Source organism: Lactobacillus sp. M0393 (assembly GCF_016102025.1).
Lineage (GTDB): Bacteria > Bacillota > Bacilli > Lactobacillales > Lactobacillaceae > Lactobacillus > Lactobacillus melliventris.
The window spans coordinates 115,343-277,172 of record NZ_JACFPK010000001.1; the positions used below are offsets into that span (position 1 = coordinate 115,343).

A 161,830-nucleotide genomic window follows, 5' to 3' on the forward strand; every position below is an offset into this window, starting at 1 on the left:
GCTATTTTATTTATTATTCCAGCAGCGTTAGTGACCATAGTTGCCGGTTCATACTTCACATTTAATGCTTTTTTCAGTGCCTTAATTGGGTTCTTGCTTAACCGCAGAAGCTATTCTTATCATGGCATTCGGGTATTTACTTTAGGCCAGTTGAAGTTTCGGCTGCATGATTATACGCGAATTTTGACAGTAGTTTCACTGCTTTTTGCCTTGGCACTTGGTGCTATTACTGTAGGACTTAATTTTGGCACGCTCAGTGAGCAGCTTAAAGGCAATTTCTACTATGACACCACTATTATCAGTGATTCCCCAAAGGTAGCGCAGGCTAAAAGCAAACTGACGATTACTCGTCAACAAACTTATCATTATAAGGAACAGGGCAAGTATTTATACTTTAACCGCAGTGAATTTAATAATAATCCGGTTAAAAACGTCAAGTTTTACATGAAAAATGGTCAGCCTGCCTACAAGACGATCAACTTGCCTACTAAAAAATTAGATGTGCCAGCAACGTATGCTAACAATGCTTTTGGCGCTATGGTTCCTGATGGTATTGCTAAAATCATTCGCTTGGTTTCACCTGAAAAGTGGGCCGAGAAAAAAGGGCAGAATAAATTTGTCAGTTTCGTAAATGTGAAAAATTTCGATCAAGATTACCCCACCATCTTAAAATTACAAAAACAGCAGTTAAAAGAAAATTCTGCTTATGAGTATATATATACTTCGAGCAAGGCTGGCAGTTACCAGTTAATTAAGAATTTCAGCAGCGGGTTTGAATTTATGGGTTTCTTTTTAGGTATCGCCTTTCTAACCATGCTGGCTTCGACCTTAATGTTTAAGGTGTTAAGTGGTGCTGCCAGTGACAAGGTGCGCTACCAAATGTTATTTGAAATTGGCACAAGGGTAAAGATATTGCGTCAATCTATCAGAAATGAGATTGGAGTTCTGTTTCTTCTGCCCGGTGTATTGGGCGTAATCGACGTTCTTTTCGGGTTGAGACTGTTTAAATTGCTTTTACCGCACCCCTACCAGAACTTGTGGATTCCCTTTACGATTTTTATTGTGCTTTATCTGATTTATTACTTATTAACGGTGAAATTATATGAAAAAATCGTGCTTGCACATGAATAAATTTGGGGCGGTAATTAATACAAGTTTGTTTTTAGTAAAAGAAAAGGAGCAGTAATGATTTGGAAACTGTCCGTGACGGGTATTAAGAATAGGCTGAAAGACTATCTGGTGTTGTTTTCAGGCTTGATTGTTGCCAGCATGATTTTCTATATGTTTTTGTCAATTGCTACTAACCCTGTATTTATTAGTAAAGATGTTTATGGTAGAGAAGCATACCTGAATTATATTTTTACCTTTGGTATTATTCTGTTAGTGATCATTACCTCGGTTTATCTTGTTTATGCCAATTCATTTTTGCTGAGCATGCGTAAACATGATTATGGTATGTATATGATGCTCGGGGCCAAAAGCACGCGGATTGGCTTACTGATTTTTTCTGAAACTCTGTTAACTGGTTTCTTGGCTGTTTTGCTTGGAATAACACTGGGTCTAGGATTGACCACAATAGTTACCAAGGTGCTGGTAGGTAAACTAGGGCTGGAAATTACTCACTATAAGGCAATATTGCCGAGTGCGATAATAGGAACATTGCTTTTCTTTGTTATTATCTTTCTCTTAGGTGCACTGGGCAATATGCGCAAGCTTACTCGTACCCCAATAATCGACCTGTTACATGAGGATCAAACTCCCATTAATCTTAATCATCATCCAGTTTTGCGGGGAATTGAAGCAATTTGCGGTGTACTTTTGCTAGCGGTCGGTTACTATGTAATGACTTTACCTGCTAACTATATTTATCTTCTTATTCCCACCGCGTTAGTAACAATTATTGTCGGTTCTTTCTTTGTCTTTAATGGCGTCTTCACGGCTATTATTAATTATTTACTTAATAAAAAATCTTTTTCATATCGTGGCATTAATGAATTTACTCTGGGCCAATTAAAATTTCGCTTGCAAAGTTACACCAAGGTATTAACTATGATTTCAATTCTGTTTGCCTTAGCTTTAGGTGCAATTACCGTGGGACTTAATTTTGGCTCCATGAAGGATGAAGCGCAAAAAGGGATTTATTATGATGCTACAATTGTTAGTCAGACGCCAGCAGTTAAAAAAGCAGAAGCCAAGTTAACTATTACTAATAAGCAAACATATCATTATAAAGAAAAGGGGATGCACCTCTACTTTAACCGCGCGGAATTTGAAAAACAGCCGTTGAAAGAAATGGCAGTTTATTTTCATGACAATCAAGACAATTCCCCCACTTATAAAGTAAAAACGCTGGCTACTGCTAAACTGGATAAACCGCAAACAACGGAAAACAGTATTTTTAGCCAAATGGTGCCAAATGGTCTTCCTAAGAAGATACATCTAGTTTCACCAAAAAGGTGGCTGAGTATTGATGGTCAGGAAAAATTTGTCAGTTATATTAATGTGAAAGACTTTGTCCACGATTTTCCGGTGATCAATCAAATTCAAAAGCAACAATTGAGGGAAAATCGTGACTACAAAGATACTTACCTTAATTCAAAGCCATACTATTATAGTAATGTGCTCGGCTTTACCAGTGCGTTTGAATTTATGGGCTTTTTCTTAGGAATAGCATTTCTGACCATGCTGGCTTCGACGTTAATGTTTAAAGTCTTAAGTGGTGCTGCCAGTGACAAGGTGCGCTACCAGATGCTACATGAAATTGGTGCTAGACCACGATTATTGCGCAGTTCAATCAGAAAAGAAATTGGTACTTTGTTCACCATGCCTGGAATTTTAGGCATAATAGATGTCCTTTGTGGCTTACAACTGTTTAAAACATTGCTGAAGGCACCTTACCATAATATTTGGATTCCATTCACAATCTTTATTGTTCTCTATTTAGGCTATTATTTGTTAACAGTTACTCTATATGAAAAAATTGTGCTGAAAACTGAATAATTTTAAAGTGAGGTATCAAAGCTAGACTAATATATTTTAATAATTATTTTGTTAAGGCTTGACGCCATTTAATCGGCGCCAAGCCTTTTAGTCTGCTCTTGATTCTTTTATTGATGTAATACCTAATGCAATCAAGCGAACGGTTGCTATCGCTTTAGAAAAAAAGATTTTTGCAGAGTGATATCCGCTATGATTATACAACTACATCAAAAACACCCAGAGAACTGCTTTACGATGAGTAAACCAACTGAAAAATATTTTTTCTTTGCGGAGTTGCGGCCCAAGCTTTCTTTTAAAAAACAAAAAAAGCTAACCAGTTGGACGGAATTGACACTAACAAAAACCCATTATTCAAAAAATAATGTTTTAAAAATTAATTATTAAAATATGTTCAAGAAAACAGTTAACTCATTTAAAACATGGTAGCGCTAACTATAATTAAGTCAAAAGGTGGTCTACTTGAAGGAGCTAACCAGAAAGTTTGGTGATCTTGATGCAAAAATTAAAAAATATGCGCGTTGGACTGATAGAACTTTGTGCGACACTTATTATTGGCGGTTTGATGATAATCGCCGGCATTATTTTAGGCTTGGATTTAGCTTCCTTAATTATTAAGTTATTTAACGGTTTAATAAAACCAAATGTGCCGAATTTTAACGTCATTATTAGTTTTCTGAGGATAAATTCGGGCATGCAAGTCGTTATGTTACTGGCAGCCTTAATAATGTTGGGCGGTATTGTAATAACTTTGAGGTTAACCAGATCCACTTTAAGTAATCTAGCTGAAAAAGAAGATGCACCTGCAATTTTTCAAAAACATTCAGGGCTAAAAATAATTGAAGTAGTTTTAGGGTTGACGGCAGTAGTTGCAGGCTACTTTATGTTAAATCTACCTAGTCAAAGCCTGTTTGACACTGTATTGCCGGCATTTATCACAATTGTGTCAGGTACTTATTTGCTTTGTCACTCGTTATTAAGCTTGGTGCCAGCAAATTGGTTTGCCAAAATTAATTTAACTAAAGGAAAAACGCAGCAGGGACTTTACCATTATGCCAGCGTTTTTACTATCATTTCACTACTCTTCGCTTTGACTATGGGCGCTCTGGCTTTAAGTCATGACTTTAATGCTTTTCCTCAAGTTATTAAAAGGGGCACATATTATGATGGGGTAATTGTTAGCAACACCGCTAATATTAAAAACGATGTGGCGCAACTAAAAATTAAAAAGCAACAAACTTATCATTATAAAGAAACAAAAGGGCACTTTTATTTTGTTCGTAATGAGCTGGCAGATAATCCAATTAAGTATGTCAAAAATACCGGCAGAAGCAATTTTCAAGTCAAATCTATCAAGTTAGACCAATTGAATAAAAATTCTCTAGCAGGTAACAGTTTCCGCGAACTCGTTCCTAATAGCAGTCAAAAAGAGAAAATAATTGCACTTTGTTCAACTGCAGAATTAAATAAGGTTAAGGGTAAAACTAAATATCTGACTTTGGTGCAGCTAAACAGTTTTGATAGAGATTGGCCATTTTTACTAAAAATTGAACATAAGCAGGCTCAAAGTAATCTTGCCTATAGTCACCTCTATAGCAACTCTAAGGCGGCTACTTATCAGCTGATTTTGGGGATGAGTAAAGAAATGAAGATCTTGGGCTATTCAGTGGCATTTGTGTTTGGCGTAAGTCTGATTACTGTTTTAATGATAGTAGTAAAAGCTGCTAAAAGAGAACAGAAGTTAGCGAATGAGAGGCTGGCTCAAAGAGCATGGCAGAGCAAAACAGGACTTTTGTTCTTTGTTCCTGCAACATTTGGTGTCTTTGATGTTTTGTTTGGCTTAAAATTTTTTGATCAGGTTTTGCCAACAGCATATTATAAAGTTTGGCTACCAATAGTATTGATGTTACTAGTTTATTTTGTTATTTATCTGATAACAGTTCGGCGACATCACAATGCTGAATTTTAAAAAATTTAGACAATAAAAAAGCGCGCTCCTGATGTGAACCCCAAAATTAGGACACTTTATATTAGCTGCTAACTGAGGACTAACTGCCGATATTCAAGCGGAGTTAGTCCTTTTAGTTTGATTTTGATTCTTTTCTGATTGTAATATTCAATGTAGTCTCTAATCGCATCTTCCAGTTCAGTGAGATTTTTAAACTGCTTTTCAAAGCCATAAAACATTTCTCGTTTGAGTATGCCGAAGAAGCCTTCCATTAATCCATCATCAAGGGAATTGCCCTTGCGTGACATTGACTGGCTAATGCCATGGTTTTTGAGCCAAGCTTGAAACTGATAATTTTGATATTGCCAGCCTTGATCGGTATGGAAGATCAAACCATTTAGTGCCGGATGTTTGTCCCAGGCCTTTTTTAACATATCCATGGTCTGCTTAAGATTAGGGCTGCGGGAAATAGTATAGGAAACAATCTCTTGGGTGCAGCCATCAATGATCGGTGATAAGTAGGTTTTTTGCCCCTTGAGCTTAAACTCCGTCACATCTGAATACCATTTGTGATTGGGATAAACAGCACTGAAGCTGCGTTTAATCAGGTCAGGCTTAATCGGACCCTGAGTGCCGCGATAGCTGCTGTATTTGTGCCAGCGTTTACTGACTATGCCAAACAGTTTCAGCTTGTTCATTAAGCGCTGCACCTTTTTATGGTTGATTAATAAACCGCGACGCCTAAGCTCTGCAGTAATGCGGCGATAGCCATAGCGGTGCTTGTGTTCTTCATAGATAGCTTTAATTTCAGCCATTATTTCTCGATTATTCCGCTCTTTATCCTTCTTCTTTAAAGTGTAGTAATAATTACTGCGGGATAGATGGGGCAGATTCGGATTGGCATTAATGGTATCAAGAATAAAAGTTACGCTGACTTTAAGCTCGCGCCTTAGTTGGGTAACTGCCTGAGCTATTTCCGCGGCTTGCGGTTCTTGGTCCGCTGGTCGACTAAGACGCTCAATTTTTTTACGAATCGTTCTCGATTTTCAGCTTCAAGTTCTGCTGGCGTAAGCGTTCGTTCTCTTGCTTGAGCCGATGATTTTCCTGTTTGATCAGCTGTTCTCTTTTGGTCATGGGGCGGTCGTCCTTTCTGCTTGTTAACGATATTATACCCATTTTTACGATATTCGCGCAGCCAATTAGACAACATGCCACGACTTTTTAAACCTAAATCTAGTGCTACGTGATAAAGGGGTTCATGGTCAATTATGATTCGCTTGAGAGCTTGCTCCTTAAAATTACTTGTATAAGCAGTGTAAGGCTGATCTAAAATGGCTAGACCATGACGGTCAATTAAAGCTAACAAGTAACTAATATTAGTCCTGCCAACCCGATAACGCTGACTTAACTCAGCAGGGCCGATTTGATAATCATGCCAAAGATGATAGATTTCAATTTTATCTTGTTTAGATAATTTAGACATAAAGATGACCCCCAAATTTGTCCTAAATTTGGGGGTCATATCATCCTGAGCGTGCTTTTTATTGTGTTTATTTAATGAAAGATAATGCCCAAAATCAGCCCAAAGACTTGCATTAACTGAAACCAAAACAAATTTTGCGGAGCCAAGTCAAAAGTTGTGGGTACTCTGTGCTTGATATTATCTTCGTCAACCCAAAAAGCCATATCCTTGGTCTGCTTCTGTCTGAATGCCTGCACGTTTTTGTATAACTTAGGTAAAGTTACAAAAATTAATAGTTGCCAAATGGGTAAAAGGCGAAATATGACACTGATAGCGACTATTGCAAATGGAGCCAGGGTTAAAAAACTAAATAAGTTTAAGGAATTTTTTACGCCAATATATGAGGGCAGGGTGTGACGGCCATTAGCCAAGTCTTGCTTTAAGTCGCAGGTATTATCCGCCAGCATTGTCGCCGCGTTAAAGAATGCTTGCGGTAAAGCTACCCAAAAAATTAATAATAGATTGGCTAAGTTGCCTCCGACACTAAATTGCGGCCAATCAAAATTCAAATAGGCTAATTGGGTTACGGGAGAATTGATGTAAACCGCTAAGAACATAATTCCCAGCCCTTCGAATAAGCCGGCAAGAATTTCGCCTAGCGGTACTCTGGAAAAGGGAACGGGCCCGTAGGTGTAAAATACAGCGACAAAAAGTCCGGGAGCGCCGATCAGTAAAATAAAAAGATTGGTTCGCACAGTTAGCCAAATTCCCAAGACTGCTGCAATTAAAAGTAGGCTAAGCATAACCGCCATTGCGGTTGCTGGTGATAAATTACGTTTGCCAATTAAATTATGTTCTTTTTGATAATCCTTGCTTTTAGCCAGACGATAATCTTGCACATTATTAAAACCAGTTACAAATAAGGCAATCGCGCCTTGAGCAACTAGGTATATTAAAGAATTCTGCCAACTAAAAGTATGAAAATAAAAATAAGCAAACAGTATCCCTAATAAATAGGGCATTAAGCTGTTTAACTTGGTATTAAGCCGTACCAGTTCAAAAAAATCAGTTATTGTGAAATGACTGTACTTCGTTTTAGCTTCCATTGAATTTTCCTTTCAGAACATCATTTAACAGAGAAAAATTAATTACTAGTTTTTAAGTTTTGCAAGTCTATAGCCATTACCTGAAAACAATTTGAATTTATTTTTCAAGCCGGAAGTAATATATACTTTTTTCTTTTTGGTGATAAATATTGCTTCTACACCAGGTTTATGTTCCACATAATCATAGCCTTTTTTCAAACCGCGATTAAATACAGCAGTTGAAAGGCCATCGCCAGTGGTTGAACGCTTGGCAATAATTGTGACACTTAACAAGTTGTTTTGACAAGGGTAACCTGTTTGAGGATTCATTAAGTGGCTATAAACTTTATTACCGACTTTGAGGTATCGTTCATAAATACCTGATGTTACTGCAGTTGCATTCTTTTGCGGTAAAGAGCCGATGGCATCACCACGCGCAGCGCTGGGATCCTGAATACCTACCGTCCAGTTACTGTTATTCGTAGGAGAATTGCCCATAACATAAACGTTTCCGCCTAAATCAATAATCGCGCTGGTCACACCATTTTTTTGCAAAACTTTCATGACTTCATCAGAAATAAATCCTTTGGCCATGCCACCTAAATCGAGCATCATTTTCTTTTTCTTAAGAAAAACAGTTTGTTTCTGATCATTAAAAACCACATTATGATAATTAATTAATGGCAGCCGTTTTTTGATGGTGCTTGGCTTAGGTTTATGTGCGTCAGGAAAGCCAATCCGCCATAAACTGGTAATTGGTCCGATTGTTAAGTCGAATGTACCAGCGGAAATTTTACTATAATAATAAGCATCTTTGCACATACGGTAAATAGTGGGAGTAACTTTTACCGGTTTAATTCCGGCATATTTGTTAATTTTGTCTATTTCACTGCCTTTTTGATTAACGGTAGTTTCAGTGGCTAACTGTTTAATGCGCTTAAAACCCGCTTTTAAGGCTTTTTGCTGGTGTTGATTGTAAATTTTAATGGTGCAAACTGTTCCCATTAGAAATTGAGTATCTGAAGTAGGGGTAGTGGTAACAGCGGTTTTGGCCGGTGCTGTGTCTTTACTCTGAGTTGAGCAAGCTGTCAGGTTGAAGCTTGCTAATAGTGATACGAGTAGCAGCAAAAACTTGTTTGTTCGCTTCGTCATATAATTTATTTCTCCTAATAAAAAAGAGCGGCTAAATGTCACTCTTTTTGTGATTAACTAATTATCTTTTTATTCCTGGTAAACGATATTGTCAACCTTGATAGTTCCGCTTTTACCTTTTTGAGCGGCATTAATTAGTTGTTCAGCGTAAGCAATAAATGAATGAGAAGATTCTGTTGCTCCTGAAACAGCTTGTACTTTTTCAGTATTTCCTTTAGCTTTGATGAATTCCTTTTGTAATTTTGGAATGTATTCTTTAGGACCAACTTTGTTAACCTTCTTCATTTGCTTTTCATAAGCAGCATTCTTGGTCTTAGAAACGCCCTTTTTGTTAACTTGGTCGTAAGTAAAGTCACTGATTTTACCTTTTTTAATTACCATAGTTAAAACTTGACGATAGCCGTGACTATAATTCTTTTCAGCTAATTTATATGTACCATCTTTCATCTTCTTATTATTATTGATGTGAATGGTGGCTGTATCACCTTTTTGAGCGGCTTGAGTTAGCTGGTTAACATAGTTCTTTAAAGTATTACTGGAACTAGTGGCTCCAGTAACAACTTGAATAGCGCTCGAATTAGCACCATTTGCCGCGAATGATTTTTGTAGTTGCGGGATGTATTCCTTAGGGCCAATCTTTGCTTGAGAATACTTCTTCATTTGTGCTTCATATTTAGTATCCTTTGACTTTGACTTGCCGTTCTTGTCTACATTGTCATAGCTAGTGTCTGTAACCTTGCCACCTTTAACAGTCATAGAAACCTTTACTTTGTAGCCATTGAAATAGTTGTCTTCTACTAATTTGTAAACACCGTCTTGCAGTTTACCACCGGCAATTTGCTTAGGAGCTTTCTTTTTCTCAACTTTGCTTACCTTTGGCTTAGAATCGCTTGAAGAACTTTTCTTAGCTGTTGTTGAACAAGCACTTAATAAAAGTGTAGAGAGTGCCAGAATGGCAGTACTATATATTAAATTATTCTTTTTCATAATATCTCCCTCAGTAATAATAAAAGATTATAACATTGTGTACGTGTTCACTTACTATAATTATAAGATAGAGCTCTACTTTGTGCAACTACAAAATATGAAAGCGAAAACTTATAATGATAGCAATTAAATCGTATAAGTAAAATATTACGAACATAGTTTGTGAAAGTGACCACTTTACCATAGTCCAAAACACTAGTATAATATAATATAACTAGTATATTCGCATTAAGGAGTGTTAAAAGTGGCTGAAACAAATATTGTAGTTATTGGCGGCGGCTATGGTGGTCTGTATACGACTAAGCACCTTGCCAAGAAATTAAAAAAGCGGCATGATATCAAAATCACGCTGATTGATAAAAATCCTTATATGACTATGATGACTTCACTTCATGAAGTTGCGGCTAACAGGGTAGAAGCCAAAAGTTTGAAATATGATCTGCAACGTTTATTTTCGCGGAGAAAAAATGTTGATGTTGTAACTGACAATGTTACCAAAATTGATCAATCTGCCAAAAAAGTTATTGGCGATAACGGCAGTTATCCCTACGATTATGTCATATTAGCTATTGGTTCGCAGCCTAATGACTTTAATACTCCTGGTGTTAAAGAAAACGGCTTTGTTTTAGGCAATCTGGACGATGCAGAGCAATTACGTGACCACATTGATATGATGGTTCATTTAGGTTCTAAAGAACGCGATCCCGAAAAGCGGGCACAGTATCTTAACTTTGTCGTTGTTGGTACCGGGTTTACTGGCACTGAAATGGCAGGAGAATTAAATTCTTGGCGTGGTGATTTAGCTAAAAAATATAATCTGCAAAAAGATGACATCAAGATAACAATGATGGAAATGGCACCAACGGTTATGAATATGCTTGATCGCTCTGATGCTGATAAGGCAGAAAAATATCTCTTAAAACAAGGTGTAGAAATTAAAGTCAATACCGGTGTTGTTGGTGTTCATGAAAATTATATTGATCTTAAAGATGGTTCAACATATCCGACCAGAACTTTAATTTGGACTGCTGGTGTTAAAGCTGTTGATACTGCTAAAAACTTTGGTTTTGAGACTGGCAGAGCTGGCAGAATTATAGTTAATGAATATTCCCAAATTCCAACTGATCCACATGTTTACGTCATAGGAGACGTTGCTCTTTATGATGCTAACGGCAGCGGCCGCGGTGAACCACAAGTGGTTCAGGGAGCTGAATCTGCTGGTAAGTGTGCTTTAAGAAATATTTTGAGCCAGATTAACGGCGGTGAACCAGTCAAATTTAAAGGGACTTATTCAGGATTTATGGTTTCTTTAGGGCCTGCCTGGGGTGTGGCCTCTCTTGTTAATACTTTTCATCTGAGCGGCTTTTTCGCCATCTTAATGAAAGACATAGTGGATATGATTTACTTTATGGAAATCTATTCTGGTCACTATCTCTTCCATTATATTATGGATGAATGGTTCAGAATTAAGCGCCCAACTTTATGGCGCGGTAATCTTAACCGGTATGGCAATGTCTTATGGACTGTACCTTTGAGAATTTACTTAGGCTTAATGTGGTTAGTAGACTGCTGGTATAAAGTTCAAGGCAGTGGTTCTTGGTTTACCAACAAATTGCAACTGCATTTTCCATGGCTTGTGCAAGCTGCAACCAGTGGCGCTTCACAAAAAGCTGCCGCTACTACAGCAGCAAGTGGCAAGGCAGCGACTTCTGCTGCTCCTGCACTATTTTCCCTAAACTATGATTATGGTCACTCACCAATGGCTGTTTTTGATAAAATGCCAAACTGGGTACAATCAATGACTAAAGTCATGATTCCTAACAAGGATGCGGCATTAGTTGCTCAAAAGACAATGACGTGTTTGGAAATTGCATTAGGAATTATGCTGGTTTTAGGATTATGCACGTGGTTTGCCGGTGGCATGAGTGCAATTTTTGTAGCTATTTTCTGTCTATCAGGAATGAACTATTGGGTAAATGTTTGGATGATATTTGCGGCAATAGCAGTTATGAACGGTTCTGGTAGAGCATTTGGTCTGGACATGTGGTTTGTTCCATGGCTGGAAAAGAAGCTTACTAAGCTGAGATATGGTATCTTGAAACCAATTTATCATGTCGATAAAAACGGGGTAAAGAACTAACAATGCTAACTCTAAAAAGTCCTATGGTTTTATCTGTAAGACTTTTTTAGTTTTATTGTTAGTGAGGTAATACATGAAAATTTTAAAGAAGCTTAAACTTGGTGATTTTTTAATAATAGTAGTTTTATTAATCATTAGTTTTACTCCTTTTTATATGTTGCACAATCAGGAAAAAGCTGACGATCAAATTATAGGAATCGTCAAAATTAATAATCGTGAAGTGAAAAGACTTTCTTTGGCTAAAGATCAGAAATGGCGTTATCAAAAAAATGGTAAAATTAATATTGTACAAATAAAAAAGCACAAGATTCGGGTAATTGATGCCAATTGTAAGGATCAAGTATGTGTTAAAGAAGGCTGGAAAAGCGAAAGCGGGGATACAATAGTCTGTCTGCCACATAAATTTTTAATTGAGCTAAAAAATAAAAATCAAATTGACGATAATAAATAGATTTAAATATTATGACTGAAACAAATAATTATTTACGCACATATGTGTTTACAGGAATTCTATGCTCACAAGGAATTATTCTTAGTGTTGTTGAGCAAATGTTTCCTTCGCCCTTTTTCTTTGCACCTGGTGCCAGGCTTGGTTTAACTAATATTATAACGATGATCGCATTAATGATTTTACCTTTTAATAATTGTATTTTACTGACATTTTTGCGCCTGGTGCTAACTGCTCTGATGACAGGAGGTACTGGTACCTTTTTATTTGCTGCAGCAGGGTCATTTTTAAGTCTGTTTTTAATGAAATTATTTTTACCGCTGGTTCCCAGATTTTTCAGCATAATGGGGGTATCAATTCTTGGTGGCGTATGTCATAATTTTGGTCAATTATTAATTGCAGCGCTGCTAGCACATAGTAAATATGTTTTATTGTATCTGCCTTTATTGACAGTATTCGGAATTCTTTCTGGAACAATAGTTGGTCTTGTCAGCAGCTACTTATTGCATTATGTTGATGCATTAAGTTTTATCAAAGGAATAATTAGTAAAGGTAATTAACATGTCAAGGCTAGAAAAAGAGTTACAGCAAGTCCAAAATACAATTCAAAAAAATATCCGGACGCCAAAAGGTAAACTGGGAGAAGCAGTCAGATATGCGTTTTCTAAGCCTGGCAAGCAATTACGTCCTAGTTTCGTTCTATTATTTGGAGAAATGGGTGAAAGCAACAGGGAACAGAAATTAATTAATATTGCCGGTTCGATTGAAATACTGCACAATGCCACTCTGATTCATGACGATATCATTGATAATTCAAATGTTAGAAGAGGCAGGGCATCGGTCCAGGCTAAATATGGTAAAACTATAGCATTATATGCCGGAGACTTCTTATTTGCTTTGTCATTACAACTGCTAAGTGAAAACACTTCAAAGATAACGAACTTGCGTGCAAACGGCAGCACTATGCAAAAAATACTTGCAGGTGAAACCACTCAGTTTGGTAATGAATATGATATTACAATTACGGAAGAAGAATATCTTGAACAGATTCGGGGCAAAACGGCTAGTTTATTTGGTTATGCCTGCTATATTGGTGCTCTTGAAGGTGGGCTTAGTAAAAGACTGGCCAGAAGTGCTCAGCAAGTAGGTCTGCTATTTGGTCAAGCATTTCAATTGCGAGATGATATATTAGATTACACCGCTTCTACTGCTGAATTAAAAAAGCCGGTATTATCAGATGTAGTTAACGGTGTTTATACTGGGCCGCTAATTTTTGCACTGAAAAAAGATTCTTCTGGTAAATTGAAAGATTTAGTGAAGAAGGGTAAGAAACTCAATTCTGCTCAGCTAGAGCAAATTGACCTTCTGGTGAGTGAATTAGGTGGAATTAGGCATGCACAAAATTTAGCAAATGACTTTACAAATAGCGCATTGGCGCTACTTGAGAAAAATTTTGCTAAATATCCGGGATATGAAAAGGTCGCTGATATTGTCCGTAAAATGCTTACCAGAAATTGTTAATTATAAAAAAAGAGGTTGACTTAATGTTTGCTATGACCTCCAAATTAGGAGTCAAAACAGTTCAACCTCTTTTATTTTGATGAAAATATTTAAAAGTTAGCTAAATTAATTGTTAATTTTAGATCTATGCCTTTTTGGGTTTACGAGTGAAACCAAATATGACTTGTAGAATCACCAGAACGCAGTAAGCCAGCAGCATGTAAACCAAAAGACTAATGTCTGCTCTAGTGGAAGCAAACCAGTACCACTGATTCCCTTCAGTACTATAGATTAAATCAGCCAGACCTATTAAAGCTAAAATCAAAACATTAATAATTGCAAAAATCCATAAGTTGCCATTTTCATGTTTAGCAACATATATAATCGACCAGGCTGCTGACCATATTCCCCAAAGACCGGTAGCAGCAATTATAATCCAGTAAAAAACCGTAGCAAACATATTTATGCCTCCTCAATAATTCTATTTTACCATAAAGCTCACAAAATCACATGTTTATTTGTCACTATTTATGATGGTGATTAATCAACAATTTTTTCTAAGAATAAATTTAATAGAAAAGTCTTAAAGCTTTGCTAAAAATAATTGTAAATTTATCTTGACATGCTAATGTTCTTTTTTTATAATTCTAAGTATTAAATTAAATTTTGGGAGGTGATTTTAATGAAAGCTAAATATTTAAATATGCGAAGTAATGCTGAAAATATTATTGCCCAAAATTTAATTGCCTTGTTGTTGTCGCGTAGGACTTAGCTTGAATAGATTACTTCTAGTAATTTTACATGTTGAGCCCTTGTTTGCGTCTAATGAATGGGGCTTGACTAATAACTAATTTAAGCCTCATTCATTAAGTGAATGAGGTTTTTGGTTACCAAGCTATTTATAAGGAGAAAATGATGAATAAATTTTCAAAGAGAATGTTGCGTGTCCTGACGTTGGGAATGGCTGGCTTAGCGTTAGCAGGCTGTTCAGTAGCAAAAAGCGGGGGAGGCAAGGGTACACACCAAGATAAAGATACAGTCAAGGTCGGGATTAATATTGAGTTGTCTGGTACTGCTGCCGGCTACGGCAGTGCTGAAAAACAAGGTATAGTTCTAGCCGCTTCTGAAATTAATAAGGCTGGTGGAATTAACGTCAATGGGCATAAGAAGAAGCTTAAGTTGCTTATCCGTGATAACAAGTCCTCAATTGCTACTTCGGCTTCAGTCGCTGCACAATTGGTAACCAAGGATAAAGTGGCTGCAGTTGTAGGGCCAGCTACTACTAACTGCGGCACAGCAGAAATTCCTAATGTTACCAAGGCTTCTGTTCCCTGCGTTAGTCCATCCGCAACTGATCCAAATTACACCAGACAGAAGAACGGCAAAGTGCAGCCTTATGCCTTCAGAGCCTGCTTCCAAGATACATTCCAGGGAAAGAGTGCAGCTAAGTTCGTCGACAATAAGCTGAAAGCCAAACGGGTAGCTGTCTATGCTGATAACTCCAGTGATTATGGTACAGGTTTAGCTAAAGCCTTCAAGGAAACTTATAAAGGCAAGATTGTAGACAGTCAAACATATTCTGCCGGTGATAAAGACTTCAACGCTGTTTTAACTTCATTTAAATCTAAGAAGATCGATGCTATTTATGTACCCGGCTATTACACAGAGCTTGGTTTGATCATAAAGCAAGCACGTCAGATGGGTCTAAAAGCTCCAATCGTTGGTGGTGACGGCATGTGTGATCCTAAATTAGTTCAAATAGCAGGTGCTAAAAATGCAACTAATATTTATTACACTACACCATTTTCAACCAATGTAGCTGCTAAAAACCCAGATTCAAAAGCTGCTAAGTTTATCAAAGCATACAGAGCTCGTTACCATTCAGAAGCGCCAACGTTTTCAGCTTTAGCTTATGATGCAGTTTATTTAGTAAAAGCGGCGATTGAGCAACAAAAATCCGATGATTCCGTTAAAGTTGCTGCAGGTCTGGCTAAGATAAAAGACTTTGATGGTGTTACTGGTAGGATTACTATGGATAAGTTCCATAATCCTGAAATGCCGATCGCTATTGAAAAATTGACTAATGGTAAAGTAAGCGACTCATTTCGTGTTGAGTAAATAAAAATAAAAGGAGTGCTTAAATTTGCAAACAGTTTTACAGCAAATCATTAATGCTTTGTCACTGGGATCAATTTATGCCTTACTGGCATTAGGCTACAGCATGGTTTATGGCATTATTAACTTAATTAACTTTGCTCATGGCGATATTTATATGTTAGGTGCATTCTTTGCCTACTATGTGATTAATGCTTGGCATTTTAACTTTATTACAGCACTGCTTTCTGCAATGATTATTGGTGCAGTTTCCGGTGTAGTGATTGAATATTTTGCTTATCGACCACTACGTAAATCACCTCGAATAGCAGTATTGATTACGGCTATTGGCGTTTCGTTCTTACTGGAAAATGGTATGTCATATTTTGTAGGTTCAAATGCTCGCAGTTTTCCGCAAGTAATTGAACAGGTTAATTACAATATTGGTGGGGTACAGATTTCAAACGTTCAAATTTTGATTTTGGCTACTGCCTTGATTTTAATGGTTTCATTACAATTGATTATTCAAAAAACTAAGATGGGGCGGGCGATGCGTGCAGTTTCTGTCGATCCTGCTGCAGCTGAATTAGTTGGTGTTAATGTTAATCATACAATATCATTTACCTTCGCTTTAGGTTCTGCCTTAGCTGGGGCTGCAGGTATTTTAATTGGAATGTATTATAACCAAATTGATCCTTTAATGGGAATGACACCTGGTATTAAGGCGTTTGTGGCTGCCGTTTTAGGTGGAATTGGTTCAGTACCTGGAGCTTCTCTTGGTGGCTTCTTAATCGGAATTTTAGAGACATTTTTCCAGTCAATTGGCTTGTCGGCATATAAAGATGCAGTCGTTTATCTGGTATTAATAGTTATTTTGCTTTTCTTACCTGCTGGCATTTTTGGCAAAAATACTAAAGAGAAGGTGTAGGTGGCAAAATGAAATCGAATTGGAAATACATTTTGTCGTGGCTGTTATTAATGGTAGGCGGATTTTACCTAATCAATGCTTTGATAATGGTTGGCGTCATAGATGATTTTATTGAAAACATGCTGGTCACGATTGGAATAAATATTATCTTAGCAACTGGCTTGAACCTGATTATCGGCTTCAGTGGTCAATTTTCTCTTGGTCATGCAGGTTTTATGGCAATAGGAGCATACGCTACTGCAATTATTACTCAACGTATGAGTAGTGAAGCTGGCTTTTTAATCTCAATGCTCGTAGGCGTACTTGTGGCTATTGTGATTGCAGCAATTATTGGGACGGCTACCTTCATTCGCTTAAAGGGTGATTATTTAGCAATTGCTACTTTAGGAGCAGCTGAAATTATTCGGAATGTCATTAATAATTTGAAAATTACTGGTGGAGCAGCCGGATTGTACAATATTCCGCAATTATGTTCATGGCCTACTGTTTATATTTTAGTTTGTGTAACTACAATTATCTTGACGAATTTTATTCGTTCGAAAAATGGTCGAGCAATTAAGGCTGTGCGGGAAGATGAAATAGCTGCTGAAGCAATGGGTATTAATACTACCAAATGGAAATTAGCTGCTTTTGTCTTAGGAGGCGCGACAGCTGCAATTGCCGGCAGTCTCCATGCTTCATTCTTACAAACAATCTCACCTTCAAACTTTGGCATTATGGAATCAATCTCTATCTTAGTTATTGTTGTTTTGGGTGGTGTTGGCAGTATGACTGGCACATTTGTAGCAGCAATCGTTTTAGGAGTTTTAGACACCGTTTTACAAAGCTTTGGTGCATTAAGAATGGTGATCTATGCTATAGTTTTAATATTAATCATGATTTTCAAGCCATCGGGACTTTTAGGTAACTGGGAATTCTCCCTTAAAAATTTAACCCGCCATTTCGGTAAAAAGGAAAGGAGCTAGATATGCCACACTTATTAGATGTTGACCACGTAGTGCGAAAATTTGGTGGGTTGACTGCCGTTAATGATGTTTCACTCCATCTGGACAAGCACGAACTAGTTGCCTTGATTGGACCTAATGGTGCCGGTAAAACCACTTTGTTCAACTTGCTAACTGGAATGGTGCAAGTCACTAGTGGAAAGATTAATTTACAAGTTGATGATAAAAATTATGATTTAACCCATAAAAGCGCAGTTCAAATTGCAGATTTAGGCTTGTCCCGTACATTTCAAAATATTCGCTTATTTAAAGACTTAACAGTAATGGATAATGTTTTAACTGCAATGACAAATGAATATAAGGAAAACTTTTTAACAACAGTTTTTCGCTTACCGAATTTCTATAAAACCGAAAAGGAAATGAGAGCAGCCGCCCAAAAATTACTGGCAATTTTTGATTTGACAGAAAATGAGCAAACTCTAGCTAAGAACCTGCCCTATGGAACGCAAAGACGTCTAGAGATAGTTCGAGCATTAGCAACACATCCGCAGATTCTTTTCTTGGATGAACCAGCGGCGGGGATGAACCCTGAGGAAACGGCAGATTTGACTAACCTTATTAAGTATATTCAAAAAGAATTCCAAATCACGGTTTTGCTGATTGAACACGATATGTCTTTGGTCATGAACTTGGCGGAAAGGATCTACGTACTTGATCAAGGTGAAATACTGGCTACCGGATCACCTGAAGAAATCAAAGCAAATCCTAAAGTTATAGAAGCATATCTAGGAGAGGGTGATGACTAGATGGCAATGTTAGAAGTTCGTGACCTGTCTGTAAATTATGGTGTTATTCAGGCTGTCAAGAATGTCAGCTTTGAAATTAACCAGGGTGAAATTGTAACCCTGATTGGTGCAAATGGTGCCGGCAAATCAACTATTGTTAAAACCATTTCTGGTTTACTTAAACCTAAAAGCGGTCAAATTTTTTACCTTGGAAAAGAAATAGATCATAAAAGTGCACCACAAATTGTGAGTGCAGGCATTTCACAAGTAGCTGAGGGTCGTCATATCTTTGCTGGCATGACTGTAATGGAAAACCTGCAAATGGGTGCATTCTTACAAAAAAATCATGACGAAGTTTCTAAAACGTATAAAGAGATTTTTGAGCGTTTCCCAATTTTGCAAAAAAGACGAAGTCAGGATGCTGCCACTTTATCTGGTGGTGAACAGCAAATGTTGGCAATGGGGCGTGCCTTAATGGCTAAGCCTAAATTATTACTACTTGATGAGCCTTCAATGGGTTTATCACCCTTATATATTCAAGAAATTTTTAAAATTATTAAAGAACTAAACGAAAAAGGTACGACTATTTTGTTAATTGAACAAAATGCTAAACAAGCATTGTCAATTGCAGATCGGGGCTATGTGTTGGCTACCGGTGTAGTGCAATTAAGTGGTACCGGTCAAGAACTATTAGCTAACCCAGAGGTGCAGAAAGTATACTTTGGCGGTTAGTACATAATAAAACTGTTGTAATGACAATGATGTTAATTCATTGTTAAGTCAGATAGTGAAAACTATAGAGTTTACTTAAAATTCTGAGGAGGTAATTTTGATGACAACGAAATATTTAAACAAACAAAACAATATTAATATCTTTCAAATTCAGAATTTAGTTGCCTTGTTGTTGGAACGCAGGACTTAACATGCATGAATTACATTATGTAATTTAAAAGCAGTTAAGCCCTAGTTTGCGTGTCAATGATTGGGGTTTAACTAATTAATAATTTGAGCCTCATTCATTGAATTGAATGAGGCTTTTTTGTTGGCATTTTAATTAATTTTAGAGAGTAAAGGAACTTAAAGATGGATAATATTAGTGGTATTAAAAAAGTAATGAGTGTTGTTGTTACTGGTGTGGCGGCTTTCATGCTGGCAGGCTGTACTGTAGCAAAAAGTAGTGGTAATACTGGTACTAAACAAGATAATAAAACTGTCAAGATTGGCGTTAACATGGAATTGTCTGGAGCTGCTGCTGGTTATGGCAATGCTCAAAAGCAGGGAATTGAACTAGCCGTTAGTGAAATTAATAAAAAGGGCGGCATTGACGTTAACGGTCAAAAGAAGAAAATTAAGCTCATTGTGCGTGATAATAAAACAGCTATTGCCACGTCTGCTTCTGTTGCAGCCCAATTAACTAATAAAGATAAAGTTGCGGCAATCGTGGGACCGGCCACTACTAATGCGGGTACAGCCGAAATACCTAATATTACTAAAGCAAAAGTGCCAAGTGTCAGTCCTTCAGCGACGGATCCGAATTACACTTTACAAAAGAATGGCAAAGTACAGCCATTTGTTTTTAGAGCATGCTACCAAAATAACTTTCAAGGTAGCAGTGCTGCCAAGTTTGTAATGAATAACGTTAAAGCAAAAAGAGTAGCCGTTTACAGTGATAACTCAAGTGATTACGGCAATGGTCTGGCTAAAGCATTTAAGAAAGCATATAAAGGTAAAATTGTTGATAGTCAAACTTTTTCAGAAGGTGACAAGGACTTTAACGCTGTTTTAACTTCGTTTAAAGCAAAGAAGGTTGATGCTATTTACGTTCCTGGTTATTACACTGAAGTGGGTTTAATCATTAAACAAGCACGTCAAATCGGAATTAAAGTGCCAATTATTGGCAGCGATGGCATGGCTGATCCGAAACTGGCTCAGATAGCTGGAGCTAAAAACGCAAGCGGAATCTACTACACAACACCATTTTCAACTCAAGTAGCTGCTAAAGATCCGACAGCTTCTAAATTTATGCAGAATTTTAAGAAGCGTTACCATGAAGAAGCACCAACTTTTTCAGCTTTAGCTTATGATGCTGTATATATGATCAAGGAAGCAATCGAAAATGAAAAATCTGATGATTCAGCCAAAATTGCTAAAGGGTTAAGCAATATTCAAAACTTCATTGGCGTAACTGGCAAAATTAATGTTGATAAAAACCATAATCCTGAAAAGCCACTAGCAGTAGAGGAATTAATCAATGGTAAAGTAGGGAAAACTTTTAAAACTGAATAATTTTGTTAAAAAAATAATAAAAGGCTCACATTTTGATGTGAGCCTTTTTGTTTTCAAAATATTAGCCTCATGAATTTGAGTACTTCATTCTTAAAACCTGGTATTTTCAATAATCGTATAATCTCGTTGATCGTATCGGTTGCGACTAATCGAATATTCAATGGGTTTGCCATTAGTTAACCAGACTATTTGTTCCAGTTCAAGCATAGGGTCATCTTTCTTAGCTGCCAGATATTTCTGATCATATTCATCAGACTTAGTAGCTTTGATTTTGCGATACGCATGACCAAATTTTAGCTTTAATTTTTGGTGGATGTAGTTATATATGGATGAATGCAAAATATCAGTATTTAAGTTGGGAACTAAATTGACTGGCATATAAGTATGCTCAATGACAAGAGGATTATCATCTACAAGTCTTAGTCGAATGATATTATAAACCGGGTCAGAGCTAGTTAAATTAAGGTTTTTTTGAATTTGTTTATTAGGGAAACCAACAGAGAACTTAATAATTTTACTTTTAATATTATCTGCTTTCATCAATTCCATTAAGCCGGTAAACACATTGGCCGGAGAATCAATTTTACTGCGAATAGGGATATCACTCGATACAAAAGTGCCTAAACCAGACTGCTTATAAATTATCCCTTTTCTCTCCAAGCCGTCTAAAGCTTTTTTGACGGTTAATCGACTAACTCCTAGTTCATTAGCTAATGTTTGTTGATTAGGTAACAAATCCCCAGGCTGATAGGTGCCAGCTTTAATTCTACTAACAATAGTTTGAACAACAGCTAAATATTTTGCCTTTGCCATTTTTTAGTCACCACTATTCTGCTAAATTTTTTGATTTTTATTATAAAAAAGATGTCACATATAAGTTTAGCATTATTTGTGACATCTTTTTACTTATTTATTTGATACTTGTTCTTGTTCTTGCATTAATAACATTTTATCGTACTTCTTTGCAAAAGGCCAATAGACGGCTGTCGAAATTAGTAATGTGCAGGCCTGCCAAATAGCCATTTTCCACCCGCCTATTAAGAATCCGGAAATAACTGCCGGTGTTGTCCACGGTGCCGCTACTCCATTAAGAGGTGGTACAATTCCCAGTTTGATTACGAAATATGTTGAAGCTGCCACTATTACTGGCGTTAAGAAAAATGGCACAGCCAGCATAGGATTCATCACGATAGGTATACCAAACAAAAATGGTTCATTAATATTAAAAATACCAGGAACTAGTTCCAGTTTACCAATTGATTTTAGTTGTTCAGATCTTGCTGCTACTAAACAAAATACGATCAAGCCAATTGTTATTCCCGAACCGGTCAGGTTAATGAAGTTGTTATAAAACTCATTAGTAACAATGTGGGCACCATTGGCAAATGTCAATTTTCCTGCCGCAAATAGTCGAGCATTGTCAGCAGTATTGGCTTGTAGCATTGGTGCAACTAAAGAACCCATGATTAAGCCACCATGAACTCCAAAGAACCAGAAGAACGGAACTAAAAATCCGATTGCCAGCGCTCCACCAAATGAGTCTGATATTCCTTGCAGTGGGATTTGTAATGTGTTGTAAATCCAGTTCAAAAAGTCGGTGTGTGCAAATGAACTAAAGCCAGCAAAAATTAACATTGCTCCAATGAGAATAATCCCAGCTGGAATCATTGCAGTAAACTGATTGGATACTGCGGGTGGGACAGATTCGGGCATCTTGATAGTCCAGCCGGCTTTCATAATTTTGCTGTAAATCCAGCCAACAAGTAATCCGATAATGATAGCGGCAATCATCCCGTCGCCACCGAGCCATTTGGTATTAATAACGCCAGTAACCGGTGACTGCAAAAATGCTTGTAAAGCATGTGGTAATTTGTCAATGTTTTCAGTAACGGCCTTACCAGTCATGATTGTAGCATTACCATTAGTAATTCCGCCAGCCAAAGCAGCTTTGAGGGGATTATCTATACTTAAATTCTGTAACATGATAAATACAGCTGCAGAAGTTAAGGCCGGTGCTAAAGGTTCAAACTTTTCGTTTTTAACATAGACATAAGCTATACCAATAGCTGCCCATAAACCCATCAACTGGAAAGTAGTGTTATTTGCCTGGGCAAAGAAAGCACCCCAGCCTGACGCATTAATTGCATTAGCAACTGCAGGAATTGGAATATTGCCGAGAATTAAAAATATCGACCCAATAATGATAAACGGTAGTGAATAGACCATACCATTTTGTAAGGCAACAATTGCTTTAGTGTTAACGAATTTCATTATTGGAGGCAATATCTTTTTGTTAATAAAGGCACTGAAACCTGATTTTTCTTGATTAGCCATTATAATTCATCTCCATTATTTTTAAATGTTTTTTGAAACCAATAAAATGATTTTTTGGGTACTCTTTTTAAATCTTTTAAATCATGATTTGATCTATTGACGTAAACCGCCCCGTAGCGCTTTTCCATATCGCCCTGAGAGCTGGGAATATCTATTAACCCCCAGCCTAAATACCCTAAAACTTGAGCACCATCTAAAAAAATTGCATCTTTCATAGCCTTGATGTGCTCTTGGTGATAGTTGATACGTTGATCATCCTGAATCATGTGTTGCCCGTCCCACTTTTCTCTGAGGCCAATGCCATTTTCAATAGGAAAAATCGGGATATGGTAGTGATTGTACATAGTAGTGATCGCATTTCTAAAACCAAGGGGGTCAATTGTCCAGCCCCATTCATTCGTCTTAACGTATTTTGCCGGTACACCACCTTGTAATAAGTAGCGGTTAGGTGCTTCGCCTTTTGGAAGATGATCACTTGACAACACCCATGAAGAATAATAAGAAAAAGCGAGGAAATCAGCTTGTGCCTTTTTCATATCAGCTATGTCTTCTTCAGTTATGTCCATATTAATGTCATTATTTTTAGCATATTGTAGGACTTCTGGGGAGTACCCCCGACCCGTATCAGCATCATAAATATTAAAATTTAAAAATTCTTGCACTTGTTTAGCTGCCCAAACATCTTCGGGCTTGCTGGTCTGCGGGTAAATTTGTTGGTAGGCTAACATACCGCCAATCTTGACATCAGTAAAGTTTTCATGAATGTAGTTGGCTAACTTTATATGACACATCATTGTGTGGTGAAAAATGGTATACATGTCAGATAAGCTTTTATCGCCATTTTGGTATCCAGAAATATTGAAGGCTTGGTCTTGGAAATATAAGTTATGTTCATTGAATACAATCCAGTATTTAACGCGATCAGAGAAATGATCAATCATTTTTTTGCCAAATCTGATAAAAGCATTAACAACATGTTTTGAAATAAAACCATTGTATGCTTGAGCTAATTTAAGCGGCATATCAAAATGATAGAGACAAACCATTGGCTCGATTCCTCGCTCCAGCATAGCGTCAATTAAATGATCATAAAATTCGATTCCCTTCTCATTAAATGCACCATCTCCGTTTGGACAAACTCGTGACCATGAAATTTGAATACGATACATATTCATATTCATTTCTTTCATAATATCGAGGTCTTCTTTATATCTATGATATTCATCGATTGCTACATGCCAGTCTGACGTGTTGGCAGAAGGCTGGCGAATATCATAGACTGATAAACCTTTTCCATCTTCGTTCCAAGCACCTTCAGTTTGCATACTTGAAACAGAATTTCCCCAAAAAAAGCTTTTTGGCAACTTTCTTTGTTCTTTCATTCAGTCGCACTCCTTTTATGCAAGTGTTTACAAATTACACATAAAGTATATATTTTTAAAACAATAAAATCAATATTTTATTTATAAAAATATATACTTAAAAGTAAAATAAAAAATACTTCGAAAAAATTTCGAAGTATTAAATAGAAGTTATTAAAGCTTTTGTGCTACTACTGAAAAGGTTAATGGCACTTGCGGTAAATTTGTTGGTTGTATCCAGCCTTCTTGGTCTTTATCATAGATTAATGAAGGTAAAGACTGCCAATCACTAACCTGGTATTCTCCGACATTTTTAATAGTCAAACCGGCATTAATTAATGTATTAATAATTTCTGCAAAATCATGCGCCCAATTATGATTAGTTTGATGTTTAATTTTTCCAGTAGAATTTGGGGTATATGAAGCATCTGATTCATAGGTATTTTCAGTGCCACTAAAGTAATTAAACTTAATTTCCAGTCCAGCATTATCCAGTGCAAACAGTAGTGGATGATTATCGCGAATCATAAAAATACCACCGGGCGCTAATAATTGCGCAATTGATTGTGCCCAAGACTTTAGTTCAGGTAGCCAGGTAATCGTACCGGCACTGGTTACGATTATATCAAATTTACCTGTTTTTTCTGGTAAAGCTTTGGCGGCATAACGGGCGTCACCTTCTACATAGGTGATTGGAGTATTAGCCTCATTAGCTAGCTTGCGAGCATATTTTAAAGCTACAGGTGAAAAGTCAAGGCCATATACATCTTTAGCACCTAGGCGTGCCCAGCTAAGAGTATCATCACCAATGTGGCATTGCAGATGAAGTAGTCGTTTGTTTTTAACCGTATTATGAGATAAGTATGGCTTGAGTACGGCGAAGTCACGCTTAACAGTTGTAGTAACAGCACCTTTATCTTTAACAAACTGAGTGAGATCGCCATAGCCACCATTTGCATGTACAACAGCACGGTCATTCCAGTTGTTTAAATTGTCAGTGATTTCCGAGTGCTCATTTTCTAATTGCATAAATTTTCTCCTATAATTAAAGAAAATACTACAGTTTCAGTTTGTCATATGAAACAATTTTCATTTCTTTATCCGTCATATTCATTATGGTAATTGAAGCGTTACGAGGCCGCTTTTTAATTTCAAAATCGCCGTAGCGATCAGCAATGCTGTGGATGGTAAAGCCATGAGTAACAAGTAAGATATTTTCTGCGCCATCTAACTGGCTGATTAATTTAAAACCTTTATCTAGTCTTTGCCAATACTCATGGGCATTCTCAGCGTCATGAAACGGGTCAGCTTCTTTAATCCAATCTTTAACAGTGTCTAGTGATTCGTTTTTAAGCATTTCTGCGTGGCTGGTGTAACCATGTGGGCCGCTAATCATTTGCCAAGCAGCATCCGAATCCATACCTTCAAAATAGCCGTAAAAATGTTCACGGAAAAATGGGGTGGCAATGTGCTGAATTTCATCATGATTAATGTTGTGCTTAATAATAATATCGCAAGTATCACTTGCTCTCTTAAGATCACTTGACAAGGCGATATCAAAAGGAATGTCTTTCAAAACTTTTCCCACTTGTTCTGCGCCTGCTATTCCTTTTTCTGTTAGTGGTGTGTCACACCAGCCCTGCATTTTGTTATAGCGATTAATATAGGTTTCACCGTGACGCACAATATATATTCTTTTCATTTTACTCCTCGCAAATTTTTAACTTATTTCCCGTATAATTTTTCAACCTTGGCAACATCAACGGGTTCAATTGAGTAGAGCGAACCAGTTGGATACATTACCGAAACGCCATTATTATGTTTAAGACCTATTGCATGTCCCAATTCATGTTCAACAGTATTAAGAATGCGTTGATACGTATAATTATATGGTGAGAAATTCTGTAAATAATAAATGTTCAGCCTGGTTAAAGCAGAGTACATAATCCCGGTTTTAACGTAATAATGAAAGGTAGTATAACCGGCATAGTTCGTGTTGGGACTGTAAATCTGCTCTATCACAATCTTAGCATTTTTCTTGCTTTTAGCTTGGGTAAAAGTAAAGGCTTTAGTATCATTCCATGCTTTAATCGCGTCATTAGTAGCGGAAATCAGTTCTTGATTATCATTAAGATCAATGTAGACCGAAGCTGTAGGCTTTTTCCAGCGCCAAGAAGTTGCAACAGCGACATGCTTCTTTTTAGCTTTTTTGTGTTTTTTAGTTTTCTTTTTAGCCTTTTTAGCATAAACAGTCTGCGAAGGCCAGTTAGTTAAAGGGTTATCAGCAACGGGAGTTATTGCACTTCCAATTGTCAGAATTGCAACTAGTGCACACGCTAATTTAGAGAAAAAATGACGAAAATTTTTCATACTTTAATCACTCCATTATCTTACATTATATAAGAAAAATGGTGAAAGTATCATATTTTACTAACTTTAGCATATTAAATTATAGTCATAAACTGCCTAAATTATCTTAATTGCCCCTATTTTACTGGTTGAAAAAATAAGTGCAGGATTTTAATATAAACCGATTTCATGGTAAAATAGAATGCAAGTTTTGAAAAAATAGGTGAGTTTATGACAAAAGCGATGGATGATAAAGAATTTGAGCAAAAACATCTCGACCGGATTTTGAAAATGATTAGAGCTAAAAAGTCCGAGTTGTCTTCGTCAATTAAGTCCGCTGAAGGTGAGGCCCAAGATCTTAATTCACACTTTTTTGATGATGTAAAACTAGATTATGACGGTTATTCAACGTCAATGGAAACTGCATTGTCTATTCACCAACAGCAGCAACTGCTTGATGAACGTCAAAATGCCTGGCAGCATGCCGCAAAGCAACTGAGTACAGTGCAAAAGTTAGAACAAAGGCCATATTTTGCCAGAGTAGATTTTAAAGAGAACGGGGAGAAGCCAGAGACTATTTATATTGGTTTGGGCTCCTTTGCTGATAAAAATAACCATTTTCTGATTTATGATTGGCGGGCACCAATTTCTTCAATTTATTATGATGGGAAAATTGGGAAAGTTTCTTATATGTCACCTGAAGGTGAAATTACCGTTGATATGACTAAAAAGCGGCAGTTCATGATTAAGGATGGCAAGATCGTTAATATGTTTGATACCAATGAATCCATTGGCGATCAAATGTTGCTGGAAGTTTTGGGTGAAAAATCCGGCACCCAGATGAAATCAATTGTCACGACTATTCAGCGTGAGCAGAATAAGATCATTAGAAATACCAGTGCCGACTTGCTTTTTGTTCAAGGTGCAGCTGGTTCTGGTAAAACTTCTGCCATCTTGCAAAGAATAGCTTACCTGCTTTATCGCTATCGGGGCAACCTCACTAGTAGTGATGTCATTATGTTCAGTCCAAACCAATTGTTTAACGATTACATCAAGAATGTTTTACCTGAAATGGGTGAACAAAACATGGTGCAAATGACCTATTGGCAGTTTGTGGCGAGGAGACTGCCGGGAATGACAGTCGAAAACTTGTTTGACCAATTTGAAGATAGCGCAGCTGATTCTGCTATCAGCCAGTTTAAGGACTCTACCAACTTCTTTAATTTATTACATCATTATGCTAAGCACCTTAATAATCGGGGGGTAATTTTTAAAAATATTTACTTCCGCAATAAAAAGAAACCATTTTTTACGAAAGAAAAAATCAGTGAACTCTACTATTCATTTAATTCCAACTATAATTTAAGCAACAGAATTGACGCTACACGTGAGGAATTAATTAAGTCACTTAATCGTAAAATTAATGGTGAAACTAAAAAGGCGTGGGTAGCGGATGCAATTCAAAACCTCAGCCAGGAACAATTGAATGCTTTGTATGATCGACCGGACCAGGAATTCGAATCTGAGGAAAAAGAAGAAAAATTCCTTAGCCGTAAAATCGTGGTCAAAGCACTGGAAAAAGTTTTCCAGCAAATAAGACGCAATAATTTTATTAACATGCGTGCCCAATATCTGAGCTTTTTACGTGCAGTTCCTAAAATGACTGATTTAGCTAAATGGCAAATTAGCGAAAAAGACTGGGAAAAACATGTTGAAGATGTTAAGCAAAGCTTTATGAAACATTATATTCATATGAATGATGTTTCAGCGTATTTGTATCTTTATGATCTAATTACGGGTCGTCACGTGGATTATGAAATGCGCTATGCTTTTATTGATGAAATTCAAGATTATACCCCGTTTCAACTTTGTTATCTCAAGTATAATTTTCCCCGCGCCAAATTTACGATGCTGGGTGACTTAAATCAGGCTATTTTTACCAAAGACGAAAGCAGGAGCCTGCTTAAGCAGATTAGTGGTCTATTTGATCCTGAAAAAACTGATGTGGTGCAATTAACCAAATCATATCGCTCAACCAAGCAACTGACAGAATTTACCAAGCAAATTCTGCGGCAAGGCGAAAAAATTGAATCATTTAACCGTCAAGGGCCTAAACCAGTTCTGTGGGGGCGGTCCAATAATACTGCTGCTATGCAGGTACTAGAACAAATTTTAAGTGAAAATGATCAAACCAAATTGACAACGGCGATCATCACCAAAGATTTAGTCAGCGCGAAAATTGTAGCGCAGCAACTAAAAGAGGATAGGGTGAAGGCGACGCTAATTGCTACTGCCAATCAACGTTTGGTAGATGGTACTCTTGTCATCCCGTCATATTTAGCTAAGGGTCTGGAATTTGACGCAGTCATTATGTGGGCTGCTTCAAAAGAAAATTATCATCGCATTGATGAAACACAACTTGTCTACACAATTACTTCTCGTGCAATGTACAAGCTTGATATTATTTATGCAAATGAAAAGAGCCCACTTCTTGAAGTAGACCCAGAAACATATATAGAAAAATAGGTGATTCTATGACTGAAAGTGAAAAATTTACGTTTAAGACAGTTGCGCAAATGACTGGGCGGGAAATGTTTTGCGTTGCTCGTTTGCGGATAGATACATTTGTAACGGAACAGGAAATTACGGTACCCGAGCTGGATGACGAAGATTTGGCTGCCATTCAAGTCTATTTACTGAATGATCAAAAAACTAACGCTCTGGCTGTTTGCCGCATTTTTCAAGAAAAAGGCAAGTGGTTGTTAGGCAGAGTAGCAGTTGCTAAAACGGCCCGCGGGCAAAAACTGGGTACCAAAATGATGACTCAGGTTCATGAATACTTGCGTAATCAGGGAGTTGACCGCCTTTATTGTCATGCACAATGGCAGGCTAAACCCTTCTACGACTTTTTAGGCTACCATACTAAAGGTGAGCCTTTTACAGAAGCTGACATTAAGCATGTAATGATGTATAAGGATTTATAAGATGAAAACTTGCACTATAATTGTGCAAGTTTTTGTTTAATTGCCGCTACTACCAGGTTAATTAAGATTTGATTTCCTGCAGCTGTAAGATGCTGTCCATCTTCTTGGTAATATGAAGATAAATTTTTTAACTGACAAAAATTAGCGATCAAGTTAATGAAAGGAATGTTATATTTGCGGGCACAATCTATAGCGATTTGATTATAAATTGTCATATTTTGGTGATTGTAGTATTGCATAATATACTTATTATTAGGATCCTCATAAGCAGGACCTACAATAATCATTTTCGAAGCACCAATACTTTTAACCATGTCGTTAAGATTGGCGGCATACTCAGCACTACTGATTCCCCAACCAGTAGACATGTCGTTTGTACCATATTCAAGGACCACTATGTCAGAATCTGTTGGAATTAAGTTTAAACGCTGCTTGCCTTGAGCTGTTGTGGCACCACTTAAAGATAAATTGCTAATTAGAGCTTGACCAGCAAATTCTTTTTGCACTCCAGTAGTTACTATTTTAGTATCATGACCAGCACGGTAACCATTAAACAGGGAGTCACCAAATAAGATTATTTTTTTCATAGTTTTGCCTTTCTGTATGATTAAGGAAATTAATTAAAGAACTTTATGTTTTTATTTTACTATATTATAAGAATTAAAATTCAAGGATATCTAGGATGAAAAATTATTTACAGTTTAATAGAGAAGAATGGCAGTCACTGTCTGCCACTGAACCGGTTAAAATAACTCAAGATGAATTGGCTAAGATTAAATCTTTAGGAGATATTATCAATTTAACTGATGTGCAAGAGGTATACGACAGTTTAATCAAATATCTTTATTTAGTCTATCAAGAAAAGCGGACTTTGCAGCAAAAGCAAGGGCGTTTTTTACACCAAAAAGTTGCAAGCGCCCCCTTTATTATTGGCATTTCAGGTTCCGTAGCAGTGGGGAAGTCAACTACTGCACGGCTTTTGCAAATATTACTTAGTCGTTCATATCCAGGTTTAAAAGTGCACTTAATGACTACAGATGGTTTTATTTATTCCAATCAAGAATTAACCAGGCGCAATTTAACCGACCGCAAAGGTTTTCCCGAAAGTTATAATATGAACTTGCTTATTAATTTTTTACAAGATGTCTTAAGTGGCAAGAAAGACATTGTTTACCCCCTATATTCTCAGGAGTTAAGTGATATTGTTCCCGGAAAATATGGTCACGTATGTGAGCCTGATATTTTAATTATTGAGGGAATTAACACGTTGCAACTACCTACCAATGGTCAAATTGTAACCAGCGATTTTTTCGATTTTTCGATTTATATTGACGCACCAGAAGACCTGATTGAAAAATGGTTTATGCAGCGTTTTGTCAGATTGCTGGAGCTCAATAAAAATAATCCACATAACTTTTATTATGAAATGGCTAATGGGCCACGGGATGAAGCTCTCACATTTGCACAAGAAACTTGGCAAATGGTAAATTTGGTTAATTTGCGGGAATATATTGCCCCTACCAAACAGCGTGCCAGTTTGATTTTGCATAAAACTGCTGGCCATGTTATTGACAAAATTTATCTCAAACAAATCTAGCGTGTAGCGGGGATAACTTTAATTTATAAGAGGCTTTAAAATAATGATATTGGGAGATAGCAGGAGAAACAAATGTTACTGTTAAACAGAAGTGATATTGAAAAATGTTATTCACTAAAAGATTGTATTGCTGCGGTCAGTGACGCTTTTCGTTACTTTTCTGCCAGCAAAGTAGATGTACCATTAAGAACTCAAATTCTTAAGCAAAATGGTAAGGATACTTTCTTATGTATGCCCGCTTTTTGTGAAGATTACGAAGCTGCATGCGTGAAAGTATTGAATATGTTTCCTGAAAATATTAGTCAGGGAGTACCTTCTATTAATGCCCAAGTTCTAAATATTGATGCCCAAACCGGTATAGTTAATGCTATATTGGACGGTAATTATGTGACCCAATTACGCACCGGCTCTGCTGCAGGAGTTGCACTCAAGTACTTGGCAAAAAAGAATTGTAAAAAGGGTGCCTTAATTGGCACTGGCGGACAGGCTGCAACTCAGCTTGAAGCCATGTTGATTGTGCGAGACCTGGATGAGGTGGCCGTAAGTGACCTTGATTTTGAACGTGCTCAAAAGTTTGCTGTGAAAATGCAAAAGGACTTGGCCCAATACCACACCAAAATCACGGCGGTTGAGACTGGTAATGAAGCGGTACAGGATGCAGATGTGGTCATATCTGTCACGCCGTCAACTAAACCAGTTTATGATGCTCACTTTATTAAGCAAGGTGCTACTATTTGCGGTGTAGGTGCCTATCAACCACAGATGGAAGAAACACCAGCAGAACTAGTTGCTAAAGCAGATAAAATTTACTTTGATTCTAAAGACGCTGTTTTGGCTGAATCGGGTGACATAATTATTCCGTTAAATAAAGGCTTGATTTCTAATGCCGACTTTACTGGTGAAATTGGTCAAGTCGTGAGCGGCGAATTAACAGGACGCGAAAATGATAACGAAGTAATTTTCTTTGAAACGGTTGGTATCGCGGCTCAAGATCTAATGGCCGCAAAGTCTATTTATAATAACGCTGTAAAGCATAACGTTGGAACTCAAGTTAACATGTAAGTCTCAACTTTTTAGTTTATTTAAAATGATTGATTTTATGGTGTTGATAAAGTCCAAATTTTGCTATACTAATCATTATGAATGAGATTTATTTATTATTGATAAAAAAGTTTGCTTTACCTCCGGCGTGGTTTCCTGAAGTCAATAATTAATTTAATAAATGGATTTAAAGGAGTAAAAAATGGTACAAGCAATAAACTTAAAAAAAGGTATGGTTTTTAGTCAAGACGGCAAATTAATTCGGGTTTTGAAAGCTAACCACCATAAGCCGGGAAAGGGCAACACCGTTATGCAAATGGATTTGCGCAACGTTGAAAGTGGTGCTGTGGTTCATAAGACTATGCGTCCAACTGAGAAAGTAGATTTAGTTGATATCACTAAGAAAAACGCACAATATCTTTATAATGAGGGTGATATTTATACTTTCATGGATACTGAAACTTACGAACAATATGAAGTTTCAAGTGAACAATTAGGTGATGACAAACTTTATCTGATGCCTAATATTGAAGTTCAGTTGGAATTTGCTAATGACAGTAAATTGCTGGGTGTGGAATTACCGTCAACTGTAACGATGAAAGTAACTCATACTGAACCAGGCATTAAAGGTGCTACTGTTACCGGTTCTGGTAAACCAGCCACAATGGAAACCGGATTAGTAGTTCAAGTTCCCGACTTTATTAAAGAAGGGGAGGAGCTGGTTATCAATACAGCTGAAGGTTCCTATAAGTCGAGAGCTGAAGGAAGTAAATAATTATAGTAAAGGGTGCAGCCGCAATGACTGCATTTTATTTTTCTTGTTTAACGGTTGCAATTCTGCATACTCTCAAGTATATTCCAAACATAAAAAGCGCTTGCAGAAAAATATCTAATTGTGTATAATATTTTACATAAATAAAAATGGATTGTTACTCTTTGAGGCATTACCATTAGTCGAAGTATTTTTGAATACTTACTAATTGTTGTGCTTCAAAGAGTTTTTTTGTTAAGGGGGAAATTGTGTTTAATTTTTTCAAGAAGAAAACTACCAAATTTACTGTTACTGCACCTATTCCAGGAATATTGAAAAATTTAAGCGAAGTAAAAGATCCAGTCTTTTCACAGAAAATGATGGGAGATGGCTTTGCAATAAGCTTATCTTCCACAGCGACCAGTGTTTTTGCACCAGTAGCCGGAAAAATTGTTTCATTACCTGAAAGTCACCATGCAGTTGGGATAGTTACACAGGATGGGGATGAGGTACTTGTTCATATTGGTATAGACACAGTTAATTTAAATGGACAAGGCTTTTCAGCCGTAGTTGAGCAGAATGAAGAAATAACGCAAGGTCAAGAATTAGTTAGACTGAGTCGTGAGTTCCTTGAGAGCAAAGAAGTTGATCTGACTACTATGATCATCTTTACCAAATTAATTCCAGAGCATCAAGGCTGGAAAATGACTAAAAATTATGGCGATAATGTAACTAATCTGGATATAATAGTCGAAAAATAAGTTTAATGGGAGTATCTAAATGCAGGTTGTTAAACGGATAAATAATAACGTAGCAGTTTGTTTAGATCAAAATCACGACGAATTAGTAGCGTTTGGTAAAGGCATTGGCTATCCAAAAACTCCGTATGAACTAACTGATTTAAGTAAAATCAAAATGACTTTTTACCGAATTGATAGTCGTAATTTCAAACTGATTCAAGAAATTCCGGAAAGCGTTTTAGAGGTTAGTGCCGATATTGTTCAGCAAGCGCAAACTATTTTAAACCAAGACTTAAATCAAAATATTCTTTTTAGCCTGGCAGACCATATTAACTTTGCAATTGAACGCTCAAGAAAAGGGGTACGAATTGACTATCCATTTTCATATGATATTCAGTCCTTTTACCCGCAAGAATGCCAAGTTGGTGAGATTGCCTTAAAAATGATTGAACAAAAGCTAAACATAAAATTACCCTCAGAAGAAATAATTGCGATAGCAATGCATTTTATTAATTCTCAAGTAGTTACAAAATTGCAAATAAGTAAAGAGAGTTTTGACTCAATTGCCGACTTAATCGTAAAAGAGATTGAAAAGCAATTTAAGCTAAAAGTTAATCGTAAATCTTTTATCTACAACAGATTTATTACGCATTTAAGATACTACTTGAAGCGGTTAGAAAATGACGAACAAATTAATGATGGTTCCAGTAAATTACTCAGGAAAAGTTTTAAAGAGAACTATTCAAAAGTGTATCGATGTACAGTCGATATCATTAATCAGATTGATGAAAAACTAAGAACAAATACTACTGATGATGAAGAATTTTACTTAATGATTTATGTTCAAAGAATGATCGCACAATTAAATGATAAGGAAAGCAATGATGAATAAAAAATATCAGGAAATGGCTCGGCAAATTGTTACTGCAGTTGGTGGCAATGAAAATGTTGTTAGTGTAACCCATTGTATGACAAGGTTAAGATTTAATCTTAAGGATATGAGCATACCAAAAGATGATGAGATAAAAAATATTACGGGCGTACTTGGAACTGCAAGATCTGGGGGACAATATCAAATTATTATCGGCCAAACGGTTAATGAAGTTTATGATGCGGTTACTGCCGTGGGTAATTTAACTGAAGCTGCACCAGTGACTGAAAAAAAAGATAACGTAAAAAGTGAATCTGAAAAATTAACGTGGAAATCTGTTGGAAATACAATTTTAAATAAAATTGCTGGCAGTCTAACGCCACTTATTCCCATGTTGATTGCAGCATCAATGTTTAAAATGTTGGTGGCAGTACTTGGTCCAACTATGCTAAATGTTATTTCTGTACATAGTGACTTGTATCAATTATTTAGTTTTGTTGGTGACGCTGGCTTTTACTTCTTCCCCATTGCGATTGGTTATACTGCAGCTAAACAATTTAATACTTCTCCAATTTTAGGGATTTTTCTAGGAGCAATTATGCTTGATCCAGGATTGGTAAAAATTGTTGCAGCGGGAAAGCCGTTTACCGTATATGGTATTCCTATGCATTTGACTAATTATGCCAGTTCGGTTTTGCCAATCTTACTGTCAGTTTGGATAATGTCATATATCGAGCGCTTCTTTAATAAGCATATTACTGCATCATTGCGGACTATACTTGCACCTACATTAACAATTGCTATTATGCTGCCACTTGCTCTTTGCGTACTTGGACCACTTGGAGGATTTGTAGGTGAATATGTTTCTAAGGGAATTATTTCCTTTGGTCAACTGGGTGGTATTGCCGCTATTATTGGCGTAGGATTAATAGGCGCTTTGTGGGAGCTTTTAGTGATCACAGGGATGCATTTAGTGATGATCAGTGCAATGATTACAATTGTAGCACAGACAGGTCATGACAACTTCATTATTCTCGGTTCTCTAGCTGCCAGTTTTGCGGTAGCTGGTATGAGTTTAGGTGCAGCACTACGTTTAAAAGACAAAAAAGAAAAATCACTTGCATTTAGTTACTTTATTGCCAATTTTATTGGTGGTGTTACAGAGCCAGGCTTATACGGATTAGCAATTAAATATCGTAGACCATTCGTTGGTATGATGATAGGTGGATTTGCTGGTGGTATATACGCTGCCATAATGCATGTCTCTGGCTATGTAATTGTGCCGGTAGCTAATTTCATGTCATTAACTGCTTATGTAGGCGGATCTACTGCAAACTTAATCAATGGTATTGTAAGTGCAGCAATTGCCTTAATAGTAGCAGCTATTGCTACCTATGTTATTGGCGTTGAACCCAAAAATAAATAGGAGGAAAATATGAAAAATATAATTATTCGCGCAGATGATCTTGGTTATTCCAAAGGAGTTAATTACGGAATTTATGAAAGTGTCAAACATGGTCTGATCAATAATGTTGGTGTAATGGTCAATATGAAAGATACACTTCATGGGTTGGACCTATTGAAAGGATTTGATCTTGATATTGGGATGCATACAGTGATTTGTGCAGGTAAGCCATTGACTGATCCAGAAAAAATACCAAGTTTAGTAACATCTGATGGCTCATTTAAGCCATCTAAGGTCTATCGAACTACAGACCACGATGTGGTTAATCTGGATGAAGTGATCGTTGAAATTGAAGCACAATACCAATATTTTTTAAAAATTGTTGGCAAAAAGCCTGATTATTTCGAAGCGCACGCTGTATACAGTGCAAACTTGTTAAAGGGTCTTGAAGTAGTTGCTGAAAGACATAATTTACCATTGTTACCATTCGATTTAGACTTAAATCCTGTTAAGTTTAAAAAGAATACGACAATTACAACTTTTATGGACAGTATGAAACCAAATTATGATCCCTATCGTACTTTCGCTCATACTATTGAATTTGCTTTAGCTAATTCGTCTGATAATGTACCAATGATGGTTTGTCATCCAGGATATTTAGACCAGAGTATCATTCAGCAATCCAGTCTAACTATTCCGCGTACTCAAGAAGTGGACTTTTTATGTGATCCGAAGGTAGCACAGGAAATTGCAGACAAGGGATTGCATTTAGCCAGATATACAGAGTTAAGCTGAAATAATAGTGAGTCTTAAGGAATAGAAAATAAAAAGTCTTGGTGGTTAAATTTTTTCTGACCAACAAAAAGGCATTGAGTGTTGTTGCTCAATGCTTTTTTCATACAGCTTTTTTCGTGATCCTGATACTATTTATCAGTTTAAATAGTTCAGAAACCCTAACATCATGAATCAAAATTGGCTATTGCCTGTTTTTTAATATGACTAATAGCCAACTTTTATTACTAAATATCACCTACAGCTTTTCTGGTAGTAAGCATTGACTTTTGTAAATCAGCTTCTTCTTGCAAGCATGAAGTCAAAATATCAATTAGATACATATTCGAAAACTGGGAATTAATAAATTTCTCGTTATTAGCAAAGCGCGGATTATATACGTGAAAAATCAGGTCGCTAAGTTGAGCAACAGGATTTTCGAGATAACTGGTAATCGAAACGATTTTTGCCCGATGTTTCTGCGCTAAGGTCAGTGTTTTAACAATGCAGTCAGTTGTACCGCTATTTGATACAGCTAAAAAAAGATCATTACTGTTGGCAATACTAGCACGCATTTCCATCCAATTTGGATCGCTGAAGCTTTGAGCATCGAAACCCATTCGCATAAGTCTCAGACCAAATGTAGCAGCAGAAACACCGGAACTACTGGAACCAATTACAATAATATGTTCTTGCTTTTTTAACAACGCAATAAACTGCTTGATTAGACTTTGATCTATCATTTGCTGAGTATTTTTAATAACTGTTTGATAAAAAGTAAAAACTTCACTTAAAATGTCATCTTTTTGTTTAGGAACAGTATTAATTAAATGATGACCAATGCTAACCTTCATGTCGGAATAACTTTGACAGCCGATTTTCTTGACGAACCTGGTAATGGTTGAAATAGAGGTTGAAGTGTGACGTGCCAGTTCAGTAATTTTCATATTATTTATTTGAGGACTGTTTTGCAAAATATAATTGGCAATAACTTTTTCATTTTTAGAAAAATTCAAATAATTTTTTTGGATTGCTATAAGTGGATTCAAAATAATTTCCTCCCAAGAAAGCCTTAAAGTTTATTGTAAGCGGATAGATTTGCTTTTTTTCATTGTACTACATTTTATCAAAAATGAAAATAATTTTCTTTAAAAATAAATTGCGAAAAATATTTTCTTGTAGTATTATCATTAATGAAAGGGGTATCAAAAGCTAATGAAAAAGCAACCATACATTTTACCGAACATTTCTATGAAACGTGATGGCGAGCAACTGATAATTAAATTGCAGAATGAGAACAATGGCCCTTATCAGCTTTTAATAGGTGATGTACCAGAACTTGAAAAAATACAAAAGGTTATAGCGGAAAGCTCTAGCGGTGATTTTACAGTTAAAATTCCACGCAAGAATTTGCCAAAATACTATATTATCAAAAACACCGCTTCTCATTTTGTGACGAATATCTTTGCTGAACGAGTTATTCCACTTGAAAATGCAATCAATATCCGAGATATGGGAGGCTACTCAGCTAAAGACGGGCGCTTTTTAAAATGGGGTGTTTTGTTTCGCGGAGATCAGTTATCAAAGCTTAATGACAGCGATCGGCAAATATTAACAAATTATAACTTGCAAACAATTGTTGATTATCGTTCACCACATGAAAGACAGTATCATCCCAATAAATATTTACCTACAGTTTTACAAATTCTCAATTGTGACCCACAGTCAAGCTTTTCTGAGGCTGCCGCAAATGTAGTTGATTTAAAAGGTGAAAATGAAAAATTGGTACAGTCTTTGGAAAATGGTGAAGTCCCAGAAAGGTATATCAACGATCGTGGCGACAATGTCATTGAAAGTTATGAGGACCTAGTAACCTCTCCGATTGCGCAAAAGTCTTATGGCAGAATGCTAAAAGCTGTGGTGCGCAGAGAAGCTTTGCCATTACTTCACCATTGCCGTGGTGGCAAAGATAGAACCGGTTTTGGCTCAATGCTGATATTGCTGCTGTTGAACATCAAAGAAGAAGATATAGTGCGCGATTACATGCTGACTAAGATTATTCGCAAAGAAAGAAACCAGTTAAAGTATGACTTGTATCATAAACTGGTTCAGAAAAAATCATATCTTGATTATTTAATGGCTATGATTGATACGCGCGAAAGTTACATTAAAGCGGCAATCAATAAAATATACGAGCTTTTTGGTACTCCTGAAAATTACTTTCAGCAACATTTTAAATTAACTATGGCAGAAATTAACAAAGCCAGAGATTTTTATTTGGAAAAGGGGAACGAAAATGGCAGATAAAAATTCCGCAGTTGCAGTGATTTTAGCTAGTCATGGTTACATGGCAAAAGAAGCACTGCGTAGCACAGAAATGATTGTAGGTAAGCAAGATAATTGTGCTTATTTGGCTGTGACTGAAGACCTGAACTTGGATCAGGCAAAAGAAAAAATGAATCAAATGTATGATGAACTTGACACCAGTAATGGCACCATCATTATATGCGACATTTTAGGTGGCACCCCGTCAAATGTCAGTGGCACCTTTTGCTTAGAAAAAGACAACATCTTGGTGTTAAGCGGGTTGAACTTGCCAATGTTGCTAGATTTATTCACCAATCGCAATCGCAGTTTGGCTGAACTAGCAGAATCACTAGAGAAGTCCTATAACATGGGCTTTCAGAATATTTCAGATAGATTTAAAGAAGAGGAGCAAGACGAAGATGGCAGTGGAATTTTGTAGAATTGATGATCGTTTAATTCACGGACAAGTGGTAACGACTTGGCTTAATGTTAAGCAGATTGAGCAAGTGATAATTGTTGATGATAAGGTTGCCAAGGATAAAATTCAATCCAATGTTTTAAAAATGAGTGTTCCGCGCAATGTTAAATTACATATTTTTTCAACTGAGAAATTTTTAAAAATTGTCCCTCACAACCCAGTTACAAGAAGAACCATGCTTTTATTTGCCTCTCCATTTACGGTGGAAAAGATTGTTGACAGTGGTTATCAGATACCAAAATTAAATATTGGTGGCATTCGCGGCAATGATGAACGTAAACAATATACCAAAGCTGTTTTCTTAACTGATGAGGAAAAGAAATCACTGGAGAAATTGCTGGATTTAGGAGTAGATATAGAGATTCAAATGGTTCCAACAGATGGAGCAGTTAAATTAAGTGAGGTTTTACAGAAATGAAAGTCTTTATCTTAACGGCTTTGGCCTTTCTCTTAGGAATTGATAATGTCAGTACAAAGATGTTCAGGCGGCCTTTGTTAATTGCACCAATTGTGGGTATTATTTTAGGCAATTTGCAAGCTGGACTTATTATTGGCGCAACACTTGAAGTTATGTGGATGGGTATTGGTGATGTTGGTGCCTATATGGCTCCAGACATCATTACCGGTACGATGATTAGTACTTCTCTTGCAATAATGGGTAACACCAGTGGCAATATTTCAACAATGGTGGCAACTGCCATTACACTGGCTGTTCCAACTTCAATTTTGGCGCAACAACTACTTGTTTTAATCGAAACAATTAACTGTTCTCTTAACGGCTGGGCCAAACGGCTAGCTGATAATGCTGATGTTAAAGGTACATTTTGGCTAACATGGCCACCTGCATTTTTATACGGTTTTGCTTGTGCATTCCCTACTTTTTTGGCCCTGCAATTTGGTGCAGGAGCAATTCAACAAGCAATAAATGACCTGCCAAAATTTATTATTAATGGCTTAAGCACGGCAGGCTCCATCATTCCTTCAGTGGGTATTGCATTATTAATGATGACAATGCTTAAAAAAGGCGAATTGTGGATGTTTATTATTTTAGGTTTCGTCTTATCTTCCTATTTAAAATTAGATATCTTACCAATTACGTTGATCGCTTTGGTGTTTGCTTTCTTATACGAAAGAGCAACTCGTGAGCCTAGTGCTAAAGCTCAAGTTTCACCAAGCACGCAATTAAATAATTCAAGCAGCGATGAAGAAGACGATGAGGAGGACTATGACCTATGAGTGAAGAAAAGTTAACTGCGCCTGAACACAAATTGAACAATAGAGATATTTGGCGCATGTTTATGCGACTCAATACTATGCGCATTACCTTAAATTATGAAACGCTGCAAGGTGTAGGATTTATGCGGGCAATCGCACCGGCTCTGGCAAAAATCTATCCTGATAAAAAAGACTTATCAGAAGCTATGAAGCGGCATTTGGTTTTCTATAATTCTCACGTTAACTTCGATGCTGTAATTTTAGGATTATCAGCCGCAATGGAGGAAACAACATCTCCTGATGAAAAAGATGGGATCAATCCATTAAAAACCGGGTTAATGGGACCTTTGGCCGGTTTAGGCGACAGTCTGATTAAATTTACATGGTTGCCAATCGTTGGTAGTATTGGTGCCTCAATTGCTTTTGGTGGCAGCATCTTTGGCCCGATTTTGATGTTTATTCTCTATAACATAATTAATATGGGAGCAAGATACTATGCTGTTTCATTTGGTTATAAAAAGGGAATTGCTTTTTTAAATAATAACGAACAAAGCGATGTCATCCAGCGTATTTCCACAATGGCTAATGTAGTTGGATTAATGGTTGTTGGTGCTCTGATTTCAACAGTTATTAAAGTCAAAACACCATTAAAAATTGTTGTTCACTCTAATGTATCTAACAAAGTTGGTGGCAATGTCATTAGCTTGCAATCGATGTTTGATAAAATTATGCCAGGTCTGTTAAGTCTACTGGTAACTGTTTTGGTTTACTACATCTTAAAGAAGACTAATGGTAAACATGCAGCAATGTTAATTATTGCAATGATGGTGGTAGTAGTTGGCTTAACCTATTTCAAGATTTTGTAATGAATAATTAGTTTAAAAACTATAATGTTATATAAAGAGACTGCTAAATCAACGTTTTGTTAACGTATTTAGCAGTCTCTTTATGTGTCACTATTAAGACCCGACCTCAGTAATACAATACGAATTACGGTTAGTTTTTAATCTTTTTGGCTATTTATTTTAAAATATTGAATTTCTTGCGGCAGCCATACTTTCATTATTTTAATAATTCACTTTAAATTGCTTAGAAATAGTTTTAAATATTTATTGGCTTTTTCTAGAACTGTCATGAATAAATAATTTACGAGTATCAAAGGTAGTCTTATGATAAATTGAGTTATATATCTTTCTTTTTGGATGGGCCCAACCCATACCACGCTTACCATAGTTGGGAATGATAGCTCTTTTTATAGCCCTTGTCGCTCTCCCCTTTGTTCTGGCAGAGATAGACCTTCTTAAACTAGGCTTTCTAAAACCAATTTTAATCATTATTTATTCTTCTCCTTAATCTTCCCATTTGCATAAGGTATAACCTTGATTAATAGCCTTTTTTAGTGATATTTTGGTGATATTGCCATGCGCTCTTCGAAGACCACGGCAACTCGGATTAAAATGGTATCTTCTCCCCGAATTAGGAGCTATATATACTTTGCGTATATTACGTTTGACGACACCTTTCCGCTTTTTTTGCTTTCTTTTTGCAGTTAGCTTTCTTTTACGAGTAGTTTTTCTGCTTTTTACAGTTACTTTTTCAGTGACTACTTTTTTCGCATTACTTTTTACTACTTTGGTCGATTTTGCAATAACAGTTTGTTGAGAATCTTGCATACCTGTATTGCCAGAAATAAAACTAGTAAAAAAAGATATAAAAATAATTGCAAAGCAAAAGCACATTTTTTTATAAAAAGGTCTTTTATACTGCATATCTTACCTCCTCAATAACACAATCAGCTGTTTAATATAATCATACCTCATATAGAAATAAAATGTGTAATTTTTTATATAAATGAATACAATACACATTATATTTGTTGTTATGAGTATTTATTCAGTAAAAAATCTCGTTTTGCTTTTAACCAATACTTGTATAATAATTGTGGAGGCGAGACTATTAGTATAGGACCTTTGTCAGAATGGGTGACAGCATTTGCCGAAATTGCAGCCGTTTGTGTGGCGTTATTCTTGCCGGTTTATGATAAAAAACAGGAAAAACGCAAGAAAACGCGAAATATGAAGGCTATTTTTACGTTTTTAATTAAAAAGGCTTTAGAAGAGAAAGATACTTCAAACTTGGAATCATACTTTAAAATAAGTTATCTTAATTATTGACAGTAATGATGATAAACAAATTTATTCATTGCTGCAGCATGCAATTGAAATTTTAAATAATTAGAATATTCCGGAGAATAAAAAAGAAGAAAATATTGGGCAAGTATTAGAATATTTAAATAAGAAAAAGGACAGAAAAAACAAAGATAGGGAGATTAAAATGAACTTTTAAATCTTAAAGGCGTATTTTTTTATAATAATTAATTTGTTTCACTTTGATTGACTTGTAATTGAATGTTAAACAACTGAGTCTCTAGATTACCAGCTTTTAATGCATTTTGTATTTTGTAATCTAATTTTTCAGACTTGTCATTGTAATCTTTAAATTTTGGTAGGATTGTACCATCTTTCATTATTAAGTCGAGCTTTTTAATGGTTAGGTTATGAAAGTTAATTACTTTCTCGTCCAGAATTTTTTGAGTTTTTCTATTGTTTACAACAGCAGGTAAAACAGAGCATCCCATATTAGTCTTCATTACTTCTTTTTGCACGGTTTTATTAGTGCAGAGTAATTTCATAAATTCCCAAGCTCCTTTTGTATTTTTAGCTTTACTCGAAATAGCAAACATTGTGGTCTCAATTGGCGTTGCTTTAATTCCTTTGATACTAGGCATTTTGGTGCATTCCCATAAAAAATTATTATTCCGGGTAATATGGAAAGGATAAGAAGTATAAGTACGATACTGGGCAAGCCCCAATGGCATAAAAGCTACACGACCTTTATCGAACAATTGCGAAGTAACATTAAAAGTAGACTGGTCATTAACAATATTTTCAATTAGCGTAAAAGCGCGTCTGGAACGATCAGATGTTAGCTCAACTTTACCATCATTTGTATTAAATAATTTTGCTCCATAGGCGTATTGAGCATCTTGCCAATTATAATTCATAGTTACACCATAATATTTCTTTTTAGTGTTTGAATAAGTAATTTTACGACATAGTTTATAAAACTTCTGTGGTGTCCAATTATAACTAGGCGTACTCATTTTAAATTTTTCCAGCAATGTCTTGTTCATTACCATTAACGTAGGATTAGCTTCATAAGGTAATGCAAGTTGTTGATTATTATATTGTCCTGCCTTAAGTGCACTAGCATAAAATGTTGAGGGCTTAAGATTATCTTGTAACATAAAGGAAGATAAATCTTTAAATGTACCCTCATTAGCCAATGCATTAAAATCTCTATTAGGAACAATAATGAGATCCGGAGTTTTATTCTCAATGATTTTTTCACTTAGCCAGTTACGGTAATCATCCTGTTGAATGCCGCTTTCATACTTGATTTTGATTTCAGGATGTTCTTTTTTAAATTTACGAATTGCATAATCGATTACTTTATATTGGTGTCCATTGGGTACATTCCAACTGCTACTGGTATAAAGTCCGATTGTAAGGGTTTTTTCGTTTTCCTGCAGATGATGGTGCCAATAGAAGGCTCCTGAAGCAATTAAAATAATTAAACAAATAAATGTAATAATTTTATTTCTGTGTTTCATTATCGTCCTTAATATTTTCGCTTGTAACTCCAGTTTGAACAGCCCAGATTGCCAACTGTGTGCGGTCTCTTAATTGTAATTTATCTAAAATTTTTGAAATATAGTTACGAACCGTTCCTTCTGATAAAAACAATTTAGCTGCAATCTCTTTATTGGAAAGTCCAAAACCAACTTGTTGAATTACTAACCATTCATGTTGAGAAAAATTCTGTGTGTCTTTATCGTTAACTTGGATGGCGTAATTAGCTTGTGCCATTTTAGAAAAAAGTCGAAAAACTTTCTCGGTAATATCAGGGTTTATCATTGCGCCACCTTGATATACTGTTTTGATCGCATTATAGAGCTCCTTTGTTGATGCACCTTTTAATAAATAGCCTGAAGCACCATATTTTAAAGCGCTAAAAATAAAATCATCGTCATCAAAAGTGGTTAAGATGATTACCTTAATACTAGGATATTTTTCTTTAACATATTTTGTGCAAACAGTACCATCCATGACTGGCATCCGTACATCCATTAAAATAATATCGGGTTTTTTCTTTTTAATACTCTCTAATACTTCTTGTCCATTTGCAACAGTATCTGTAACAGAAAAGTCCTTATTAGCTTCAAGAATAATCTTTAATGAATCTCTTATTAATTGCTGGTCGTCGGCTATCATAATTTTAATCATATGTATCACCCTCTGCTGGAATATCAACTACTATTTTAAAGCCATCATGTCCGTCAAAACTGATTTTGCCATTGATAATTGCCACTCTTTCTTTCATTTGTGTAATACCATAACCTGGTACAATCTTTTTGGCTCCTGTGCCGTTGTCTTTGATTACCATTTGATAAGTATTTTTATTGTGCACAGTACATACAATAGAAACTTGACTTGCATGCCCGTGTCTGAGTGAATTAGTAATTGATTCTTCAATAATGCGAAAAACCACGTCCTCAGTCGTCTTTTCAAAGTCTGCAGATCCCCAATGATAAGAAAAGTCGATTTTAATACGAGAAATGTCTGAATACTCTTTCAGCATTTTTTTTAAAGACTCCTGCAAGGTGTAACGATTTAATGCTCCCGGACGAATACGATTTAGTGCTTTACGCACATCTTTAATTCCTTGTTTAACAGCAATTTGAATTTTCTCTAACTGCTTTTTGGCTTCTTCTTTATTAATATCAATTAAAACTAAAGTAGCATCAATTCCAGCAGCGATACCTGTGAGTGCGTGACCCACAGAATCATGTATATCACGTGCAATGCGTTTTCTTTCACGATCTTTCGCGATATATTCTGACAAAGCAGCGTAATTTTTTAATTCATAGTTGGCTTTGGAAGCTAAAGCCAATTTATTTTGAATATCATTTTCTTGGTTTAACTGGTAAATAGCAAAATAAATTAAAATTAAAATGAATAGGGTTAAATTAAAAATGGTAATAAAGTTTTTCCAAACTAATAATTTTGGCCCGATATTAATGGGTAAGAAATTTAAGTAAATTGTTAAATCTGGTAAGGTTATAAAATGGCTAAGAATTGAATAGTCTGTGATTACAAGTAAAAAAAGTAAAAATACCACTACCACTACCCAGACTAAATAGTCACGAAAGTCATATTGATTACGGTTACTAATAATAAAATCTACAAAAATCAATAAAAAGATACCATTATATGTTAGTCGCAGAGATAAGAAAACGAAAATTGCCACAATAAATTCTACGAAAATGATAATGTTATTTAATTTTGTATCCTGCTTAAAGGCGTAATAATAATGATGAAAAGCCATGATAATTGCTAAAACAGAAAAACTAATAATACTTTCCCAAAAAATAGTTTGAGGTGAGTCTGGAATATGATGTAACGACTCCAAAAACTGGTAAGACTGTGAAGTTTTAATGACATAATTTGTGGCGTAAATAAATAATGTAGCATTAAATAAGATGGCGAAGAAATTAAGCCATAACATAGTTCTGCGTAAAAATATCAAGACTTTAAACTTAGGCATCATTGCCACCCTAGCACGTTATAGTGATTAATATTTTTGTTTGTAATTAAATAAACTGGCAAAATTATTTTTTTCGGGACTTTTTTACCAGCGATTAGTTTATAAGCAATTTTGACGGCAGTTTTACCCATATTCAAAGGTGTTTGAGCAGCAGTGGCAATGGCATTGTGATTAACGCCTAAAAGCTTTTTCATGTTTTCTGAACCATCTACGCTATATACGTCTATTTGCCGTTTCAATTTTACTTCATCAATTGCAGCTAAGGCGCCAACAGCCGCCTGATCATTTAAAGCCATAATTGTGTTAAATTTAGGACCTTTCTTAAGCGCTCGTTCTACTAATGGAAAAGTTATTTCCGATTGACCATAAGTGTTAATTTTGTCAACAATATGAAAATTTTGGGGTTGGGAAGAGTTTTTAATTGTATCAGTAAATCCTTTTATGCGATTATTTGCTGAATAAGCTGAATAGTGTTCCAAAAGCAAAATTTGTGCGGATCTTTTATGTCTTAACAGATGCTGAGCACATAGTTGACCAGCACGATAATTATCTGAAAGAATGGTACAGTCGGCATAACGAGCTGATTTCATCTGTGAGTCGACTACAATAATTTTAATTCCCCTTTTCTTTGCTAAACGAAGTGCATTTTGAATTTTCATACTGTTGCCATCAACCGGATTTATAATAATGGCATCAACACCTTGACGGATAAATGCATGAAGCTCTTCAACCTGTTTATTCACAATTAGTGCTGGGTCCCTATTATATAGGCGGTCATGGTGGTCTTCAACGTAATTAGCGATTTGTTCATTTAAAACGGGGAAAAAGCTATTATTCATAGTCATATAAGTAGAACCAATTTTTACCTGATCATTCTGACTGGGATATGCAATAAATGTTACATACACTATTGATATAAAAAAAGCAGCAAAAACCAATTCACTCAAAAGCAGGATTCTTGTTTTGTGGTGGAATTTTAAATTATGCTGCTTTTTTTGCTTGGATAAATTCATGTCATCATCTCATTATATTGAAAATTTATTACTTAATAGTAATTATTGCTGAAAAGACTGTTTCATTCAACTATATTTAGGAAAGCGCTTTTAAATAGTGACAATTGTCACACCCTATTTAATGACATTTAGCACTGTTAGCATAAACAGTGCTTGTGCTACTTTTAACATATGTTAGGAAAGAGAGGAATGAGGCATTGAAATATTTAATTTTGGTTTCTCACGGACAGTTTGCTGAGGGAGTAAAAACTTCATTGGAGATGTTTGCTGGAGATGCTATTAAGCATTGCTTTGCATTAGGTCTTCATAATGGTGATTCTGCAGAAGACTTTACTAAGAAAGTTACTGCCTTTTTGCAAGAAGAAGAGTTCAAAAAAGAAGATGAATTCGTCATTATTGCCGATATCATAGGTGGCAGTCCGTTAACTACTTTTTTAAATGTATTTTATGAGCAAGGTTATTTGGAAAATTCTGTGGTAATAGGAGGAATGAACTTCTCAATGACACTTGCCGCTTTAATTTCACTTGAAAATATGTCCAAAGAAGAGTTGATCAAAGCGGCTATAAGTGAAGGTGAAAAAGCAATAAAGCAATATGAAATTCCCCAAAATTCAGTTGATAGCGAAGATGATATTTAGATCTAGGAGGAAAAACAATGACTGTTTCATTGATTAGAGTCGATGACCGGATAATTCATGGTTTAATTACTACCCGTTGGGCAAAAGAACGTCCTTGTGACGGGATTATAGCTGTAAATGACAAGGCAGCTACCAATCCTATCTTAAAATCCGCATATAAATCTGCGGGTGAAGATCAGGGTAAGAAAACTTTTATATGGACAATGGCTCATTTTAATGATGTTAAGGATAAAGTATTGAATTCTAAAACCCGGTACTTTTTGATTACCAAGAATCCACAAGATATGAAGCACATTTTGGTCGATCTTGATTTTGTCCCAAGTGACCAAAAAGAATTAATTGTGGGTCCAGGTAATGACCGTCCGGGAGCAATCAAATTAGGCAGTAATCAATCTTTTACACAAGAAGAAGGTGATGCTTTTGAGGCAATTAGCCAAAAAGGATATAAGGTTCACTTTGCTTTATTACCAGATAAACAATTAGGCTACTGGGATAAATTCAAAGGCAAATTCGGTTATTGAGATACATTTACTCAAACGAGTATCTAACCTTAATAATTTTATAAGAAGAAGGAGAAAAAATGACTATAAGTTGGTTACAAGCCGCCATTTTGGGAGTATTTGCGTGTTTATGTTCTAACTCCTGTATGGCTGGTCAAGCAGTCGGTAATTATACTATTGGACGACCACTAGTTGGTGGATTGGTCTGTGGTATCGTTTTAGGCAACTTGCCGCTAGGAATTGCCTGTGGAGTTGCTACCCAGTTGGTTTACATTGCCTTAGTTACACCCGGAGGTACGGTTGCTGCTGATGTGCGGGCAATTTCATATATTGGTATTCCACTAGCTATGGTTGCTATTTCATCACGTGGACTTAATCCAATGGGTTCAGCAGCTGCAAACATGGCAAAATCTCTTGCCACACTGGTAGGTACAGTCGGATCGGTACTATTTTACGCAGTGGCATTTATGAACCTGATTTGGCAGGCATTTGGCTGGAAAGATATTCAAAATGGTAAGTTAAATCGCCTCTACGGAGTTGATTTTGGCTGGCCTTGGTTATCTCACTTAGTATTCTCATTCCTGCCGACACTTTTGATGACGCATTATGGTGCAGAAGCCGTAACTGCTTTGAGAACAGCCTTACCAATGAACGGCATCCCAATGAAGACCCTGTTTACTGTTGGTGCGATGCTACCATGTGTTGGTATTGCTATCTTGCTTCGTCAAATTATTAATAAAGTGACTGATTTCATTCCATTTTTAGTTGGTTTCACTTTAGCAGCTTCATTACACTTAAACCTTGTTGCTGTGACAGTTATTTCATTATTGTTTGCTGTAATTATGTATGAAATTGAAATGGCTAAGGGCTCAGGAAATTCAAATGCAAGTTACGCCTCATCAAATGGAAATGCTGTTGATGACGACGAAGAAGAGGAGGACATCTAAAAATGGATGCAGAGAAAAAGAGAATTAGCCATAAGACCCTGAGTAAGTCTTTTAACATCTGGTTTTGGGGCGCTTTAACCTGCTTTTCACAGGAGCACATGCAGACATTTGGCTATTTATGTTCAATGTTGCCAATTATCAAGGAATTATATCCTAATGACAATGAAACACAGACTAATAACATTAAGGCATATACAGCTTTCTTCAACACCAATCCAATGTTAGGTTCGGTTATCATTGGTGCTACTGCCAGTCTTGAAGAAGCTCGTGCAAACGGTGAAAATATTGATGGTCAAACTATTAATGACATGCGTGCCGGTTTGATGGGACCAATAGCTGGTATTGGTGACTCACTAATTGACGGTACTTTGATTCCGATTTTACTTGGTATCGCTTTGGGTATGTCAAGAAACGGTTCACCAGTTGGTGCTATTTTTTACATCATCGTTTGGGATCTCATTGCTTACTTTGGTCAACGTTTCCTTTACTTCCGTGGTTACAAGCTGGGGGATAAAGCTGTCGGCTTTTTAGTAGGTAAGCAAGGTAAAGCCGTTAGACGTGCGATCTCCATTGTCGGTGGTATGGTTGTTGGTGGTGTTCTGGCTACCTGGGTTAACGTCACTACTTCTTTACAACTGAGAGATAATACGGGACACGTTTTCCTTGATTTGCAAAAGCAGTTAGATGGTATCTTCCCTGGCATCTTAACAGTAATCGTTACTCTTTTCTGCTGGTGGTTAATGTCCAAAAAGCATGTTTCTGCTATCTGGACAATGATCATTTTGATTGGTGTAGCTTTTGTCGGTGTTGTCCTTGGCGTATTCAATCCAGGACTCAAATACTAGAAGTAAAAACGGTGTAATAATGGACCTTAAGAAAATAACTGCCGGTTATCAAAACGAAGTTAATTATCAAAAAAAGATGCTGCAAAATTTACAGTATTGGCTGCAGACTTTATTGGCAATTGCCGCAATCGGCTTGGTCTTATGCTATTATTTCTATGGCAAAACCACTTGGCTCTTTATTGTGGGCGTGATTTTACTGGTATTTGGTGTTCTTGGCGGAGCTATTGTTGCTTATGGCAGGCACCGTGGTAAGCAGAATGTCAAATTGATAATTTCTGATTACGAAAAGAAAGTTAACTTTTTAAAAAATAAATAAAGAGCAAATCAAATAGGGCTGAAGAAGCAAATTCTTCAGCCCTATTTTTATGCTTGAAAGAATATTTTTAAAACTTTGTTTCTTTAATATCGTCTTCTGGCCGATGCCCTTGAATCCTGATCACTTGCCAGGTAAAATCACTTTTAGGTGCATTTTTTAAGTTGATAGTCAATTGGTTATCAGCAAAAGTGAAACCAAGTTCAGTTCTTTGGGCAATCATTTCAACGCGGTTGGGTTCAGTGGTCAAGCCGTGAATTTTTATTATTTCAGGCAAGGGGGCCTTGATGAAGATATACTTCTGAAAGTGCATGTGTCTATTTTGCAACACAAAGCCATTATCTTCATTAACATTGCTGATAGTAAGATGACACGGCTCGCCTTCATTGAAGGCATGACCAAACAGATGCATCCAGTTATTGATTTGCGTAAGCAGTGCTTTAGTTTCTGCCAGTAAATTGCCGTCATCTGTGACGGGAATATCAATTACTGCTTGTTGTCCTGCTTTGCGCTGCAAAATTAGTTGCTCTACCACATTCGCGGCAGATAATTCATAGTTAGCTTGAATGGGCTCAGTAGTGACTAAAGCAATAGTATACTTTTTGCAGGCTTTTGCAAAATCAGTTTTAAATGCATCAGCAGCAACGGCGCGAGCACCAATATTGCGTGCAGTTTTTACTAAAAAATCAGCGTCTACACCTTTAGCATTTTTTAGTTTAAAATTTAATACGATGGCAAAATCAGGATTCATTAATTTTTCTCCTCTAGTAAATATCAGTAATAAGTTTAACCCAAAAGGTGGTAAAGATGAAAATTATTATTTCACCAGCGATGAAGATGATAGTCGACCGCGAATCTTTTCCTGCTAAGTCGCAGCCGCAGTTTTTAGCCCAAGCTCAAGCATTAGCTGCTTTTTTAAAAAAGTGCAGCTATCAGGAATTGCAAAAAATTTGGCAGTCAAGTGAACGCACGACCAAGGAAGGTCAAAAACAAATTAAGGAACTTAATTTAAACCAAAAGGACAATCTAACTCCAGCCGTTATTTCGTATTCTGGTATTCAATATCAATACATGGCTGCTGACCTGTTTACTGCTCCTGCTCTATCTTATTTACAAGACAATGTACGGATATTATCGGGACTGTATGGTGTTTTACGACCTTTTGACGGTGTATGGCCCTACCGCTTAGAAATGAAAAATAAAGTTTGGGGGTTTAGTCAGCCCAACTTGTACCAATTTTGGGGTTCAACAATCGCTGATAATCTTTTTAATGAAGATCAAGTGTTAATTAATTTAGCTTCAAAAGAATATTCGCGCAATATTACGCCCTTTGTAGCAAATAACAGACAAATGATTAGCATTAATTTTCAAGAAAAGAAAAATGGTCAGTGGAAGACAGTTGGTGTACATGCCAAAATGGCGCGTGGAGAAATGGTGCGTTATATTGCGGAAAAGCAATTGAGTAAGCCGCAGCAATTGCAGGACTTTCATGATTTTGGCTTTAATTTTGTACCAAATATTAGCACCGACAATACTTACATATTTCGGACAGAGTATGATTTTAGGCGGCGCTGAAGAATTTAGAGTAAAAGAATATATTTACGACATAGAAATGTGAGGTTATTATGGAAATTGTTTTTGTTCGTCATGGTCAAACTGATTTAAATAAAACTGGCCGAATTCAAGGCTCAGTCTATGATCATGATTTGGATGAGGTTGGCCGTGCAAGTGCTGAAAGAGCCGCTGCTAATTTTGATCCTTCTGGTTTTGACGTGGTCTTTTCAAGTCCCTTAAAGAGATCTTTGACTACCGCTAAAATTTTCACCAAGGGACAAAGAGAAATTAAAATTGATCAGAGGTTAACAGAAATTAATTTTGGCGAGTGGGATGGTAAATTTCTTTCCGAATTAGGACAAAAATATCCTGACGCAATTGATCCTTGGGGTAAGGCCGCTGCTGCTTACATCAAATATGCACCTAGTGGTGAATCATTTGCGTCATTAGATGAAAGATGCGGCAGCTTTTTAGCTGATATGAAAAAGAACTATTTAACTAAAAAAGTTTTGGTATTTTGTCATGGCACTCTTATCAGAATGATGTTTGCTCATTATTTTACGCAAGGTGATATGAACTTCTTTGAAACTATGGACAATTGTGCGTTAGCAAAAGTTTCTTATCGCAGTGGCATTCCGCGGGTAAACTATTATAATCGTATTTTGACACTAGAATAAAAAGCAAGAGGCCTCAAGAAGAGGTCTTTTTTGCTGGCTGCAATTAATTGAGCATTATAATTGACGATTAATCATAAGTGAATTATTCTTTTTAAGTGACACGGTGTCACTAAGAGGAAACAGGAGGTGAACTGGAATATGGCTAAGTCAACTTTTATTAACTTGCCACTAGATAAAAAGCAAAAAATTGAAAGTGCATTACTGAAAGAATTCAGTCAATATCCTTTGGCAAAAGCGCAGGTAGCGCGAATAGTTAAGGAGACTGGGATTGCGCGTGGCGCTTTTTATAAGTATTTTACGGATTTGAATGATGCTTATCACTATATATATGATTTAGCTCTAAAAACTGTTCATTCACCAGTGAAAATATTGCCGCAATTTCAAGCACAGCAGTATTACGATAATGTAACTCATTTCCTGGAAGAAACAAAAGAAAGTACATATGCAGGATTAATTAAAATGCATATTTTGTATAACGAGAATACATTTGATCATCATTTTCCGGCAAAAATACTGTCCGCATTAGATCCGCAAAATTGGAGTGCTATGGTACTTAGTCATGCAGCTATTAGGATGGTTCTTGAGAATCCAGAACAAAAAGCAGCTATTATGAAGCGCTTGAAGGCAAGTTTGGAATTGTTAAACAGAGGGAAAAATTAATGTTTTTAGCAATTAAAGAAATAAAAAGAGAAAAACTTCGTTACGGCTTAATTATTTTAATGATCTTTTTGATTAGCTATCTAATATTTATTTTGTCAGCACTGGCAACAGGTTTGGCCAGTGAAAATACCCAGGCACTAGAATCTTGGAATGCACAGAAAGTAGTTTTAAACAAAAATGCTAATGTCAGTATGAGTCAATCGATTTTAACAAAAAGTGACTTAAAAAAGGACGCATTAACTAAAGATGAAGCCCTAGTTGGACAAATTCCGGTAGTAGTCAAAAACTCAAAGCGACCACAAATTTCAGCGCAGTTCATCGGAATTAAAAAGGAGCAGTTTATTTATCATGATCAGGAACTGATTGCAGGTAGAAAAGCAAAAAAGAATTATGAAGTAACTGTCGATCAGGCTTTTAAAGCTAAGGGTTACCAGTTAGGCGATAAATTAGCGCTAAACGGATCTACTAAAAAGTACCGCATTGTTGGTTTTGTTAAAAATGCCAAAATCAATATTGCCCCAATTATTTATGGCACGCTGCAGTCTTGGAAAAAATTACGCCAAGGAATGCCAACTTTGCAAGCTGCGGCAATAGTGTCTCGTAATCCAGATTATAACTATAATTATCAAAATTGTAAGACCTACCCCATTAACCAGTTTATTAAAAAACTCCCGGGGTACACTGCCCAAAATATGACTTTTGAATTAATGATTGGTTTTTTATATGTTATTTCATTAATTATAATTGCAGTTTTTCTCTATATTTTAACAATGCAGAAACTGCATAACTATGCGGTTATGCGTGCACAGGGGATTCCCAGCAGTACATTAGTTAAAGCAACTATTAGTCAGGCATTGATATTAGTGCTTGCAGGTTTAATTATCGGATTGATAGCCACAATGATAACAGTCAAGGTTTTACCGCCCGCTGTTCCGATTAGTTTTACACCAAAAATTATTTTGACCGGAACAATCGGCTTATTGGTAACTGCAATTATCGGCAGCTTAATTCCAGTCAGATCAATATTAAAAGTAGATCCAGCACAGGCGATAGGTGAATAACATGGCAATTATTGAATTAAAGAATGTTCAAAAAGTTTATGGTACAGGGGCGGCACAAGTCGTTGCGTTAAAAAACATCAATTTTAAGGCAAACCTAGGTGAAGTGGTATTAATTATGGGCCCGTCAGGAGCTGGTAAAAGCACCTTTTTAACAATTGCCGGCTCTTTGCAAAAACCGACTGCGGGCAAAGTTATTGTTGGTGGTCAGGACATTGCGCATATTTCTACTAGAGAAAGTGACCGTTTACGACTAACGCAACTTGGCTTTGTACTGCAGGCTTATAACTTAGTACCGTTTCTAAAAATTAAAGAGCAATTTGAATTAGTTAATAAGGTAAAAAAAGAGGGCAATATCAGTGCTGCAAAATTGCAAGAATTACTCAAGCAGCTGAAAATTAGTTCTTTAATTAATAAGTATCCTAATGAACTATCGGGTGGGCAACAGCAGCGCGCAGCTATTGCTCGTGCTCTTTATGCTAACCCGCAAATTTTGCTGGCCGATGAGCCTACCGCTTCTCTTGACAGTGAGAATGTGGCTGAAGTAGGGCAATTGTTCAAAAAATTAGCCAAAGATTATCACAAAGCCGTCTTGCTGGTCACACATGATCCGCGGCTAGAACAATACGCAGATCATATTTATGAAATGATGGATGGAAAAATCAGGCAAAAGAGTTAATTGCTAATTTTCAAGAATAAAATAACTATTAGCAATGTTTTTTTAAAAAATGTCAAAGTAACTAAATTGTTTTATCAATAGTAATTTTTTGTTTGTAATTTTTTTAACTAGTTCTAATTATTGTTATTAATTGAAACCGCTTATTAAAAGTTAGAAAAATCCTTTATTCTTTTGTGTTAGGAAAAAGTACTTTGTCCTTGACAAAGTACTTTTAAATTTACTATTCTTAGTAATAGTAAAAAAGATGTTATTTTTAAGCAAAATAACAGAAGTAATTAAAAATAAAATTATTAATTTTTAAGCTGTTTGAAGAATTGATTGAGAGATGGATTCTACGTTAAACTGACTAAAATATTTTATTTCATGTTTTTATTTGGCAGGATTTTTGTCTATAGCTTAATAGTGTAATACTAAATTTTTGTTAAATAAAGCTTTTTATCTAGAGGTACAATGATGAACGATATTCCCGAAGACAAATCTATTGAATTAACAACTGACTACCAGGACCATAGCATTAATATGGCTTTTTCGGATAATCTAACAGATGATTCTGAACGTGGCTATATTCTATCAGCTGCTTTCTTTTCATTTTGTGCAGCTCAAGGCTTAAGTAAAGAAGAATTAAGTGATATGGTTTCAACTTACTATGATGAGTTTTTGAATAATGAGGATTAACTGCTCATTACATTTGTGTGCTTAAATATATTTCACCTGCGGCAATACCAGTTCTAGAAGCTGGTCTAAAAAATACGTTTAAAGTTAATCAAGGAAAAAATCAAAATGGCTAGAAAAAAAGAAATAGGAAAAAGTAAGATCTTAAATATTGCTTATAAAATGGTTGTTAAGGATGGAGTTGAAAGCTTAACGGCCCGCAGCATTGCTAAGGCTGGCCATTTTTCTACTCAGCCTTTGTATCTTGAATTCGATAGTATGGACGATTTACGCCAAGAGGTTTTGCGTAAAATTGCAGACAACTTAAAGAATAAAATTTTACAGAAAAGCTATATTGCTGAACCATTGATTGACATGGATTTATCGTATATTGATTTTGCCCAAGAACAAGAGAACCTCTTTAAAGCAATGTTTGTTGAAGGTAAGTGTGGCAATGAAATAATCGCTGATACTTTAATAGATTTTGGAACTGAGAAATTTAAAGAGCAATATCCGGATAGTAAGTATTCTGCAGAAAAAATCAGAAGTATTATTATTGCTAACTGGATAACTACTTGTGGAATTGCTTCATTAATAGTTAATAAAATTGCGACTTTTTCTCAAACACAAATTATCAACGTTTTAAAGGCACAAATTAATGATGCAATTTTAAACGACTGGCTTAGCAAGAAAAGTAATGTTTCTCTGTTTAAGACAGAAGAAAAATACAATTAAAGCCCCGAAATAGTTTTTACTACTTACATAGTGTAAGCAGGATAAGCTATACGAAAGTATTAAATTATTAAAGCTATCTGAAATCAGGAACATGTTAAAAAGATACGGATATGCTATAATTAACAGTGAAATTAGTTTCCTGAAAGGTGGTTTTTATGAAAATCCTTGCATTATCTGGCTCAAATGCCAAAAATTCATTTAATGAGGCATTGCTTAAATTTATTTCTAAGCGTTTTGCCGACAGGTATGATTTTAAGCTGACAACAGTTAAAGGGTTGCCAATGTTTAAAGAAGGTGAAGATGCCCCAGAAGCAGTCCAAGCCTTGAGTAAAGAAATTGAAGATGCCGACTTGGTATTAATTGGTTCTCCTGAACAACAACACTCTGTTACCAGTGCTTTAAGTAGCGCGCTTGAGTGGTTATCTTGTGTAACTCACCCATTTAAGGGTAAGCCAGTTGCTATTGTTTCAACTTCACCAATGCCACAAGGTGCTTCTCGTTCACAAAGTCGTTTGAAGAGTCTGTTTTTAGCACCTGGCTTTGGCGCTAAGGTCTTCAATGGTGATGAATTCATGATGGGTGTTGCACCAACTCAATTTGATGATAATGGTGACTTGAAAGATGAAGAAACCGTTAAATTCTTAGATCACTTTTTCGATGAAGTTGATAGTTGGTACGCACAAGTAACTAAATAGGAGGGCTGAGAATGAAAATATTAGCAATTGTTGGTACAAATGCACCTTTTTCATATAATCGCTTTTTAGCACAATTTATTGCCAAGCATTATAGTGATAAAGCAGATATTGAAGTTAAAGAAGTCGACAAATTGACACCTTTCTGCAGAACAGAAATGGCTGATGATACTATCAAGGCTTGGATCGAAGACGTTAAGAGTGCTGATGGTATTGTAATTACTACTCCAGAATATGATCATACAATTCCTGCTGCTTTAAAGAGCAGTCTTGAATGGTTAGGTTCACACGCTGGCCCTAACGTTATGAAGATGAAACCCGTTGCTATTGCTGGTGCATCATATGGTTCACAAGGTACTGGCCGTGCCCAAGAAGATATGCGTGAAATTTTGCTTTCACCTGATATGAGTGCAAATGTTTTACCAGGCAATGAAGTTTTAATTGGTCAAGCTCCAGATAAATTTAACAAAGAAACTGGTGAATTGACTGATGAAGCAACCATCAAGCAATTAGATGGTATGATGGACAACTTCTTTAAGTTTGTTGAGCAAGCACATAAATAAACTTTTGCTAGATTAACTGGCAGAGAGTAAAATAACCGGATAGGGGGTATCCTATCCGGTTATTTTTTTGAAAGGAAGTTGGCATGAGTGAACCTGTCATTTTACCTGTAAAATCTGTTCGTAATCCGCGTGATTTGGGTGGCTATATTGGCTTTAACGGACATCAGATTAAGTTTCATCGCTTACTACGCACTGGTAACATAAGTAAAATAACGCCAGAAGATGAACAGTTTTTACTTAATTATGGTCTGACTAAAATTATTGATTTGCGCTCTCCGGCAGAATGCAAAGCTAATTCTGATAAAAGCATTCAGGGCGTTGCTCATTATGAATTCCCCTTATCGGCTGATGATAATACCGGTGGTAAGGGTTTGGATATGAGCAGGGAATTTGAGCAATACCGCAAGGATCAATATGCCGGCTTTTATATGATGTGTCAAAGATATCATGATCATATCAGTAATCAATTTTCTCAGAATAATATTCATCAAATTGTTAGTTTAATTGCTGCTACGACTGATGGTGCAGTTTTATATCATTGTTCAGAAGGTAAGGATAGAACGGGATTAGTCACAGTAATACTGCTTTATATTTTGGGCGTGGATTTAGAAACAATTCGCCAAGATTACCTTTATTCCAATATAATGCTCAACGATTACCGTAAAGTTCGCGATGAACAATTTAAAAAAGCTGGTGAAAATGATAAGTTTCGGGCTAACATGCGTATTTTGGGTTCAGTTGCCAACGCGTATTTTGATACCAGCTTGATTACCATCAATGAAGATTTTGGTGGGATTGATTCCTATATTAATAAGCAATTAGGAATTGACCAGCAAATGCAAGAGAAGATAAGAAAGAACTATTTGGAAAATTAGGGATAAAATAATGATTAAAAATTTGGCTATAGAACAAGAAGTAGGACAGCATCATGCCTTGGGTACAGCAATCACTTTACAGGTTTTTGGTGCTCGTGATAAAAGCGTGATTAATGATTCCTTTGCTTTGATCGACCATTATGAAGACTTATTGACAGTTAATCGTGATGAATCAGAAGTAATGGATGTTAATCATGCTGCAGGTAAGCACCCTGTTCAAGTTTCAAGCGGTACCTATGATTTGGTTAAATTGGCGGTAGAAAAAAGTCGGGAAAATTTTGGTTTCAATGCTCTGATAGGCCCGGTTGTAAAGTTATGGGCAATTGGTTTTAAAAACGCTCACGTTCCTACTGCTGAGCAAATTAAGGAAAGAATGGCACTGATTGATCCGTTTAAAGTTGACCTAAACGATGCTGATCAAACCATTTTTTTGCAAAAAGAGGGCATGGAATTAGATTTAGGCGGTATTGCTAAAGGCTGGATTGCTGACCGTATTAAAGATTACTGGCGGGCTTACGGAGTTCATGCCGGAATTATTAATCTGGGTGGTAACATTTTACTTGTTGGCGACTCACCTAAAAGGACTAGTGGTCAGTGGTCAGTAGGAGTACAGGATCCTAAAGAGCCTCGTGGCAATAATATTGCTTCGGTGATGGTACCGGAATGTTCTGCAGTTACCAGCGGAACTTACGAACGTTATTTAGAAGTTGACGGTCATAAGTATCACCATTTAATTGATCCGCGAACTGGTTATCCGGTTGAAACTGATTTGTCTGGCGTGACTACTTTTACCAAGTATTCAGTTGAAGCTGAAATCGAATGTAAGAGATTGTTTTTTGCAGGTAAGCCGGTTGCTGGTTGGCATGATGATCCTGACCGCATTGGCGCAGTTTTTGTTTATAACGATGAACACGTTGAGTATGATAACTTTCAAAAGTAATAAAAAAAAGTGCCTCTAAGGCACTTTTTTACTTTTAAATTTGTAAGTAAGTTTATTATTTGAACGAGAGAGCTTTGTGGCAAAATTCTGCTTGAATAGCACTCTTTGGTACCCAGGCAATTGCACCATGATCATAATTCATGTTCTTGCCACCAGTACCCGCTTTATCAAACTTGGAGTAATAGAGTGGATCATAAACCAAGAACTTGCCTTTTTTGTAGCCGGTGATAACTTTGCAGTGATTGCGCTTGTAGTCGCCAGCTTTTTGATATGAAGAAAAGCCATAGTATAAAACTGGCTTGCCAGCCTGAATATACATTTTAAGATCATCAACAGTTAGTTTTTTACTGGAAATATTAATAATCTTTTTGCCCTTTTTAAAAGTCCGGGCATATTTAGCTAGGGCACCGGGGCTAATTACGTAGCCAAAACCGACGCCAGTATAAACATTCCCTTTTTGTCCGCCTTTAACTGGTTGCATTGGTAAATTATTTTGAATTTTTGTAAGCAAACTAGTGGTAATTTTCTGTCCCTGAGAACCTAACAGCATCGCCATTGAGGCTCCTGCACAGCCCCACGGGGTTTTAACAGGAACATATTGACTGACATATGGCGTCTTCTCAATTGTTTTAGCCTGATTAGGAGTAGCTACAGCTTTTTTATTAATGTAGCCAATGGCCTTCATACCCTTTTTGTTAAGCCAATAGTATGTTTTGCCATTGTGGATAAATTTTTTATTGACATTAAATGTTTGGTGAAAATAATTCTTGGCTGCTTTCTTCTTGGTAAAATTATCAAGATAAATACCATAATTCTTTTTAACAATTGCTACTTTGAAAGTTTTGACTTTTTTGGCAGTGGCATTAGCAGGCTTTTTATTCTGGGTCGCGGCAGCCGGGACATTGGTTTCGGTCTTACCTGTTTCTTTGTCTGTCTTTTGGTTTTCTTGCGGCTTTTGTGTCTCAGACTCTTTATTTACTTGATTATGGTCCTGCTTTAATTGCTTATTTTGAGATTCCGTTTCTGCGCTAACTGTTTTGGTCAGATTGTTACTGAAAACAGGTGCTGCAAGAATAACAGCTGCAGAAATAGTTGCAATTTTCTTTAAGGTTAATTTACTTTTCAATTTATCCTCCTAATTTTTCTTATTCAAAATACCTTCATAACAAGTTTACTACAACAAATGGCAAATATATGCCAAAAAATTATGTGGATTTCTATTATTAGTAGAAGTGTATATAACATAATTACTCAAATTATTTTAGTTAAAGATCGAAGTAAATTTTTGCTAATTGATAAACAAAAACAGCGTCTAAACTAACAAGTTTAAACGCTGATGACTATTTTATTCAATTTAGGCAGCAGTTCTACTGATACTAAAGATACTGTTGAACAACCCGTTGGATAAGCCAGGTGTGTTATAAATGATGAAACGAATAAATGATGAATCTAAAGTTTGCTGGATAAACCACGGATTTTGCAAAGCATTAAGCATTGACAGGATAATGTAAACGAAGAAATAACTGGCAAAAAAAGATACGACAGCACCCAAAACACTATCTAGTAAATTGCCAAAGTTAGTCGCATGGGGATTTTTATTAGGTACCCAGCCTTTAAAAATCTTAACAACCATTTTGCCCAAAAAGACAATGATAAAGAATGCCAAAAAACGAAAGAGCATTAAGTTAGTTCCGGGAGTTAAAGTGGTTTGAATATTTTGCCCGGTGATCTGACTGTAAAGCCAATTGCCAACAGGATTTTGAAACAGAATAGCTGTAATGAAGACAATGGCAGCAAAAATCAAATTAATGATTAATCTGGTGAAGCCCGTTTGGAATCCTTTGTAGGTTTTTAGTGTCAAATAAGCCAGTACAATTAAAGTAACAATCATATTTATCTCCTTTGACGATATTATAGCTTAATTTATGCGTTTAGACTTTGACGACAGTCGAAAAATATTTCATAATTAAAGGGATGCATTGACTTTACATTAAGCCAATTTTAGCGTTAAATTTAAAGGGTGTGAAACAAGGTTTCACGGGTGAAAAATGAATCCTGAACAGTTCGTCCAAGAATTATCAAAACGTAATTTTAAATTAAATGAAAAACAAATCAACCAATTTAACCAATACTTTACCAGTCTGATTGAGACTAATAAAAAAGTTAATCTTACGCGGATAACAGAAAAAGATGAGGTCTATCTAAAGCATTTTTGGGATAGTATCACACCTCTTTTCACATTTGGTTCAGTATTAAAAGGGGCTGATACTTTATGTGATGTTGGTGCCGGTGCCGGTTTTCCTTCTATTCCTTTAAAGATTATGCTGCCTGAATTAAAGGTTACAATCGTCGATTCTTTGGGCAAACGGTTGAATTTTTTACAGGGCTTAATCACCCAGTTAAATTTAGAAAATGTTACCTTGGTTCATGGCCGTGCCGAAGACGTGGGGCAAAATAAACAGTATCGTGAACAATTTGATGTTGTGACTGCCCGTGCTGTTGCTAACATGGCCGTTTTAAGTGAGTATTGTTTGCCGTTAATTAAAGAAAGTGGCAATTTCATTGCTCTCAAGGGACCAAAAGCTGAAGACGAACTGAAATCAGCTCGGAAAGCCTTAAAAGTTTTAGGTGGTAAGGTCATTGCAGTTAAAGAATTACAATTACCTCGAAGTACCGAAGAGCGCACTTTGATTCTGATAGAAAAAGTGCAGGCTACGCCTAAGAAGTATCCGCGGCAGGCGGGAACACCGCACCGCAAACCAATTCATTAAACAGGGGGACTCAAAATGTCATTATTTTCTTCTTTACGTCATCATGAAGAAATACCTAAAAATAAACAAATTCAGGATATTGAGCTAAGTAAAATAAAACCCAATTCTTTTCAGCCGCGGCACCAGTTTTCTGAAGAATCAATTCATGAATTGGCATCAACCCTTGATAAAGATGGGTTACTGCAACCGATTGTTGTACGTGAAAAAGAGGGCAATTATGAAATTATTGCTGGTGAGCGCAGACTGCGAGCTGCAAAGCAGCTCGCTTGGACAAAAATACCGGCAATAGTTAATAACATGGATGATAGCCAGGCTGCATCATTAGCTTTAATTGAAAACCTGCAAAGGGAGGATTTAAATCCGATTGATGAAGCACAGGCTTATAGTAATCTTATGAAACTAAATAACCTGACTCAAACTACCTTGGCCCAAAATATTGGCAAGTCACAATCTTATGTTGCTAACAAGCTGCGCCTGTTAAAGTTAACACCGAAAGTACAAAGTTATTTGGCCAGTGGTGAAATTTCACCACGTCATGGTCGCTGCTTGGTGGGACTGAGTGAGAAAGATCAGGGCCGTGTCTTAGATGAAATACTTGCAAATAACCTGAATGTTAGCGACACCGAAAAAATCGTTAAAAATGTTGAGCAGTATTTTGCAGGCAAAAAAGTTAAGGATAAAGAAAAAGAGCAGGCAGAACAAACAAGACGAGCAGCCAATCGTATCCCTAAAGATTTAAAAGTACAAATTAATACAATCAAAAAGGCAATTAAACTTGCTCAACAGTCTGGCATCAAGGTTAAGTTCAAAGAAAATAATGATCCTGATGATTATATGATTACGATTGAATTGAAAAGAAAGTAGGAAGGCATGGAAAATATGGTGAGTGTAATTTCAGTTGCTAACCAAAAAGGTGGCGTCGGTAAAACGACAACAACTATAAATTTAGCGGCTTCGATTGCGGAACGCGGTTATCAAGTCTTAATTGTCGATATTGATCCGCAGGGTAATGCGACCTCTGGCCTGGGGATTGAAAAATCTGCTATTGATCAAGATATTTACAGCGTTTTGATTAATGATGTTCCCCTTAAAGATACGATTTTCCATACTTCAACTAAGCGGCTGGATTTAGTTCCGGCAACTATCAATTTGTCTGGAGCTGAAACAGAACTAATCAGTATGATGGCCAGAGAAACGCGCTTGAAGTCAGCTTTAGATTCAATTAGCGACAATTATGATTTTATTTTTATTGATTGTCCGCCTTCATTAGGACAATTATCTATCAATGCTTTTACGGCATCTGATTCAATTTTAATTCCCGTTCAAAGTGAGTACTATGCTATGGAGGGGCTTAGTCAGCTGCTTAATACTATCCGTTTAGTGCAAAAACACTTTAATAAAGATTTAGGTGTTGAGGGCGTTTTGCTGACCATGCTGGATGCGCGGACTAATTTAGGTGCAGAAGTAGTAAAAGAAGTACGTTCTTATTTTTCTGATAAGGTTTATAAAACTATTATTCCGAGAATTACTAAGCTAGCTGAAGCACCTAGTTATGGAGAAGCAATTACTGAATATGCTCCTAATTCACGTGGTGCTGAAGTTTATGATGATTTAGCTAAGGAGGTGTTAAAGAATCATGGTAAGAAACTCAAGAAATAAAGATACTAAAAAGCATGGTGGTCTAGGCCGGGGAATTGAGGCCCTGTTTGAAGACGAGCCGCAAATTGAAGATAATGAAGAAGAAATTCAGGATTTAAATTTAAGCGATATCAGACCTAATCCTTATCAACCACGTAAAAACTTTGATGACAAGTCTCTTAAAGAATTGGCTGATTCGATTAAAGAAAATGGTGTTTTTCAGCCAATTATTGTGCGTAAGTCGGTGAAAGGCTATGAAATTATTGCGGGTGAACGCAGATTTCGTGCTTCAAAACTAGCAAAAAAGACTACTATACCGGCCATTGTCCGTGACTTTAGCGAAAGCCAGATGATGGAAGTTGCCGTTTTAGAGAATCTGCAACGTGAGGACTTAACACCTCTTGAAGAAGCTCAGGCCTACGAAATGCTGCAAAAAAACTTAGGTTTGACCCAAGAAGAAGTTTCAAAAAGAATGGGTAAGTCCCGTCCATATATTGCTAATTACTTGCGTCTTTTGACACTTCCTAATAAAACTAAGCACTTGTTACAGCACGGTGAACTTTCAATGGGACAAGCCAGAACGCTTTTAGGTTTAAAGAATAAGGACAAAATTGATGAAGTAGCTAAGCAAGTGGTTAAGGAAGGGATGCCAGTACGCAAAGTTGAGGCACTGGTAGCCAATCTTAATTCTAAAAAGCCGCGCAAAAAGACAGTGCACAAATCGCCATTTATTCGTGCTACTGAACATCAATTAGCTGATAAGCTGGGTTCAACTGTCAATATTTCCGCAAGCAAAAAAGGTAGCGGCCATTTGTCGATTGGCTTCTCTTCAACAGAAGAGTTGAATAGAATACTCGATGTGCTGGGAGTCGACCTTGATGAATAAAGAAATTGCTTATGGTTTGGCAGATACGGTATTAATGAAAAAGCCACATGCTTGTAAAACTAATGACTGGGAAGTTCTGCGTTTAGGAGCTGATATCAGGTTAAAGTGCATGGGATGTGGCCATATCGTAATGATGCCGCGTTCAAAATTCGCGCATAATTTAAAAAAAGTTTTAACTAAGGCGAATGATCCGGTTAATATTAAAAATACGCTTTATGTGCCTAAAAAAGAAATAGCACGGCCGGATATTAATCAAGAAAATAACTGATTTTGTTAAAGAAAGAGGATAAAAATGTCATTAACTGCTGGGATTGTTGGATTGCCTAACGTGGGCAAGTCAACTTTGTTTAACGCAATTACTAAAGCGGGTGCGGAAATGGCCAACTACCCGTTTGCAACGATTGAGCCTAATGTCGGAATGGTTGAGGTTCCGGACAAGAGACTGGCTCGAATTCAGGAACTGATTCCGGCTAAGAAAATTGTTCACACTACTTTTGAGTTTACCGATATTGCTGGATTAGTTAAAGGCGCTTCAAAAGGTGAAGGTCTGGGTAATAAATTCTTGGAAAATATACGCCAAACTGATGCTATTATCCATGTTGTTAGGGCCTTTGAAGATGATAATATTACTTCTGTTACTGGTAAAGTAGATCCGGAAGAAGATATCAACACTATCAACTTGGAATTGGCAATTGCGGATCTTGACGCCGTCAACCGCCGTATTAATAAGGTAAAAAAGATTGCCCAGCAAAATGACAAAGAGGCTAAAGCAGAGTTCAATGTTTTGCAAAAAATTAAGCCGGTTTTAGAAGAAGGCAAGGCTGTCCGTTCAATCAGTTTTAATGACGATGAGCAAAAAATTGTCAAGGGCTTGTTCTTGCTGACTGATAAACCCGTTATCTATGTAGCGAACATCGCTGAAAGTTCAATGGCCGACCCAGAAAAAGACGAGTACTATCAAGTGGTTAAAAAACATGCAGAAAGTGAAAATGCGGAATGTTTAGGTATATCTGCTGCAACTGAAGAAGAAATTGCCGGCTTGGATGACGATGAAAAAGCTGAGTTCCTGGAAGCAGAGGGCGTAACTGAGTCAGGCCTTGACCGTTTAATCCGTGCAGCTTACCACATTTTAGGCTTGAGGACTTTCTTTACGGCTGGTGGTCCTGAAACACGAGCATGGACTTTTCATAAGGGAATGAAGGCTCCGCAAGTTGCAGGCGTTATTCACTCTGATTTTGAGCGGGGATTTATTCGTGCTGAAGTAGTTTCATTTACTGATCTTGATCAGTATGAAACCATGCAAAAGGTTAAAGAAGCGGGAAAGCTACGTCTTGAAGGTAAAGATTATGAAGTTCAAGATGGGGACATTATTGAATTTAGATTTAACGTTTAGGAAAAAATAATGGCAGAAAAGAAAACTGAAGAACAAGCTAAGATAGATACTAATAAGCAGGAAAAGTTAAAAGAAAAAGTAATTAATCAGAATAAGGATGATGAAGTCAAGCAAATGCAGCCTGCTGAATTGCGTAAGCAGCTCAGTAATAAGAACTCTGACTATGTTTTTCGTTTGCAAAAAGAACTGGAAACACAGGGTAAAATGAGTCATGAAGATGCCCAAAAGAGAGTAGATGAGCTTTTAAACGACTTGGTAATTGCACAACGTCATGGTCAACCAGCCAGCACGTATTATAATATGTCGCCTAAACTTAAGGCTGCTGACATGTTAAAGCCCAAAAAGAAAAAGGCTTCAGATATTCCATTTTGGCAATACGCTACGGATAATGCCTTGTTTTATGTTGCTATTTTCTTTGGTCTTTTTGGCTTAATTGGCTTGTTCCAAAAGAATGACAAATATAATTCACAGATGGGTGTATTAACATTATTGATTGTTGGTGCTTCACTAGGTGTTTTCATGACCAAATATAATGACTGGGTTTTACCTAATGGCAGTAAAAATCGTAAAATTCCGTGGTCAAAATTAATCTGGGGTTTTGTTTTACTGATGGGAATGCTCTTTATCTGCTTTGGCGTATTAGGCCTTCCTGCATTACAAGTGATCAACCCGGCTTTGCCAGGAGTATATAACTTAATTATTGCAGCGGTAGCGTATGGCATTCGCTGGTTGTTCCGCCGGCATTATGAAATTATTGGTTCGGCCTTTTCACCAGCTGATAAGAGCAAATAGGTGCTTTTTGTCAAGAAAAGCGCTATACTTAGATAACTATATGTTTTAAAGGATAAATAGATTTATTATGAATCTATTTATCCTTTTTAAACTGAAAACACGTAAAAAAGAAAGCATTAATAAATTAGAAAGAGGTATTTAATGATTAACACGCTGCGTAAGTCAATCAGGCAGTATAAAAAGCTGTCGTTGCTGTCGCCATTATTTGTTACTGGTGAAGTTATCATTGAGATGTTAATACCGTATTTAGTTGGTATATTAATAGACAATGGCATTATGAAGGGAAATATGTCATATATCACTAAGACTGGTATTATTTTACTTGTGCTAACAGTTGTTTCACTTGTTTTAGGTTCCGGTGCCAGTTATGCCTCTGCTCACGCTGCTTCTGGTTTTGCGGCTAACCTGCGTAAAGATATGTTCTATCATGTGCAAGATTATTCTTTTGAAAATATTGACAGGTTTTCCAGCGCGAGTCTAGTTACGAGAATGACTACTGATGTTAATAACATTCAGATGTCTTATCAAATGCTGATTAGAATAGCAGTCCGGGCACCAATGATGTTGTTAGTTTCAATTATTATGTCAATAATAGTTAGTCCACAATTGTCACTTGTTTTTGTCGTGATTGCACCGGTTTTCGTAATCCTTTTAGGCTTAGTGATTAAAAGTGCCAGCAAGTATTTTCCTAAAATCTTCCGCGGTTATGACCGCATGAACCAGGTTGTCCGGGAAAATGTTCGTGGTATTCGCGAAGTCAAAACCTATGTGCAAGAAGAAACGCAAACTGTTAAGTTTAAAAAATCGGCTGGTTTTATTTATAGACTTTTTGCTACAGCTCAGAAGATCATGTCACTTAACTCAATGATTGTCATGGCTGTTTTGAATATTTCTAATTTAGCTATTTGCTGGTTTGGTGCTAAGGAAATAGTGGGTGGCAGTTTACAGACTGGTCAATTAATTTCAATGTTCTCATATTCCAACTCTGTCTTGGGTAGCTTGAACATGCTAGCTATGATCATTACTCAGCTGGTAGTTTCAGGAGCTAGTGGTCACAGGGTTGCTGCGGTTATTAATGAAAAGCCTTCAATTGAAAATCCACGTAAACCGTTAAAGCATGTGAATAATGGAGAAGTGATTTTTGATCATGTCAACTTTAAGTATGACCCAGATGATAAGGAACTGGCTTTAAGTGATATTAACTTAAATATCAGGCCGGGTGAAACAATAGGAATAATTGGTCGTACGGGGTCATCAAAATCTACATTAGTTTCTATGATTCCGCGGCTTTATGATACTGATTCCGGAGCGGTGCGTGTATCAGGACATAACGTTAAGTCCTATGATTTAAAGACATTGCGTGATAATGTTGCCATGGTTTTACAAAATAATGTCCTGTTTTCAGGCACTATAAAGGAAAACCTCAAATGGGGCAATGAAAATGCAACAGATGAAGAAATTATCGCTGCCTCAAAAATTGCTCACGCTGATGACTTTATTCGTGAAATGCCAGATCAATATGACACTATGGTTGAGCAGGGCGGTAATAATGTTTCTGGTGGGCAAAAGCAAAGGATCACTATTGCAAGGGCATTGCTCAAAAAGCCGAAAATCTTGATACTTGATGATTCTACTTCAGCAGTAGATACACAGACTGAGCGTCAAATTCGGGAAGCCTTGGCAAAAGATATGCCCGATACTACCAAAATTATTATTTCTCAAAGAATTGTGTCAATTAAAGATGCAGACAGGATAATTGTAATGGATGAAGGCAAGATTCAGGATATCGGGACACATGAAGAGCTATTGCAGCGTAATAATTTATACAGCTCAATTGCTAAGTTTCAAGAAGAACAGAAGAAGTAGGTGATTAATTTGGATAAAGCAGTAGAAAATAAAAATAGCCAAAATACTGGTAAACGTTCCACAATTTTATGGCGTCTGCTTAAATTAGTTGCCAGTACAAGTCCTTGGATGCTGATTGCTTCAACAATTGCAATAATTTTAACAGCTGCAGCAAACGTTTTAGGTTCACTATTTATTGAACGTTTGATTAATGTTTACATTATTCCCTTAACTAAAGAAGCGCAGCCAAATTTTGGTCCGCTTTTACATGCAATTGCAGTTATGTTTGGTTGCTATGCTATCGGATTTATTTCTAATTATCTTTTTGCTGTGTTGATGGCAGTTTTGGCCCAGAAAGTACAATATAGAGTACGGCTTGAAATGTTTGAGCACATGGAAATGTTGCCAATTTCCTATTTTGACGAAAATGATTATGGCGACATCATGAGTTGCTATACTAATGATATTGATACCTTGCAACAAATGATTTCACAATCAATTCCACAGTTTATAAACTCTGCGTTGAACCTCATTTTTGTTTTGGGTGCCATGCTGGCTTTAAGTTGGCAATTAACTATCTTTACCTTGATTGTTTTTGCACTCTCAATTATAATCGTCCGTTTTTTAACCGTTCGCTCCGCTCATTATTTTCAATTGCAACAAAAAGAATTGGGTCAAGTTAATGGTTACAATGAAGAAATGCTTAATGGTCTTAAAGTAATAAAGGTCTTTAGCCATGAACCTGAAGTTGAAGAAGACTTTGATGCTTATAATGAATCTTTAAAAGTAGCCTCTGGTAAAGCTCATACGTATGCCACAATTTTGTTCCCTATTATGGGTAACATGGGCAATTTGCTATACGTCTTAATTGCTATTTTAGGTGGAGCAGTTGCTATTAACCGTATTGCCCCACTTTCATTAGGTGTCATTGGTGCTTTCTTGCAATTATCTAAGCAATTTGCAATGCCAATAGCCCAGATTTCACAACAATTAAATTCTATTGTAATGGCTTTAGCGGGCGCAGAAAGAATCTTTAAGTTAGAGGATCAACCCGTTGAAATTGATGATGGTGATGTCACTATTACCAAGGATGAAAATGTTAAGGGTGCCTGGCATTGGAACGTACCACAAAAAGATGGCTCTGTTAAGAAAGTCACAGTTAAAGGACATATCGTCTTTGATCATGTTAATTTTGGCTATACGCCGAATAAACAAATTTTGTACGACATTTCTATTGACGCTAAGCCAGGTATGAAAGTAGCCTTAGTTGGTGAAACCGGTGCTGGTAAAACGACGATTTCTAATATGATTAATCGTTTTTACGAAATTAATTCTGGTACGATTACTTATGATGGTATTCCCATTAGTAGAATTAAGAAGGATGATTTGCGTCAGTCTCTGTCAATTGTTTTACAAGACACGCATATGTTTACCGGTACGGTGATGGACAATATTCGTTTTGGCAATACCGATGCAAGTGATGATGATGTATATCAGGCAGCACACTTATCTCATGCTGATGAATTTATTCATCATTTGGATGAAGGTTATAAAACAATCATTGATGGCAATGGCGGAGACTTGTCTCAAGGACAAATGCAGCTGCTCAGTATTGCACGAGCAATGATAGCAGATGAACCTGTGATGATTTTGGATGAAGCCACTTCAAGCATTGATACCCAAACGGAAAAACTGGTACAAGCTGGTATGGATAACTTGCTTGCAGGTCGCACTAGCTTTGTCATAGCTCACCGCCTGTCTACGATTGTTAACTCGGATTTAATTCTGGTGCTTGATCATGGCCATATTATTGAAGCCGGCAATCACGAACAACTTCTAAAGAAGAAGGGTTATTACTACGAGTTATATACTGGTAAAAAAGAAATAGAATAGATGTACTTAAAATATTCCTGGTCCTATAGACTGGGAATTTTTTTGTCTTGAATAATAGTGTAAGCAATAATTACTTTTTAATCATTAGTTTGTGTTATGGTAAAATAAATGAATTTTATTAGGTTTAACACTATTAATATAATTTGGTAATAATTCAAATTTTAAAAAAGTAATAAAGGAATTAAGCGATGAATCAAATTATCCAGATTTTAAGCCAGCGCAAAGGCGATTTAGGAGTTGCTTTATTGCAGCATCTGCAAATATCGTTAGTTTCGTTGCTGATTGCAATGGTGATTGCCATGCCTTTGGCCTTTTGGACAGTAAAACACACTAAAATAGCAGAGGTATTATTGCAAGTTGCCAGCATTTTACAGACCATTCCGTCACTAGCACTTCTAGGTTTATTAATTCCACTCGTTGGGATTGGAACAGTGCCTGCTGTGATTGCTTTAGTGGTATATGCACTATTACCGATTTTTCAGAACACATACTTGGGATTAACTGAAATTGATCCAGCACTAGAAGAAGCTGCTGACGCATTTGGCATGTCACGCATGCAAAAATTACTTAAGGTGGAATTACCTTTAGCTATGCCGACAATCATTTCGGGTATTAGAACGGCCTTAGTTTTAATTATCGGTACTGCCACCATGGCAGCTTTAATTGGTGCTGGTGGCCTGGGCAGTTTTATTTTATTGGGAATTGACCGCAACAATACCGGACTAATTGTAATTGGCGCTGTTTGTTCTGGCGTTTTGGCGATTACTTTAAGCGCGCTCATTAAGTGGCTGGAACATGCCTCAGTTAAAACAGCTTTGGGAATATTAGGAGTTAGTGTCATCTTCTTAGCAGGAAGTGGAATTTATCAAGCTGTTGCCAGTCAGAAAGAAACAGTTACAATTGCCGGTAAGTTAGGTTCTGAACCAGAAATTTTGATTAACATGTATAAAGAGTTAATTGAACAAGACGATCCACACGTTCAAGTGACCTTGAAACCTAATTTTGGTAAAACTACCTTTTTATATACTGCTTTGAAAAACAATAAAATAGATATTTATCCAGAATTTACGGGAACTGTTTTGGAAACCTTTGCGAAGTCTCCGGTTAAAACGGCTGGTTTGTCTGAAAAAGAAACCTATGAAAAAGCAAAAGAATTAATGAATAAACAGGATAAGCTTACTTTGCTTAAGCCTATGGCGTACGATAATACTTATGCCCTAGCAGTTAAAACTTCATTTAAAAAGAAAAATCGTTTAAGAAAAATCAGTGATTTGGCTAATATTACCAATCAGCTAAAAGGAGGAATGACATTAGAATTTATTGATCGTGGTGATGGGTTCAAGGGTATTAAGAAATTATACAAGATTGATTTCCCTGTTAAGTCAATGGAACCGGCTTTGCGTTACCAGGCAATTAATCAGAATAAAGTTAACATCGTTGATGCCTATTCAACTGATAGTGAATTGCGCCAATATCATTTGACTATTTTAAAAGATGATAAGCATAATTTTCCTATTTATCAGGGCGCTCCCTTGATGACCAATGATTTTGCCCGCAAGCATCCGCAAATTGTCCGCAGCTTGAATAAGCTGGCTGGCAGGATTTCCGAAAAGCAGATGCAGGAAATGAACTATGAAGTTAATGTTAAAAATATGGATCCTGGACAAGTCGCACGTCACTTTTTATTAAAACAGCATTTGCTTAAGGAGAAGTAAGATGACTTCAGCAATTAAGTTTGAGCATGTAAATAAAACCTTTGCTAAAAAAGTAGTAGTTAACGATCTTAATTTGGATATTCAGCAAGGCGAACTTTTCGTTTTGGTAGGAAACTCAGGCAGTGGAAAAACTACCTCGATTAAAATGATTAACCGTTTGGCAGATCCTAGTGCTGGACAGATTTTAGTCAATGAGCGGCCTACGACTGATTATAACGTTCAGAAATTGCGCTGGAAAATTGGTTATGTTTTACAACAAATTGCTCTTTTTCCTAACATGACTGTCGCTAAAAATATTACTTTGATTCCGGAAATTCAAGGTGCTAAAGCTGATCTTACGGAAATGGCGGCAAATTTATTGGAAAAAGTGGGACTAAATCCCCAAGAGTATGCTCACCGTTATCCTCATGAACTGTCTGGTGGTGAACAACAAAGAATTGGCATTTTACGCGCGATTGCGTCAAAGCCTCCGATTGTTTTAATGGATGAACCCTTTAGCGCCCTGGATCCACTTTCCCGCGCAAATTTACAAGAACTAGTTATTAATTTGCACAAGCAACTGCATAATACAATTTTATTTGTGACGCATGATATGAATGAAGCCCTGCACTTAGCTGACAGGATTGGCGTTATGAAGGATGGCAAATTATTACAGGTCGATCAGCCACAAGAAATCTTACGCCATCCGGCAAACAATTTTGTCAGGGACTTTTTTAAAGGCAGCTTAGGGAACAATTTATATGAAACACCATTAAAGCAAGCAGCCTTATTTAATGAATTTAAGCAAACTAGTTCTAATTCGCTGGCAGCAATGCCTGTAATTAATATTAATGAAAAAATTGCTGCATTACTGCTACTTTTGAGCCGTCAAAATGAGGTTGCCGTACAAAATAATAATGGAAAATATTTAGGCTTCATTGATCGCCAGTGGCTGATTAAATATTTGAACAATATTAATAGTTTAAAATAGGAAATGAGCTGGGAACTGTCCAGCTTTTTTAATAAAACGATAAAATTATGCTTGAATATTAGTAGTTTATTACAAAATTGACTAAAATATTAGACATAGATTCTGCTAAACTATATTTAGTGGAATAATGAAATAAACCGAAAATAATCAATAGATAAAAGAAGGGAAATTAGCCCTATGAAAATTTTAGTTGTTGACGATGATAAAGAAATCGTCGAGCTGTTAAGTATTTATCTTAAAAATGAAGGTTACACTCCAGTTGTTGCCTATAGCGGCAAAGAAGCAATTACCAAATTAACTACGACGCCAGATATTGCATTAATGATCTTGGATATCATGATGCCTAATATGAGCGGAATTGATGTTATCAAGGAAGTGCGCAAAGATTCTGATATCCCAATTATTATCGTATCAGCCAAAACTGGTGATATGGATAAAATTCAAGGTTTGATTACTGGAGCGGATGACTATGTTTCTAAGCCGTTTAATCCTTTGGAAGTAATGGCACGAGTTCGTTCACTTTTGCGTCGTAGTCAAAAGCAGGTTAAGGATGATGAACCAGATATTTTAGAAGTGGGACCACTGATTATTAACCGTGATTCACATGAAGTTAAGACAATTGATGGTAAAGACATTCAGTTGACTGCCTTAGAATTTGGCATTTTATACTTGCTTGCCAGTCACCCTAACCGGGTATTTTCAGCGGATGAGATTTTTGAACGGGTTTGGCAGCAGGAATCGATAGTTTCTGCTAAAACCGTTATGGTGCATGTTTCACACCTGCGTGACAAAATTCAATCGGCAACGGGTGGTGAAGATGTTATTCAGACCGTCTGGGGAGTAGGCTATAAAGTTGAGGCTTAACTAGATGAAAAAGGAAAGGGTCAAGCTGACAGCTGCGGAAAAGAGTGAGCTGTTTGCTGAAGGCGTTATAACGGTAGTTCTAGAGCTACTATTGAACCTGTCAGTGATTATTTTAATCAACTTGACAATTTTACAAGATAAAAACCTGGTTAACGGGATATATTTTTTAAAAAAGACCATTACTTTTGCTGGCGGGCGCCACTTATGGTCCTGGCAGAATACCTTTATTATTTTCATGGGTATTGGTGATTTAATCGTTCTGTACTGGCGCTTAATTCGGCGCTATCATCAAATGCAGTTAAGACATGTTATTTCTGAACTGCATTATATTGCTAAGGGCCATTTTGACCATACAATTTCTTTTAAAGTCAAAACTGATTTGCAAAAAGTAATTGATTCAATTAATTCGTTAGTAGATAGTACAGTAAATGCGATTAATGAAGAAAAAGCGATTGAAAAGTCAAAGGACGAACTGATTAGCAATGTTTCTCATGATATCAGAACGCCCTTAACTTCTATCATCGGCTATTTGGGTTTACTGAAATCAGGGGTGTCAAATCCAGCAGATCAACAAAGATACCTTAATATTGCATATATGAAGGCTGAACAGATGAAATCGCTGGCTCATGATTTGCTTGAGTATACCACGTTAAAATCAACTAGTACCAAATTAAATTTGTCTTCTTTACATATTTTTTCTATGTTAGAGCAAGTTGCCGCGGGCTTTGAATTCGAAGGTCAGGAAAAAGGGATAGTATTTAATATAGAAGCAAGACCTAAAAATTTAACTATTCAAGCTGATGCGGAAAAGTTGGTACGTGTTTATAATAATCTCATCACTAATGCGCTAAAGTACGGTACAGGTGCAACACAAATTAACTTAATTGCTAATTTAGTTAATAACAATGAAGTTGAGTTACGGGTAGAAAACAATGGTGCTCAAATTCCCGAAGATTCGTTGAAAAAAATATTTGAACGTTTTTACAGAGTCGAAGGCTCCCGTAATACCCAAACGGGTGGCACCGGGCTAGGTCTATCAATTACCAAAAGTATTGTTGATCTTCATCAGGGCAAAATCCGCTGTGAATCTGACAAAGATTGGACCCGTTTCATTATTTGCCTGCCTTTAAACTTAAAGAGTGAAAAAACTCCAGCATAGCTGTGGTATAATTTTGACTGAGATAATAAATAGAGGAGTATAGCATGAGTATTTCTTTAAATACCTGTATTTTAATTTTAAAAGAACACCATCTGCTTAAATCGAGTGCTGTCCAAGATACTATATCTTCTAAGATGGAATATGTGTCGTATGACTCGCGTGACGTTCATACCAATACATTATTCTTCTGTAAAGGTGCTGGTTTTCGTCCCACTTATTTGTCAATGGCAAAGGCGAATGGTGCTAATTGTTATGTAGCAGAGCAACCCTATCCGGAAGGTAAGGGAATGCATGCACTGATTGTGCGCAATGTTTCCAAAGCGATGGCGTTATTGTCTGCGGCATTTTTCCGTTTCCCGCAAGACGATTTATATTTAATAGCTATTACTGGTACTAAAGGCAAGACTACAACGGCCTACTTTTTAAAAGGGATGTTAGATCAGGTAAACGGTGGTAAAACGGCGTTAATTTCATCAGTCAACACAGTTGTGGGACCTAAAAAAGATGATACTTTTAAGTCAAGCTTGACTACGCCTGAATCACTTGATTTGTTCCGTGATATGCGAATAGCTGTAGACAACGGAATGACGCATATGGTTATGGAAGTTTCCAGCCAGGCTTATAAGAAAAACAGGGTATTTGGTCTGACCTATGACCTGGGCTTTTTCTTAAATATTACACCTGATCATATTGGACCCAATGAGCATCCCAATTTCGCTGATTATTTACATTGTAAGTTGCAGCTGCTGGTTAATGCCCGTAAATGTATTATTAACGCTCAGACTGATCATTTTCCTGAAGTTTATGCTGCGGCCATGACTACTACTGATCCAGACAGTATTTACTTATTTGCTGACGAAAAATTTACTAATCCGGATCTGAAGCAGACCATCGATTTTCGTTTTTCGACCCAAGAGCTTGATATGTCACGTACCCGGTTCCAGGTGTTATGTGTTAGCGACAAAGCCAAGCAGCTTAAAATAGCTGGCGATTACCAGTTAAAGATGTTAGGTGATTTTAACGAATCTAACGGTACCGCAGCAGTAATTGGTGCAGGACTGGCCGGGATGAATTATGACGATGCTGCTAAAGGTATTAGTCAAGTTACCGTCCCTGGAAGAATGCAAACAGAAGTTACCAAGAAGCACGGAGTAGTGGTTGTGGACTTCGCACATAATGAAGCTTCAATGATGGCTCTTATGGGCTTTATGCAACGCGAATTTAATAATCCCAAAATTATTGTCGTTGTGGGGGCACCTGGTGACAAAGGAGTTTCTCGTCGTCCCGGTTTTAGTAACAGTCTAAATGCCTACGCTAATAAAGCCTTTCTGACAACAGATGATCCTGGCTTTGAAGATCCCATGGATATAGCACAGGAAATTGATGCCGGCATTGATCATTCTAAAGTTGATGTCACAATAGAACTAGACCGTAAGAAGGCTATCCATGATGCAATCGGTATGTCCAAGCAGGGTGATGTTGTTCTGATCTGTGGTAAAGGTGAAGATAGTTATCAAAAGATCCGGGGAGTAGATACTCCTTATCCGTCTGATATTACAGTTGCACAACAGGTAATTGATGAACTTGAAGGACAAAAAGAACATTTTAACGGTTAGAAAAGCAGGTATTAATGAAACATTTTTTTAGTATTATTGGCGGTATGGGTACGATTGCAACGGAAAGCTATGTCCGCATGATTAATCACCGTCTAAAGATTACCAAAGATCAGGACTATCTGAATTATATTTTGGTTAATGATGCCCAAATTCCTGACCGCACGGCTTATATCAAAGACCATAGCCAACCTAATTTTTTCAATGCCTTGCGTGATGATGTGCTCCAGCAAGCAATGCTAAAGCCCGACTTTTTCGTGATGCCATGTAATACTGCACATTATTTTTATGACGACTTGGCTAAACTAACTGATATTCCTTTTTTACATATGATGCGCATTGCCGTGCATAAGTTCGTAAATGATTATCCGGAAGAAAAAAAGATTGGTTTGATTGCTACAGAAGGTTCGATTTATGATCATCTGTACGAAGACGAAATTGAACAAGTTGGTCGTGAGGTAGAACTGGGTGGTCCTGAGATTCAACCGCTGGTTACTGAGCTGATTTATTCCAACATTAAAGAAAAAGGCGTAGTTGATGGCGAACTTTATCACCGCATATTACGCACCATGCATGATCAGTATGGCTGTAATGTAATTTTACTTGGTTGTACTGAATTATCTTTAGCTCAGGAAAAGGCGCCAGAGCATCCGTATAATGTTATTGATCCGCAAGTTATTATTGCTGATGTGGCAATTGAATTAGAACTAAAAATTCGTGCAGGAATGGATCCTAAGACTGCTATAGAGAAATATATGTATTAAACAATACGTGTTGTTTAATACAAATTAAAATAGACTAGTAATCAATTTGAATTATTAGTCTATTTATTTTTCTTAAAAAGTGTTGACAATGTTGCCATCCGGTAGTAGTGTATTAGAAAAGTAATACAGATGAAAATGGGAGAGTTAAAATGTTATATCTTTTATATATATTTATTGGCATACTGATAATATTGACTACTAATTTAGCAGTAACAGCAATTTTGAGCATTAGAGATGCTTATCGCAATCACCTTAAAGATCATTTATCATTTGGCACTGCCTTCAAGAAATATTTTGGTAAAAATAATAATATCCCCCTTCATCTGTCTGATTGGAGACTATAAGGAATTATTTTATTTAAGTTTGCGCTTATCGTATATATAATTTTATAAAACAATAAATTGCTATTGCCGACATAGGATATCTATATTATACTGGAATAAGTTGAATACGGTTTCTTCGGGGCAGGGTGCAATTCCCTACCGACGGTGACAATTAATAATTGAAGTCCGTGACCCGCGTTTTGCGGTGGAACTAGTGCAAGTCTAGTACCGACAGTTAAAGTCTGGATGGGAGAAGAACAAACAAGATTAGACAGAAAACTCGCGTCGTTATTAAACTTCGCTGAAATCTTATTTGATGAATATAAAATAAGCCTCGTTGATTGAATCAACGAGGTTTTTTAATGCTTAGGAAGTGAAATTAGTGCAGGATAAGGATTATATGCAAATGGCAGTTCAAGAAGCATTGAAAGCTCAGGGAATGACTTGGACCAATCCTTTAGTTGGTGCAGTTTTGGTTAAAAATGGTCAGGTTCTAGCGACCGGCTACCACCATCAATTTGGTAAGGAACACGCAGAAGTTAATACACTCTCACACTTAGCTGACCCCCAGCAGGCACAAGGTGCAACTTTGTACGTCACGCTAGAGCCTTGCAGCCATTACGGCAAGCAACCTCCTTGCTGCAAAAAGGTCACTGAGGCCGGAATAAAAAAAGTTGTTATTGGTCAGGTTGATCCTCATCAAATTGTAGCTGGCAAGGGTATTGAATATCTAGAAAGCCATGGGGTGCAAACTGAGATAATCGGTGGTACAGAAAATTTAAACGTTGCTTATAACTTTTTTTATCACAAAAAGAGGCCTTTTGTGACGCTTAAATATGCAATGTCCATTGATGGCAAAATTAATGCTGCAGGTAAAACGAGAACAATTTTGACTGGGGATGCAGCTCAGGTGGATGTGCAAAAGTTGCGTTTGCACAACCAAGCAATTTTAATTGGGGCAAATACTTTGCGAATAGACAATCCACTTTTAACGGTCAGAATTAAGAATTTACCCCAGCCACCTATTCGAATAGTGTTAACTAAAGATGCTAATCAGTTGGACTTTAACAGTCGCATGTTTAAGACACATGGTGAAATCTGGCTATTAAGTAGAAGTGAACTGACTCAAAAAGTAGCTGAAAATATTCGCTGCTTTACTGCTACTAAATGGACACCTTCAAAAATTGTGCAGCTTTTAGCCGCACATGAAATTCAAGCACTATTAGTTGAAGGTGGCAGCAATGTCCAGAGCCAGTTTGTAGCAGCGGACTTGGCTGACGAAATAGTGACATACATTGCTCCTTTAGTTTTAGGCGGTACTGCATTACCTGCTGTGTTTGGCCAGGCTTTAGCAGAAAAAAGTGATTATCAACTTTTAGACGTTAAAAAATTCAATCAAGATGTCAGAATTCGCGTGAGGAGAAAAGAATGTTTACAGGAATAATTCAAACTACGGGAAAGATAACCCGTTTGGAAATTAGTGAGCAACATGCAAGACTAGGTATTTGCGCTCCTAAATTAGTGCAAAAAGATTTGCCTTTAGGGGCAAGCATTGCCGTTAATGGTATTTGTTTAACCGTTACCGCTTGGAGCGATAATGACTTTGCAGTAGACGTGATGCCGGAAACAATGAAACGGACTAATTTGGGCAATTTGCAAAAAGGTAGTTTGGTAAATTTAGAGCCTTCATTGTCTTTAAACGGTAAGCTTGATGGTCATATTGTTGCAGGTCATGTTGATACTACAGCTGAACTGGTAATAAGAAACGAAAATGAGAATTCCATAGAATTAGAATTCGCAGTACCACATAAGTATGCTCCTTTTATTGTTGAAAAAGGCTCAATTGCCATTGACGGCATTAGTTTAACCGTGACAATGGCGCAAAATGATCATTTTGGAGTGAGCTTAATACCTTATACCATACAAAATACTACTTTGGCTCACTATCAAGTGCATGACAAAGTCAATATTGAAGTGGATATGATTGGTCGGTACGCTGTCAAACAAATTCAAGCTTGGGAAAAGGAATTTTAATGGAGGAAAAAATGACAGAACAACTGAATGAAAAAATGCAAAAGGTGTTACAACATATGTTGACTGGTGGGTTGGTCATTGTGGCTGATTCGCCGCAACGTGAGTCTGAGGGGGATATGATTGGTTTGGCTGAAAAGGTAACGCCTAAAGCAGTTAATATGATGATTACTAAGGCACGCGGACTATTATGTGTGCCGATGAGTAAGGCATACGCTGACCGCTTGCAACTAAAACCAATTGAAACTGGTTCGAACGATACTTTTGGCACGGCTTTTACCCTTAGTGTTGACTCCACTGAAACCACTACAGGAATTTCAGCTTTTGACCGTGCTAAAACTATTAAAAAATTGGCTGATCCTAATAGCCAGTGGGCTGACTTTTATCATCCAGGTCATGTTTTTCCTTTGGTAGCTAAAGAAGGCGGTGTACTAGAACGGACAGGTCATACTGAAGCTGCTTTGGATCTGGCTAGATTGGCAGGAGTTACACCTGTAGGCTTTATTTGCGAGTGCATTAAAAAAGACGGAACGATGGCCAGACGTAAAGACCTAAAGGCTTTAGCAGAAGGACTTGGTATTCCTTATTTGACCATTGAAGAGTTAATTGCATACCGCAAGAATCAGGCAAACAAAGATTTGGGGATTGAATCCTTTACCAAGGTTGACTTTCCGACTAAATACGGTCATTTCCAGCTTGAAGGCTTCAGGGATAAAAAGCATCCTGAAAAGCAACCGACTTTGTTAATTAGTAAGGGTGAAGTAAAAAAAGGTGAGCCTCTTTTGTTGCGGCTTCACAGTGAATGTTTGACTGGGGATGTTTTTGGTTCTAAGCGCTGTGACTGTGGCGCTCAGCTTGCCGCAGCTTTAACAAAAATTGAGCAAAATGGATCAGGAGCGGTTTTATACTTGCGTCAAGAAGGTCGGGGAATTGGTCTAGAAAATAAATTGCGCGCTTATAAGCTGCAAGACGAAGGTATGAACACAGTTGAAGCTAACCAGCACCTTGGCTTGCCGATTGACGCACGCCGCTATAATGTTGCTGCTGAAATTTTAAGGCAAAAGGGCGTGAGCGAAGTTGAATTAATGACCAATAATCCTGACAAAGTGAATCAACTAGAAAATTATGGTATTAAAGTTATCAAAAGAATACCTGTTGAAGTAGGCATGACTGCCGAAAATAAGAATTACTTGGAAACTAAAAAGCATGAAATGAATCATATTTTAAACGAGGTAGATTAGCATGAAAGAAATTATCGGCAACATTGCCCAGGGACAGGATAAAAAGATTGGTATTGTCGTTGCTCAATTTAACGGTGTGGTAACCGATCGTCTCCTTTCTGGAGCAGTGTCACAATTAAAAAAATCAGGAGTGAAAGATGAAAATATTGTGATTGTGAAAGTACCCGGTGCTTTTGAAATTGCTCGTATAGTCAACTGCCTGGCAAAAAGTGGCAAAGTTGATGGCATTATTGCATTAGGAGCTGTAATTAGAGGTGAAACAGCTCACTTTACCTATGTTTGTGAAGGTACTACTTCTCAGCTAGCTGCCGCATCAGCTAATGGGCCGGTGCCAGTAATGTTTGGTGTACTCATGACTGATACGGTTGCACAAGCAACCGATCGTGCCGGAGGTAAAGCAGGCAATAAAGGAGCTGAGTGTGCTACAGATGTCTTAGAAGTATTAAATATAGAAGAACAGATAAAGCAACTATAATTTTTTAAGTGCACAATCCTAAATAAAGAAAAAACAGGTCGTTTCTAGAAATAGAAGTGGCTTGTTTTTGGATCTTGATGGCTTTTACCGCCTTGCTAATAGTTTTTATTATTAGTTAATTGATATTAAAATTATTAAGTCTAATTTTAAAAAACATATATGCATATATTATCCGATAACAGTAAAATTGTTATTTTAATTTATTATTAATGTTGATTTTATGGCTATTTTAAGCACTCTTATGAAAATAATTCTATTTGCAATGTTATTAAATGAAGTATATACTGAAATTGTAATAATATACATACTTTTTTAGTAGCAAGATTAGATTGATTTTATCATTGAGGTGAAAAATGAATAAAGGATTAGATCGCAATAAGCGGACTGGAGCGCTGCTTTTTAGCAGTTTAACTGCAGCTGCACTTGGTTTAACAATTTTAAATACTAATGTGGTAAAGGCTGATAGTAATTCAGGGGCACAAGACACTGCACAAAACTTTGACAAGAATGATAGTCGTGTTAAAACTCGAGTAGCAAATAGTACTGTGTCTCAAGAAAATAATCAGGGCGTTACTACTGATAATGCAAATACCACTGCACCAGAAGGAAATGCTAATGGTACTACAAATAATGCAGATGAAACTCAAAATGGGAGTGTAGACTCGCCGCAGGGCAACAATAAAAATTCCAACTCTCAAACTTCTGCTGGTAATGATCAACCAGAGACAGACATCACTAAGAATGAAAATAAAATTAGTACAAAAACTATTAAAACAGGTAAGTGGGGTAATGCTGATGTCAGTTACGATAGTGATACTAACGTATTAACTGTGAGTGGGAGCCATGATAAGGAAAACCCGACCATTGTAAGTAATGCTGGTCTCGTATCTGGATTTCTAGGTCAAGATGGACCAGACCCTGAGTGTACGCATGTAAAAAAGGTAATCTTTGACGGTTACTTTAAAGTTGTTGGCAATACCAGGTCAGTTTTTCTTCGTCTTAGAGGCCTAACTGATATTGAAAACTTAGAAAACGTTGATACTTCGGAAGCAACCAACATGTATGCCTGGTTTGCCCAATGCAGTAGTCTTAAACACGTAGATCTATCTCATTTTAATACATCAAATGTTAAAAACATGAATTCTATGTTTGAAGCCTGTACCAATCTCGAAGAACTTGACCTGAGTAAATTTGATACTTCCCAAGTCAGAGATATGTCATATATGTTTGCTGGTTGTGAAAGTCTCAAAGAATTGGATTTGCAGAATTTTAATACTTCCCAAGTCACAGATATGTCATTTATGTTTGCAGAGTGTAAGGGTCTTGAAAAATTAAATGTTACCAGCTTTGACACCTCTAAGGTTAAAAATATGGAGTATATGTTTAATTGTTGTGCAAGTTTACCTACCGTTGACGTACATAATTTTAATACCAGTAATGTGACAAATATGGCGGCAATGTTCTGTATGTATTATTTTCATATTAGCGGTACTGGCCAAGTCTTTGGTTGGGATTCTAAACTTACGTCCCTTGATCTTTCCAACTTTGATACTAGTAATGTGACCGATATGGGTGGAATGTTCTTTAAATGTACAAAGCTAAAAGACCTAAACATCTCTAACTTTGATACCTCTAAAGTTACAACTATGAATAGTATGTTCCAAGCATGTAATAAGTTAACATCCTTAGATCTTAGCAACTTTAATACCGCAAATGTTACGGACATGTACGGCATGTTTCGAGATACGAATAGTTTAATCAGTTTGAACGTGTCAAGTTTTGATACAAGAAATGTAACTAACATGGGGCAAATGTTTTATCTTTATGTTGATACTTCAAAGAACAAATATCCTGAACTTTCGAACTTACGGACTCTAGATATCAGCAATTTTAAAATTAGCGATAACACGTATTGTGGCTACATGTTAAAAGGTCAAGCAGGATTGCTAGTTTTGAAATTAGGAGATGAAGTCAAAAACTTTTCCCAAATGGGTCTTGATACGCCAGGAACTTGGCTAAATGTTGGTACTAGAACAATACAGCATCCTGAGGGCAAAGATCAATGGCCATCAGATGAATTGATGAAAAATTGGAATGGCAAAAAGGAAACGTATGTGCGCCAAGCTACAATAACAGCTTACTATCAAGATGAAAAGGGCAATAAGCTTGCAGATGATGAGACTTTCACTGGTACATACGGCACTAATTACGATTTTAAAAAAGATATTCCAGGATATACTTTAATAGCCACGCGGGGAAAGGTGTCAGGAACCATTGGAAAAGAACTGGACGACGTTACATTTGTCTACAAAAAGGATGATTCCGGCTCAAACGGTTCAGGTTCGAATGATTCAGGTTCGAATGATTCAGGCTCGAATGATTCCGGATCAAACGGTTCCGGCTCAAACAATTCAGGTTCAAATAATTCCGGCTCAAACGGTCATGGAACAAATTCAGGGATAAATGATAATAATACTGTAGCAAGAGTTGAAGTTCATTATCAGGATGAGAACGACAATGAAATTGCTCCGTCTAAGGTTTTAACTGGCGTTGTTGGTGAAGGCTACATTACTAAGGCTTTGGATATTACAGGTTATACTCTTAAACTTAGACCTGTTAATGCTACCGGCTTCTTTAGCAGCCAGCCACAAACTGTTACTTATGTTTATTCGAGAAATGGTGTCATTCGAACAGTTCGTCATAATTCCTATCTATATGACCAAAATGGTGGCCGTAAAGCTGGTGAATACTTTATTGGCAAAAAAATTAAAACCTATGGCAGTAGGCTTATTCAGAATAAGAAATATTACGAACTTGGAAACGATACTTTTGTGAAGGCTAATAATGTTACAGGTATCAAACGCAAACTTAAGCACAACGCCTATATCTACACCAGGAAGGCTAATAAGAAAGTAAAGCGTTCTGGTCGTAAAGTATTGAAAAAGAAACAAACGATCAGAACATATGGTGGAGCTATTAAAATGCATAATAAGCTGTACTATATTGTTGGTAAGAATCGCTATATTAAAAAAGCTAATTTTTAGCAATTGAGAAATAATAATTAGAAAAGTTCTATCATAGTAAAAATAGGCTAGATAGAGCTTTTTTAATGTTTTACCAAATTGATATGTCGAAGAAGAAGAAATTTAATTAAAGCTGTTGCTTTTACCTAAGCGATACTTTTGCACGTTAATACCAAGAGTGACAAAAACTAGTAATAACGAAATTCCGCTAGCAAGGAGCGTAAGAGCAGGTCGCTGCAGCACATTGGCAATTGCCGAAACTCCAACTGTAAAAAAGATATTTAGCAGTGAACTGCCTAACTGCAAAAAACTTGATTGAGCAGACTGAACATTTTTACTAGTCCTTTTAATTCTAACTTTGCTGCACCAATTACCGATTGGTAAAGTTTCTCCATAAATTAACACTGTACTAATGCACATGGTAGCGATTGTTTGTTTTAAAAAGAATATGCCTAATGCTAAAGTAGTAATTATGATTAAGGTGCACAGTAACCAGTAGTGGTTATCAAAGCGAATAAGCACAGCTCCTAATAAGAGACCACTGACTACAGCAAGCAGCAGCCAGTATACGTGACTGTATGTAGGATCAATTGTTTTCCAGAAGTAAATCATCAGTCCGTTGAATACAGATTGGAGAGCACCATTAAACATGGCAACAATAATTGCTGCGTGCAGGCCTTTACTAGTAATAATATTGTGCCAGACCTTGACCAAATGAGTTATGGTTTTAAAATTGTTTTTATCTTTAACAAAATGCCTTTGGTGCAAAGCTAGAGCTAGAAAAATGTTAATGAAAAAACCGCTGCTTGCTACTAAGAGAAAATATAAATAATTGCGCGTAGTCAAAATCAATACTGCTATTGCAGCTACACTGGCTATATTACCGATCAGACCAGCTATAGAATTGTAGTTAATGGTTTTTTCGAGAGAATTATCAGTCAGAAGAGATTTTAAATTTCCCGTAAATGATAGTCCTTCAACTAAACTGAACATTGTAATGCAAAGGTCAACCAGAATATATAAGGGAACAAAGTATTTTTTGGGAAAAGTAAACGGCAGTAATAAGAATAAACACAGAAAGATATATATCCAAATTAACATGCGGCGTTTGTCGACATTATCAAGTTTTGATCCAATAAACAGGACACTCAAAATAAGTGCCAAGGAACTAATACTTGATATCAAGCCATTAACAACGATATTATCTGAATATTCACGAATAATTAGTGCACCACCTATTCCAACTAGAATACTGCCAAAATTCGATAGCAGATTGATTAGCGGTAATAATATTTGATTACGCTTGAGAAATTTATTACTGTCCATTTTGTCACGCTTTCATGTAATATAATAAAAAGCGTAACATGTAGCAGTTTTGTTAGTAGCAGAAGTGACACAAAAGGTCATTTTCATTAGTTGAAATGGCCTTTTTCACTATACAAGTTCCTAGACCTAAATTTAATTGTTAACTTTATTAAGGCCATTAAGATTAAAGCTCTTTATACTGTCAAAGCCATAAAATACATAATGTTGTTCAACTTTTTAGAGTAATATATAAATATTAAGAAAAATAATAACGGATATGATAAGAATTTTTATATGGTTACTATTACTGGCTTGCAAGGTGTGCCCATGATTTCTAAAGCTTGTGATTTGCCACAAATATTAGTTGAAACGATCAAAAAAGAATATTTCAGAATTGCTGCTGGTGACATTATTTGTGTAGCGTCTAAAATTTGCTCAATGGTAGAGGGCAATATTGTGGATTTAAGCCAAGTAGCACCAACTTCTTTGGCAAAAAGAATGCATTAACGTATACCCGGAAAGGATGCCAGATTAATTCAAGTGATTATTGACCAAACGGATGACCCAACTGGCAGTAAATTAGAAATATGTGGAAATCATTTTGGTGCTTGGCTTCCCAACGGTTTGTTTTTAACTAGTGGCGGTGTTGACAAGAGTAAAAATAATACAGCGATAACTTTACCTAAGAATTGTGATTTAACAGCTAAACGCATCAGCAATACTTTTTACCAAGAATTAGGTGTAAAAACTAGTGTAATCATTACTGACAGTGACGGTAGGGCAGATAAAAAAGGTGCTAATCAGGTAGCAGTTGGCTTATACGGATTAAATGGCTTAAGGATAAATAAAGAAGCTGGTACAGCTGAAACGCTTTGTGATTTGCTGGCAGCAGCTGCTGGTTTAGTAATGGGACAACGAGGAGTCAATATGCCTCTAGCCTGCATTCACGGTCTAGAATATGACCAAAATACTGATTCTGGTATTGGCGATGCTGTGGCTTAAAATCCATAAGACTTTTTAGTTCATAAATATTAAAGTAAACGTGCTGGTTTGAATTAAGAATAGGAGAAAGAATAAATGAAGATTATTTGTTACGGTGTAATCAAAATGGAAGAATCCCGTATTAAAAATTGGGCTCAAAAAAATAATGTCGAAGTAAAAATTGTCCATGCGGATTTGTGTGCTGAAAATGCGGATTTGGCTGAAGGCTTTGATGGCGTAAGCTCTGAAGGCAATCTTCCTGTGGATGCCAGCGTATATGAAAAATTTAAGCAGTATGGAATTAAGCAACTAGCCATTCGGCAAGTTGGGGTTGATAACCAGGATTTAGCTGCCGCAAAAAAGAATGGCATTAAGATTACTAATGTTGCGGCTTATTCACCAAGAGCTATTGCAGAGCTTGGCGTAACTGATGCAATGTACTTATTGCGTAAAATTGGTATTTATCAAGACAGAATGGCACATGGTGATTTTACTTATGACGAAAGTACAATTAGCACAGAAATTTTTAACTGTACTGTCGGCATAATTGGAGCCGGTCACATTGGTGGTGCTAGTGCCCAGCTTTATAGCGCATTAGGGGCTAAAGTTTTAGCCTGTGATCCAGTTTATGATGCTTCACTTGAACCTTATGTTACCTATACGAATTTGGATACCATTTTTGCTGAAGCAGACATTATTTCTTTGCATACTCCTTTATTACCGAGTACCAAAAACATTATCAATAAAACTGCTATTAGTAAAATGAAGAAAAAGCCAATTTTGATTAATGTAGCTCGTGGTGGTTTGGTTGACACACAGGCTTTAATAGCGGCGCTAAAAAATGGACAAATTTCTGCGGCTGCTCTAGATACCTTGGCCGCTGAAACTGATTTTTATAATAAAAAGGATATGCTGAACTCATTGCCGGAAGATTACAAGGAATTAAAAGCAATGCCTCAAGTTTTGATCACGCCGCACATTGCCTTTTTCACTAAACTAGCCGTTAAAAACAGTATTGAGATTGCTTTAAACGATGCTAAAACAATTATCTCAGGTGGAGAAGTAAAGAGTGTAGTTAATTTGTAGAAAAAGCAGTGCAACAACTAACTTTAATTTTTCGGGATACATAAGTCACAACTTTTAACCACAGTTGTGACTTTTTATTTACTATGATTAAATATTTGATTAAGATAAAGAAATAATGTGATAGATTTAAAATTGTTTGAGGGATATGAAAATATGAAAAATAAAAAAATACAAATTCTCAAATTAGTGCAAATGCAATCTAATATTTTCTTGCAAAATTATGATTTAAACAATGCCCCAACAACTAACTTTATTGCTAAAAAACTTGATTTAGATCGCTCTGTAGCTAGTAAAAATTTAAATGAGTTATTTAAAAACGACAAACTAATAAAAATAAATACTAGACCAGTAATTTATCTAAACGTTAATGAAAATCTAAATGAAAGTAAAGAATACCGAAACATTGCAGATTTTAAGAATAATTTTCAAAACCAAGCTTGGCAGAAGATTATTGGCTGGAATGGCAGTCTTAAAGAAATTATTGAACAATTAAAAGCCGCTGTAATGTATCCACCAATGGGATTACCGGCAATCCTTTTTGGTGAGTCGGGAACTGGAAAGACTTTTTTAATCAGAACTTTGTTTGAATTTGCCAAACAGCAAGAAATATTGGGGCAAAATGCACAACTTGTAGTAATTAATTGTGCTCAATATGCAAATAATCCTGAATTATTATCCAGCGTTCTTTTCGGCTATACCAAGGGTTCATTTACCGGAGCAGATTCAGATACTCCAGGAGCTTTGCAAACCGCAAATAACGGAATTTTGTTTTTGGATGAAGTTCATCGTTTAAGTTCAGAAGGGCAAGAGAAATTATTTACCTATTTAGATACTGGACTTTTTACTCCAGTTGGAAATAATGCTAAGAAAATAGCTAGTAAAGCCAGACTATTTTTTGCAACCACTAAAAAAGAGCAAGACTTTTTAGAAACTTTTTTACGTAGAATACCTATCAAAATTAAATTGCCTACTTTAGACGAGAGAGGTGCATACGAAAAAAGAATGTTAACATACAATTTGATAAATCAACAAGCAAAGAGAATTAATTGCAAGATTAAAATATCTAAGCAATGTATTAGTCTAATTTATCATTATCATTTCAAGGCAAACGTTGGTGAATTAGAAAATCTGATTCAAAATATTGTGGCGAGGAAATTTTCTCAATTGGCAAGTCCAAACGAAGTTGAGATAAAAATAGGTGATTTGCCTGACAATATTTTGCAACAGATGCATCCTAATAATTTACCAGTGGTTTCTAGTAAAAATGAAATAATTTTTCAGCCAAGTGATTCATATAAGCCATCAAATTACTTAAGTAATAAGGAATATATTTCTAAGATGCAATTTTCTTGGGAAAAATTGTTTCAATTACAAGTAAAGGGAGAAAAGGATAGAAATTCATACTATAAAATAGTGCAGAAAGAAACTCATGAAATATTGTATTCTGTCTATAATACAGAACGCTCTTTAATTAATAGCTATGCTGCCGCTTTAACAAATATTTTTTCTCTAGCCCAAGTAGATTTTTATAATTTGGAAAATTCAACTGTTTATGATTTAGCTATTTATATCTTTTACTTAATGAAAAATGAATTTACAGCGGATTTTACCGCTCAGCAAGATTTGACCTTGATGACACAGCTATTTGCACCAGAATTGCAAATGGTGGAAAAATTAGCTTCATTGATTGAAATGCACTTCGAAGTTAACCTAAGAGCCTGCGATTGTTTGTGGCTGGCTATTTTAAGTTCAAAAGATAATTTAACTTCTTTACCTCAAATACCCGCAATTGTAGTTGCTCATGGCTATGCTACCGCGAGCAGTATGGCAGATACTTGTAATCATTTTTTACAAGCAGCCATTTTCACACCAGTAGATTTAAAGCCTGATGTTTCAAAATCAGAAATGATTACTTATCTTAAAAATTTAATTAAAAAAATTAGTCCTCAAGATGGACTGTTAATTTTAATGGATATGGGATCTTTGAAATCAATTATGGAGCCGATTCAGAATGAATGTAATTGTGATTTATTAGTAATTAATAATTTTAGTATGGCTGTGATGCTGGAAATTGGTAATCAGTTATTATTAAAAAAAGATCTACCAACAATTCAAAAAAAGCTCCCTCAAAATATTATTCAAAGTAAATTTTATAAACAACATAGTAATTTTCCACCAGTAATTATTACGACATGTATGACTGGAATGGGCAGTGCTCAAAGAATAAAAAGCATATTAACTCAAAGCTTTACTGGCTTGGTTAAAGTCCAGGTTGAAGCATACGATTTTAAGGAACTAGTTAATTATCAAGAGTCACATCTTCTAGAAAATAAAAATGTAATTGGGATAGTAGGTATTGACAATCCAGATGTTGAAGACATCCCATACTTTGGTCTCGAAGAAATTATGACTGGAGAAAAAATTAAGTCATTGGAATCTGTTTTAAGACCATACTCGTCAGACGCTGACTTAAAACAGTGGGAAAGTCAATTAATCAAGAACTTTTCATTAGACAGAATTTTAGATTCATTAACTATTATTTCCCCAAATAAAGTAATGAACGTAATTAATAAGTATATTAAAGATATACAACATGATCTTGAACAAGAATTTTCTTATCGCATACAAATATCTTTATATGTTCATATAGCTAATATGATTGAAAGAATTATTCGAGGAAATGAAATCAAACTATATAACGGCGATAATAAAAGTATTTTAAAAGACAAATACTTTAGTGTTCTAAAAAAACATAATAGTGTGCTCGAAAATAATTTCTCCATAAAAATTAATGATCCGGAAACCGCTTATATTAGAGATTTGCTCGTTCGCCGCTAAGTTGTGGCACAGTATTATGGCATGATTTTTGCTAATAGTTAATTGAAGCTTTTACAAGATAAAAGGTGAGGAGGCTTTTATGTGAAAAATATTATTTTAGCAACTCACGGTAACTTAAGTTATGAATTCAAAGCTACTGCTGAGTTGATAGTTGGATCTTTACCAAATATCAGGTGTTTTGGTATGACTAAAGAGAAGTCAGCGACTCAGGGAAAGAAGGAACTGGAGTCATTAATTGAAGCTATGGATGAATCCAATTTAATTATTTTAACTGATATGTATGGAGGTAGTTCCACAAATATCTGTACTGAATTGTTACTTTCCGGTCATGAATTTTCTTTACTTACTGGCCTAAACCTGCCCATGCTTTTAGCACTTGTCAGTGGCGACTCTAGTGATAAATCGGTTTCTGAATTAACAAGTGAATTAGAAGAAGCGGGAATTTCCGGAGTTATTAATGTTGGTAAGAAGATAAAAGAGAGGATTAAAAATAATGCTTAAGTTAATTCGGGTTGATGAAAGACTTTTGCACGGTCAAGTAGCGATCGGCTGGACCTCAAATTCTGGTGCAAATACTATTTTAGTTGCTAATGATGAGGCCCAAAAAGATAAAGTTAAGGCTATGGCTTTGGATTTGGCGAAACCATCTGGTGTCAAGCTTTATATTCGCAGTGTTGCTGAATCGGGTCCTATAGTTGAGAAGTTTGCCAGTGCTAAGAAAGCACAAGTTTTAGTACTGGTTCGCACGGTTCAAGATGCGTTAAAACTTATCAAGAACTCAAATGGAGTTATTAAAGAATTAAATGTAGGAGGTCTAAAGTTCGAAGACGGCAAGAAGAAATTGAATGATTATGTTGCTGTTTCAGATCAAGACATTGCAGATTTAAAAACTATTCAAAAATTAGGGGTCAATCTTGATTTTAGAATGTTACCGCGGGACAAGAAACTAAGTCTCGCTGATTTACTAAAGGAGTGATAAACAAATGGTTCAGGCTTTACTAGTAGGTCTTATAGCAGGTATCGGTATGTTGGATGAACGCGTCCTTGGTGCAACCCTGTTTGGACGGCCAATTGTTCTTAGTGTTTTTGTTGGATTAGCTTTAGGTGATATCAAGCAGGGAATTATTATCGGTGCACAACTGGAACTTATCTGGATGGGAATTGCCGGTATCGGTGTTTCTACACCTCCTGATTATGTCACAGGTGGCGTAATCGGTACGGCTCTGGCGATTATTTCGCATAAGGGAATAGGTGTTGCGTTAACAATAGCAGTTCCAGTAGCTGTTTTGGCTTCATATTTAGGAACCTTAGTAAGAGTTGTCAATTTATGGTTTTCCCACAAGGCCGACAAATATGCAGAAACCGCTAATTTTAAAGGTATTAACTTGATGTTGCTTTTACCAACTATTCTATTCTTCTTTAGTGCCTTTGTTCCCACATTCCTGGCCATGCTTTTGGGAGCTTCAAAGATCAATTTGATTATCAATGCAATTCCAAAAGTCATTTTAGATGGCTTAACGGTGGCCGGAAATTTACTTCCAGCAGTTGGGTTTGCGCTACTGTTAGATATGCTGTTTTCTAAAAAACTATTTGTATTCTTTTTCCTGGGTTTCTTACTTTGTGCATATTTAAAACTGGACATTACCGGAATAGCTGTGATTGCAATTTGTATGGCAGTCATTATTGTTTTGTTTGGTAATAATGGCAAGAATTCTACAGGAAGTGGGCAAAATAAGTCGGAGTCAAAAGAAGCGAAAGATAATTTGACCGAGGGGGAGATTGATTTTGAATAATAAAAAATTAACCAAAAAAGACTTACATTCAATTTTTTGGAGAGCTTTTGCTTTACAAGGCGGCTTTAATTACGAAAAAATGCAAAATATTGGCTATGTATATGCAATGGAGCCAGTAATTAAGAGGCTATATTCTAGTACTAAAGACCGTGCTGCTGCTTTAAAACGCCACTTGGCCTTGTTCAACTGTACGCCGGCTATGACACCAATGATTATGGGGATTTCTTCAGCAATGGAAGAACAGTATGCCAATAATCCTTCTTCTATGGATCCGGATTCTATCAACTCAGTTAAAGCTGCTCTGATGGCACCTTTTTCTGGAATTGGTGACTCCATTTTGTTTGGTACATTCCGAGTAATTGCTGCGGGAATCGGAGCTTCTTTTGCTAAACAAGGAAGCATCTTAGGTCCAATTCTTTTCTTTGTTTTATATAACTTGCCAGCAACTTTAATTAGGGCTTTTGGCTTGAAATATGGCTATAAATGGGGAGTTGAGTCTTTAGACGAGGTCCAAAAAAACGGTGTGATGGATCAAATAATGCAGATAGTAGGAATTATTGGGATGATGGTAGTAGGAGGAATGGTAGCAACTATGCTTCCAGTAACTACTACACTCAAATTTTCTATGACTGGTGCCACTGTAAAACTACAAACTATTTTCGATCAAGTTATGCCGAAGTTACTGCCTTTACTAGTTACTTTATTGGTATTTTGCTTGATTAGAAAGAAGGTAAGTGTTTCAAAGCTAACTGTCGGGGTGTTAATTTTAGGTATTTTATTACATGTAATTGGAATTTTATAAGGAGTAAATATGAACTTAATTCAACAATATATTTCAAGCACACCAGATCAACTTAAAAAAATAGTAGCTGGAAGTAAAGAACTCTTTGCAAACGTTGCAAAAAGAGATATTAAAAAAATCATCATTACAGGTTCTGGAACAAGCTATCATTCCGGACTGCAGATGCAATCGATAATGCGTAAACGTTCGGGAATTGAAGTCTTATCTCTTTATCCCTTTATGTTTACATCAGACTTTTTCGTAGGAGATAATTCGCACACTTTGTTTATTGGCATTTCTCAGGGAGGAAGCAGCTTTAGTACATTTGATGCCATGAAAACAGCTAAAAAGGCAGGTTGTATCATTGGTACAATGGCTGGTGAAAAAGATGCCTATATTGACCAGATTGCTGATGAGGTTATGACTGTTAATATTGGTGAGGAAAAAGCCGGAGCTAAAACCAAAGGATATTATTCAACAAAATTGAATTTACTTCTTTTGGCTGAATACATTGGTTTGGCAAATGGTAACCTTAGTCAGACTCAATTTGAACAGGATTTACAAGATCTAAATACTACTTTAGATCTATTTCCACATGCATATAAAAGAGCATATGACTGGGTTGAAGAACATAAAGAAAAGCTGGCAAAGATGGATAATCTGCGTGTAGTAGGACCTGGCATGCTTTATGGAGATGTTTTGGAAGATGCTTTGAAAGTATTGGAAACTTGCAGGCTCCCAGTAACGGGATATGATTTCGATGAATTCATTCATGGTATTTATAATGCAATGAATGAAAAGTCAACCGTAATAATTCTAGATAATGGCACTGAATCACGCTGCCAAAAAATGCTTGAAGTATTGGGAGATTGGACGAATAATCTTTATTTAGTTGATACATCTGCTGCAAATTCGGGCAATCATTTTGGCTATGATGTTCAAGTGCCACAAGATTTTGAAACTTTTATTTTTCCAATGTTGTTACAGGTAATGGCGTCAATCGTTCCAACAGAATTAGGCTATGATCCTAACTCTCCTAAAGACCCGAATTTCCATATGAAATTAGGTAGTAAAAAATTTAATCAATAAGTAGTTTCATTTATTAGAATATTAGCTATTTTAAAAGCCAGTTTACTAATAGCTGGCTTTTTGCTTTATCCAATTTCATCTTTTTCTTGATGCAAGTAACTATGGTTGTAAATAAATTGATCACCGCGCGCAACGCAATAGGTATATTCAATGGGAATATGTCTGTTATTAAAAGATGTTCTTTTTACTTTTAAACATGGTGCATCGCAACTAACTTTTAATAGTTTGGCGTCTTTTGCCTGAATTAAACTGGCCTGAATTGCCTCGTTAACTAAACGGACTGTTTGGTGAAAATTTGTTTTCATTATTAAATACAAAGAATTTTGAGTTAGCTCTTCGATGGTGAGAGTGGAAAATTTTTCGTAGGGCAGATAAGTTCTTTCAATCATCATGGGCTGTTTATCTGCTGCCCTTAAAAATTTTAATTTAATAACTTTTTCACCCTGGTTAATATTAAATTTTGAAGCCAAAAAGCTATCTGAATTAAAAATTTTAAATTCCAACAAATCAGTTTGAGGAGTTTTTCCTATGGCTTTCATATGGTCAGTAAAACTATAGATGTCATTAAGAGGAGTTAATGGCGATTTTTCTGAAACAAAGGTGCCTTTGCCATGAATTTTATAAATATAGCCCCTCTTTTCGAGCTCATCTAGCGCCCTTCTTACAGTATATCTGCTTATTTTCAGTCGTAAAGAAATATCCCGTTCACTTAAAAGTTTTTGGTCTTTTTTCATATTGTTTTGAATGTAATTTTTTAAGAAAGCTACTAATTTTAAATAAATTGGTTGTTTTGAATATTTTTCCATAAAAATTCCTAATCTTGTGGTCCAGACCACTATTAAATAAATTTAGAATTAAGAGATTCTATACGTATAAGTATTATAACAAAGATTTACAATAATTGTACTGTTGACAATGTCATCGCTTTCAACTATTATATTTTTATGATGGTCTGGACCATATAAGATCATAGGAGGTAAAACATGAGTGAACCAAATATTTTGTTGACAAGAATTGATAACAGACTTGTTCACGGACAGGTTGGAGTTATTTGGACTAGTTCTATAGGAGCTAATCTGTTATTAGTGGCAAATGATGATGTAGCCAACGATCCTTTGCAACAGAAGTTAATGAAGAGCACTTCTGAAACTTCTGGAGCTCAGATAAGATTTTTCTCAATTGAAAAAACAATTAAGATCATTGGTAAGGCAGCTCCAAGGCAAAAGATTTTTATAATTGTTAAAACACCAAAAGACGCTGTTAGACTGGTTGAAGGCGGAGTGCCAATAAAAGAGATAGATGTCGGTAATATGCATTTTTCAGCTGGTAAAGAAAAAGTTACGGATAAAGTCTATGTCGACCAAAATGATAAAGACGATTTAATGAAATTAGTTCATGATAATGTCAACATTTATATCCAAGACGTACCTGGAGATAAGAAGACAGCAATTGACTTTTAAGTAGTCAGAATCTGGAGGAACAAATGCAAATAACTTTTTTACAGGGGATTTTGCTAAGCATCTTTGGTGCTATAGCGGGTCTAGACTCCTATACAGAAGCTTTATATATTTTTAGACCAATAATTAGTTGTGCCGTAACTGGTTTAATTCTGGGTGATCCTGTAACTGGACTTTTAGCAGGCGGAATTGCAGAACTTACCTTTGCTGGACTAACAAACGCAGGAGGAACACAACCGCCCAACCCGGCAGTTTGCGGAATTATGACAGTAGTTATTGCTCATACTACTAAGGTTGCGCCAGCTACTGCAGTTGGCTTGTCATTGCCTTTTGCCATGCTTATGCAATACATTATTTTGATGTACTATTCATTGTTTTCGGGTTTCATGCCTACTATGGATAAAGCAGCACAAAATGCAGACACTGGAAAATTTAATAAATTTATTTACTTTTCAATGTTTGTAATGGCTGCAACCTTCTTTGTAATTATTTTCTTATCCGCTTATGCTGCTCAAGGTCCAATGGCCGCTTTGGTTAAAGCAATGCCAAAATGGCTAATTCACGGCTTTGAGTTAGCAGGAGGTGCATTACCGGCAGTAGGATTTGCTATGCTGCTTAAGGTTTTACTAAGGGTCAATTATGTTCCTTACTTACTTTTAGGATTTGTAATTGCCAGCTTTATTAACTATTCCAACGTATTGCCTGCAGCTGTAATAGGTATTGTTTTTGCTATGATTGACTTCTTTAACAATAAGCAACATCAGAAATTGCAAGCACAAATTGATGAAGTAAAGGAAAACGGAGGTAGTGAAGATGGAATCTAACTCAAACAAAAAATACACCAAAGTAAGTAAAAACGATATTACTAAATTAGGATTGAGATCTTCACTATTTCAATTAGGATTTAACTATGAAAGAATGCAGGCACCTGGATGGACTTGGACTCAAATTCCTGTTTGGAAGAAAATATTTGGGGATGATAAAGAGGCCATGTCAGAAGCTATGGTTGATAATATGAACTTTATCAATACCAGTCCGCCACTTGTGCCAATCTTGTTAGGATTACTAACAAGTATGGAAGAAAAAAGGGTTGATCGTAAAACAATTAGTGGTTTGAAAAACGCCCTCTTTGCGCCTTTAGCCGGAATTGGTGATGCAATTTACTGGTTTACAATTATGCCAATTGTGGGCGGGATCTGTGCATCTTTTGCTTCAAAAGGTAATCCGCTTGGGCCGATTATTTTCTTCTTGGTATATCTGGGAATATTTTTATGCCGCATTCCTTTTGCCCATCTTGGTTATGACATGGGAACTAAAGCAATTGATGTAATTCAGGAAAATTCGACCATTATTTCTAAGTCAGCTTCAATCATGGGTTTGACGGTAATTGGCGCTTTAATTAGTTCTTATGTTACCTTGTCTTTAAAGGTAAAAATAGGCAGTGTTTCTCTTCAAAAGGACTTTCTGGATAAGGTATTTCCTAACATACTGCCATTAGGATTTACATTTTTCCTATATTGGCTACTTAAGAAAAAGGAAGTCTCTCCAATTGTCTTAATAGTTGTTGTCTTTACTTTATGTATTGCTTGTTCATTTTTTGGAATTATGTAAGTGAGGAATGAATGTGAATAATATCAAACTTATCGTAGTTGGACATGGTAAATTTGCATCCGGATTACAAAGTTCTCTTGAATTGTTTGTAGGTAAACAGGAAGAGCATAATTTTATTGATTTTACTAAAGAAATGAGTGAAATTGACCTACAAGAAAAAATTTCCGCACAAGTTGGAAAAGAAGAGACAGTAATTTTTACTGATATGCTGGGTGGAACGCCTTATAAAGAAGCAGCCAAGATAGCCTATGATAACGAAAACGTTGGGGTTGTATCAGGTTGCAACTTGAGTTCACTGCTTGAAACTACGTACAAGGAATATACTAGTAAAGAAGCGTTGATGCAGGATCTAGTTAATATCACCAAAGAAACAGCGCAAGTTTTTGATAAAAATGATTTAAATGATGAGTCTGATGAAAATGACTTTTCAGATGGTATATAAAAAGGGATTGTAATTATTATGAAGAGTATGGAATATTACATTAAGTCTGAGGCCGATACGTATAGTAAAATCTTTAAAAACTATCAGGAATTATTGGGGCCGCTAGTTGAAAAATATAAGGCAAATCAAGCAAAATATAATTCAGTTGTTTTATTTGCGACCGGCTCCAGCTCTAATGCCGCCTATGGTGCTGTACCTTATATGACTGAAAGATTAGGTATTCCTGTTTATGTTGAGGAGCCTTCAATTGCTGCTAACTATCATAGTAAGTTTAGAGACGATATTCTTTATGTTGCAATTTCACAAGGTGGTCATAGTGCATCAACTATCAAAGTAGTTAAAGAATTAGTTGCCAAAAAAATTGATGTCTTTGTTTTGACCAGTGACCCGGATAGTCCAATTGCTCAAACGGATGCGCAAATAATTCTCATGGGTATGGGAATCGAAGAGATGCCATATGTAACGTTAGGATATAGTGTTACTATTTTATTATTGATTCTCTTTGCAGCAGAGTCTTCTTTTCAAACCGGTAAAATCGCGCAAACAGATTATGATAATGATAAAAACGAAATAGGTTTGATAATCAATAACTTGCCTGAAGTTGTTGCAGTTTCTGAAAAGTGGACTGATCAGTACTTAGCACAAAATTCTGATATTAAGAGAATATTTTTTATAGGTTATGGTGCGGCATATGGTGTAGCACGCGAAGGTGAAACCAAGGTAACAGAAACAGTGCACATAACGGCTCAAGGTAAAGAGCTCGAAGAATATATGCATGGTCCGTATATTGGACTTCACAGTTCAGATCATTTTGTCTTTATTGAGCCCCAAGGAAAATTGGAGCAAAGATCGCAAAAGTTGCAGAAGTTTTTACAGCTTCATTGTAAAAATCTAGCGCTTATAGCTAAAAAAGCTGTTTCTTCTGCAGATCTTAACGTGTTAAATTTAAACACAGATGTAAATGAGTTGCTCACAGCTTTATTTATGACTATTCCTGTTCACTTGCTGGCATATAAACTATCTAAATCCAAAAAAATTGATTTGGAGCATCCTACCTATCCTGAATTCGATGAAATTACTAAATCAAAAATATAAATAAAAATTTTTCATTTAGACCTGATCCCATATTTAATTAGGATTCAGGCCTTTTTGTTTTGGCTTTTTTATAGTTAGCAAAAATACTTTTGTCTAGGTAGGGACTGTAAGTATACATATCTTGTTATGAAAGCGAATTTGTTGGCCTAAAAATTACCCTAAAATAGAATCTGAAAGGGGGAGAATTGAAGTGAATGAGAGGATCCAAGAAATAATTTCCCTTTTATTAGAAAAACCAGATATTAAAGTAACGGAGATGATGGATAAATTAGCTTTAACAAGAAGACAAGTAAATTATACTATTGGTCTAATTAATGAGGATTTAAAGGCGCATGGGTTAAGTCCTATTAAAAGGCACAGCAATGGTACATTTACCTATACTGATAAATTGCAAGAATTACTCGTTGCAGACAAAAATTTAAATAATAATTTTCCCAATAAAAATCGAGCGGAAATGATACTGCTTTATCTAATTTGTAACGTTGACTATGTTTCGTTAGATGATCTGACCGCAATTGTTCATTATAGCAAAACGACAATTCTTCAGGATCTTAAGATTGCAGAGCAGATGGTCAATAAATGTCACCTCAATTTAAAATACAATCGCTCTAGAGGATACTTTTTGCAAGGTTCTGAAGAACAGATTTTAAGGTTGGCTACCAACATAATTTTGCAAAGTTCTGATAATTTAGCGGGAAATTTACTGGGAAAATTTGCTATTAATAAAGATATTGTAAAAATATCGTTAAATTTAATTACAAGATTTGAAGCTAAATTTCAAGTCTCATTTTCTGATAAATATTTCAATAATTTAAAACTTTTAGTACAAATTATTGTGTCTAGAGGATTAGTTTGCAAAAGTGATCTTAAAGTTGACGGGTTTATCGCAAAAACAAAAGAATATCAATATTTGAGGAAAATAACCGAGTTAAGCAATATTGGCGACTTTTACATAAAATGGATTGCCTTAGAAATTTTATCTTCTAACGTTTTCGATAAAAATAATTCAGAATATAGTCCAGATGAAATTGAACTATTTGGCTTTGTCCATCAGATTGTGGAGGGCTTTAAGTCAAGAACACTGGTTAATATCCAAGATCAATCACGATTTGAAAAAAGACTGTTAAATCATTTGAGACCGGCATGTTTTCGGGTTAAGTATCGCTTGCCAAGTATTGAAACATTGAACCTTGATAATGACAAGGATGAGCAACTTCTTGTAGATATTATAAAGGATTTAATTAAGCCCCTGGAGCAATGGATCGGAACTAAGTTTTCCGAAGACGAAGTTAAGCTGTTAACTTACTATTTTGGTTATTTGCTTTTCGATAATGCCAACTCTCAAAAAATCAGTAACGTCAAGTATAGTGCCATTGTGGTTTGTTCCAATGGAATAATAATGTCCAATATTTTGATCAAGATCTTAAAAAATATTTTTCCGGAAATAAGTTTTCTGGGCACTATGTCTTCAAGGGAATTTTTCGAATCAGATCAAGACTTTAATGTTGTTTTTTCAAATATGCCCTTAAAAACTAAATTACACAATTATATTGTAAAACCCAACATGACTTCTACTGAAAAAACTACTTTACGCTATCGGGTATTAAAGGATTTGGGATTAGAAAAGGTTGATTATCAATTAAATGCACTTTTAAATTTAATAGCAAAATATGCCAAAGTTGATAATGAAGCAAAATTACGTAATGAAATTATAAGTATTTTACTGTCAGATTATGAAAAAAATGATAGGAAGGGAGAAGATGCTGGGGAGCTACCGAATTTATTGAATTACATCAAAGAGAAATATATTAAGGTAATTAGTTCTAAAAAAACAGACTGGAAAGATGCTCTGTATCAAGCACTGGAACCTTTAATTGAGGACAATAAGGTAGAAGACCAGTACTATTTCGAACTGGTTGATCAAATATCTAATCGATATAACTATAGTTTTTTAGGTCAAGATATGGCTATACCGCATGCGGTTCCTGAAAAAGGAATAAAGGATGATGGCATTTCTCTATTAATTTCGCATTATCCCATTAAGTTACCGTATGGTAAGAAAGTTAGAATAATTGCTCCCATTGCTTTTTTTCATATGGATAGGTATCTAAATGCAATTAATCAGCTAGCAGATTTGTCTACAAATGATAGAGAAATTAATAAATTACTGAATACTAATACTTCTGAACAGGCGTTTACAATCCTTAAAGAATATGTAGAAAGAGGCGATTGAATGTGAAAGTAGAAAACTATCCTAAATATACTATTATTATGCGCAATTATTCTTCCATGCAGTCTGATGCAGTACTTCAAGCTCTAGAAGGTCTGGAAGATAAGTTTGCTGTTGAAGTAACGATGAATACTCATCAAGCCGTTGAAGAAATAAAAGAATTGAATTCAAAGTTTGGTAAAAAAATCTTAATTGGCGCTGGTACTGTCCTGACTTTTTCAGAGGAAATTGCTGCAATAGATGCAGGTGCAAAATTTATTTTAAGTGCCTGCCAATTTACTAAAGCAATGATTGAATATGCTAAAAAGCGCGAAGTAGTAACTATCCCAGGTGTTATGACGCCTACTGAAGTTTTTAGAATGGATAGTTACGGTGCTGATATCATTAAAGTTTTTCCTGCAGTTGATATAGGACCAAGATTTTTCAAGGATATACAAGCTCCTCTGGGTAAATTGCGCTTAATGGCGGTAGGTGGAGTTTCAGAAAAGAATATCCACGAATTTTTTGAAAATGAAGCTCAATATGTGGGTATTGGTTCTAACGCATTTAATAAAGAAGATTTAAAAAGTTTAAATATTGCCAATTTACATCAATCATTAGTAAATCTGGTAAAAAAATCATAAGTTGGAGAAGCGGATTGGAAAATATTATTTTAAATGAAGATTTAATTTATAGAAATATTGATTTTAAGACTAGTAGAGAAATTGAAACTTTTTTGGCCGATCAATTATATGAAAATGGGTATGTCAAAGAAGGTTATAAGAAGGCTTTACTAGAAAGAGAACAAAAATTTCCAACAGGATTGCCTTCTTCACAACCAGCTATTGCGATTCCGCATGCGAATGCTGACTTGGTTAATAAAACTACTTTAGCAATTGCAACACTGAAAGAGCCAGTGGAATTTAAAAATATGGGAAATACAAAGGAAGATATTCCTGTAAGAATAGTAATCATGTTGGTTATTGCAGAACCGCACAGCCAAGTGAAAATGTTGCAGAAGGTTGCGGATATTGTACAAAACGAAAAATTAAGAAAAGAGTTTTTGCAGGCTGAAACAAAGCAAAAATTATTAAAGCTTATTCAGTCAGCTATAGGAGATAAAAATGACTAAACATATATTGGTTGCATGTGGAAATGGCATTGCAACATCAACAGTAGTTGCCAGCAAAATAAAAAAATATTTATCTGAAAATGGTATTGATGTTCAAACAACGCAAACCAGGTTAACAGAGGTACCAAGTAAGGTTGCAAACTATGACCTTTTGGTAACAACTGGTCAATTCAGTGGGGATACACATGGCACCCCCTACATTCTAGGATTGTCCCTATTAACAGGAGTTGGCGCTGATAAAACTTTGAGTGAAATAAAAGATGCTTTAACAAAGCAAGAATCCTAGGAGGAAAATTATGTGGTCACAAATCGCCAATGGATTTATGGCGGGTTTCCAATTTATCATTAATTGCGGCCCAACCGTTATGCTTCCGATAATTATTACAATAGTAGGGTTAATATTTGGCTTGAAAATATCGGCAGCTTTTAAGTCAGGCCTTACGTTGGGAATAGGCTTTGCCGGCATCAAGCTGGTGCTAGACTTTATGACGACTAATATCGGCCCTGCAGCAAAAGCAATGGTGGAAAGGACGCATGTTCACCTGAATGCTTTAGATGTTGGCTGGGGATCAATTGCTGCTGTTACTTGGGCTTCACCTATTATTGCAATTTTAATTTTTGTGATTTTATTCATTAATATTATTTTGTTGATTTTAAAAGCTACACACACTTTAGACGTTGATATATGGAATTACCATCATATGGCTATAGTAGGTATCATGGTTTATTTTGTTACCAAAAGTGTTTTATTGGCTGTTGGTAGTGTTGCCGTCATGGCAATTGTTACATTTAAAATGTCTGATTGGTCACAACCGATGGTCCAAAAATTTTTCAATATTCCAGGTGTTTCATTACCAACTGTGTCGGCTCTATCATCACTTGTAATTGCCGTACCTTTAAACTGGCTTCTGGATAAGATTCCATTTTTTAGAAAATCAAAGTTTAGTATTAAAGATGCGCAAAAATATCTAGGATTTTTTGGTGATTCCATGATTATGGGTCTACTAATTGGTCTGGCTATCGGCATTTTTGCTGGATACGGTTTACAGCAGATTTTGCAATTAGGTGTTAGCATGTCTGCCGTATTGGTGCTGATCCCTAAGATGACCTCAATGTTCATGGAAGGGTTAATGCCTATTTCTGAATCAGCTCAAAAATGGTCACAAAAGAAATTTAAGGGTAGGAAACTCTTTATTGGTTTGGATGCAGCTGTTATTGTTGGTAATCCAGATGTAATTACAACTGCTTTAATTATTATTCCATTAACTATTGCTATGGCTGTTGTTTTGCCTGGTAACCGTGTTTTACCATTTGCTGATCTGGCAGTTGTTCCATTTAGGGTAGCCATGGTAGTGGCACTAACTAATGGTAATCTGCTTAAAAATATAGTTATTGGATTGGCTGTCACTGCTTCACTTCTATGGTGTGGTTCAGCAACTTCACCGGTTTTAACGGCTATTGCTAAATCAGTGGGGATCAAATTATCTACTGGCGGCAGTTTGTTAATTTCATCTTTTGCTGCCACTTCAATGATTCAAAGCTTTATAGTTTATTTTTGCTTTACTTGGCATCCTGAGTTTTGCGTTCCCATTTTATTAATTGTGATTGCACTGACTTGGTACTACTTTGATAAAGTTAAACACATCAACAAAGAAGCCGAAGCAGCAGAAAATGCTATGAAGACAAAAGATTAGCTTTAGATATGAGGATAAATTATTATGAAGATTTCTGATTTTATTATTTATAAAGTAAAGCCTAGATGGATTTTTATTAAGATTAATACTGATGAGGGTATTTCCGGCTGGGGAGAACTAGTTTCTGGCACTAAAACTGAAACTGTTGTGGCTGGCGTAAAAGAAATGTGCAGCAAGTTAATTGGCAAAAATCCTTTTGAAATTGAAAGAATATGGCAACGACTTCATCGTTCATTCTTTCGCGGTGGTCCAATTAATGGCACTGCAATTTCAGGTATAGAAATGGCTTTGTGGGATATTAAAGGCAAGGCTTTAAATTTACCTGTTTACGAACTTTTGGGCGGAGCCGTGAGGGATAAAATTAAAGTCTATTCTTGGATTGGCGGAGATCGTCCATCTGATGTGGTAGCAATGGCTCAAAAGCGCTGGGATAAAGGCTTCAGAGCGGTGAAAATGAATGCCACTTCTGAAATGCATTACATTGATTCACTGGAAAAGGTAGACGCTGCTGTTGAAAGGGTTGCTTCTATTCGAGAAAAGTTTGGCAATGCCATGTCTATTGGAATTGACTTTCATGGTCGCGTGCACAAACCAATGGCAAAAGTTTTGGCTAAGGCTTTGGAAGAATATCATCCAATGTTTATTGAAGAGCCAGTTTTGCCCGAAAACGAAGAGTATTTTGCTCAAATTGCAAATGAAGTCTCGACTCCAATTGCAACAGGAGAAAGGCTATATACCAGATGGGGATTTAAAAATATTTTCAAACAAGGTGCAGTTGATATAGTTCAGCCAGATATTTCACTTTGTGGTGGTTTACTGGAAGAGCGTAAAATAGCTGCAATGGCAGAAGCATGTGATATGGCCGTTGCGCCTCATGCTCCGTATGGTCCTGTAGCGTTAGCTGCCACTTTCCAAGTTGACGCTTGCACGCCAAACGTGTTTATTCAGGAGCAGAGTTTAGGAATTCACTATAATCAAGGATTTGACTTGCTTGATTTCGTAAAGAATAAAGAAATTTTTCAGTATAAAGACAGTTTCGTTGATATTCCTAAAGGACCAGGTCTTGGAATTGAAATGGATGAAGATAAGATCAAAGAAGTAGCTCAAGAAGGACTAGTGTGGAATAATCCATCTTGGGTTAATTATGATGGTACTATTGCTGAATGGTAAGATAAATGGACGAAGCAGTGATAATACTAGGATTCGTTCTGATTATAATTGTTAACGGTCTTAAAAATGCAAAAAAAATTATTGTTAAAGCACGTACTAATTATGTAAGAATGACAATGGCAGTGATTGTCTCAGTCATGATAGTTATCTTGTTTTGGTCACAGGCAAAATATGCCAAGTTAGAACTGATTTCAATAATCTTGCTAATATTATTTTGTGGCTTTGCTCCGGAAGGCTTAGGTAATAATCAGGTTTTTATGATTGGCAGCCTAAACAGTAATTTAGCTAAATATCAAAAAATAGAACTTGAGCCTGAAGATAAGAATGATAATTTTACTAGAATTCACTTTTATATCAGAAAAAATAATTCAACTTGCCTAGTTATTAAAGGCAGTGTTGAAACCACCAAGAAATACTTTCTCACAAAAACAAATTGCTCAGATAAAGTTCAAGTTAAAAGCTAATCATTACATTTATCTATATGAAGTATTCCTATTAAATGTTAGTATATTATTAAAGTAGAGAAATGCAATTTGGTTTAAAATCTTGGAGGGATAATCATGATTATCAGAAACACGGCTTACGGAGAAGAATGGGGCTTACTGGACCCAAAAGTTTTAGAAAGAACTAAAAATAAACCAGCTCTTTCTGACAAAAAAGCCATGGCTTCTATTGATTTAAGCACTATCAACTTCCAAAATGTAAGAGATGGCATGGGTTCACCCAATAAAGATTTGACCAACTCACAAATTAGTGAAAAAAGCATTTTGATTCAATGTCAAAACAGGTATATACCTGCTATAGTTTGCAGACCTGCCGGTGAGCAGCCAACACTTAATGCCTGCTTATATCTGCATGGTGGCGGATTTATTGGAGGCAATAGTTCCACATTACTAAATCAGTGCCGGTTAATTGCGGAGCAAGCCAATTGCACTGTTATTTCTCTTGATTATCGTTTGGCTCCTGAATCTCCCTTTCCAGGTGCATTGCATGATTCTCGTGAAGCAGTGGAGTGGATTGTTAGCCATCGAGAATATTTAGGTTTTGACAATTCACAAATCTTTGTTGCTGGTGACAGTGCTGGAGGCAACTTAGCCGTTGGATGTGGTCTGCTTGATAAAAAGCATTATATAAAGCAAATAATTTCAATTTATGGTGCGCTTGACTTACAGAAAATTTCTCAAACGCTTTACCATTGGGATTATTCGTTATACGAAATGAATAAAAAACATAAAAATTTTATTCATACCAGATTGAACAAAATAATGTATATTACCAACTTAATGAGGCCTCTTTATATTGAGAATGGTTTAGTTACAGACCCACTAGTTAGTCCAGTATATACACAAGATTTTAAAAACCTGCCAAGTATCACTTTAATAGAAGCAGAGTTTGATTACTTTTTACCAAGTAATAAATATTTTGCCAGATTATTACAAAAGTATGGCAAAGAATATCAAGAAATTTTGTATAAAGGGCTTGATCATGGCTTTTTTGACCGTTTAGGTTATTTAGAGCAAACTAAAGAAGCCTGTTTGGACATTGCTCGGATTATTAAAGATAAAGGCGCAAAAATATAAAATATAATTTAACGTGATAAGATTAAAAATGGCAAGATTTTCAATTTAGAAAGTCTTGCCATTATTTAATTTAAATTCAGTTACTTTGCTTAGGCTATGCCTAATGCACTTAATAAAATGCAGAAAACAATTAGGCCCAAGATAACAATCGTGAAATTAATGTGTTTCTTTGCTATTAACCAGTAGCAGCCTAGAGTTATTAGCAATGGTACTAGTCCCTTAAGAAGAGAATCCAAAATATTTTGGACGTTGATCACTTGACCGCCACCAACATGAAATACTAATTTTGTCTTGAATTGAACGAGACTGCTTGTCATCCCTCCAAGCATTATTAGCCCTAGCGTTCTAGCAGCCTTTGTGAAAATTGTTAATAAACCAGATGAATACATTTCAGTGATATATTCAGAGCCTACTGAGAATCCTAGTTTGGTCATTTCCCAGCGACACCACTGTGCAGGGATATTGTAGATCAATAAAAAGACGAAAGGAGCTAAAATGTTGCCTTGCATTCCAAACGTCATTGCGACTCCAGCGGCAATAACCCTTAAAATACCCCAAAATAAAGTGTCTCCAATACCGGACATTGGTCCCATTAAACTAGCCTTGACGGCACTGATTGAAGAAACATCATAATCTTTATGCTGGGAGGCTTGTTTTTCCATTGAGGCAACTAAACCCTGGCAAAAAGTTCCCACATATTGAGTGATATTATAAAAAACAATATGTCTTTTTAGTGCCTGCCGTTTTTCTTCAGAGCCATTTTTATAGTAATGATCAATAAATGGTAATAGTGAATACTCAAATCCTGAGCCATACTCGTTGGCATATTGTAAAGGTGCACCGATTGTTAAAGACCTAAGATAAAGTTTACGGAGTAATTTTTTATCAGTAGGTGAAATTTTATTATTAGTTGCAGATTCTTGTGTCATGATAGAAAGTCCTCTTCTTCTTGCTGACTGGCTGATTTATTACTGTTTGTGGCAGTTTTGCTGTGTTTAAGGTCAAAAATATCTTTATCATAAAATGCAAAGACTACTGCAAATACCAAGCCAATGATTCCGACAACCAGCAATGGTAATTTTACATATTCAACTAAAATAAAGCCAAGAAAATACCAAACTGCAAGTTTCTTTTCCCAAACCATGCTGAGAAGCATTGCGAAACCGGCAGCTGGAAGTAAACCACCTGTCAGACCTAAGCCGTTTTCTACGAAAGAAGGCAGGGATTTAATAAATGCTGCAACAGGTTTAACACCAATCACAACGGTAATAAATACAGCTACAAAGAAAACTAATGATCTGGCAAACCAAACACCATAATGAAGCCAGACTAATTTCTTTTCGTTAGCTTTGTCTGCTGCGTCAGTCCAGGAATCTTGAAACAGTGAAAACAAAACATAGGTTCCAACTTCAAGCAAGCCACCTAATAGTCCCATTGGAATTGCTAAAGCTACAGCAGCTTTTGTGTCACCGCCACCGATTATGGCATAAGCAACAGCCAGTACAGTTGCTACTGAAGGGTTTAAGGATACAGCACCGCCTACATTTACAGCACCTATAAAAGTTGCTTCCAGCATGGCGCCTAAGATAATTCCGGTTTGTAAATCTCCTAAGAGCAAGCCGACTAATGGTCCCACAACAATAGGCTGGTCTGCCATATTTTGTCCTAATAGCCAGTCACCACCGTAGCAAATAAATTCGGCTAAGCCACATAAAAATGCGGCTAAAATTATATTATTCGACATCTCATTACTCCTTTAATAAATTAGAGAACTTTTCTGCCTTATCTGTAGGTATAACTTGGTGTACGACATTGGCTCCAGAATTTAACAGCTTTTTAGCTGCGTCTTTATCAGCTGTGGTTAATAAAATCGAACCATTTATTTCTGTTTTGAGATTTTTGTCGACACCATCAAAGCGGCCAACATTTGCAATATTAATTCTTTCAATTTGTTGACCATTTAGTCCCGAATAGATTCTTTCCGCGTCTTTTACCTGGTTGACAACAACAAACATTGGAATACTTTGAGCTTTAGGATTTTGAAAAAGCCTTATTGCTCCATCTACGTCTCTTACTAGAACTTTAGCTGTACCTTGAACAGACATTTTTAATGCACTTTGCTGCATATCATTTTTACTTGCTGCATCGTTAGCTACAACTATGTGGGAAGTTCCTAAGTGCCCGGGCCAGGTTAATGCTACTTGGCCATGAATTAAGCGATCATCAACTCTCAATTCTTTAATCATAATTCAATACTTCCTTATCAACTTAAAAAGTCACTATCAGTTTCATTACTGTCCGATTTGATTGGTTCAATAATTTGTAATTGTTTTCTTGCTTCTTCAACCAGATTCTTACATTTTTCCTTAGTTAAAGGTTGCGTTTCTAGTACTAGTGATAAAACTAACGGCAGATTAACTCCCGTAATCAAGATAAAGTGATATTTTGCCAGCATTAAAGTCATTTTTTGATTAACGCTTCCGCCATAAATATCAGTTAACACAATCAGCTCCTTGTCTTTATCTTGGCTTGAGATAATTTCTTCTGCTTCCTTAGTCCAATCGCTTTCATCAACGTATGCATCAATAAATTTAACGTTAGTAGTTAAGCCGCTAAGAAATTTGGTGCTATTATAAAAACCTTCAGCCAGAGTACTATGAGTAATAATTAGGAAATTATTCATTATTTATGCCTTGTTGGCTGAGCCAAAAACTTCAATTTTATTTTTGATGTCATCTTTTACCAACTCCATAATTTTTAGATCAGCATCATATAAGAAAACCTGCTGCTCTTTTTTACTATCAAGGTATTCTCTTAAACCGTTAGTGACATTAAATGACATAACTGAATAATAGTTAATTTTGCTTATGCCATTTTTAATTGAGTTGTGGTATTCTTCATCCGTTAATCCGGAACCCCCGTGAACAACTAATGGGACTGGCACTGCTTCAGCAATTTCATGCAGTCTATTAAAGTTTAATACAGGTTTTTCTCTGTATATTCCATGAACTGTACCATATGAAATTGCCATTGCATCAATTCCGGTCTCTTCATAAAATTGTTTAGCTTCACTTACAGTAGTGTAGTTGTCCGTTAAGTTATTGTAGTCAGGCTTACCGTTGCCAGCATCTCTGGTCATTACGCCAACTTCACCTTCTACACTTGCTCCTAATGCGTGAGCAAAATCAACAATTTCTTTTGTCTTACTAATGTTTTCTACAAGAGGCTTTTGGGAAAAGTCGAGCATCACAGAACTGAATCCCATTCTCAGTGCCTTAATGCAAGTTTCCATGTCTGTACCATGGTCAAGGTGAACTACAACTGGAACGCTGGTATTTTCTGCTAAATCCAATGCCAATTTACCACCTTCTCTTAGTGGCAAATAAGGAAAATGTGATTCAGCTATTTGCAACACAACTGGGGATTTTTCTTCCTCAGCAGCTGCAACAATTCCTCGTGCAGTGTTCATATCTGCGTAGTTAAAAGCGCCTATTGCATACCCCTCTTTTTTGGCTTTTGGTAAAATATCATTTAAAGTTACTAATGTCATTTTTTTAACCTCCATTTTGTATTCGCTTACAAAACTAATATTAAAGTATTTGTTTGCTTTTTCAATAGATGGTAGCTTTATTGGAAAAACGTCAAAATTTGGTGATTATTTTCCAAGTTTTGACACTTTTTAATCATTTTGTTATGGAGGTTAAAGATGAAAGATAGACAGAAATTATTATTAACTACTTTAAAAGACAGAAATTTTTTAACAATTAATGACCTGGCAAAAGTAATGCATTATAGTGCCAGTACTATTAGACGAGACTTGAAAGAACTCGAAAATAATGGCCTTGTGCAACGAATTCATGGTGGAGCGCTGGTTTTAAAACCGAATGAGATTGAAACTCCAACAACAATCAAGCAACATCTTAATTTAAACGAGAAAAAATATATCGCTGCATTAGCTTCTGGCTATGTTGAAAATAGACAAAGCATCTTTTTAGACAGTAGCAGTACAGCCAACGTATTAGCCAAAAGTCTTGATGCTTTTAACGACTTAAACATTGCAACTACTAATTTAGAAACGGCAATCTATTTAAATTTGCATACGCAAAATAAGATTAATGTAATTGGGGGAAGTATGATTGATACATATTCTAGTAGTATGGTTACTGCCAGAAATTTACGTAATTATGTTTTTGACATTTCTTTTATGTCATGTAGAGGATTTAGTCTGGAGTACGGTGTTACTGATAAGGTTGAATCCGAGTCTAGCCTAAAGCATACTTTAATTGAATGCAGCAAAAAGTTAGTTTTATTGATTGATAGTAATAAAATGGGTCTGATTTTTCCTTATAAAGATTGTGAATTAAGTCAGATTTCTGCAGTTGTAACAGATAAAAAGCCCGCTAAAAAGTACAGTAAGTTATTTGAAAAGAATAATGTTGAAGTAGTTTACTAATCTAAAATATCAATTTGTAATACTTGATTCAGAAGATATTAGCAAAAAGGCCTGCTGGTGATTTTTAATCATTAGCAGGCTGTTTTGTTTTTACAATGGACTGTCAGATTTTTCTTAAATGGATAATAGGATACCCATTTCAATTTTTAATTGATTTACTGTTTATACTTTCCCAACATTTCAATATAAATTGTTGGTTGTTTATCTTTTCTACATCAATATAATTAAAACAACTTAAATTGAAAGAAGAGAAATTCATGAGTGGAAAAAAAGCTAATTTGATTTTTGGAACTCTTTTGACTGGAACAATTGTCACATCGTTTCTTCAAACTTCATTAACAACGGCCTTACCACAAATTATGCATGAGTTATCATTGACCGCACTAACTGCCCAGTGGTTAACCAGTGCTTTTAGTTTAGCTATGGCAGTTATGATTCCAATATCAGCATATTTGATTAAACGCTTTACTACTAGGCAAATATTTTTATCGTCAATGCTATTATTTACATTCGGCACATTGCTTTGTTGTGGGGGAAGCAATTTTCCAATTATACTAATAGGTCGTATATTTCAAGCCTTTGGTAGCGGCATTATTTTACCATTAACTCAAGTAGTAATTATGATTCTTTATCCGGTTAACAAACAGGGAAAGGTCATGGGGATATTGGGATTGGCATCAGGAGCAGCACCTGTGATAGCACCAACTTTAACAGGCTTCCTTATTGAAATATGGGGTTGGCGTAGTGTTTTCTTTATTTCAGCAGCTATATCACTTTTTATTATAATTTTAGCAATCTTTAGCGTTGAAAATGTTTCACCAGTTGCAAAAAATCATCTAGATTACTTTTCTCTATTATTAAGTACTGGTGGCTTGAGCAGTATGTTGATAGGACTAAGCAATATTACTACTAGATTATTTACAAGCTTAATCTTGCTGGTTATTGGAACAGTATTAATAATTATTTTTTGTAAAAGACAGTTACAAGATGATGAACCATTACTAAATCTAAGAATTTTTAAGAATTCAAATTTTCGTTTGGCTGTATTAATCAGTATGCTTCTTTATGCAATAATGATGGGTAGTTCAACTATTTACCCTATTTTAATTCAAACTGTAATGAAAAAATCAGCCCTTATTTCGGCATTTATAATGTTGCCCGGATCGTTAGCTATGGCTATAATTAATCCTTTTACAGGGATGTTTTATGACAGATTTGGAATAACTAAATTGGCAATTTCAGGAAGCTTGTTATTAGTAATTAGTTGCTTGGGAGTAACATTTATCAATTCTCCAAAAGAAATAATTTTGTTAGGAGTTTTTTATTTTCTCCGTTTATTAGGGGTTGGCTGCTTGATGATGCCAATCGTAACTTGGGGAATGCAAAGTTTGCCTAAAAATGAAGCAGCAAATGGTACAGCTCTTCTAACTTGTTTAAGAACATTAAGCGGTGCTATAGGAACTTCTTTATTTATGGAAGCCATGACTAGCGCAACCCACTTTATTGATACCAAAGTGACGGCAAATTATATAGAAATTCAATTCACATTCGGTATAATGACATTTTTGGCTTTAGTTCAATTATTTATTAGCATATATAAATTCAAAAAGCTTTAACAAAAAGATTTTTATATGTCATAATCATTTCTATGAATAAAAAAAGAAATCGCACCGTATCACGTAAAAAAATTCAAAATGCCGTCGTAGAACTTTTAAAGAATAGTAACTTAGAAAATTTAAAAGTCACTGAAATTTGTCAAAAGGCACAAATTAACAGGTCAACTTTTTATGATAATTACACAGATATTTATGATATGGCAGACAAATTAAGAAAATATCTTGTTGATGAATACGCACTAACGCAAAATAATTCTAAAAAACCATGTTTTTCAAAATTATTACAACATGTTAAAGACAACCAAGATTTATATCGTTTATTTTTTAAACTAAACTTACAAGATGGTGTTGCTGAAAAGTTTATAGATAGTCATGAAGAAAAAAATCATTATGATGAAGTATTTTTTCGCAATGGTATAGCGGCTATAATTACAGAGTGGCTAAAAAATAATTGTTCAGAACCAATAGATAACGTTGTTAAAGTAATTGATTCACATCAAAATTGTTTGCAGAAGAATAGTAATAAATATTAAGATCTACCTAAGAAAAATAAAAAAACAATCTGAATTGCAGATTGTTTTTCTGTTTTTATGCCAACAAAATGGCATCATCTTCAAGACCTGCACCTACATGCTTTTGGAATAATTCCATTAACTTAGGCACAGTTAAATTTTGTTTATCTTCACCAGCCAGATCAATTGCTACACGACCTTGATGCAACATGATCAAACGATTGCCGTAGCGAATAGCATCTTCCATGTTATGAGTGACCATAAATGCTGTCAAATGCTGTTCAGATATCAACTTTTCAGTTAATTGCATGACCGTTATTGAAGTTTGTGGATCAAGAGCCGCAGTATGTTCATCCAGTAAAATCAAATCTGGCCGTTGCAGCGTTGCCATTAAAAGGGTAATGGCTTGTCTTTGACCACCAGAAAGTAAGCCAATTTCAGTTTCCAAGCGGTTTTCTAGATTCAAATTAAGTTGCGCAAGCTGCTTTTTGAAAAATTTTCTGTCTTGACTTTTAACACCAGGACGAAAGCCTCGGCGCTTTCCGCGCTTCATGGCTAAAGCCAAATTTTCTTCCACAGTTAATCTGACTGCTGTTCCCATTTTAGGATCTTGAAAAACGCGACTAATATTTTTTGCTCTTTTAGTAACAGGCAGTTTTGTAATATCAGTACCTTTTAGAATAATTTGTCCTTCTTGAATAGGGAGCGTTCCGGCAATACTATTGAGTAGAGTAGACTTACCGGCCCCGTTACTACCAATAATAGTCACGAAATCTCCGGCTTCTAAATTAAGGTCAATTCCGCGTAAAACACGGTTTTCATTGACAGTCCCCTGTTCAAAATTTTGATGTAAATTTTTAATCTTTAGTACTTCTGGCATTTTGCTTTCCTCCTTTAAGATTGCGTGGTAAATGGAAATTCGGCAAAGTTAAGCACACAACTAAGACTAAAGCTGAAGCTAATTTTGCATCAGATGGTTCGACATTCATCTGGAATACCAAAGCTAAAATCAGTCTATAAATGATAGCACCTACAACTAAAGTAAGTAAACGACCACCAATTGACAGATTGCGAATAAGTACTTCTGCAATAATAATTGAAGCTAGTCCGATAACAAGTGTACCTACACCAGAGTTAAGGTCGGCAAAGCCGTTATTTTGTGCTAAAAGTCCACCTGACAAAGCAATACAGCCATTAGAAATCATATAACCTAAAATTTTCATTCCTTGAGTTTTAATGCCGTTGGCAGCACTCATTTGCGGGTTATCACCAGTGGCTCTCATAGCCAAGCCTATTTCTGTTTTGAAGAAAACGACTAATAAGAAGATCACTAAAAGTGCAATTATCAGTCCCATTGCAATTACAGCATTGTTACGACTTAAGCCCCAATTTTGCGCAATTGTAAAGACCGTGTCCTTGCCAAGTAGTGAAACATTAGCAGCATTCTGCATTACTCTGGAAGTAATGGAGTACAAGCCAGTCATTGTAATAATTCCTGCTAATAATGAAGGAATACGCAATTTGGTGTTCAAAATACCAGTAACTAGTCCTGCAATCAAACCGCCAATAAATGCGGCAATAGTTGCCAAAATCGGATTAATTCCTTTAATAATACACATCGTCGCAACAGCTCCCCCTAAGGGAAAACTGCCTTCAGCTGTCATGTCGGCCAGATCTAATATCCGAAAAGTTAAATAAACACCAATTGCCATTAATGACCAGAGTAATCCTTGAGAAGTAGACGAAAGTAATAACTCCCAAAATGTATTCAACATAACTATTGATTCACGCTGCCTTTCTTTAATTTATTTAGGTGCTTTAATTGAAGTAGGATCAATTCCAAGTGCCTTTGCCATTTTCTTGTTAACCACCAATTTCAAATCAGTTGCTCTTTCAACAGGCATATCTTTAGGTTTCGCCTTACCATCTAAAATCTTAGCAGCCATTTTACCGGTTTGTTTACCCAGTGCCTCATAATCTATTCCAATAGAAGCCAAGCCGCCAGTTTTAACTTGATCCGTTGAACCGGCTACCAGTGGAATCTTCTTTTCCTTAACAACCTTACCAATAATTGAAGAAGCAGAGGCAAAAGTATTGTCTGTTGGTACGTAAATTCCTTGTACTTTTCCTGCTAAAGTTTCAGTGACTTGTTGAACATCATTTGTTGTGTTGGCCGTCTTAATTAAAACTTTGACTCCGGCTTTTTTAAGTGCCTTGACAGCTAGATCAGCTTGAATTTTGGAATTGGCTTCGCCCGCATTGTACATAATGCCAATTGTTTTAGCCTTAGGCACAATTGATAAAAGTAATTTGATTTGTTTATCAATTGAAACCATATCAGTGGTTCCTGTGACATTTCTGCCAGGTTTAGCGTCTGAATTTACTAGTTTGGCAGCTTTTAGATCAGTCACAGCAGTCACTACAATCGGGATATCCTCGGTAGCATTTGCTACGCTTTGTGCTGCTGGGGTGGCAATACCTAAAATTAAATCTGATTTTTCGTTGACTAGTTTTTCACTCATGCTCTTCAAATTATCTTGACTATTTTGCGCATTTTGGTAATCGATCTTTAGATTCTTGCCTTCAACATAGCCTTTTTCCTTCAGACCTTCTTTGAAGCCTTTGTTAGCTTCATCTAATGAGGGATGTTGTACTACTTGCAGTATACCGACATGTTTGACAGTTGCTGTACTGCCTGTCTTTTTGTTATTACAACCACTTAATAGCAACAAACCGGTTAAGGCCATTCCCATAACTAATTTCTTAATTCGCATTTTTCTTCCTCCGTAAATCTAATCTTCATAACGTAAAAACACCCACTTATTTCTAAGTGGGTGTACAAGTTATCATTTTCATTAATAATTATTTGTGATTAACCACTTAGAAAGCTATGTGGCTAACCGCAACTAAAGGACTTTAGCCATCATAGATAAATTCAAAACTTGAATCTGGTTTGAATTCATCTAGATGAACCCAAACCCTATCTAAAATAGCTAAAGTAGTAACGATTATTCAGTTGTGAGATGTGTTTAATATAATATTTCATTTAAGATCAACCTCCAACCTTAATGAGAAGATTATAAAAAATAAAGAAGAAAAAGTCAAGGAATAATAAAATTTGGTTGCAATTGATGTGCAACCTAAGGGAATTTTTCAAATTTATTTTGCCAAAATGTTTAAGCTTGTTTTTTGTTTTACATAAAAAAACTGCCCTTGTGGCAGTCTGTTTCATGCTTACTTTGGAGCTTTAATTGATTTAGGATCAATTCCCAGTGCTTTAGCCATGCTCTTGTTTACCACTAATTTCATATCGTGTGCTTTTTCAACCGGCATGTTCGCAGGTTTAGCTTTGCCAGATAAAATTTTCGCAGCCATTTTTCCTGTTTGTTCTCCCAATAATTCGTAATCAATTCCAATTGAGGCTAAGCCGCCAGTTTTGACTTGATCAACTGAACTTGCTACTAGAGGAACCTTCTTTTCTTTGACAACTTTACCAACTACTGAAGCGGCTGAATCAAAGGTATTATCTGTAGGAACGAAAATACCGTCAACTTTTGAAGCCAGAGTTTCTGTTACTTGTTGGACATCGTTAGTCGTATTTGCAGTTTTGATCAAAACTTTAACTCCTGCTTTTTTTAGTGCAGCTGTTGCTAAGTCAGCCTGAATTTTGGAGTTTGATTCACCAGCGTTGTACATGATACCGATAGTTTTAGCCTTGGGCACAATTGACAACAGCAACTTGATCTGGCGTTTAATTGAAACCATATCTGTTGTGCCCGTGATATTTCTACCCGGTTTCTCATCTGAATTAACTAATTTAGCGGCCTTTAAATCAGTTACAGCGGTGACAACGGTTGGGATTTTCTGCGTTGCATTCGCCACGCTTTGCGCTGCCGGTGTAGCAATCCCTAAGATCAAATCTGACTTTTCGTTGACCAGTTTTTCACTCATACTTTTCAAATTATCTTGATTATTTTGAGCGTTCTGGTAATCAATCTTAAGATTTTTACCCTCTACAAAGCCACTTTCCTTAAGGCCCTTTTTAAAGCCCTTGTATGCTTTATCTAGAGAAGGATGCTGCACTACTTGCAAAACGCCCACGTGTTTCACGTCTGGACTTTTACTGGCTTTTTTGCTGCTGCAGCCCCCTAAAGCCATTAAACCAACAATTGTAATTCCTGTAATCAGTTTTCTAAAACGCATCTTGTGCTTCCATAAAAAATACCCACTTACTTCTAAGCGGGTACACAGAAATTAAATTGCCAACAAATAATTGGATTGTGGTTAGCCACTTAGAAAGCTATGTGGCTAACCGTACTAAAAGAGTCCTAGCCATCATAGATAAATTCAAACTTAGTTTCGTTTGAATTCACCTAGATGAACTCAAACTCTTATCTATAGTAGCTAAGATAATAACGATTATTTAGTTGATTCTCTTTTTGACTAAATTGAATCATTATCCTTACCTCCAACTTTGATAACAAGATTATAAAAAAATAAAAACTAAAAGTCAAGGATTAATTTTGCTTTTAACACTGAAGAAGGAAAAGAAAAATTGTAGGCCTACAAGTAAGATATTACCAGTAAATAAAAATAATTAATGCAATATATCAGATTTTAAAATTAAAAAAGCATTTCAATTTAATTTTTTTGCTATAATTATATTTAAAATAACGGGGGTAGTAGCCGATGACACGATTGCAAAAAATGGTATTAAAGCCGAAAGAGCAGTTAGTAACACGGCTTTTCTTGTCGCCTAAATTAAAGCAAAATCTAACTGTGCTCTCATACAGTACCTATGACTTAATTAACGCCATGAAGGAGTTGAGCCTAAGCAACCCGTTTGTATCTTTGCGTGAACCTAAAGGCGAAATGCAAAATTTGGAATGGTTGCGGGCGCCCGAAGGTGAGAATCTGATTGATCATTTATTAATGCAGGTTAACTTGAGCGACTGGCACAATTGGGAAAAAAGTGCGGTTAAAGTTTTAATTTATCTGCTTGATAAAGATGGCTATTTAAGGGTAGACTTAGCTAAAATTGCAGAACAAACAGAGTTTTCACTGGAGAAGTTGACAAGGGCAAAGGATTTACTGCAAAGTCTTGATCCTTGTGGTATCGGTGCCGCGGATCTAACTGAATGCCTGTTGCAACAAGTAAAGCAAAAAGCAGATTTTAATCCTGTAGCTCTTGAAATTTTACTCGATAATCAGCTGGAAATGCTGGCTGATCCCAAACAATGGCCTAACTCTAAGTTTTCAATATCCGAATTAAATGATGCCCTTGCCAGCATCCAAACACTGGATCCTACTCCAGCTAGCGATTATGTCGTTGAAAATAATACACAGTATTTATTTCCGGATTTAATTTATCGGGTAACGGATGGGCGCCTAACAGTTGAAAGTTATCAAACGCAAATACCAGAGATGGTTTTTGACGAAAAAGCTTATCATGAGTTAAAAGAGCAGTCAGATGAAAATAAATATTTTTCTGAGCAAAAGCAACACTATCTCGAACTGAAAAACGCAATTGTAGAACGGCAGAAAACCATCATGCGGCTGGGTAAGTACGTTGGTAAATTTCAACGTAACTTTTTAACCACAATGCAAAGACGTGAATTAAAGCCACTTGGTTTAAAAGAAACTGCTCAAGCTTTAGGTCTGGCACCAAGTACTATCAGCAGGGCGATTAAAGACAAATATATTCAGTGTCAGAACAAGATTTTTAGTTTGAAAATGCTTTTTCCACGGGAAGTGACGACCGATTTATCCCAAGCGCGTATAGAATATGACCTGCAACAGATCATAAAAAAAGAAGATGCCCGTGCTCCTTTAAGTGATCAACAGCTGGTAGAAATATTTGCCAAACATGATGTGACTTTAAGTCGGCGTGTAATTGCCAAATACCGCAAAAAACTCAATATACCGAATAGTTATAGTAGAAAGGCCAAGCCAACAGATTAAATTTTGTAAACAACTTCAATTTTCAAAGCGATCGAATATTTAGTGATGAAAAAGTGCTCCTAATAGCCAGATAAATGTCTAACTATTATGGAGCACTTTATTTATGCCAGGATTTTTAAAATTTATAAATTACTTTTACGGTAAATCATTTCCTGCAGCCAGATAAATGTCATACCACTCTTGAGCAGTAAGGGAGATATCTGCTCCTTTAGCACTGTCAATGATATGAGCTGGCGTCATAGTCCCAATAATAACCTGTGTATTTGCCGGGTGTCTTAAAATCCAGGCAGCCGCAACTGCATTTTTAGAAACTCCTTTTTGATCAGCTACTTTTTGTAAAGCCTTGTTGACTTCTGGAAACTTAGGATTGCCAATAAAATTGCCCGCAATTTGACCATACTGGAAAGGTGACCAGGCCTGAACAGTCATGTTGTGTAAACGTGAGTAGTCTAAAACGCCCCGGTCGTGGTCAATGCTACGTGCATCCGTCATGTTGGTGTGAATATTAAAATCAATTGGACCAGTGTGCATAACGCTTAGTTGTAATTGATTAATTAACAATCTTTGACTGACTCCACTTTGCAGTAAGTCAACTTGCATCGGATTAAAGTTTGAAACTCCAAAGTGGCGCACTTTGCCGTCTCTTTGTAATTCATCAAAGGCAGCTCCAACTTCAGCTGGATCCATTAAAGCATCTGGTCTGTGGAGCAGCAAGCTGTCTAAATAGTCAATTTTCATCCGGAAAAGAATACCATCTACGGCATTAATCAAATACTTTTTAGAAAAATCATACCTGGTTGTCTTGTAGTCCAATTTAGGATTTTCATAAATACCAGTTTTAGATTGAATATAAAAATCATCTCGAGTTAACGCTGACTTTTGAAAGGCAGCTCCGAAGATTTCTTCAGATTTGCCATGACCATAAATATCAGCTGAATCAATATAATTAATTCCTGCTTCGTGAGCAGTTTCCAACGTTTTAACAGCTTCATCAACGCTCAGTTTGTTCATGCGCATAATTCCCAGTGCAATGGCCGAACCGGTAAAGTTAGTATTACCTATTTTAATTTGTCTCATAATGTACCTCCTTTCTTTAGTATACGCTTTCTTTACCTATAATTTTAAAAAAGTGTGGGTTTTAATTTACATTTAGCAATGATAACTAAAAACTAATATTTTTTTAAAAAATATTTTATTTTTATCATAATTTTGTATATAATAGATCTTACATAATTTTTTAATATTTTTAAAAACAATAGGAGGGAAAAATTATGAGTAATAAGATTGGAATTATCGGAGACGGTCACGTTGGCAGTACGGTAGCGCAACAGCTGATATTAACGGGTCTGGTAGACGATCTCGTTATGATTGACGTTAATGAAGCAAAGGTTAGAGCTGACCAGCTTGATTTTCAAGATGCCATGGCAAATTTGAAGCACCACACTACTATTACTATCAATGATTATTCGGCCCTCAAAGATGCAGATATTGTAATTAGTGCTTTTGGAAACATTGAGTTGGAAGCAGGCGGTGAACGTTTCGCCGAATTGAACTACAACCGTGAGCGGATTGGAGATATTGCGGAGGCAATTAAGAAGAGTGGCTTCAACGGTATCTTACTTGCTATTACCAATCCGGTAGATGCAATTACTAATATGTATCAGGAATTAACTGGGTTACCGCGCAAGCACGTCATTGGTACTGGTACTCTTTTAGATACAGCCCGCATGAAACGTGCTGTTGGTGAACTCATGAATGTCGATCCTCGTTCGGTGGAAGGCTTTAACTTGGGCGAACATGGTAATTCACAATTTACTGCTTGGTCAACAGTCAAAGTTTTAGAAAAACCAGTTACCGAAGTAGCTGAAGCGAAGCACTTAAAGCTTGAAGACTTAAATGATGAGATTAAGTTTGGTGGTCAAACAGTATATAAGGGTAAGCAATATACTAACTATGGAATTTCAGCGGCTGTGACTCGTTTGGTAGAAACCATTCAAAGCGATGCCCATACTGAAATGCCAGTTTCAAATTATCAGGAAAAATATGGTACTTACCTGTCTTATCCTGCAATTGTTGGTCGTGACGGTATTATCCAAACTGTTGAATTAACTTTGACGGATGAGGAAGAAAAGAAGTTACAGGCATCTGCTGCAACAATTAAAGAAAAAGCCAATAAATAATGAAATAAGTCCCAGGGATTACATATCTTCTGGGACTTTTTGCATTTTTATTTATTATTAAAAATTATAGTCAAAATAGTCAACATTTTTATATTATTTTAAAAATTGTAGTGAATTGTATTGCTATATGAGGTATTCTTATAGTAATTAAAAAAATAAGGAGAAAGAATATGAAGAAAAGAATAGATGATTATATTCTGGGTCTCGATATCGGGACCAATTCTTGCGGCTGGGCCGTAACAGATAAGAAAAATAACTTATTAAAACTTAGAGGAAAAACCGCAATAGGCTCTCATTTATTTGATGAAGGGACTACTGCTGCAGAGCGACGAAGTTTTAGGACTACTAGAAGGCGCCTTAAGCGCAGAAAGTGGCGTTTACGGCTATTAGAGGAATTTTTTGCGGAACCAATGGCCGAAGTAGATCCAGCCTTTTTTGTGCGTTTACATCAATCTTGGGTGTCACCACTAGATAAGGACAGGAAAAAATACCACGCTATTGTCTTTCCGACAGCTAAGGAAGATCATGAATTTTATCATGATTATCCAACTATTTATCATTTGCGTGACGCACTAATGAGGGAAGATCGTCAATTTGATTTGCGTGAAATATTTTTAGCTATCCACCACATCGTTAAGTATCGTGGTAATTTTTTGCAGGATACAGCTGTTAAAGACTTTGAAGCTTCTAAAATTGATGTAAATTCAATTTTAACGAGCATTAATAACGCTTTTGCGGAAAAGATAGTTGAGGAGCAAAATCCTATTGAATTAAATGTCTCAAACGCTGTTGAGATTGAGGCTGTTATTCGTGGCAATGATGCCGAAAAAACCGTTTATAAGATGGAAAAGGTTAAGAAAATTGCCAAGTTATTAACGGATTCAACTGCTAAGGAAGAAAAAAATGTAGCCAAGCAGATTGCTAATGCCATCATGGGTTACAAAACGCAATTTGAAACTATCTTAGGCAAAGAAATCGATAAAAGCGATAAGGCACAATGGGAATTCAAGCTAAAAGATGAAGATGCTGAAGATAAGCTTGATGCCTTATTGCCAGACCTTGATGAAAGTGATCAAACTATTATTGCTGATATTGAAAAGCTTTTTAGTGCGATTTCATTGAGTTTTATAGTTGATGAAGGTAAGAGTTTATCTGCATCAATGGTGGGAAAATATAAAAAGCATAAAAAAGACTATAAAAAATTAAAGAAATATATAAAAACTTCACAAGATTGGTCCAAAGCTAAAAAGTTGCTTTTAGCCTATGATTTATACGTTAATAATCGTCATGGTCGTTTGCTTGAGGCAAAGAAAGAATTAAAAAAGAAAAAGGTATTAACCAAAGATGAATTTTATAAAATAGTTAAGGATAATCTTGATGATTCCGATCTTGCTCATGAAATACGGCAAGAAATAGCTGCAGATAACTTCATGCCTAAACAGCGAAAAAATAGTAATGGTGTAATTCCGTTTCAACTGCATCAAATCGAACTGGATAAGATTATTGCTAATCAAAGCAAATATTATCCATTCTTAGCTGCAGAAAACCCAGTAGAAGATCACCGTAAACAAGCACCTTACAAGTTAGATGAACTGGTTAGATTTAGAGTACCTTATTATGTAGGTCCGATGATTACAGCCGATGAACAGAAAAAAACTTCCGGTAAGAGTTTTGCTTGGATGGTCAGAAAAGAAGATGGTCAGATTACGCCTTGGAATTTTGAGCAAAAAGTAGACCGTCAAGAATCTGCCAACAAGTTTATTAAGCGCATGACTATTAAGGATACTTATCTTTTAGGTGAAGATGTTTTGCCAGCTAATAGTTTGCTTTATCAAAGATTTGAAGTTCTAAATGAGCTTAATAATATTAGAATCAATGGTAGTAGAATTAGCGTCGACCTTAAGCAACAAATTTTCAATGATCTTTTTGAAGAAAAGAAAACTGTCACAGAAAAATCTTTGACAAGTTATTTGAAGCAAAATCTCCATTTGCCAACTGTAGAAATTAAGGGGCTGGCTGATCCAACTAAATTTAATTCCAGTCTGGCGAGCTATTATCATCTCAAAAACTTACATGTGTTTGATAAGGAATTAGCAGATCCACAATATCAAAAAGACTTTGAAAAAATAATTGAGTATTCATCTATTTTTGAAGATAAAAAGATTTTTCAAGATAAGTTACATGCTGAATTTAAATGGTTAACACCTGAACAGTATAAAGCTATTTCAACTTGGCGCTTGCAAGGTTGGGGCAGATTATCACGTAGGCTACTTGTTGAATTACATGATACAAATGGCCAAAACATTATGGAACAACTGTGGGATAGCCAAAAGAACTTCATGCAAATTGTGACTGAACCAGATTTTAAAGAAGCAATTGCTAAGGAAAACCAAAATGTTACTCAAGCAAATGGTGTTGAAGAAATTCTGGCTGATGCTTATACCTCTCCTGCTAATAAAAAAGCTATTAGGCAGGTTGTTAAAGTAGTAGCTGATGTTGTAAAAGCAGCTGGTGGTAAGAAACCCGCACAATTTGCGATTGAATTTACACGTGATCCAGATAAAAATCCACAGTTGTCGCATATTCGTGGTACTAAATTACTCAAGGCATATCAAGAAACTGCTGGAGAATTGGTAGATCAGAAGTTAACGGATAGCTTAAAGGAAGCGATGACCAGTCGTAAATTGCTTAAAGATAAGTACTTCTTGTACTTTATGCAGACAGGTCGTGATGCGTACACTGGTAAGAAAATTAATATTGATGAAGTAACGACAAATTATCAGATTGATCACATTTTGCCTCAGTCATTTATTAAAGATGATTCTTTTGATAACAGAGTTTTAACTACTACCCCGTTAAATGCAGAAAAATCAGATGATGTGCCGTATAAGCGTTTTGCTAACAACTATGTTTCGGATTTGAAAATGACAGTTGGTGAAATGTGGAAACACTGGCAAAAGGCTGGCATCATAAATAAACATAAGCTAGGTAACTTATTACTTGATCCAGATAGGTTAAGTAAATTTCAAAAATCCGGTTTTATTAACAGACAATTGGTAGAAACAAGTCAAATAGTCAAATTAGTTTCAGTTATTTTGCAAAATAAATACCCAGATGCAGAAATTATTACTGTTAAAGCTGGGGATAACTCGGCTTTGCGTCAGCGGCTAAACTTGTATAAGAGTCGTGAAGTAAATGACTATCACCATGCCATTGATGCCTACCTTTCAATTATTTGTGGCAACTTTTTGTACCAGGTTTATCCTAAGTATCGTCCATACTTTGTTTATGGCAAGTATAAAAAATTCAGTCAAGACCCGGACTTGCAGAAGGAAGTTATCAAACACTTCAAGGGCTTTACGTTTATGTGGCCATTATTGCAAAAGGATAATTCTGAGCGTAAAGCTCCAGAAAAAATTAAAGAAAATAATAGTGATCGAATTGTCTTTTACAAGCATCCTGATATTTTTGATAAATTACGTAAAGCATACAATTATAAGTATATGCTGGTTTCAAGAGAAACGACTACTGAAAATAGTGGCCTTTTTGATGTAACTATTTATCCACGCGGTGAACGTGACCTTGCGAAGACTAGAAAGCTGATTCCTAAAGGTAATGGACTCGATCCGAAAATTTACGGTGGCTATAGCGGTAACAGTGGTGCATATATGGTAATTGTTAAAATTGAGCAAGCAAAAAAATCTATTTATAAAGTTATTGGTGTTCCGATGCGCACTCTTGCAAGTTTAAATCAAGCTAAAAAACAAGGAAACTATCAAGGAGAACTCCACAAAGTACTTGAGCCGCAGATTATGTTTGATAACAAAGGGAAGTCTAAACGTGGTGTTAAAGGCTTCAGAGTAATAAAAGATCATGTACCATTTAAGCAAGTGGTCTTAGACGGTGACAAAAAGTTTATGCTTTATTCTGATCAATATGAAGTTAATGCCAAACAACTGACGCTTTCTCAGGAAACTATGCGAATAGTGACAGACAACTTGAAAAAGGGCGAGGATCAAGATCAATTACTAGTAGAAGCATATGATGAGATTTTGCAAAAAGTTGATCAATATTTACCACTTTTTGATATGAAAGGTTTTAGAAATGGTTTGCATAAGGGTAGAGATAAATTTATTGAATTTTCAACTATTGATAAGAAAACTACTTTGAGTAATATTCTAAATGGCTTACATGATAATATGGTAGAAGTAAAAATGGAATACCTGGGTATTAAGACACCATTAGGGAAGATGCAGTCATCATCTGGTATAACTTTATCACCAGAAGCAGTGTTAATCTTCCAGTCACCAACAGGACTTTTTGAAAAACGGGTTAAGATAGCCGATTTATAAAATAAAATAGGGAATCGAAATAATCCGGTTCCCTATTTTTGTGTATAAAAAAACCTCCGCTATAGAGCTGAGGCAGGACGGTAATAACCGCGTTAAAACTTAGTATCAAAGATACATTGTTTGATTTTAAATCTGATTGTTAGATCAATAATGATTAGATCGTTGGTAGCTAACCAACAATTACAGTATAACATTTATTTTTAAAAATACAAGGAGGAAATATGGGATGGAGATCAGTAATCATCACGCAGCATGCGAAATTAACGTATTCAATGCAAATGATGATTGTCCAAACTCGTGATGGCATTAACCAAATTCCAATTGAGGATATTAATCTGTTGCTTGTTTCAACTACACAGGCAGTGATTACCAGCGCACTCATTAGTAAATTGGCGCAAAATCAAACCAAAGTTATATTTGTTGATGAAAAGGACAATCCGGTAGTTGAAACGGCTGTTTATTATCCAGGAGCGAGAAATATGGCTAAGCTAAAAAAGCAGTTTAATTGGGATGAACATTTAAAAGAAGTGTTGTGGACAAGGATAGTTAGTCAAAAGATCAAAAATCAGATTGCAGTTTTAGCTAATTATCATTTGGATAAAGATGAGGTTCAAAGTGAACTGGACCAGCTGGAAATTAATGATGAAAGTAATCGTGAAGCAATTGCGGCCCGTAAATATTTTATGCTTTTATTTGATAAGGACTTTGTCAGACGTGACACCAATGCCATTAATGCAGCACTAGATTATGGTTATGCTATTTTGCTATCAAGCTTTAATAGAGAAATTGTAATGAATGGCTACTTGACTTATTTTGGTATTCATCACTGCTCGCAAGAAAACCAATTTAATTTGGCTTCGGATTTAATGGAACCATTTCGACCGTTTGTTGATTATTGGGTTAAAGCTCATGAAAAAATTAAAGAGCTGACACCAGATATCAAGTATGGCTTAGTTGAACTTTTAAGCTTGGAAATAAAGTTTAACGGTAAAAAGACACTTTTAACAAATGCCATTACAGTCTATGTACGAGAATGTTTAAAGTTTCTTAGTGGAGAAAGTAAAAAATTACCAGAAATGGAGATGAGTTTGACAAATGAGGTACCGAATAATGCGCTTAATGATAATGTTTGATTTACCAACTGAAACGGCAGAAGAACGGAAAGAATATCGCCAATTTCATAAAAAGTTAATTAATGAAGGTTTTCTGATGGTCCAGTTTTCAGTATATGTGCGAGTCTGTGTTACTAGACAAACCGCTAAGTTTTTGGAAAATCGTATTAGAAAGTTTTTACCTCGCGGAGGTCTAGTCCAGTCATTAATGGTTACTGAAAAGCAGTATAATGACATGCATTTTTTAGTCGGTAAGCCAATTGATGATGTGCGTAATACTTCAGACAGGACGGTAATTTTATGATTTTAACCTATGCGACCCATAAAAAATGGGTATTTAAAAATTCAGGAATAAAAGTTATTGGATTGCAAAGCCCAATTGCATACCGTGACATAATTCAAGGTTTTCAAGGAAAAAACAAGATGTTAATTTGTTCGGAGGATGATTATAGTCCCCTTGATGTAAGTAAAACTTTTGATTTTATTGGCGATCCACTACTTAGTGGTGATATTACCAAAAAGTATATGCCTCATATTGTAAATAGTTACCTAAAAAATTTAGATGAAGAAAATCGTAATAAGGTGATTAAGTCTTTTTATAATTTAGAGTCAACCTTGCAGGATTCACTTTTACTTGAAGATTTACCCTTAGCAATTAATTTTGATGAGGATTTAAAAAAGTTGCTTAAATTTGCAGAAATTCATTTTGAAGAATCAATGTTGCTCAGTACATATGGTACAATAGAAACAGTTTTAAAAATTCACCAGACGTGTAATTTAAAATCTGTTCCTGTTATTTGTAATGTAGCTCATTACTTGGAAGAACAGGAGTGGCAAGAGCTAGCTAGTCTTGTTACAGAAATGAATTTAATTTTGATTGTAATTGAATTCACGACGAAAGAAAATTTGGCAATATCTAAAGACATACCTTTTTATTATATTGATAAAGATCTAATCGATTGGTACTAACAAAAATTAAAATCAGATTATAAAATATCGGTTTTAGATGATTGTTAGATCAATGATGATTAGAACAAGGCAGGATTATGTTGTTTAGCATATTGAGTTTTAGATGATTGTTAGATCAATGATGATTAGAACTCAATGCTGTGGCAATAACTATCAGGCTAAGTTTTAGATGATTGTTAGATCAATGATGATTAGAACTTTCGGGTACAATTTCCGTTTCAAAGCCAAGTTTTAGATGATTGTTAGATCAATGATGATTAGAACTAAACCTGTTAAGTTTGCAGCAGGTTCAAAGTTTTAGATGATTGTTAGATCAATGATGATTAGAACTAGATCAGGCACTTGGTGAGCAAAAGGAAGGTTTTAGATGATTGTTAGATCAATGATGATTAGAACAATGTAGCCGACTACTTATCAATGCTCAGTGTTTTAGATGATTGTTAGATCAATGATGATTAGAACATTTTATAGAAAGATTAAAGGTGTTTCATAGTTTTAGATGATTGTTAGATCAATGATGATTAGAACTAGTGACTTTTAAAATGCCATTAGTTGTTAGTTTTAGATGATTGTTAGATCAATGATGATTAGAACGCCTTTTTCACGTTGGCCAATCTTTCGCACGTTTTAGATGATTGTTAGATCAATGATGATTAGAACTGGTTTACTTGATAAACCAAATAACTATTTGTTTTAGATGATTGTTAGATCAATGATGATTAGAACTAGATAAGACGAAAACAAAACAAAATGTTAGTTTTAGATGATTGTTAGATCAATGATGATTAGAACCTTTTTCTGTGGTTTTAATGCGTGTCATTAGTTTTAGATGATTGTTAGATCAATGATGATTAGAACTAATATTCATTTAAATAATCTCCCTTTTAAGTTTTAGATGATTGTTAGATCAATGATGATTAGAACAAGCTGCAACTGAGTCATACATAAAGCTCCGTTTTAGATGATTGTTAGATCAATGATGATTAGAACTTTTTGATCCATTAGCCAATGCAATGTTTCGTTTTAGATGATTGTTAGATCAATGATGATTAGAACCAGCAATGCTGACTTTATGCCATTGCGTGTGTTTTAGATGATTGTTAGATCAATGATGATTAGAACTGTGACAATGCCTTGCCTGTCTGATCATTAGTTTTAGATGATTGTTAGATCAATGATGATTAGAACATAACTACCGTCATAATCACTATCACTATCGTTTTAGATGATTGTTAGATCAATGATGATTAGAACAAGGGGACTCTCAGTACCAACCTATACCAAGTTTTAGATGATTGTTAGATCAATGATGATTAGAACGTGCCAGATGATATTGACCAACGAGAAGGCGTTTTAGATGATTGTTAGATCAATGATGATTAGAACTAAAGTTTGCTGAATTGAGTTTGCCCAATTGTTTTAGATGATTGTTAGATCAATGATGATTAAAGGCATGCTTAGAAATCAAGGCAAGATTAACAATTATCTAGTTGACTATTACTGCAAATTAAAAGAGCCACCATATTCCAAAAAAAGGATTTGGTAGCTCAAATAGCCTACGTTAACCATTTAAATCGTACAATCATGCATTTGGCTCACACAAATCAAAGCTATGATTATCAACAAGCTGTAGGTCAATAAAGATTAATTGTTAAACAAATATTTAACTTGCAAAAAGGCGCTTTTTTGAAGTATCTTTAGTATACCCATTTTTAAATCTTTTTGATACTTGAAATTCTATAAGAAATCATATTGATAATGCAAAGATAAGTAGTAACAGATAATAAATCTGCTAATTAATCACACATGATAATAGCGACAAAGTAGTCAGGCATATTTTATTTCCTTATATGTGACTTCCACTATGCAGATATAAACTAAACTCCCATTAAAAAGGTAAGCTTATTCATATGAAAAACATACTAAAAAGTAGAAACAACAGACTATATCTTCTATCAGTAATTACTGATAACTTTGGCAGTGCGTTAATGGCCTTTGTGTTACCATTGATGGTACTTGATATCACTAAAAATGGCATTCATTTGTCAATAATTTCTATAATTCAAACACTGCCTTTTTTGGTTCTTGGTCTTCCTGCAGGCGCGCTCACAGATAAATTCGATGTCAAAAAAATTCTAATTTTCAGTGATTTAATCCGACTTATCAGTTATCTAGTTTTTGCTACTGCGATTGCATTGCACTTAACAACAGAGTGTATAATTTTTGTTATCTATGCAGTTTCACTCGTTGTCAGCGTCACCAATACACTTAATACAGTATCAGAAATTACCTTTGTTTCTTTTTTGGTTGAAAAGAAAGATTTCTCTGAATTAAACAGTCTGGTTTATGGCATACAATATGCAGCTAATTTCGCACTGCCTATCGTAGGCGGCGTCTTATATCAATTTGTTTCGCACAGTATTTTAATTCTTATTTGTGTCGTTTTCTATTTAATTAGTCTTTTACTGGAAAAAATGATAAATCTGCGCTCCCAGAACACTTCCTTTACTGGACTAGCAGACCTGAAGCCAGCACTTAAAACAGTAAAAATGGATATAAAAGAGGGCTTGAATTATACTCTTAGTCTTCACTCTGTTTTATATCCATTAATACTGGCCGCATTAGTTAATATTGCTTCAGCAAATTTTGATAACGATAGTCTCATAATATTACGCACGCAAATAGGCCTTTCCTCTGGAAATATCGGAATTGTTTCCGCAATTGCAGCTATTAGTGCCTTAATAGGTACTTTGGTTGTTAATTGGTTAAATAAACGAGTTGGTTTTAATTTGTTGTTTACACTGTTAATTTTTACAGGCGCTCTTTTTCGTGCTGTTTTTGCCTTGTCTAAGAACGTATTGGTATTAGTTTTAGCTATTGCAGTTATTGCAATTATTGAATCCATCATCAATATTAGTATAATCACGAATAGGCAACAGCAAGTTGAGCAAAAATATCTTGGTCGAGTTACAAGTATCTATAAAACAGTATTAATCGGAGTAAATTCTTTAGGCTATCTTTTAGGAGGGCTTATTGCTAAGAAAATAGGCTCAAGATATGGCGTAGGGGTTTCTGCGATTGCACTCTTGGCAGTCACAGCGCTTAGCACTTATCTGCTTGCGCCTAAAAAGAAACGTAATGAGTAAAACTTAATAAAAAACTGTTAAGCAGCTCTTTTGAGCTAATCATATCCACGAAGAGAATGTAATCATTCGCAGTTAGGACAAATTACTAGGATAAATATTAATCATGAGCAGTTTTTGACCATGATTCATCTCCAGACATAGCCCGTATTATAGCTTTATACGGTACTATTGCCAGAGACCATCTATAGACATCAAACATGATAATGATTCTGACCAAATAAGAGAATCTTAATGGGAAGTCAAGTCTAGCTTGTCGCCATTGTTTTATAATTAACAAAATGTTTGTCAAGACTTCAATGAAAAGCAAACCGCCAATAACTGCTAAACTAGCCCAGACGTTAGTTTTCATATAAATTAGTAATATTATTAGTGAAATTCCTGCGGCTGGCGTAACTAAAAGGGAAATTGCGGGAATAGTCAAAAACGCTATTACAAAGACTTTAAACATTGATGGAATGGCAGATGATTTAATTATCTGCTTGCCATATTTGTTCAAGCATTGAAATCCGCCCTGGCACCAACGTGTGCGCTGGCGAACTAACTTCTTATATCCAGTAACGCCTTCTTGTGCAATACTTACTTTATTTATAAAAGTACCACGATAGCCTTTAAATAGACCTTTTATTGAAAATTCGCAATCTTCGAGTAGTGATGATGACCAACCAACGTCATTAGTCATTTTTAAAGTCATAAATTGGCCATTACCTGAAGCTAAAGATGAGCCCCAGCTAGTTCTTGCCATTTGTAAAAGAGAATTATAAACAGTGAATTCAAAATTTTGCATCACCGCAATATTTTGTTGCAAATTGTAAATATTCACGCGTGTTTGCACTAAATCATAGTGGGAATGATTAAAGGCATATACAACTTCCTTTAAGTACTTTTTTCCTGGAATACTGTCAGCATCGATAACACCAATAATTGTTTTGTCTTCGGGGTAGTTCATCTTAGCAATGCGCTTGACTGTATATTCTAGTGCTGGCCCCTTTCCTTGTTGCGCATTAGGTTTAGTGCGATGTACAACCATGACATCAGGATGGTAGGCATACTTTTGCAGTAGAGTAGTGGTACCGTCGTTAGAATCATCATCAATAAATACCAGCTTAAGATTGATAAAATCAGCACATTGTTTTTGTACATTTAATAATTTTGGTATATTTTTGCTTAGAGTTTGAAATTCATTCATCGCGGGGATTAACAAAAACATAGTATCAAAATCGCGGCAGCGCTCGCCATACCTATCCTGTCGAACACGACTGCTAAATGTCAGACACAGCGTCCAGATTAAATCAAGAATGTATGAACAACCACCTATAATTAGTATGATGGCTATCAATAATTTCATTTTATTATCCTCCAGTTATTTTTTTGATACTATCAATAACTATAAGTTTATAATAACATGAATTGGTCTATACTTAAAATATTATTTTTATATGTTTGTTAAAAATAATATATTTATAAAGCAATACGTATACCTTTATTATAAAAGCCCATGGTTAAAGCTTTTAGCTTGATTAAAATAAAAATTTAGTTATTATTTTTTTGTCTAATTACTTTCCCTAATCCACTTATTAATAATAATATAATAAGTGGATTAGACAATGGTATTGTTATTTAAAAATATATTTTTTCTTTACATTGTTATTTTATTTTAATTATAAGCATAGTGAAATGAATCGCTAAAATTTTCAAAACATGATTTTTAAAAATTTATGTAATTTAAATCTTTATTGTTGCATGTAAAAAACAAGCAACCATTTGCTTGTTTTCTTTGCGTTGATATTTGACTTGGGAAGATGTTGTTATTCTCCTTTAAAGGTGTTTTCCTCCACTTGACGAATAAAGTCAGCTAAATGTTTGTAATAAACAGCAGGATTATCAACCATGTGGTGGTGACCGCCATCAGGAGTTGTTACTAGGCGAGAATTAGGAATCTCTTTTTGCATAATTTTGGCGGTGGCAATCGGCATTGTTTCATTTTCACCAAAGGTTAGCAGTGTCGGCACCTTAATATTTTTAAGTTGATCCCTAAAATGCCAGTCTTTTAGTTTTCCGGTAATTACAAATTCATTGTCACCTTGAAATGCCTGGTAAACGGCAGTACCGCCAATATCTTTTAGATGGTATAGCTTAGACGGTTGTTTACGATCAACGAAGTTAATGTTTAGAATATTAACGTCTTCTTGATAGCGTTCATTGTCGTAATCATTATTCTTTTCGCATTCATGCATAAAGTCAATTTCGGTTTGGGGCAAAACCTCTTGGCGCCGGCGATTAACGGCTTTAACGTAGTAATCAATATCATCAACCATTGAAGAAATAATTGCGCCTTTTAAATGTTGACCGTATTTGACGGCATATTCTTGGACTAGAAGGCCACCCCAACTTTGACCGATGAGGTAAAAATTGTCTAAACCTAGCTTTTGCCGTACCTCATCAACTTCATCTAGGAAATACTCATAGGTCAAATATTTTTTAGCAATAGCAGGGTCAGAATAATCAGGTTGATCAGAATAAAGAGAACCCAATTGATCATACATAGTTACTTGTACGTCCAACCCCTGTTTTTTCAGTTGTTCAGCAGTGTCCTCCCAGTATTCATGATTGCCTCCGGGTCCACCGTGTAAAGCCAATAAATGGATATTTCCGTGGCCTTGAGTGTTCGTCCACAAATGATATCCATTATCTAATGTAATAATCTTTGTCCCAGTTTGCATAATTCTCTCCTTTAAACTGTATCTATTACTATCTATTTTAGCTCATTATGATAGAAAGAAAAATAAATCTCAGATAAAGGATAATTTAAAAAGATGCCTAAAAATAAGCGCTTCCGTGTTACAATTGGTTTACTATTGTAAATAATGATAAAGGAGAATGAAAAATGGCTGAACCTAAATGGTTAAAAGATATGAACTCTGATGAATATTTGAAAGAAGACTTTGATGCTACAGGCAAAAGCCGTTATACAGTAGAGGGGCTTAAAAAAGAAGATCCAGATTGGCTTGATAAAGCAGCAGAAAAGACCCATGCTGCCACAGGAGACGATTATGTTAAGCTTGACAGTGGACTATTAACAGTCAATCAAATTAACTGGATGTTGCGTAACACAATTGGCGAACTAACTTTTGTAGATGATAATAACCAATTCTTATGGTATAACCGTCCGGTTGATCCTAACGCCAAGATGAAGGCTAAGAGAGTTCCCGCACAAGTAGGAAATACCATGGGAGAAGTTCATCCTGATGTTCGCGATGTCATTCCCGAAGCTAAAAAAGTTGTTCATGCTTTGCGAACCAAAGAAGGCGGACACGACGCTGTTTATATGCCTGTACCAACGGGAAACCTTAAGCAACTTGTTTTACATTATTACAAGCGTGTTGAAGATGATGAAGGTAACTATGCCGGTATTTATGAATGGGTACAGGACCTATATCCACTAGTAAAATATTTCTGTGAAACAACCGGACAAAAGTTGGTGGTCGATCCGGATGCTACGACAGGAGCTACGTACAGGCGTAATTCTGATCCTGATGCTCAAACTGGAGCTTCCACTAAAGCTGAAGCGGCCGCTGCAGAAGAAGAGGTCAAGAAGGAAACTGAGCCGGACACGGCCACAGGGGCATCCCAAAACTAAGTTTAAATTAAATATTTATAAGTAGTAGTTAGACAGGTTCTAACTACTTTTTTGTTATACTGATAATATATAGGCTTATAAACACAGTTTAAGTAAGCTGACAGGGAGGAAGCGAACACTTTTAGCTATATTTGGTAATGTTTAATTTAGTTAATATGTGGTTTTGATATTGCTATTAACTTATAAAAACTAGAATAAATTATTTTTGATAGAGGTAATTATGTTATGACTTTTTACACACTTAAATATATTGAGCAAAATCAAAATACAAGTAAAACCATTCTCTACATCCTGATTGCAATTGCGGCTTTAACAATGATCGCGTTCACAGTTTTGTATCTCAGGCACAGATTCGATACCCGCTACCGGGATTTAGGAATTATTGCACTTTTATTTTTACTTTTATTTATGGGCACACAATACGAAAAATACGTGCAAACAAACGTAGTGAAATCTCAGTCTGAGCAAATTGCACCATTTATAAAATCAGTTGCTAAAGACCACGATGTACCGGTTTCAGATGTGATGGTCAGTTCTACTACACTGCAAAACGGTTTAATCGTCAGAGTTGACTCAAAAGATATTGACTATCAGCTGGAATTAAATGATGACAACAATTCATATTCTTTAAAGCAGGCTCATGTGATTAACCACACGGTCGACATAAAGAATTAGGGGGGAAAATAATAATGAATTATACGCAGCTTTTTATTAAATTCGTTTTAGGTGTGTTAACTTTAATTTTTCAAATAAATGTGTTTGGCAAAAGCAACATCGCTCCCACGACCGCTTTGGATCAACTGCAAAACTATGTTTTAGGTGGTATTATCGGCGGTGTTATTTACAATGCCAACATTTCCGTCTTGCAATTTCTGCTCGTTTTGATCGTTTGGACTCTGGTGGTCTTTATCTTGAAATTTGCGCGGGAGCACAGCAACTTTATTCGCGGCCTGATTGATGGCAAACCAATTCAAATAGTTAAAAACGGACAGGTTTTACCACGTAATTGCTTGTCTGCTGGGCTGTCAGCTAATGAATTAATGTTCAAATTACGCAGTCAGGGTATTTATTCTGTTGATCAGGTGAAAAACTGTATCTTTGAAAAGAACGGTCAACTAACGGTTATTAAAAAAGATGAGAAAAATGTCCGTTTTCCTTTAATTAATGATGGTCAAATTAACCAAGATGTGCTTGAATCTATTAATAAGGATGAAAATTGGTTAAAAGAGCAGCTCAAACAAGCTGGCTATAATGACCCTAGTGATGTTTTCTTAGGAGAATTTGAGAATGGCCAGGTTTCGTTTACTGGCTACAATCAAAAATAGGAAAGAGAATTAAATGGAAAATTTGAATAAGGCAAAGCAGTTAGTCCAAGAGGCGGAGGCTGTGGTTGTAGTTGCTGGTAATGGTTTGGCAAAAGTTGAGGGACTTGATCTTTTAGGTCAAGCAGATTTTGAACGTGATTTTCCCAGCATTGTCCAAAAATACGATGTTCATTCAGTCGGATATGCACTGGATCAACATATTCCTTCATGGTCTGAAAAATGGCAACTGTGGTCAAGCCTTATTCAAAAATACTCCTTTGATTACCGCCCAAGTAGTACATTAAAAAATCTGTTGCAACTAATTAGTCATAGACAGTATTTTGTTGCTACCTCAGCATTTGGCCACTTTTTCGAAACTGCCGGTTTTAACGAAAACCGCATTTTTAACGCATTTGGCGATTGGACTAAAGCACAATGTGCGAGTGGGATTAATCATGGTCTTGCAAACATTCAGACTGCCGCTGAAAAAATTATTGCAGCCAAGCCAGGTACTGATCTAGCAAAATTAGTACCAAAATGTGAGGTATGTGGTCAGCCATTGGAAATTCATCTGCCGCTTAATGACCATTTTTATCCCGACACTGTTGCCAATTCCCGTTTTCGCTGGTTTTTAACAGGTAATGAAGAGAAAAAGACTGTCTTTTTGGAATTGGGAGTTGATGAAACCAGTCCGCAACTGCGCGAACCAATTGAACATTTGGTTGCAGAATACCCGCAATGGTCTTATGTCGCTGCAGATTATCCGCAGGAGACGTTATTACCGGAAATTCAGGAGCGCAGTGCCGGTACAAATGCAGATACAGTTAGTTTAATTAATAATCTTGTAACGGAGTAACTGATTCTCAATGAGTATTTATGTAAAAAATGGCGTGCTCCATGTTTCTGGCGTTCAGAATAAAATCCGGGGCAAAGGGCAGGAATGGCCCGACTTTATTTCCGACTATACTATGCTGGATATCGAAACCACAGGTTTAAATCCCTACCGTGATCATGTAACCGAAATGGGTGCAGTTAAAGTCCGCAATAACAAAGTAGTGGCTGAGTTTAGCCAATTGGTTGTTTATCCGCGATCGAACCGGGTACCCAGTTTTATTACCAAGCTAAATGGCATTACTGAAGAGCTGCTTCTTAAAGAGGGAATACCGGTAAAAGAGGCAATGACAGCTTTTCGCTCATTTATTGGCGCGGATATTATCATTGGCTATAACGTCAATTTTGACTTAAATTTCTTGTATGATTTAACCCGCAAGTTTCATTTACCAGAATTAAATAACGACTATGTCGATGTGTTGCGTCTGGCTCGTGTTTACTATCCCATGCAACATAATCGCTTGCTTGACTGCATTCAGCGCGCTGGTATTGCCCAAGTTGAGCAGCACCACGGCTTAGCTGACTCCCTTGATACTAAAAAAGTTTATGATGATTTTCGCCAGCATTTTACACCTGAACTTTTGCAAGAAGCACAAGGCAAGCTCAAAAATATAGATTTACTGCATGCGGAACTGGAAGTCTGGGAATTGGGCTTTCGCAACCCGGTTAATAATAAAAAGATTGCCTTTGCTCCTGAAGTTGAAATGGATAGCGCAGAAGCCGCGCAAATGGTAAATAATATGAACGGAATAGCTCAGACTGGTGTTAAGCCTGATACAGATTATTTAATTATGAGCGATGACGGCTTTTTTAGTAAAACTAATCCGGAAACTCTCAAGGCCAAGGAATATAACTGTGCTGGCAGCAAGATTAAGCGGCTGTCTGAAAGTTATTTTTTAAATATGCTTGATGAATGGGCCAGAAGTTAGAATTTAAGCAAGGAAATTGTTCAACCTTGCTTTTTTATTATTTCCTGTTGCAAACAACAGTTCGATTAGCTATACTTAATTATTATTAACTAAGGAGCAATGTGAATGGCACGCAGGAGGAGCAGACGAAATACTAAGACAACTAACGCGGATTTTTGGGCAATTGTCATTATTATCTTGTTTTTATTCTGGTTTGTTGCAACTAAAGGTGGGTCAGACCCCAGTGGCCAACAAACTAGCGATAGAATAACTCGCAATGACCAGCAAAAGGATAATAAAATAGAAAAAGCTAAACCCGCTGCAAAAGTGTATGGTGGTCTATCCAGCCAGGACTATCAGAAATTGGCTGATTTAGATTTTAAAAGCGGCAGTTCTTCTTATATTACAGTTAATAATGACCATTCAACTTTAATAAAAAATGCCTGGCGCGTTAACCGGGTAATATATTCTGATTTGGACAGCTTAAACCGTACTTCCCACTCCAATACGGCATTTTTGCAAAAGCGTAATGTAGCCAATGATAGCTTAAGAGAGCGGCAGTTTATCGAACCAACAGGTTGGCATTATAACCGGCGCAATGGTACCCAAATTTATAATCGCGGCCACCTCATAGCTTATTCTGTTTCGGCAGGTATTGATTTTGACGGCAATTTTAATCCGCGTAATCTTTCTGGTGACCAAAATAATCCAAAAAATCTGTTCACCCAGTCTGCTTTTTCAAATCAGAGGATTCAGACGATGTTTGAAAGTCGTATTCGTGTGGCTCTAAGGCAGAATAAAAAAGTAATTTACCAGGCCACACCCATCTTTCGCGGCAATGAATTAATGGCACGGGGGATTAATTTACAGGCTGTGTCAACTGATGGCACACTGGATTTTAACGTTTATTTATTTAACGTCCAGCCAGGCTATTCCTTTAACTATAATAATGGTCGGGCTAAAGTTAATCATGAAATTTATGTGAAAGAAAACTATTAATTTAGCTTTCAAGGCAAAATTACCCCACTAAAAATAGCCAAATGTTCGGATAAATTAATAATTAATATATAAAGATATTAACTAAAGCGGCAGCAAGTTTTACTGCCGCTTATTCTGTTTGCAGCAAAGTAATTAAAAGAGAACAATAAAAGTTATTTGTTGATAATAATTAGTAATTTGTGCAATAATTACGAATATTTAGCTCTTATGCGGTGGTGTGATAAGAAAATTACGAATTTTAATCAAGCAAATTAGGTTGTGTTCTCAAGCTTTTTATCTTAAAATTAGGAGAGTAGTAAAAGAAGAAATAAAGATGATAGTGGTGCGAGTTAATGGATAACAATAAATTTGTTGAAGTGAAAAACCTGCGGAAAGTTTATGACAACGGTCATGAAGCGATTAAAAATGTTAGTTTTTCTGTTAAAAAGGGCGATTTGGTGTGTCTGTTAGGACCTTCTGGGTGTGGCAAAACAACCATTTTGAATATCTTGGCTGGTTTACTAAATCCCACGGAGGGAGATATTTTATTTAACGGTAAGTCGGTTGTCAAAGTAGCACCCAAGGACCGCCATATTGGCTACGTTTTTCAAAACTATGCATTATATCCACATATGACTGTTTTGCAAAACGTCATGTTTCCGCTAATTGTAGGGGCTAATAAAAAGCCAAAGGCGGAAGCCAAAAAGATTGCTACCAAATATATGGAGTTAACCCAAATTACTGAATTAGCTGATCAAAGACCTGGTAATTTATCTGGTGGACAGCAACAACGTGTAGCAATTGCACGTGCATTGGTGCAAGAACCCCAAATTTTATTAATGGACGAGCCATTGAGCAATTTGGATGCCAGATTGCGCCTTAAAATTCGCGAAGAAATTCGTTCATTAGTTAAGTCTGTTGGTATTACTACCTTATTTGTTACCCATGATCAAGAAGAAGCATTATCAATCGGAGATAAAATCATTCTCTTTAATGACGGTGTTATTCAACAAGATGATTTAGGGCAAAACTTTTACCTGGAGCCTAATAATTATTTTGTAGCCAATTTTGTTGGCAATCCTGTAATTGATAACTTTAAAATAACTAAAACTGCAAATGAATTAAAGTCAAGCCAATTTACGATTAATCTTGCTGATCTGGAACAGTCCCGTTTTAAACGCGAAATTCCAGATGGTGAGTATATCTTGTCTGTGCGACCCGAAAATATTGTGCCCGATCCTGATGGTCTGTTTGAGACCAAGGTCGACGATATTGAATTAATTGGACGTGAACGTATTTTGAAATTTACATTTGATAATCAGCAAGTCCGTTCACTAATTAATCTGGAGACTCCAATTAAGAGGGGCGATCAAATTAAACTCAAAATGCGATTTAATAGGATATTTCTATTTACGCCTGAAGGAGAGCGAGTTTACTAATGAAGACTAATCAAAAGAAGGCTTGGCTTTTTTTAGCACCAACTATTATCTTTGTCACGTTATTTAGTATTTATCCCATTTTGCGCGCTTTTGGGATGAGCTTTCAGAGTGGTTCGCTAATTGACCTGCGCTGGACCGGCTTTAGCAACTATCAATATATTTTTAAAGACCCGGAGTTCTGGTTAGCGATTAAGAATACTGTACTGTATGCCATTATTTCTGTACCAGTTGGTCTAGCTATTTCGATCATGCTGGCGTGGATTATTTTTGACAAAGTAAAACATAAATCATTCTTTGAAACTACGTTTTTTATGCCTTATGTCACCTCGACCATTGCCATTGGGATAGTTTTTCGCTATATCTTTAACGGTGATTACGGTATGTTGAACTTCGTGCTCAGATGCCTGCATTTACCAGCTCCCGACTGGATTGATGATCCAGCAATGTCTTTAACTACCATCATTATCTTTGGTATTTGGTCATCTTTAGCATTTAATATCGTCATATTAATGGGAGCGTTGCGTAATATTGATCCCAATTTTTACACCATAGCGGATATGTTTGGCGCCAGTGGTCGTGACAAATTTTGGCGGATTACCATGCCCGAGCTTGTTCCAACAATAGCTTTTTTGTTAACAATGAATGTTATTGGAGCCTTTAAGATTTATACTTCTGTTTATGCCCTCTTTAACGGTCAGGCTGGAGTGGGTAATTCGGGAACGACTGCAGTGTTCTATATTTACAATAAGTTCCAAATTGTCGGTACTCCCGGTGTTGCGATGGCGGCAACAGTCATCTTATTCTTGATAATTCTGTTTGCGACATTCCTGCAACGCAAGATGATGAAGAAGATAGGAGAATATTAAATGAAACGAATTCGCATTGGGGTTTTATTCAGTTACATTATTTTATTTATCTTTGCCATCATTACCGTTTTTCCTTTTATTTATATGATTTTGGGTGGCTTAATGAGTTTTCAGGAAACCACTTCGATTCCGCCAACTTTAATTCCACACCATTTTGAATGGTCCAACTACGCCAAAGTTTTTGCTCGTGCCCCATTTGGACGCTACTTTGTCAACACGGTTTTAACAGCCAGCGTGACCACGATTGTTAGTTTGTTTAACTCTTTACTGGGCGCTTTTGCCATGGTCAATCTGCGTTTTAAGGGTAAAGGCTTAATTCAATTAGTACTTTTGTCTTTATTGATGGTGCCAGGTGAAGCAATTATTTTCACCAACTACAACACAATTGCTCATATGGGTTTACTCAACACTTATGTAGGATTAGTTTTGCCATTCTTGACTTCCATTTTCTACATGTACTACTTGCAGAGCTACTTTGGTTCAATTTCAGATACGATATATAAAGCGGCCATGATTGACGGTGCCAGCGATTGGGATTACATTTGGAAAATTTTAGTACCAATGTCAAAGGGTGGTTTGTTTACTGTCGGTTTACTTAGTTTTATTTCTGGCTGGAATTCATTTCTTTGGCCATTACTTGTCACCAATGAAGATACGATGCGTCTTCTTAATAACGGTTTGTCGGCCTTTGCTTCTGACGCCGGTAGTGAAACGCAATTGCAACTAGCTGCTGCAACTTTAACTGTTTTACCAATTTTGATTTTGTACTTAATCTTTAGGAAGCAGATCATCAAGGGGGTAGTGCGTAATGACCTTAAAGGCTAAAACCACCATCACGTTTTACAACGGCTTAAATACTATTGGCGGGCCAATGATTGAAGTAGCTTATAACAAGTCTCATGTTTTGTTTGACTTGGGTGAGGTCTACAGACCGGAATTGAATCTGCCTGATGAAAAATACCAGACTTTAGTTAATAACCAGTTGATTGGGGATGTACCTAACTTTTATGATCCAGAATTAACTGGTAAGGCGCTTGATCATGAACGGTGGGAACACGCTGCTGCTTACATATCGCACCTTCATCTGGATCACAGCAAGGCCATGAATTTTTTGGCATCCGAAATACCTTTATATGCGGGACCATTAACGGCTAAGATGCTGCCGGCTTTGAATGAAAAAGGGGGCTTTCTACTCCCAGCTGCTAAGCATGAACCCAGCTATACTCGCCCAATTATTGCGGCTGAGTATCAAAAGCCAATAGCAGTAGGCGATATTACGATGACTGTTTGGCCTAGCGACCACGATGCCTATGGTGCCACTGGCCTTATTGTTAAGACACCCGATTTAGCAATTGCTTATACCGGTGACATTCGCTTGCACGGTTATCATCCTGATTGGGTCAAAGAATTTTTGACAGCTGCAAAAGACTGCGACGTTTTAATTACTGAGGCAACCGGCTTTTCTTGGCCGGAAGAAAAGCATGACGAAAATAGCGCAGAATTTACCGGCCCTAAAAATGAGGATGAGTTAACCGCAGAATTTGTTCAGTTACAAAAAGATAATCCTAACCGGCAAATCACTTTCAATACTTATCCGACCAATGTAGAGCGACTGTTGCGCATTATCTCTGCTTCACCGCGTAAAGTTGTTTTACATGCCGCAAGAGCTCACTTGCTCAAGGAAAGCATTAATCAGGATTTGCCGTATTACTACTTGCCAGGGGAGCAAAAATTCGCTGATCTGAAACCAGAATTGGCTGTTCAGTATGAAGATCTGCTAAATGATGATCACGAATTCCTCTGGCAGGCAGTTGCTGATTTTGAACATTTGCAAAAAGGAGGCTTATATATTCATTCAAATGCTGAGCCGTTAGGAGATTTTGATCCAGCCTATCAGCCATTTTTGCAAAAGTTGGAGAAGCAAAATATTGCAGTTCAAATGTTGCGTTGTTCTGGTCACGCTGACGAAAAAGAACTAAGACAAATTATTGATTGGGTTCAACCACCAACACTAATTCCCGTGCACACATTGCATCCGGAGCTGGTAGAGAACCCTTATGGTAACAGGATTTTACCAAAGCGCAATCAAACAGTTACGCTTTGATTAATCATAAAAATGTTGTTTAGTTTTTATATTTGGGAGGTTTTAACCAAATGAAGTTTAGTAAAAAGTTGGCCGCTGCATTTGCTATTGGCTTAACTCTGGTTGGTACTGCAGCTTGTTCAAATGGCGGAAGCAATTCTAATTCTTCCTCATCTTCAAGTTCAGAAAAAATTGCTAAAGTCAAGAAGACAACCAATATTGTCTTTTGGCATGGTATGACAGGTGTGCAACAAGCTACATTAAAGAAGTTGACACAAGACTTTGAAAGCAAAAATCCTAAGATCAAGGTTAAATTGGAAAATCAAGGTGCTTATAACGACTTACAAGCTAAAATTAATTCAACTTTGCAGTCACCTAATAACTTGCCCACCATTACTCAGGCCTATCCTGACTGGCTCTTTAATGCTGCCAACAAAAACATGCTGGTTGATTTAAAGCCATACATTAATAGTAAAGAAGTTGGTTGGGGCAGTAGTGAAGCTTCTAATATCAAGAGTGCACTTCTTGATGGTGCTAAGATTAATGGTAAACAATATGGTATTCCTTTCAACAAGTCAATCGAAGTTTTGACCTATAATGCTGATTTGCTTAAGAAATATGGTATTAAAAAAGCCCCGGCTACTATGGATGAGCTGAAGAAAGATTCACAAATCATCTACAACAAGAGTAATCATAAAGTCGTTGGTGCTGGTTTTGACTCATTATCAAACTACTACACTTTAGGCATGAAGAATGAAGGCGTTGACTTCTCAAGTAAAATTGACTTTGCTGGCGACACTTCAAAGAAAGTTATTAATTTTTATGCAGATGGCATCAAAGATGGCTACTTCAGAGTTGCTGGTTCAGAGCACTATTTATCCGGACCATTTGCTAACCAAAAGGTAGCAATGTACATTGGTACTTCTGCTGGTGAAGGCTTTGTTAAACAAGGAGTAGGCAATAAGTTTACTTATGATGTTGCTCCTCGTCCTGGTAAATACACCATGTCACAAGGTACTGACATTTACATGTTTAAGCATGCTTCAGCTGACCAAAAATCTGCTGCATTTACCTACATCAAGTTCCTAACTTCAAAAGCTAGTCAACTTACATGGGCTAATGCAACCGGCTATGTTCCAGTTAATCAAGCTGCTGCTGATTCTGCCGAGTACAAGGACTCTAAGAAGCTTAAGCTGCCAGCTAAACTTGAAGATGCAATGGCTAACTTGTATAGCGTGCCAATTATCAAGGATGCCGGTGCAGCTTACGGTAGCTTAAATCCAATTATGCAAAACATTTTAGCTGCTGCACAAAAGAAGCAAAATGTTAATGATGCAATTAAAACAGGTAAAACAAAATTTGATGCTGCTTGGAAACAATAAAAACTAAATAGCAATTTTTATCATAGAGCTTGTCTTTTTACGGCAGGCTCTTTTTTTGTCCGCAATAAAAGCAAGAGAGTAACTGCTTAATAAATGTTCGTAATGTAGTGAACTATATAATTAAATAAAGAAAAATATACAAATAAAGCCGAATTTTTTTGGTTAATTTATTGTAATTAATCTATATTTGCTATACAATTAATGGGAATTAATGCTCACAGTATCACTAGTGAGCGCGTAAAAATGTTCTGGAGGAAAAAATAATATTATGAATTTCGGTAAAAAGCTGGCGGCTATAGCAGTCGCGGGCTTGGCTTTAGTTGGAACTGCTGCTTGTTCAAATAACAGTAATTCGTCGTCATCAAGTTCAAGCAAAATTCCTAAAGTAACTAAGAAAACCACAGTTGTCTTTTGGCACGGGATGCAGGGTGCTCAGGAAAAAACTCTGAAAAGTTTAGCTCAGGACTTTGAGAATAAAAATCCTAAAATTAAGATTAAGCTTGAGCAACAAGGTGATTATGATAATCTGCAATCAAAAATTACTTCAACTTTACAATCACCTAAGAATTTGCCAACGATCACTCAGGCTTATCCGGGTTGGCTGGAAAGCGCAGCCAAGAATAAGATGCTGGTAGACCTTAAGCCATACATTAATAATAAAGATGTCGGTTGGGGCAGCGTTGCCGCATCAGGCATTAAACAGGATATGCTGAATGGCGCCCAAATTAAAGGCACCCAATATGGTATTCCGTTTAACAAGTCAATTGAAGTTTTAATTTATAACCCCAAGATGTTTAAGGAGTATGGTATCGCCAAAGTGCCTACAACTATGAGTGAGGTTAAAAAGGCAGCGCAAACTATTTACCAAAAGAGTAATCATAAGGTAGTTGGTGCCGGCTTTGATGACTTAGACAACTACTACGTTTTAGGAATGAAAAATCAAGGTGAGAATTTCTCCAGTAAAATTGATTTTACCGGTACTAAATCTAGGAAGTTACTTAACTACTTTATAAATGGAGAAAAAGCGGGCTACTTCAGAATGCCTGGTTCAGATAAATATCTTTATATCCCATTTACCAATCAAAAATTGGCAATGTTTGTGACCTCATCTTCAACAGAGACTTGGATTAAACAGGCGGCTAAGAAGGGCTTCACTTATGAAGTTGCAGCTCGTCCAAGTAAGTACACGATGTCGCAAGGGACTGATATTTATATGTTCAGCCACGCCAGTGCTATGCAAAAGGCAGCTGCTTTCAAATTTATGAAATACTTGTCTTCTAAAGACGGACAGATTAAATGGGCAAAAGAAACTGGTTATATTCCAGTTAATGAAACGGCTACTAAGTCTGACGACTATAAGGCAAACAAGGACTTTAAGCTGCCGGCAAAATTAGAGGATATTCTCAACTCCAATTCACTCTACAGCGTTCCTGTAATCAAGAATTCCAGTGCTACATATAGTCAATTGACTCCTATTATGCAATCAATTTTGTCAGCTGCACAAAAGAACCGTAATGTAGAAAAAGCGATTACAACAGGTAAAAACAAATTTGATGCTGCTTGGAAACAATAGTTAAGTGCTAAAATTTTAAAAAAACGGGCCGAGGCCTGTTTTTTTATTTGTCGTTTTTCACTTGAATGGTAAGATAATAATGGCATAAGCAAGCTGGTAGGTAATATCAACTAAATATAGCGGCCAGGGGTGAAAAAGTGATTAGAGAGCAAAAGTTTCCGGTGGAAACCAATTATAGATGGTATGACATCAGTAATTTGAGTGAAGAGGACAGCAACAAGCTGCAAGTAGATTTTAATTTCACTCCTGATATGATTACATATATTTCAGACAGACATGAACGACCGCACTATGACTATGATACGCATACGCACATTAATTTGCTTGTTTACGATGTACCTATTTGGCCTACTAAAGCGATTAAGCATTTTACAGCACATCCTGTAACTTTTTTAATATCTGGGCAGAACATCTTTACTTTTCATACGCAATCAACCAGCTATGTCTTTGATGAATTCAATGACACTGCCACAAGACGGGAATTATCACTTGCACAAGATGTCACGGAATTATTAATGAAGTTTTTGTTGTATTTATCACAGTATTTTCAACGGGCGGTTACGCAGCTTGATACGGAACGCAACAGTTTGGACCAAAAGCTGTCTGGTGATATTAACAATAAAGATTTAGTGGAGCTGTCCAATATTGAAAAAAGTCTGGTGTATTTATCCAGTTCAATTCAGACTAATTTGATGATGTTGCACAGTTTAAAAATGTCTAAACTAGATTTTACTAAGCCCAGTCGTGAACGTCTTGATGATGTCCTGATTGAATCGAATCAGTCAGCAGAAATGGTGAAAATTTCGCAGCAGGTTACGCAAACCTTATCAGCAACTTCCAATAATATGATGAACAATAACTTGAATGATACTATGAAGTTCCTAACTGTTTGGTCTTTGGTTCTAACTGTGCCCACTATCTTAACCGGTTTTTACGGTATGAATGTCAGTCTGCCAGTTGGTCATAGTTCATCTGACTGGATTGCAATCACCGTGATCACCATTTTTCTGATGGTCTGGCTAATTGTATTAATGAAACGACATCATTTCTTTTAAACTGAGGCATTGATATGAAAAACAAAGTTTTGTTAGGCTCATTAATTTCGGCTTTAATTGCTTTTATGTTATATTCTGCTAACCTCAAAAGAGTGGAGAATAGCAGTTTAAAAATTGTTGGCGAAAAGCAAGAGCAGGTTGTGAGAAATAAAAAAGGACAAAAGTCTGTTCGTGAACCCAAAGTTGCTAACGTTGAATATCCTAATCATATTAAAATTGCTTCTGGTAGTGAGAAAAAATGGGCAGAAAGTATTGCCCAGGTAATGGGAAAAGAACAGAGTTATCAGGTTTGCGTTCAGGATCTTACTAATAATAAATTTGCCCGCGTTTCTAATACTACTCAACATCATGGGGTAAATTCTATTAGCCGTTTATTTTTGCTGATTGCAATGACTTATCAAGAACAACACGGCAAGTCTATTGCCAATAAAGCCATCAAAATAAAAAAAGCTGATCGCGTTAAAGGAGAGAAACTCTTGCAAAAGGGAATTGCTTACAATGCGGCTTATTTAAAGCAATTAATGATGCAAGGCGACCAAACAGCCGCTAATGCCCTTCTTCGTACTGTTAACTCCAAAAAGGTAAATGCAGTTATTAAAAAAACAGGTGTTAAGGATACAGCAATAAAAAATAAATATTCTAAGTCACCGGCTGCTTTAACTACTGCCAATGATTTAAATAAAGTCATGGTGAGTCTTTATCATGATCAAATTTTAAGCAGACAATATTCCAATCAGGTTTTGGGAACGCTAAACGCTGCTAAAATTAAGCCCAAGATTGTCCGTGATCATAAAGGTCTGATATATGCCATCGGTGACAGTAAAGCAAACGTAGCGCTGGTCCAATCTAATGGCAATGCCTACTGTGTCAGTGTGTGGAGTAGTAATGATCATAATTTTGCTAAATTAGGTAAAGTAGTTGATGGCTTTTTTAAATAACAATATTGCCGCGAGCTTTACTAAATCTTTGACTTTTAAGTCCCGTTAACTAAAGGCTTGGGGGGCTTTTTTATTAATTAAAAATAATTTACACCTTGTAGATTGTATTCTTCACATTGTAGTGCTATATTATTCACTATGCTGTCAAAAGGAGGGGTGAAAATGATTAAAAAAAGAAGCCTTGATTTAGATAAGGTGATTGCGAAGGCGACGGAGCTGATTGGACGAAAGGGACTTTCCGCGACCACTCTGCCGAACCTAGCTAAAGAGTTAGGCGTTCGTTCACAGTCACTCTATCACTATGTTTCAGGTCGCAAGCAATTGTTGTCGCTTGTAGGTGCAAGCAGAATTAAAATTTTAGGTAAAAAATTAGTTGATAATTTGATTGGAATTTCAGGTGAAGAGGCTTTACTTAAATTTGCTGATATTGTCCGCGACTTTATTCTGGATGATCCCGCATTAATTAGTATTCTTTATCATTTGAATGAATACCAAAAAGACGATGCTATTACTCAAGAAATTTTAAAGATAATAGCTTTGGCTGACAAACTAAATTTAAGAAGTGACAGCACGGTTTCACTCCATTCCTTAATTGGAGCAGTATTAGGATACGTTTTTTTAGATGTATCAGATTCTTTTACAGAAGAAACTAGTGAAGAGGCTGACCAGGGTTATCATGAATTAATTATTCAATTGGTTCAGCCCAATAAATTATTGCAAAAAAATAGAAAGGAAAATCAGAGTGCATAAACTAGTAAAAAATCATATTTTCTCGTTAATTGCATGGATCTTAATTTTAATCATTTCTGTTGTGGCTTTGCCGGACGTTACAGGGTTAACCCGTGAGCACTCAAATATTTCCTTACCGTCAGATGTTCAAAGTGAAGTTGCAAAGTCAATTCAAAATGACTGGGGTCCTAAACAAAAGGATACCTATCAAATTGCCGTAGTCTTTAATAAGCAAAAAGGTAAATTGACTGCTGATGATAAAGATGCTATTAACGAAACGGTTAGCAGATTAAAAGATGATCAGGATCAGTACGGTATCAAAATGGTATTGGGTCCAGACGATAATATTGCTACTAAGAAAAAGCTGCAATCAAAGGATAATACTACTTGGATAATGCAGTTAAACGTGGCCAAAAAGCACGGACCGATTAATGATGTTGAATCACAGCTAACTAAAGCAGTTAAAACAGCCGGCATTAGAACCTATGTCACTGGTGCAGATGTTTTACAAAATGCCTTTTCAAATGCAATTCAAGAAGGAATCAAGAAAACAGAAGTAATAACTGTTATCTTTATTTTCATCGTGTTAGTGATTGTCTTCAGGTCACCAATTGTGCCTTTGATCTCATTATTAACAGTTGGCGTTTCCTTTATTACATCATTTGCGATTGTTACTAACTTGGTTAAATACCAGAACTTCCCATTTTCTAACTTTACACAGGTCTTTATGATTATTGTCCTGTTCGGAATTGGAACAGACTATAACATTCTCTTGTATGATAAATTTAAAGAGGATCTGGGTAAAGGAATGGGCCGCTACGAAGCGATGAACAGTGCCTTGAAGGTGGCTGGTAAAACAATTCTTTATTCCGGTTCCTCCATTTTAATTGGTTTCTCAGCGCTAAGCCTGGCTAACTTCTCAATTTACCAATCAGCTGTGGGCGTTGCAGTCGGCGTTGCTGTTTTATTAATAGTACTCCTGACACTCAACCCGTTCTTCATGGCTGTTTTGGGCGAAAAAATGTTCTGGCCGGTAAAGAAATTTACTGGTGAGCATGAAGATAAATTGTGGCATGGTATTGCAAAAGGTACACTTGCCCACCCAATTGTTTACTTAATTGTGTTAGCAGTAGTTGTCCTTCCCTTTGGTCTGATGTACACCGGTCATTTGAATTATGATGATACGGATGAGATTGATAACAGTGTGCCGGCTAAAGCGGGGATGCTCGTTGTTGAAGATCACTTTTCAAAAGGAATGGCCGAGCCATCAACTCTTTATATTAAGAGTGATCACAAACTTGATAATGAAGCCGACCTACGTCTAATTGATCAATTAACCAGACAGCTTCAGGCATCAGATGATGTAGCATTTGTTACCTCTGTTACCCAGCCATACGGAGAAAGCATTGATCAACTTTACGTTAAAAATCAGCTGGACACTGTCAATCAAGGAGTTGATCAGGCACGTGCCGGTTTAGGCAAATTAAGCAGTGCAAGTAAAAAACTAACTGCAGGTGCAAGTAAATTAGCGGATGGTACTAGTCAACTGCAAAGTGGTACAGGCAAGTTAGCTGACGGTGCCAGTCAATTACAAAGCGGAACTGGCAGACTGCAAAATGGAGCCAGCCAATTGCAAAATGGTACTGGTCAATTGCAAGGCGGCGCCAGTCGCTTGCAAAACGGTACTCAGCAAATGACTAGTGGCTTAAACCAATTAAATTCTCAGCTTGCAAGTGGTAGTGCCGGTATTGCAAGCGCGCAGAAAAATACCAAGGCTGCTTTAGAAAAGAGTTATAAAGCTAATTTAGCAAAGAGTATTGGCAGTATTCCGGGCTTAACTCAGCAGCAGAAGATGGCGGCAATGCAAGCTGCAGGAGTTGCTTTAGAAAAATCTTGGGCAGAAGCTTCTGCTTCAATACCAGATGTATCTGGTCAAATGGGTCAGCTGCAATCCGGCGTCGGCAGATTAGCCACTGCTTCTGGCCAGTTAAACAATGGGGCTGCTACTTTGAATGGCGGCATTGGTCAGCTTAATTCCAGCGCTGGTCAATTAAGCTCGGGTATTGGTCAAGTTAACTCTAGTACTGGTCAATTGAGTTCTGGTATCGGCCAACTGAATTCTAGCGTTGGTCAACTGAACTCTGGCGCCGGCAAGCTGGCTTCAAGCACACCTAAAATTACTGATGGTGTGGATCAAGTAAATAACGGACTTGGTCAAGGAGCCGCTTACCTTAATGGCTTAGCTAGTTCTTCTGCTGCAGATACTTTCTATATTCCACAAGAATTTATCAAAAACGATACTTTCCAAACTTCGATTAAGAATTATTTGAGTCCTGACAAGAAGTCTGCCATGCTGATGATTGTCTTTAAGTCAAACCCAAGTAGTCTTAAAGCAACCAAGAAGGCGCAGGATCTGAGCTTAATGGCTAAAAAGTCTTTTGCAGGTACTCGTCTTAAAAAAGCCACAGTAGCAATGGGTGGCGAAAGTTCTAACATCGCTGACATTAAGGATATTGCCAACAGGGACTTTATTAGAACTGCTGCCATTATGCTGATTGGTATTGGTATTGCCTTAATTTTTGTCACTCGTTCACTTTTGCAACCTGTTTACATCTTGGGTACGCTTTTAATTGCTTACTTCTGCTCATTATCAATTACAGAGTGGGTAGTCAAAGCTACTTTAGGCAAAACTATGCTTACCTGGAACACCCCATTCTTTGGCTTTATCATGTTAATTGCCTTGGGTGTTGATTACAGTATCTTCTTAATGACACGCTACCGTGAACTTGAAAACGGCAGCCCGAGTCAAAGGATGCTTAAAGCGTGTGGTATAATTGGAACTGTGGTAGTTTCAGCTGCCATTATCTTAGGTGGTACATTTGCCGCATTAATTCCTTCAGGAATACCGACTCTGATTGAAGTTGCATTGGCAGTGATTATTGGTTTGCTAATTCTAGTATTTATTATGCCGATTACCTTGTCAGCTGCAGTCAAGTTGACTTATGAAGGTGTTCATTGGCGCAAGAATAAACGTGCTAAAAATTAAGCAAAATTAATTAAGTGGTTGAAATTCTCATTTAGAGAGTTTCAGCCTTTTTTGTTCAAACCAATTTTTTAATTCATTTACAAATGTTAATTAGTTATAGTATAATATTTTTAATTAAATTTTAAGTAGAAAGCAAGGAATACTGGCATGTCAAGACAAGTAAATAATCAATAAGCTCTAGTTGTAGTTTTAAATCAAGCACCACTTTTAATTTTTAACTCAACGTAGAGCGATCATAATTTATCAGGTAGAGTAATTTTAGCTGCTTATAATTGCGGTCTTACTTTACTAATTACGCGTATACATTGAGGTGTTATAGTGGAATTAATTAAAATAGATTATTTACAAATTGATGTAGCAGCTGCTAAACTGCTGACTGTCTCAAATTTGAGCATCAATTCTAGACAAAAAATTGGTTTAATTGGTAACAATGGTGCTGGTAAAACCACTTTAATGAAGATTCTGGCTCAAGAAAAATTGTCGGATTTATTTACTATTAAAGGTGCAGTTATTAACAATTGTAATTTTGCTTATGTTCCGCAATTGCTTGATGCTGGTGATAAGAGTGGCGGGCAAAGAGAGAAATTAGCTCTCAGTAGGGTCGTTGCCAAATTGAAAAATCTGCCTAAGGGCTTGCTGCTTTTGGACGAACCCACATCTAATTTGGATATTACGCAGCAACAATGGCTAATAAAGTTAATAAACAAAAGCAAAATTGCCTGTTTAATTATCAGCCATGACCAGAACTTTTTGAATAGTGTCTGTAATTCAATCTGGTATATTCAAAATCAAGAATTGCACAATTACTCAGGAACATATGAAGAGTTTCGCAGTTTTAGGCAAGATGAACAAAAACGAGCAGAAACGATTTATGAGCAAAAGGAAAAGCACCTTGAGCAGTTAAAGAGAAGTTATAATCAGCATTTTAATCAGATCAGAACTTTTGCTCGTAACAAAAAAGGACTTTCTTCATCAGATTGGCGGTCAAAGTCGCTGGGAAAACAAAAAACTGCAAATAATGTTATCAGAGCCAGTAAAAGTCTTGCTAACCGCATCAATAAGGAAAAAGAAGAACTAAAAAAGCCGCCAGTTCATCATGCAATTACCCTGAAAAATGGCAATAATGGGATAAGTGATCTGTCTATTTCTGCGAAAAGCAAGGCATTACGGCTAAAGAAACAACCGCTCAATGCTTATGGGCAACAGTTATTTAACCTTACGCAGGAAGTAAATCTTGCTTATGGTTCAAAAGTAGTTTTAACTGGGCAAAATGGTGTTGGCAAGACCGTTTTTCTAGAACAAGTTAAGGATAGGAAGCTGCATGGTTTTTATAGTCCGCAATTAAAAATAGGTTATTTTAACCAAAACATAGTTGCGAGCCAAACAGATAAAACTTTATTTGATTCTCTTTTTGCCACCAGTATCTTTACTGATAGTTCGACTATGCAGGTCTTGGGCGATTTGCATTTGCGCCAATATGGCGAGCACAAAATAAGTGATCTTAGTGGTGGCCAGCTTGTGTGTTTCAATTTAGCAAAAATAATTACCGGTCAATATAATTTGTTACTACTTGATGAACCCACAAACTTTTTAGATATTGCCTCTATTAATGCACTGGCGGAATTTGTGAGAGATTATCCGTTTGCTATGATACTGGTATCACATGATCAGGCATTTATTAGACAACTCAAAGTAAAAAAATGGCAAATCAAAAACAAACAATTAATAACTTCCGCAGCACAAAAAAAGAAGCCGCTAAGAAGCAATAATAATGAATTAGAATTGCTCAAATTTAAACTGGATCGATTAATGCTTGATTCGCAGGCTTCAATTGCTGAAATAAAGCAGGTTAAAGAACAAATTCAAAAATTACAGTAAAAAAATATTGTATTAAAATAACGATAAAGACCTTTTCCTTATCGCTATTTTTGTTTTATGATTAACGTATTATAATTATTGATTAAAGGAAGCTTCTCATGACTACTTGTCCAAACTGTGGTCGTCCCATTACTGATGTGGATGTTACCTGTCCTAATTGCCACTTTGATTTACAAAAATATCGTGAAACTTTTTTCACAGACCAACACGAAAAAGCTCATTTTGAAGACGAAAAAACCGCTAAAAAAATTGCCAGTCGTAAAGTGTACCGGCAAGAATTTTATCCGGAAAAACAAAATTCAGTTATTGAGCGCATGCTGCAATGGATTCATGTTAACAGCATGATTGTTTTTCTATTGGGAATTGCACTATTAATTATTATGAGTTTTTCCCGTAGTTTTGGCTGGATTTGCTTTTTTGCATTGCTCGTTTGGCTCTACTTTGTTTGTAGTCGTGCAGAAAAGATAGAGCGCTATACTGTGGATCTGCGATTAACACAAAAAGTAAATCAACTTGGGTCTAATATGTTTAATAATGTGGCTGAATCGAAAGAAAAAGTTAAAGCGAAAAGCAGATTGTCCCAAAAGGGTAATAGACATAAGGAGAACATTCAGGTAAACAAGCATTTTACCTTTGTCCAGCTTTTAGTCGTTTTACTAGCAGTTATCAACTTGATAGTTTTATTTACTGGATCGGGCGCATCTGTCTTAGATATGACTTACGGTCAAAAAATGTCAATTACACGAGTCACTTTCGGACTTGCTGGCAGACTTTTTTCTTCCAATGCCACATTGCTTTCTGGAGTTGTGCTTTGTGTAATTTGGCTAGTCATGGTTCTGATTCCGTTATTTATTATATACAATACTATGAGGGATACTAAAAAGAATAGGACAATTGCATTTATCCTTTCTCTAATTGAAACTGTGTTTCTAATATACCTTATATATAGAATGTCTAATAGCACACTGTCAAACCGGGGAATTTTACATAGCATCACCAGTCAGCTACTTTTATATGCGGTCTCAATTGGTGCGTCAACCTATTTCTTGATTTTGGCCAGCGTAATGACCACGGGACTAACGGGCTACAATCTGTTACGTCACCGTTAAAAAATGACAACAAAAAAGCTGATGAATTAACGTCTAATATAAACGCTACTCATCAGCTTTTTTAATTTATGCTCTTATACTAATTATTTGGTCGGCATAGAAATTACTAAATGCTGGTTGACGAAAGCCATCAAACCTAGGTCACTAAGTTCACGACCATAGCCTGATTTCTTGACACCACCGAATGGTAACTCAGCGGAACTGATCCATGTGCCATTAATTACTGTCATACCAGTTTCAATTTGTGCAGCTACATTTTGTGCACGTTTAATGTCGGAACTGATAACAGAAGAACCTAGACCGTAACTGGAATCGTTAGCTAAAGCAATAGCAGCATCTTCATCTTCTACTTCGTAAACGATAGCAACTGGGCCAAAGAACTCTTGGTCAAAGGCAGGATTATCACGATCAACATTGGTTAGAATGGTTGGACGGAAGAAGGCACCATCTGAATCAATTTCAGGATATTGGTAGAACACTTTTGCTCCTGCTGCAATAGCGTCATTTACTTGTTTAGTCAATTTTTCCTTAGCGGCTTGTGAATTCATTGGTGGTAAGGTAGTGGCTGGATCAAGCGGATCGCCTGCTTTTAAGCTAGAAAAGACCTTCTTTAATTCTTGCAATGTTTCTTCATAACGTGACTTAACAACAATAATCCGTTTGGAAGAAGTACATACCTGTCCGTCGTTATAGGTTCTGGCAGAACTAAGAGCCTGCTTCAAAACTTCAGGATCAGCGTCATCAAGAATGATGAAGGCATCATTACCTCCAAGTTCCATAGTCGATTTCTTCAGATTTTTACCCGCATTTTCTGCAACAGAAGAACCACCACGTTCTGAACCGGTTAGAGCTACTCCTTGAATTCTTGGATCTGCAATCATTTGATCAAGTTGATCATAACTTGGATACATATTAATTAGACTGCCTTCGGGTGCCCCAGCCTGTTTAATAATTTTAGCAATTAAAGCTGCAGAACCGGGAACATTGTGAGCGTGCTTCAGAATAATAGGATTACCAACGATAAAGTTAGGTGCAAATACTCTGATTACTTGATAAAGTGGAAAATTCCAAGGCTCACATGCCATTACAACGCCAGTAGCCTGCTTTAGGTAATATGCATCACCTAATTGAGAATCAATTGGTTCAGGTTTTAGCAATTCGGGACCCTTATCAGCAAAATAATCACAAATAGAGGCGCAAAGATCAACTTCACCTTCAGATTCGCCAATCATTTTACCCATTTCACGGGTCATGATTTCAGCCATTTCTTTTTTATGCTCGCGCAAACCATCAGCAATTTTGTGCAATGTTGCTGTTCGAGTCTCAGGCTCTTCATGACGCCATTTTTGGTAAAGTGCGTTAGTTAAATTTAGTGCATCTTCTATTTGTTCAGCTGTCGGGTTGTCGTAGCTGGCAAAATTTTCATTAGTGTAAGGATTAATAGATTGATATTTAGCCATAATGTTATCTCCTTAAAAATATTTGTAGGATAAGCTTATCAAAAATATAAAACGTTTTCATCAATTATTATAGCACATACAGAATATTTTACTAATAATTAGTAAGTAAATAATAAAAATTATTTTATTGCTTGCAAAAGATAATTTAATGAATATTCTAAATATTGATTAGCGTAAGACATCGCGTGTTTGGTGCCAGATATTATTTTTAAGTCAACCGCGTGATTATTTTGTGCTAAATAATTAACAAAATCGAGTAAATATGGAGTAGGCGATAGCTCATCCGCAGAATTAATCATTAATAACTGGTGTAAATTAGTGTAATCATAGGATTTAGCATCCATCTTTTTTAATGTTTCTTCATTTTCCGAGCCGGCATAAGCCAACGTAAAATATTTATAAAAAGCATTATTGATATCGTGTAAATCAGATAAGCCCAGTTCTTTGCGACCATCAATTGTAGGGGTGACATCCTGATGGTCTTTCATCCAGGCTGAATAACTAACAGGAGCCGACCAAGTAACAGTAGGGAAGCCATATTTACCTGCAATATTAAGTGCCATTGTGCCGCCACTGCTGGCGCCAATTTGGGTAATGTGGGGCTTTTTATTATTTACAAAGTCAGTTTTTAACAGCCATTCAACAAAGTTAATGCTGTCTTGGTGCGCAATCGGAAAAAGATGTTGTGGTGCAAGGGAATAATTAGGTGCAAAAACTATAAAGCCTTGGTCAGCCATTTTACTGCATAAGTCGTTGAAGCTGCTTTTGTCTCCCCGAAACCAGCCTCCCCCATGCCAAAACAACAAGATATCATTCAAATTATTGTTATCTGGTTGGTAAATATCTGTTTGCAATTTTCTTTGTTTATCGTAAGTAACGTCAGTGCTAATTTGGGTCATTAAGTTTTCCTCCAAAAATTATATTATTAATACCTATTATACTTTAACTGAAAGCTGTACTTGCTTTAAAACCAGCTTCCTTTTATTTTTAGAAGCGAAATATTTAAATTATTTAAATATTAGTATTTAATGAATTAAAAACTAATCACGCTGCATATTTTTTGGTAAAATGAGGCTTAACATTGGAGGTAAGTTATGCATCTGTCTGCTAAAGCTAGTCGAAGATTAATCAATATTCTGACCGTTGTCAGTGGGATTATCATTATTCTTTTGTGTATTTATTGGTACAAAATAGGAATATTTACTAGTCAAGCTAAAATGAAAGCATATTTGGCTAATAAGAGAATAATTGGACCCATTATTTTTGTTTTGATTCAAATAATTCAGGTTGTTATTCCTATTATTCCTGGCGGGGTCTCACTTCTGGGTGGAGTTATCTTCTTTGGACCAGTAGCCGGATTTATTTATAACTATGTCGGAATCTGCGTTGGCTCGATCATTAACTTCTTTTTAGCGCGTTTTTATGGTAGACCGTTTATTCTCCATATCGTTTCTGAAAAAACTCTTGATAAATATATGAAGTGGACCAAAAACCAGCGTAAGTTTAACTGGTTTTTTGCGATCTGTATTGTTGCACCAATGGCACCGGATGATGTTCTCTGTCTTTTAGCTGGTTTAACCGATATGAAGTTCTGGACTTATTTTTGGATAATTATCTTAGGTAAGCCTTGGACTATTCTTGCTTATAGCTTCGCACTTGATTTCGGCATGGACTGGTTGCTCAAACTGGTTGGTCACTAATGGTCAGTCGCGTTTATTTACGGCCATTTAATCTAGCCGATGCACCAACTTTACTTAAATGGGGCCAAGATGAATATTATCAGCGTTTAGCCGGCTTTGGTCATTATCAAAATTTAGCAGAAGCTGAAGTTGCTGTAGGACAGTATGCTGCTAGAAAATATAGTTATGGCATTTGTTTGAGTAATTCGCAGCAGTTAATTGGCTTAGTTGAACTATATAATAGGGGAACTAACGAAGAAGAGCTGCTGCATACTAAAGAAGTTGGTTTCTTGCTTGATAAAGATTTTTCCGGTCACGGGTATATGACGGAATCTTTAAAAATACTTTTTGACTATGCCTTCAAAAAGCTTGATCAGTCGGAAATTTGGGCTGGGACTTATCAAAATAATACCCGTTCACAAAATTTACTTGCTCGTTTAGGCTTTAAGCTGGTTTATTCGGTTGATCTGAGTAAAGTAAGTAGTCTTTTCAAATATCAAGAGGATTTTTTCTTGTTGAAAAAATCAGGTTGGCTTGATCTTGAGCAAAAACTTAAATTTTGAAAGCAACCTTTTTACTAAAAATTGTAAAAAACATTAAAACTTATTTGCTAAAAAATGCATAATAGCTTAAAATAATATCCAAACACGGAATCCTAAGACTGATTAAGAGAGTTCGCATAGTGGTGTAAGCGAATAGAAGTCGTTTCCAGATTCCATTTATGTGGGTAATTAATAGTTACACGGCACGCGGCATCGTTATCGCCGACTTAATGAAGTGCAGCTTAATTTAGCTGAAACTGGGTGGTACCGCGAAGCCATGTATGAGCCAATTCGTCCCAATTTGATGGGAAGAGTTGGCTTTTTTTGTGGAGGTAAAAAGATGCTGGATATTAAGGTGATTCGCGAGAATCTTGCTTGGGCCAAGGATAAACTTGGCAGACGTGGCGTTAAGCCGGAAGAATTGGATGAATTAGTCAAAATTGACGCTGATCGGCGTGAAGAACTGAACCGCAGCGAGCAGTTAAAAGCAGAGCGTAATACAGTTTCAAAAGAAATTGCTGCAATAAAAAGGAATAAAGAAGATGCTTCTGCTGCAGTTCAAAAAATGCGTGAAGTTGGACAGGAAATTAAGGAACTTGATGATAAGGTTGCCAAATTAACTGAAAAGCAAAATTATATTTTGTTGCGGTTGCCTAACTTTCCCGATGATTCTGACCCAATCGGACCCGACGAAAGTTATAATGAAGAAGTTCGTAAATGGCATGAGCCAACTAAACTAGCTTTCAAGCCTAAAGCACACTGGGATATTGGTACAGATTTAGATATCTTGGACTGGGACAGAGGTGCTAAAGTTTCAGGTGCCCGCTTTGTCTATTATAAAGGTGCCGGTGCTTTACTTGAACGAGCTGTATTTAACTTTTTCCTTGATGAAAACACTAAGGAAGGGTATACCGAAATCATTCCGCCATATTTAGTTAATGATGAATCAATGCAAGGTACAGGACAATTCCCTAAGTTCCGCGAAGATGTTTATACCATCGTTGATAATGATAATCCGGACAAACCCAGGGATCTAACTTTGATTCCTACTGCAGAAGTACCGCTTGTTAACTATTTCCGTGATGAAATTATTCATGGTGACAAGCTGCCGATCAATGTTACTGCATTGTCACCAGCATTTAGAAGCGAAGCTGGTTCAGCTGGACGTGATACGCGTGGCTTAATTAGAATGCACGAGTTTAGAAAAGTCGAAATGGTAAAAATTTGTAAGCAGGAAGATTCATGGGATGAATTAGAAAAACTGACTCATAACGCCGAACATTTACTGCAAAAACTAGATTTGCCATATCATGTAGTTGCTTTATCTACTGGGGATGCCAGTTTTACTAGTGCCAAGACTTATGATCTGGAAGTTTGGATGCCAGCTCAAGATAAATATCGTGAAATTTCTAGTTGCTCGAACTGTACTGACTTCCAGGCTCGTCGTGCACAAATTCGTTACCGTGACGAAGATGGTAAACTGCATTTAGCACATACTCTCAACGGCTCAGGTTTGGCTGTTGGCAGAACTGTTGCCGCAATTTTAGAAAACTATCAAAATGAAGATGGCACAGTCACTGTACCAGAAGTTTTGGTTCCTTATATGAACGGAATGACAAAAATTACTAAAGAAGAAACTTTAATTTAGAGAAATAATTATTTTTTGCGTGAGTTTAATAAACTTGCGCTTTTTTTGTAAAAAATTTTGCTGCAATACTTGAAAAAAATGATGAAATTACGAATAATTAGCAAATTGGTCTAGTCATAAAAACGAAAAATTGCAGTATCAGATATTAGACAAAACTAATTTGATTACGAATTTACTTAAATAACGAACAAAATGATTGATTTGACGAATTAAGAGAAAAAGAGTAAGGTATTACTTGTGTTTGAGCGAGTTACGACAAATAACAAGTTCAAAACAAAATCAAGCAAAAGCAGTTGACAAAAGACAATTGTTTTAGTAAGATAATAAACGCTGTCCGGTAAGACGGCAAAAATGAGTCAGAAAAAAGTGCTTGACAAAAACGCTTGAATCTGGCAAAATAAATAAGCTGCTTTAGAGCAGCAGGTAGTACCTTGAAAACTGAACAATGTTTTCGCAAAAATGTGCGGGTTTAAAGAACCCAAAACAAAAGAGCGAAGTCAATTTCGCAAGCAAATAAATCCGAGATGCGAATCTTGGAACGAATGAGCAAACATTCAAACAAACATTTAAAAAATGAGAGTTTGATCCTGGCTCAGGACGAACGCTGGCGGCGTGCCTAATACATGCAAGTCGAGCGAGCAATTTTGACAGAATACTTCGGTAGGAAGTCAGAAGCGCGAGCGGCGGATGGGTGAGTAACACGTGGGCAACCTGCCCTTTAGCTTGGGATACCACTTGGAAACAGGTGCTAATACCAA

153 protein-coding genes, 1 rRNA gene, 2 pseudogenes, 1 CRISPR repeat array and 1 riboswitch (1 of these 158 only partly in view) are annotated in these 161,830 nt (G+C 36.2%); of the genes and pseudogenes, 117 read left to right on the forward strand and 39 right to left on the reverse strand.

The window, feature by feature from the left end:
- Window positions 1-1,131 carry the 3' portion of an FtsX-like permease family protein gene (locus H3R29_RS00575; RefSeq protein WP_198202264.1) on the forward strand. 675 nt of this gene lie to the left of the window's left edge, so the window shows 1,131 of its 1,806 coding nt (coding positions 676-1,806); its start codon lies beyond the left edge, outside the window; it ends in the stop codon at window positions 1,129-1,131.
- Between the two features lie 54 nt (window positions 1,132-1,185).
- Window positions 1,186-3,000, forward strand: coding sequence for an FtsX-like permease family protein (locus H3R29_RS00580; protein WP_198202265.1), 1,815 nt, complete (start codon window positions 1,186-1,188; stop codon window positions 2,998-3,000).
- A 43-nt stretch (window positions 3,001-3,043) separates the two neighbouring features.
- On the opposite strand, the gene H3R29_RS09205 is transcribed toward H3R29_RS00580, so the two are convergent.
- On the reverse strand, window positions 3,044-3,127 hold the full coding sequence (locus H3R29_RS09205) for a hypothetical protein (RefSeq protein WP_370448576.1): 84 nt from the start codon (window positions 3,125-3,127) through the stop codon (window positions 3,044-3,046).
- Window positions 3,128-3,493: 366 nt separating this feature from the next.
- On the opposite strand from H3R29_RS09205, the gene H3R29_RS00585 reads away from it, so the two are divergent.
- The gene (locus H3R29_RS00585) at window positions 3,494-4,966 is read left to right on the forward strand and encodes a hypothetical protein (RefSeq protein ID WP_198202266.1); all 1,473 of its coding nucleotides are present in this window, start codon (window positions 3,494-3,496) and stop codon (window positions 4,964-4,966) included.
- A gap of 68 nt (window positions 4,967-5,034) precedes the next feature.
- Here H3R29_RS00585 and H3R29_RS00590 read toward each other — a convergent pair.
- From H3R29_RS00590 to pplA, 4 genes and pseudogenes are all read right to left on the reverse strand, one after another.
- Window positions 5,035-6,428, reverse strand: a pseudogene (locus H3R29_RS00590) (IS3 family transposase).
- Window positions 6,429-6,499: 71 nt separating this feature from the next.
- Entirely contained in the window at window positions 6,500-7,513 is a 1,014-nt protein-coding gene (locus H3R29_RS00595; protein WP_198202267.1) for a UbiA family prenyltransferase, read from the reverse strand.
- Between the two features lie 45 nt (window positions 7,514-7,558).
- Window positions 7,559-8,644: an FAD:protein FMN transferase gene (locus H3R29_RS00600; RefSeq protein ID WP_198202268.1), complete on the reverse strand. Its 1,086-nt coding sequence runs from the start codon at window positions 8,642-8,644 to the stop codon at window positions 7,559-7,561.
- A gap of 69 nt (window positions 8,645-8,713) precedes the next feature.
- Window positions 8,714-9,631 carry an extracellular electron transfer flavoprotein PplA gene (gene pplA, locus H3R29_RS00605; RefSeq protein ID WP_198202269.1) on the reverse strand — a complete coding sequence of 306 codons (918 nt, stop codon included), beginning with the start codon at window positions 9,629-9,631 and terminating at the stop codon, window positions 8,714-8,716.
- Between the two features lie 244 nt (window positions 9,632-9,875).
- Here pplA and H3R29_RS00610 point away from each other — a divergent pair, with 244 nt between their 5' ends.
- The 4 genes from H3R29_RS00610 to H3R29_RS00625 all read left to right on the forward strand — a co-directional run bounded on the left by H3R29_RS00610 (window position 9,876) and on the right by H3R29_RS00625 (window position 13,740).
- Window positions 9,876-11,771, forward strand: a complete 1,896-nt coding sequence (locus H3R29_RS00610) for an FAD-dependent oxidoreductase (protein WP_110445502.1) — start codon at window positions 9,876-9,878, stop codon at window positions 11,769-11,771.
- Between the two features lie 73 nt (window positions 11,772-11,844).
- Window positions 11,845-12,222: a NusG domain II-containing protein gene (locus H3R29_RS00615; RefSeq protein ID WP_110445503.1), complete on the forward strand. Its 378-nt coding sequence runs from the start codon at window positions 11,845-11,847 to the stop codon at window positions 12,220-12,222.
- An 11-nt stretch (window positions 12,223-12,233) separates the two neighbouring features.
- Complete coding sequence (locus tag H3R29_RS00620) at window positions 12,234-12,779, forward strand: Gx transporter family protein (RefSeq protein ID WP_198202270.1); 546 nt, start codon at window positions 12,234-12,236, stop codon at window positions 12,777-12,779.
- A 1-nt stretch (window position 12,780) separates the two neighbouring features.
- A complete protein-coding gene (locus tag H3R29_RS00625; protein ID WP_198202271.1) occupies window positions 12,781-13,740 on the forward strand; it encodes a polyprenyl synthetase family protein in 960 nt (319 codons plus the stop codon).
- Window positions 13,741-13,864: 124 nt separating this feature from the next.
- Here H3R29_RS00625 and H3R29_RS00630 read toward each other — a convergent pair whose 3' ends face one another.
- Complete coding sequence (locus H3R29_RS00630) at window positions 13,865-14,179, reverse strand: hypothetical protein (protein ID WP_046324199.1); 315 nt, start codon at window positions 14,177-14,179, stop codon at window positions 13,865-13,867.
- 452 nt (window positions 14,180-14,631) lie between these two features.
- On the opposite strand from H3R29_RS00630, the gene H3R29_RS00635 reads away from it, so the two are divergent.
- The 6 genes from H3R29_RS00635 to H3R29_RS00660 all read left to right on the forward strand — a co-directional run bounded on the left by H3R29_RS00635 (window position 14,632) and on the right by H3R29_RS00660 (window position 20,756).
- Entirely contained in the window at window positions 14,632-15,837 is a 1,206-nt protein-coding gene (locus H3R29_RS00635) for an ABC transporter substrate-binding protein (RefSeq protein WP_370567369.1), read from the forward strand.
- Between the two features lie 25 nt (window positions 15,838-15,862).
- Window positions 15,863-16,741: a branched-chain amino acid ABC transporter permease gene (locus H3R29_RS00640; RefSeq protein WP_110445506.1), complete on the forward strand. Its 879-nt coding sequence runs from the start codon at window positions 15,863-15,865 to the stop codon at window positions 16,739-16,741.
- An 8-nt stretch (window positions 16,742-16,749) separates the two neighbouring features.
- A complete protein-coding gene (locus H3R29_RS00645) occupies window positions 16,750-17,706 on the forward strand; it encodes a branched-chain amino acid ABC transporter permease (RefSeq protein WP_198202273.1) in 957 nt (318 codons plus the stop codon).
- A gap of 2 nt (window positions 17,707-17,708) precedes the next feature.
- The gene (locus tag H3R29_RS00650) at window positions 17,709-18,491 is read left to right on the forward strand and encodes an ABC transporter ATP-binding protein (RefSeq protein WP_198202274.1); all 783 of its coding nucleotides are present in this window, start codon (window positions 17,709-17,711) and stop codon (window positions 18,489-18,491) included.
- Window positions 18,492-19,202 carry an ABC transporter ATP-binding protein gene (locus tag H3R29_RS00655; protein WP_110445509.1) on the forward strand — a complete coding sequence of 237 codons (711 nt, stop codon included), beginning with the start codon at window positions 18,492-18,494 and terminating at the stop codon, window positions 19,200-19,202.
- A gap of 351 nt (window positions 19,203-19,553) precedes the next feature.
- Window positions 19,554-20,756, forward strand: coding sequence for an ABC transporter substrate-binding protein (locus H3R29_RS00660; RefSeq protein ID WP_370567370.1), 1,203 nt, complete (start codon window positions 19,554-19,556; stop codon window positions 20,754-20,756).
- 90 nt (window positions 20,757-20,846) lie between these two features.
- Here H3R29_RS00660 and H3R29_RS00665 read toward each other — a convergent pair whose 3' ends face one another.
- The 6 genes from H3R29_RS00665 to H3R29_RS00690 all read right to left on the reverse strand — a co-directional run bounded on the left by H3R29_RS00665 (window position 20,847) and on the right by H3R29_RS00690 (window position 26,821).
- Window positions 20,847-21,569 (reverse strand): GntR family transcriptional regulator, encoded by a 723-nt coding sequence (locus H3R29_RS00665; RefSeq protein ID WP_198202275.1) that lies wholly within the window; start codon window positions 21,567-21,569, stop codon window positions 20,847-20,849.
- 93 nt (window positions 21,570-21,662) lie between these two features.
- Complete coding sequence (locus tag H3R29_RS00670; RefSeq protein WP_198202276.1) at window positions 21,663-23,090, reverse strand: PTS sugar transporter subunit IIC; 1,428 nt, start codon at window positions 23,088-23,090, stop codon at window positions 21,663-21,665.
- Window positions 23,090-24,472 (reverse strand): glycoside hydrolase family 1 protein, encoded by a 1,383-nt coding sequence (locus H3R29_RS00675; protein ID WP_198202277.1) that lies wholly within the window; start codon window positions 24,470-24,472, stop codon window positions 23,090-23,092. Before H3R29_RS00675 ends, H3R29_RS00670 begins: the two co-directional genes overlap by 1 nt.
- Before the next feature lie 153 nt (window positions 24,473-24,625).
- Window positions 24,626-25,480: a bifunctional 2-polyprenyl-6-hydroxyphenol methylase/3-demethylubiquinol 3-O-methyltransferase UbiG gene (locus H3R29_RS00680; protein ID WP_198202278.1), complete on the reverse strand. Its 855-nt coding sequence runs from the start codon at window positions 25,478-25,480 to the stop codon at window positions 24,626-24,628.
- A gap of 28 nt (window positions 25,481-25,508) precedes the next feature.
- Window positions 25,509-26,153 (reverse strand): histidine phosphatase family protein, encoded by a 645-nt coding sequence (locus H3R29_RS00685; RefSeq protein WP_046324208.1) that lies wholly within the window; start codon window positions 26,151-26,153, stop codon window positions 25,509-25,511.
- Window positions 26,154-26,176: 23 nt separating this feature from the next.
- The gene (locus H3R29_RS00690; protein WP_198202279.1) at window positions 26,177-26,821 is read right to left on the reverse strand and encodes a matrixin family metalloprotease; all 645 of its coding nucleotides are present in this window, start codon (window positions 26,819-26,821) and stop codon (window positions 26,177-26,179) included.
- Window positions 26,822-27,031: 210 nt separating this feature from the next.
- Between H3R29_RS00690 and helD the strand changes: the two genes are divergently transcribed.
- Window positions 27,032-29,326 carry an RNA polymerase recycling motor HelD gene (helD, locus tag H3R29_RS00695; RefSeq protein ID WP_198202280.1) on the forward strand — a complete coding sequence of 765 codons (2,295 nt, stop codon included), beginning with the start codon at window positions 27,032-27,034 and terminating at the stop codon, window positions 29,324-29,326.
- Window positions 29,327-29,334: 8 nt separating this feature from the next.
- Window positions 29,335-29,784 (forward strand): GNAT family N-acetyltransferase, encoded by a 450-nt coding sequence (locus H3R29_RS00700; RefSeq protein WP_198202281.1) that lies wholly within the window; start codon window positions 29,335-29,337, stop codon window positions 29,782-29,784.
- A 14-nt stretch (window positions 29,785-29,798) separates the two neighbouring features.
- On the opposite strand, the gene H3R29_RS00705 is transcribed toward H3R29_RS00700, so the two are convergent.
- Entirely contained in the window at window positions 29,799-30,371 is a 573-nt protein-coding gene (locus H3R29_RS00705) for an SGNH/GDSL hydrolase family protein (protein WP_187156854.1), read from the reverse strand.
- Between the two features lie 95 nt (window positions 30,372-30,466).
- Between H3R29_RS00705 and coaA the strand changes: the two genes are divergently transcribed.
- From coaA to H3R29_RS00740, 7 genes are all read left to right on the forward strand, one after another.
- A complete protein-coding gene (gene coaA / locus H3R29_RS00710; protein ID WP_198202282.1) occupies window positions 30,467-31,381 on the forward strand; it encodes a type I pantothenate kinase in 915 nt (304 codons plus the stop codon).
- Window positions 31,382-31,453: 72 nt separating this feature from the next.
- Entirely contained in the window at window positions 31,454-32,443 is a 990-nt protein-coding gene (locus tag H3R29_RS00715) for an ornithine cyclodeaminase family protein (RefSeq protein ID WP_198202283.1), read from the forward strand.
- 181 nt (window positions 32,444-32,624) lie between these two features.
- Window positions 32,625-33,197: an elongation factor P gene (efp, locus tag H3R29_RS00720; RefSeq protein ID WP_046324214.1), complete on the forward strand. Its 573-nt coding sequence runs from the start codon at window positions 32,625-32,627 to the stop codon at window positions 33,195-33,197.
- A 245-nt stretch (window positions 33,198-33,442) separates the two neighbouring features.
- Window positions 33,443-33,934: a PTS glucose transporter subunit IIA gene (locus H3R29_RS00725; RefSeq protein WP_198202284.1), complete on the forward strand. Its 492-nt coding sequence runs from the start codon at window positions 33,443-33,445 to the stop codon at window positions 33,932-33,934.
- Between the two features lie 19 nt (window positions 33,935-33,953).
- Window positions 33,954-34,805 carry a PRD domain-containing protein gene (locus tag H3R29_RS00730; RefSeq protein WP_046324216.1) on the forward strand — a complete coding sequence of 284 codons (852 nt, stop codon included), beginning with the start codon at window positions 33,954-33,956 and terminating at the stop codon, window positions 34,803-34,805.
- Window positions 34,795-36,210: a PTS transporter subunit EIIC gene (locus H3R29_RS00735; protein ID WP_198202285.1), complete on the forward strand. Its 1,416-nt coding sequence runs from the start codon at window positions 34,795-34,797 to the stop codon at window positions 36,208-36,210. The genes H3R29_RS00730 and H3R29_RS00735 overlap by 11 nt, the downstream gene beginning before the upstream one ends.
- 9 nt (window positions 36,211-36,219) lie before the next feature.
- Window positions 36,220-36,984, forward strand: a complete 765-nt coding sequence (locus H3R29_RS00740; protein WP_198202286.1) for a ChbG/HpnK family deacetylase — start codon at window positions 36,220-36,222, stop codon at window positions 36,982-36,984.
- 224 nt (window positions 36,985-37,208) lie between these two features.
- Here H3R29_RS00740 and H3R29_RS00745 read toward each other — a convergent pair whose 3' ends face one another.
- Window positions 37,209-38,009 carry a MurR/RpiR family transcriptional regulator gene (locus H3R29_RS00745; RefSeq protein WP_198202287.1) on the reverse strand — a complete coding sequence of 267 codons (801 nt, stop codon included), beginning with the start codon at window positions 38,007-38,009 and terminating at the stop codon, window positions 37,209-37,211.
- Window positions 38,010-38,175: 166 nt separating this feature from the next.
- Here H3R29_RS00745 and H3R29_RS00750 point away from each other — a divergent pair, with 166 nt between their 5' ends.
- Genes H3R29_RS00750 through H3R29_RS00770 form a run of 5 tightly spaced genes read left to right on the forward strand, consistent with a single transcriptional unit; the run spans window position 38,176 to window position 41,826 of the window.
- A complete protein-coding gene (locus H3R29_RS00750) occupies window positions 38,176-39,267 on the forward strand; it encodes a tyrosine-protein phosphatase (protein ID WP_198202288.1) in 1,092 nt (363 codons plus the stop codon).
- The gene (locus H3R29_RS00755) at window positions 39,257-39,706 is read left to right on the forward strand and encodes a PTS sugar transporter subunit IIA (protein WP_198202289.1); all 450 of its coding nucleotides are present in this window, start codon (window positions 39,257-39,259) and stop codon (window positions 39,704-39,706) included. Before H3R29_RS00750 ends, H3R29_RS00755 begins: the two co-directional genes overlap by 11 nt.
- Window positions 39,687-40,163, forward strand: a complete 477-nt coding sequence (locus H3R29_RS00760; RefSeq protein WP_122037218.1) for a PTS sugar transporter subunit IIB — start codon at window positions 39,687-39,689, stop codon at window positions 40,161-40,163. Before H3R29_RS00755 ends, H3R29_RS00760 begins: the two co-directional genes overlap by 20 nt.
- Complete coding sequence (locus H3R29_RS00765; protein WP_122037219.1) at window positions 40,160-40,981, forward strand: PTS sugar transporter subunit IIC; 822 nt, start codon at window positions 40,160-40,162, stop codon at window positions 40,979-40,981. Before H3R29_RS00760 ends, H3R29_RS00765 begins: the two co-directional genes overlap by 4 nt.
- Entirely contained in the window at window positions 40,978-41,826 is an 849-nt protein-coding gene (locus tag H3R29_RS00770; RefSeq protein ID WP_110445528.1) for a PTS system mannose/fructose/sorbose family transporter subunit IID, read from the forward strand. Before H3R29_RS00765 ends, H3R29_RS00770 begins: the two co-directional genes overlap by 4 nt.
- A 243-nt stretch (window positions 41,827-42,069) precedes the next feature.
- Here the strand turns inward: H3R29_RS00770 and H3R29_RS00775 are convergent, their stop codons facing one another.
- From H3R29_RS00775 to H3R29_RS00800, 6 genes are all read right to left on the reverse strand, one after another.
- A complete protein-coding gene (locus H3R29_RS00775) occupies window positions 42,070-42,291 on the reverse strand; it encodes a hypothetical protein (protein WP_198202353.1) in 222 nt (73 codons plus the stop codon).
- An 18-nt stretch (window positions 42,292-42,309) separates the two neighbouring features.
- Window positions 42,310-42,729 (reverse strand): hypothetical protein, encoded by a 420-nt coding sequence (locus H3R29_RS00780; protein WP_198202290.1) that lies wholly within the window; start codon window positions 42,727-42,729, stop codon window positions 42,310-42,312.
- A gap of 605 nt (window positions 42,730-43,334) precedes the next feature.
- On the reverse strand, window positions 43,335-44,633 hold the full coding sequence (locus H3R29_RS00785) for an ABC transporter substrate-binding protein (RefSeq protein WP_187156848.1): 1,299 nt from the start codon (window positions 44,631-44,633) through the stop codon (window positions 43,335-43,337).
- Window positions 44,617-45,306 carry a response regulator transcription factor gene (locus H3R29_RS00790; RefSeq protein ID WP_122025585.1) on the reverse strand — a complete coding sequence of 230 codons (690 nt, stop codon included), beginning with the start codon at window positions 45,304-45,306 and terminating at the stop codon, window positions 44,617-44,619. The genes H3R29_RS00785 and H3R29_RS00790 overlap by 17 nt, the downstream gene beginning before the upstream one ends.
- On the reverse strand, window positions 45,299-46,627 hold the full coding sequence (locus H3R29_RS00795) for a sensor histidine kinase (RefSeq protein WP_370567371.1): 1,329 nt from the start codon (window positions 46,625-46,627) through the stop codon (window positions 45,299-45,301). Before H3R29_RS00795 ends, H3R29_RS00790 begins: the two co-directional genes overlap by 8 nt.
- Entirely contained in the window at window positions 46,627-47,640 is a 1,014-nt protein-coding gene (locus H3R29_RS00800) for a sugar ABC transporter substrate-binding protein (protein WP_198202292.1), read from the reverse strand. Before H3R29_RS00800 ends, H3R29_RS00795 begins: the two co-directional genes overlap by 1 nt.
- A gap of 197 nt (window positions 47,641-47,837) precedes the next feature.
- Here H3R29_RS00800 and H3R29_RS00805 point away from each other — a divergent pair, with 197 nt between their 5' ends.
- Genes H3R29_RS00805 through H3R29_RS00825 form a run of 5 tightly spaced genes read left to right on the forward strand, consistent with a single transcriptional unit; the run spans window position 47,838 to window position 50,886 of the window.
- Entirely contained in the window at window positions 47,838-48,278 is a 441-nt protein-coding gene (locus H3R29_RS00805; protein ID WP_198202293.1) for a PTS sugar transporter subunit IIA, read from the forward strand.
- A 17-nt stretch (window positions 48,279-48,295) separates the two neighbouring features.
- The gene (locus H3R29_RS00810) at window positions 48,296-48,799 is read left to right on the forward strand and encodes a PTS sugar transporter subunit IIB (RefSeq protein WP_038521053.1); all 504 of its coding nucleotides are present in this window, start codon (window positions 48,296-48,298) and stop codon (window positions 48,797-48,799) included.
- A 59-nt stretch (window positions 48,800-48,858) separates the two neighbouring features.
- Window positions 48,859-49,725 carry a PTS sugar transporter subunit IIC gene (locus H3R29_RS00815; protein ID WP_198202294.1) on the forward strand — a complete coding sequence of 289 codons (867 nt, stop codon included), beginning with the start codon at window positions 48,859-48,861 and terminating at the stop codon, window positions 49,723-49,725.
- Between the two features lie 2 nt (window positions 49,726-49,727).
- Window positions 49,728-50,570: a PTS system mannose/fructose/sorbose family transporter subunit IID gene (locus H3R29_RS00820; RefSeq protein WP_198202295.1), complete on the forward strand. Its 843-nt coding sequence runs from the start codon at window positions 49,728-49,730 to the stop codon at window positions 50,568-50,570.
- A 19-nt stretch (window positions 50,571-50,589) separates the two neighbouring features.
- Window positions 50,590-50,886 (forward strand): DUF202 domain-containing protein, encoded by a 297-nt coding sequence (locus tag H3R29_RS00825; RefSeq protein ID WP_187156842.1) that lies wholly within the window; start codon window positions 50,590-50,592, stop codon window positions 50,884-50,886.
- A 67-nt stretch (window positions 50,887-50,953) separates the two neighbouring features.
- On the opposite strand, the gene H3R29_RS00830 is transcribed toward H3R29_RS00825, so the two are convergent.
- Window positions 50,954-51,634: a hypothetical protein gene (locus tag H3R29_RS00830; RefSeq protein WP_198202296.1), complete on the reverse strand. Its 681-nt coding sequence runs from the start codon at window positions 51,632-51,634 to the stop codon at window positions 50,954-50,956.
- A 56-nt stretch (window positions 51,635-51,690) separates the two neighbouring features.
- On the opposite strand from H3R29_RS00830, the gene yaaA reads away from it, so the two are divergent.
- The 11 genes from yaaA to H3R29_RS00885 all read left to right on the forward strand — a co-directional run bounded on the left by yaaA (window position 51,691) and on the right by H3R29_RS00885 (window position 59,967).
- Window positions 51,691-52,458, forward strand: coding sequence for a peroxide stress protein YaaA (gene yaaA, locus H3R29_RS00835; protein WP_198202297.1), 768 nt, complete (start codon window positions 51,691-51,693; stop codon window positions 52,456-52,458).
- 50 nt (window positions 52,459-52,508) lie between these two features.
- Entirely contained in the window at window positions 52,509-53,114 is a 606-nt protein-coding gene (locus H3R29_RS00840; RefSeq protein WP_198202298.1) for a histidine phosphatase family protein, read from the forward strand.
- 138 nt (window positions 53,115-53,252) lie between these two features.
- Window positions 53,253-53,774, forward strand: a complete 522-nt coding sequence (locus H3R29_RS00845) for a TetR/AcrR family transcriptional regulator (protein WP_198202299.1) — start codon at window positions 53,253-53,255, stop codon at window positions 53,772-53,774.
- Window positions 53,774-54,835 (forward strand): ABC transporter permease, encoded by a 1,062-nt coding sequence (locus H3R29_RS00850; protein ID WP_198202300.1) that lies wholly within the window; start codon window positions 53,774-53,776, stop codon window positions 54,833-54,835. The genes H3R29_RS00845 and H3R29_RS00850 overlap by 1 nt, the downstream gene beginning before the upstream one ends.
- 1 nt (window position 54,836) lies before the next feature.
- Window positions 54,837-55,511 carry an ABC transporter ATP-binding protein gene (locus H3R29_RS00855; protein ID WP_122037226.1) on the forward strand — a complete coding sequence of 225 codons (675 nt, stop codon included), beginning with the start codon at window positions 54,837-54,839 and terminating at the stop codon, window positions 55,509-55,511.
- Window positions 55,512-55,964: 453 nt separating this feature from the next.
- Window positions 55,965-56,186 (forward strand): hypothetical protein, encoded by a 222-nt coding sequence (locus H3R29_RS00860; RefSeq protein ID WP_198202354.1) that lies wholly within the window; start codon window positions 55,965-55,967, stop codon window positions 56,184-56,186.
- 105 nt (window positions 56,187-56,291) lie between these two features.
- On the forward strand, window positions 56,292-56,897 hold the full coding sequence (locus H3R29_RS00865) for a TetR/AcrR family transcriptional regulator (RefSeq protein WP_122025605.1): 606 nt from the start codon (window positions 56,292-56,294) through the stop codon (window positions 56,895-56,897).
- 155 nt (window positions 56,898-57,052) lie between these two features.
- Window positions 57,053-57,592 carry an NADPH-dependent FMN reductase gene (locus H3R29_RS00870; protein WP_046324229.1) on the forward strand — a complete coding sequence of 180 codons (540 nt, stop codon included), beginning with the start codon at window positions 57,053-57,055 and terminating at the stop codon, window positions 57,590-57,592.
- Window positions 57,593-57,603: 11 nt separating this feature from the next.
- Entirely contained in the window at window positions 57,604-58,152 is a 549-nt protein-coding gene (locus H3R29_RS00875; protein WP_046324230.1) for an NADPH-dependent FMN reductase, read from the forward strand.
- An 83-nt stretch (window positions 58,153-58,235) separates the two neighbouring features.
- Window positions 58,236-59,027 (forward strand): tyrosine-protein phosphatase, encoded by a 792-nt coding sequence (locus H3R29_RS00880; RefSeq protein ID WP_187156834.1) that lies wholly within the window; start codon window positions 58,236-58,238, stop codon window positions 59,025-59,027.
- A 10-nt stretch (window positions 59,028-59,037) separates the two neighbouring features.
- Complete coding sequence (locus H3R29_RS00885; protein ID WP_198202301.1) at window positions 59,038-59,967, forward strand: FAD:protein FMN transferase; 930 nt, start codon at window positions 59,038-59,040, stop codon at window positions 59,965-59,967.
- Window positions 59,968-60,022: 55 nt separating this feature from the next.
- On the opposite strand, the gene H3R29_RS09210 is transcribed toward H3R29_RS00885, so the two are convergent.
- Window positions 60,023-61,093 carry a C39 family peptidase gene (locus H3R29_RS09210; RefSeq protein WP_366125390.1) on the reverse strand — a complete coding sequence of 357 codons (1,071 nt, stop codon included), beginning with the start codon at window positions 61,091-61,093 and terminating at the stop codon, window positions 60,023-60,025.
- Window positions 61,094-61,321: 228 nt separating this feature from the next.
- On the reverse strand, window positions 61,322-61,858 hold the full coding sequence (locus tag H3R29_RS00895) for a CvpA family protein (RefSeq protein ID WP_046324233.1): 537 nt from the start codon (window positions 61,856-61,858) through the stop codon (window positions 61,322-61,324).
- A 157-nt stretch (window positions 61,859-62,015) separates the two neighbouring features.
- On the opposite strand from H3R29_RS00895, the gene rsmG reads away from it, so the two are divergent.
- The 21 genes from rsmG to H3R29_RS01000 all read left to right on the forward strand — a co-directional run bounded on the left by rsmG (window position 62,016) and on the right by H3R29_RS01000 (window position 85,384).
- Window positions 62,016-62,738 (forward strand): 16S rRNA (guanine(527)-N(7))-methyltransferase RsmG, encoded by a 723-nt coding sequence (gene rsmG, locus H3R29_RS00900; RefSeq protein ID WP_198202302.1) that lies wholly within the window; start codon window positions 62,016-62,018, stop codon window positions 62,736-62,738.
- Window positions 62,739-62,753: 15 nt separating this feature from the next.
- Entirely contained in the window at window positions 62,754-63,602 is an 849-nt protein-coding gene (gene noc / locus H3R29_RS00905) for a nucleoid occlusion protein (protein ID WP_198202303.1), read from the forward strand.
- A 15-nt stretch (window positions 63,603-63,617) separates the two neighbouring features.
- Window positions 63,618-64,397 (forward strand): ParA family protein, encoded by a 780-nt coding sequence (locus tag H3R29_RS00910; protein WP_110445546.1) that lies wholly within the window; start codon window positions 63,618-63,620, stop codon window positions 64,395-64,397.
- Window positions 64,375-65,262, forward strand: a complete 888-nt coding sequence (locus tag H3R29_RS00915; protein WP_122037229.1) for a ParB/RepB/Spo0J family partition protein — start codon at window positions 64,375-64,377, stop codon at window positions 65,260-65,262. Before H3R29_RS00910 ends, H3R29_RS00915 begins: the two co-directional genes overlap by 23 nt.
- Window positions 65,255-65,530: a DUF951 domain-containing protein gene (locus tag H3R29_RS00920; protein ID WP_046324238.1), complete on the forward strand. Its 276-nt coding sequence runs from the start codon at window positions 65,255-65,257 to the stop codon at window positions 65,528-65,530. Before H3R29_RS00915 ends, H3R29_RS00920 begins: the two co-directional genes overlap by 8 nt.
- A 24-nt stretch (window positions 65,531-65,554) precedes the next feature.
- On the forward strand, window positions 65,555-66,655 hold the full coding sequence (gene ychF, locus H3R29_RS00925) for a redox-regulated ATPase YchF (protein ID WP_046324239.1): 1,101 nt from the start codon (window positions 65,555-65,557) through the stop codon (window positions 66,653-66,655).
- 9 nt (window positions 66,656-66,664) lie between these two features.
- Window positions 66,665-67,447 (forward strand): DUF1129 family protein, encoded by a 783-nt coding sequence (locus H3R29_RS00930; protein WP_110445548.1) that lies wholly within the window; start codon window positions 66,665-66,667, stop codon window positions 67,445-67,447.
- 141 nt (window positions 67,448-67,588) lie between these two features.
- On the forward strand, window positions 67,589-69,313 hold the full coding sequence (locus H3R29_RS00935) for an ABC transporter ATP-binding protein (RefSeq protein ID WP_198202304.1): 1,725 nt from the start codon (window positions 67,589-67,591) through the stop codon (window positions 69,311-69,313).
- A 9-nt stretch (window positions 69,314-69,322) separates the two neighbouring features.
- Window positions 69,323-71,185: an ABC transporter ATP-binding protein gene (locus H3R29_RS00940; RefSeq protein WP_198202305.1), complete on the forward strand. Its 1,863-nt coding sequence runs from the start codon at window positions 69,323-69,325 to the stop codon at window positions 71,183-71,185.
- 188 nt (window positions 71,186-71,373) lie between these two features.
- Window positions 71,374-72,900 carry an ABC transporter permease/substrate-binding protein gene (locus H3R29_RS00945; protein WP_198202306.1) on the forward strand — a complete coding sequence of 509 codons (1,527 nt, stop codon included), beginning with the start codon at window positions 71,374-71,376 and terminating at the stop codon, window positions 72,898-72,900.
- Window position 72,901: 1 nt separating this feature from the next.
- Window positions 72,902-73,870 carry an ABC transporter ATP-binding protein gene (locus tag H3R29_RS00950; RefSeq protein WP_046324243.1) on the forward strand — a complete coding sequence of 323 codons (969 nt, stop codon included), beginning with the start codon at window positions 72,902-72,904 and terminating at the stop codon, window positions 73,868-73,870.
- A gap of 177 nt (window positions 73,871-74,047) precedes the next feature.
- Window positions 74,048-74,734, forward strand: coding sequence for a response regulator transcription factor (locus H3R29_RS00955; RefSeq protein ID WP_046324244.1), 687 nt, complete (start codon window positions 74,048-74,050; stop codon window positions 74,732-74,734).
- A gap of 4 nt (window positions 74,735-74,738) precedes the next feature.
- Entirely contained in the window at window positions 74,739-75,893 is a 1,155-nt protein-coding gene (locus H3R29_RS00960) for a cell wall metabolism sensor histidine kinase WalK (RefSeq protein ID WP_046324245.1), read from the forward strand.
- Window positions 75,894-75,937: 44 nt separating this feature from the next.
- Window positions 75,938-77,509 (forward strand): UDP-N-acetylmuramoyl-L-alanyl-D-glutamate--2,6-diaminopimelate ligase, encoded by a 1,572-nt coding sequence (locus tag H3R29_RS00965; RefSeq protein WP_198202307.1) that lies wholly within the window; start codon window positions 75,938-75,940, stop codon window positions 77,507-77,509.
- Window positions 77,510-77,523: 14 nt separating this feature from the next.
- Window positions 77,524-78,270 (forward strand): aspartate/glutamate racemase family protein, encoded by a 747-nt coding sequence (locus H3R29_RS00970; RefSeq protein WP_110445552.1) that lies wholly within the window; start codon window positions 77,524-77,526, stop codon window positions 78,268-78,270.
- Window positions 78,271-78,419: 149 nt separating this feature from the next.
- Window positions 78,420-78,614: a hypothetical protein gene (locus H3R29_RS00975; protein WP_122025618.1), complete on the forward strand. Its 195-nt coding sequence runs from the start codon at window positions 78,420-78,422 to the stop codon at window positions 78,612-78,614.
- Between the two features lie 107 nt (window positions 78,615-78,721).
- Window positions 78,722-78,855: riboswitch (FMN riboswitch) on the forward strand.
- A 120-nt stretch (window positions 78,856-78,975) separates the two neighbouring features.
- Window positions 78,976-80,037: a bifunctional diaminohydroxyphosphoribosylaminopyrimidine deaminase/5-amino-6-(5-phosphoribosylamino)uracil reductase RibD gene (gene ribD / locus H3R29_RS00980; RefSeq protein ID WP_198202308.1), complete on the forward strand. Its 1,062-nt coding sequence runs from the start codon at window positions 78,976-78,978 to the stop codon at window positions 80,035-80,037.
- The gene (locus tag H3R29_RS00985; RefSeq protein ID WP_198202309.1) at window positions 80,022-80,627 is read left to right on the forward strand and encodes a riboflavin synthase; all 606 of its coding nucleotides are present in this window, start codon (window positions 80,022-80,024) and stop codon (window positions 80,625-80,627) included. The genes ribD and H3R29_RS00985 overlap by 16 nt, the downstream gene beginning before the upstream one ends.
- A gap of 11 nt (window positions 80,628-80,638) precedes the next feature.
- Window positions 80,639-81,865 carry a GTP cyclohydrolase II gene (ribA, locus tag H3R29_RS00990; RefSeq protein ID WP_305067103.1) on the forward strand — a complete coding sequence of 409 codons (1,227 nt, stop codon included), beginning with the start codon at window positions 80,639-80,641 and terminating at the stop codon, window positions 81,863-81,865.
- 1 nt (window position 81,866) lies between these two features.
- On the forward strand, window positions 81,867-82,340 hold the full coding sequence (gene ribH / locus H3R29_RS00995) for a 6,7-dimethyl-8-ribityllumazine synthase (protein WP_187156822.1): 474 nt from the start codon (window positions 81,867-81,869) through the stop codon (window positions 82,338-82,340).
- A 353-nt stretch (window positions 82,341-82,693) separates the two neighbouring features.
- Window positions 82,694-85,384: a BspA family leucine-rich repeat surface protein gene (locus H3R29_RS01000; RefSeq protein ID WP_198202310.1), complete on the forward strand. Its 2,691-nt coding sequence runs from the start codon at window positions 82,694-82,696 to the stop codon at window positions 85,382-85,384.
- Between the two features lie 102 nt (window positions 85,385-85,486).
- Here the strand turns inward: H3R29_RS01000 and H3R29_RS01005 are convergent, their stop codons facing one another.
- Window positions 85,487-86,689 carry a hypothetical protein gene (locus tag H3R29_RS01005; protein WP_198202311.1) on the reverse strand — a complete coding sequence of 401 codons (1,203 nt, stop codon included), beginning with the start codon at window positions 86,687-86,689 and terminating at the stop codon, window positions 85,487-85,489.
- A 306-nt stretch (window positions 86,690-86,995) separates the two neighbouring features.
- On the opposite strand from H3R29_RS01005, the pseudogene H3R29_RS01010 reads away from it, so the two are divergent.
- From H3R29_RS01010 to H3R29_RS01045, 8 genes and pseudogenes are all read left to right on the forward strand, one after another.
- Window positions 86,996-87,670 (forward strand): annotated as a pseudogene (locus tag H3R29_RS01010) (coenzyme F420-0:L-glutamate ligase).
- Window positions 87,671-87,745: 75 nt separating this feature from the next.
- On the forward strand, window positions 87,746-88,735 hold the full coding sequence (locus H3R29_RS01015; protein WP_198202312.1) for a D-2-hydroxyacid dehydrogenase: 990 nt from the start codon (window positions 87,746-87,748) through the stop codon (window positions 88,733-88,735).
- A gap of 153 nt (window positions 88,736-88,888) precedes the next feature.
- The gene (locus H3R29_RS01020; protein ID WP_187156818.1) at window positions 88,889-91,573 is read left to right on the forward strand and encodes a sigma 54-interacting transcriptional regulator; all 2,685 of its coding nucleotides are present in this window, start codon (window positions 88,889-88,891) and stop codon (window positions 91,571-91,573) included.
- Window positions 91,574-91,654: 81 nt separating this feature from the next.
- Window positions 91,655-92,074 (forward strand): PTS sugar transporter subunit IIA, encoded by a 420-nt coding sequence (locus tag H3R29_RS01025; RefSeq protein ID WP_187156817.1) that lies wholly within the window; start codon window positions 91,655-91,657, stop codon window positions 92,072-92,074.
- Entirely contained in the window at window positions 92,067-92,549 is a 483-nt protein-coding gene (locus H3R29_RS01030) for a PTS sugar transporter subunit IIB (protein WP_187156816.1), read from the forward strand. Before H3R29_RS01025 ends, H3R29_RS01030 begins: the two co-directional genes overlap by 8 nt.
- A gap of 7 nt (window positions 92,550-92,556) precedes the next feature.
- Entirely contained in the window at window positions 92,557-93,366 is an 810-nt protein-coding gene (locus tag H3R29_RS01035; protein WP_046324266.1) for a PTS sugar transporter subunit IIC, read from the forward strand.
- Complete coding sequence (locus H3R29_RS01040; protein WP_198202313.1) at window positions 93,359-94,168, forward strand: PTS system mannose/fructose/sorbose family transporter subunit IID; 810 nt, start codon at window positions 93,359-93,361, stop codon at window positions 94,166-94,168. Before H3R29_RS01035 ends, H3R29_RS01040 begins: the two co-directional genes overlap by 8 nt.
- A gap of 9 nt (window positions 94,169-94,177) precedes the next feature.
- Complete coding sequence (locus tag H3R29_RS01045; protein WP_187156814.1) at window positions 94,178-95,236, forward strand: SIS domain-containing protein; 1,059 nt, start codon at window positions 94,178-94,180, stop codon at window positions 95,234-95,236.
- 65 nt (window positions 95,237-95,301) lie between these two features.
- Here the strand turns inward: H3R29_RS01045 and H3R29_RS01050 are convergent, their stop codons facing one another.
- Window positions 95,302-96,042 carry a GntR family transcriptional regulator gene (locus tag H3R29_RS01050; protein ID WP_187156813.1) on the reverse strand — a complete coding sequence of 247 codons (741 nt, stop codon included), beginning with the start codon at window positions 96,040-96,042 and terminating at the stop codon, window positions 95,302-95,304.
- A 177-nt stretch (window positions 96,043-96,219) separates the two neighbouring features.
- On the opposite strand from H3R29_RS01050, the gene agaB reads away from it, so the two are divergent.
- The 13 genes from agaB (at window position 96,220) to H3R29_RS01115 (ending at window position 107,626) form a co-directional block, all read left to right on the forward strand.
- Window positions 96,220-96,696 (forward strand): PTS galactosamine transporter subunit IIB, encoded by a 477-nt coding sequence (gene agaB / locus H3R29_RS01055; protein ID WP_046324270.1) that lies wholly within the window; start codon window positions 96,220-96,222, stop codon window positions 96,694-96,696.
- 23 nt (window positions 96,697-96,719) lie between these two features.
- Window positions 96,720-97,517 carry a PTS galactosamine transporter subunit IIC gene (gene agaC / locus H3R29_RS01060; protein WP_046324271.1) on the forward strand — a complete coding sequence of 266 codons (798 nt, stop codon included), beginning with the start codon at window positions 96,720-96,722 and terminating at the stop codon, window positions 97,515-97,517.
- On the forward strand, window positions 97,507-98,304 hold the full coding sequence (gene agaD / locus H3R29_RS01065; RefSeq protein WP_046324272.1) for a PTS galactosamine transporter subunit IID: 798 nt from the start codon (window positions 97,507-97,509) through the stop codon (window positions 98,302-98,304). Before agaC ends, agaD begins: the two co-directional genes overlap by 11 nt.
- Before the next feature lie 13 nt (window positions 98,305-98,317).
- A complete protein-coding gene (locus H3R29_RS01070; RefSeq protein ID WP_370567372.1) occupies window positions 98,318-98,746 on the forward strand; it encodes a PTS sugar transporter in 429 nt (142 codons plus the stop codon).
- 18 nt (window positions 98,747-98,764) lie between these two features.
- Window positions 98,765-99,841, forward strand: a complete 1,077-nt coding sequence (locus H3R29_RS01075) for an SIS domain-containing protein (protein ID WP_046324274.1) — start codon at window positions 98,765-98,767, stop codon at window positions 99,839-99,841.
- 190 nt (window positions 99,842-100,031) lie between these two features.
- The gene (locus H3R29_RS01080) at window positions 100,032-102,074 is read left to right on the forward strand and encodes a PTS sugar transporter subunit IIA (protein WP_198202315.1); all 2,043 of its coding nucleotides are present in this window, start codon (window positions 100,032-100,034) and stop codon (window positions 102,072-102,074) included.
- A gap of 2 nt (window positions 102,075-102,076) precedes the next feature.
- Window positions 102,077-102,694 (forward strand): bifunctional 4-hydroxy-2-oxoglutarate aldolase/2-dehydro-3-deoxy-phosphogluconate aldolase, encoded by a 618-nt coding sequence (locus tag H3R29_RS01085; RefSeq protein WP_198202316.1) that lies wholly within the window; start codon window positions 102,077-102,079, stop codon window positions 102,692-102,694.
- A gap of 14 nt (window positions 102,695-102,708) precedes the next feature.
- Window positions 102,709-103,182, forward strand: coding sequence for a PTS sugar transporter subunit IIA (locus H3R29_RS01090; protein WP_046324276.1), 474 nt, complete (start codon window positions 102,709-102,711; stop codon window positions 103,180-103,182).
- Window positions 103,175-103,468 (forward strand): PTS sugar transporter subunit IIB, encoded by a 294-nt coding sequence (locus H3R29_RS01095; protein WP_122025634.1) that lies wholly within the window; start codon window positions 103,175-103,177, stop codon window positions 103,466-103,468. Before H3R29_RS01090 ends, H3R29_RS01095 begins: the two co-directional genes overlap by 8 nt.
- A gap of 10 nt (window positions 103,469-103,478) precedes the next feature.
- Complete coding sequence (locus tag H3R29_RS01100; protein ID WP_174794887.1) at window positions 103,479-104,876, forward strand: PTS galactitol transporter subunit IIC; 1,398 nt, start codon at window positions 103,479-103,481, stop codon at window positions 104,874-104,876.
- Window positions 104,877-104,900: 24 nt separating this feature from the next.
- On the forward strand, window positions 104,901-106,046 hold the full coding sequence (dgoD, locus tag H3R29_RS01105) for a galactonate dehydratase (protein ID WP_198202317.1): 1,146 nt from the start codon (window positions 104,901-104,903) through the stop codon (window positions 106,044-106,046).
- A 5-nt stretch (window positions 106,047-106,051) separates the two neighbouring features.
- Window positions 106,052-106,510 carry a hypothetical protein gene (locus H3R29_RS01110; RefSeq protein ID WP_198202318.1) on the forward strand — a complete coding sequence of 153 codons (459 nt, stop codon included), beginning with the start codon at window positions 106,052-106,054 and terminating at the stop codon, window positions 106,508-106,510.
- Between the two features lie 96 nt (window positions 106,511-106,606).
- Entirely contained in the window at window positions 106,607-107,626 is a 1,020-nt protein-coding gene (locus H3R29_RS01115) for an alpha/beta hydrolase (RefSeq protein WP_198214714.1), read from the forward strand.
- A gap of 89 nt (window positions 107,627-107,715) precedes the next feature.
- On the opposite strand, the gene H3R29_RS01120 is transcribed toward H3R29_RS01115, so the two are convergent.
- From H3R29_RS01120 to H3R29_RS01140, 5 genes are read right to left on the reverse strand one after another with little or no spacing between them, the layout of a single operon-like run.
- Window positions 107,716-108,555, reverse strand: coding sequence for a PTS system mannose/fructose/sorbose family transporter subunit IID (locus H3R29_RS01120; protein ID WP_046324282.1), 840 nt, complete (start codon window positions 108,553-108,555; stop codon window positions 107,716-107,718).
- Window positions 108,552-109,370, reverse strand: coding sequence for a PTS sugar transporter subunit IIC (locus tag H3R29_RS01125; RefSeq protein WP_052724616.1), 819 nt, complete (start codon window positions 109,368-109,370; stop codon window positions 108,552-108,554). Before H3R29_RS01125 ends, H3R29_RS01120 begins: the two co-directional genes overlap by 4 nt.
- A 4-nt stretch (window positions 109,371-109,374) precedes the next feature.
- Window positions 109,375-109,872, reverse strand: coding sequence for a PTS sugar transporter subunit IIB (locus H3R29_RS01130; RefSeq protein ID WP_187156810.1), 498 nt, complete (start codon window positions 109,870-109,872; stop codon window positions 109,375-109,377).
- 17 nt (window positions 109,873-109,889) lie between these two features.
- Window positions 109,890-110,309, reverse strand: a complete 420-nt coding sequence (locus H3R29_RS01135; RefSeq protein WP_046324284.1) for a PTS sugar transporter subunit IIA — start codon at window positions 110,307-110,309, stop codon at window positions 109,890-109,892.
- Between the two features lie 3 nt (window positions 110,310-110,312).
- Entirely contained in the window at window positions 110,313-111,176 is an 864-nt protein-coding gene (locus H3R29_RS01140; RefSeq protein ID WP_198202319.1) for a class II fructose-bisphosphate aldolase, read from the reverse strand.
- Between the two features lie 156 nt (window positions 111,177-111,332).
- Between H3R29_RS01140 and H3R29_RS01145 the strand changes: the two genes are divergently transcribed.
- From H3R29_RS01145 to H3R29_RS01155, 3 genes are all read left to right on the forward strand, one after another.
- Window positions 111,333-112,079 carry a DeoR/GlpR family DNA-binding transcription regulator gene (locus tag H3R29_RS01145; RefSeq protein WP_174794894.1) on the forward strand — a complete coding sequence of 249 codons (747 nt, stop codon included), beginning with the start codon at window positions 111,333-111,335 and terminating at the stop codon, window positions 112,077-112,079.
- Window positions 112,080-112,336: 257 nt separating this feature from the next.
- Complete coding sequence (locus tag H3R29_RS01150; protein ID WP_198202320.1) at window positions 112,337-113,695, forward strand: DHA2 family efflux MFS transporter permease subunit; 1,359 nt, start codon at window positions 112,337-112,339, stop codon at window positions 113,693-113,695.
- Window positions 113,696-113,727: 32 nt separating this feature from the next.
- Complete coding sequence (locus tag H3R29_RS01155) at window positions 113,728-114,228, forward strand: TetR/AcrR family transcriptional regulator (protein WP_198202321.1); 501 nt, start codon at window positions 113,728-113,730, stop codon at window positions 114,226-114,228.
- Between the two features lie 55 nt (window positions 114,229-114,283).
- Here the strand turns inward: H3R29_RS01155 and H3R29_RS01160 are convergent, their stop codons facing one another.
- From H3R29_RS01160 to H3R29_RS01175, 4 genes are all read right to left on the reverse strand, one after another.
- The gene (locus tag H3R29_RS01160) at window positions 114,284-115,087 is read right to left on the reverse strand and encodes an ABC transporter ATP-binding protein (RefSeq protein ID WP_198202322.1); all 804 of its coding nucleotides are present in this window, start codon (window positions 115,085-115,087) and stop codon (window positions 114,284-114,286) included.
- The gene (locus H3R29_RS01165; protein ID WP_046324290.1) at window positions 115,065-115,982 is read right to left on the reverse strand and encodes an ABC transporter permease; all 918 of its coding nucleotides are present in this window, start codon (window positions 115,980-115,982) and stop codon (window positions 115,065-115,067) included. The genes H3R29_RS01160 and H3R29_RS01165 overlap by 23 nt, the downstream gene beginning before the upstream one ends.
- 30 nt (window positions 115,983-116,012) lie before the next feature.
- Complete coding sequence (locus tag H3R29_RS01170) at window positions 116,013-116,975, reverse strand: ABC transporter substrate-binding protein (protein ID WP_370567375.1); 963 nt, start codon at window positions 116,973-116,975, stop codon at window positions 116,013-116,015.
- Window positions 116,976-117,441: 466 nt separating this feature from the next.
- Entirely contained in the window at window positions 117,442-118,365 is a 924-nt protein-coding gene (locus H3R29_RS01175; protein WP_370448578.1) for an ABC transporter substrate binding protein, read from the reverse strand.
- 531 nt (window positions 118,366-118,896) lie between these two features.
- On the opposite strand from H3R29_RS01175, the gene rpoN reads away from it, so the two are divergent.
- The gene (gene rpoN / locus H3R29_RS01180) at window positions 118,897-120,168 is read left to right on the forward strand and encodes an RNA polymerase factor sigma-54 (RefSeq protein WP_198202324.1); all 1,272 of its coding nucleotides are present in this window, start codon (window positions 118,897-118,899) and stop codon (window positions 120,166-120,168) included.
- A gap of 135 nt (window positions 120,169-120,303) precedes the next feature.
- Here rpoN and H3R29_RS01185 read toward each other — a convergent pair whose 3' ends face one another.
- Complete coding sequence (locus tag H3R29_RS01185) at window positions 120,304-121,245, reverse strand: aldo/keto reductase family oxidoreductase (RefSeq protein WP_198202325.1); 942 nt, start codon at window positions 121,243-121,245, stop codon at window positions 120,304-120,306.
- A 194-nt stretch (window positions 121,246-121,439) separates the two neighbouring features.
- Here H3R29_RS01185 and H3R29_RS01190 point away from each other — a divergent pair, with 194 nt between their 5' ends.
- The 6 genes from H3R29_RS01190 (at window position 121,440) to H3R29_RS01215 (ending at window position 131,927) form a co-directional block, all read left to right on the forward strand.
- Window positions 121,440-122,348 carry an L-lactate dehydrogenase gene (locus tag H3R29_RS01190; protein WP_198202326.1) on the forward strand — a complete coding sequence of 303 codons (909 nt, stop codon included), beginning with the start codon at window positions 121,440-121,442 and terminating at the stop codon, window positions 122,346-122,348.
- Between the two features lie 170 nt (window positions 122,349-122,518).
- Window positions 122,519-126,700: a type II CRISPR RNA-guided endonuclease Cas9 gene (cas9, locus tag H3R29_RS01195; RefSeq protein WP_198202327.1), complete on the forward strand. Its 4,182-nt coding sequence runs from the start codon at window positions 122,519-122,521 to the stop codon at window positions 126,698-126,700.
- Between the two features lie 221 nt (window positions 126,701-126,921).
- Window positions 126,922-127,833 carry a type II CRISPR-associated endonuclease Cas1 gene (gene cas1, locus H3R29_RS01200; protein ID WP_198202328.1) on the forward strand — a complete coding sequence of 304 codons (912 nt, stop codon included), beginning with the start codon at window positions 126,922-126,924 and terminating at the stop codon, window positions 127,831-127,833.
- Entirely contained in the window at window positions 127,811-128,116 is a 306-nt protein-coding gene (gene cas2 / locus H3R29_RS01205) for a CRISPR-associated endonuclease Cas2 (protein WP_045927545.1), read from the forward strand. Before cas1 ends, cas2 begins: the two co-directional genes overlap by 23 nt.
- Window positions 128,113-128,781, forward strand: a complete 669-nt coding sequence (gene csn2 / locus H3R29_RS01210) for a type II-A CRISPR-associated protein Csn2 (protein ID WP_198202329.1) — start codon at window positions 128,113-128,115, stop codon at window positions 128,779-128,781. The genes cas2 and csn2 overlap by 4 nt, the downstream gene beginning before the upstream one ends.
- Before the next feature lie 30 nt (window positions 128,782-128,811).
- A CRISPR array of direct repeats spans window positions 128,812-130,233; the repeat unit is 36 nt; unit sequence GTTTTAGATGATTGTTAGATCAATGATGATTAGAAC.
- A 458-nt stretch (window positions 130,234-130,691) separates the two neighbouring features.
- The gene (locus H3R29_RS01215; RefSeq protein ID WP_198202330.1) at window positions 130,692-131,927 is read left to right on the forward strand and encodes an MFS transporter; all 1,236 of its coding nucleotides are present in this window, start codon (window positions 130,692-130,694) and stop codon (window positions 131,925-131,927) included.
- Window positions 131,928-132,024: 97 nt separating this feature from the next.
- On the opposite strand, the gene H3R29_RS01220 is transcribed toward H3R29_RS01215, so the two are convergent.
- Both H3R29_RS01220 and H3R29_RS01225 read right to left on the reverse strand, forming a co-directional pair.
- Window positions 132,025-133,272 carry a glycosyltransferase family 2 protein gene (locus H3R29_RS01220; RefSeq protein WP_198202331.1) on the reverse strand — a complete coding sequence of 416 codons (1,248 nt, stop codon included), beginning with the start codon at window positions 133,270-133,272 and terminating at the stop codon, window positions 132,025-132,027.
- 460 nt (window positions 133,273-133,732) lie between these two features.
- Window positions 133,733-134,647 carry a proline-specific peptidase family protein gene (locus tag H3R29_RS01225; RefSeq protein WP_198202332.1) on the reverse strand — a complete coding sequence of 305 codons (915 nt, stop codon included), beginning with the start codon at window positions 134,645-134,647 and terminating at the stop codon, window positions 133,733-133,735.
- 164 nt (window positions 134,648-134,811) lie between these two features.
- On the opposite strand from H3R29_RS01225, the gene H3R29_RS01230 reads away from it, so the two are divergent.
- The 18 genes from H3R29_RS01230 to H3R29_RS01315 all read left to right on the forward strand — a co-directional run bounded on the left by H3R29_RS01230 (window position 134,812) and on the right by H3R29_RS01315 (window position 155,743).
- Window positions 134,812-135,564 carry a PAS domain-containing protein gene (locus H3R29_RS01230; protein WP_198202333.1) on the forward strand — a complete coding sequence of 251 codons (753 nt, stop codon included), beginning with the start codon at window positions 134,812-134,814 and terminating at the stop codon, window positions 135,562-135,564.
- A 225-nt stretch (window positions 135,565-135,789) separates the two neighbouring features.
- Window positions 135,790-136,239, forward strand: a complete 450-nt coding sequence (locus H3R29_RS01235; RefSeq protein WP_198202334.1) for a DUF3290 domain-containing protein — start codon at window positions 135,790-135,792, stop codon at window positions 136,237-136,239.
- Between the two features lie 14 nt (window positions 136,240-136,253).
- Entirely contained in the window at window positions 136,254-136,889 is a 636-nt protein-coding gene (locus H3R29_RS01240) for a DUF421 domain-containing protein (RefSeq protein WP_174794917.1), read from the forward strand.
- A 13-nt stretch (window positions 136,890-136,902) separates the two neighbouring features.
- A complete protein-coding gene (locus H3R29_RS01245; protein ID WP_198202335.1) occupies window positions 136,903-137,724 on the forward strand; it encodes a Sir2 family NAD-dependent protein deacetylase in 822 nt (273 codons plus the stop codon).
- A gap of 10 nt (window positions 137,725-137,734) precedes the next feature.
- Window positions 137,735-138,688 (forward strand): exonuclease domain-containing protein, encoded by a 954-nt coding sequence (locus tag H3R29_RS01250; RefSeq protein ID WP_198202336.1) that lies wholly within the window; start codon window positions 137,735-137,737, stop codon window positions 138,686-138,688.
- 105 nt (window positions 138,689-138,793) lie between these two features.
- Window positions 138,794-139,666, forward strand: coding sequence for a DNA/RNA non-specific endonuclease (locus H3R29_RS01255; protein WP_198202337.1), 873 nt, complete (start codon window positions 138,794-138,796; stop codon window positions 139,664-139,666).
- A 332-nt stretch (window positions 139,667-139,998) separates the two neighbouring features.
- A complete protein-coding gene (locus H3R29_RS01260; protein ID WP_198202338.1) occupies window positions 139,999-141,084 on the forward strand; it encodes an ABC transporter ATP-binding protein in 1,086 nt (361 codons plus the stop codon).
- Window positions 141,084-141,950, forward strand: coding sequence for a carbohydrate ABC transporter permease (locus tag H3R29_RS01265; protein WP_110445616.1), 867 nt, complete (start codon window positions 141,084-141,086; stop codon window positions 141,948-141,950). Before H3R29_RS01260 ends, H3R29_RS01265 begins: the two co-directional genes overlap by 1 nt.
- On the forward strand, window positions 141,951-142,775 hold the full coding sequence (locus H3R29_RS01270; protein WP_046324310.1) for a carbohydrate ABC transporter permease: 825 nt from the start codon (window positions 141,951-141,953) through the stop codon (window positions 142,773-142,775). It begins immediately after the preceding gene.
- Window positions 142,759-144,054, forward strand: coding sequence for an MBL fold metallo-hydrolase (locus H3R29_RS01275; protein ID WP_198202339.1), 1,296 nt, complete (start codon window positions 142,759-142,761; stop codon window positions 144,052-144,054). The genes H3R29_RS01270 and H3R29_RS01275 overlap by 17 nt, the downstream gene beginning before the upstream one ends.
- Window positions 144,055-144,104: 50 nt before the next feature.
- On the forward strand, window positions 144,105-145,415 hold the full coding sequence (locus H3R29_RS01280; protein WP_198202340.1) for an extracellular solute-binding protein: 1,311 nt from the start codon (window positions 144,105-144,107) through the stop codon (window positions 145,413-145,415).
- Between the two features lie 268 nt (window positions 145,416-145,683).
- On the forward strand, window positions 145,684-146,988 hold the full coding sequence (locus H3R29_RS01285; RefSeq protein ID WP_110445619.1) for an extracellular solute-binding protein: 1,305 nt from the start codon (window positions 145,684-145,686) through the stop codon (window positions 146,986-146,988).
- A gap of 137 nt (window positions 146,989-147,125) precedes the next feature.
- Complete coding sequence (locus H3R29_RS01290) at window positions 147,126-148,043, forward strand: magnesium transporter CorA family protein (protein ID WP_046324314.1); 918 nt, start codon at window positions 147,126-147,128, stop codon at window positions 148,041-148,043.
- A gap of 14 nt (window positions 148,044-148,057) precedes the next feature.
- On the forward strand, window positions 148,058-148,981 hold the full coding sequence (locus tag H3R29_RS01295) for a serine hydrolase (RefSeq protein WP_198202341.1): 924 nt from the start codon (window positions 148,058-148,060) through the stop codon (window positions 148,979-148,981).
- Window positions 148,982-149,143: 162 nt separating this feature from the next.
- Entirely contained in the window at window positions 149,144-149,731 is a 588-nt protein-coding gene (locus H3R29_RS01300) for a TetR/AcrR family transcriptional regulator (RefSeq protein ID WP_046324316.1), read from the forward strand.
- Window positions 149,724-152,756 carry an MMPL family transporter gene (locus H3R29_RS01305; RefSeq protein WP_198202342.1) on the forward strand — a complete coding sequence of 1,011 codons (3,033 nt, stop codon included), beginning with the start codon at window positions 149,724-149,726 and terminating at the stop codon, window positions 152,754-152,756. Before H3R29_RS01300 ends, H3R29_RS01305 begins: the two co-directional genes overlap by 8 nt.
- 318 nt (window positions 152,757-153,074) lie before the next feature.
- Window positions 153,075-154,634, forward strand: a complete 1,560-nt coding sequence (locus H3R29_RS01310) for an ATP-binding cassette domain-containing protein (RefSeq protein WP_198202343.1) — start codon at window positions 153,075-153,077, stop codon at window positions 154,632-154,634.
- 98 nt (window positions 154,635-154,732) lie between these two features.
- A complete protein-coding gene (locus tag H3R29_RS01315; protein WP_122025671.1) occupies window positions 154,733-155,743 on the forward strand; it encodes a zinc ribbon domain-containing protein in 1,011 nt (336 codons plus the stop codon).
- A gap of 83 nt (window positions 155,744-155,826) precedes the next feature.
- Here the strand turns inward: H3R29_RS01315 and H3R29_RS01320 are convergent, their stop codons facing one another.
- Together H3R29_RS01320 and H3R29_RS01325 are read right to left on the reverse strand one after the other, a co-directional pair.
- Window positions 155,827-157,203: an NAD-dependent succinate-semialdehyde dehydrogenase gene (locus tag H3R29_RS01320; protein WP_198202344.1), complete on the reverse strand. Its 1,377-nt coding sequence runs from the start codon at window positions 157,201-157,203 to the stop codon at window positions 155,827-155,829.
- A gap of 119 nt (window positions 157,204-157,322) precedes the next feature.
- Window positions 157,323-158,102 carry an alpha/beta hydrolase gene (locus H3R29_RS01325; protein WP_198202345.1) on the reverse strand — a complete coding sequence of 260 codons (780 nt, stop codon included), beginning with the start codon at window positions 158,100-158,102 and terminating at the stop codon, window positions 157,323-157,325.
- 195 nt (window positions 158,103-158,297) lie between these two features.
- Between H3R29_RS01325 and H3R29_RS01330 the strand changes: the two genes are divergently transcribed.
- The 4 genes from H3R29_RS01330 to H3R29_RS01345 all read left to right on the forward strand — a co-directional run.
- A complete protein-coding gene (locus H3R29_RS01330) occupies window positions 158,298-158,903 on the forward strand; it encodes a TVP38/TMEM64 family protein (RefSeq protein ID WP_110445626.1) in 606 nt (201 codons plus the stop codon).
- Window positions 158,903-159,445 carry a GNAT family N-acetyltransferase gene (locus H3R29_RS01335; RefSeq protein ID WP_198202346.1) on the forward strand — a complete coding sequence of 181 codons (543 nt, stop codon included), beginning with the start codon at window positions 158,903-158,905 and terminating at the stop codon, window positions 159,443-159,445. The genes H3R29_RS01330 and H3R29_RS01335 overlap by 1 nt, the downstream gene beginning before the upstream one ends.
- A 319-nt stretch (window positions 159,446-159,764) precedes the next feature.
- Window positions 159,765-161,072: a serine--tRNA ligase gene (gene serS / locus H3R29_RS01340; RefSeq protein WP_198202358.1), complete on the forward strand. Its 1,308-nt coding sequence runs from the start codon at window positions 159,765-159,767 to the stop codon at window positions 161,070-161,072.
- Window positions 161,073-161,641: 569 nt separating this feature from the next.
- Window positions 161,642-161,830 (forward strand): 16S ribosomal RNA (locus tag H3R29_RS01345); the annotation flags it as partial.

Excerpts from the sequence above, each read along its gene's own strand:
- H3R29_RS00580 (WP_198202265.1), top strand. The coding sequence starts at position 1,186 with ATGATTTGGAAACTGTCCGTGACGGGTATTAAGAATAGGCTGAAAGAC.
- H3R29_RS00585 (WP_198202266.1), top strand. The coding sequence starts at position 3,494 with ATGCAAAAATTAAAAAATATGCGCGTTGGACTGATAGAACTTTGTGCG.
- H3R29_RS00595 (WP_198202267.1), bottom strand. The coding sequence starts at position 7,513 with ATGGAAGCTAAAACGAAGTACAGTCATTTCACAATAACTGATTTTTTT.
- H3R29_RS00600 (WP_198202268.1), bottom strand. The coding sequence starts at position 8,644 with ATGACGAAGCGAACAAACAAGTTTTTGCTGCTACTCGTATCACTATTA.
- pplA (WP_198202269.1), bottom strand. The coding sequence starts at position 9,631 with ATGAAAAAGAATAATTTAATATATAGTACTGCCATTCTGGCACTCTCT.
- H3R29_RS00615 (WP_110445503.1), top strand. The coding sequence starts at position 11,845 with ATGAAAATTTTAAAGAAGCTTAAACTTGGTGATTTTTTAATAATAGTA.
- H3R29_RS00620 (WP_198202270.1), top strand. The coding sequence starts at position 12,234 with ATGACTGAAACAAATAATTATTTACGCACATATGTGTTTACAGGAATT.
- H3R29_RS00625 (WP_198202271.1), top strand. The coding sequence starts at position 12,781 with ATGTCAAGGCTAGAAAAAGAGTTACAGCAAGTCCAAAATACAATTCAA.
- H3R29_RS00630 (WP_046324199.1), bottom strand. The coding sequence starts at position 14,179 with ATGTTTGCTACGGTTTTTTACTGGATTATAATTGCTGCTACCGGTCTT.
- H3R29_RS00635 (WP_370567369.1), top strand. The coding sequence starts at position 14,632 with ATGATGAATAAATTTTCAAAGAGAATGTTGCGTGTCCTGACGTTGGGA.
- H3R29_RS00645 (WP_198202273.1), top strand. The coding sequence starts at position 16,750 with ATGAAATCGAATTGGAAATACATTTTGTCGTGGCTGTTATTAATGGTA.
- H3R29_RS00650 (WP_198202274.1), top strand. The coding sequence starts at position 17,709 with ATGCCACACTTATTAGATGTTGACCACGTAGTGCGAAAATTTGGTGGG.
- H3R29_RS00655 (WP_110445509.1), top strand. The coding sequence starts at position 18,492 with ATGGCAATGTTAGAAGTTCGTGACCTGTCTGTAAATTATGGTGTTATT.
- H3R29_RS00660 (WP_370567370.1), top strand. The coding sequence starts at position 19,554 with ATGGATAATATTAGTGGTATTAAAAAAGTAATGAGTGTTGTTGTTACT.
- H3R29_RS00665 (WP_198202275.1), bottom strand. The coding sequence starts at position 21,569 with ATGGCAAAGGCAAAATATTTAGCTGTTGTTCAAACTATTGTTAGTAGA.
- H3R29_RS00670 (WP_198202276.1), bottom strand. The coding sequence starts at position 23,090 with ATGGCTAATCAAGAAAAATCAGGTTTCAGTGCCTTTATTAACAAAAAG.
- H3R29_RS00675 (WP_198202277.1), bottom strand. The coding sequence starts at position 24,472 with ATGAAAGAACAAAGAAAGTTGCCAAAAAGCTTTTTTTGGGGAAATTCT.
- H3R29_RS00680 (WP_198202278.1), bottom strand. The coding sequence starts at position 25,480 with ATGCAATTAGAAAATGAGCACTCGGAAATCACTGACAATTTAAACAAC.
- H3R29_RS00685 (WP_046324208.1), bottom strand. The coding sequence starts at position 26,153 with ATGAAAAGAATATATATTGTGCGTCACGGTGAAACCTATATTAATCGC.
- H3R29_RS00690 (WP_198202279.1), bottom strand. The coding sequence starts at position 26,821 with ATGAAAAATTTTCGTCATTTTTTCTCTAAATTAGCGTGTGCACTAGTT.
- helD (WP_198202280.1), top strand. The coding sequence starts at position 27,032 with ATGACAAAAGCGATGGATGATAAAGAATTTGAGCAAAAACATCTCGAC.
- H3R29_RS00700 (WP_198202281.1), top strand. The coding sequence starts at position 29,335 with ATGACTGAAAGTGAAAAATTTACGTTTAAGACAGTTGCGCAAATGACT.
- H3R29_RS00705 (WP_187156854.1), bottom strand. The coding sequence starts at position 30,371 with ATGAAAAAAATAATCTTATTTGGTGACTCCCTGTTTAATGGTTACCGT.
- coaA (WP_198202282.1), top strand. The coding sequence starts at position 30,467 with ATGAAAAATTATTTACAGTTTAATAGAGAAGAATGGCAGTCACTGTCT.
- H3R29_RS00715 (WP_198202283.1), top strand. The coding sequence starts at position 31,454 with ATGTTACTGTTAAACAGAAGTGATATTGAAAAATGTTATTCACTAAAA.
- efp (WP_046324214.1), top strand. The coding sequence starts at position 32,625 with ATGGTACAAGCAATAAACTTAAAAAAAGGTATGGTTTTTAGTCAAGAC.
- H3R29_RS00730 (WP_046324216.1), top strand. The coding sequence starts at position 33,954 with ATGCAGGTTGTTAAACGGATAAATAATAACGTAGCAGTTTGTTTAGAT.
- H3R29_RS00735 (WP_198202285.1), top strand. The coding sequence starts at position 34,795 with ATGATGAATAAAAAATATCAGGAAATGGCTCGGCAAATTGTTACTGCA.
- H3R29_RS00740 (WP_198202286.1), top strand. The coding sequence starts at position 36,220 with ATGAAAAATATAATTATTCGCGCAGATGATCTTGGTTATTCCAAAGGA.
- H3R29_RS00750 (WP_198202288.1), top strand. The coding sequence starts at position 38,176 with ATGAAAAAGCAACCATACATTTTACCGAACATTTCTATGAAACGTGAT.
- H3R29_RS00755 (WP_198202289.1), top strand. The coding sequence starts at position 39,257 with ATGGCAGATAAAAATTCCGCAGTTGCAGTGATTTTAGCTAGTCATGGT.
- H3R29_RS00760 (WP_122037218.1), top strand. The coding sequence starts at position 39,687 with ATGGCAGTGGAATTTTGTAGAATTGATGATCGTTTAATTCACGGACAA.
- H3R29_RS00765 (WP_122037219.1), top strand. The coding sequence starts at position 40,160 with ATGAAAGTCTTTATCTTAACGGCTTTGGCCTTTCTCTTAGGAATTGAT.
- H3R29_RS00770 (WP_110445528.1), top strand. The coding sequence starts at position 40,978 with ATGAGTGAAGAAAAGTTAACTGCGCCTGAACACAAATTGAACAATAGA.
- H3R29_RS00780 (WP_198202290.1), bottom strand. The coding sequence starts at position 42,729 with ATGCAGTATAAAAGACCTTTTTATAAAAAAATGTGCTTTTGCTTTGCA.
- H3R29_RS00785 (WP_187156848.1), bottom strand. The coding sequence starts at position 44,633 with ATGAAACACAGAAATAAAATTATTACATTTATTTGTTTAATTATTTTA.
- H3R29_RS00790 (WP_122025585.1), bottom strand. The coding sequence starts at position 45,306 with ATGATTAAAATTATGATAGCCGACGACCAGCAATTAATAAGAGATTCA.
- H3R29_RS00795 (WP_370567371.1), bottom strand. The coding sequence starts at position 46,627 with ATGCCTAAGTTTAAAGTCTTGATATTTTTACGCAGAACTATGTTATGG.
- H3R29_RS00800 (WP_198202292.1), bottom strand. The coding sequence starts at position 47,640 with ATGAATTTATCCAAGCAAAAAAAGCAGCATAATTTAAAATTCCACCAC.
- H3R29_RS00810 (WP_038521053.1), top strand. The coding sequence starts at position 48,296 with ATGACTGTTTCATTGATTAGAGTCGATGACCGGATAATTCATGGTTTA.
- H3R29_RS00815 (WP_198202294.1), top strand. The coding sequence starts at position 48,859 with ATGACTATAAGTTGGTTACAAGCCGCCATTTTGGGAGTATTTGCGTGT.
- H3R29_RS00820 (WP_198202295.1), top strand. The coding sequence starts at position 49,728 with ATGGATGCAGAGAAAAAGAGAATTAGCCATAAGACCCTGAGTAAGTCT.
- H3R29_RS00825 (WP_187156842.1), top strand. The coding sequence starts at position 50,590 with ATGGACCTTAAGAAAATAACTGCCGGTTATCAAAACGAAGTTAATTAT.
- H3R29_RS00830 (WP_198202296.1), bottom strand. The coding sequence starts at position 51,634 with ATGAATCCTGATTTTGCCATCGTATTAAATTTTAAACTAAAAAATGCT.
- yaaA (WP_198202297.1), top strand. The coding sequence starts at position 51,691 with ATGAAAATTATTATTTCACCAGCGATGAAGATGATAGTCGACCGCGAA.
- H3R29_RS00840 (WP_198202298.1), top strand. The coding sequence starts at position 52,509 with ATGGAAATTGTTTTTGTTCGTCATGGTCAAACTGATTTAAATAAAACT.
- H3R29_RS00845 (WP_198202299.1), top strand. The coding sequence starts at position 53,253 with ATGGCTAAGTCAACTTTTATTAACTTGCCACTAGATAAAAAGCAAAAA.
- H3R29_RS00850 (WP_198202300.1), top strand. The coding sequence starts at position 53,774 with ATGTTTTTAGCAATTAAAGAAATAAAAAGAGAAAAACTTCGTTACGGC.
- H3R29_RS00855 (WP_122037226.1), top strand. The coding sequence starts at position 54,837 with ATGGCAATTATTGAATTAAAGAATGTTCAAAAAGTTTATGGTACAGGG.
- H3R29_RS00860 (WP_198202354.1), top strand. The coding sequence starts at position 55,965 with ATGAACGATATTCCCGAAGACAAATCTATTGAATTAACAACTGACTAC.
- H3R29_RS00865 (WP_122025605.1), top strand. The coding sequence starts at position 56,292 with ATGGCTAGAAAAAAAGAAATAGGAAAAAGTAAGATCTTAAATATTGCT.
- H3R29_RS00870 (WP_046324229.1), top strand. The coding sequence starts at position 57,053 with ATGAAAATCCTTGCATTATCTGGCTCAAATGCCAAAAATTCATTTAAT.
- H3R29_RS00875 (WP_046324230.1), top strand. The coding sequence starts at position 57,604 with ATGAAAATATTAGCAATTGTTGGTACAAATGCACCTTTTTCATATAAT.
- H3R29_RS00880 (WP_187156834.1), top strand. The coding sequence starts at position 58,236 with ATGAGTGAACCTGTCATTTTACCTGTAAAATCTGTTCGTAATCCGCGT.
- H3R29_RS00885 (WP_198202301.1), top strand. The coding sequence starts at position 59,038 with ATGATTAAAAATTTGGCTATAGAACAAGAAGTAGGACAGCATCATGCC.
- H3R29_RS00895 (WP_046324233.1), bottom strand. The coding sequence starts at position 61,858 with ATGATTGTTACTTTAATTGTACTGGCTTATTTGACACTAAAAACCTAC.
- rsmG (WP_198202302.1), top strand. The coding sequence starts at position 62,016 with ATGAATCCTGAACAGTTCGTCCAAGAATTATCAAAACGTAATTTTAAA.
- noc (WP_198202303.1), top strand. The coding sequence starts at position 62,754 with ATGTCATTATTTTCTTCTTTACGTCATCATGAAGAAATACCTAAAAAT.
- H3R29_RS00910 (WP_110445546.1), top strand. The coding sequence starts at position 63,618 with ATGGTGAGTGTAATTTCAGTTGCTAACCAAAAAGGTGGCGTCGGTAAA.
- H3R29_RS00915 (WP_122037229.1), top strand. The coding sequence starts at position 64,375 with ATGGTAAGAAACTCAAGAAATAAAGATACTAAAAAGCATGGTGGTCTA.
- H3R29_RS00920 (WP_046324238.1), top strand. The coding sequence starts at position 65,255 with ATGAATAAAGAAATTGCTTATGGTTTGGCAGATACGGTATTAATGAAA.
- ychF (WP_046324239.1), top strand. The coding sequence starts at position 65,555 with ATGTCATTAACTGCTGGGATTGTTGGATTGCCTAACGTGGGCAAGTCA.
- H3R29_RS00930 (WP_110445548.1), top strand. The coding sequence starts at position 66,665 with ATGGCAGAAAAGAAAACTGAAGAACAAGCTAAGATAGATACTAATAAG.
- H3R29_RS00935 (WP_198202304.1), top strand. The coding sequence starts at position 67,589 with ATGATTAACACGCTGCGTAAGTCAATCAGGCAGTATAAAAAGCTGTCG.
- H3R29_RS00945 (WP_198202306.1), top strand. The coding sequence starts at position 71,374 with ATGAATCAAATTATCCAGATTTTAAGCCAGCGCAAAGGCGATTTAGGA.
- H3R29_RS00950 (WP_046324243.1), top strand. The coding sequence starts at position 72,902 with ATGACTTCAGCAATTAAGTTTGAGCATGTAAATAAAACCTTTGCTAAA.
- H3R29_RS00955 (WP_046324244.1), top strand. The coding sequence starts at position 74,048 with ATGAAAATTTTAGTTGTTGACGATGATAAAGAAATCGTCGAGCTGTTA.
- H3R29_RS00960 (WP_046324245.1), top strand. The coding sequence starts at position 74,739 with ATGAAAAAGGAAAGGGTCAAGCTGACAGCTGCGGAAAAGAGTGAGCTG.
- H3R29_RS00965 (WP_198202307.1), top strand. The coding sequence starts at position 75,938 with ATGAGTATTTCTTTAAATACCTGTATTTTAATTTTAAAAGAACACCAT.
- H3R29_RS00970 (WP_110445552.1), top strand. The coding sequence starts at position 77,524 with ATGAAACATTTTTTTAGTATTATTGGCGGTATGGGTACGATTGCAACG.
- H3R29_RS00975 (WP_122025618.1), top strand. The coding sequence starts at position 78,420 with ATGTTATATCTTTTATATATATTTATTGGCATACTGATAATATTGACT.
- H3R29_RS00985 (WP_198202309.1), top strand. The coding sequence starts at position 80,022 with ATGTTTACAGGAATAATTCAAACTACGGGAAAGATAACCCGTTTGGAA.
- ribA (WP_305067103.1), top strand. The coding sequence starts at position 80,639 with ATGACAGAACAACTGAATGAAAAAATGCAAAAGGTGTTACAACATATG.
- ribH (WP_187156822.1), top strand. The coding sequence starts at position 81,867 with ATGAAAGAAATTATCGGCAACATTGCCCAGGGACAGGATAAAAAGATT.
- H3R29_RS01000 (WP_198202310.1), top strand. The coding sequence starts at position 82,694 with ATGAATAAAGGATTAGATCGCAATAAGCGGACTGGAGCGCTGCTTTTT.
- H3R29_RS01005 (WP_198202311.1), bottom strand. The coding sequence starts at position 86,689 with ATGGACAGTAATAAATTTCTCAAGCGTAATCAAATATTATTACCGCTA.
- H3R29_RS01015 (WP_198202312.1), top strand. The coding sequence starts at position 87,746 with ATGAAGATTATTTGTTACGGTGTAATCAAAATGGAAGAATCCCGTATT.
- H3R29_RS01020 (WP_187156818.1), top strand. The coding sequence starts at position 88,889 with ATGAAAAATAAAAAAATACAAATTCTCAAATTAGTGCAAATGCAATCT.
- H3R29_RS01030 (WP_187156816.1), top strand. The coding sequence starts at position 92,067 with ATGCTTAAGTTAATTCGGGTTGATGAAAGACTTTTGCACGGTCAAGTA.
- H3R29_RS01035 (WP_046324266.1), top strand. The coding sequence starts at position 92,557 with ATGGTTCAGGCTTTACTAGTAGGTCTTATAGCAGGTATCGGTATGTTG.
- H3R29_RS01045 (WP_187156814.1), top strand. The coding sequence starts at position 94,178 with ATGAACTTAATTCAACAATATATTTCAAGCACACCAGATCAACTTAAA.
- H3R29_RS01050 (WP_187156813.1), bottom strand. The coding sequence starts at position 96,042 with ATGGAAAAATATTCAAAACAACCAATTTATTTAAAATTAGTAGCTTTC.
- agaB (WP_046324270.1), top strand. The coding sequence starts at position 96,220 with ATGAGTGAACCAAATATTTTGTTGACAAGAATTGATAACAGACTTGTT.
- agaC (WP_046324271.1), top strand. The coding sequence starts at position 96,720 with ATGCAAATAACTTTTTTACAGGGGATTTTGCTAAGCATCTTTGGTGCT.
- agaD (WP_046324272.1), top strand. The coding sequence starts at position 97,507 with ATGGAATCTAACTCAAACAAAAAATACACCAAAGTAAGTAAAAACGAT.
- H3R29_RS01075 (WP_046324274.1), top strand. The coding sequence starts at position 98,765 with ATGAAGAGTATGGAATATTACATTAAGTCTGAGGCCGATACGTATAGT.
- H3R29_RS01095 (WP_122025634.1), top strand. The coding sequence starts at position 103,175 with ATGACTAAACATATATTGGTTGCATGTGGAAATGGCATTGCAACATCA.
- H3R29_RS01100 (WP_174794887.1), top strand. The coding sequence starts at position 103,479 with ATGTGGTCACAAATCGCCAATGGATTTATGGCGGGTTTCCAATTTATC.
- dgoD (WP_198202317.1), top strand. The coding sequence starts at position 104,901 with ATGAAGATTTCTGATTTTATTATTTATAAAGTAAAGCCTAGATGGATT.
- H3R29_RS01110 (WP_198202318.1), top strand. The coding sequence starts at position 106,052 with ATGGACGAAGCAGTGATAATACTAGGATTCGTTCTGATTATAATTGTT.
- H3R29_RS01115 (WP_198214714.1), top strand. The coding sequence starts at position 106,607 with ATGATTATCAGAAACACGGCTTACGGAGAAGAATGGGGCTTACTGGAC.
- H3R29_RS01120 (WP_046324282.1), bottom strand. The coding sequence starts at position 108,555 with ATGACACAAGAATCTGCAACTAATAATAAAATTTCACCTACTGATAAA.
- H3R29_RS01125 (WP_052724616.1), bottom strand. The coding sequence starts at position 109,370 with ATGTCGAATAATATAATTTTAGCCGCATTTTTATGTGGCTTAGCCGAA.
- H3R29_RS01130 (WP_187156810.1), bottom strand. The coding sequence starts at position 109,872 with ATGATTAAAGAATTGAGAGTTGATGATCGCTTAATTCATGGCCAAGTA.
- H3R29_RS01135 (WP_046324284.1), bottom strand. The coding sequence starts at position 110,309 with ATGAATAATTTCCTAATTATTACTCATAGTACTCTGGCTGAAGGTTTT.
- H3R29_RS01140 (WP_198202319.1), bottom strand. The coding sequence starts at position 111,176 with ATGACATTAGTAACTTTAAATGATATTTTACCAAAAGCCAAAAAAGAG.
- H3R29_RS01145 (WP_174794894.1), top strand. The coding sequence starts at position 111,333 with ATGAAAGATAGACAGAAATTATTATTAACTACTTTAAAAGACAGAAAT.
- H3R29_RS01150 (WP_198202320.1), top strand. The coding sequence starts at position 112,337 with ATGAGTGGAAAAAAAGCTAATTTGATTTTTGGAACTCTTTTGACTGGA.
- H3R29_RS01155 (WP_198202321.1), top strand. The coding sequence starts at position 113,728 with ATGAATAAAAAAAGAAATCGCACCGTATCACGTAAAAAAATTCAAAAT.
- H3R29_RS01160 (WP_198202322.1), bottom strand. The coding sequence starts at position 115,087 with ATGCCAGAAGTACTAAAGATTAAAAATTTACATCAAAATTTTGAACAG.
- H3R29_RS01165 (WP_046324290.1), bottom strand. The coding sequence starts at position 115,982 with ATGTTGAATACATTTTGGGAGTTATTACTTTCGTCTACTTCTCAAGGA.
- H3R29_RS01175 (WP_370448578.1), bottom strand. The coding sequence starts at position 118,365 with ATGGCTTTAGGGGGCTGCAGCAGCAAAAAAGCCAGTAAAAGTCCAGAC.
- rpoN (WP_198202324.1), top strand. The coding sequence starts at position 118,897 with ATGACACGATTGCAAAAAATGGTATTAAAGCCGAAAGAGCAGTTAGTA.
- H3R29_RS01185 (WP_198202325.1), bottom strand. The coding sequence starts at position 121,245 with ATGAGACAAATTAAAATAGGTAATACTAACTTTACCGGTTCGGCCATT.
- H3R29_RS01190 (WP_198202326.1), top strand. The coding sequence starts at position 121,440 with ATGAGTAATAAGATTGGAATTATCGGAGACGGTCACGTTGGCAGTACG.
- cas9 (WP_198202327.1), top strand. The coding sequence starts at position 122,519 with ATGAAGAAAAGAATAGATGATTATATTCTGGGTCTCGATATCGGGACC.
- cas1 (WP_198202328.1), top strand. The coding sequence starts at position 126,922 with ATGGGATGGAGATCAGTAATCATCACGCAGCATGCGAAATTAACGTAT.
- cas2 (WP_045927545.1), top strand. The coding sequence starts at position 127,811 with ATGCGCTTAATGATAATGTTTGATTTACCAACTGAAACGGCAGAAGAA.
- csn2 (WP_198202329.1), top strand. The coding sequence starts at position 128,113 with ATGATTTTAACCTATGCGACCCATAAAAAATGGGTATTTAAAAATTCA.
- H3R29_RS01215 (WP_198202330.1), top strand. The coding sequence starts at position 130,692 with ATGAAAAACATACTAAAAAGTAGAAACAACAGACTATATCTTCTATCA.
- H3R29_RS01220 (WP_198202331.1), bottom strand. The coding sequence starts at position 133,272 with ATGAAATTATTGATAGCCATCATACTAATTATAGGTGGTTGTTCATAC.
- H3R29_RS01225 (WP_198202332.1), bottom strand. The coding sequence starts at position 134,647 with ATGCAAACTGGGACAAAGATTATTACATTAGATAATGGATATCATTTG.
- H3R29_RS01230 (WP_198202333.1), top strand. The coding sequence starts at position 134,812 with ATGGCTGAACCTAAATGGTTAAAAGATATGAACTCTGATGAATATTTG.
- H3R29_RS01235 (WP_198202334.1), top strand. The coding sequence starts at position 135,790 with ATGACTTTTTACACACTTAAATATATTGAGCAAAATCAAAATACAAGT.
- H3R29_RS01240 (WP_174794917.1), top strand. The coding sequence starts at position 136,254 with ATGAATTATACGCAGCTTTTTATTAAATTCGTTTTAGGTGTGTTAACT.
- H3R29_RS01245 (WP_198202335.1), top strand. The coding sequence starts at position 136,903 with ATGGAAAATTTGAATAAGGCAAAGCAGTTAGTCCAAGAGGCGGAGGCT.
- H3R29_RS01250 (WP_198202336.1), top strand. The coding sequence starts at position 137,735 with ATGAGTATTTATGTAAAAAATGGCGTGCTCCATGTTTCTGGCGTTCAG.
- H3R29_RS01255 (WP_198202337.1), top strand. The coding sequence starts at position 138,794 with ATGGCACGCAGGAGGAGCAGACGAAATACTAAGACAACTAACGCGGAT.
- H3R29_RS01260 (WP_198202338.1), top strand. The coding sequence starts at position 139,999 with ATGGATAACAATAAATTTGTTGAAGTGAAAAACCTGCGGAAAGTTTAT.
- H3R29_RS01265 (WP_110445616.1), top strand. The coding sequence starts at position 141,084 with ATGAAGACTAATCAAAAGAAGGCTTGGCTTTTTTTAGCACCAACTATT.
- H3R29_RS01270 (WP_046324310.1), top strand. The coding sequence starts at position 141,951 with ATGAAACGAATTCGCATTGGGGTTTTATTCAGTTACATTATTTTATTT.
- H3R29_RS01275 (WP_198202339.1), top strand. The coding sequence starts at position 142,759 with ATGACCTTAAAGGCTAAAACCACCATCACGTTTTACAACGGCTTAAAT.
- H3R29_RS01280 (WP_198202340.1), top strand. The coding sequence starts at position 144,105 with ATGAAGTTTAGTAAAAAGTTGGCCGCTGCATTTGCTATTGGCTTAACT.
- H3R29_RS01285 (WP_110445619.1), top strand. The coding sequence starts at position 145,684 with ATGAATTTCGGTAAAAAGCTGGCGGCTATAGCAGTCGCGGGCTTGGCT.
- H3R29_RS01295 (WP_198202341.1), top strand. The coding sequence starts at position 148,058 with ATGAAAAACAAAGTTTTGTTAGGCTCATTAATTTCGGCTTTAATTGCT.
- H3R29_RS01300 (WP_046324316.1), top strand. The coding sequence starts at position 149,144 with ATGATTAAAAAAAGAAGCCTTGATTTAGATAAGGTGATTGCGAAGGCG.
- H3R29_RS01315 (WP_122025671.1), top strand. The coding sequence starts at position 154,733 with ATGACTACTTGTCCAAACTGTGGTCGTCCCATTACTGATGTGGATGTT.
- H3R29_RS01320 (WP_198202344.1), bottom strand. The coding sequence starts at position 157,203 with ATGGCTAAATATCAATCTATTAATCCTTACACTAATGAAAATTTTGCC.
- H3R29_RS01325 (WP_198202345.1), bottom strand. The coding sequence starts at position 158,102 with ATGACCCAAATTAGCACTGACGTTACTTACGATAAACAAAGAAAATTG.
- H3R29_RS01330 (WP_110445626.1), top strand. The coding sequence starts at position 158,298 with ATGCATCTGTCTGCTAAAGCTAGTCGAAGATTAATCAATATTCTGACC.
- H3R29_RS01335 (WP_198202346.1), top strand. The coding sequence starts at position 158,903 with ATGGTCAGTCGCGTTTATTTACGGCCATTTAATCTAGCCGATGCACCA.
- serS (WP_198202358.1), top strand. The coding sequence starts at position 159,765 with ATGCTGGATATTAAGGTGATTCGCGAGAATCTTGCTTGGGCCAAGGAT.